226 protein-coding genes, 6 tRNA genes and 2 pseudogenes (2 of these 234 cut by a window edge) are annotated in these 224,245 nt (G+C 66.7%); 124 read left to right on the top strand and 110 right to left on the bottom strand.

Annotated features, from left to right (window positions below):
- The 3 genes from kstR2 to ACZ50Z_RS17840 all read left to right on the top strand — a co-directional run.
- Positions 1–378 carry the 3' portion of a TetR family transcriptional regulator KstR2 gene (gene kstR2, locus ACZ50Z_RS17850; protein ID WP_464484735.1) on the top strand. The gene continues 225 nt to the left of window position 1, outside the view, so the window shows 378 of its 603 coding nt (coding positions 226–603); the start codon falls outside the window, past its left edge; the stop codon is at positions 376–378.
- Positions 379–432: 54 nt separating this feature from the next.
- Positions 433–1,593 carry a steroid 3-ketoacyl-CoA thiolase FadA6 gene (gene fadA6 / locus ACZ50Z_RS17845; protein WP_464484734.1) on the top strand — a complete coding sequence of 387 codons (1,161 nt, stop codon included), beginning with the start codon at positions 433–435 and terminating at the stop codon, positions 1,591–1,593.
- 115 nt (positions 1,594–1,708) lie between these two features.
- On the top strand, positions 1,709–2,578 hold the full coding sequence (locus ACZ50Z_RS17840) for an endonuclease domain-containing protein (protein WP_464484733.1): 870 nt from the start codon (positions 1,709–1,711) through the stop codon (positions 2,576–2,578).
- Positions 2,579–2,650: 72 nt separating this feature from the next.
- Here ACZ50Z_RS17840 and ipdC read toward each other — a convergent pair whose 3' ends face one another.
- From ipdC to echA20, 4 genes are read right to left on the bottom strand one after another with little or no spacing between them, the layout of a single operon-like run.
- On the bottom strand, positions 2,651–3,724 hold the full coding sequence (gene ipdC, locus ACZ50Z_RS17835) for a (3aS,4S,5R,7aS)-5-hydroxy-7a-methyl-1-oxo-octahydro-1H-indene-4-carboxyl-CoA dehydrogenase (RefSeq protein ID WP_464484732.1): 1,074 nt from the start codon (positions 3,722–3,724) through the stop codon (positions 2,651–2,653).
- Positions 3,724–4,476, bottom strand: a complete 753-nt coding sequence (gene ipdB / locus ACZ50Z_RS17830) for a cholesterol ring-cleaving hydrolase subunit IpdB (RefSeq protein ID WP_464484731.1) — start codon at positions 4,474–4,476, stop codon at positions 3,724–3,726. Before ipdB ends, ipdC begins: the two co-directional genes overlap by 1 nt.
- Positions 4,473–5,354 (bottom strand): cholesterol ring-cleaving hydrolase subunit IpdA, encoded by an 882-nt coding sequence (gene ipdA, locus ACZ50Z_RS17825; protein WP_464484730.1) that lies wholly within the window; start codon positions 5,352–5,354, stop codon positions 4,473–4,475. The genes ipdB and ipdA overlap by 4 nt, the downstream gene beginning before the upstream one ends.
- 47 nt (positions 5,355–5,401) lie before the next feature.
- The gene (gene echA20, locus ACZ50Z_RS17820; protein WP_464484729.1) at positions 5,402–6,160 is read right to left on the bottom strand and encodes a (7aS)-7a-methyl-1,5-dioxo-2,3,5,6,7,7a-hexahydro-1H-indene-carboxyl-CoA hydrolase; all 759 of its coding nucleotides are present in this window, start codon (positions 6,158–6,160) and stop codon (positions 5,402–5,404) included.
- A 99-nt stretch (positions 6,161–6,259) separates the two neighbouring features.
- Here echA20 and ACZ50Z_RS17815 point away from each other — a divergent pair, with 99 nt between their 5' ends.
- Both ACZ50Z_RS17815 and ACZ50Z_RS17810 read left to right on the top strand, forming a co-directional pair.
- On the top strand, positions 6,260–7,018 hold the full coding sequence (locus ACZ50Z_RS17815; protein ID WP_464484728.1) for an SDR family oxidoreductase: 759 nt from the start codon (positions 6,260–6,262) through the stop codon (positions 7,016–7,018).
- A 14-nt stretch (positions 7,019–7,032) separates the two neighbouring features.
- Positions 7,033–7,938 carry an SDR family oxidoreductase gene (locus ACZ50Z_RS17810; RefSeq protein ID WP_464484727.1) on the top strand — a complete coding sequence of 302 codons (906 nt, stop codon included), beginning with the start codon at positions 7,033–7,035 and terminating at the stop codon, positions 7,936–7,938.
- Positions 7,939–7,963: 25 nt separating this feature from the next.
- Here the strand turns inward: ACZ50Z_RS17810 and ACZ50Z_RS17805 are convergent, their stop codons facing one another.
- Genes ACZ50Z_RS17805 through ACZ50Z_RS17790 form a run of 4 tightly spaced genes read right to left on the bottom strand, consistent with a single transcriptional unit; the run spans position 7,964 to position 10,520 of the window.
- Positions 7,964–8,461, bottom strand: a complete 498-nt coding sequence (locus ACZ50Z_RS17805; RefSeq protein WP_464484726.1) for a nitroreductase family deazaflavin-dependent oxidoreductase — start codon at positions 8,459–8,461, stop codon at positions 7,964–7,966.
- A 37-nt stretch (positions 8,462–8,498) separates the two neighbouring features.
- Complete coding sequence (locus ACZ50Z_RS17800) at positions 8,499–8,951, bottom strand: nitroreductase family deazaflavin-dependent oxidoreductase (protein WP_464484725.1); 453 nt, start codon at positions 8,949–8,951, stop codon at positions 8,499–8,501.
- Between the two features lie 8 nt (positions 8,952–8,959).
- Positions 8,960–9,349 carry a DUF8021 domain-containing protein gene (locus ACZ50Z_RS17795; protein ID WP_464484724.1) on the bottom strand — a complete coding sequence of 130 codons (390 nt, stop codon included), beginning with the start codon at positions 9,347–9,349 and terminating at the stop codon, positions 8,960–8,962.
- 7 nt (positions 9,350–9,356) lie between these two features.
- Positions 9,357–10,520, bottom strand: a complete 1,164-nt coding sequence (locus ACZ50Z_RS17790; protein ID WP_464484723.1) for a steroid 3-ketoacyl-CoA thiolase — start codon at positions 10,518–10,520, stop codon at positions 9,357–9,359.
- Between the two features lie 121 nt (positions 10,521–10,641).
- Between ACZ50Z_RS17790 and ACZ50Z_RS17785 the strand changes: the two genes are divergently transcribed.
- From ACZ50Z_RS17785 to ACZ50Z_RS17755, 7 genes are all read left to right on the top strand, one after another.
- The gene (locus ACZ50Z_RS17785; protein WP_464484722.1) at positions 10,642–11,892 is read left to right on the top strand and encodes a cytochrome P450; all 1,251 of its coding nucleotides are present in this window, start codon (positions 10,642–10,644) and stop codon (positions 11,890–11,892) included.
- Positions 11,892–12,905 (top strand): acyl-CoA dehydrogenase family protein, encoded by a 1,014-nt coding sequence (locus ACZ50Z_RS17780; protein WP_464484721.1) that lies wholly within the window; start codon positions 11,892–11,894, stop codon positions 12,903–12,905. The genes ACZ50Z_RS17785 and ACZ50Z_RS17780 overlap by 1 nt, the downstream gene beginning before the upstream one ends.
- Positions 12,896–14,059, top strand: coding sequence for an acyl-CoA dehydrogenase FadE29 (gene fadE29, locus ACZ50Z_RS17775; protein WP_464484720.1), 1,164 nt, complete (start codon positions 12,896–12,898; stop codon positions 14,057–14,059). The genes ACZ50Z_RS17780 and fadE29 overlap by 10 nt, the downstream gene beginning before the upstream one ends.
- Positions 14,056–15,009 carry a bifunctional MaoC family dehydratase N-terminal/OB-fold nucleic acid binding domain-containing protein gene (locus ACZ50Z_RS17770; RefSeq protein ID WP_464484719.1) on the top strand — a complete coding sequence of 318 codons (954 nt, stop codon included), beginning with the start codon at positions 14,056–14,058 and terminating at the stop codon, positions 15,007–15,009. The genes fadE29 and ACZ50Z_RS17770 overlap by 4 nt, the downstream gene beginning before the upstream one ends.
- Entirely contained in the window at positions 15,006–15,407 is a 402-nt protein-coding gene (locus ACZ50Z_RS17765; protein ID WP_464484718.1) for a MaoC family dehydratase, read from the top strand. Before ACZ50Z_RS17770 ends, ACZ50Z_RS17765 begins: the two co-directional genes overlap by 4 nt.
- Positions 15,408–16,583, top strand: a complete 1,176-nt coding sequence (locus ACZ50Z_RS17760; RefSeq protein WP_464484717.1) for a lipid-transfer protein — start codon at positions 15,408–15,410, stop codon at positions 16,581–16,583.
- Between the two features lie 138 nt (positions 16,584–16,721).
- Positions 16,722–17,561 carry a hypothetical protein gene (locus ACZ50Z_RS17755; RefSeq protein WP_464484716.1) on the top strand — a complete coding sequence of 280 codons (840 nt, stop codon included), beginning with the start codon at positions 16,722–16,724 and terminating at the stop codon, positions 17,559–17,561.
- Positions 17,562–17,642: 81 nt separating this feature from the next.
- On the opposite strand, the gene ACZ50Z_RS17750 is transcribed toward ACZ50Z_RS17755, so the two are convergent.
- Positions 17,643–18,503 (bottom strand): MaoC family dehydratase, encoded by an 861-nt coding sequence (locus ACZ50Z_RS17750; RefSeq protein WP_464484715.1) that lies wholly within the window; start codon positions 18,501–18,503, stop codon positions 17,643–17,645.
- A gap of 1 nt (position 18,504) precedes the next feature.
- The gene (kstD, locus tag ACZ50Z_RS17745) at positions 18,505–20,187 is read right to left on the bottom strand and encodes a 3-oxosteroid 1-dehydrogenase (protein ID WP_464484714.1); all 1,683 of its coding nucleotides are present in this window, start codon (positions 20,185–20,187) and stop codon (positions 18,505–18,507) included.
- A gap of 73 nt (positions 20,188–20,260) precedes the next feature.
- Between kstD and ACZ50Z_RS17740 the strand changes: the two genes are divergently transcribed.
- From ACZ50Z_RS17740 to ACZ50Z_RS17710, 7 genes are all read left to right on the top strand, one after another.
- Positions 20,261–21,046: a 2-keto-4-pentenoate hydratase gene (locus ACZ50Z_RS17740; RefSeq protein WP_464484713.1), complete on the top strand. Its 786-nt coding sequence runs from the start codon at positions 20,261–20,263 to the stop codon at positions 21,044–21,046.
- A gap of 51 nt (positions 21,047–21,097) precedes the next feature.
- Entirely contained in the window at positions 21,098–22,030 is a 933-nt protein-coding gene (locus ACZ50Z_RS17735; RefSeq protein ID WP_464484712.1) for an acetaldehyde dehydrogenase (acetylating), read from the top strand.
- A complete protein-coding gene (gene dmpG, locus ACZ50Z_RS17730) occupies positions 22,027–23,082 on the top strand; it encodes a 4-hydroxy-2-oxovalerate aldolase (protein ID WP_464484711.1) in 1,056 nt (351 codons plus the stop codon). Before ACZ50Z_RS17735 ends, dmpG begins: the two co-directional genes overlap by 4 nt.
- A gap of 62 nt (positions 23,083–23,144) precedes the next feature.
- Positions 23,145–23,450 (top strand): hypothetical protein, encoded by a 306-nt coding sequence (locus tag ACZ50Z_RS17725; protein WP_464484710.1) that lies wholly within the window; start codon positions 23,145–23,147, stop codon positions 23,448–23,450.
- An 88-nt stretch (positions 23,451–23,538) separates the two neighbouring features.
- Complete coding sequence (locus ACZ50Z_RS17720; protein ID WP_464484709.1) at positions 23,539–24,678, top strand: hypothetical protein; 1,140 nt, start codon at positions 23,539–23,541, stop codon at positions 24,676–24,678.
- Positions 24,675–25,457: an SDR family oxidoreductase gene (locus ACZ50Z_RS17715; RefSeq protein WP_464484708.1), complete on the top strand. Its 783-nt coding sequence runs from the start codon at positions 24,675–24,677 to the stop codon at positions 25,455–25,457. Before ACZ50Z_RS17720 ends, ACZ50Z_RS17715 begins: the two co-directional genes overlap by 4 nt.
- Positions 25,458–25,560: 103 nt before the next feature.
- Entirely contained in the window at positions 25,561–26,706 is a 1,146-nt protein-coding gene (locus tag ACZ50Z_RS17710; RefSeq protein WP_464484707.1) for a sulfotransferase family protein, read from the top strand.
- Positions 26,707–26,775: 69 nt separating this feature from the next.
- Here the strand turns inward: ACZ50Z_RS17710 and ACZ50Z_RS17705 are convergent, their stop codons facing one another.
- Together ACZ50Z_RS17705 and ACZ50Z_RS17700 are read right to left on the bottom strand one after the other, a co-directional pair.
- The gene (locus ACZ50Z_RS17705) at positions 26,776–27,207 is read right to left on the bottom strand and encodes a hypothetical protein (RefSeq protein ID WP_464484706.1); all 432 of its coding nucleotides are present in this window, start codon (positions 27,205–27,207) and stop codon (positions 26,776–26,778) included.
- 5 nt (positions 27,208–27,212) lie between these two features.
- Positions 27,213–28,370, bottom strand: coding sequence for a Rieske 2Fe-2S domain-containing protein (locus ACZ50Z_RS17700; RefSeq protein WP_464484705.1), 1,158 nt, complete (start codon positions 28,368–28,370; stop codon positions 27,213–27,215).
- Between the two features lie 114 nt (positions 28,371–28,484).
- Between ACZ50Z_RS17700 and ACZ50Z_RS17695 the strand changes: the two genes are divergently transcribed.
- The gene (locus ACZ50Z_RS17695) at positions 28,485–29,009 is read left to right on the top strand and encodes a gamma carbonic anhydrase family protein (protein ID WP_464484704.1); all 525 of its coding nucleotides are present in this window, start codon (positions 28,485–28,487) and stop codon (positions 29,007–29,009) included.
- Here ACZ50Z_RS17695 and ACZ50Z_RS17690 read toward each other — a convergent pair.
- Genes ACZ50Z_RS17690 through ACZ50Z_RS17675 form a run of 4 tightly spaced genes read right to left on the bottom strand, consistent with a single transcriptional unit; the run spans position 29,006 to position 32,677 of the window.
- Entirely contained in the window at positions 29,006–29,407 is a 402-nt protein-coding gene (locus tag ACZ50Z_RS17690; RefSeq protein WP_464484703.1) for a nuclear transport factor 2 family protein, read from the bottom strand. The genes ACZ50Z_RS17695 and ACZ50Z_RS17690 overlap by 4 nt on opposite strands.
- Before the next feature lies 1 nt (position 29,408).
- Entirely contained in the window at positions 29,409–30,602 is a 1,194-nt protein-coding gene (locus ACZ50Z_RS17685) for a thiolase domain-containing protein (RefSeq protein WP_464484702.1), read from the bottom strand.
- The gene (locus tag ACZ50Z_RS17680; protein ID WP_464484701.1) at positions 30,602–31,666 is read right to left on the bottom strand and encodes a thiolase domain-containing protein; all 1,065 of its coding nucleotides are present in this window, start codon (positions 31,664–31,666) and stop codon (positions 30,602–30,604) included. The genes ACZ50Z_RS17685 and ACZ50Z_RS17680 overlap by 1 nt, the downstream gene beginning before the upstream one ends.
- Positions 31,667–31,681: 15 nt before the next feature.
- The gene (locus ACZ50Z_RS17675; RefSeq protein WP_464484700.1) at positions 31,682–32,677 is read right to left on the bottom strand and encodes a Zn-ribbon domain-containing OB-fold protein; all 996 of its coding nucleotides are present in this window, start codon (positions 32,675–32,677) and stop codon (positions 31,682–31,684) included.
- Positions 32,678–32,744: 67 nt separating this feature from the next.
- On the opposite strand from ACZ50Z_RS17675, the gene ACZ50Z_RS17670 reads away from it, so the two are divergent.
- Positions 32,745–33,794 carry an LLM class F420-dependent oxidoreductase gene (locus ACZ50Z_RS17670; RefSeq protein ID WP_464484699.1) on the top strand — a complete coding sequence of 350 codons (1,050 nt, stop codon included), beginning with the start codon at positions 32,745–32,747 and terminating at the stop codon, positions 33,792–33,794.
- Between the two features lie 146 nt (positions 33,795–33,940).
- Here ACZ50Z_RS17670 and ACZ50Z_RS17665 read toward each other — a convergent pair whose 3' ends face one another.
- Positions 33,941–34,663 (bottom strand): acetoacetate decarboxylase family protein, encoded by a 723-nt coding sequence (locus tag ACZ50Z_RS17665; RefSeq protein WP_464484698.1) that lies wholly within the window; start codon positions 34,661–34,663, stop codon positions 33,941–33,943.
- Positions 34,664–34,705: 42 nt separating this feature from the next.
- On the opposite strand from ACZ50Z_RS17665, the gene ACZ50Z_RS17660 reads away from it, so the two are divergent.
- On the top strand, positions 34,706–35,929 hold the full coding sequence (locus ACZ50Z_RS17660) for a cytochrome P450 (RefSeq protein ID WP_464484697.1): 1,224 nt from the start codon (positions 34,706–34,708) through the stop codon (positions 35,927–35,929).
- A 151-nt stretch (positions 35,930–36,080) separates the two neighbouring features.
- Positions 36,081–37,271, top strand: coding sequence for an IS30 family transposase (locus tag ACZ50Z_RS17655; RefSeq protein WP_464483774.1), 1,191 nt, complete (start codon positions 36,081–36,083; stop codon positions 37,269–37,271).
- A 95-nt stretch (positions 37,272–37,366) separates the two neighbouring features.
- On the opposite strand, the gene ACZ50Z_RS17650 is transcribed toward ACZ50Z_RS17655, so the two are convergent.
- A complete protein-coding gene (locus ACZ50Z_RS17650) occupies positions 37,367–38,239 on the bottom strand; it encodes a crotonase/enoyl-CoA hydratase family protein (protein ID WP_464484696.1) in 873 nt (290 codons plus the stop codon).
- Positions 38,240–38,273: 34 nt separating this feature from the next.
- Here ACZ50Z_RS17650 and ACZ50Z_RS17645 point away from each other — a divergent pair, with 34 nt between their 5' ends.
- The 4 genes from ACZ50Z_RS17645 to ACZ50Z_RS17630 are packed head-to-tail and all read left to right on the top strand — an operon-like array spanning position 38,274 to position 43,144.
- Positions 38,274–39,935 carry an acyl-CoA synthetase gene (locus ACZ50Z_RS17645; RefSeq protein WP_464484695.1) on the top strand — a complete coding sequence of 554 codons (1,662 nt, stop codon included), beginning with the start codon at positions 38,274–38,276 and terminating at the stop codon, positions 39,933–39,935.
- A 30-nt stretch (positions 39,936–39,965) separates the two neighbouring features.
- Positions 39,966–40,733: a fructosamine kinase family protein gene (locus ACZ50Z_RS17640; protein WP_464484694.1), complete on the top strand. Its 768-nt coding sequence runs from the start codon at positions 39,966–39,968 to the stop codon at positions 40,731–40,733.
- Between the two features lie 39 nt (positions 40,734–40,772).
- Positions 40,773–41,597 carry an amidohydrolase family protein gene (locus ACZ50Z_RS17635; RefSeq protein ID WP_464484693.1) on the top strand — a complete coding sequence of 275 codons (825 nt, stop codon included), beginning with the start codon at positions 40,773–40,775 and terminating at the stop codon, positions 41,595–41,597.
- On the top strand, positions 41,594–43,144 hold the full coding sequence (locus tag ACZ50Z_RS17630; protein WP_464484692.1) for an acetolactate synthase large subunit: 1,551 nt from the start codon (positions 41,594–41,596) through the stop codon (positions 43,142–43,144). The genes ACZ50Z_RS17635 and ACZ50Z_RS17630 overlap by 4 nt, the downstream gene beginning before the upstream one ends.
- Here the strand turns inward: ACZ50Z_RS17630 and ACZ50Z_RS17625 are convergent.
- The 5 genes from ACZ50Z_RS17625 to ACZ50Z_RS17605 all read right to left on the bottom strand — a co-directional run bounded on the left by ACZ50Z_RS17625 (position 43,130) and on the right by ACZ50Z_RS17605 (position 48,092).
- Complete coding sequence (locus tag ACZ50Z_RS17625; protein ID WP_464484691.1) at positions 43,130–43,843, bottom strand: serine hydrolase; 714 nt, start codon at positions 43,841–43,843, stop codon at positions 43,130–43,132. The genes ACZ50Z_RS17630 and ACZ50Z_RS17625 overlap by 15 nt on opposite strands.
- Before the next feature lie 138 nt (positions 43,844–43,981).
- A complete protein-coding gene (locus ACZ50Z_RS17620) occupies positions 43,982–44,200 on the bottom strand; it encodes a hypothetical protein (RefSeq protein ID WP_464484690.1) in 219 nt (72 codons plus the stop codon).
- A gap of 56 nt (positions 44,201–44,256) precedes the next feature.
- Positions 44,257–45,768, bottom strand: coding sequence for a long-chain-fatty-acid--CoA ligase FadD17 (fadD17, locus tag ACZ50Z_RS17615; protein WP_464484689.1), 1,512 nt, complete (start codon positions 45,766–45,768; stop codon positions 44,257–44,259).
- 5 nt (positions 45,769–45,773) lie between these two features.
- On the bottom strand, positions 45,774–46,871 hold the full coding sequence (locus tag ACZ50Z_RS17610; protein WP_464484688.1) for an acyl-CoA dehydrogenase family protein: 1,098 nt from the start codon (positions 46,869–46,871) through the stop codon (positions 45,774–45,776).
- 39 nt (positions 46,872–46,910) lie between these two features.
- Positions 46,911–48,092 carry an acyl-CoA dehydrogenase gene (locus ACZ50Z_RS17605; RefSeq protein WP_464484687.1) on the bottom strand — a complete coding sequence of 394 codons (1,182 nt, stop codon included), beginning with the start codon at positions 48,090–48,092 and terminating at the stop codon, positions 46,911–46,913.
- Positions 48,093–48,304: 212 nt separating this feature from the next.
- Between ACZ50Z_RS17605 and ACZ50Z_RS17600 the strand changes: the two genes are divergently transcribed.
- The 12 genes from ACZ50Z_RS17600 to ACZ50Z_RS17545 all read left to right on the top strand — a co-directional run bounded on the left by ACZ50Z_RS17600 (position 48,305) and on the right by ACZ50Z_RS17545 (position 60,167).
- Positions 48,305–48,496: a ferredoxin gene (locus tag ACZ50Z_RS17600; RefSeq protein ID WP_464484686.1), complete on the top strand. Its 192-nt coding sequence runs from the start codon at positions 48,305–48,307 to the stop codon at positions 48,494–48,496.
- Positions 48,497–48,540: 44 nt separating this feature from the next.
- Positions 48,541–49,455 carry a 3-oxoacyl-ACP reductase gene (locus ACZ50Z_RS17595; protein ID WP_464484685.1) on the top strand — a complete coding sequence of 305 codons (915 nt, stop codon included), beginning with the start codon at positions 48,541–48,543 and terminating at the stop codon, positions 49,453–49,455.
- 235 nt (positions 49,456–49,690) lie between these two features.
- Complete coding sequence (locus ACZ50Z_RS17590; RefSeq protein ID WP_067832884.1) at positions 49,691–50,455, top strand: MlaE family ABC transporter permease; 765 nt, start codon at positions 49,691–49,693, stop codon at positions 50,453–50,455.
- Positions 50,456–50,474: 19 nt separating this feature from the next.
- Positions 50,475–51,317 carry an MlaE family ABC transporter permease gene (locus ACZ50Z_RS17585; protein ID WP_464484684.1) on the top strand — a complete coding sequence of 281 codons (843 nt, stop codon included), beginning with the start codon at positions 50,475–50,477 and terminating at the stop codon, positions 51,315–51,317.
- A 19-nt stretch (positions 51,318–51,336) separates the two neighbouring features.
- Positions 51,337–52,539, top strand: coding sequence for an MCE family protein (locus tag ACZ50Z_RS17580; protein WP_464484683.1), 1,203 nt, complete (start codon positions 51,337–51,339; stop codon positions 52,537–52,539).
- Positions 52,539–53,591 (top strand): MCE family protein, encoded by a 1,053-nt coding sequence (locus ACZ50Z_RS17575; protein WP_464484682.1) that lies wholly within the window; start codon positions 52,539–52,541, stop codon positions 53,589–53,591. Before ACZ50Z_RS17580 ends, ACZ50Z_RS17575 begins: the two co-directional genes overlap by 1 nt.
- Complete coding sequence (locus ACZ50Z_RS17570) at positions 53,581–54,645, top strand: virulence factor Mce family protein (RefSeq protein ID WP_464484681.1); 1,065 nt, start codon at positions 53,581–53,583, stop codon at positions 54,643–54,645. Before ACZ50Z_RS17575 ends, ACZ50Z_RS17570 begins: the two co-directional genes overlap by 11 nt.
- Positions 54,642–56,081 carry a virulence factor Mce family protein gene (locus ACZ50Z_RS17565; RefSeq protein WP_464484680.1) on the top strand — a complete coding sequence of 480 codons (1,440 nt, stop codon included), beginning with the start codon at positions 54,642–54,644 and terminating at the stop codon, positions 56,079–56,081. Before ACZ50Z_RS17570 ends, ACZ50Z_RS17565 begins: the two co-directional genes overlap by 4 nt.
- A complete protein-coding gene (locus ACZ50Z_RS17560; protein WP_464484679.1) occupies positions 56,078–57,232 on the top strand; it encodes a virulence factor Mce family protein in 1,155 nt (384 codons plus the stop codon). Before ACZ50Z_RS17565 ends, ACZ50Z_RS17560 begins: the two co-directional genes overlap by 4 nt.
- A gap of 12 nt (positions 57,233–57,244) precedes the next feature.
- The gene (locus tag ACZ50Z_RS17555) at positions 57,245–58,969 is read left to right on the top strand and encodes a virulence factor Mce family protein (protein ID WP_464484678.1); all 1,725 of its coding nucleotides are present in this window, start codon (positions 57,245–57,247) and stop codon (positions 58,967–58,969) included.
- Positions 58,969–59,676: a mammalian cell entry protein gene (locus ACZ50Z_RS17550; RefSeq protein WP_464484677.1), complete on the top strand. Its 708-nt coding sequence runs from the start codon at positions 58,969–58,971 to the stop codon at positions 59,674–59,676. The genes ACZ50Z_RS17555 and ACZ50Z_RS17550 overlap by 1 nt, the downstream gene beginning before the upstream one ends.
- Entirely contained in the window at positions 59,676–60,167 is a 492-nt protein-coding gene (locus ACZ50Z_RS17545; RefSeq protein WP_464484676.1) for a mammalian cell entry protein, read from the top strand. The genes ACZ50Z_RS17550 and ACZ50Z_RS17545 overlap by 1 nt, the downstream gene beginning before the upstream one ends.
- A 1-nt stretch (position 60,168) precedes the next feature.
- Here the strand turns inward: ACZ50Z_RS17545 and ACZ50Z_RS17540 are convergent, their stop codons facing one another.
- The 3 genes from ACZ50Z_RS17540 to ACZ50Z_RS17530 form a co-directional block, all read right to left on the bottom strand.
- Positions 60,169–60,747: a hypothetical protein gene (locus ACZ50Z_RS17540; protein WP_464484675.1), complete on the bottom strand. Its 579-nt coding sequence runs from the start codon at positions 60,745–60,747 to the stop codon at positions 60,169–60,171.
- Between the two features lie 86 nt (positions 60,748–60,833).
- Complete coding sequence (locus ACZ50Z_RS17535) at positions 60,834–62,315, bottom strand: alpha,alpha-trehalose-phosphate synthase (UDP-forming) (protein ID WP_464484674.1); 1,482 nt, start codon at positions 62,313–62,315, stop codon at positions 60,834–60,836.
- Positions 62,316–62,480 (bottom strand): hypothetical protein, encoded by a 165-nt coding sequence (locus ACZ50Z_RS17530; RefSeq protein WP_008263763.1) that lies wholly within the window; start codon positions 62,478–62,480, stop codon positions 62,316–62,318.
- 244 nt (positions 62,481–62,724) lie between these two features.
- Between ACZ50Z_RS17530 and ACZ50Z_RS17525 the strand changes: the two genes are divergently transcribed.
- The 3 genes from ACZ50Z_RS17525 (at position 62,725) to ACZ50Z_RS17515 (ending at position 65,426) form a co-directional block, all read left to right on the top strand.
- On the top strand, positions 62,725–63,660 hold the full coding sequence (locus tag ACZ50Z_RS17525; RefSeq protein ID WP_464484673.1) for an enoyl-CoA hydratase: 936 nt from the start codon (positions 62,725–62,727) through the stop codon (positions 63,658–63,660).
- A gap of 102 nt (positions 63,661–63,762) precedes the next feature.
- Positions 63,763–64,602, top strand: a complete 840-nt coding sequence (locus ACZ50Z_RS17520; RefSeq protein ID WP_464484672.1) for an SDR family oxidoreductase — start codon at positions 63,763–63,765, stop codon at positions 64,600–64,602.
- A 32-nt stretch (positions 64,603–64,634) separates the two neighbouring features.
- Positions 64,635–65,426 carry an SDR family NAD(P)-dependent oxidoreductase gene (locus ACZ50Z_RS17515; RefSeq protein WP_464484671.1) on the top strand — a complete coding sequence of 264 codons (792 nt, stop codon included), beginning with the start codon at positions 64,635–64,637 and terminating at the stop codon, positions 65,424–65,426.
- Between the two features lie 15 nt (positions 65,427–65,441).
- Here ACZ50Z_RS17515 and ACZ50Z_RS17510 read toward each other — a convergent pair whose 3' ends face one another.
- The 3 genes from ACZ50Z_RS17510 to ACZ50Z_RS17500 all read right to left on the bottom strand — a co-directional run bounded on the left by ACZ50Z_RS17510 (position 65,442) and on the right by ACZ50Z_RS17500 (position 68,010).
- The gene (locus ACZ50Z_RS17510; RefSeq protein WP_464484670.1) at positions 65,442–67,004 is read right to left on the bottom strand and encodes an LCP family protein; all 1,563 of its coding nucleotides are present in this window, start codon (positions 67,002–67,004) and stop codon (positions 65,442–65,444) included.
- A 332-nt stretch (positions 67,005–67,336) separates the two neighbouring features.
- Positions 67,337–67,723 carry an integrase gene (locus ACZ50Z_RS17505; RefSeq protein WP_464484669.1) on the bottom strand — a complete coding sequence of 129 codons (387 nt, stop codon included), beginning with the start codon at positions 67,721–67,723 and terminating at the stop codon, positions 67,337–67,339.
- Positions 67,724–67,740: 17 nt separating this feature from the next.
- On the bottom strand, positions 67,741–68,010 hold the full coding sequence (locus tag ACZ50Z_RS17500) for a hypothetical protein (protein WP_464486292.1): 270 nt from the start codon (positions 68,008–68,010) through the stop codon (positions 67,741–67,743).
- A 347-nt stretch (positions 68,011–68,357) separates the two neighbouring features.
- Between ACZ50Z_RS17500 and ACZ50Z_RS17495 the strand changes: the two genes are divergently transcribed.
- Entirely contained in the window at positions 68,358–68,534 is a 177-nt protein-coding gene (locus tag ACZ50Z_RS17495) for a hypothetical protein (RefSeq protein ID WP_464484668.1), read from the top strand.
- Positions 68,535–68,550: 16 nt separating this feature from the next.
- Here the strand turns inward: ACZ50Z_RS17495 and ACZ50Z_RS17490 are convergent, their stop codons facing one another.
- Positions 68,551–70,041 carry an amidase gene (locus ACZ50Z_RS17490; RefSeq protein WP_464484667.1) on the bottom strand — a complete coding sequence of 497 codons (1,491 nt, stop codon included), beginning with the start codon at positions 70,039–70,041 and terminating at the stop codon, positions 68,551–68,553.
- A gap of 130 nt (positions 70,042–70,171) precedes the next feature.
- Here ACZ50Z_RS17490 and ACZ50Z_RS17485 point away from each other — a divergent pair, with 130 nt between their 5' ends.
- From ACZ50Z_RS17485 to ACZ50Z_RS17470, 4 genes are all read left to right on the top strand, one after another.
- Positions 70,172–71,047, top strand: coding sequence for an alpha/beta fold hydrolase (locus ACZ50Z_RS17485; protein ID WP_464484666.1), 876 nt, complete (start codon positions 70,172–70,174; stop codon positions 71,045–71,047).
- Positions 71,048–71,135: 88 nt separating this feature from the next.
- Positions 71,136–71,804: a S1 family peptidase gene (locus ACZ50Z_RS17480; RefSeq protein ID WP_464484665.1), complete on the top strand. Its 669-nt coding sequence runs from the start codon at positions 71,136–71,138 to the stop codon at positions 71,802–71,804.
- Positions 71,805–71,937: 133 nt separating this feature from the next.
- Entirely contained in the window at positions 71,938–72,408 is a 471-nt protein-coding gene (locus ACZ50Z_RS17475; RefSeq protein WP_464484664.1) for a lipoprotein LpqH, read from the top strand.
- A gap of 39 nt (positions 72,409–72,447) precedes the next feature.
- Positions 72,448–73,467, top strand: coding sequence for an MAP_0585 family protein (locus ACZ50Z_RS17470; protein WP_464486291.1), 1,020 nt, complete (start codon positions 72,448–72,450; stop codon positions 73,465–73,467).
- 7 nt (positions 73,468–73,474) lie between these two features.
- Here ACZ50Z_RS17470 and ACZ50Z_RS17465 read toward each other — a convergent pair whose 3' ends face one another.
- Positions 73,475–74,365, bottom strand: coding sequence for a lytic transglycosylase domain-containing protein (locus ACZ50Z_RS17465; protein WP_464486290.1), 891 nt, complete (start codon positions 74,363–74,365; stop codon positions 73,475–73,477).
- Between the two features lie 163 nt (positions 74,366–74,528).
- Here ACZ50Z_RS17465 and ACZ50Z_RS17460 point away from each other — a divergent pair, with 163 nt between their 5' ends.
- From ACZ50Z_RS17460 to ACZ50Z_RS17450, 3 genes are all read left to right on the top strand, one after another.
- On the top strand, positions 74,529–75,317 hold the full coding sequence (locus tag ACZ50Z_RS17460; RefSeq protein WP_464484663.1) for a DUF732 domain-containing protein: 789 nt from the start codon (positions 74,529–74,531) through the stop codon (positions 75,315–75,317).
- 84 nt (positions 75,318–75,401) lie between these two features.
- Positions 75,402–75,647: a hypothetical protein gene (locus tag ACZ50Z_RS17455; protein ID WP_464484662.1), complete on the top strand. Its 246-nt coding sequence runs from the start codon at positions 75,402–75,404 to the stop codon at positions 75,645–75,647.
- A 180-nt stretch (positions 75,648–75,827) separates the two neighbouring features.
- Positions 75,828–75,903 (top strand) — tRNA-Thr (locus ACZ50Z_RS17450).
- A 178-nt stretch (positions 75,904–76,081) separates the two neighbouring features.
- Here the strand turns inward: ACZ50Z_RS17450 and ACZ50Z_RS17445 are convergent.
- Positions 76,082–76,798, bottom strand: a complete 717-nt coding sequence (locus ACZ50Z_RS17445) for a hypothetical protein (RefSeq protein ID WP_464484661.1) — start codon at positions 76,796–76,798, stop codon at positions 76,082–76,084.
- A 157-nt stretch (positions 76,799–76,955) separates the two neighbouring features.
- Here ACZ50Z_RS17445 and phoP point away from each other — a divergent pair, with 157 nt between their 5' ends.
- Together phoP and ACZ50Z_RS17435 are read left to right on the top strand one after the other, a co-directional pair.
- Positions 76,956–77,675, top strand: a complete 720-nt coding sequence (gene phoP, locus ACZ50Z_RS17440) for a two-component system response regulator PhoP (protein ID WP_464484660.1) — start codon at positions 76,956–76,958, stop codon at positions 77,673–77,675.
- 40 nt (positions 77,676–77,715) lie between these two features.
- A complete protein-coding gene (locus tag ACZ50Z_RS17435; protein WP_464484659.1) occupies positions 77,716–79,158 on the top strand; it encodes a sensor histidine kinase in 1,443 nt (480 codons plus the stop codon).
- On the opposite strand, the gene ACZ50Z_RS17430 is transcribed toward ACZ50Z_RS17435, so the two are convergent.
- From ACZ50Z_RS17430 to ACZ50Z_RS17390, 9 genes are all read right to left on the bottom strand, one after another.
- Positions 79,146–79,655, bottom strand: coding sequence for an HIT family protein (locus tag ACZ50Z_RS17430; RefSeq protein WP_464486289.1), 510 nt, complete (start codon positions 79,653–79,655; stop codon positions 79,146–79,148). The two genes, ACZ50Z_RS17435 and ACZ50Z_RS17430, sit on opposite strands and share 13 nt — an antisense overlap.
- A 6-nt stretch (positions 79,656–79,661) precedes the next feature.
- Positions 79,662–80,099, bottom strand: a complete 438-nt coding sequence (locus ACZ50Z_RS17425) for a ketosteroid isomerase family protein (RefSeq protein WP_464484658.1) — start codon at positions 80,097–80,099, stop codon at positions 79,662–79,664.
- 191 nt (positions 80,100–80,290) lie between these two features.
- The gene (locus tag ACZ50Z_RS17420) at positions 80,291–81,418 is read right to left on the bottom strand and encodes an NDMA-dependent alcohol dehydrogenase (RefSeq protein WP_464484657.1); all 1,128 of its coding nucleotides are present in this window, start codon (positions 81,416–81,418) and stop codon (positions 80,291–80,293) included.
- 164 nt (positions 81,419–81,582) lie between these two features.
- On the bottom strand, positions 81,583–82,128 hold the full coding sequence (locus ACZ50Z_RS17415; RefSeq protein ID WP_464484656.1) for a nuclear transport factor 2-like protein: 546 nt from the start codon (positions 82,126–82,128) through the stop codon (positions 81,583–81,585).
- 4 nt (positions 82,129–82,132) lie between these two features.
- Positions 82,133–82,345, bottom strand: coding sequence for a ferredoxin (locus ACZ50Z_RS17410; protein WP_464484655.1), 213 nt, complete (start codon positions 82,343–82,345; stop codon positions 82,133–82,135).
- A gap of 13 nt (positions 82,346–82,358) precedes the next feature.
- Positions 82,359–83,714, bottom strand: coding sequence for a cytochrome P450 (locus ACZ50Z_RS17405; RefSeq protein ID WP_464484654.1), 1,356 nt, complete (start codon positions 83,712–83,714; stop codon positions 82,359–82,361).
- Positions 83,711–84,538 carry an SDR family oxidoreductase gene (locus ACZ50Z_RS17400; RefSeq protein ID WP_464484653.1) on the bottom strand — a complete coding sequence of 276 codons (828 nt, stop codon included), beginning with the start codon at positions 84,536–84,538 and terminating at the stop codon, positions 83,711–83,713. The genes ACZ50Z_RS17405 and ACZ50Z_RS17400 overlap by 4 nt, the downstream gene beginning before the upstream one ends.
- On the bottom strand, positions 84,539–85,756 hold the full coding sequence (locus ACZ50Z_RS17395; RefSeq protein WP_464484652.1) for a cytochrome P450: 1,218 nt from the start codon (positions 85,754–85,756) through the stop codon (positions 84,539–84,541).
- A 16-nt stretch (positions 85,757–85,772) separates the two neighbouring features.
- Positions 85,773–86,399, bottom strand: a complete 627-nt coding sequence (locus ACZ50Z_RS17390; RefSeq protein WP_464484651.1) for a TetR family transcriptional regulator — start codon at positions 86,397–86,399, stop codon at positions 85,773–85,775.
- Between the two features lie 210 nt (positions 86,400–86,609).
- On the opposite strand from ACZ50Z_RS17390, the gene ACZ50Z_RS17385 reads away from it, so the two are divergent.
- The 5 genes from ACZ50Z_RS17385 (at position 86,610) to purD (ending at position 91,550) form a co-directional block, all read left to right on the top strand.
- Positions 86,610–88,079 (top strand): aldehyde dehydrogenase, encoded by a 1,470-nt coding sequence (locus ACZ50Z_RS17385; protein ID WP_464484650.1) that lies wholly within the window; start codon positions 86,610–86,612, stop codon positions 88,077–88,079.
- A 14-nt stretch (positions 88,080–88,093) separates the two neighbouring features.
- Positions 88,094–88,843 (top strand): SDR family oxidoreductase, encoded by a 750-nt coding sequence (locus ACZ50Z_RS17380; protein ID WP_464484649.1) that lies wholly within the window; start codon positions 88,094–88,096, stop codon positions 88,841–88,843.
- Between the two features lie 44 nt (positions 88,844–88,887).
- Entirely contained in the window at positions 88,888–89,745 is an 858-nt protein-coding gene (locus ACZ50Z_RS17375) for an NAD(P)-dependent oxidoreductase (protein WP_464484648.1), read from the top strand.
- A complete protein-coding gene (locus ACZ50Z_RS17370) occupies positions 89,745–90,182 on the top strand; it encodes a carboxymuconolactone decarboxylase family protein (protein WP_464484647.1) in 438 nt (145 codons plus the stop codon). Before ACZ50Z_RS17375 ends, ACZ50Z_RS17370 begins: the two co-directional genes overlap by 1 nt.
- A 99-nt stretch (positions 90,183–90,281) precedes the next feature.
- Positions 90,282–91,550: a phosphoribosylamine--glycine ligase gene (gene purD, locus ACZ50Z_RS17365; protein WP_464484646.1), complete on the top strand. Its 1,269-nt coding sequence runs from the start codon at positions 90,282–90,284 to the stop codon at positions 91,548–91,550.
- Here purD and ACZ50Z_RS17360 read toward each other — a convergent pair.
- A complete protein-coding gene (locus ACZ50Z_RS17360; protein WP_464484645.1) occupies positions 91,547–93,130 on the bottom strand; it encodes a gamma-glutamyltransferase family protein in 1,584 nt (527 codons plus the stop codon). The genes purD and ACZ50Z_RS17360 overlap by 4 nt on opposite strands.
- 69 nt (positions 93,131–93,199) lie before the next feature.
- On the bottom strand, positions 93,200–94,123 hold the full coding sequence (locus tag ACZ50Z_RS17355; RefSeq protein ID WP_464484644.1) for an alpha/beta hydrolase: 924 nt from the start codon (positions 94,121–94,123) through the stop codon (positions 93,200–93,202).
- 73 nt (positions 94,124–94,196) lie between these two features.
- Here ACZ50Z_RS17355 and ACZ50Z_RS17350 point away from each other — a divergent pair, with 73 nt between their 5' ends.
- Positions 94,197–94,814 (top strand): TetR/AcrR family transcriptional regulator, encoded by a 618-nt coding sequence (locus ACZ50Z_RS17350; protein ID WP_464484643.1) that lies wholly within the window; start codon positions 94,197–94,199, stop codon positions 94,812–94,814.
- A gap of 7 nt (positions 94,815–94,821) precedes the next feature.
- Here ACZ50Z_RS17350 and ACZ50Z_RS17345 read toward each other — a convergent pair whose 3' ends face one another.
- A complete protein-coding gene (locus tag ACZ50Z_RS17345) occupies positions 94,822–95,568 on the bottom strand; it encodes a DUF429 domain-containing protein (RefSeq protein WP_464484642.1) in 747 nt (248 codons plus the stop codon).
- Positions 95,569–95,683: 115 nt separating this feature from the next.
- Between ACZ50Z_RS17345 and purB the strand changes: the two genes are divergently transcribed.
- Genes purB through ACZ50Z_RS17330 form a run of 3 tightly spaced genes read left to right on the top strand, consistent with a single transcriptional unit; the run spans position 95,684 to position 99,374 of the window.
- Entirely contained in the window at positions 95,684–97,102 is a 1,419-nt protein-coding gene (purB, locus tag ACZ50Z_RS17340) for an adenylosuccinate lyase (RefSeq protein ID WP_464484641.1), read from the top strand.
- Positions 97,099–98,355 carry a cytochrome P450 gene (locus ACZ50Z_RS17335; RefSeq protein WP_464484640.1) on the top strand — a complete coding sequence of 419 codons (1,257 nt, stop codon included), beginning with the start codon at positions 97,099–97,101 and terminating at the stop codon, positions 98,353–98,355. Before purB ends, ACZ50Z_RS17335 begins: the two co-directional genes overlap by 4 nt.
- Positions 98,352–99,374: a tellurite resistance/C4-dicarboxylate transporter family protein gene (locus tag ACZ50Z_RS17330; protein ID WP_464484639.1), complete on the top strand. Its 1,023-nt coding sequence runs from the start codon at positions 98,352–98,354 to the stop codon at positions 99,372–99,374. The genes ACZ50Z_RS17335 and ACZ50Z_RS17330 overlap by 4 nt, the downstream gene beginning before the upstream one ends.
- On the opposite strand, the gene ACZ50Z_RS17325 is transcribed toward ACZ50Z_RS17330, so the two are convergent.
- A complete protein-coding gene (locus ACZ50Z_RS17325; RefSeq protein ID WP_464484638.1) occupies positions 99,339–99,959 on the bottom strand; it encodes a hypothetical protein in 621 nt (206 codons plus the stop codon). The genes ACZ50Z_RS17330 and ACZ50Z_RS17325 overlap by 36 nt on opposite strands.
- Before the next feature lie 52 nt (positions 99,960–100,011).
- Here ACZ50Z_RS17325 and ACZ50Z_RS17320 point away from each other — a divergent pair, with 52 nt between their 5' ends.
- A complete protein-coding gene (locus ACZ50Z_RS17320) occupies positions 100,012–100,902 on the top strand; it encodes a phosphoribosylaminoimidazolesuccinocarboxamide synthase (RefSeq protein ID WP_464484637.1) in 891 nt (296 codons plus the stop codon).
- Complete coding sequence (locus tag ACZ50Z_RS17315) at positions 100,899–103,028, top strand: S9 family peptidase (RefSeq protein ID WP_464484636.1); 2,130 nt, start codon at positions 100,899–100,901, stop codon at positions 103,026–103,028. Before ACZ50Z_RS17320 ends, ACZ50Z_RS17315 begins: the two co-directional genes overlap by 4 nt.
- On the opposite strand, the gene ACZ50Z_RS17310 is transcribed toward ACZ50Z_RS17315, so the two are convergent.
- Both ACZ50Z_RS17310 and ACZ50Z_RS17305 read right to left on the bottom strand, forming a co-directional pair.
- On the bottom strand, positions 103,025–104,629 hold the full coding sequence (locus ACZ50Z_RS17310) for a DHA2 family efflux MFS transporter permease subunit (protein ID WP_464484635.1): 1,605 nt from the start codon (positions 104,627–104,629) through the stop codon (positions 103,025–103,027). The two genes, ACZ50Z_RS17315 and ACZ50Z_RS17310, sit on opposite strands and share 4 nt — an antisense overlap.
- Before the next feature lie 142 nt (positions 104,630–104,771).
- Positions 104,772–106,393 (bottom strand): annotated as a pseudogene (locus ACZ50Z_RS17305) (DHA2 family efflux MFS transporter permease subunit).
- Between the two features lie 156 nt (positions 106,394–106,549).
- Between ACZ50Z_RS17305 and ACZ50Z_RS17300 the strand changes: the two are divergent.
- Together ACZ50Z_RS17300 and ACZ50Z_RS17295 are read left to right on the top strand one after the other, a co-directional pair.
- Entirely contained in the window at positions 106,550–107,254 is a 705-nt protein-coding gene (locus ACZ50Z_RS17300) for a DUF2334 domain-containing protein (protein WP_464484634.1), read from the top strand.
- A 46-nt stretch (positions 107,255–107,300) separates the two neighbouring features.
- Positions 107,301–108,968 carry an FAD-binding dehydrogenase gene (locus tag ACZ50Z_RS17295; RefSeq protein WP_464484633.1) on the top strand — a complete coding sequence of 556 codons (1,668 nt, stop codon included), beginning with the start codon at positions 107,301–107,303 and terminating at the stop codon, positions 108,966–108,968.
- Positions 108,969–109,043: 75 nt separating this feature from the next.
- Here ACZ50Z_RS17295 and ACZ50Z_RS17290 read toward each other — a convergent pair whose 3' ends face one another.
- Positions 109,044–109,682 (bottom strand): MBL fold metallo-hydrolase, encoded by a 639-nt coding sequence (locus tag ACZ50Z_RS17290; RefSeq protein ID WP_464484632.1) that lies wholly within the window; start codon positions 109,680–109,682, stop codon positions 109,044–109,046.
- On the opposite strand from ACZ50Z_RS17290, the gene ACZ50Z_RS17285 reads away from it, so the two are divergent.
- The 3 genes from ACZ50Z_RS17285 (at position 109,659) to purQ (ending at position 111,365) form a co-directional block, all read left to right on the top strand.
- Positions 109,659–110,393, top strand: a complete 735-nt coding sequence (locus ACZ50Z_RS17285) for an ATPase (RefSeq protein ID WP_464484631.1) — start codon at positions 109,659–109,661, stop codon at positions 110,391–110,393. The two genes, ACZ50Z_RS17290 and ACZ50Z_RS17285, sit on opposite strands and share 24 nt — an antisense overlap.
- Positions 110,394–110,454: 61 nt before the next feature.
- Complete coding sequence (gene purS, locus ACZ50Z_RS17280; RefSeq protein WP_067174746.1) at positions 110,455–110,694, top strand: phosphoribosylformylglycinamidine synthase subunit PurS; 240 nt, start codon at positions 110,455–110,457, stop codon at positions 110,692–110,694.
- Positions 110,691–111,365, top strand: a complete 675-nt coding sequence (gene purQ, locus ACZ50Z_RS17275) for a phosphoribosylformylglycinamidine synthase subunit PurQ (protein WP_464484630.1) — start codon at positions 110,691–110,693, stop codon at positions 111,363–111,365. Before purS ends, purQ begins: the two co-directional genes overlap by 4 nt.
- On the opposite strand, the gene ACZ50Z_RS17270 is transcribed toward purQ, so the two are convergent.
- Together ACZ50Z_RS17270 and ACZ50Z_RS17265 are read right to left on the bottom strand one after the other, a co-directional pair.
- Positions 111,332–112,747 (bottom strand): WS/DGAT/MGAT family O-acyltransferase, encoded by a 1,416-nt coding sequence (locus ACZ50Z_RS17270; protein WP_464484629.1) that lies wholly within the window; start codon positions 112,745–112,747, stop codon positions 111,332–111,334. The two genes, purQ and ACZ50Z_RS17270, sit on opposite strands and share 34 nt — an antisense overlap.
- 120 nt (positions 112,748–112,867) lie before the next feature.
- The gene (locus tag ACZ50Z_RS17265; protein ID WP_464484628.1) at positions 112,868–113,683 is read right to left on the bottom strand and encodes a lysophospholipid acyltransferase family protein; all 816 of its coding nucleotides are present in this window, start codon (positions 113,681–113,683) and stop codon (positions 112,868–112,870) included.
- A 147-nt stretch (positions 113,684–113,830) separates the two neighbouring features.
- Between ACZ50Z_RS17265 and ACZ50Z_RS17260 the strand changes: the two genes are divergently transcribed.
- The gene (locus tag ACZ50Z_RS17260; protein ID WP_464484627.1) at positions 113,831–114,904 is read left to right on the top strand and encodes an NAD-dependent epimerase/dehydratase family protein; all 1,074 of its coding nucleotides are present in this window, start codon (positions 113,831–113,833) and stop codon (positions 114,902–114,904) included.
- A gap of 19 nt (positions 114,905–114,923) precedes the next feature.
- Here the strand turns inward: ACZ50Z_RS17260 and ACZ50Z_RS17255 are convergent, their stop codons facing one another.
- The 10 genes from ACZ50Z_RS17255 to ACZ50Z_RS17210 all read right to left on the bottom strand — a co-directional run bounded on the left by ACZ50Z_RS17255 (position 114,924) and on the right by ACZ50Z_RS17210 (position 123,218).
- Positions 114,924–115,391: a YbjN domain-containing protein gene (locus tag ACZ50Z_RS17255; RefSeq protein ID WP_464484626.1), complete on the bottom strand. Its 468-nt coding sequence runs from the start codon at positions 115,389–115,391 to the stop codon at positions 114,924–114,926.
- 101 nt (positions 115,392–115,492) lie between these two features.
- Positions 115,493–115,960 (bottom strand): cupin domain-containing protein, encoded by a 468-nt coding sequence (locus ACZ50Z_RS17250; RefSeq protein WP_464484625.1) that lies wholly within the window; start codon positions 115,958–115,960, stop codon positions 115,493–115,495.
- 3 nt (positions 115,961–115,963) lie between these two features.
- Positions 115,964–117,418: a dihydrolipoyl dehydrogenase family protein gene (locus ACZ50Z_RS17245; RefSeq protein WP_464484624.1), complete on the bottom strand. Its 1,455-nt coding sequence runs from the start codon at positions 117,416–117,418 to the stop codon at positions 115,964–115,966.
- Positions 117,405–118,112 (bottom strand): haloacid dehalogenase type II, encoded by a 708-nt coding sequence (locus ACZ50Z_RS17240; protein WP_464484623.1) that lies wholly within the window; start codon positions 118,110–118,112, stop codon positions 117,405–117,407. The genes ACZ50Z_RS17245 and ACZ50Z_RS17240 overlap by 14 nt, the downstream gene beginning before the upstream one ends.
- Position 118,113: 1 nt before the next feature.
- Positions 118,114–118,677 carry a TMEM175 family protein gene (locus tag ACZ50Z_RS17235; RefSeq protein ID WP_464486288.1) on the bottom strand — a complete coding sequence of 188 codons (564 nt, stop codon included), beginning with the start codon at positions 118,675–118,677 and terminating at the stop codon, positions 118,114–118,116.
- A gap of 39 nt (positions 118,678–118,716) precedes the next feature.
- Positions 118,717–119,619 (bottom strand): DUF427 domain-containing protein, encoded by a 903-nt coding sequence (locus tag ACZ50Z_RS17230; RefSeq protein ID WP_464484622.1) that lies wholly within the window; start codon positions 119,617–119,619, stop codon positions 118,717–118,719.
- 53 nt (positions 119,620–119,672) lie between these two features.
- The gene (locus ACZ50Z_RS17225) at positions 119,673–120,719 is read right to left on the bottom strand and encodes a zinc-binding dehydrogenase (RefSeq protein WP_464484621.1); all 1,047 of its coding nucleotides are present in this window, start codon (positions 120,717–120,719) and stop codon (positions 119,673–119,675) included.
- 164 nt (positions 120,720–120,883) lie between these two features.
- Positions 120,884–121,531 (bottom strand): TetR/AcrR family transcriptional regulator, encoded by a 648-nt coding sequence (locus ACZ50Z_RS17220; protein WP_464484620.1) that lies wholly within the window; start codon positions 121,529–121,531, stop codon positions 120,884–120,886.
- 24 nt (positions 121,532–121,555) lie between these two features.
- A complete protein-coding gene (locus ACZ50Z_RS17215; protein WP_464484619.1) occupies positions 121,556–122,251 on the bottom strand; it encodes a TetR/AcrR family transcriptional regulator in 696 nt (231 codons plus the stop codon).
- A gap of 97 nt (positions 122,252–122,348) precedes the next feature.
- A complete protein-coding gene (locus tag ACZ50Z_RS17210; protein ID WP_464484618.1) occupies positions 122,349–123,218 on the bottom strand; it encodes an alpha/beta fold hydrolase in 870 nt (289 codons plus the stop codon).
- Between the two features lie 234 nt (positions 123,219–123,452).
- On the opposite strand from ACZ50Z_RS17210, the gene ACZ50Z_RS17205 reads away from it, so the two are divergent.
- A complete protein-coding gene (locus ACZ50Z_RS17205) occupies positions 123,453–125,159 on the top strand; it encodes an MOSC domain-containing protein (protein ID WP_464484617.1) in 1,707 nt (568 codons plus the stop codon).
- A 23-nt stretch (positions 125,160–125,182) separates the two neighbouring features.
- On the opposite strand, the gene ACZ50Z_RS17200 is transcribed toward ACZ50Z_RS17205, so the two are convergent.
- Together ACZ50Z_RS17200 and ACZ50Z_RS17195 are read right to left on the bottom strand one after the other, a co-directional pair.
- Positions 125,183–125,980: a family 1 encapsulin nanocompartment shell protein gene (locus ACZ50Z_RS17200; protein ID WP_464484616.1), complete on the bottom strand. Its 798-nt coding sequence runs from the start codon at positions 125,978–125,980 to the stop codon at positions 125,183–125,185.
- Positions 125,977–126,987 (bottom strand): Dyp-type peroxidase, encoded by a 1,011-nt coding sequence (locus ACZ50Z_RS17195; RefSeq protein ID WP_464484615.1) that lies wholly within the window; start codon positions 126,985–126,987, stop codon positions 125,977–125,979. Before ACZ50Z_RS17195 ends, ACZ50Z_RS17200 begins: the two co-directional genes overlap by 4 nt.
- Positions 126,988–127,087: 100 nt before the next feature.
- Between ACZ50Z_RS17195 and ACZ50Z_RS17190 the strand changes: the two genes are divergently transcribed.
- The gene (locus tag ACZ50Z_RS17190; protein ID WP_464486287.1) at positions 127,088–128,395 is read left to right on the top strand and encodes a M18 family aminopeptidase; all 1,308 of its coding nucleotides are present in this window, start codon (positions 127,088–127,090) and stop codon (positions 128,393–128,395) included.
- 3 nt (positions 128,396–128,398) lie between these two features.
- On the opposite strand, the gene ACZ50Z_RS17185 is transcribed toward ACZ50Z_RS17190, so the two are convergent.
- Positions 128,399–129,013 (bottom strand): TetR/AcrR family transcriptional regulator, encoded by a 615-nt coding sequence (locus ACZ50Z_RS17185; protein WP_464484614.1) that lies wholly within the window; start codon positions 129,011–129,013, stop codon positions 128,399–128,401.
- A 148-nt stretch (positions 129,014–129,161) separates the two neighbouring features.
- Between ACZ50Z_RS17185 and ACZ50Z_RS17180 the strand changes: the two genes are divergently transcribed.
- Genes ACZ50Z_RS17180 through ACZ50Z_RS17170 form a run of 3 tightly spaced genes read left to right on the top strand, consistent with a single transcriptional unit; the run spans position 129,162 to position 133,287 of the window.
- Positions 129,162–130,235, top strand: a complete 1,074-nt coding sequence (locus tag ACZ50Z_RS17180) for a phosphotransferase (protein WP_464484613.1) — start codon at positions 129,162–129,164, stop codon at positions 130,233–130,235.
- A 57-nt stretch (positions 130,236–130,292) separates the two neighbouring features.
- The gene (gene purL / locus ACZ50Z_RS17175; RefSeq protein ID WP_464484612.1) at positions 130,293–132,590 is read left to right on the top strand and encodes a phosphoribosylformylglycinamidine synthase subunit PurL; all 2,298 of its coding nucleotides are present in this window, start codon (positions 130,293–130,295) and stop codon (positions 132,588–132,590) included.
- Between the two features lie 19 nt (positions 132,591–132,609).
- Entirely contained in the window at positions 132,610–133,287 is a 678-nt protein-coding gene (locus tag ACZ50Z_RS17170; RefSeq protein WP_464484611.1) for an Rv0804 family intramembrane glutamic endopeptidase, read from the top strand.
- Here ACZ50Z_RS17170 and ACZ50Z_RS17165 read toward each other — a convergent pair.
- Complete coding sequence (locus ACZ50Z_RS17165; protein ID WP_464484610.1) at positions 133,225–134,439, bottom strand: MCE family protein; 1,215 nt, start codon at positions 134,437–134,439, stop codon at positions 133,225–133,227. The two genes, ACZ50Z_RS17170 and ACZ50Z_RS17165, sit on opposite strands and share 63 nt — an antisense overlap.
- A gap of 19 nt (positions 134,440–134,458) precedes the next feature.
- Here ACZ50Z_RS17165 and ACZ50Z_RS17160 point away from each other — a divergent pair, with 19 nt between their 5' ends.
- The 3 genes from ACZ50Z_RS17160 to purM all read left to right on the top strand — a co-directional run bounded on the left by ACZ50Z_RS17160 (position 134,459) and on the right by purM (position 137,673).
- Complete coding sequence (locus tag ACZ50Z_RS17160) at positions 134,459–134,848, top strand: sterol carrier family protein (RefSeq protein ID WP_464484609.1); 390 nt, start codon at positions 134,459–134,461, stop codon at positions 134,846–134,848.
- 137 nt (positions 134,849–134,985) lie between these two features.
- Positions 134,986–136,512: an amidophosphoribosyltransferase gene (purF, locus tag ACZ50Z_RS17155; protein ID WP_464484608.1), complete on the top strand. Its 1,527-nt coding sequence runs from the start codon at positions 134,986–134,988 to the stop codon at positions 136,510–136,512.
- 66 nt (positions 136,513–136,578) lie between these two features.
- On the top strand, positions 136,579–137,673 hold the full coding sequence (gene purM / locus ACZ50Z_RS17150; protein ID WP_464484607.1) for a phosphoribosylformylglycinamidine cyclo-ligase: 1,095 nt from the start codon (positions 136,579–136,581) through the stop codon (positions 137,671–137,673).
- A 67-nt stretch (positions 137,674–137,740) separates the two neighbouring features.
- Here the strand turns inward: purM and ACZ50Z_RS17145 are convergent, their stop codons facing one another.
- A complete protein-coding gene (locus ACZ50Z_RS17145; protein WP_464484606.1) occupies positions 137,741–137,926 on the bottom strand; it encodes a DUF3073 domain-containing protein in 186 nt (61 codons plus the stop codon).
- Positions 137,927–138,072: 146 nt separating this feature from the next.
- Entirely contained in the window at positions 138,073–139,167 is a 1,095-nt protein-coding gene (gene ygfZ, locus ACZ50Z_RS17140) for a CAF17-like 4Fe-4S cluster assembly/insertion protein YgfZ (protein ID WP_464484605.1), read from the bottom strand.
- 142 nt (positions 139,168–139,309) lie between these two features.
- Between ygfZ and ACZ50Z_RS17135 the strand changes: the two genes are divergently transcribed.
- Positions 139,310–140,179 carry an aminodeoxychorismate lyase gene (locus ACZ50Z_RS17135; protein ID WP_464486286.1) on the top strand — a complete coding sequence of 290 codons (870 nt, stop codon included), beginning with the start codon at positions 139,310–139,312 and terminating at the stop codon, positions 140,177–140,179.
- Between the two features lie 252 nt (positions 140,180–140,431).
- Here ACZ50Z_RS17135 and ACZ50Z_RS17130 read toward each other — a convergent pair whose 3' ends face one another.
- The 7 genes from ACZ50Z_RS17130 to lmeA all read right to left on the bottom strand — a co-directional run bounded on the left by ACZ50Z_RS17130 (position 140,432) and on the right by lmeA (position 144,443).
- The gene (locus tag ACZ50Z_RS17130; protein ID WP_464484604.1) at positions 140,432–141,088 is read right to left on the bottom strand and encodes a heme-binding beta-barrel domain-containing protein; all 657 of its coding nucleotides are present in this window, start codon (positions 141,086–141,088) and stop codon (positions 140,432–140,434) included.
- A gap of 199 nt (positions 141,089–141,287) precedes the next feature.
- Positions 141,288–141,590 carry a DUF1416 domain-containing protein gene (locus ACZ50Z_RS17125; protein WP_464484603.1) on the bottom strand — a complete coding sequence of 101 codons (303 nt, stop codon included), beginning with the start codon at positions 141,588–141,590 and terminating at the stop codon, positions 141,288–141,290.
- Between the two features lies 1 nt (position 141,591).
- The gene (locus ACZ50Z_RS17120; RefSeq protein WP_464484602.1) at positions 141,592–142,425 is read right to left on the bottom strand and encodes a sulfurtransferase; all 834 of its coding nucleotides are present in this window, start codon (positions 142,423–142,425) and stop codon (positions 141,592–141,594) included.
- 37 nt (positions 142,426–142,462) lie between these two features.
- On the bottom strand, positions 142,463–142,933 hold the full coding sequence (locus ACZ50Z_RS17115; RefSeq protein ID WP_464484601.1) for a DUF4395 domain-containing protein: 471 nt from the start codon (positions 142,931–142,933) through the stop codon (positions 142,463–142,465).
- A gap of 106 nt (positions 142,934–143,039) precedes the next feature.
- Positions 143,040–143,129, bottom strand: coding sequence for an Ms5788A family Cys-rich leader peptide (locus ACZ50Z_RS17110; protein ID WP_464486285.1), 90 nt, complete (start codon positions 143,127–143,129; stop codon positions 143,040–143,042).
- Between the two features lie 29 nt (positions 143,130–143,158).
- Positions 143,159–143,581, bottom strand: a complete 423-nt coding sequence (locus ACZ50Z_RS17105; RefSeq protein WP_464484600.1) for a thioredoxin family protein — start codon at positions 143,579–143,581, stop codon at positions 143,159–143,161.
- 49 nt (positions 143,582–143,630) lie between these two features.
- Complete coding sequence (gene lmeA, locus ACZ50Z_RS17100) at positions 143,631–144,443, bottom strand: mannan chain length control protein LmeA (RefSeq protein WP_464484599.1); 813 nt, start codon at positions 144,441–144,443, stop codon at positions 143,631–143,633.
- Between the two features lie 169 nt (positions 144,444–144,612).
- Between lmeA and ACZ50Z_RS17095 the strand changes: the two genes are divergently transcribed.
- The 6 genes from ACZ50Z_RS17095 (at position 144,613) to pstB (ending at position 150,399) form a co-directional block, all read left to right on the top strand.
- Entirely contained in the window at positions 144,613–145,389 is a 777-nt protein-coding gene (locus ACZ50Z_RS17095; protein WP_464484598.1) for a winged helix-turn-helix transcriptional regulator, read from the top strand.
- Entirely contained in the window at positions 145,386–146,315 is a 930-nt protein-coding gene (mshD, locus tag ACZ50Z_RS17090; RefSeq protein ID WP_464484597.1) for a mycothiol synthase, read from the top strand. The genes ACZ50Z_RS17095 and mshD overlap by 4 nt, the downstream gene beginning before the upstream one ends.
- 164 nt (positions 146,316–146,479) lie before the next feature.
- A complete protein-coding gene (pstS, locus tag ACZ50Z_RS17085; RefSeq protein ID WP_464484596.1) occupies positions 146,480–147,604 on the top strand; it encodes a phosphate ABC transporter substrate-binding protein PstS in 1,125 nt (374 codons plus the stop codon).
- Positions 147,605–147,655: 51 nt separating this feature from the next.
- A complete protein-coding gene (gene pstC, locus ACZ50Z_RS17080) occupies positions 147,656–148,699 on the top strand; it encodes a phosphate ABC transporter permease subunit PstC (protein WP_464484595.1) in 1,044 nt (347 codons plus the stop codon).
- Positions 148,696–149,610: a phosphate ABC transporter permease PstA gene (gene pstA / locus ACZ50Z_RS17075; RefSeq protein ID WP_464484594.1), complete on the top strand. Its 915-nt coding sequence runs from the start codon at positions 148,696–148,698 to the stop codon at positions 149,608–149,610. Before pstC ends, pstA begins: the two co-directional genes overlap by 4 nt.
- Before the next feature lie 12 nt (positions 149,611–149,622).
- Positions 149,623–150,399: a phosphate ABC transporter ATP-binding protein PstB gene (gene pstB, locus ACZ50Z_RS17070; protein ID WP_089151326.1), complete on the top strand. Its 777-nt coding sequence runs from the start codon at positions 149,623–149,625 to the stop codon at positions 150,397–150,399.
- 183 nt (positions 150,400–150,582) lie between these two features.
- Here the strand turns inward: pstB and phoU are convergent, their stop codons facing one another.
- From phoU to ACZ50Z_RS17045, 5 genes are all read right to left on the bottom strand, one after another.
- On the bottom strand, positions 150,583–151,251 hold the full coding sequence (gene phoU, locus ACZ50Z_RS17065; RefSeq protein WP_067174598.1) for a phosphate signaling complex protein PhoU: 669 nt from the start codon (positions 151,249–151,251) through the stop codon (positions 150,583–150,585).
- Positions 151,252–151,309: 58 nt separating this feature from the next.
- Complete coding sequence (locus tag ACZ50Z_RS17060) at positions 151,310–153,415, bottom strand: LCP family protein (protein ID WP_464484593.1); 2,106 nt, start codon at positions 153,413–153,415, stop codon at positions 151,310–151,312.
- A 210-nt stretch (positions 153,416–153,625) separates the two neighbouring features.
- Positions 153,626–154,759, bottom strand: coding sequence for a tRNA dihydrouridine synthase DusB (gene dusB, locus ACZ50Z_RS17055; protein ID WP_464484592.1), 1,134 nt, complete (start codon positions 154,757–154,759; stop codon positions 153,626–153,628).
- A gap of 7 nt (positions 154,760–154,766) precedes the next feature.
- Positions 154,767–155,789 (bottom strand): acyl-ACP desaturase, encoded by a 1,023-nt coding sequence (locus ACZ50Z_RS17050; protein WP_464484591.1) that lies wholly within the window; start codon positions 155,787–155,789, stop codon positions 154,767–154,769.
- A gap of 153 nt (positions 155,790–155,942) precedes the next feature.
- The gene (locus ACZ50Z_RS17045) at positions 155,943–156,557 is read right to left on the bottom strand and encodes a TetR/AcrR family transcriptional regulator (protein ID WP_464484590.1); all 615 of its coding nucleotides are present in this window, start codon (positions 156,555–156,557) and stop codon (positions 155,943–155,945) included.
- Positions 156,558–156,624: 67 nt separating this feature from the next.
- On the opposite strand from ACZ50Z_RS17045, the gene ACZ50Z_RS17040 reads away from it, so the two are divergent.
- Complete coding sequence (locus tag ACZ50Z_RS17040; RefSeq protein WP_464484589.1) at positions 156,625–157,698, top strand: oxygenase MpaB family protein; 1,074 nt, start codon at positions 156,625–156,627, stop codon at positions 157,696–157,698.
- 88 nt (positions 157,699–157,786) lie between these two features.
- Here ACZ50Z_RS17040 and ACZ50Z_RS17035 read toward each other — a convergent pair whose 3' ends face one another.
- From ACZ50Z_RS17035 to ACZ50Z_RS17025, 3 genes are read right to left on the bottom strand one after another with little or no spacing between them, the layout of a single operon-like run.
- Entirely contained in the window at positions 157,787–157,990 is a 204-nt protein-coding gene (locus tag ACZ50Z_RS17035) for a zinc transporter Slc39a7 (protein WP_464484588.1), read from the bottom strand.
- A gap of 44 nt (positions 157,991–158,034) precedes the next feature.
- Positions 158,035–158,439 carry an ArsR/SmtB family transcription factor gene (locus ACZ50Z_RS17030; RefSeq protein ID WP_464484587.1) on the bottom strand — a complete coding sequence of 135 codons (405 nt, stop codon included), beginning with the start codon at positions 158,437–158,439 and terminating at the stop codon, positions 158,035–158,037.
- A 44-nt stretch (positions 158,440–158,483) separates the two neighbouring features.
- Positions 158,484–158,975 carry a nucleoside deaminase gene (locus tag ACZ50Z_RS17025; protein WP_464484586.1) on the bottom strand — a complete coding sequence of 164 codons (492 nt, stop codon included), beginning with the start codon at positions 158,973–158,975 and terminating at the stop codon, positions 158,484–158,486.
- Positions 158,976–159,094: 119 nt separating this feature from the next.
- On the opposite strand from ACZ50Z_RS17025, the gene ACZ50Z_RS17020 reads away from it, so the two are divergent.
- The gene (locus ACZ50Z_RS17020) at positions 159,095–159,991 is read left to right on the top strand and encodes a class I SAM-dependent methyltransferase (protein WP_464484585.1); all 897 of its coding nucleotides are present in this window, start codon (positions 159,095–159,097) and stop codon (positions 159,989–159,991) included.
- Positions 159,992–160,032: 41 nt separating this feature from the next.
- Here the strand turns inward: ACZ50Z_RS17020 and ACZ50Z_RS17015 are convergent.
- A tRNA-Lys gene (locus tag ACZ50Z_RS17015) sits at positions 160,033–160,108 on the bottom strand.
- Between the two features lie 124 nt (positions 160,109–160,232).
- Between ACZ50Z_RS17015 and ACZ50Z_RS17010 the strand changes: the two genes are divergently transcribed.
- From ACZ50Z_RS17010 to ACZ50Z_RS17000, 3 genes are all read left to right on the top strand, one after another.
- A tRNA-Glu gene (locus ACZ50Z_RS17010) sits at positions 160,233–160,305 on the top strand.
- A gap of 29 nt (positions 160,306–160,334) precedes the next feature.
- Positions 160,335–160,411 (top strand) — tRNA-Asp (locus tag ACZ50Z_RS17005).
- A 27-nt stretch (positions 160,412–160,438) separates the two neighbouring features.
- Positions 160,439–160,515: transfer RNA gene (locus ACZ50Z_RS17000), tRNA-Phe, on the top strand.
- Between the two features lie 32 nt (positions 160,516–160,547).
- Here the strand turns inward: ACZ50Z_RS17000 and ACZ50Z_RS16995 are convergent.
- The 5 genes from ACZ50Z_RS16995 to ACZ50Z_RS16975 all read right to left on the bottom strand — a co-directional run bounded on the left by ACZ50Z_RS16995 (position 160,548) and on the right by ACZ50Z_RS16975 (position 164,606).
- Positions 160,548–161,705, bottom strand: coding sequence for a tyrosine-type recombinase/integrase (locus ACZ50Z_RS16995; RefSeq protein ID WP_041787011.1), 1,158 nt, complete (start codon positions 161,703–161,705; stop codon positions 160,548–160,550).
- Positions 161,706–161,936: a helix-turn-helix transcriptional regulator gene (locus tag ACZ50Z_RS16990; RefSeq protein ID WP_041787012.1), complete on the bottom strand. Its 231-nt coding sequence runs from the start codon at positions 161,934–161,936 to the stop codon at positions 161,706–161,708.
- A 10-nt stretch (positions 161,937–161,946) separates the two neighbouring features.
- The gene (locus tag ACZ50Z_RS16985) at positions 161,947–163,293 is read right to left on the bottom strand and encodes a hypothetical protein (RefSeq protein ID WP_014379116.1); all 1,347 of its coding nucleotides are present in this window, start codon (positions 163,291–163,293) and stop codon (positions 161,947–161,949) included.
- Entirely contained in the window at positions 163,290–163,712 is a 423-nt protein-coding gene (locus ACZ50Z_RS16980) for a hypothetical protein (RefSeq protein ID WP_041787013.1), read from the bottom strand. The genes ACZ50Z_RS16985 and ACZ50Z_RS16980 overlap by 4 nt, the downstream gene beginning before the upstream one ends.
- A gap of 99 nt (positions 163,713–163,811) precedes the next feature.
- A complete protein-coding gene (locus ACZ50Z_RS16975) occupies positions 163,812–164,606 on the bottom strand; it encodes a GntR family transcriptional regulator (RefSeq protein WP_014379118.1) in 795 nt (264 codons plus the stop codon).
- Positions 164,607–164,684: 78 nt separating this feature from the next.
- Between ACZ50Z_RS16975 and ACZ50Z_RS16970 the strand changes: the two genes are divergently transcribed.
- Positions 164,685–165,113 (top strand): NUDIX hydrolase, encoded by a 429-nt coding sequence (locus tag ACZ50Z_RS16970; protein WP_041787014.1) that lies wholly within the window; start codon positions 164,685–164,687, stop codon positions 165,111–165,113.
- Between the two features lie 68 nt (positions 165,114–165,181).
- On the opposite strand, the gene ACZ50Z_RS16965 is transcribed toward ACZ50Z_RS16970, so the two are convergent.
- The 3 genes from ACZ50Z_RS16965 to ACZ50Z_RS16955 form a co-directional block, all read right to left on the bottom strand.
- The gene (locus tag ACZ50Z_RS16965) at positions 165,182–165,781 is read right to left on the bottom strand and encodes a TetR family transcriptional regulator (RefSeq protein ID WP_041787015.1); all 600 of its coding nucleotides are present in this window, start codon (positions 165,779–165,781) and stop codon (positions 165,182–165,184) included.
- A 156-nt stretch (positions 165,782–165,937) separates the two neighbouring features.
- Positions 165,938–166,828 carry an alpha/beta fold hydrolase gene (locus ACZ50Z_RS16960; protein ID WP_041787016.1) on the bottom strand — a complete coding sequence of 297 codons (891 nt, stop codon included), beginning with the start codon at positions 166,826–166,828 and terminating at the stop codon, positions 165,938–165,940.
- A gap of 72 nt (positions 166,829–166,900) precedes the next feature.
- Positions 166,901–169,978, bottom strand: a complete 3,078-nt coding sequence (locus ACZ50Z_RS16955) for an MMPL/RND family transporter (RefSeq protein WP_014379122.1) — start codon at positions 169,976–169,978, stop codon at positions 166,901–166,903.
- A 790-nt stretch (positions 169,979–170,768) separates the two neighbouring features.
- Here ACZ50Z_RS16955 and ACZ50Z_RS16950 point away from each other — a divergent pair.
- Positions 170,769–171,464: a TetR/AcrR family transcriptional regulator gene (locus tag ACZ50Z_RS16950; RefSeq protein WP_014379124.1), complete on the top strand. Its 696-nt coding sequence runs from the start codon at positions 170,769–170,771 to the stop codon at positions 171,462–171,464.
- A gap of 433 nt (positions 171,465–171,897) precedes the next feature.
- Here ACZ50Z_RS16950 and ACZ50Z_RS16945 read toward each other — a convergent pair whose 3' ends face one another.
- Positions 171,898–172,269, bottom strand: a complete 372-nt coding sequence (locus ACZ50Z_RS16945; RefSeq protein WP_044059196.1) for a hypothetical protein — start codon at positions 172,267–172,269, stop codon at positions 171,898–171,900.
- Positions 172,270–172,376: 107 nt separating this feature from the next.
- Positions 172,377–173,846: a rolling circle replication-associated protein gene (locus tag ACZ50Z_RS16940; RefSeq protein ID WP_014379125.1), complete on the bottom strand. Its 1,470-nt coding sequence runs from the start codon at positions 173,844–173,846 to the stop codon at positions 172,377–172,379.
- Positions 173,847–174,019: 173 nt separating this feature from the next.
- Here ACZ50Z_RS16940 and ACZ50Z_RS16935 point away from each other — a divergent pair.
- Positions 174,020–174,087, top strand: a tRNA-Phe gene (locus ACZ50Z_RS16935).
- Between the two features lie 168 nt (positions 174,088–174,255).
- Here ACZ50Z_RS16935 and ACZ50Z_RS16930 read toward each other — a convergent pair.
- Together ACZ50Z_RS16930 and ACZ50Z_RS16925 are read right to left on the bottom strand one after the other, a co-directional pair.
- The gene (locus tag ACZ50Z_RS16930) at positions 174,256–175,095 is read right to left on the bottom strand and encodes a mycofactocin-coupled SDR family oxidoreductase (RefSeq protein ID WP_464484584.1); all 840 of its coding nucleotides are present in this window, start codon (positions 175,093–175,095) and stop codon (positions 174,256–174,258) included.
- 153 nt (positions 175,096–175,248) lie between these two features.
- Positions 175,249–175,809 carry a TetR/AcrR family transcriptional regulator gene (locus ACZ50Z_RS16925; RefSeq protein WP_464486284.1) on the bottom strand — a complete coding sequence of 187 codons (561 nt, stop codon included), beginning with the start codon at positions 175,807–175,809 and terminating at the stop codon, positions 175,249–175,251.
- Positions 175,810–175,994: 185 nt separating this feature from the next.
- On the opposite strand from ACZ50Z_RS16925, the gene ACZ50Z_RS16920 reads away from it, so the two are divergent.
- On the top strand, positions 175,995–176,195 hold the full coding sequence (locus ACZ50Z_RS16920) for a ferredoxin (protein ID WP_464486283.1): 201 nt from the start codon (positions 175,995–175,997) through the stop codon (positions 176,193–176,195).
- A 40-nt stretch (positions 176,196–176,235) separates the two neighbouring features.
- A complete protein-coding gene (locus ACZ50Z_RS16915; RefSeq protein ID WP_464484583.1) occupies positions 176,236–177,516 on the top strand; it encodes a cytochrome P450 in 1,281 nt (426 codons plus the stop codon).
- Positions 177,517–177,523: 7 nt separating this feature from the next.
- Here the strand turns inward: ACZ50Z_RS16915 and ACZ50Z_RS16910 are convergent, their stop codons facing one another.
- On the bottom strand, positions 177,524–177,955 hold the full coding sequence (locus tag ACZ50Z_RS16910) for a tautomerase family protein (RefSeq protein WP_464484582.1): 432 nt from the start codon (positions 177,953–177,955) through the stop codon (positions 177,524–177,526).
- A 50-nt stretch (positions 177,956–178,005) separates the two neighbouring features.
- Positions 178,006–179,418 (bottom strand): MocR-like pyridoxine biosynthesis transcription factor PdxR, encoded by a 1,413-nt coding sequence (gene pdxR, locus ACZ50Z_RS16905; RefSeq protein ID WP_464484581.1) that lies wholly within the window; start codon positions 179,416–179,418, stop codon positions 178,006–178,008.
- An 83-nt stretch (positions 179,419–179,501) separates the two neighbouring features.
- On the opposite strand from pdxR, the gene ACZ50Z_RS16900 reads away from it, so the two are divergent.
- Positions 179,502–180,389, top strand: a complete 888-nt coding sequence (locus ACZ50Z_RS16900; protein WP_464486282.1) for a class I SAM-dependent methyltransferase — start codon at positions 179,502–179,504, stop codon at positions 180,387–180,389.
- Between the two features lie 98 nt (positions 180,390–180,487).
- Here ACZ50Z_RS16900 and ACZ50Z_RS16895 read toward each other — a convergent pair whose 3' ends face one another.
- Positions 180,488–182,197 carry a CocE/NonD family hydrolase gene (locus ACZ50Z_RS16895; protein WP_464484580.1) on the bottom strand — a complete coding sequence of 570 codons (1,710 nt, stop codon included), beginning with the start codon at positions 182,195–182,197 and terminating at the stop codon, positions 180,488–180,490.
- Between the two features lie 61 nt (positions 182,198–182,258).
- Between ACZ50Z_RS16895 and ACZ50Z_RS16890 the strand changes: the two genes are divergently transcribed.
- From ACZ50Z_RS16890 to ACZ50Z_RS16880, 3 genes are read left to right on the top strand one after another with little or no spacing between them, the layout of a single operon-like run.
- The gene (locus ACZ50Z_RS16890; protein WP_464484579.1) at positions 182,259–182,858 is read left to right on the top strand and encodes a TetR/AcrR family transcriptional regulator; all 600 of its coding nucleotides are present in this window, start codon (positions 182,259–182,261) and stop codon (positions 182,856–182,858) included.
- 41 nt (positions 182,859–182,899) lie between these two features.
- Positions 182,900–183,601: a M15 family metallopeptidase gene (locus ACZ50Z_RS16885; protein ID WP_464484578.1), complete on the top strand. Its 702-nt coding sequence runs from the start codon at positions 182,900–182,902 to the stop codon at positions 183,599–183,601.
- A 60-nt stretch (positions 183,602–183,661) separates the two neighbouring features.
- Positions 183,662–184,468 carry a class I SAM-dependent methyltransferase gene (locus ACZ50Z_RS16880; protein WP_464484577.1) on the top strand — a complete coding sequence of 269 codons (807 nt, stop codon included), beginning with the start codon at positions 183,662–183,664 and terminating at the stop codon, positions 184,466–184,468.
- A gap of 4 nt (positions 184,469–184,472) precedes the next feature.
- Here the strand turns inward: ACZ50Z_RS16880 and ACZ50Z_RS16875 are convergent, their stop codons facing one another.
- Positions 184,473–185,297, bottom strand: a complete 825-nt coding sequence (locus ACZ50Z_RS16875) for an SDR family oxidoreductase (RefSeq protein WP_464484576.1) — start codon at positions 185,295–185,297, stop codon at positions 184,473–184,475.
- 69 nt (positions 185,298–185,366) lie between these two features.
- Here ACZ50Z_RS16875 and ACZ50Z_RS16870 point away from each other — a divergent pair, with 69 nt between their 5' ends.
- From ACZ50Z_RS16870 to ACZ50Z_RS16845, 6 genes are all read left to right on the top strand, one after another.
- Positions 185,367–186,944, top strand: a complete 1,578-nt coding sequence (locus ACZ50Z_RS16870; RefSeq protein WP_464484575.1) for a methylmalonyl-CoA mutase family protein — start codon at positions 185,367–185,369, stop codon at positions 186,942–186,944.
- On the top strand, positions 186,945–187,379 hold the full coding sequence (locus ACZ50Z_RS16865; protein ID WP_464484574.1) for a cobalamin B12-binding domain-containing protein: 435 nt from the start codon (positions 186,945–186,947) through the stop codon (positions 187,377–187,379). It begins immediately after the preceding gene.
- Positions 187,364–188,320: an LLM class F420-dependent oxidoreductase gene (locus tag ACZ50Z_RS16860; RefSeq protein ID WP_464484573.1), complete on the top strand. Its 957-nt coding sequence runs from the start codon at positions 187,364–187,366 to the stop codon at positions 188,318–188,320. Before ACZ50Z_RS16865 ends, ACZ50Z_RS16860 begins: the two co-directional genes overlap by 16 nt.
- Entirely contained in the window at positions 188,317–189,360 is a 1,044-nt protein-coding gene (locus ACZ50Z_RS16855; RefSeq protein ID WP_464484572.1) for a CaiB/BaiF CoA transferase family protein, read from the top strand. Before ACZ50Z_RS16860 ends, ACZ50Z_RS16855 begins: the two co-directional genes overlap by 4 nt.
- Positions 189,361–189,538: 178 nt before the next feature.
- Positions 189,539–190,015, top strand: coding sequence for a hypothetical protein (locus tag ACZ50Z_RS16850; RefSeq protein WP_464484571.1), 477 nt, complete (start codon positions 189,539–189,541; stop codon positions 190,013–190,015).
- 89 nt (positions 190,016–190,104) lie between these two features.
- The gene (locus ACZ50Z_RS16845) at positions 190,105–190,530 is read left to right on the top strand and encodes a nuclear transport factor 2 family protein (RefSeq protein WP_464484570.1); all 426 of its coding nucleotides are present in this window, start codon (positions 190,105–190,107) and stop codon (positions 190,528–190,530) included.
- Between the two features lie 68 nt (positions 190,531–190,598).
- Here the strand turns inward: ACZ50Z_RS16845 and ACZ50Z_RS16840 are convergent, their stop codons facing one another.
- From ACZ50Z_RS16840 to ACZ50Z_RS16830, 3 genes are read right to left on the bottom strand one after another with little or no spacing between them, the layout of a single operon-like run.
- On the bottom strand, positions 190,599–191,861 hold the full coding sequence (locus tag ACZ50Z_RS16840) for an amidohydrolase family protein (protein ID WP_464484569.1): 1,263 nt from the start codon (positions 191,859–191,861) through the stop codon (positions 190,599–190,601).
- A gap of 35 nt (positions 191,862–191,896) precedes the next feature.
- Complete coding sequence (locus ACZ50Z_RS16835; RefSeq protein WP_464484568.1) at positions 191,897–192,211, bottom strand: hypothetical protein; 315 nt, start codon at positions 192,209–192,211, stop codon at positions 191,897–191,899.
- Between the two features lie 18 nt (positions 192,212–192,229).
- Positions 192,230–192,568, bottom strand: a complete 339-nt coding sequence (locus tag ACZ50Z_RS16830) for a 2Fe-2S iron-sulfur cluster-binding protein (RefSeq protein ID WP_014379137.1) — start codon at positions 192,566–192,568, stop codon at positions 192,230–192,232.
- Positions 192,569–192,693: 125 nt separating this feature from the next.
- Here ACZ50Z_RS16830 and ACZ50Z_RS16825 point away from each other — a divergent pair, with 125 nt between their 5' ends.
- The 4 genes from ACZ50Z_RS16825 to ACZ50Z_RS16810 all read left to right on the top strand — a co-directional run bounded on the left by ACZ50Z_RS16825 (position 192,694) and on the right by ACZ50Z_RS16810 (position 196,937).
- Entirely contained in the window at positions 192,694–194,097 is a 1,404-nt protein-coding gene (locus tag ACZ50Z_RS16825; RefSeq protein WP_464484567.1) for a class I adenylate-forming enzyme family protein, read from the top strand.
- Entirely contained in the window at positions 194,075–194,980 is a 906-nt protein-coding gene (locus ACZ50Z_RS16820) for an acyl-CoA dehydrogenase family protein (RefSeq protein ID WP_464484566.1), read from the top strand. The genes ACZ50Z_RS16825 and ACZ50Z_RS16820 overlap by 23 nt, the downstream gene beginning before the upstream one ends.
- Complete coding sequence (locus tag ACZ50Z_RS16815; RefSeq protein ID WP_464484565.1) at positions 194,967–196,049, top strand: acyl-CoA dehydrogenase family protein; 1,083 nt, start codon at positions 194,967–194,969, stop codon at positions 196,047–196,049. Before ACZ50Z_RS16820 ends, ACZ50Z_RS16815 begins: the two co-directional genes overlap by 14 nt.
- 117 nt (positions 196,050–196,166) lie before the next feature.
- Positions 196,167–196,937, top strand: a complete 771-nt coding sequence (locus ACZ50Z_RS16810) for an enoyl-CoA hydratase/isomerase family protein (protein WP_067165564.1) — start codon at positions 196,167–196,169, stop codon at positions 196,935–196,937.
- A 21-nt stretch (positions 196,938–196,958) separates the two neighbouring features.
- Here ACZ50Z_RS16810 and ACZ50Z_RS16805 read toward each other — a convergent pair whose 3' ends face one another.
- Complete coding sequence (locus ACZ50Z_RS16805) at positions 196,959–197,813, bottom strand: proline iminopeptidase-family hydrolase (RefSeq protein WP_464484564.1); 855 nt, start codon at positions 197,811–197,813, stop codon at positions 196,959–196,961.
- A gap of 165 nt (positions 197,814–197,978) precedes the next feature.
- On the opposite strand from ACZ50Z_RS16805, the gene ACZ50Z_RS16800 reads away from it, so the two are divergent.
- The 4 genes from ACZ50Z_RS16800 to ACZ50Z_RS16785 all read left to right on the top strand — a co-directional run bounded on the left by ACZ50Z_RS16800 (position 197,979) and on the right by ACZ50Z_RS16785 (position 201,680).
- The gene (locus ACZ50Z_RS16800; RefSeq protein ID WP_464484563.1) at positions 197,979–198,497 is read left to right on the top strand and encodes a phenolic acid decarboxylase; all 519 of its coding nucleotides are present in this window, start codon (positions 197,979–197,981) and stop codon (positions 198,495–198,497) included.
- Positions 198,498–198,599: 102 nt separating this feature from the next.
- Positions 198,600–199,739 (top strand): thiolase family protein, encoded by a 1,140-nt coding sequence (locus ACZ50Z_RS16795; protein ID WP_464484562.1) that lies wholly within the window; start codon positions 198,600–198,602, stop codon positions 199,737–199,739.
- A 7-nt stretch (positions 199,740–199,746) separates the two neighbouring features.
- Positions 199,747–200,634 carry a methylmalonyl Co-A mutase-associated GTPase MeaB gene (meaB, locus tag ACZ50Z_RS16790; protein WP_464484561.1) on the top strand — a complete coding sequence of 296 codons (888 nt, stop codon included), beginning with the start codon at positions 199,747–199,749 and terminating at the stop codon, positions 200,632–200,634.
- Between the two features lie 131 nt (positions 200,635–200,765).
- Complete coding sequence (locus ACZ50Z_RS16785) at positions 200,766–201,680, top strand: thiamine pyrophosphate-dependent enzyme (RefSeq protein WP_464484560.1); 915 nt, start codon at positions 200,766–200,768, stop codon at positions 201,678–201,680.
- Here ACZ50Z_RS16785 and ACZ50Z_RS16780 read toward each other — a convergent pair.
- Positions 201,673–202,326: a response regulator gene (locus tag ACZ50Z_RS16780; RefSeq protein ID WP_464484559.1), complete on the bottom strand. Its 654-nt coding sequence runs from the start codon at positions 202,324–202,326 to the stop codon at positions 201,673–201,675. The genes ACZ50Z_RS16785 and ACZ50Z_RS16780 overlap by 8 nt on opposite strands.
- Before the next feature lie 113 nt (positions 202,327–202,439).
- Here ACZ50Z_RS16780 and ACZ50Z_RS16775 point away from each other — a divergent pair, with 113 nt between their 5' ends.
- Positions 202,440–203,726 carry a sensor histidine kinase gene (locus tag ACZ50Z_RS16775; RefSeq protein WP_464484558.1) on the top strand — a complete coding sequence of 429 codons (1,287 nt, stop codon included), beginning with the start codon at positions 202,440–202,442 and terminating at the stop codon, positions 203,724–203,726.
- Positions 203,727–203,824: 98 nt separating this feature from the next.
- Here the strand turns inward: ACZ50Z_RS16775 and ACZ50Z_RS16770 are convergent.
- From ACZ50Z_RS16770 to ACZ50Z_RS16760, 3 genes and pseudogenes are all read right to left on the bottom strand, one after another.
- Positions 203,825–204,568: pseudogene (locus ACZ50Z_RS16770) on the bottom strand (class I SAM-dependent methyltransferase).
- A gap of 135 nt (positions 204,569–204,703) precedes the next feature.
- The gene (locus tag ACZ50Z_RS16765; protein WP_464484557.1) at positions 204,704–206,320 is read right to left on the bottom strand and encodes an FAD-dependent oxidoreductase; all 1,617 of its coding nucleotides are present in this window, start codon (positions 206,318–206,320) and stop codon (positions 204,704–204,706) included.
- 26 nt (positions 206,321–206,346) lie between these two features.
- Positions 206,347–207,024, bottom strand: a complete 678-nt coding sequence (locus tag ACZ50Z_RS16760) for an IclR family transcriptional regulator (RefSeq protein WP_464484556.1) — start codon at positions 207,022–207,024, stop codon at positions 206,347–206,349.
- A 126-nt stretch (positions 207,025–207,150) separates the two neighbouring features.
- On the opposite strand from ACZ50Z_RS16760, the gene ACZ50Z_RS16755 reads away from it, so the two are divergent.
- The 8 genes from ACZ50Z_RS16755 to ACZ50Z_RS16720 are packed head-to-tail and all read left to right on the top strand — an operon-like array spanning position 207,151 to position 216,301.
- Positions 207,151–208,014: an alpha/beta fold hydrolase gene (locus ACZ50Z_RS16755; RefSeq protein WP_464484555.1), complete on the top strand. Its 864-nt coding sequence runs from the start codon at positions 207,151–207,153 to the stop codon at positions 208,012–208,014.
- The gene (locus ACZ50Z_RS16750) at positions 208,014–209,738 is read left to right on the top strand and encodes a bifunctional 3-(3-hydroxy-phenyl)propionate/3-hydroxycinnamic acid hydroxylase (RefSeq protein ID WP_464484554.1); all 1,725 of its coding nucleotides are present in this window, start codon (positions 208,014–208,016) and stop codon (positions 209,736–209,738) included. Before ACZ50Z_RS16755 ends, ACZ50Z_RS16750 begins: the two co-directional genes overlap by 1 nt.
- Positions 209,686–210,603, top strand: a complete 918-nt coding sequence (locus tag ACZ50Z_RS16745) for a 3-carboxyethylcatechol 2,3-dioxygenase (RefSeq protein WP_464484553.1) — start codon at positions 209,686–209,688, stop codon at positions 210,601–210,603. The genes ACZ50Z_RS16750 and ACZ50Z_RS16745 overlap by 53 nt, the downstream gene beginning before the upstream one ends.
- Positions 210,604–210,611: 8 nt before the next feature.
- A complete protein-coding gene (locus tag ACZ50Z_RS16740) occupies positions 210,612–212,339 on the top strand; it encodes an FAD-binding protein (RefSeq protein WP_464486281.1) in 1,728 nt (575 codons plus the stop codon).
- 2 nt (positions 212,340–212,341) lie between these two features.
- Positions 212,342–213,643 carry an LLM class flavin-dependent oxidoreductase gene (locus tag ACZ50Z_RS16735; RefSeq protein ID WP_464484552.1) on the top strand — a complete coding sequence of 434 codons (1,302 nt, stop codon included), beginning with the start codon at positions 212,342–212,344 and terminating at the stop codon, positions 213,641–213,643.
- A 32-nt stretch (positions 213,644–213,675) separates the two neighbouring features.
- Positions 213,676–214,503 (top strand): coniferyl-alcohol dehydrogenase, encoded by an 828-nt coding sequence (locus ACZ50Z_RS16730; RefSeq protein WP_464484551.1) that lies wholly within the window; start codon positions 213,676–213,678, stop codon positions 214,501–214,503.
- Positions 214,491–215,480 carry a cyclase family protein gene (locus ACZ50Z_RS16725; RefSeq protein ID WP_464484550.1) on the top strand — a complete coding sequence of 330 codons (990 nt, stop codon included), beginning with the start codon at positions 214,491–214,493 and terminating at the stop codon, positions 215,478–215,480. The genes ACZ50Z_RS16730 and ACZ50Z_RS16725 overlap by 13 nt, the downstream gene beginning before the upstream one ends.
- Complete coding sequence (locus tag ACZ50Z_RS16720; protein WP_464484549.1) at positions 215,480–216,301, top strand: alpha/beta fold hydrolase; 822 nt, start codon at positions 215,480–215,482, stop codon at positions 216,299–216,301. Before ACZ50Z_RS16725 ends, ACZ50Z_RS16720 begins: the two co-directional genes overlap by 1 nt.
- A gap of 3 nt (positions 216,302–216,304) precedes the next feature.
- Here the strand turns inward: ACZ50Z_RS16720 and ACZ50Z_RS16715 are convergent, their stop codons facing one another.
- From ACZ50Z_RS16715 to ACZ50Z_RS16700, 4 genes are all read right to left on the bottom strand, one after another.
- Positions 216,305–217,900: a multicopper oxidase family protein gene (locus ACZ50Z_RS16715; protein ID WP_464484548.1), complete on the bottom strand. Its 1,596-nt coding sequence runs from the start codon at positions 217,898–217,900 to the stop codon at positions 216,305–216,307.
- An 89-nt stretch (positions 217,901–217,989) separates the two neighbouring features.
- On the bottom strand, positions 217,990–218,712 hold the full coding sequence (locus ACZ50Z_RS16710) for an SDR family NAD(P)-dependent oxidoreductase (protein WP_464484547.1): 723 nt from the start codon (positions 218,710–218,712) through the stop codon (positions 217,990–217,992).
- Positions 218,713–218,732: 20 nt separating this feature from the next.
- Positions 218,733–219,500, bottom strand: a complete 768-nt coding sequence (locus ACZ50Z_RS16705; protein WP_464484546.1) for an SDR family oxidoreductase — start codon at positions 219,498–219,500, stop codon at positions 218,733–218,735.
- Between the two features lie 96 nt (positions 219,501–219,596).
- Complete coding sequence (locus ACZ50Z_RS16700) at positions 219,597–222,344, bottom strand: helix-turn-helix transcriptional regulator (protein WP_464484545.1); 2,748 nt, start codon at positions 222,342–222,344, stop codon at positions 219,597–219,599.
- Positions 222,345–222,544: 200 nt separating this feature from the next.
- On the opposite strand from ACZ50Z_RS16700, the gene ACZ50Z_RS16695 reads away from it, so the two are divergent.
- The 3 genes from ACZ50Z_RS16695 to ACZ50Z_RS16685 form a co-directional block, all read left to right on the top strand.
- Complete coding sequence (locus ACZ50Z_RS16695) at positions 222,545–223,351, top strand: SDR family NAD(P)-dependent oxidoreductase (protein WP_464484544.1); 807 nt, start codon at positions 222,545–222,547, stop codon at positions 223,349–223,351.
- Positions 223,352–223,520: 169 nt separating this feature from the next.
- Entirely contained in the window at positions 223,521–224,198 is a 678-nt protein-coding gene (locus ACZ50Z_RS16690) for a TetR/AcrR family transcriptional regulator (RefSeq protein ID WP_464484543.1), read from the top strand.
- 12 nt (positions 224,199–224,210) lie between these two features.
- Positions 224,211–224,245 carry the start of a ferredoxin gene (locus ACZ50Z_RS16685; RefSeq protein WP_464484542.1) on the top strand. The gene runs 160 nt beyond the window's last position, so only the first 35 of its 195 coding nucleotides appear in the window; its start codon is at positions 224,211–224,213; its stop codon lies beyond the right edge, outside the window.

The following is a 224,245-nucleotide window of genomic DNA, read 5'->3' as shown; positions in this document are numbered from 1 at the left end:
ATCGTCGACAGCGAGGCCAACCCGCTGGAGCGGCTCAAGGGGCTGTTCATGGCGTCGTTCGAGGCGATCGAGCACCGGCATGCGCAGGTCGTCATCTACCAGGACGAAGCCCAACGACTGCTGTCGCAGCCCCGGTTCTCCTACATCGAGGACATGAACCGGCAACAGCGCAAGATGTGGCTCGAGCTGCTCCACCAGGGCGTCGATGAGGGCTATTTCCGGCCCGAGCTCGATGTCGACCTTGTCTACCGTTTCATCCGTGACACCACGTGGGTGTCGGTGCGCTGGTATCAGCCCGGCGGGCCGCTCACCGCGCAGCAAGTGGGTCAGCAATATCTCGCCATCGTGCTTGGCGGAATTACGAAAGAAGGAGTCTGAACATGGCTCGTGTCAGCGACGATGCAGAGCGAAGCGATGAGGAGGAGCGACACAATGGCTGAGGCGTATGTCATCGATGCGGTGCGTACCGCGGTCGGCAAGCGCGGCGGATCGCTCGCCGGGGTGCACCCGGTTGACCTGGGCGCGCTGGGATGGCGTGGACTGCTCGACCGGGTCGACGTCGACCCCGCCGCCGTCGACGACGTGATCGCCGGCTGCGTCGATGCCATCGGCGCGCAGGCCGGCAACATCGCCCGTCTCTCGTGGCTGGCCGCCGGCTATCCCGAAGAGGTGCCCGGTGTCACCGTCGACCGGCAGTGCGGCTCCAGCCAGCAGGCCATTTCGTTTGGCGCACAGGCGATTCTGTCCGGCACCGCCGACCTCATCGTCGCCGGGGGCATGCAGAACATGAGCCAGATCCCGATCTCGTCGGCCATGACCGTCGGCGAGCAGTTCGGCTTCACCTCACCGACCAACGAGTCCAAGCAGTGGCTGCACCGCTACGGCGACCAGGAGATCTCCCAGTTCCGCGGCTCGGAGCTGATCGCCGAAAAGTGGAACCTGTCGCGCGAAGAGATGGAACGCTACGCGCTGACCAGTCACGAGCGCGCCTTCGCGGCGATCCGCAGCGGCCACTTCGACAACGAAATCATCACCGTCGAAACCGAATCCGGACCGTTCCGGGTCGACGAAGGGCCGCGCGAGTCGTCCCTGGAGAAGATGGCCGGGCTCAAAACGCTGGTCGAGGGCGGCCGGCTGACGGCGGCCATGGCCAGCCAGATCTCCGACGGGGCCAGCGCCGTGCTGTTGGCGTCCGAGCAGGCCGTCAAGGAGCATGGGCTCAAGCCCCGCGCCCGCATCCACCACATCAGCGCCCGAGCCGCCGACCCGGTCTTCATGCTGACCGGGCCGATTCCCGCGACCCGCTATGCCCTGGACAAGACCGGGCTGTCGATCGACGACATCGACACCGTCGAGATCAACGAGGCCTTCGCGCCGGTGGTTTTGGCCTGGCTCAAGGAAGTCAAGGCCGACCCCGAGAAGGTCAACCCCAACGGCGGCGCGATCGCGCTCGGGCACCCGCTGGGCGCCACCGGTGCCAAGCTGTTCACGACCATGCTCAACGAGCTGGAGCGCACCGGCGGCCGCTACGGCCTGCAGACGATGTGCGAGGGCGGGGGCACCGCCAACGTCACGATCATCGAGCGCCTGTAGCTCCCGGGGCCCCCTTTCTCGCGCCGAGCGTGAACTATGCGACGCTTGCTCGGCGTGTCGCGCTGCAGGATTCACACTCGGCCGAAGTGTCGGTGGGTAGTGCCAGCATTCGCCCATGGAAGAACACCCGTGGCCCTTCTTGGCCTCGGAGGCGTTGGCAGCGAAGGCCATCCCGGAACGGGCTATGCGGCTCTTGTACCAACCGGTCTACCCGGGTGTCTACGCTCCGGCCGGCGTCGGACTGACCGCAGGCCAGCGCGCGTCCTCGGCGTGGTTATGGTCGCGACGAAGGGCGGTCGTTGCGGGCAATTCGGCCGCTGCGTTGCTCGGCGCGAAATGGGTTAGTCCTGCGCTCGATGTTGAGCTGGTACACGACAACCGGCGGCCACCCAGCGGGATCACGGTGCACACCGATACCTTGGGCCCGCACGAAACATCCGTCGTCGACGGTGTTCTGGTCACCTCACCTGCGCGCACTGCCTTCGATATCGGGCGCCGGACAGTCCCGCGGTTACAGGCTGTGCAACGGCTCGACGCCCTCATGAACGCAACCGACGCGAAGGTAAGCGACGTTCAGGCCGTCATCGCCGAGCACCCCGGGACGCGGGGATTGGTCCGGCTGCGTCGAGTGCTGCCTCTTGTCGATGGTGGCGCGGAGTCCCCACAGGAGACGCGAACTCGCTTGGCGCTACTAGACGCGGGATTTCCTGTTCCTCGTACCCAGATTCCCGTTGTCGTTCCTGGCGGCTATCTCATTGCACGCATCGACATGGGTTGGGAGGAATTCCTTGTCGGAGTGGAATACGACGGGGCGCAGCATTGGACGGACCCGATGCAACGCAACCGCGACATCGATCGTCACGCCGAACTCTTTGAGAATGGCTGGACGATCATCCGGGTGAGCGGCGACATGCTCAGGTACCGCCAGGGCACGCTCGCCCACCGGGTTGGCTCAGCACTGACCGCCGCCGGTTGGCGTCCCTGACCTCGACAGTGAATTCCGCGACACCCCGTCGGCGTGTCCCGTCGCAGAATTCACACTCGGCGCGACAGGCGGTTAGCCCTCGATCAACCCGGCAGCCGACTGCAGGTGCTCGATCGCGTCGCGGACAATCGAATCGATCAGCTCCGCGCACGACGGCAGGTCGTCGAGGATGCCGGCGACCTGCCCGGAGGCCAGCACCCCGGCCTCCGTATTGCCTTCCACCAAGCCGGCTTTCAACAGCATCGGGGTATTGGCCGCCATCACGACCTGCGACCAGGTCAGCTCCTTGCCGTGCCGCATCGCCAGGCCGTCGCTGATCATCGACCGCCACGTCATCCGTGACATGTGCTTGAATTTGGCCGCGTTGCGCACCGCCGCGGTGAGACCCCGCACCGGCGAACCGTTTTCCAGCTTCTCGACCAGGCCGGTACGCAGCACCCGGTGCGGCATGCCGTCGACGCGGGTGGTGACGACGGTGCCGTCCAGCGCCGATTCCAGATAGCGCCGCTTGACTTCGTCGGGCACGGTCGAGTCCGAGGTGAGCAGGAAGCGCGTGCCCATCGCGACGCCGGCGGCGCCGTAGCTCAATGCGGCGGCCAGCCCGCGCCCGTCGAAGAATCCGCCCGCGGCGATGACGGGGATGCCGGTGCCCCGCACGGCGTCCAGCACCGAGGGCAACAGCAGCGTCGTGGCGACCGGCCCCGTGTGCCCGCCACCTTCTCCACCCTGCACGATCATCGCGTCGGCGCCCCAGCCCGCGACCTTGCGGGCGTGCTTGGCCGCGCCGATCGACGGAATCACCACCGCGCCTGCCTCTTTGAGCCGGGCGATGAGCTCCTGCTTGGGGGCCAAGGCAAAGGACGCCACTTTGACGCCTTCGCGGATCATCAGGTCGACCCGGTCGCCGGCGTCGGCCGCGTCGGCGCGGATGTTCACGCCGAACGGCTTGTCCGTCGTCGCCTTGACCTTGGCGATGGCCGTCGCCAATTCGTCCAGCGTCATGGTGGCCGACGCCAAAATGCCCAGCCCGCCCGCGTTCGCGGTGGCCGACACCAGGCGGGCACCTGCCACCCAGCCCATTCCGGTTTGCACGACCGGGTGCTCGACGCCGACCAGCTCGGTCAGCGGCGTGCGCAGCTTGGTCATCAACGGATCTCTCGGTCGCGCAGCGCCTTCGGATCGATGACCTCGCGGATCAGGCGCAGCTCGTCGTCGGTGGGCAGCCGGGTCTCCTCGGCGTCCTCGAGGCCATGGATCTCGAACGAGGTGGCTTCGCGAACCTCGTCCGGCGACACCCCGAGATGCAGGCTCAGTGCCCGCATGGTCCGGTCGGGGCCGCCGAAGTCGAACACACCGAGGTTCGACACCACCCGATACGTGTTGGCGAAGCGGAACGCCGGATTGTCGGGATCCACGTTGTCCCAACCGATCCCGCAGACGATGTCGACCTTCTCGCAGAACACCCGCTTGGAATGGTTGCCCACCCAGTAGCTGGTCGCGTGGTTGATGGCGTTACCCGGTGCGCCGCGGACACCGAACATCTGGCGTTTGGGCTGCTGCAACGGGCCGAACGCCGAGATGTTCTGATTGCCAAAGCGGTCAACCTGATTGGCGCCCATCACCACGTGGCGCCGGCCCCAGGCCAACGTTTCGAACACGCGGCCGAACGGCATCCAACCCTCGATCTTGTTTGGGGCTCCGGCGCCCCCTAGGGCCGGGGTCTCGGCCAGCAGTTGGGCCTCGCCGTCGGTCAGCAGGATGTCCGGCGAAAAGGTCAAGCGGGCCAGCCGCGCCCCGACCGAGGCCATGTTGGTCATCGGGCTGACCATGATCTCGCCCGCATCCCTGAACAATTCGGCGCACGCGACGGCGCACACTTCGGCTCTGGTGCTGCTCACTTTCCGGCCTCCTCGTTGAAAGCGCGCACGGCCGCTTGATAATCCTCTTCGGTGCCCGACAAATAGGTTTGCACGAACTGTTGCCAGCCCTCATCGGTCGAGGCCGCCTCGGCGTAGTGCCGCTGGAACTTCTCGTCGCGCCCGTAATCGGGTGCGGCGGTGGTGAAGTGGGCGCCGTTGGGTGCCTCCACGACGCCATCGACCATCATGCGGTTGACCAGCAGCGCCTGCGGAGGGACCGCCTTGACCAGCTCTTGGGTCGACACGACGCGCTCCACCGACAGAAAGCGCTTCTCGGCGGCCATCAAGAACAGGTCGTCGAAGTAGGGGTCGATTCCGGTGTAGGCCGCATTGCCTTGCGCATCACCGAGATTGAGGTGCACGAAGGCGGCGTCCAGGCGCAGCGCCGGCATCGCGATCAGCGTCTCGTGGCCGCCATCCGTGGGGTACGGCGAAGTGACGGTCTGCAGCTCGCCCTCCCAGAAGTCGGGCACCGAGCTGCCCAGCCCGGCCCGGATCGGCAGGAATGGCAGACGTTGCGCGGCGGCCTGCAATCCGCAGCGCAGCATGCCCTCATCCATCTCCCGGGCCTCGATCGCGCCATTGGCACGGGATTTGGCGAACCACGGGTCGTAGAAGGGCGGGGAGTCCAGCGAGACGAACCCGTAGTAGACGCGCTTGACCTTGCCGGCCGAGCACAGCAGGCCCAGGTCCGGCCCGCCGTAGGCGACCACGGTCAGGTCGGTGACGTCGGTGCGCAGCAGGGCGCGCACGAACGCCATCGGCTTGCGCCGCGATCCCCAGCCGCCGATCCCGATGGTCATGCCGCTGCGCACCTGCGCGACGGCCTCGTCGAGGGTGGTTCTCTTGTCTGACACTATGCGCCGCTCCTCCTCATCGCTTCGTTCTGCATCGTCGCCGGCAGCTAAGACTTCTCACCCTTCGTCGTACCGGCAAACGCGTCGCGGTGCTCATCGGACACCCCGGCGAGGTTGAGTTCGAACGTAAACCCTTGCTCCATGCGGTAACTCGAGTTGACTCGTTGCACGTCGATGAGGTTCAGCGCCTCCTTGGCCGCCCGGATGACCCGGGTGTCCTTGGCGGCGATGTCCCGCGCGACCCGCAACGCGGCCTCGTTCAGCTGGTCGCGCGGCACCACCTCGTGCACCGAACCGAAGTGGTGCAGGGTGGCGGCGTCGACGGTGGCGGCGGTGAAGAACAGCCGTCGCATCAAATGCTGGGGCACCAGCCGGGACAGGTGGGTGGCCGCGCCCAGCGCGCCCCGTTCCACCTCCGGCAGCCCGAAGGTGGCGTCCTCGGAGGCGACGATGACGTCGGAGTTGCCGACCAGGCCGATGCCGCCGCCGACGCAGAATCCGTTCACGGCCGCGACGACGGGCACCGCGCACTCGTAGACCGCGCGGAACGCGGCGAAGCAGCCGCGGTTGGCGTCGATCAGCGCAGTGAATCCCTCGGTGCGCTGCATCTCCTTGATGTCGACCCCGGCGTTGAAGCCGCGGCCCTCGGCCCGGAGGATGACGACGTGGGTTTCGGGGTCCTGGCCTGCCGCGGTGATGGTGTCGGCCAGGTCGAACCAGCCGCGCGACGGGATGGCGTTGACGGGCGGGAAGTCGACGGTAACCGCGACGATGCCCGGTTCGGTGGTGGTGGATGTGATGGTCAAGGTGCCACTTCCTTGTGGGGGTAACTACCTAAGCAAGCACTTGCTTGGTACGCTAGCACAGTGACTCGCGCGCAAGCATGCCCCCCGTTTGAAGAAGTCATGAACTTGGGGCTGGCCGGGCGGGTGGTTCTCGTCACCGGCGGCGTTCGCGGGGTGGGTGCCGGCATCAGCGCGGTTTTCGCCGCTCAGGGCGCCACCGTTATCACCTGCGCGCGCCGGCCCGTCGAGGGATCGCCCTATGAGTTCCACCCCTGCGACGTCCGCGACGACGACGCCGTCAAAGAATTGATCGACACCGTCGCGGACCGGCACGGCAGTCTCGACGTCGTTGTCAACAACGCCGGGGGATCACCGTACGTGCTGACGGCGGAATCCAGCGCGAAGTTCAACCGCAAGATCATCGAGCTCAATTTGATTGGTGCGCTGTCGGTTTCGCAGCACGCCAACGACAAGATGCAGGCCCAGCAGCGCGGCGGGTCGATCATCAACATCTGCAGCCTGTCCGGCCGGCGGCCCTCCCCGGGTACCGGCGCCTACGGGGCGGCCAAGGCGGGCCTGGAAAGCCTCACCCAGACCTTGGCGGTCGAATGGGGACCCAAGGTCCGGGTGAACGCCTGCGTGGTCGGCATGGTGGAGACCGAGCAGTCGGAGCTGTTCTACGGTGACGTGGAATCGATCGCGGCGATCTCGAAGAATGTGCCGTTGGGCCGTCTGGCCAAACCCGAGGACGTCGGTTGGGCCGCAGCGTTTTTGGCCTCGGATGCGGCCTCCTACATCAGCGGGGCCTCGTTAGAGGTGCACGGCGGCGGTGAGCCGCCGCACTATCTGTCCACAACGACCGCCAGCGCGGTCAAGTAGAGGAGACAAGGACTATGGGAGTGGTTGACGGCCGCGTCGTCATCGTCACCGGAGCGGGCGGCGGTATCGGTCGCGCGCATGCGCTGGCCTTCGCCGCCGAAGGCGCGCGCGTGGTGGTGAACGACATCGGGGTGGGCCTGGACGGTTCACCGGCGGGCGGCGGCAGCGCCGCCCAGGGCGTCGTCGACGAGATCACCGCCGCCGGTGGCGAAGCCGTCGCCAACGGTTCCAATGTCGCCGACTGGGACCAGGCGGCCGCCCTGATCCAGACCGCCGTCGAAACCTTCGGCGGCCTGGACGTTTTGGTGAACAACGCCGGCATCGTGCGGGACAGGATGATGGCCAACACGAGCGAGGACGAGTTCGACGCCGTCGTCGCCGTGCACCTCAAGGGTCACTTCGCCACGATGCGGCACGCCGCGTCGTATTGGCGTGGGCTGTCCAAAGAGGGCAAAACCGTTGACGCCCGGATCATCAACACCAGCTCGGGCGCCGGCCTGCAGGGCAGCGTCGGGCAGGGTAACTACAGCGCCGCCAAGGCAGGCATCGCGGCGATGACGCTCGTCGGCGCGGCGGAGATGGGTCGCTACGGCGTCACCGTCAACGCCATCGCGCCCTCGGCGCGTACCCGCATGACCGAGACCGTGTTCGCGGAGATGATGTCCACCCAGGACCAGGATTTCGACGCGATGGCCCCGGAAAACATTTCTCCGCTGGTGGTTTGGCTGGGCAGCGCCGAATCACGCGACGTGACCGGCAAGGTGTTCGAGGTCGAGGGCGGCAAGATCCGGGTCGCCGAGGGGTGGGCGCACGGGCCGGAGATCGACAAGGGGGCGCAGTGGGACCCCGCGGAGCTGGGGCGCGTCGTCGCCGACTTGCTCGCCAAGGCGCGCCCGCCGGTTCCGGTCTACGGCGCCTGACGCGATCCCTGCGCCGAACGTGCACTCACGGCGATGATTTCGCCGATTTCTCGCCGTCAATGCACGTTCGCCGAGGGGGTTCGCACACGACGAGCGGGATGATCCGGTCGGCGGCTTCGCGGTACTTGCGGTATGGCGGGTACATCCGCGTCAGCGGCGGCCAATAGCGTTCGCGCTCAGCGTCGGTCGCGTCGCGCGCGACCAGGTCCAGGCGCTGGGCGCGGATCTGCAACTGCACGTCGGGGTTCTCTTTGAGGTTGAGATACCACAGCGGATCCCGGTCACGCCCGCCGAAGGACGCGGGCAGGATCACCCGCTCGCCGTCGCGCAGGTACAGCGTGGCAGTGGTTCGCGGCTCGTCGGACTTGCGTCCGGTGGTGGTCAACAACGCAGCGGGGAGCCGCAGCAGCTTGGCGCCGATCTTGCCGTTGGTTCGCCGGTACACCCAGATGTGGGCGCGCGCGAAATACTTGAGCAGCAGGGCAATCGGGCGCGAGTTGCGAATCCAGCGGCGGTCGGACATGGTGCCCAGATGATTCCCCGCCCGGGCGAAATGAAACTTAGGGATCGCAGATGACGATCGGGATGACCCGGTCGGTCCAGGCCCGGTAGTCGTCGAACGAGGGATACATGACGTCCAGCTTCGGCCAGTACTCGGCGCGTTCCGCTTCGGTGGCATCGCGCGCCTGCAGCTGCAGCACCTCGTCCTTGATCTGCACGGAGACTCCTGGATCGGCCTTGAGGTTGAGATACCACTGCGGGTGTTTGTCGCTGCCGCCCTTGGAGGCGACCAGGATCACGCGGTTCCCCTCGCGCAGGTAGAGCAGCGGGCTGACCCGCGGTTCGCCGCTCTTGCGGCCCGTGGTGGTGAGCAGTGCGACCGGAGCCTTCTGGAAGGTGTTGCCGAATCTTCCGTTGCTGCGCTGGTAGATCCACGCGTTGCCCTTGGCCATCCATTTAATGATGAAGCTGACCCAGGGCGAGTTCAGTGCGCGTGGCTTCGGTTTCGGCATGGCGGTCCTCAACGGCTTTGAATAAAGGGTTGGAAGCGAACCTTGATGTGGTGGATTTCGGCCTTCCCGCTTGGGCTTTCGGCCGGAATCATGAACGTCTCGTCGACGTGCGCGGCCAGGCGACGGCCGCCGAACGCCGCCTTGGTCAGCACCTGGTATCTCGCGCGCACCCGGTCGCCGTCGATGCGGTAGTCGGGCGGCGTGGTGTCCGCGAGCAACCGGTACTGGGGCCCGCGATTGAGGCTGCGCCGCAAATGATTTCCGGAGAAACCGTTCTTGATGCCCTGCTCGATGCGGGTACAGCCGCGCGCGAACGGAACGGAGTCACCGTCATGGTTGACCAATGCGTCGATGTAGGCCTGCGCCGCGGCGATGCGGTTCTCTTCGGAGACGAGCAACGGGAAACTAGATGCGCTCGATGATGGTGCCGGTCGACAGGGCGCCGCCCGCACACATCGTGATCAGCGCGGTGGTCTGGTCGGTGCGCTCGAGTTCGTGCAGGGCGGTGGTGATCAGCCGGCTGCCGGTCGAGCCCACCGGGTGGCCCAGCGCGATGGCGCCGCCATTGACGTTGACCCTGGCCATGTCCGGCTCATGCACCCGCGCCCACGACAGCACCACCGAGGCGAACGCCTCGTTGATCTCGACGAGGTCGATGTCACCCATCTTCATGCCGGCCTTCTCCAGCACCTTGGCCGTCGACTGCACCGGTCCGTCGAGGTGGTAGTAAGGCTCGGCGCCGACCAACGCCTGGCTGATGATGCGGGCCCGTGGCCGCAGCCCGAGGGCCTTGGCCTTGTCCTCGTCCATCCACAGCACGGCCGCCGCGCCGTCGGAGATCTGCGACGACGTTCCCGCCGTGTGGATTCCGCCTTCGAGGACGGGCTTCAGCGCGCTCAGCCCCGACAGCGTCGTCTCGCGCAGCCCCTGGTCGCGGGAGATGGTGACGCGCTCCGACGTCGGCTGCTTGTTCTCGTCGAGCGCCGGGGCCTCGATCGGGGAGATCTCGCGGTCGAACCGGCCCTCGTCCCAGGCCTGCTTGGCCTTGGCCTGGGAGTTGAAGCCGAACTCGTCGATCTCCTCGCGGGTGATGCCGCGCCGCTTGGCGATCCGCTCCGCGGCGGTGAACTGGTCGGGCAGGTCGATGTCCCACGACGCGGGCCGCAGGATGCTGCGGTCGGGACCGGCGTTGGCGCCGAGTCCGACGCGGCTCATGGCCTCGATTCCGCACGCGATACCGATGTCGATGGCGCCGGCGGCGATCAGACCGGCGACCAGGCCGTTGGCCTGCTGGCCGCTGCCGCACTGGCAGTCCACGGTCATGGCGCCGACGTGGTCCGGTAGCCCGGCGACGAGCCAGCTAACCCGGCTGATGTTGTTGGACTGCTCGCCGAACTGCGTGACGCAGCCGCCGATGACCTGTTCGACGTCGCCCGCGTCGATGCCGGCCTTCTCGACCAGTGCCTTTTGCACCGCACCGAGCAGCTCGGTGGCGTGGAGTCCTGAGAGCCATCCGTTGCGCTTGCCGATCGGGCTGCGGGTGGCTTCGACGATTACCGGGTTACCCATTCCGTCAGGCTAGAACACGTTTCATTAGTCTGACAAGCGAGGATAGTGACCTGCCTTTTATCTGCGCAGGAGCCGTGTTTTACTGGCACTAGAACACGTTGCAATTGAGGAGCGCAGACGCATGGCACCCCCCAACATTCCCGCCGACTTCGACTTTCTTGACCCCGACGTCAACCTCGCAGGCTTGCCCGTCGAGGAACTGGCCTGGCTGCGCAAGGCGGAGCCGATCCACTGGGTCGACATCCCGAACGGTGCGGGCGGGTTCGAGGACCACGGATACTGGCTCGTCACCAAGCACGCAGACGTCAAGGACGTGTCGAAGCGTAGCGAAGTCTTTTCAAGCTGGATGAACGGCGCTATCCCGACGTGGCCGCCGGAGATGAAGCGGGAGCAGGTCGAGCTGCAGCGCAGCGTCATGCTCAACATGGACGCACCTCACCACACCCGGCTGCGCAAGATCATCTCCCGCGGGTTCACGCCACGGGCCATCGGACGGCTGGAAGCCGAACTGGACCAGCGCGCCCAGAACATTGCCAAGACCGCGGCGGCCGAGGGAAGCGGCGACTTCGTCGAGCAGGTGTCGTGCGAGCTGCCGCTGCAGGCCATCGCGGGGCTGCTCGGTGTTCCCCAGGAAGATCGCGACAAGCTTTTCCGGTGGTCTAACGAGATGACCGGGGGCACCGATCCCGAGTACGCCCACGTCGATCCCGCGCAGTCCTCGATGGAGCTGATCACCTACGCGATGGCGATGGCCGAGGAGCGCGGCAAGAATCCCACCGACGACATCGTCACCACGCTCATCGAAGCCGACATCGACGGAGAGAAGCTCTCCGACGACGAATTCGGTTTCTTCGTGGTCATGCTCGCGGTGGCGGGCAACGAGACCACGCGCAACTCCATCACCCACGGCATGATCGCGATGGCGAACAACCCCGAGCAGTGGGAGCTCTTCAAGAAGGAGCGCCCGGTGACCGCCGCGGACGAAATCATCCGTTGGGCCACTCCGGTCTCGGCCTTCCAGCGCACCGCCAACGAGGACACCGAGCTGGCCGGTGTGCAGATCAAGAAGGGCCAGCGGGTCGTCATGTCCTACCGCTCGGCCAATTTCGACGAAGAGGTCTTCGAAGACCCGCACACCTTCAACATCCTGCGCGACCCGAATCCTCATGTCGGTTTCGGCGGCACCGGTGCCCACTACTGCATCGGCGCGAACCTGGCCCGCATGACGATCAACCTGATCTTCAACGCCGTGGCCGATCACATGCCGGACCTGAAGCCGATTTCGGAGCCCGAGCGGCTGCGATCGGGCTGGCTCAACGGGATCAAGCACTGGCAGGTCGACTACACCGGCGAATCCACGGTGACGTCCTGATGGATTTCGACCTCACCGCGACGCAACAGGCGGTCGCCGACGTCGTGACGTCGGTGTTCGAGCGTGAATTGAGTTGGGACGCTTTGGTCAACGGAGGTGTGACGGCCCTCGCGGTGCCCGAGCGCCTCGGCGGCGACGGGGTGGGATTGCCCGAGGTCGCCACCGTGTTGACGGAGATCGGACGCCACGGCGCCATCACCCCTGCCCTGGCCACCCTGGGTTTCGGCGTGGTCCCGCTGCTTGACCTGGCCTCCGAGGAGCAGCAGGACCGGTACCTTTCGGGTGTCGCCAAGGGCGCCGTGCTGACCGCGGCGCTCAACGAGCCGGGCGCCGCGTTGCCGGACCGGCCGTCGACCACGTTCGCCAACGGGCGCCTGTCGGGCACCAAGGTCGGGGTCGGCTATGCGGGACAAGCGGATTGGATGATCGTCACCGCCGACAGTGCGGTGGTCGTGGTGTCGCCGAAGGCCGGTGGTGTCGAGGTGATCAAAACCCCGACCTCGAACGACTCCGACGAGTACACGGTCACATTCGCCGATGTGGCCGTCGACGACTCCGATGTCCTGGCGGGCGCGACGGCTCCCCGGGTCAACCAACTGGTGCTGGCCGCCATCGGCGCCTACGCCGACGGGCTGGTGGCCGGGGCGTTGCGCCTGACCGCCGACTACGTGGCCAACCGCAAGCAGTTCGGCAAGCCGCTGTCGACCTTCCAGACCGTGGCCGCCCAGCTCGCCGAGGTCTACATCGCCTCGCGCACCATCGATTTGGTGGCCAAGTCGGTGGCCTGGCGGCTGTCAGAGGGCCGGGACACCGTCGACGATCTGGATGTCCTCGGCTACTGGGTCACCTCGCAGGCGCCGCCGGTGATGCAGATCTGCCATCACCTGCACGGCGGGATGGGAATGGACATCACCTATCCGATGCACCGGTACTACTCCACGATCAAGGACCTGTCCCGGTTGCTGGGCGGTCCTTCTCATCGTCTCGATCTGGTGGGAGCGCAATGTTCATAGACCTGACCCCGGAACAGCGCCAGCTGCAAGCGGAACTGCGGGAATACTTTTCCAACCTGATCTCGTCCGACGAGATGAAGGCGATGGAGCAGGACCGTCACAACGAGGCCTACCGCGCGGTGATCCGGCGGATGGGCTCCGACGGCAAGCTCGGCGTCGGGTGGCCAAAGGAGTTCGGCGGCTTGGGCTTCGGGCCGATCGAGCAGTCGATCTTCGTCAACGAGGCACACCGGGCCGACGTGCCGCTGCCCGCGGTGACGCTGCAGACCGTCGGCCCGGTTCTGCAGCAGTTCGGCAGCGATGAGCAGAAGAAGAAGTTCCTGCCGGCCATCCTGGCGGGCGAGGTGCACTTCGCGATCGGCTACACCGAGCCCGAGGCGGGCACCGACCTGGCCTCGCTTCGGACCACCGCCGTGCGCCACGGCGACGAGTACATCGTGAACGGGCAGAAGATCTTCACCACCGGGGCCCACGACGCGGACTACATCTGGCTGGCCTGCCGCACCGACCCGGAAGCTGTGAAGCACAAGGGCATTTCGATACTGATCGTCGACACCAAGGATCCCGGCTACTCCTGGACGCCGATCATCCTGTCCGACGGCGCCCACCACACCAACGCCACCTACTACAACGACGTACGGGTGCCCGCCGACATGCTGGTCGGCGAGGAGAACGGCGGCTGGCGGCTGATCACCACCCAGCTCAACAACGAACGGGTCATGCTCGGCCCCGCGGGCCGCACCGCCGGCATCTACGACCGGGTGCACGCCTGGGCGTCCAAGCCGGGCAGCGACGGCGTCACGCCCATCGACCACCAGGACGTCAAGCGGGCGCTCGGTGAGATCCACGCGATGTGGCGGATCAACGAGCTGCTCAACTGGCAGGTCGCCGCAGCGGGCGAGGACATCAACGTGGCCGACGCCGCATCGACGAAAGTCTTTGGTACCGAGCGCATCCAATACATCGGCCGGCTCGCCGAAGAGATCGTCGGCAGGTACGGCAACCCCGCCGACTCGGACACCGCCGACCTGCTCAACTGGCTGGACTCCCAGACCAAGCGCAACCTGGTCATCACCTTCGGCGGGGGCGTGAACGAAGTGATGCGCGAGATGATCGCCGCCGCCGGACTCAAAGTGCCACGGGTGCCTCGATGACCGATATCAAAGAAGCGGTCGCGGAAATCACCGCCACCGTCGTGGCTAAGCCGCGGGTCGCCCGCGATCCGGTGAACCAGCCGACGATCAACAACTGGGTCGAGGCGCTCGGCGATGCCAACCCGATCTACGTCGACGAGGCCGCCGCCAAGGCGGCCGGTCATCCCGGAATCGTCGCGCCGCCGGCCATGATTCAGGTGTGGACCATGTTCGGGCTGGGGGGCGAACGCCCCACCGACGACCCCATGGGTCCGATCATGCAACTGTTCGACGAGGCCGGCTATATCGGTGTGGTCGCGACCAACTGCGAGCAGACCTACCACCGTTATCTACGTCCCGGTGAGCAGGTCACTGTCCACTCCGAGATGCGCGACGTCGTCGGCCCCAAGCAGACCGGGCTCGGCGAGGGCTGGTTCATCAACCAGCACATCACCTGGCGGGTCGGTGACGAGGATGTCGCCGAAATGGCCTGGCGCATCCTGAAGTTCAGGCCCCGCGAGGATGGCGGCGCCACCGGCTCCGTCCCGCAGGACCTGGACGCAGACGCGATGATGCGTCCCGCGGTGTCGCGCGACACCGTGTTCTTCTGGGAGGGCGTCAAAGCGCACGAGCTGCGCATCCAGCGACTCGCCGACGGCTCCCTGCAACACCCGCCGGTGCCCGCGGTGTGGCAGGACAAGGCCGAGCCCATCGACTACGCCGTGGCCAGCGGCCGCGGCAGCGTGTTCAGCTTCGTGGTGCACCACGCGCCGAAGGTGCCCGGTCGCACACTGCCGTTCGTGATCGCGCTGATCGAATTGGAAGAGGGCGTTCGGATGCTCGGCGAGCTTCGCAACGTCGACCATGCCGAGATCAAGATCGGGATGCCGGTTCGCGCAACCTACATCGACTTCCCGGCCGGTGAATCCGGCCCGGAGTGGAGCCTTTACGCCTGGGAGCCTGACGCATGAGCGCACCCGCTGTTGAAGTGGGCACCACCCTGCCCGAACTCAAGCTGCACGGTACGCCGACATTCATCATCTCAACGGCCCTGGCCACCAGGGACTTCCAGGACGTGCACCATGACCGGGACCTGGCGCAGGCCAAAGGTTCCAAGGACATCTTCGTCAACATCCTCACCGACACCGGCCTGGTGCAGCGCTACGTCACCGACTGGGCCGGCCCGACGGCGCTGATCAAATCGATCGGGCTGCGGCTCGGTGTGCCGTGGTACGCCTACGACACCGTCACCTTCTCCGGCGAGGTGACCGCCATCGACGACGGTCTGATCACGCTGAAGGTGTTCGGCCGCAACAGCCTTGGCGATCACGTCATCGCGAACGTGACGCTCACGATCGGGGGTTCGTAGATGTTGTCGGGTAAGGCCGCGATTGTCGGCATCGGCGCCACCGACTTCTCCAAGGACTCCGGTCGCAGCGAGCTGCGCCTGGCGGCCGAGGCGGTTTTGGATGCGCTGGATGACGCGGGGTTGAGCCCGTCGGACGTCGACGGGCTGACCACGTTCACGATGGACACCAATAACGAGACCGCCGTCGCGCGTGCGGCCGGCATCGGTGACCTGAAGTTCTTCTCGCAGATCGGGTACGGCGGCGGCGCCGCATGCGCGACCGTTCAGCAGGCGGCGATCGCCGTGGCCGCCGGGGTGGCCGACGTCGTCGTCGCGTACCGGGCGTTCAACGAGCGCTCGGGCATGCGGTTCGGTCAGGTGCAGACCCGGCTGGTGGGAAACGCCGGCGTGCAGGCTGATTCGACGGCGGCGGACAACTCCTTTTCCTACCCGCACGGGCTTTCCACGCCGGCCGCACAGGTCGCCATGATCGCCCAGCGCTACATGCATCTGTCCGGCGCAACCAGCCGGGACTTCGGTGCGATCTCGGTGGCCGACCGCAAACACGCGGCCAAGAACCCCAAGGCGTACTTCTACGAGAAGCCGATAACCATTGAGGACCACCAGAATTCGCGGTGGATCGCCGAGCCGCTGCGGCTACTGGACTGCTGCCAGGAGACCGACGGCGCGGTCGCGATCGTCGTGACGTCACCGGAGCGCGCGAAGGACCTCAAGCAGCGACCGGCGATCATCGAGGCTGCGGCACAGGGTTCCAGCCCCGACCAATACACGATGGTCAGCTACTACCGGCCCGAGCTCGGCCTGCCCGAGATGGGTGTCGTCGGCCAGCAGTTGTGGGCGCAGGCGGGACTGAAGCCCACCGACATCCAGACCGCGGTGCTGTACGACCACTTCACTCCGTTCACGCTGATTCAGCTGGAGGAGTTGGGATTCTGCGGTCGCGGTGAGGCCAAGGACTTCATCGCCGACGGCGCGATCGAGATCGGCGGCCGACTTCCGATCAATACCCATGGGGGTCAACTCGGTGAGGCCTACATCCACGGCATGAACGGCATCGCCGAGGGTGTACGGCAACTGCGGGGCACCTCGGTGAACCCGGTGCCCGACGTCGAGCACGTACTCGTCACCGCGGGCACGGGCGTGCCCACCTCGGGCCTCATCCTCGGCCAGGGCTAACCGGCGAGGGGTCTCGCCGGCGCCGCGCCCGGCGCTACCGAGTGTGAAGTTAGTTTCACGCTCGGACTCGAGGGTGAAACTAACTTCACACTCGACGGTTGAAGTGACGCTGCGGCTGACTCGTGCAACGCTGCCGTCGTGGGTGAGCCGTTTCTTGGCAGTGAGGCCGTTGCTCGAGGCGCGTTGACCAGAGGCCGGCTGAGCGCGGGCTATACCCGGCTATTCCGAGATGTGTACGTTAGCCGCGATACAGACGTCACCGCAGCGCTACGCGCGAGGGCGGGTTGGCTGTGGACCGGACGTCAAGGCGTGGTCGCCGGGTTCTCCGCTGCGGCGCTGCACGGGAGCAAATGGGTAGACGGCATGACTGTGGTGGACCTCATTCACGACAACCGCCATTACCAGGCCGGGATCAGAGCTCATGGAGACCGGATCGAGGAAGACGAAATCACCGTCATAGGAGGGATCTCGGTGACCTCGGCGGCCAGAACTGCCCTGGACCTCGGCTGTTGGTATTCGATCAGCGCTGCGGTCGCCGGTATCGACGCATTGGCGCGCGCTACGCAAATCAAGGCGGTCGACGTCGAGCCGCTTGCGGATAGGTACCCGGGCCGGCGAGGCATCGTGCGGGCAAGAGAAGCCATAGCGCTCTTCGACAGCGGGGCACAGTCCCCGAAAGAGTCTTGGCTGCGAATTGTGTTGATCCAGGCTGGATTACCGCCACCACAGACGCAGATCCAAATCGCCGACGACTTGGGCGAGGTGGTGGCTTATCTCGATATGGGCTGGGAGGAACTGAAAGTTGCTGTCGAGTACGACGGTGATCATCATCGAACCGATCAGCGTCAGTTTGGGTGGGACATTCGTCGCGCAGAAATGCTGCAGCGACGCGGTTGGATAGTCATAAGAGTGGTCGCCGGCGACCGGCCGGCCGACATCATTCGTCGAGTGCGCGCAGCACGTGCCGGTCGATCGTGAAGTTAGCTTCACACTCGGGACCGAACGTGAACGTAAATTCACGCTCGGGGCGAGAGGGTCACGCGCGGCGACAGAAAGCCCCTAGGCCGGGACCAGCTCGACGCCGGAGAGCACGACGGCGTTGTCGCGCGACGGCGCGACAACGCTGGCCAAGAAGCGGCCGTTGTCTTTCCAGATGCCGACCTTAAGTGTTTCGCCGGGGAATGCCACGCCGGCGAAACGCGCACCGTAGGCGGCCACCGCGGCGGTGTCACCGTCGAGCAGCGAGTCGGTGATCGCCTTGCAGGTCATGCCGTAGGTGCACAGCCCGTGCAGGATGGGCTGTGAAAAGCCTGCGGCCGCCGCGAATTCGGGATCGGAGTGCAGCGGGTTGCGGTCGCCGCACAGCCGGTAGAGCAACGCCTGCTGCGGGAGGATCGGCACGTCGACCTCGAGGTCGGGGGCCCGGTCCGGCGCGGCGTCGCCCCCGGATGGGCCCCGCTCACCACCGAAGCCGCCTTCGCCGCGCGCGAAGATGGACCGTCGCTGCGTCCACAACAGCGTGCCGTCCGGCGCGGTCACCGTCGTCTCGCTCCAGATGACGGCGGCCTTGCCCTTGTCCCAGATGTCCGTGAACCGGGTGACGGCCTTGGCCGAGCCCGACGGCGGCAGCGGCCCGGGCACCTCGACCCGCTCGCTGGCGTGCAGCACCTTGCCTAGCTCGATATCGATACCCGGGAACTGCACGGTCGGCGGCTTCGTGGCGTGGAAGGTGGCGGCCACATTGCCGAACGTCGGCAGCACCTGCGGGGTGTCGTCGACCAGGTAGCGCAGCTCCCGCGGATCCATCGGGTCCGCGCCCGCGCCCAGTCCGAGGTGGTAGAGCTGCACGTCGCTGCTGGCCCAAGAGAATTCGATGGGATCCAGCTCGGCATTCAGCGCGACGTCGACGTCGATGGGCATTTCAGCTCTCCTCCGCAATGTGCAAAGCCGCCAGGTAGCCGAAGGTCATGGCCGGGCCGATGGTGCCACCCGGACCGGGGTACGTGTGGCCCATCACCGGGGCACTGACATTGCCAGCGGCGTAAAGGCCTTCGATGATACTGCCGTCGTCGCGCAGCGCCCGCCCGTGGACGTCGGTGCGGACGCCGCCCTTGGTGCCCAGGTCGCCGGGCACCATCTTGGCGGCGTAGTACGGAGCGTGGCTGATCTCGCCGAGATTCGGGTTCGGCTTGTTGGTCGGGTCGCCGTAGTACTTGTCGTAGGCGCTCTCGCCGCGCTGGTAATCCGCGTCGACGCCGGAGCGCGCGAAACCGTTGAAACGTTCCACGGTCGCCGTGAATTCATCGACCGGCAGGCCGGCCTTCGAAGCCAGCTCCGCCAGCGTGTCGGCCGTGATGATGACGCCCGATTCCAGCCACTTGCGCGGAATGCGTTGCCCGGGTTGCAATCCCGCGAAGATGTAGCGGTCCCGGTACTGCTGGTCGAAGACCAGCCATGCGGGAATGTTCTCGCCCGGCCCGGGCCCCTGCCCGTATTCGCCGCCGTACATGTGATGGCAGGCTTCGACGTAGGGCATCGACTCGTTCATGAACCGCTTGCCGGACATGTTGACGATGATCGATCCCGGCGAGTTGCGCTCCGACAGCGCGAACCACGGCGCACCCACCAGCGGGACGGTCGGGCCCCACCAGGCGTCTTCCATCAATTCCAGTCCGGCGCCCAGCTTTTCGGCGGCCACGATGCCGTCGCCGGTGTTCGCCACCGCGCCCACCGTCCATTCGGTGGTGATGGGCGCGCGCTGGTATTTCACCCGCATCTGTTCGTTGTGCTCGAACCCACCCGACGCCAGGATCACCCCGCGTCGGGCGCGGATCAGCCGGGGCTCACCCGACTCGGCATCACCGGCGCCGCGCACATAGACCCCGCGCACCACACCGTCTTCGACGTACAGGTCGGTGAGAGCAGTGTTGAGCACCACCGGCACACCCGTCCGCTGCAACCCGATACGCAGCGGCCCGATCAGCGCCCGGCCCATGCCGACGAGGTTCTTGCCGGTCGCTTTGGCCCACATCGTGCGGGCGCCGACCTTCAGGCTGCGCAGCACGCCGCGCGGGTGACGCTTCAGCTGGTTCAACCGCACGTAATCCTGTTGCATCACCACGACATTGAGCGGAACTTTGCCGTACGCGGGCTCCAAGCCCGACTCGTCGGCGCCGAGCTTGCGGGCGTTGAACGGCTTCGGCTCGATCGACCGGCCTTCCGCGCGCCCGCCCGGCGACTCGGGATAGTAGTCGGAATACCGCGGCACCCAGCACATCTTCAGCGGGGTGTGCTTGAGCACGAACGACAACATCTCGGGCCCGCGCTCGAGGTAGGTGTCGATGCGTTCCGGCTCGACGACGCTGCCGACGATCCCGTGCAGATAGGTGCGGGCCGCTTCGGTGGTGTCCTTGACCCCGTCACGCTTGAGCACTTCGTTATTTGGGATCCAAACGCCGCCGCCCGACCGTGCGGTCGAGCCGCCGAAGTGCGGGGCCTTTTCGATGACTATGGTGGAAAGACCCCGGTGAGCGGCGGTAAGGGCGGCCACCATGCCGGCCCCGCCGCTCCCGACCACGACGACGTCGTACTCCTGCGCTGACATGTAGAACACGTTATAGAATTGCCCGGGGCGGCCGCTACTGGCCCGGGTCGACCGTACGAGGAGACGTAGAAAAATGCTCAGTGTTGCTACCCGCGACGAGCTGGCTGCCGAGTTGGCGCAGGCGGAGCGGAGCGGTGAGCCGATCGCCCCGTTGACCGCCGCCTATCCGGACATCGACGTGGTCGATGCGTATGAGATTCAGCTGATCAATATCCGGCAGCGGGTTGCCGAGGGGGCCCGGGTGTTGGGTCACAAGGTGGGGCTGTCGTCGTTGGCGATCCAGCAGATGATGGGTGTCGACGAGCCGGACTACGGGCATTTGCTCGATGAGATGCAGTTGTTCGAAGACACCCCGGTCAAGGCGAATCGCTACCTGTATCCGCGGGTGGAGGTCGAGGTCGGTTTCGTGTTGAACGCCGACCTGCCGGGCGCGGGGTGCACCGAGGACGACGTGCTGGCGGCGACCGAGGCGCTGGTGCCGTCCATCGAGTTGATCGACACCCGCATCACCGACTGGAAGATCGAGCTGTGCGACACCATCGCCGACAACGCCTCGTCGGCCGGTTTCGTGCTGGGCGAGGCCCGGGTCTCCCCCCGCGACATCGACGTCAAGGGGATCGACGCGGTGCTGCGCTGCAACGGAGAGGTCGTCGCGCAGGGCCGCACCGACGCGGTTTTGGGCAATCCCGTCACCGCGGTGGCCTGGCTGGCCCGCAAGGTCGACGGCTTCGGTGTGCGATTGCGCAAGGGTGATGTGGTGCTGCCCGGCTCGTGCACGAAAGCCATCGACGCGCACCCCGGCGACGACTTCGTCGCCGACTTCGCGGGCCTCGGTTCGGTGCGTCTATCGTTCGAATAGGCTCGAATTAAATCGACTAACTTAAATCTCAGCAGTTCGAAAAGGGGCATCATGCCGTCGAAGGCGAGTGTGGCCATTGTCGGGTCGGGCAATATCAGCACTGACCTGTTGTATAAGTTGTTGCGGTCGGAGTGGCTGGAGCCGCGCTGGATGGTGGGCATCGACCCCGACAGCGAGGGTTTGGCGCGGGCCCGCAAGTTGGGTTTGGAGACCACCCACGAGGGGGTGGACTGGTTGTTGGCCCAGTCGGACAAGCCCGATCTGGTGTTCGAGGCGACCAGCGCCTACGTGCACCGCGACGCCGCCCCCAAGTACGAGGCCGCCGGCATTCGGGCCATCGATTTGACGCCGGCCGCGGTGGGTCCGGCGGTGATCCCGCCGGCCAACCTGCGCCAGCATCTGGATGCACCCAATGTCAACATGATCACCTGCGGTGGGCAGGCCACCATCCCGATCGTCTACGCGGTCTCGCGCGCGGTGGCCGACCTCGGTGGTGTGCCCTATGCCGAGATCGTGGCCTCGGTGGCCTCGCTGTCGGCGGGCCCGGGCACTCGGGCCAACATCGACGAGTTCACCAAGACCACAAGTAAGGGCGTGGAGACCATCGGTGGGGCCAAACGCGGTAAGGCGATCATCATCTTGAACCCGGCCGACCCGCCGATGATCATGCGCGACACCATCTTTTGCGCGATCCCCGAAGACGCCGACCGCGACGCGATCGCCGCCTCGATCCACGACGTGGTCACCGAGGTGCAAACCTACGTGCCCGGTTACCGGCTGCTCAACGACCCCCAATTCGACGACCCATCGATCAACTCCGGCGGCCAGGCCCTGGTCACCACGTTCGTCGAAGTCGAGGGCGCCGGCGATTACCTGCCCCCCTATGCGGGCAACCTGGACATCATGACCGCCGCGGCGACCAAGGTCGGCGAGGAGATCGCCAAAGAGAGCCTGGCGGCGACGGCCGGAGGAGGCCAATCATGAGTGACATCTTCTTCAACCCGGTCTGGGATGTCCGGATGACCGACACCTCGCTGCGCGACGGCTCACACCACAAGCGTCATCAGTTCACCAAGGACGAAGTCGGCGCGATCGTGGCCGCCCTGGACGCCGCGGGTGTGCCCGTCATCGAGGTCACCCACGGCGACGGACTGGGTGGATCGAGCTTTAACTACGGGTTCTCCAAGACCCCCGAACAAGAGCTGATCAAGCTCGCCGCCCAGACCGCCAAGGAGGCCAAGATCGCCTTTTTGATGCTGCCCGGGGTGGGCACCAAGGAAGACATCAAAGAGGCCCAGAACAACGGCGGGGAGATCTGCCGGATCGCCACGCACTGCACCGAGGCCGACGTCTCGATCCAGCACTTCGGCCTGGCCCGCGAACTCGGCCTAGAAACCGTCGGCTTTTTGATGATGAGCCACACCATCTCCCCGGAAAAGCTAGCCGCCCAGGCCCGCATCATGGCCGACGCGGGCTGCCAATGCGTCTACGTGGTCGACTCCGCGGGCGCCCTGGTGCTCGAAGGCGTGCGCGACCGGGTCGCCGCGTTGGTCGCTGAACTCGGCGACGACGCCCAGGTCGGCTTCCACGGCCACGAAAACCTCGGTCTGGGGGTGGCCAACAGTGTGGAGGCCGTGCGCGCGGGCGCCAAGCAGATCGACGGATCCTGTCGGCGCTTTGGCGCCGGGGCAGGCAACGCCCCCGTCGAGGCCCTGATCGGGGTGTTCGACAAGATCGGCGTCAAAACCGGCATCGACTTCTTCGACATCGCCGACGCCGCCGAAGACGTCGTCGCCCCCGCCATGCCCACCGAATGCCTACTCGACCGCAACGCCCTGATCATGGGCTACTCCGGGGTCTACTCCAGCTTCCTCAAACACGCCATCCGCCAGGGCGAACGCTACGGCGTCCCCCCACACGAACTACTGCACCGCGCCGGCCAACGCAAACTCATCGGCGGCCAAGAAGACCAACTCATCGACATCGCGCTGGAAATCAAGCGTGAGCAAGAAAGCGGCGCCGCCGCCACGCGTTGACCTGCCGCTTTGGCGACGGCGCGCACAGGCTACGCAAAGGTAGCGCGCGTAGCCTGGTGGGCATGAGCACATCCAAGACAGTCGGCACTCGTGGTCGCGGACTCTTCGGCCTGCTCGCCGGGGGGCTCCTGACTGCGACCGCTGCGATGGTGATCGCGGTGCCTTTGGCGGGCACAGCCGCCGCGGAATGCGATCAGGACGTGGGTAGTTCCATCGACGCGTACCTGCAGCGCCATCCCGACCTCCACCAGCAGCTGCAGGACAAGTCACGCGGCGAGGGCGGTAACGGCAGCGTGATCGACTACCTGAACCGGCATCCCGACGTGCGGCAGCACCTGATCGAGCTGTCCCACGCCTGCCCGCCGTAGCGAACCTGCCTCGTCCTTGAACCCCGCGGCCGACACGCGGGAATGTTCGCCATTGACGAAAAAGTAGAACACGTTCTAGCGTCTATGCGTGTCCGCAAATTCCTTTTCCGGCCCGCTCACCCAAGCGATCGCCGAGGCCGAAGAGCTGGTGGCCGCCGCACCGCACATCGAGACCGAGGCCGACCTGCTCGAGGGGCTCCAATACCTGGCGGGCTGCGTCGCGGCCTGCACACATCTGGCCTTCGACTACGACCGTGACCATCCCTTCCTGCAGTCGGGTACCGGGCCGTTCACCAAGATGGGCCTGGACAACCCCGACACGCTTTATTTCGGCACGCGGGTGCACGCCAACCACGACTACGTCGTCACCGGCAGGCGCGGCACCACCACCGACCTGAGTTTCCAGCTGCTCGGCGGCGAGTACACCGACGACAACGTGCCCGTCAGCCAGGCGGCGTTCGACGACCGGGAGCTGGAGATCGCCCCCGACGGCAGCTTCGAATGGCGGGTTCGGCCGACCAACCCCGGACAGCTGGTCATCCGCGAGGTGTACGGCGACTGGGCCGCACAGCGCGGCACGCTGGCCATCTCCCGGCTGGACACCGCGGGCACCGCGCCGCCGCCGCTGAGTCGTGCAACCATCGAAAAGCGTTTCGCCACAGCCGGAAAGCAACTGGTGAACCGGGTGAAGACGTGGCTGCAGTTCCCGCAGTGGTTCTATTTCAACATTCCGGTCAACACGATGGTCGCGCCGCGGTTGACGCCCGGCGGTCTGGCGACGCAGTACTCGTCGGTGGGGCATTACGAGCTGCGCCCCGACCAGGCGCTGGTGATCACCATCCCGGTCACCGACGCCCCCTACCTCGGGTTCCAGCTGGGCAGCCTGTGGTACATCTCGCTGGATTACATCAACCACCAGACATCGCTGAACAACACTCAGGCGCAAGTGGATCCGGATGGCAAGGTGCGTATCGTCGTCGCCGACCAGAACCCCGGCGTGACCAACTGGGTGGAGACCCTGGGGCATCGGAAGGGCATCCTGCAGTTCCGCTGGCAGCGGGTATCGCGGCAGCTCACCGACGCCGACGGTCCCAGCGTCGAGCTGGTCGACATCGACGCCGTGCCGGCGACGCTGCCGTACTTCGAGCACAACAAGATCTCCGATGACGACTGGCGTGAGCGAATCACGCTGCGCCAACAACAAATTCAGGCGAGGATGCTGGGATGACGAAGTTGCTCGATGGCAAGGTAGTGGTGATCAGCGGCGTCGGTCCGGGTCTGGGTACGACACTGGCGCACCGATGCACGCGAGAGGGCGCCGACCTGGTACTGGCCGCCCGCACACCCGAACGGCTGGACGACGTCGCCAAGCAGATTGCCGACATCGGGGGCCGCGCGACGACGGTGCGCACCGATATCACCGATGACGACCAGGTGAACAACCTCGTCGCCGCCACGCTGGACGCCTACGGCAAGGTCGACGTGCTGATCAACAACGCCTTCCGGGTGCCGTCGATGAAGCCGTTGGCCGGCACCACGTTTCAGCACATTCGTGATGCGATCGAACTCAGCGCGCTCGGTGCCCTGCGGCTGATCCAAGGCTTTACCGAGGCGCTGGCGGAATCCAAGGGTTCGGTCGTCAACGTCAACTCCATGGTGATCCGACACTCGCAGGCCAAGTACGGCGCCTACAAGATGGCCAAATCCGCGCTGTTGTCCATGTCGCAGTCGTTGGCCACCGAGCTCGGCGAGCAGGGTATCCGCGTCAATTCCGTTGCACCCGGCTATATTTGGGGTGACACCTTGCAGGCCTACTTCAACCATCAGGCCGGCAAGTACGGCACCACGGCCGAGCAGATCTATGAGGCCACCGCAGCGAACTCTGATCTCAAGCGGCTGCCCACCGAGGACGAGGTCGCCTCGGCAATCTTGTTCATGGCCAGTGACCTGTCCAGCGGCATCACGGGGCAGACCCTGGACGTCAACTGCGGGGAGTACCACACGTAATGCCGTCGCCGACGATGCAGAGCGCAGCGATGAGGAGGAGGCGGCGCAACGATGCCGTCGCCGACGATGCAGAGCGCAGCGATGAGGAGAAGGCGGCGCAACGATGAGTGATCGCACCGATATCGGTACCGTCGACGAACTACACGCATCGGCCACCAAGCTGACCGGGCTCGACGACTTCGGTGTCGACGACGACAACTATCGCGAAGCGCTTTCAGTGCTGCTGGACTCCTACCGGACCGAGGCGGGGCTTACGGTGTTGGGCAGCAAGATGAATCGCTTCTTCCTGCGCGGGGCGCTGGTGGCCCGATTGCTGTCCGAGGCCTCCTGGAAGCAATACCCGCAGTACGCCGGCGTCGCCATCGAACGCCCCATCTTCGTCACCGGGCTGGTGCGCACCGGGACCACGGCGCTGCACCGGCTCCTGGGTGCCGATCCCGCGCATCAGGGCCTGCACATGTGGCTGGCCGAATTCCCGCAACCGCGCCCGCCGCGCGAGACCTGGGAGTCGCATCCGCTGTACCGCCAGCTCGACGCGCAATTCACCCAGCACCACCAGGACAACCCCGGCTACACCGGGCTGCATTTCATGGCGGCCTACGAGCTGGAGGAGTGCTGGCAGCTGCTGCGGCAGTCGCTGCATTCGGTGTCCTACGAAACGCTGGCGCACCTCCCGAGCTACGCGCGGTGGCTCGCCGAGCAGGACTGGACGCCGTCGTATCGGCGGCACCGCAAGAATCTTCAGCTGATCGGGCTCAACGACGCCGACAAGCGGTGGGTGCTGAAGAACCCCAGCCACCTGTTCGCGTTGGACGCGTTGATGGCGACGTATCCCGACGCGCTGGTGATCCAGACGCATCGGCCCGTCGAAACGATCATGGCCTCGATGTGCTCGCTGGCGCAGCACACCGCCGAAGGCTGGTCGACGACGTTCACGGGCGCCCAAATCGGTGCTGACGCAATGGAAACCTGGTCGCGAGGGTTGGAGCGGTTCAACACCGCGCGGGCCAAATACAGCCCGTCGCAGTTCTACGACGTCGACTACAGGCAATTGATCGCGGACCCGATGGGTATCGTCGCCGACATCTACCGGCACTTCGGGCTGACGCTGACCGAAGAGGCCAGGGCCGCCATGGAAAAGACCCACGCCGACAGTCAGTCCGGCGAGCGGGCGCCCAAGCACACCTACTCGCTGGCGGACTACGGCCTGAGCACCGAGACGGTCAAGGAGCGATTCGCGGGCCTGTGATCCGTCGCGAAACTGCAACTGGCGACACACTTCCCGAGTGAGACCGTCGGTAGCTACAGTCTCGCGGAGTCAGTCGAGGTAGCCTTCCGCGACGGCATGCTCGATGCTGTCGCTCAGTTTGGGGCAGGATCGCGTGCGAGCGGTGTCACCGCCGGATTCGCGCACTTCGGTGAAGTACGCGCAGCGCTGCCAGGCCTCGCTGTTCCATTGCACCGCAGTGTGTCCCGGTCCGAGTCTGCGAACGGTGACCCGAACATGGCAGAAACGGCAGTCCACCGGCAGCAGTCCGGAGTTGAGGTAGCGTTCGCGGTCGGCGCGGCTGGCTTCGGCCACGGCGGCCGCGCGTTGCGGGTCGTTGGCGAAATCCCTTGACTTCGACCACGATCGGGACCCGCCGTTGTCGGCGGGCTTCTCGTCGTGGTCGTGATGATCGCCGTGCAGCTGCAACATCGACCGCGCAAGCCGATCGACGTCAGGTACCTCCGGCTGATCGTCGGGCATGATGCCTAGTGCTGCTCCGCCGGAACGTCCTCGGATTCCTTGGCCTTGAGGTTGTCCTCGACCTCGGAATTCCAGTACTCGTTCGCGCGGGTGGTGTCCACCTCGATCTCGAAGCGCTCCACCATTTCCGGCTCGATGTCGGCGACGTCGACATAGAACTGCTGATACCAGCGGCGCAGCTGGTAGACGGCGCCGTCCTCTTCGACCAGCAGCGGATTGTCGATGCGTGTCTTGTGCTTCCAGATCTCGACGTCCTGCAGGAAGCCCTTGCTGACACCCTCGGTGAACACCTTCGCCAACTTGTCGGTCATCTTGTCGTCCATGCCCTTGGGCTTTTCGACGATGACGCCCCACTGCAGCACGAACGAGTTCTGGGTCACCGGGTAGTGGCAGTTGATCAGGATCGACTCGGCCTTGTAACCGCCGTAGCTGTTGTGCAGCCAGTTGATCATGAACGACGGGCCGAAGTAGGAGGCCTCGGAATCCAGGTGCGCCTCACCGTAGGTGGTGCCGAGGTCGCTGACGTCGGGCCGGCCCACGTTGTGCAGGTACTGCGAGGCGACGTGGCCTTCGAAGACGTTCTTGAAGTACGTCGGCAACCCGAAATGGATGTAGAAGAAATGCGCCATGTCGGTGACGTTGTCGATGATGTCGCGGCAGTTGGACCCCTCGATGAGGATGCTGTTCCACCGCCACTCGGTCCACTCGTCGCTGTGGGCTTCCGGGATGTCCGGAATCTGCACGGCGGGGTCCGGCGGATTGTTTTCGTGGTCGTGCCAGACGAACAGCAGGCCGCCCCGCACATCGGTCGACCACGCCCGGGTGCGCGCCGTCTTGGGCGTGCGCTTGGCGTACGGAACCAGCTTGCAGCGGCCGTCGCCACCCCAGCGCCAGTCGTGGAAGGGACAGGCGACCTCGTCGCCCTTGATCGTGCCTTCCGACAGGTCGCCGCCCATGTGGCGGCAGTACCCGTCGAGGACCTTGATGTCCCCGTGGGAGTCGGCGAATACCACCAGCTTGGTGCCGAAAGCCTCGATCGAGTGCGGCTTACCATCCTGGAAGTCCTTCGCGACGCCCAGGCAGTGCCAGCCGCGGGCGTACCTGGTCGGCAAGGCGCCGGGGTCGATCTCCCGGATGCCGACCGCCTTGGTGTCGGTACTCACCAGTCACCTCCAACTCGTAGCCCTCTAACTAGAACACGTTACAGTTTTGCGGCGGGGGCGCGCAACGACGGCGTGCCTGGCTGGGACATATGCGTGCTGGGGTATATGTAAACGATGCCGCTGTTTGCATTCGAGGGCCGCGCGCCACGGGTCGACCCCACCGCTTTTGTGGCACCGACGGCCACCCTGATCGGCGACGTTGTCGTGGAGGCGGGCGCCTCGATCTGGTTCAACGCCGTCCTGCGGGGCGACTACGGCCCCATCGTGGTCCGCGAGGGCGCCAACGTGCAGGACGGGTCGGTGCTGCATGCCCCTCCCGGCATCCCGGTGGACATCGGTCCCGGTGCGACGGTCGCGCACCTGTGTGTCATTCACGGGGCCCACGTCGGGCAGGAGGCGCTGATCGCCAACCACGCCACCGTGCTGGATGGCGCGGTGATCGGCGCGCGCAGCCTGGTCGCCGCGCACTCACTGGTGACGGCCGGCACCCAGATCCCGGCCGGGATGCTGGCCGTCGGCGCGCCGGCTCAAATCAGGGGTCCGGTGGCCGGCACCGGCGCCGAGATGTGGGTCAAGGTGAATCCGCAGGCCTACCGCGACCTCGCCCAGCGGCATCTGGCCGGGCTGGAGCCGATTTAGACCTTTTTGGTGTTGGCCGCCGCGCGGTCCATCTCCCAGTAGGCGCGCAGGGCCACCAGCTTGCCCTCGTCGTTGGCCTTATAAGTGAACACGCCCTCGGCGGTCGTCTGGTAGTCGCCCGTCGTGATGAGGATGTGCCCGACGTTGGCCTCCTCGTTGCCGCACTGATAGGTGTCGCGGAAAACGAACTCGATCTTCGTCGTGGGGGCTATCGCCTTGTCCCAGAACGCCGAAATCGCGTCGCGGCCGCGGTGGCCGAGGCCTTCGGGGTCAAACGCCGAGGGGCCGATCGGGTCCTCGACAATGGCGTCCTCGGCGAACACCGCCAGCCAGGCATCCTTGTCCCGGGCCGCCACCGCGTCGCGCGAGCGGCGGCCGGCCTCGTGCGCGGGATGCATGTCAGGCTCTCTCGGCCGCCGGCTTGTCGGCGCCGACCACCCACATGGAGTAGTACTGCGAGCCGCCGCCGTAGGCGTGTCCCAACGCTTTTCGCGCGTTGGGAACTTGGTGGTCGCCGCCCTTGCCCATGACCTGGATCGCGGCCTCGGCGAAACGAATCAGGCCCGACGCGCCGATCGGGTTCGACGACAGCACACCGCCCGACGCGTTCACCGGCAGCCGGCCGCCGATCTTGGTCTCGCCCGCCTCGGTGAGTTTCCAGCCCTCGCCCTCGGGCGCAAACCCGAGGTTTTCCAACCACATCGGTTCGAACCAGGAGAACGGCACGTAGATTTCCGCGGCGTCGATCTCGTCGATCGGGCTCGTGATGCCGGCGGCCTTCCACAGCGCGGCGGCCGCGTCACGGCCGGCCTGGGGGCTGACCTGGTCGCGCCCGGAGAACTGTAGTGGCTCTGTGCGCAGCGCTGTGGCGTGGATCCAGGCCACCGGATTACCTTGCGCCAGACGGGCTTCGGCGGCCTCCTCGTTGCCGATCACGACTGCCGCCGCGCCGTCGGAGGACGGGCAGGTTTCGTCGTAGCGGATCGGGTCCCACAGCATCGGGGACGCCATCACCTTCTCCACGGTGATGTCGGGCTGGTGCAGGTGCGCCAGCGGGTTGCGGGCACCGTTGAGCCGGTCCTTGACCGCGACTATGGCACCGATGTTCGTCGGCGCCCCGGATCGACGGATGTAGGAGCGCACGTGCGGGGCGAAGTAGCCGCCCGCGCCCGCGCCCACCGGCTTGATGAAGGGGATCGGAATCGACAACGCCCACATCGCGTTTGATTCCGACTGCTTTTCCCAGGCCATCGCCAGCACGCGCCGGTACTTACCGGACTGCACCAGGCTGGCGGCCACGACACCGGTGGAGCCGCCGACGGATCCGGCGGTGTGAACCCGAATCAGCGGCTTGCCGGTGGCGCCCATGGCGTCGGCCATGAACAGTTCGGGCATCATGACGCCCTCGAAGAAGTCCGGGGCCTTACCGACCACGACGGCGTCGATGTCGTCGAAGGTGCAACCCGAGTCGGCCAGCGCCCGATCGATCGCCTCGCGCACCAGGCCGTTCATCGAAACGTCTTGGCGCTTGGCGACGTACTTCGTCTGTCCGGTACCTAGTACCGCAGCAATGTTCGGCCCTGCACCGGCCATCAGTTCTTCCCTTCCATGACCGCGACCAGGTTCTGTTGTAGCGCTGGTCCGCTGGTGGCGTGCGCCAGCACCCGCTCAGCCGAACCATTCCAGATGTGTTGTGCTGCAAAGCCGATCCGCTCGAGCCCGGCGACGAACATGGGATTGGCCGCCAGCGCGCCACCGGACGGATTGACCTTGGTCGGTCCCGGTATCCGGATGGCTTCCTCGATGATCAGGTGCTGGTGGGTGAAGGGCGCGCAGATCTCGGCCACGTCCAGGTTGTCGGTCCTGCCGCCGGTGGCCACGTGGGCCGCGGCTTTGGTCGACGGGGACTCGGTCAGGTCACGCGCCCCCAGCGACGGGGTTTCGATGCGATGCTCGATTCCCGTGATCCAGGCGGGGTTTTCGCGAAGTTCGCGTGCCCGGTCGCCGGCCGCGAGCACGATCGCCGCTGCGCCATCGGTGATGGGCGCGATGTCGTGGCGCCGCAGGGGGTCCGAGTAAAACGGCCGTTCGAGCAGTTCGGCCACGCTGATCGAGCCCTCTACCTTGTCCACCCGGCGCGCGTTCGCGAAGGAGTCGAAGGCCACGCGCGCCATCTGCTCCTCGGTCCACTTGCCGGTGTCGAGGCCGATGCGGGCCTGCAGCCCGGCCATCGAGATCGAATCGGGCCACAGCGGCGCGACGGTGTACGGGTCGGTCTGCCGCGTCAGGATCTGGCGCAGGATCCCGGCCGAGGACTTGCCGAAGCCGTACACGAGTGCGGTGTCGACCTCACCGGTCAACAGCTTGATGTAGGCCTCGTAGAGGGCCCAGGCCGCGTCCATCTCGACGTGCGATTCGTTGATCGGCGGAACGGCACCGATCGAGTCGATCGCCGAGATGAACGAAAAAGCCCGTCCGGCAAGGTAATCGGACGACCCGGAGCACCAGAAGCCGATGTCGGTCCTCTCGATGCCCAGCTCCTCGTACAGCTGGGCGAAGCACGGTATCAACATCTCGACACCGTTGGTGGTGCCGTCGGTGCGGCGGACGTGTGGTGCGTGGGCAAAGCCGACTACCGCGACGTTGCGAGAACTCATGTGTTCCTAAGCCCTTTACAGGTGGTGCTTGTAGGTGTCGTAGTCGGCGTCGGGTTCGCCGGTCGGCCGGAAGTACTCGATGTTGTCGATGCCAAAACCCCACTCCTCGCGGGGTTTCCACACCGCTTCGACGCGCATGCCCATCCGTACCTCGTGCGCGTCGATGTCGGCGACGAGATGCAGGAACGGGATGTCGGCCCCGTCGAGCAGCACATAGGCGGCCACGTAGGGCGGCTTGATGCGCTGGCCCTGGAACGGGATGTTGATGATCGCGAACGTCGTCACGGTGCCCTTGTCCGGCAGCTCGACGAAGTCGGTGGTCGGCTGGCCGGTGGCCGGGTCGGCGCCGTGGGGCGGGAAGTAGACCTTGCCGTGCTCGCCCGTCTTCGCGCCGAGCAGCTTGCCCTGGGCGATGGCCCGCAGGTAGGCGCTCTCCTCGTGCGAGGCGCTGTGCTGAATGGTCAGCGAGACGGGCGTGACGATCATGGTCACCGGATCCTTGTCGCCGTCCGACTGCTCCGCGACGACTTCAGCGTCCTCCCCGAGCGCGAAATACGCGATGTCGGTGATGGCGCCCACCGGCTCGTCGACCCAGTGCACATGCACCCTCGCGCCGGTCTTGATGGCCGTGGGCTCGCCGGCGTCCACAGCATGGATCAACGGGGTGTCGGCGCCGTCGAGCTTGATCAGCGCCCAGGCGAACGGCCGGTCGAGCGGCTGGCCCTCCATCGGTTCGGGCTGCCAGGTCCACGAGACGACGGTGCCGACACTGGATACCGGTACCATCTCGCCCAGCGGCTCGTAGGTGACCGGGTCATATTCCGGCGGCGGCACATGCACCCGGCCATCCGATCCGCGCACCCCCAGGACGTGGCGATCACGCAGTGCGGTGAAGAACTTGCTCAGCGTGGGGCCGACCGAACGGGTGTAGTCGAAGGACAACGTCAGTGGTGCGGCGAGCGGTGGCTCCGGGTTATCCATCAGGGGCGGGCTACTCGAGCTGGCTGTCACGCCATCGAGTAGAACAGGTTCTAAGAACGGATTCAACATCGGGTCTGCAACCGGAAGGGCGAAGACGATGAAGCTGGGACTGCAGCTTGGATATTGGGGCGCTCAGCCGCCCGAGAACCACGGTGAGCTCGTCGCCGCGGCCGAGGACGCCGGTTATGACGCCGTCTTCACCGCCGAAGCGTGGGGATCCGACGCCTACACACCGCTGGCGTGGCTGGGTTCGTCGACGTCGCGGGTGCGGCTGGGCACCTCGGTGGTTCAGCTGTCCGCGCGGACGCCGACGGCCTGCGCGATGGCGGCGCTGACGCTCGATCACCTGTCCGGCGGCCGGCACGTGCTCGGCCTCGGCGTGTCCGGGCCGCAGGTCGTCGAGGGCTGGTACGGCCAGTCGTTCCCCAAGCCGCTGGCCCGTACCCGCGAATACATCGACATCATCCGCCAGGTGTGGGCGCGCGAGGCTCCGGTGACCAGCGACGGGCCGCACTATCCGCTGCCTCTCAAGGACGGGGTCCGGGGGCCGGCAACGGGTTTGGGCAAGCCGCTCAAGCCGATCACCCATCCGCTGCGGGCCGACATCCCGATCATGCTGGGCGCCGAGGGGCCGAAGAACGTCGCGCTGGCCGCCGAGATCTGCGACGGCTGGCTGCCGATCTTCTACACGCCGCGCATGGCCGACACCTACAACGAGTGGCTGGACGAGGGATTCGCCCGCCCGGGCGCGCGCCGCAGCCGCGAGGACTTCGAGATCTGCGCGACGGCCAACATTGTCATCACCGAGGACCGCAGCGCCGCGTTCGCGGCCATGAAGCCCTACATCGCGCTGTACATGGGCGGGATGGGTGCCGAAGACACCAACTTCCACGCCGACGTCTACCGCCGGATGGGCTACTCCGAGGTGGTCGACGACGTGACGAAGCTGTTCCGCAGTGGACGCAAGGACGGCAAAGAACGAGCCGCGGAAATCATCCCCGACGAGGTGATCGATGACGCCGCGATCGTCGGCGACGTCGACTACGTGCGTAAGCAGATCAAGGCCTGGGAGGCCGCCGGCGTCACCATGATGGTGGTGTCCGGCCGCAGTACAGAGCAGGTCCGCGAGCTGGCGAGCTTGATCTGACCCACGCCCGCCGCGGACTAGAACACGTTCTAGTTTTCTTGCCAGCGGTCGAGAACGCGTTCTAGATTGTCCGGATGACACGCCCGACGACGCCGAGCGCGCGGCGCGATGGGGGCGAGCCGGGCAATCGACGCCCGGCCCGCCGCTCAGCCGAGCGGGTGGGCGTCGCCGAACGTCATCTCGACGTGGCCGACAGATCCGGAGATCATCGCCCGCTTGGGCAGGCCCAGCGACGCCAACTCCTTGGCGTAGGCGTGATCGCCCAATCGCAACGTGGCGCCGCCGGGCCGACCGTGCAGTCCGCGCACCCGCATCTCCCACGGCACTTCCCGGGTGGTGCCGTCGGCGTAGGTGTAGGTCTTGAGGACCTGCGGGCGCGAGGTGAACAACGACGGCACCGGCAATCCGCGGGCGAAGTCGATGCCGGCGATGTGTGCGCCGTCGGCGCTGACGTCGAACCCGAACCCGCCCTGCTCGCGAATGGTGAAGTCGGCCATGATCTTCGGGAACCCCCAAATGGAGCGTCCCGCCTCCAGGGTGAAGCTCTGATCGACCGGCAGATGGTGGATGAAGGCGGCCGCGTCGCCCAGCGCCCGCCAGCCCCGCGCCGTCGAACCGGGGGGATTGACCATCACGCAGGTGCCGAATTCGTGGTAGGACCCCAGGTCGCCGTCGATGTAGCGGGCGAGCATCAGGTTGACCACCGCCCGACCCGGGCGGTGCTCGCAGACTCGCAGACCGCTGTAGTCGATAAGTCGTTGCGCCGCTTGCGCATCCACCGAAAACATCGCGGTATGCACGTCCGCTTTCCGTATCCGCACCGGCATGGTGAGGACTGTCCCCGCAACGATGTGTTGTGACTCAGCCATGCCGGTTACTGTAATCCGTTCGTCAACATTTGGAGGCTGTAGATGACTTCGACCATCCCGGAAGCAATCTCGAACATCGACCTGACCGACGGCAATTTCTATGCCGACCGACACACCTCGCGCGAGGCGTATCGGTGGATGCGCGCCAACCAGCCGGTGTTTCGCGATTGCAACGGACTGGCGGGCGCCACCACCTATCAAGCCATCCTGGACGCCGAACGCAATCCAGAACTGTTCTCCAGCACCGGGGGCATCCGTCCTGAACAGCCGGGCATGCCCTACATGATCGACATGGACGATCCCGCACATCTGTTGCGCCGCAAGCTGGTCAACGCCGGCTTCACCCGCAAGCGGGTGAAGGAGAAGGAGCCGTCGATCGCCAGGCTGTGCGACACCCTGATCGATGCGGTGTGCGAGCGCGGCGAGTGCGACTTCGTCCGCGACATCGCCGCCCCGCTGCCGATGGCGGTGATCGGCGACATGCTGGGCGTGCTGCCGCAGGAACGCAGCATGCTGTTGAAGTGGTCCGACGACCTGGTCTGCGGACTGAGCTCGCACATCGACCCCACGTCGGACACGGCCCAGGCGGTGATGGCCGCGTTCGCGGCGTACACCGAATTCACTCTCGCCATCATCACCAAGCGGCGCGCCGAGCCCACCGACGACCTGTTCTCCATCCTGGTGAACGCCGAGGTGGAGGGGCAGCGGATGTCCGACGACGAGATCGTCATGGAGACGCTGCTCATCCTCATCGGCGGTGACGAGACCACGAGGCACACGCTGAGCGGAGGGACCGAACAGCTGGTGCGCCACCGCGACCAGTGGGATGACCTGGTGCGCGACCCGTCGTTGCTTCCGTGTGCCATTGAAGAGATGCTGCGCTGGACGTCGCCGGTGAAGAACATGTGTAGAACCCTGACCGCCGACACCGACTTCCACGGCACCTCGCTGCGCGAGGGCGAGAAGATCATGCTGCTGTTCGAGTCGGGCAACTTCGACGAGTCGGTGTTCGAGGATCCGGACAGCTTCGACATCCGGCGAAACCCGAACAGCCACATGGCTTTCGGCTTCGGTACCCACTTCTGTCTGGGCAACCAGCTGGCCCGCCTCGAGCTGTCGATGATGACCGAGCGGGTGCTCAAGCGGCTGCCGGACATGAGGCTGGCCGACGACGACTCGACGCTGCCGCTGCGGCCGGCGAACTTCGTCAGCGGCCTGGAAGCCATGCCGGTGGTGTTCACCCCGAGCGCGCCGCTGCTGGGCTGACGCGGGCTCGGACGCGAGCGTAACCGCACTGCGGAAAATCAGGCCTTCCCTTCAGGGGGTGAATGCAACAGCTTCTAGATGAGGAGTTGTTGTGCGTCCGTCGTCGTTGTCATGGTTGGGCCGTCGGTTTTGGGATCACATCAAGGAGGGAATGTCGCCCGGTGAGGCCGGGGTGGCTGTCGGCGTGTCGATGTCCAGTGGTCAGCAATGGTTTGCTGATGCTGGCGGGGTGAGACCAAAGTTTCCAGCAGTTGGGCCCCGCTCGCGGCCTCGGCTGAGCTATGAGGAGCGCGAAGAGATCCAGGACGGTGTGGCCCGTGGCGAGTCGATCCGTGACATCGCGAATCGGTTGGGTCGTCACCCAACGACGGTGATGCGTGAGATCAACCGCAATGGGTGGTGCCGCGGGCGCTACCGGGCGCGGTATCGATTCGGCGCCCGATGGCGCGGCGGGTGGGATCCCCGGCCGCGTTATCGCGCGAGTAAGGCCCATGCGCGCGCCCGGGAGCGGGCTCGCCGGCCCAAACCGGGCAAGCTGGCCACCAACCAGCGGCTGCATGATGAGGTGCAGACTCGGTTGCAAGACCAGCACAGTCCCACCCAGATTGCTCAGCGGCTGGTGATGGATTTTCCCGACGAGGCGGAGATGCGGGTGTCCCACGAGACGATCTATCAAGCGATTTACGTTCAGGGCAAAGGGAACTTGCGCCGCGAGTTGCACAGCTGCCTGCGCACCGGGCGTGCACTGCGCAAACCCCAGCGCCGCGCCGATCAGCGCCGCGGCCGCATCCCGAACATGGTCAACATCAGCGAGCGCCCACCCGAGGTCGAAGACCGCGCCGTACCCGGGCATTGGGAGGGCGATCTGATCCTGGGCAGCGCCGCATCGGCCTCGGCGATCGGCACCGTGGTGGAGCGGATGACGCGGTTCGTGATGCTGCTGCACCTGCCTGAGGACCACACAGCGCTGGCGCTGCAGGAGGCCATCGTGGCCAAAATGGCGCAGCTGCCGGCAATCCTGCGCAAAACACTGACCTGGGATCAAGGCAAAGAAATGGCCAACCACATCGCCATCGCCGAGGCCGCCCAACTGGATATCTACTTTTGCGACCCCCACTCACCGTGGCAGCGCGGCACCAACGAAAACACCAACGGACTGCTGCGCCAATACTTTGCTAAAGGCACCGACCTATCCGCGTTTCCCGCCGACTACCTCGACTACGTCGCCGCCAAACTCAACAACCGGCCCCGCCAAACACTGGGCTGGAAAACCCCCGCCGAAGCCCTCGACGAACTACTCTCCAACCCGTCAAAACCACCCGCTGTTGCAAACACCGCGTGAAACCGCCGGCGAAATTTCGCAGTGCGGTTACGCTCGCGAACTGCGGAGCGAAAAGAACGCCCTAGGCGGCCGCAACCCGGAGGGGGCCGACCGCGCTAGCGGCTTTGGAAGTTGGGCTTGCGCTTCTCGGCGAACGCCCGGGGACCTTCCTTGGAGTCCTCGGAGAGGAACACCGGTATCCCGTTGGCGGTATCGGGCTTGAAGGCCTCTTCCTCGTGCATGCCCTCGGTCTCGCGGATCGTCTTGAGGATCGCCTGCACGGCCAACGGCCCGTTGTTCTCGATGACCTCCGCGATTTCGAGGGCCTTGGTCAGCGCCTGCCCGTCGGGCACGACGTGGCCGATCAGGCCCATCTCCTTGGCCTCGGTGGCGGTGATGTGTCGCCCCGTCAGCAGCAGGTCGCACGCCACCGTGTAAGGGATCTGGCGCACCAGTCGCACCGCGGAACCGCCCATCGGATACAGGCTCCACTTGGCCTCGGAGATGCCGAATTTGGCGCTCTCGCCGGCCACCCGGATGTCGGTTCCCTGCAGGATCTCTGTGCCCCCGGCGATGGCCGGGCCCTCGACGGCGGCGATCAGCGGCTTTTTCAGCCTGCGACCTTTGAGTAGGGCATCGATTCGTGACGGGTCGTAGCTGCCGTCCTTGAATGACTCGCCCGGCGGCTTCTGGGTTGCGGCCTTGAGGTCCATGCCCGCGCAGAAGTAGCCACCTGCGCCGGTCAGGATGCAGCAGCGGATGTCGGGATCGTTGTCGACACGGTCCCAGGCCTGGACCATGATTTCCATCATTTCCGTGCTCAAGGCGTTGCGGCGGTGCGGCCGGTTCATGGTCACGATGAGCGTGTGACCACGCTGTTCCACCAGCGCATCGGCTTCAGAGGGCCCGGTTTCCCCGTTTTCTGTGTTTGCTGGGGTTCCGGCATTCTCCACGGACACGGCTACCGCCTCTCCCTCGACAATCGTCACGAGCTTGCCTCGAAATGTAACACGTTCTAATTTGGTGGCCGTGGCCTTGAATATTGCCGATCTTGCAGAGCACGCCATCGATGCTGTGCCCGAGCGTGTCGCCCTGATCTGCGGCGACGAGAAGTTGACGTACGCCCAACTGGAGGAGAAGGCCAACCGCCTTGCTCACTACCTGCTCGAGCAGGGGGTGAAAAAAGACGACAAGGTCGGCCTGTACTGCCGAAACCGCATCGAGATCGTCATCGCGATGCTCGGCATCGTCAAGGCGGGCGCCATCCTGGTGAACGTCAACTACCGCTATGTCGAGGGCGAGCTGCGCTACCTGTTCGACAACTCCGACATGGTCGCGCTGGTCCACGAGCGCCAGTACTCCGACCGGGTGGCCAACGTGCTGCCCGAGACCCCCAACGTCAAGACGATCCTCGTCGTCGAGGACGGCTCGGATCTTCCAGACGACGCTTTCGGCCGCTACGGCGGCGTCGAGTTCTACTCCGCGATCTCCCAGAGCTCGCCCGAGCGCGACTTCGGCCCGCGCAGCGCTGACGACATCTACCTCCTCTACACCGGGGGCACCACCGGCTTCCCGAAGGGCGTGATGTGGCGCCACGAGGACATCTACCGGGTGCTGTTCGGTGGAACCGACTTCGCCACAGGCGAATTCGTCAAGGACGAGTACGACCTGGCCAAGGCCGCCGCGGCCAACCCGCCGATGGTCCGCCACCCGATTCCGCCGATGATCCACGGCGCCACCCAGTCGGCCACCTGGATGTCGATCTTCTCGGGCCAAACCACCGTGCTGGCACCGGAATTCAACGCCGACGAGGTGTGGCGCACGATCCACGACCACAAGGTGAACCTGCTGTTCTTCACCGGCGACGCGATGGCCCGGCCGCTGCTCGACGCGCTGCTGGCCCACCAGGACGAGGGAAACGAGTACGACCTGTCGTCCTTGTTCCTGCTCGCCTCCACCGCGGCGCTCTTCTCGCCGAGCATCAAGGAGAAATTCCTCGAGCTGTTGCCCAACCGGGTCATCACCGACTCCATCGGATCCTCGGAGACCGGATTCGGCGGCACCAGCATCGTCGCGAAGGACGCGCCGCACGCCGGTGGCCCGCGCGTGACGATCGACCACCGCACCGTCGTCCTCGACGAACAGGGCAACGAGGTCAAGCCCGGCTCGGGTGTGCGCGGCTTCATCGCGAAGAAGGGCAACATTCCCGTCGGCTACTACAAGGACGAGAAGAAGACCGCCGAGACGTTCAAGACCTTCAACGGCGTGCGCTACGCCATCCCCGGCGACTTCGCCGAGGTGGAGGCCGACGGCACCGTCACGATGCTGGGCCGCGGCTCGGTGTCGATCAACAGCGGCGGCGAGAAGATCTACCCCGAGGAGGTCGAGGCCGCGCTCAAGGGCCACCCCGACGTCTTCGACGCCCTGGTGGTCGGTGTGCCCGACGCCCGGTACGGCCAGCACGTCGCGGCCGTCGTCCAGCCGCGGCCGGGAACGCGGCCCGCGCTGTCGGAGCTGGATGCCTTCGTGCGTTCCGAGATTGCCGGATACAAAGTGCCGCGCAGCCTGTGGCTGGTCGACGAGGTCAAGCGTTCGCCCGCCGGTAAACCCGACTACCGCTGGGCCAAGGAGCAGACCGAGGCGCGCCCGGCCGACGACGTGCACGCCGCTCACGTCACCGCGTGACGCGCTTGCGGCGCTAGGACCGCGCGCGGCGTGACCGACTTCGTCAAGCACAACCCGGACGCGCCCGCCCGTTTCTTCGCCGCGGAAGCCGCCGGCCTGCAATGGCTTTCCGGCGTCGACGGCGGCGTCCCGTGCGCGCAGGTCGTTTCCGTGTCCCCGACGAGCCTGACGCTGCGGCGCCTCGATTCGGCGAGCCCCACCCCCGAGTCGGCGCGCGTGTTCGGTGGCCGACTGGCCATCACGCACGACGCCGGCGCCCCCGGTTTCGGCGCCGGGCCCGATGGTTGGGACGGGCCCGGCTTCTTCGGACCGCTGTCGCAGCCCCTGCCGATGTCGCTGCGATCGCACCGGCGCTGGGGCGAGTTCTACGCTCGGGAACGCCTGGCGCCGATGGCCGAACTCGCGGCACCGCGGCTCGACACGGCGACTCGCGAGGCCGTCGACGCCGTCGCGGCACGGTGCCGTGCGGGCGATTTCGACGACGACGACCCGCCGGCCCGGCTGCACGGCGACTTATGGAGCGGCAACGCGATGTGGACGCCCGGCGGGGTGGTGCTGATCGACCCCGCCGCGCACGGGGGTCACCGCGAGACCGACCTGGCGATGCTCGCGCTGTTCGGCTGCCCGCACTACGACGCCGTCATCGACGGCTACCAGCGGGTGCGGCCGCTGCGACCCGGCTGGCGCGACCGCGTCGGGCTGCACCAGCTCTTCCCATTGCTGGCCCATGTCGTGCTGTTCGGCGGCGGGTACGCGCGGCAGACCAACGCCGCCGCCCGCGCCGCGCTGGCCGCCTGAGGTCGGAGGTCAGCCGGCCCCGGGCTACTGTCGATCCCGATGACGATCGACGTCTGGATGCAACACCCGACGCAGCGGTTCCTGCGCAGCGACATGCTGGCGTCCCTGCGGCGCTGGACGGGCGGGTCGATCCCCGACACCGAAATCCCCATCGAGGCGACCCTGGAGTCGATGGATGCCGCCGGCGTGCACTTGGGCGTACTCAGCGCTTGGCGTGGCCCGAACGGCCAAGACCTCGTCTCCAACGACGAGGTGGCGCAATGGATTGCCGCACACCCGACCCGGTTCGCCGGCCTCGCCACCGTCGATCTCGACCGCCCGATGGAAGCGGTCCGGGAGTTGAGACGGCGGATCGGCGAAGGATTCGTCGGCCTGCGGGTCGTGCCATGGCTGTGGAACGCCCCGCCCACCGATCGTCGCTATTATCCGCTGTTCGCCCAATGCGTGGAGTCCGGCGTGCCGTTCTGCACGCAGGTCGGCCACACCGGCCCGCTGTGTCCCTCGGAGACCGGCCGGCCGATCCCCTACATCGACCAGGTGGCGCTCGATTTCCCGGAACTGGTGATCATCTGCGGCCACGTCGGCTACCCGTGGACCGAAGAGATGGTCGCGGTGGCCCGCAAGCACGCAAACGTCTACATCGACACGTCCGCGTACACAATCGCGCGACTGCCGGAAGAACTCATCAGATTCATGAAAACTCCTACCGGACAACGGAAAGTGTTGTTCGGCACCAATTACCCGATGATCGGCCACGAGCACGCGTTGGCGGGGCTGGACGACCTCGGGCTGTCCGACGAGGCTCGCCGAGACTTCTTGCGCGGCAATGCCGAACGAGTGTTCCGACTGGAGGCAATCACGTGAATGGCGCCCAGGCCCTGATCAACACCCTGGTCGACGGCGGCGTCGACGTGTGTTTCGCGAACCCGGGCACCTCGGAGATGCACTTCGTCGCGGCCCTGGACAGCGTCCCCCGGATGCGCGGCGTGCTGGCCCTGTTCGAGGGGGTCGCGACCGGCGCGGCAGACGGTTATGCCCGCATCGCCGATCGTCCGGCGGCGGTGCTGCTGCATCTGGGGCCCGGATTGGGCAACGGCCTGGCCAATCTGCACAACGCGCGCCGCGCCCGGGTGCCGATGGTGGTGGTAGTCGGTGATCACGCGACGTATCACAAAAAGTACGACGCCCCACTGGAATCCGACATCGACGCCCTCGCCGGCACCGTTTCGGGATGGGTGCGCCGAACGGGTGACGCCGCCCAGGTCTCGGCCGACGCCGTCGAGGGCATCGCGGCCAGCCGTTGGGGGTCGCAGATCTCGACGCTGATCCTGCCCGCCGATGTGTCCTGGTCCGACGGCGCCCAGGTGTTCTCCAACCTCGATGCGCAGCCGGCCAGCGCTGACCCACTGCTGGCGCCCGAGGTGCTCGAGGTGCTTGGCTCCGGCGAGCCCACGGTGATCATGGTGGGCGGCGACGCCACCCGCCGCGGCGGGCTGGCGGCGGCCACCCGCATTGCCGCGGCGACGGGTGCGCGCGTGTTGTGCGAAACCTTCCCCACGCGGCTGGAGCGCGGCGCCGGCGTCCCCGCGGTCGACCGGCTCGCCTATTTCGCCGAGGCCGCCACGGCCCAGCTGGACGGGGCCAAGCATCTGGTGCTGGCGGGCGCCAAATCGCCGGTCTCGTTCTTCGCCTACCCCGGCATGCCCAGCGACCTGGTACCGGCCGGCTGCGAGGTGCACGTGCTTGCCGAACACAGCGGCGCGGCACAGGCTTTGATCGATTTGGCTGACCAGGTGGCGCCCTCGACCGAGGCGCCGGTGGCGGCCGCGTCGCGTCCCCCGCTGCCGACGGGCGCACTGACCTCCGCCTCGGCGGCGGACGTGATCGGGGCGGTGATGCCGGAACGGACGATCGTGGTCGACGAGTCGAACACCTCCGGAGTGCTGCTCGCCCAGGCGACCGCCGGGGCGCCCGCACATGACTGGCTGACCCTGACCGGCGGGGCGATCGGCTACGGCATTCCCGCGGCGGTCGGTGCGGCGATCGCCGCACCGGATCGCCCGGTGCTGTGCCTGGAATCCGACGGCTCGGCCATGTACACCATTTCCGGGTTGTGGACCCAAGCGCGGGAGAACCTCAACGTCACGACCGTGCTGTACAACAACAGCGCCTACGACATCCTGCGCATAGAGCTGCAACGCGTCGGCGCCGGGTCGGCCCCCGGACCCGAAGCGCTCTCTTTGCTCGATTTGTCAGACCCAACAATGGATTTCGTGAAAATCAGTGAAGGCATGGGGGTCCCGGCCCGTCGCGTCACCACCGCCGAGGAGTTCGCCGATGCGCTGCGCACCGCATTCTCAGAAGCCGGGCCGCATTTGATCGACGCGGTCGTGCCGTCAATAACGGGCTAGGGTCGGCACCCGGCTCAGCAGCCAGTCGGTCAGCGTATTGACCACATCGACACCCGTGTCGAACGCGCCGTCGTGCGCGTCCGCCGCCAGCGCCACGCCCCACGGCCCGGATGGGGTGGAGACAATCCCGAACTGCCGAACCAGGTACTCGCCGTGTACCCCCGGACCCCAACCACCCTTGGCGGCAAGACCTTTGGCGGCCAGGCCCCACCGGTCACCGGTGGTTAGTCGCTGCATCAGGTCGATCACCTCGGCCGCGCCGGGGATGGTCGGCAGCTCCGCGGCGAACCGCGCCTGGCGCTGCAGGCCCCACTGGGTTTGGCCGAAAGCGGTGAAACCACGGCGAAGTCGGCGTGACTCGACCACCGTCGCGGTGTCACCGCCTTCGGCCACCACCGCCTGAACCCGCCGTGCCGCGTCGGCCGGTTCACCCAACTGCGACCACAACTGCTCGGACGCGCGATTGTCGGATTCGGTGATGGCCTGCACGGCAAAATCGCGGGCACCCAGCCAATCGTTGCGCAGCGCCGCTACCGCCAGGGGCACTTTGATCGTCGACCATGCCACGCCAGACCACCAGCTCCCCAGCGAAAACGTTCTGTCCGGCCGGGCGATCGCGACGCCGACGTTCGCCGGCACCGCGGCGGAAAGCTGTTCGAAGCTGGCTTCCAGCGCGAGCTCGAGAGGACGCGCCGTCATGCGCTGGTTCCGATATCGGCGTGCGTGACCGCGAGGCCGAGATGGGGGACCGGCGCATCAACCATCGTGTCTCCTTGTCGTTGCGGCATCTTCAGTGCGGCGCCGGCGCCCAGTGACATCGTGCGTCGGGCGAAACCATCAGCTCGACGGCGGCAGCGGCGCCCCTTCCTCCGGCGGGGGAGGAGCTTCCCAGGGTTCGGAATCCGGCGCCGGCGGTGACCACACCAGCGGCGGCGGTGGAGGCATCGGAGGGGGAGGGGGAGGGTCGGCCGCGGCGAAACCGGTGCTCAGCCCGAGTGCGGCGCTACCCAGCGACCCAACCAGGATCGCGTCGGCAAGCATTTCGCGGATTTTCATCAAGCGCTGAGTTTACTGCGTGGACCGCGCATCCGGCGGCAACGCCGGTCCCGGGGCTAGCGGTGGATCTTCCAGACCGGGTCGCCGCACTCGACGCCCTGAGCGGCCAACTGTCGCTTCAACACTTTGAACGTCACCGTCCGCGGAAGCTCGGTGCTGACCCGCACGTACGACGGCCATTGCTTGGGTCCCAAGTCCGGCTGTTCGGCCAAAAACGCGCGGAACTTCCCGTCGTCGAACTCGGCGCCCGGCGCCAGCACCACCGCGGCCATCACTTGGTCGCCGACTATCGCGTCGGGCACCGGGTACACCGCCACCTCGCTGAGGTCGGGGTGGCGCAGCAACACCCGCTCGATCGGCGCGGCACCGAGGTTTTCGCCGTCGACCCGCATCCAATCACCCAGTCGCCCAGCGAAATACACGTAGCCGGCATCATCACGGTAAGCGAGATCGCCGCTGTGATAGACCCCGCCGGCCATCCGCTCGGCCTCGGCCGCGGCGTCGTTGTAGTAGCCCTCGAAACGGCCAGGCCCCGCGGCGTTCACCAGTTCGCCGACCACATCCGGCGGGCATGACGCGCCGGAGTCGGGATCGACGATGTCGATGCCCTGCGGAAGCGGGCCCAAGGAACCTGGCGGCGTGTCGGGGGTGCGTGCGATGGCCACGCCGCCTTCGGTGGAACCGAACCCGTCCTGCACGACACACCCGAACCGGCGGCCGAAGCGCTCGATGTCATCGGGCACGCCCTCGTTGCCGTACACCGCGCGCAGCGGATTCTCCGCGTCGTCGGGCCGCTCGGGTGTGGCGAGCACATAGGACAACGGCTTGCCGACGTAGTTCGCGTATGTGGCGCCGTAGCGACGGACGTCGACGATGAAGTTCGAGGCGGAGAACTTGCGCCGCAAGGCCATTGAGCCCGTACAGGCCGCCGCGACCGCCCAGCCGACCAGCACCGCATTGGAATGAAACAGCGGCATCGAGACGTAGCAGACGTCGTCGCGGCCGAGGTCGAAGCGCGCTGACATCGTCACGCCCGCGATCGCGACTTTGCCGTGGCTGCACTTGACCGCCTTGGGCTCGCCACTGGTGCCGGACGTGAAAATCAACATGAACAGATCCGCAGGGGAGGCGTCTCGAAAGGAGATCGGCGCGTCGCGATGCGCGGCGATCTCATCGGCCCACTCGGGCGAGTCGGCGTTCAGGTGTTCGATATCGCCCAGCGTCTCAGACGATGTGGCGTCGGCGAGCACCAATTGGCAGTCGGCCCGGGCGATGTCGCGCTGCAGCGCCTCGCCGCGACGCACCGGGTTGAGCCCTACCGGCACGATCCCGGACATTGCGGCCGCCACCAGCATCGCCGAGAAGAAGGGAGTGTTCTCCAGCAGCACGCCGACATGGGGCGGGCGGGTGGGGTCGAGGCGCTCGCGCAGCGCCGCGGCGATCGCGGCACCCTGCTGCAGGTGGTCGCGCCAGCTGGTGAACGAGTCCTCGAAGTAGATACCCCGATCGTCGATCTCGGTCAGCGGCGCCAGCAGCTTGGTGACCGTCAGGTCATCGGTGAGATCCATTTCGCCTAGGCGGGCGTCTCCGCCAGCTCGCGCCCGATGCGGCGCAGCTGCCCGGTGGCGCCGCCCAGGGCGAACTCGATCTCCTTGGCGGCCAGGAAGTAGCGGTGCGCCGGGTGATCGGTGTCGACGCCGACGCCGCCGTGCACGTGCACGATGGTGTGCGCCACTCGGTGACCGGCGTCGGCGGCCCAGAACGCCGCGCTGGCGACGTCGATCTCGGCCGGAATGTCTTCGGAGACTCGCCAGGCCGCCTGGGTGAGCGTGAGCCGCAATCCCTTGACGTCGATGTAGCCGTCGGCCAGCCGCTGCGAGACCGCCTGGAAGCTGCCGATCGGGCGGTCGAACTGCTCACGCTCGCGCGCGTATTCGGCGGTCATCCGCAGGCCGCGCTCGAGCACCCCGAGTTGAAAAGCGCTGCGGCCCAACGTGCCCAGCGTGCCGAGCCACGTCGCCACCTCGGCGCCGCCGACCTTGCGGGCATCGTCCACCTCGGTGCCGTCGAGCGCGAGGTGCCCGATGCTGCCCAGGCCGGTGGTGTCCAGTGCGGTCACCGTGACACCGGGATCGTCGGCGGTAACCAGGAAAACCGCTGTGCCGGAATCCGCTTCGGCGGGGACCAGGAAAGCGTCGGCCACCGGGCCGAAGCCGACCTGGGTGCGGGTGCCGGTCAGGCGGTAGCCGGCGCCGACGCCGACCGCCTGCACCGGGCCCTCGCCCATCTCGCCGTCGAGGGCGATGCTCAGGGTCTTCTCGCCGTTGACCGCCGGCACGCCCCAGCTCTGTTGCAGCTCTTCGGAGCCGAAGCGGGCCAGCGCCCCGGCGCCCAGCACCACTGAGTCCAGGTAGGGCACCGCGGCCAGCTGGTGCCCCAGCGCGACCAGGATCGCGATCTGCTCGAGCGCGCCGAAGCCGTCGCCACCCAGCGATGACGCCGACGCGCTCGACAGGATGCCGGCATCGATCAGCTTCTGCCACAGGTCGCGGTCGAACCTCTGGTCGAGCCCGTCGAGCTCACGTTGGTGTTCGGGGGTGCACACCGAGTCCACGATCGTGTCGACCAGGTTGCCGAGGTCGTTCGCCGCTTCGGTTGTCGTGAAATCCATGAACGTCCGTCCTTTGTTAAGTAAGCGGCTCAGCGGTGCTTAGCGGTTCCGGGGCAGACCGAGGGCGACCATGCCGATGATGTCGCGCTGCACTTCGTTGGTGCCGCCGCCGAAGGTGAGGATCAGGCAGGCCCGGTGCATCCGCTCGACCCGGCCGGACAGCTTCGCGCCCGGCGAATTCTGGCGCACCGTGGCCGCGGTACCCAGGACCTCCATCAGCAGCCGATAGGCCTCGGTGGCCAGTTCGGTGCCGTACACCTTGGCCGCCGACGCGTCGGCCGGCGACAGGTCTTCGCTGGCCGCCGACGCCAATTCCCAGTTGATCAGCTTGAGGACCTCGGCCTTGGCGTGCACCCGGGCCAGGTTGAGCTGCACCCACTCCGAGTCGATGAGCCGGGCGCCCCCGGCGTCCTTGGTGTTCTGCGCCCATTCGCGGACCTCGCGCAGCGCCAGGAAGATCGGTTGGGGCGACACCAGGGCGACGCGCTCGTGGTTGAGCTGGTTCGTCACCAGCTTCCAGCCACCGTTCTCCTCGCCGATCAGGTTGGTCACCGGGACGCGCACATCGGAGTAGTAGGTGGCGCTGGTGTCCACCCCGGCCATGGTGTGCACCGGGGTCCACGAGAAGCCCTCCGCGGTGGTCGGCACGGTCAGCATCGAAATGCCGCGGTGTTTCTTGGCGTCGGGGTTGGTGCGTACCGCCAGCCACACCCAGTCGGCGTACGCGATCAGGCTGGTCCACATCTTCTGGCCGTTGACGACGTAGTCCTCGCCGTCGCGCACCGCGGTGGTGCGCAGGTTGGCCAGGTCGGTTCCCGCGCCGGGCTCGGAGTAGCCGATCGAGAAGTGCAGCTCGCCCGCGGCGATCTTGGGCAGGAAGAACTTCTTCTGTTCCTCGGTGCCGAACGCCATGATCGTCGGCGCCACGCTGTTGATCGTCAGGAACGGCACCGGCACGCCCGCGATGGCGGCCTCGTCGGTGAAGATCAGCGAGTCCATCGGGGAGCGGTCCTGGCCGCCGTACTCCGTCGGCCAGTTCAGGGTGAGCCACCCGTCTTTGCCCATCTGCGCGACGGTGTCGCGATACGCGGTGCCGGTGCCGACCTCGCCGCCCCCTGAGGAGGTCAGCGCCTCGCGACGCTCCGGGGTCATCAGGTCGGTGAAGTACGACCGCAGCTCGCGACGCAGCTCCTCCTGCTCCGGGGTGTAACTGATGCGCATTTCAGCCGTCCTTCAAGTCAACGACGTTCGGAATTGCAAGCCTCGTCACAGGCTGCAGCTCGACCAACGGCTACCCATTCGTCTTCCCGGTTGTAACACGTTCTAGTCTGGGAATCCAGCGACCGTTTCGCCAGCGGTGTCGGGGTCCTATGGTGGACCTACATGCCGATGAGGCGAGTCCTGCGGTGAAGGCCAGGTTCAAGGAGGGTGCTGTGCGGGTGATCGTGGACCGTGACCGATGCGAAGGTAACGCGGTGTGCTTGGGAATTGCGCCGGACATCTTCGACCTGGACGACGAGGACTACGCCGTGGTGAAGCTCGACCCGATTCCCGGCGATCAGGAGCAGCTGGCCGAGCAGGCGATCGCCGAATGCCCGCGCGCCGCGCTGTCACGCGGCGACTAACCCGAGCCTAGAGCGCGCAACCCGAAACTAGAGGTATTCATAAATTGACTAGCAGCACGAACGCGACCGATCTCTCCGGAAAGGTCGCGGTGGTCACCGGTGCGGCCGCGGGCCTGGGCCGCGCTGAGGCGCTCGGCTTGGCCCGCCTCGGGGCGACCGTCGTCGTCAATGACATCGCCGCCGCGTTGGATGCGTCCGACGTCATCGATGAAATCAACTCCTCCGGTTCCAAGGCCGTTGCTGTGGCCGGGGACATCAGCGAACGCTCCACCGCCGACGAACTGGTCGCCCAGGCCGACGGGCTGGGTGGCCTGGACATCGTGGTCAACAACGCCGGCATCACGCGCGACCGGATGCTGTTCAACATGTCCGACGAGGAGTGGGACCTGGTCATCGCCGTGCACCTGCGCGGCCATTTCCTGCTGACCCGCAACGCCGCCACGTACTGGCGCTCGAAGGCCAAGGGCGCGGGCGGCAAGGTCTTCGGCCGGATCGTCAACACCGCGTCGGAGGCCGGCCTGGTCGGTCCGGTCGGGCAGGCAAATTACGGTGCCGCCAAGGCGGGCATCATTTCGCTCACCCTGACCGCCGCGCGGGCGCTGGGCCGCTACGGCGTGTGCGCCAACGCCATCTGCCCCCGCGCGCGCACCGCGATGACGGCCGACGTCTTCGGCGACGCGCCGGCTGTGGAAGCCGGCGGCGTCGACCCGCTGTCGCCAGAGCACGTCGTCAATCTGGTCACGTTCCTGTCGTCGCCGGCGGCGGCGGAAGTCAACGGCCAGGTGTTCATCGTCTACGGTCCACAGGTGACACTGGTCGCTGCCCCGACCGTCGAGCGCAAATTCAGCGCCAACGGCGCCGCTTGGGACCCTGCACAGCTGAGTGCGACGCTGCACGAATACTTTGCTGGACGTGATCCTGAGCACAATTTTTCGGCGAGCGCACTGATGGAGCAATAGCCATTTAAGGCTCGTCGACCGGGGGGAATCGGCAGGTAGAACGTGTGTCAGTTTGACACGTGACAAGTGCTTCTGACCTGGCGAATTAACGGTTGGGATAAGAAACGCTGTTCATTGACATGGTGAACTTGTTCTGAGTTAATATGATCCGGCTCACACCGAGCCCCGTGCGACCGTAGACAACGCAAAGGCCAGCCATAGACTTCGCCGAGACCAGCCGAGGGGGGACACAGAGTTGATTGAGCAACTTGCGGTTCCCGCCCGCGCCGTCGGCGGATTCTTCGAAATGATGATGGACACCGGCCGGGCAGCTTTTCGCCGGCCGTTCCAGTTTGGTGAGTTTCTCGATCAGACGTGGATGATCGCCCGCGTGTCGCTGGTTCCGACGCTGCTGGTGTCGATCCCCTTCACGGTGCTGGTGGCCTTCACGCTCAACATCCTGCTGCGCGAGATCGGCGCCGCCGACCTGTCCGGCGCCGGAACGGCGTTCGGCACCATCACCCAGCTGGGTCCGGTGGTGACCGTGCTCGTCGTGGCCGGGGCCGGCGCCACCGCGATCTGCGCCGACCTCGGCGCCCGCACCATCCGCGAGGAAATCGACGCGATGCGGGTGCTCGGTATCGACCCCATCCAGCGGCTGGTGGTCCCCCGCGTGCTGGCGTCCACGGTGGTGGCGCTGCTGCTCAACGGTTTGGTGTGTGCCATCGGCCTTTCCGGTGGGTATGTGTTCTCCGTTTTCCTGCAGGGGGTCAACCCGGGCGCGTTCATCAACGGCTTGACCGTGCTGACCGGTCTGCGCGAGCTGGTGCTCGCGGAGGTCAAAGCGCTGCTGTTCGGCGTGATGGCCGGGATGGTGGGTTGTTACCGCGGCCTGACCGTCAAAGGCGGCCCCAAGGGCGTCGGCAACGCGGTCAACGAAACCGTCGTCTACGCCTTCATCTGTCTGTTTGTGATCAACGTGGTGATGACCGCCATCGGCGTGCGAATCTCGGCGAAGTGATGAGACGGGTGAGCACGCGATGAGTTACGACGCCACACTGCGGTTTCGTCGCCTCTTCTCGCGGCTGCAAGAGCCGGTCGACGACTTCGGCGAGCAGGCGTTGTTCTACGGGCAGACCGTGCGCTACGTCCCCAACGCGCTCACCCGGTACCGCAAGGAGACGGTCCGGCTGATCGCCGAGATGACGATGGGCGCGGGAGCCCTCGTCATGATCGGCGGCACGGTCGGCGTCGCGGCCTTCCTGACCCTGGCCTCCGGCGGTGTCATTGCGGTGCAGGGGTATTCGTCGCTGGGCAATATCGGCATCGAGGCGCTGACGGGCTTCCTGTCGGCGTTCCTCAACGTCCGGGTGGTTGCCCCGGTCATCGCCGGTATCGCGCTGGCGGCCACCATCGGCGCCGGCGCCACCGCTCAGTTGGGCGCCATGCGGGTGTCGGAGGAGATCGACGCCGTCGAGTGCATGGCCGTGCACTCCGTGTCTTACCTGGTGTCGACTCGCCTGATCGCCGGTCTGATCGCGATCATCCCGCTGTACTCGCTGTCCGTGCTGGCCGCCTTCCTCGCCGCCCGCTTCACCACGGTGTACATCAACGGGCAGTCAAAAGGGCTCTACGACCACTACTTCAATACGTTCCTGATCCCGTCGGATCTGTTGTGGTCGTTCCTGCAGGCGATCGTGATGTCCATCGCGGTCATGCTCGTGCATACCTATTACGGCTACAACGCCAGCGGTGGTCCGGTCGGTGTCGGGATCGCGGTCGGCCAGGCCGTGCGGACCTCGTTGATCGTCGTGGTCGTCATCACTTTGTTCATCTCGCTCGCTGTGTATGGGGCGTCGGGTAACTTCAACCTCTCCGGCTAAGAGGACCGCTTAAAAGGACATGGCAGACACAGGCGCGCGACGAACGACCGTCCGGCTGGCAGCAGCAGTGCTGGCCGGCCTGATGGTGGCTTTCGCTGTGCTGACTTACCTTTCCTACACGGCCGCCTTCGCGTCGATCGACACCGTCACCGTGTCGGCGCCCCGGGCGGGGCTGGTGATGGAGAAGGGCGCCAAGGTCAAATACCGGGGCATCCAGATCGGCAAGGTCGAACGCATCGACTATTCCGGTGACCAGGCGCGGCTGACGCTGGGCATCAACAGCGACGACCTGCATTTCATCCCGTCCAACGCTCCGGTGCACATCGCGGGTAACACCATCTTCGGTGCCAAAGCGGTGGAATTCATTCCGCCTCAGTCGCCTTCGCCGGCATCCCTGCGTCCGGATGCGCACGTCGCGGCCTCGGCGGTGCAGCTGGAAGTCAACACCTTGTTCCAGTCGCTGATGGATCTGCTGCACAAGGTCGACCCCGTCGAGCTCAACGGGACGCTGAGCGCGTTCGCCGAAGGCCTGCGTGGCCACGGCGACGACCTCGGCGGCATCCTGTCGGGACTGAATACGCTGACACGCCAAGCGAATCCGAAGCTGCCCGCTCTGCAGGAAGACCTTCGCAAGACCGCGGTGGTGGCGAACATTTACGCCGACTCCGCCCCGAATCTGAACACCGTGTTCGATAACCTGCCGACGATCAACAAGACCGTCGTGGACCAGCAGAAGAACCTCGACAGCACGCTGTTGGCCACCATCGGCCTGTCGAACAACGCGTATGACACGTTGGCGCCGGCCGAACAGGATTTCATCGACGCCATCAACCGGCTGCGGGCCCCGCTCAAAGTGGCCGCCGACTACTCACCGGAATTCGGCTGTCTGTTCGCCGGAATCGAGCGCGGTATCAAGGAATTCGCCCCGCTGCTCGGCGTTCGCAAGGCGGGCCTGTTCACGTCGTCGAGCTTCGTGCTGGGCGCGCCGTCGTACACGTACCCCGAATCGTTGCCGATCGTGAACGCCTCCGGCGGGCCGAACTGCCGTGGGCTGCCCGACATCCCGACCAAGCAGACCGGCGGGTCGTTCTACCGGGCGCCGTTCCTGGTCACCGACAACGCCAACATCCCGTACGAGCCGTTCACCGAGCTGCAGTTCGACGCGCCCTCGACGCTGCAGTTCTTGTTCCACGGCGCCTTCGCGGAACGGGACGATTTCTGATGCCCAGCACCGCGATGCCCTCGCACCGCTCGATGATGACCAAGGTCAGCATCTTCGCGGTGGCCATGCTGTTGGTGTCGGCAGGGCTGGTGGTCGTCTTCGGTGACTTCCGGTTCGGTCCCGAAAGCACCTACCACGCAACGTTTACCGACGTCTCACGGTTGAAGGCCGGTCAGAAGGTGCGCATCGCCGGGGTGCCGGTTGGTGCGGTGTCGGACATCAAGCTCAATCGGGACAACACCATCGACGTGAAGTTCGGGGTCGACAAGCGCTACACGCTGTATTCGTCGACGCGCGCGGTGATCCGCTACGAAAACCTGGTCGGCGACCGATATTTGGAGATCACATCGGGCCCGGGGGAGCTGCGTAAGCTACCCGCCGGCGCGACGATCAACAGTCAACACACCCAGCCCGCACTGGATCTCGACGCGTTGCTGGGCGGGCTGCGGCCGGTGCTCAAAGGTCTTGACGCCGATAAGGTCAACACCATCAGCGGCGCGGTCATCCAACTGCTGCAGGGCCAGGGCGGGGCGTTGTCGAACGTGCTGGCCGACACGAGCGCGTTCTCCTCGGCGCTGGGCCAGCGCGACCAGCTCATCGGCGACGTGATCAACAACCTCAACACGGTGCTCACGACCGTGGACCAACGCAGCGCGCAATTCTCGACCAGTGTCGACCAGCTGCAACAACTGATCACCGGGCTCGCCGAACACAAGGACGACATCGCCGGTGCCATCCCGCCACTGGCGTCGACGACGACGGATTTGACGCAGCTGCTGAAGACTTCGCGCCGGCCGCTGCAAGGCGTCTTGGAGAACACCCGCCCGCTGGCCACCGAACTGGACAACCGCAAGGCCGAGGTGAACAACGACGTCGAACAGCTGGGCGAGGACTATCTTCGGCTGGCCGCCCTCGGTGCCTACGGGTCGTTCTTCAACATCTACTTCTGCTCCGTGACGATCAAGATCAACGGCCCGGCCGGTGGTGACATCTTGCTGCCCCTGGGTGGCCAGGTGGATCCCAGCAAGGGGAGGTGCGCCTTTGCCAAGTAACGCAGCACGCGATCGCGACCCACTGCGCACCGGCATCTTCGGCGTGGTGCTGGTGGTCTGCGTCGTCCTCATCGCGTTCGGCTACGCCGGATTGCCGTTCTGGCCGCAGGGAAAGATCTACGACGCCTACTTCAGCGACGCCGGCGGCATCAATCCCGGCAATGCCGTTTACGTCTCGGGCTTCAAAGTCGGCAAGGTGACATCGGTGGGTTTGGCCGGCGACAGCGCTAAGATCAGCTTCAGCGTCGACCGCCACGTCGCGGTCGGCGACCAGTCGCTGGCCGCGATCCGCACCGACACCATCCTCGGTGAGCGCTCCATCTCGGTGTCCCCGGCCGGCGGCGGCAAGGCCACCACCATCCCGCTCAGTCGCACCACGACGCCGTACACGCTGGCCGGCGCGCTCGAAGACCTGGGTTCCAATGCCAGCAACCTGAACAAGCCGCAGTTCGAGAAGGCGCTGAACGTCCTGACCGACACGCTGCACGACGCCACCCCCGAGCTGCGCGGCGCGCTGGACGGTGTGACGTCCCTGTCCCGCACCCTCGACCGGCGCGACGAGGCGCTGCAAAGCTTACTGGCGCATGCGAAGTCGGTCACCGGCGTCTTGTCCCAGCGCGCCGCACAGGTCAACAAACTGGTCGACGACGGTAACGAGCTGTTCGCCGCGCTCGACGAACGCCACCGCGCCCTGGGTCAGCTCATCTCGGGCATCCAGGCTCTCTCGGCGCAGATTTCGGGCTTCGTCGCCGACAACCGCAGGGAATTCGGGCCCGCGCTGAACAAGCTCAACGATGTGCTGTCCAACCTCAACGAGCGCCGCGACTACATCACCGAGGCCCTCAAGCGGCTGCCCACCTACGCCACCGAGTTGGGCGAGGTCGTCGGGTCGGGCCCCGGCTTCAACGTGAACGTCTACGGCGTCATCCCGGCGCCGCTGCTCGCGACGATGTTCGACTTCTTCTATCAGCCCGGCAAGATGCCGGCCAGCCTGGCCGACTACCTGCGCGGGTTGATTCAGGAACGCTGGATCATCAGGCCGAAGTCACCATGATGCGGCGGATCACCGGCAGCCGGGGGCTGCGCTACGCCACCATCATCGCGCTGGTCGCGATGTTGGTGGGCGGCGTGTATGTCCTGACGTCGCAAGCCAATAACCGTAAGATCGTCGGCCACTTCGCCTCGGCGGTCGGTTTGTATCCCGGCGACCAGGTGCGGATCCTGGGTGTCCCGGTCGGCACCATCGACACGATCCAGCCGCGGCCGTCCGACGTCAAGATCACCATGTCGGTGTCCAAGGACGTGAAGATCCCCAAGGACGCCAAGGCCATCATCATGTCGCCAAACCTGGTGGCGGCCAGGTTCATCCAGTTGACGCCGGCGTACACCGGGGGCCCGGAGATGGCCGACGGCGCCAACATCGGCCCGGACCGCACGGCGGTCCCGGTGGAATGGGACGAGGTCAAGGAGTCGCTGACCCAGTTGGCCGTCCAGCTCGGCCCGACAGCCGGATCGATGCAGGGTCCGTTGGGCGCGGCGATCAACCAGGCCGCCGACACCTTCGACGGCAAGGGCCAGTCGTTCCACAGCGCCTTGCGCGAGCTCTCGCAAGCCGCTGGGCGGCTTGGGGATTCGCGCGGCGATATCTTCGGCACGGTTAAAAATCTGCAGGTGGTGGTCAACGCGCTGTCGTCCAGCAACGAACAGCTCGTCCAGTTCGCCGGCCACGTCGCCTCGGTGTCGCAGGTGCTCGCCGACAGCTCGCGCCATCTCGACAGCACCCTGGGAACCCTCAACACGGCGCTGTCGGACATCCGTGGGTTCCTCCACGAAAACAACTCGACCATCGTCGACACGGTGACCAACCTCAACGATCTCGCGAAGACGTTGAGCGACGAGAGCGATGACATCGAGCAGGTGCTGCACGTGGCCGGCCCGGGTATCGCCAACTTCTACAACATCTACGACCCCGCGCAGGGCACGCTCAACGGCCTGCTGTCGATACCGGAATTCGCCAACCCCGTGCAGTTCATCTGCGGGGGATCCTTCGAGACCGCGGCCGGGCCGCGGGCGCCGGACTACTTCAAGCGCGCCGAGCTCTGTCGTGAGCGGCTGGGCCCGGTGCTGCGCCGGCTCACCGTGAACTATCCGCCGCTGATGTTCCACCCGCTCAACACGATCACGGCGTACAAGGGCCAGATCATCTACGACACCCCGGAAACCCAAGCCAAGGCGGCGACGCCGGTTCCGGAGCTGACATGGGTGCCCGCCAAGGGCGCCCCGACGCCGGCCACCCAGAACCCGGCGGATCTGCAGGCGCTGCTCGTCCCGCCGGCCCCGCAGGCCGGTCCGGCGCCCGGCCCCGCGCCGTCCGGCGCCGCTCCCGCCCCCGGCCCCGCTCCCGGCAGCGCGTTCGGCCCGCTGCCGGGGCCTGCGCCGGGCCAACCGGCGCCGAACGGGCCGGCGGCCGGGCTGGGTGGTGGCGGATGAACCGAATGTGGTTGCGCGCCAGCGGATTAGCGGCGGGCAGCGTGCTGCTGGCCGGCTGCCAATTCAACGGCCTGAACTCACTGGCGATGCCGGGCACCGCCGGTCACGGCGGCGGCGCCTACTCGGTGACCGTCGAGCTGCCCGATGTGGCGACGCTGCCGCAGAACTCGCCGGTCATGGTGGACGACGTCACTGTCGGCAGTGTTTCCGGTATCGCGGCCGAACAGCGGGCCGACGGATCATTTTATGCGGCAGTGAAATTGGCGCTGAACAAGAACGTCGTGCTGCCCGCCAACTCGACCGCGACGGTGGCCCAGACGTCGCTGCTCGGCTCGATGCACATCGACTTGGCCCGGCCGAAGAACAAGCCGGCCGTCGGCAGGCTGACCGACGGGTCGAAAATCGCCGAGGCCAACACCGGCCGCTATCCGACCACCGAAGAGGTGCTCTCGGCGCTCGGCGTTGTGGTGAACAAGGGCAATGTCGGTGCGCTGGAAGAGATCACCGACGAGACCTACCGCGCCGTCGCGGGCCGGCAGGACCAGTTCGTCGACCTGGTCCCCAGGTTGGCGGAATTGACCTCGGGGCTCAACCGTCAGGTCAACGACATCATCGATGCCGTCGACGGGTTGAACCGGTTCTCGGGCGCACTGGCGCGCGACAAGGACAACCTGGGCCGGGCACTGGACACCTTGCCCGAGGCGATCCGCGTGCTCAACAAGAACCGCGACCACATCGTGGAGGCCTTCGGCGCGCTGCACAAGCTGGCCAATGTCACCTCGCACGTGCTGGCCAAGACCAAAGTGGACTTCGCCGCCGACATGAAGGACCTGTACTCGGTGGTGAAGACCCTCAACGACAACCGAAAGAATTTCGTCACCTCACTCCAGCTGTTGCTGACGTTTCCGTTCCCCAACTTCGGGATCAAGCAGGCGGTGCGGGGCGACTACCTCAACGTGTTCACCACCTTCGACCTCACCCTGCGCCGGCTCGGTGAAACGTTCTTCACCACGGCGTATTTCGACCCGAACATGGCCCACATGGACGAGATCCTCAATCCGCCGGACTTTTTGACCGGCGAATTGGCCAACCTGTCCGGACAGGCCGCGGATCCGTTCAAGATTCCGCCCGGCACGGCTTCGGGACAGTAGGGGCGGCCGCACATGCATGACAGACTGACCAGGATCCAGCTGGCGATCTTCGCCGTGATCACGGCGATCACCCTGACCGTGATGGCGATCTTCTACCTGCGGCTGCCCGCGACGTTCGGCATCGGAACCTACAACGTGAGCGCCGATTTCGTTGCCGGCGGCGGCCTGTACAAGAACGCCAACGTCACCTACCGTGGCGTCGCCGTGGGCCGCGTCGAGTCGGTGGGGCTGAGCCCAAACGGCGTCATCGCCCAGATGCGCCTGAACAGCGAGACCGCCATCCCTTCGAACGTCACCGCCACCGTCAAGAGCGTGTCGGCGGTCGGCGAGCAGTACATCGACCTGGTGCCCCCGGGTTCACCGGCATCGAGCAAGCTGACCGATGGATTTCGCATCGAGCGCCCGAACACACGAATTGGCCAGGACGTCGCCGACCTGTTGAAGCGGGCGGAGACGCTGGTCAACAGCCTGGGCGACACCCGGTTGCGTGAGCTGTTGCACGAGACGTTCATTGCGGCCAACGGCTCGGGCCCTGAACTTGCCCGGCTCTTCGAGTCCGCCCGCCTGCTGGTGGACGAGGCCAACGCCAACTATCCGCAGGTCTCGCAGCTGATCGATCAGGCCGGCCCGTTCCTGCAGGCCCAGATCCGCGCCGGCGGTGACATCAAGTCGCTGTCGGATGGGCTGGCGCGGTTCACCTCCGAGGTCCGTCAGGCCGACCCCCAGCTGCGCGACACCCTGGCGACGGCCCCGGGCGCCACCGACGAGGCCAGCACCGCGTTCTCCGGCATTCGCCCCAGCTTCCCGGCGCTGGCCGCCAGCCTGTCCAACCTCGGCCGGGTCGGCGTGATCTACAACAAGTCGATTGAACAGCTGCTGGTGGTCCTGCCGGCGTTGTTCGCCGCCATCACCACCGCCGCCGGCGGCGGGCCGCAAGACGAGGGCGCCAAGCTGGACTTCAAGCTCGACCTCAACGATCCGCCGCCGTGCGCCGTCGGCTTCCTGCCGCCGCCGCTGATGCGCACCCCGGCCGACGAGACGGTGCGCGAGCTTCCGAGGGACATGTACTGCAAGACCGCGCAAAACGACCCCAGCACCGTGCGCGGCGCCCGCAACTATCCCTGTCAGGAGTTCCCCGGAAAACGCGCCCCCACGATCCAGCTCTGCCGCGACCCGAAGGGCTACGTGCCGATCGGCCGCAACCCGTGGCGCGGCCCGCCGGTGCCCTACGACACCCCGATGACAAACGGGCTGAACGTGTTGCCGCCCAACCACTTCCCGTATATCCCGCCGGACGCGGAGCCGGACCCCGGGACACCGATCGTCGGACCGCCGCCTCCGGGTGTGGTGCCCGGGCCGGGGCCGCTGCCGAACAAGCAGCCAGCGTTCGCCCCGCCGCCGCCCAACGACAACGGCCCGCCGCCGCCGTTCACGTCGTGGCAGCCACCGGGCGTGCCGCCGGTGCCGCCGCAGCTTCCGTATCCGAAGTGGCTGCCCCCGCCGGCGCCGCCGCTGGGGATCAACCCGCCGCCGGCGGGGCCCGGACCGGAGAAGCCGTGGGGTCCGCCGCCCGGAGGGCAACCGCAGGCGAGCGGGCCGGCCTACGCCACCTACGACGAGAAGACCGGCGCATTTGTCGATCCGGCCGGCGGCACTGGTATCTTCGCGGCCGGCGCCACCGGCACCTCCGGCGCCGAGAATTGGGTGGACCTGATGCTTGATCCAAGGCCTATGTGATGGGCTCCGTACCGGCAGACGAACAGACGACCAAGCCGCGCGTTCGTCGTCGAGCCTCGCGCGCGGCGGGTCCCGCCAAGGCTGAGTCGACCCAGGATGTCACGGTCCGGTCCGAGATTCCGGCCGCTCCGAAGCGGCAGCCGCAACCCGTCAAGGCCCTCAAGTCCATCAAGCCGCCACCGCGGCGCCAGCCGCACCGCACCCTGGTGACGTGGATCTCGTTCGCGGCGACGCTGCTGGCGGTGGGGGTTCTGGCCGGATGCGTGGCCCTCTTGGCCGTCCAGCATCGCCACGCCGCCGCGGCGCAGGCGCGCGACCAACGCTTTGTCGACACTGCGACGCAGACCGTGGTCAACATGTTCAGCTACAAGCAGGACAACATCGACGAGAGCGTCAATCGGTTCGTCAACGGCACCAGCGGCCCGCTGCGCGGGATGCTCGGCGCCAACAACAACGTCGAAAACCTCAAAGGCCTGTTTCGCTCCACCAACGCGACCTCTGAAGCCGTCGTCAACGGCGCCGCGCTGGAAGGCATTGACGCCGTTACCGATAACGCGTCGGTCTTGGTGTCGGTGCGCGTCACGGTCGCCGACATCGACGGGGTCAACAAGCCGTCCATGCCCTACCGGTTGCGCGTCATCGTGCACGAGGACGACTCCGGGCGGATGAGCGGCTACGACCTGAAGTATCCCGACGGGGGTAATTGATGCGATGGCGGCGTTGGCTGCTCGTCGTCGCGGGTTACCTTCTGGCCGTGGCGTTCGTCGGGCTGTCCGCGGCGGCCGGTTGGATGTACTGGGATCGAGTCGAGGTTCGCGGCGAGCAGGCGGCGCGCGCGGTGTTGCCGGGCTTGGCGGCCAAGGAAATACCCGAGGTCTTCGCCTACGACTACCAAACCGTCGAACGCAGCCTGTCGGCCGCCTACCCGCTGCTGACCCCCGCCTATCGCGCGGAGTTCCAGAAGAGCGCCAACACGCAGATCATCCCGGAGGCCAAGAAGCGCGAAGTTGTCGTGCAGGCCAACGTCGTGGGCGTGGGAGTCATGTCCGCCAAACGGAATTCGGCGTCGGTGATGGTTTACATGAATCGGACGGTCACCGACAAATCGCGGCAGCCGTTGTATGACGGCAGCCGGTTGCGGGTGGACTTCACCAAGATCGGCAAGCAGTGGCTGATCGCCTACATCACACCGATCTAGTTCAGTAGCACATCGCAATCCCGTTGCAGTACAACGGGTAACGCTCGATCGGGCTGGGCGGCGGCCCGGTCATCGCCAGCGAGAACGGTTGCTTCTTCATCTCCGGCTGCATCCCGCACACGGCGCCGTGCAGTGTGGTGTGGGTGCCGCTCATGGTTTCGTCGCTGAACGCGAAGGTTTCGGTGGACGGCGCGGTGCCGCCGCCCGGGCAGGACACGCCGTTGTCCTTTTGCACCTTGAAAGTCCACAGCATGCTGGACATGCGGGCCCGGCCGCTGAAGTTCTGCAGCTTGTCGGCGGCGTTGATCTGCTCGTCCGTGGAACTCACGATGTTCAGCGCGCAGTTCATCGCGAAGACGATCGGGTCGGAATAGTCATTCATGTTCCGGGTCCCCGATGGCTGGTCACAGAGCGCGGAAATGGTCCAGGTGACTCCGGAGACACCCGCCTCGTTGAAGGAGTAGGTGCCGTCCGCCGGCGGTCCGACCGCCTTGGCCGGTTCGCCGGATTGCAAGGCGATTCCCGTCGCGACGGCGGTAAAGACGGCGGCACCCGCGGCCAGTCCGTGACGGAGCTTCATGTGGCTCTTTCTCCTTCGCGTGCGACGCTGCACCCGAGTATCACAGCGTTGGCGCGCCAACACCATAAGTTCCTGGCGTATCCGAGCTAATCGGCGCCATGGGGCCGCGCCTCGGCGAGAGCATCGAGGAAGGAACGCGCCCAGCGATCGACGTCGTGGGCGAGCACCTGGCGGCGCAGCGACCGCATGCGCCGCCGTCCCTCCTCGGCGGACTGGTTGAGGGCGGCCTCGATGGCGTCTTTGACCCCTTCGAGGTCGTGCGGGTTGACCAGGTACGCCTGCCGCAGTTCGGCGGCGGCGCCGGTGAATTCGGACAGCACGAGCGCGCCGCCGAGATCGCTGCGGCAGGCGACGTATTCCTTGGCCACCAAATTCATCCCGTCGCGCAGCGGGGTGACCAGCATGACGTCGGCGGCGACGAAGAACGCGATGAGTTCGTCGCGGGGGACCGGCCGGTGCAGGTAGTGCACCATCGGATGCCCGACTTCGCCGTATTCGCCGTTGATGTGGCCGACCTGGCGTTCGATGTCGTTGCGCAGCTGCTGGTAGCTGTCCACCCGCTCGCGGCTCGGTGTCGCCAGCTGGATCAGCACCGTGTCGTCGCGCTTGGCGCGGCCCTCGGCGAGCAGCTCCGAGAAGGCTTTCAGCCGAACGTCGATGCCCTTGGTGTAGTCGAGCCGGTCGACGCCGAGCAGCACCTTGCGGGGATTGCCGAGCTCGGCTCGAATCTCCTTGGCGCGCCGCCTGATATCGCGGTGGCGGGCGGTTTGGTCGAGCGCACTGGAGTCGATGGAGATGGGAAACGCGCCTACCCGAACGACGCGGGAGTCCTGCTCCACCTCGCCGTACCGCGACCGCACGCCGACCGCGCCGCGCGAGGTGTTGGCGCCGATCAACCGCCGGGAAAGGAACAGGAAATTCTGCGCGCCGCCGGCCAGGTGGAAGCCGACGAGGTCGGCGCCCAGCAGACCCTCGACGATCTCGGTCCGCCACGGCATCTGCATGAACAGCTCCACCGGCGGGAAGGGGATGTGCAGGAAGAAGCCGATGGTCAAATCGGGCCGCATCTCGCGCAGCATCGCCGGGACCAGCTGCAGCTGATAGTCCTGCACCCACACGGTCGCTCCGCGCGCGGCGGCACGCGACGTGGCTTCGGCGAAGCGGCGGTTGACGACGACGTAGCGCTCCCACCACTCGCGGTGGTAGATCGGTTTGACGATGACGTCGTGATACAGCGGCCACAGCGTGGCGTTCGAGAAACCCTCGTAATACTCGGCGACGTCGTCCGCGCTCAGCTTGACGGGCCGAAGTTCCAGATCGTCCTGGACGATGGGCTCATCCTCGTGGTCGACGTCCTCGTCGACGACGCCCGGCCATCCGACCCACGCTCCGCGCCGGCGGCGCAGCAGCGGCTCCAGGGCGGTGACCAGCCCCCCGGGGCTGCGTTTCCAGGCCGTCGTGCCGTCAGGGAGCACCTCCCGGTCAACCGGCAGCCGGTTGGCGACGACGACGAAGTCGGAATTGCCGAATTCGGCTGCCTTGGAGCCTCGCCCTCCCCCGGGAGCCATTTACGCGTCGAGTTTCGCCGGCCCAATACCCAGCATGGACAGAAAAACGCGGCATTCGTCGGCGTCGTTGGCATACGCCGCGACGACCCGCCTGGCCTGGCTCGCAGTGCTGTCCGCCACCGGCTCGACGTCGCCGATTTCGCCAGGATCAGATTTCGTAGGCATGACTTAACTGTAGGCGACGCGCGTGTTCGACCGCAGCCCGTCTCACCAGCTAACGGGCGTCGGGCGCATTTATGGCTGGTTTGCAGGGACTCGCCGCGCCGCTCGCGAAGACACGATCGGCCCGGGCGGGCCGCCGTTCGGGCCTCGCGGGCCGTCCCCCCAGCGCGGCCCCGGTTACACACTGGCCGTAATCTGTAAACAAGGCCAATTCAATGCCAATCCAATGACGAACGAGGTGGGCGTAATGACAGTCTCCCAGCAAGCCGACGCCGGGGCGGCCGACTCCAGCTCCCCGGAGCTGGTGGCCTACGAAACCCTCGACGAGGGCCGCATCGCCCGGATTTGGCTGAACCGGCCCGACGCCCACAACGCGCAGAGCCGCGGCCTGCTGGTCCAGCTCGACGAGGCCTTCGGCCGCGCCGAGGCCGACGACGCCGTCCGCGTGGTGATCCTGGCGGCGCGCGGCAGGAATTTTTCCGCCGGCCACGACCTGGGTTCCGAGCAGGCGCTGGCCGAGCGCGCACCGGGGCCGGGGCAGCATCCGAGCTTCCGCTCGCGCGGGGCCACGCTCGAGCCGATCATGGAGAAGCTGTACCACCAGGAGTGGCACTATTTCTTCGAAAACACTTGCCGCTGGCGCGATTTGCGCAAGATCACGATCGCCCAGGTGCAGGGTAACGCCATCTCGGCCGGTCTGATGCTGATCTGGGCGTGCGACCTGATCGTCGCGGCGGACAACGCGAAGTTCAGCGACGTTGTCGCAGTCCGCCTGGGGATGCCGGGCGTCGAATACTACGCTCACCCCTGGGAGTTCGGCCCGCGTAAGGCCAAAGAGCTGCTGCTGACCGGTGATTCGATCGACGCGGACGAGGCGCACCGGCTGGGCATGGTGTCCAAGGTTTTCGCTGTCGACGAATTAGAGGAAAAGACACTCGAATTCGCGCGACGCATCGCCGAGCGCCCCACGATGGCGTCACTGCTCATCAAGGATTCGGTGAACGCCGCCTCTGACGCGATGGGTTACACCGAGGCGCTGCGGCATGCGTTCCACGTCCACCTGCTGGGGCACGCCCATTGGGCGGCGTTCAACGAGAATCGGTGGCCGGTCGGCCAGCCTCCGCACGTCGAGGATTGGCGTGACGCCAAGCCGACGAAGGTGGCGCGCCGCGATACGCCGTAGCGCCGCGCACCGCAGGGCCTAACGAGACCGGGGGTAGCGATATTCGTCCCGAGCGGACATGCTTCTATAGCTAGAACTTGTTCCAGTTTGAAAGGGCCTCGCGTGCAGCTTTCGTTCGAAGACCGGACCTATCTGATCACCGGGGGCGGCAGCGGGATCGGCAAGGGCGTGGCAGCCGGGCTGGTCGCGGCCGGCGCCTCGGTCATGATCGTCGGCCGCAACGCCGATCGGCTCGCCGAGGCGGTCAAGGAGATTGAAGCCCTGCCCGGCGACGGCTCGATTCGTTACGAGCCCACCGACGTCACGAACGAGGACGAGGTGGCCCGCGCGGTCGATGCCGCGACGGCCTGGCACGGCCGGCTGCACGGCGCGGTGCACTGCGCGGGTGGCTCGTTGACTGTGGGGCCGATCACCCATACCGACTCCGAAGCGTGGCGAAACACCGTCGACCTCAACGTCAATGGCACCATGTACGTGCTCAAGCATGTGGGGCGCGAGATGGTGCGCGGCGGTGGCGGCTCCTTCATCGGGATCTCATCGATCGCGGCCAGCAACACCCACCGGTGGTTCGGGCCGTACGGGGTCACCAAGTCGGCGATCGACCACATGATGATGCTGGCCGCCGACGAGCTCGGCCCATCCTGGGTGCGGGTCAACAGCATCCGGCCGGGCCTGATTCGCACCGATCTGGTCGACGCGAGCGTGATCCAGTCACCGGAGATCAGCGGCGACTACGCGCTGTGCACCCCGCTGCCGCGGGTCGGCGAGGTCGAAGACGTCGCCAACCTGGCCATGTTCTTGCTCAGCGACGCGGCGGCCTGGATCACCGGCCAGTGCATCAACGTCGACGGCGGCCACATTCTGCGTCGCGGTCCGGATTACTCCTCGATGATGGTGCAGATGTACGGGGAGGACGCGCTGCGCGGGGTGGTAGCACCCTGACCTTTCGCCGCGCCTAGGGAACGGGAGAAGCGATGAGGCGACTCGAGGGCAAGCGGATTCTGGTGACCGGCGCCGCGTCGGGGATCGGTCAGGCGAGCGCGCTGCGCCTGCTCGACGAGGGCGCCGCCGTCGCGGCCTCCGACATCGCGGCCGACGGCCTGGACGCGACGCGGGCGCGGGCACAAGAGGCCGGCACCGCCGACCGTCTCACCCTCGTGCCGATGGATGTCGGCAGCGAGCATTCGGTGACCGACGGAGTGCGCTCGGCAGTCGAGCAACTGGATGGCCTTGACTCGTTGGTCAACGCGGCGGGCATCCTGCGGGCCGCGCACACCCACGAGACGAGCCTCGAACTCTGGAATCAGATCGTCGGCGTGAACCTGACCGGCACCTTCCTGGTGGTGCGCGCGGCGCTGCCGGCGCTGCTGGCGAATTCCCGCAGCGCGATCGTGAACTTCAGCTCCACATCGGCCTCGTTCGCCCATCCCTACATGGCCGCCTACGCCGCGAGCAAGGGCGGCATCCAGGCCTTCACCCATTCCCTGGCGCTGGAATACGCCAAGCAGGGCCTGCGCGCGGCATGCGTTGCCCCGGGCAGCATCAAGTCCGGGATCACCGATGCCACCGGCGGATACATCCCGCAGGACGCCGACTGGTCGCTGTTTTCGCGGCTGATGCCGGTCCTGCCGACCACGACGGAGTCCAGCGGCACCGGAATGGCCGGACCCGAGGCGGTCGCCGGGGTGATCGCGATGCTGGTGTCCGACGATGGAGCCTGGATATCGGGCACTGAGATCCGCATGGACGGCGGCACGCACGCGTGAGCTGGCGGCAAACGGCTAGTTGACGCAGGGCACGCCGCCGCCGTCGATCGGCTTCCCCTGATCGGGCGTCGGGTAGGTCGTGGTGGTGCCGTTGTAGTAGTAGGACTTGGCCTTCGTCGACGTGGTGGTGGTGCTGGTGCTCGTCACGTCGTCCATCTGGGTGTCGTCCGGTGTGGGGACCGAGAAATTGGTGTCCACCGTGACCCGGATGTGGCCGGGCTGGACGCCGGGGCTGGGCTGGCTGGGCGCGTCGAGGCCCAGCAGGTTGGCCACGTTGCGCGCATCGGTCTGCGCGCCGGCGCCGTACTCGATCGAGCTGGTGGTCGGCTCGCCGGACTCGCGGTCGCGGACCTGGCCCGGGGTGTAGCCCTTCTTTTTCAGGGCGCGCGATACCTCGGTGGCGAGCCCGCTCATGCTGCCCGAGTTGACCACGTCGACGACCGTGGACGGATCGGGCTTGACGGCCGTCGTGGTGGTCGCGGCGGTCGGTGCGTCGGTGCCGATCGCCGCCGCCACCTCGGCCTTGATCGCGGCCGGGTCGACGATGTTGACGTCCTGGCCGTCGATGTTGTCGTAGCGCACCACCGGCAGCGTCCGGAATTCCAGGTTGCCGCCGGCGAGCCCGCCCAGCCGCTGGATCATGTCGTCGTTCCAACCGGACGAGAGCACCACGTCCTTGCGCGCCACCGCCATCAGGTTCTTGAGCTTGTCGATGTTGGTGAAGGTGCCCGCGGCCTGCAGCTCCTGCATGACCGACGAGATGAACGCCTGTTGCCGGTGGGTGCGGTCCAGGTCGCCGTTGTCCAGGCCGTGCCGCTGCCGGACGAACGACAGCGCCTCGGAGGCGTCCAGCCGCTGGCGCCCCGCCGGGAAGTCGGCGCCGGAATACGAGTCGTAGACGGCGTGGTTCAGGCACACCTCGACGCCGCCCAGCGTCTGCGCCAGGTCGTAGAAACCGGCGAGGTTGACCTCGGCGAAATAGTCGATCGGGACGCCGGTCAGGCTGCGCACCGCGCGCAGGGTTGCCGCCCGGCCCGCCTCACGGCCCTTCGTCTCGAGCTCTTTTTGACTGCTCGTCCCCTGGTTGGCCAGCTTCTGCGCGACGTACTGCTTGGTCAGCCCGTAGGCCTCTTTGATCTTGATGTGGTTGTATCCGGGGACGCCGGTGAAGGGCACCCAGTCGTCGCGCGGGATCGAGAAGGCGACCACTTTGTTGTCGGCGCTGACGTGCACCAGGATCAGCGTGTTGGTGTTGTAGCCGCCGTCGTCGGAATCGCCCGCGTGCAGATGCTTGAGGATCGAATACGGCAGGTCGTTGCCGTCCTGATCCTTCCGGGAGTCCAGGCCGATCAGCAGGATGTTCATGTTGTCGCCGCTGGACCGCGGATCGTCGGGCTGCAGGGCGTTGGAAACGGTGATGCCGCCCAGCGCACCGTGCGCCACGTAGTACCCGGCGCCGGTCAGCCCGACCGCCGCCACGGAAACCAGCGCGCCCAACGTGCGCGTCAGCCCTTTACGGATTCGAGAGGGTTGACGGACGGCTCGATGGCGGCGATGGGCGCCGCCCGAGCGGGCCATCACAAACCTCTGCCCACACCCAGCGCACCACCGGACCCCGCAACGGCGGTTAGCGGCGATGTCGCTTCGAGCATGGTGACAAGTATGCGTTAGCTTGCTGTGAAGGCCCCAATCGAGAGCGCCCGTCAAGGGCGTGCGCGAGGGGATTCAGCAGGCCCCGCGGGGGCGAGTCGCGACCACGATCGCCGCTCTACCTGCCGGTTTTCGTCGGACGCGGCGGTGATGATCGCCGGCCGGTCTCGGGCGGAGGACGCGTCGCGCCGAACTTGTTACCGCACGGATACCGGGTGCGGGACCGGCATCGCCCCGCACCGGCCAGCAAACCGTTGCCGTCAGCAGTACAGGTACTCGACGCGCCATCGTCCGTCGACGTAGTCGGCGCGGTACTGGCCGCCGAGCGCCGGGTTGGCATCGTGAATGACGCCAGAGCCGCCGATCCCGGGCGTGAAGCCCGGGGGATCCCACGCGATGGACACCGGGTGTGGCGGCATGGTCGGCGTGCAGCCGACTTGTTTCTTGACGTAGCCGTCGATGATCGCGCGCTCGGCGGTGGCCTGGTCCCCGCCATCCGGGGCAGGGGCGTTGGCGCACAGCGCATTTGCGCCGCAAGGGCGCTGGCCCACCGCGGCGAGCGCTACGTGCGCGGGCGCGTTCGTGGTCAGCATTGCCGTCGCGACCCCGACCGCCACCGTGATCCGGGCAGTTCCGCCGATACTCATGTCGTCTCCCAGCAGTGCTATCTGGCTTTGACCAGGTCCTCGCCCGACTTGTAAAAGAGCGTGATGTTGGTGCCGGTGACGATTTCGGCGAGGTAGACACCCGCCGGTTCGACCTCGTAGTAGTAGTGGGCGTTGCCCTCGGTATCCAGCGTCGAGGCGCACGGGTAGCCCGGCGCGCCGCATCGTTGCTTGATCGGAATCGCGAAAACGGCGAGCAACACGACGACGGCGATTCCGATGCCCAGCGGGATCTTGTGCACTGCCGACCTCGTTTGCGCCCGATTCACCACCGTTGGAGTGTAAGCGGCCGGCCGTCCACCGGCACCTGGTGCGCAGCGCGGCGTTCTCCAGGCCGGCGGCGTTTTGAGGGCCGGGTGTGGCGGGTACGCGGACTTGAGCCGATTGAAGGACTGAGCATGAGCGATACGGACCTCAGGCCGCTTTCGGCGGAGCGGCCAGCCGACTCAGAGCCACCGGAGCCGGGGACGCCGGGCGAGACGCCGGAGCGGCTCACCCCGCCGGAGACGCCCGAACGGCTCACGCCGACAGAACCGCCGGAGCGCTTGACGCCATCGGAACCGCCCGAGCGTCACGCTCAGTGACGAACGTGACCGAAAAGGATCGGAGGACAGACATGCGTGCCGAGGAAGGCGACGAATCGGTCAAGGACTACGCGAATGAAGGCCGGGAAACCCTGGGTCGCATCAAGGCGTCCCAGCACGCGGGTGGCCGGCTGGGCGACATCGCCCGACGGTTCGCCGCTTTGTGGCGGGGCCAGCGCGGGCAGCAGGGCACCGAGCCACCAGCCTAAACCCTTGCGACATAACCTATTTCGAGACGGGAGCGGGGTGCCGGTGAATCCATGGGGCCGCCTCTTCGAGCTGGGCGGCCAACTGCAGGAGGCGGCCGTCGGCGCCGAGCTTCCCCACGAATTGCACACCCAGCGGTAGGCCGTCCTGTGTCCAGTGCAGTGGGACGCTGATCGCCGGACGCCCGGTGAGGTTGGCCAGTTGGGTGTAGGGCACCCAGCCCAGGCTCTCTTGGATGAGGTCGTCCAGAATTCCGCTGAGGCCCATGAGTTTTCCGGCGTGCAGCCTGCTGATCACTCGGGCCGCCCGCTGCAACACCGCCGACGTCGCTGTGGCGCCCACCTCCAGGGGCGGGGTGGCCAGGGTCGGGGTCAGGAAGAAGTCATAGGCGCCGTGGAACTCGGCCAGGGACTGGATGTAGTTGTTTCTGTTTTCCAGCGCGGACATGACCGCCAGGACACCGCCGGATCGGCCGAGTTCACCGATGGCCAACGTGTCGGCCTCGAAATCGCTGTCTTTGGCGCCGGTTCGCCGCTTGATATCGGCGACTTGTTGGTGAAGCTGCGCGAACCAGATGGTCAAAAAGTCACGACCCAACGCCGCGTCATCGTAGGGCGGCGCGACCTCGTCGACCTGATGGCCCAATTCGCCCAGTAGGGTCGCCGCCTTCTCGACCGCGGCGACGGCCTCCGGGCTCGGTCGCGGGTTGATCGCCGAGCGCGCCGAATACCCGATTTTCAACCGCTGCGGACGGCGCTGGATCAGTCCGCTGAATGGCTTGTCGGGCAACGCGACTCGGTAGGCGGCGCCCGGATGGTGCCCGACGATCGCGTCGTAGAGCGCGGCGCTGTCGCGCACGGTACGCGACAGCACCCCCTGGGTCGCCATCCCCAACAGCATCTCGCCGGTCTGCGGGCCGTAGGGCGCCAGGCCGCGGCTGGGCTTGAGGCCGACGAGTCCGTTGCAGGCGGCCGGGATTCGGATCGACCCGCCACCGTCGTTGGCCCCGGCGGCCGGAACGACGCCGGCCGCCACCGCCGCCCCGGAGCCCCCCGACGAACCGCCTGGCGTGCGCTTGGTGTCCCACGGGTTGCGGGCCGGGCCCCAGTAGTCGGGCTCCGTGACGCCCTTGGCCCCGAATTCGGGGGTGTTGGTCATCCCGAAGATCACCAGGCCCGCGTCCAGGAACCGCTGCGTGATCAGCGCGTGCCGGTCGGCCACCTCATTGGCCAGCGACCGGGACCCGCACGACGTCGGAAAACCGCGGTACTCCTGGCCGAGATCTTTGAGCAGGAAGGGGACACCGGCGAACGGCCCGCTCAGACGCGGATCGGCGGCCTGGGTGTCGGCGACATCGTCGAGCTGACGGACGATGGCATTCAACCGCGGGTTCACGGCGTCGGCGCGTTGCCGTGCCAACGCGAGGAGTTCGGCAGGGGCGACCTGCTTGCGTTCGACAAGCTCGGCCAGCGCGGTCGCATCCAGCGACATGTACTCGTCGAGATGCATGTCTTCTCCTTCGCTCCGGTCCGTGCGGCGCGGCGCCGACCCCGCCCAGCCTCCTCTAAATTGACGCCGCTGCACGCTGTTGCCGTCAAGCGAATGCGGCCGCTGGTTGCGGGCGCCTTAGTATCACCTGGTGCCCACGGCAGCTGAACCGTTTACGATCCGGGGTCCCGGCGGGGTCCAGATCGTGGCCGACCGTCTCGGGGATCCTCAAGCCCGCGCTGTGGTGTTCTTGCACGGCGGCGGGCAGACGCGTCGTTCGTGGGGCAAGGCCGCTGCCGCGGTAGCCGCGCGGGGGTGGCAGGCTGTCACCGTCGACCTGCGTGGCCACGGCGAATCGGACTGGTCCGGTGACGGCGACTATCGCGTCGTCAGTTTCGCCGCCGACGTCCAGGAGGTGCTGCGCACGCTGCCTGCGCGACCGGTGTTGGTCGGCGCCTCGCTCGGCGGGTTCACGTCGATGCTGCTCGCCGGGGAGCTGTCCCCGGGCATCGCGAGCGCGGTCGTGTTGGTGGACATCGTCCCGAACATGGACCAGTCCGGGGCCGACCGCATACACGCCTTCATGGCGGAGCGAGTGGAGTCGGGGTTCGGCTCACTGGACGAAGTCGCCGATGCGATCGCCGAGTACAACCCGCATCGACCGCGACCCACCGATCTGGATGGGCTGACCACCAATCTGCGTCGCCGCGGCGACCGCTGGTATTGGCACTGGGATCCGCAATTCATCAGCGGCACTGCGGCATTCCCTCCGTTCGAGGTCACCGACCCCGACCGGATGCACGCGGCCGTGGAGGCGATCCTGAGCGGCGGGGTGCCGATGCTACTGGTCCGCGGGCAGATGAGCGACCTCGTCAGTCAGGAGCGCGCCGACGAATTCCTGACGCGTTTCCCCCAAGTCGAATTCACCGATGTCCGAGGTGCCGGGCACATGGTCGCCGGCGACCGCAACGACATCTTCGCCGGCGCCGTGCTGGACTTCCTTGCCCGGCATGTCGACGCCGGATGAACCACCCGCACGGAACCGGCTGGCCGCCAGCCCATCTGAGGCGAGTGACGCTGTTACGATCTGCCGGGGGCAAGCGGAGGGGGACGGCGTGACCATGCCGTGGTTGCGGGGACTGGGACTCGTCGGGGCCGTGCTGGTGGCCGCGACGACGGTGGCGAAAACTGCTGCGGCAGCGCCACCCCCGGCTCTGCCGTCGCCACCCCCAACGCCGGGCATGGGAGTCGATCATGAATCCGGTAGATGCACAGCGGGATTCGCGGCCCAGGGTGCCGACGGCAGTTACTACCTGATGACCAGCGGGCACTGCGACTCGCACGACGGCGCGGAGTGGACGTACGGCAACGATGCTCCGCTCGGCAAGATCTCTGCCAGCGAGCACGAGGGCGCCAAGAGGGACGCCGCGATCATCCGCCTCGAGCCGAGTGTCGGCATGCCGGTGGGCGACGTCGGCGGAAGGTATCAGGTTCGGGATGTGTTGAGCCACGCACAGATTCAGCCCGGAATGCCGTTCTGCAAGATCGGTGCCGTCACCGGTGAGACGTGTGGCGCCGTCAAAGGCATCGACGGTGACGTGGTCGAAGCCAGCGTCTTCAGCCTGGACGGCGACAGCGGGAGCCCCGGCTTCGTGATGAACCCGGACGGCACCGTGAGCGCGGTCGGGCTGTTGATGTCCTCGCCCGACGGCGACGACTACACGACCTACTTCATGCTGATCAATCCGCTGCTGGACAGGTGGGGGCTGCGCGTTCTCCCATGAGAGATTTCATGGGACCCAGCGCATCCGAGGACGCGTGACGCAGCGTTTGCAGTTCTCGGGTATGGGGTATGCGGGCGACCGGCCTCGAACTCGTCCGAGAGCCAGCGGAACCAGCGGCACGAAGGGGAGAGTAGTGAAGCGTGGGATCGTCGTCGGCGTTGCCGGTGTGGGCCTGGTGATCGCGGCCAGCGCCGGTTGTTCGAGCAACAAGTCCGGAACGGGCTCGTCCGGTTCGTCGTCGTCGCCGGCCGCAGCAGGCCCGCTGGTGATCGTCGACGGTCAGAATCAGAACGTCAGCGGGCAGGTCACGTGCACCGCCGCAGGTGACAACACCAACATCGGCATCGGCGACCCGACCGCCGGGCTCGGCGCCGTGGTCAGCAATGGCAATCCGCCGCTGGTCCATTCGGTCGGGTTGGGCACCGTCAACGGTGTTGCGCTCGGCTTCTCCGACGCCGCTCCCAGCCAGGGTGGCAGTGCCGGGGCCGCGGTCAACGGCAAGACGTGGGCGATCAAGGGCACCGCGACGGGTGTCGACATGAGCAACCCGCAGCAACCACAGCAGGTAACCAAGCCATTCGAGTTGGACGTCACCTGCCCGTAGCGCAGGCCATCGACACCCGAGGGGAACGCAGCTATGTCTATGAAACGCGTCGCCAGCGCTGCCGCGGTGGCCGCCGGCCTGAGCATCTCCATGGCCACCCTGAACGCCGGTGCGGCCTACTCCGCTCCACTTGACCCACCGCCACCATGCCCGAACTGCCACGGCGGTGGCGGTGGCGGAGGCGGCGGGGGTGGTAACCCCGGCGGGCCGGGTGGACAGCCGGGCGGCCCCGGTGGCGGTGGTCAGCAGGGCGGGGGAAACACCCCGCCGCAAGGTGGCCAGAACAGTCCGCCGCAAGGTGGCCAGACCAATCCGCCCCCGCAAGGCGGCCAGAACAGTCCGCCGCAAGGCGGCCAGACCAACCCGCCTCAGGGTGGGCAGAACAGTCCGCCGCCGCAGGGCGGGCAGACGAACGCGCCACCTCAGGGCGGTCAGAACACGCCGCAGCCGAATGAGCGCGGCCAAAACCCGGCGCAGACCGGCCAGAACGCGCCGTCCCCCAACCAGGACAACCAATACCCGCCGCAGCCGGGGCAGAACACACCTCCGAATGAGCGCGGTCAGAACCCGCCGCCGCAGGGCGGGCAGACCAATGCCCCGGCGAACACCCAGAACCCGCCGCCGAACGAGAGGCAGCGGTACGCGTCGCTCAACCCGCCGAGCACGCAGCCGCCGCACCCGCCCTACATTCCGCGCCACGACGTGGTCTCGGCCAACGCGCAGATCGGCGGCCCCGGCGGTCCGAATGTCCAATTCAGCATCCCGGGCCGCGGGGCACCCCCGCCGCCGCGCCAGCACGGCTATGGCTGGAACGACGGCCCGGCTCCGGGCCACCCGCCGCCGCACTGGGAGGGCCCGCCGCCCCCGGGCGGCTGGGACGGTCCGCCGCCTCCGGGTGGCTGGAACCGGCCGTGGGCCGGGCCACCGCGCGATGTGGCCTCGGCACGAGGCGATTTCGGGCCCTTCAGCTACAACACCTTTACCGCCATCCCGGTCTTCAACTGGCAGTACGGCGGCTGGGGTTACTGGTTCTTCGGTGTGTGGGTGCCCCTGTACTGATCGTGTACTACTGCGGGTGGGTGGCGACGTAGTCGGCGGCCGGGATCGGTGACGACGCGTCGTAGCCGATGGGCAACAAGACGTCGCCCGCCGTGGTGCGGCAATAAACGTCCCAGCGGTAGTACGCGGCAAACGCGGCGGGATCGGCCGCAATCAGCGCCGCGTATTGGTCGACCGCGTGCACGTATTCGCTGGCGTGGTTGTAGCCATAGATGGCGCGATCCCGGTCGTTGGCAAAGCCGTTGGCGGCCAGGTAACGGCCCGCCGCCAGGATGCTGTCGCGGGGTGAGTGGATATCGCCGCCCTGCCCGTAGCCGGCGAACGTCGACGGCAGGAACTGCATGGGGCCCTGCGCGCCGGCGGTGCTCGCGCCCACGATGCTGCCGAACCGGGTCTCGATGAAGTTGATCGCGGCCAGGTAGTTCCAGCTGACGCCGGACTCGGACTCCGCCTGGTGGTAGTCGTTGAGCAGCTCGTCGGCGGGGGGCGGGGCCTCGATGTGCCACGCCGGCAACGTGGCTCGCACGGGGGTCAGCGCGGTGAGTTGTCGACGAGCGTCGACGTTGCGGTCGTAGACATCGGCCAGCTCCGCCGGGATCCGCGGGCGGGTCGCCGCATCCCATTCGGGATGGCGCCCGATGGCGCGGTAGGCCGCCTGCACGCGGTGCGCGGCCGCCGTCAGCGCCGGCTCCGGAGTCCCTGGCTCGCGCAGCGCACGCTCGTCGGCGACGAGGTCGTCGGCCAGCTGCACGGGATCTGACGCCAGAAGCGGCTGTGCGCCGCCGGGCGTGCCCGCGTCGACGGGCACCATGCGCGACGTCGGCGCGGGCCGCCCGGCCGTGGCTGGGCCGGTCGCGGCCGTCGGGTGCGACGTCGAACAGCCGACGAGCGCGACCATGACCGCGCCGAGAACGAGCGGCGCGGTGTACCGGTCACGGCCCACGGCGATCACGTCCGTCCATTGCCTCGATCCCCCATGGCTCCGGCTGGTTGGCCTGACAGCGAGTCTGTCGCATCCGACTGCGTGACAGCAATGCCGATCAGGGCTCAAACTGGTTGATATGCGCGACCGCGAGACGATCGATTCTGAATTGCGGCGCATCGCTGTTGGGCGCCGGTCAATCCGCGAGCAGGGCGGTCAACCGTCGTCCCAGGAGGTCGACGAACTGCTCGACGAGCTGCTGGCCCACAGCACAGGGGCGCCCGTCGTGCATGCGCCTGGCTTGCCTGAGACCCAGGTGGCCACCGGGCCCCCGCCGCGGCGCGGCGTGGCCACGCTCCTGCGGCGTAGCGGTGTGCTGCGCCGCCTGGGCCTTATGGCGGCGTTGCCGCTGTCGTTGGTGGCCGTCGCCGCCGCGTCGATTGTCATATTCGCCGTCCGTCACCAGGATTCGCCGGCGCAGCCGACGGAACCCCCGCCACCGGCGGCGTCGCCACCCAGTCGACCGGCCACGTCGCTGGCACCCGGCCGGATGGCGCCCCATGCGCCGCCCGCCCCACGGACGGGCGTCGCCGACACGGCGTTCATCGCCGCGTTGAAGCACGAAGGCGTACCGATTCCCAGCCAGGATTACGCGATGGCCCAAGGGCACGCGGTCTGCGATTTTTTGGCGCACCAACACAATTTCTCGGATGCGGTCGGATTCGTGCAGCGATCGTCGATCTGGGACGCGGATCAAAGTACCCATGTCACCGCGGGCGCGATCGTCGCGTACTGCCCTCAGTCCCTACCCTCTGCCTCAAACGAGATGCAGCCGGCCTATCAGGACGCGCTGTCCGATCTGCAGGCCATCGAAGGAAAACTGCGGGACATCCAAGGTGACCTGGACAACCTTCCAGGCCACCCGTGAGCTGATGGGCCGCGGTCTCGCTGCGGCTCGAAAATCGTTGTCCTGCAGTCTGGTATCTCAAGGCGTCGAGGAGCACATGCAGCCGTGACACTGCTCTTGCTGGTTCTCAAAGTCGCGTTGATCGCCTTTGTCGTCGGAGGCACCATCGCTTTGATCACCCGCGGGATCAGGCGTTCACGAGCGAACAGATTGGATCCGCGGTGGAAGGGACCCAGCGGGCAACCCGGGTATGAGGCATCCGCCCTTGGCGCCATGCCCAGCACACCGCTTCCCGAATGGGCGTACTGGGACGAGGACGACGACAATCACGGCGAGGGCGCGGCGCGTTGAGCACGCCAACGCCGGATTGAGCTGGCGACCGCTCGCGTACCAAAACGCACCATTCGCGAGCTCCGCCCTCCACGACGACGCGACCCGAGCGGCCGGCACCTCCGCCGGCCTGAGTCGACGCGTAGCTCGGGCGGCATCACCCCTGCCGTAGAATCGTCGTGGCTTATCGAGCCAGCCCTGGCCGCGTTAGCTCAGTTGGTAGAGCGTCGCTCTTGTAAAGCGGATGTCGAGAGTTCGAGTCTCTCACGCGGCTCCATTCCTGTCGGTACTCAGGGATAGCGTCGTCTTGTGTCAACGACCTGTCTCGGGTGCGGCATCGATTCCGAAGGCCCTCGACGAAAGGTGTTCTGCACCAACGCATGCCAACAGTCACACCTCCGCCGCTTGCTCTTGGAGGCCTGGCTCGACACTGGAGTCTGTGCACGCCTAATCGGTCACTGCTCGCTGTCGATCACGCGTGCTGAGCGCACCGTCCGTGACGAGGGGCGCCGGCGTCCGGGCAGTGGGATCCGGTCGGCGATGTTGCTGAGCGGGTTGACCACCATGGTGAGCGCGATGACGGCGTCTTGCAGGGTGGCGATCGCGGGCTCGAGCGCCTCCATCCCGGGCGTGAGCCGCGCCAGGGTGTCGGCGACGTCGGCGAGCTGGTCGAGCGGTCCGTGCTTCGCCGTCAGCTTGTCGACCAGGCCGCCTTCGCTGAGCAGCCGGTCGGCGAGCCCGTCCTCGGCCAGCAGGCGTTCGATCAGACCCTCCTCGGCGACCAACTGATCGGCCAGCCCGCCGGGCTGCAGCGTGCGTTGCAACGCGCCGCCCTCGGCGGTCAGGCGGTCGAGCAGTCCACCCTCCGAGGTCAGCAGGTCGACCACCCCGCCCGGGCGCAGCAGGCGGTCGAGCGGCCCGTCCGGGGCGACCGCCCGGCCCAGCGGGGCGTCGTCGTCGAGGAGCCTGGCGAGCCGGTTGGCACGCACGAGCGCGTCGTCGATCCCCAGCATCGACGTCATCGCGTTCGTGCCGACGGTTCCGTTCTCACCCAGGGCGCGCTTGGCCACGCCGACGGCCGCGCTTGCCACGCCCAGACCCGCGTCGGCCGCGGCCAGCCCGACCCGCGCGGGAGCGGTCGCCGCCGACACGATGCTTTTGGCGAGGTTCATTCTTCGAGTCTATTCACGACGCGGCCTGCGAAAGGGCGATCCGTCCCAAGGCAATGCGCTGACTCCTGGCAGACTACTAACAGACGGTTGACACTGAGCTTTCAGGAATCACACAATCTTTCCATAGGTAACTTCAAGTAAGGGACAGAAGCGCCTGATGACATCGCCAACTTCCAGCGACACCAAACCGGAGGCTCGTGTCCTCGTGGTGGACGACGAGGCCAACATCGTCGAGTTGCTCTCGGTGAGTTTGAAGTTCCAGGGCTTCGAGGTCTACACGGCGACCAACGGCGCCCAGGCGTTGGATCGGGCGCGCGAAGCCCGTCCCGACGCCGTCATCCTCGACGTGATGATGCCCGGCATGGACGGATTCGGGGTGCTGCGACGGTTGCGTGCCGACGGCATCGAGGCTCCCGCGTTGTTCTTGACGGCGCGGGATTCCTTGCAGGACAAGATCGCCGGGCTGACGTTGGGCGGCGACGACTATGTGACCAAGCCGTTCAGCCTCGAAGAGGTCGTCGCTCGGTTGCGGGTCATCTTGCGGCGTGCCGGCAAGGGCGGCGCCGAACCACGCAGTGCCCGACTGACTTTCGCCGATATCGAGCTCGACGAAGAAACGCACGAGGTGTGGAAGGCCGGTCAGCCGGTGTCGCTTTCGCCGACCGAGTTCACGTTGCTGCGTTACTTTGTCATCAACGCGGGCACGGTGTTGAGTAAACCGAAGATCCTCGATCACGTATGGCGTTACGACTTCGGCGGTGACGTGAACGTCGTCGAGTCCTACGTGTCGTATCTGCGCCGCAAGATCGACACCGGGGAAAAGCGGCTGCTGCACACGCTGCGCGGCGTGGGTTATGTGTTGCGCGAACCGCGCTGAGCGCGTGCGCGGCTGTCAACGGTAGCGAAGAATTGGGGAGATGGTCACTCAGCCTCGACGTGGATTGCCACTCCGAATAGGGCTCGTCGCCGCCACCTTGGTGCTGGTCGCCTGCGGCCTCGCCGTTTCCGGTGTCGCGGTCACCTCGATCCTGCGGCACAGTCAGCTCAGCCGGATCGATCAGACGCTGCTTGACGCATCCCACAGCTGGGCGCAGGCACCGCGTCGTCAGTCACCGCCACCGTACGAAGGCCCCGATCCAGGCCGGCCGCCGTCGAAGTTTTACGTGCGCGGCGTCAGCACCGACGGCACCCCCTTCACCGCCATCAACGACCGCAACGCCGAGCCCGCGCTGCCGGCCAACAACGACGTGGGTCCCAATCCGACGACGCTGCCCTCGGTGAATGGTTCGAACATTCATTGGCGGGCCGTCTCGGTGCACGGGCCACACGGCTTGACCACTGTCGCGATCGACCTGTCCGACCTCCAGCACACCGTCGGGTCGCTGGTCTGGCTGCAGATCGGCATCGGGGTGGCGGTGTTGGTCCTGGTGGGAATCGCCAGCTTCGCGGTGGTACAGCGCAGCCTGCGGCCGCTGGCCGAAGTCGAACGAACGGCCGCGGCCATCGCGTCCGGTCAGCTGGATCGCCGTGTCCCAGAACGTGATCCGCGAACCGAGGTGGGCCGGCTCTCGCTCGCCCTCAACGGGATGCTGGCGCAGATTCAGCAAGCGCTGGCTTCCTCGGAGTCCTCGGCCGAGAAGGCCCGCGGTTCCGAGGACCGGATGCGCCGCTTCATCACCGACGCGAGCCACGAGCTGCGCACCCCGCTGACCACCATCCGCGGTTTCGCCGAACTGTATCGCCAGGGCGCCGCCCGCGACGTCGCCATGTTGTTGTCGCGGATCGAGAGCGAGGCCTCCCGGATGGGCCTGCTGGTGGACGACTTGCTGTTGCTGGCCCGCCTCGACGTGCAACGACCACTCGAGCACAACCGGGTGGACCTGCTGGCGCTGGCCAGCGACGCGGTGCACGACGCGCAGGCGATCGATCCCCGCCGAACCATCACCATGAAGGTCCTCGACGGCCCGGGAACGCCGGAGGTGCACGGTGACGAAGCACGCATCCGGCAGGTGCTGAGCAATTTGATCGCCAACGCTTTGCAGCACACCCCGGAAAGCGCCGATGTGACGGTGCGGGTCGGCACCGACGGCGACGACGCGGTCCTCGAAGTGGCTGACAAGGGTCCCGGCATGAGCGAGCAGGACGCGACGCGGGTGTTCGAGCGGTTCTATCGCACCGACTCGTCGCGGGCGCGGGCCAGCGGCGGTACCGGTCTGGGTCTATCCATCGTCGAGTCGCTGGTGCGGGCGCACGGCGGTGTCGTCAGCGTGACCACCGCGCCCGGCGAGGGCTGCTGCTTCCGGGTGACGCTGCCGCGCATCAGTGACGTCCACGCGCAGAATGCGGTTCACGCCAACTGAGCCAGCGCCGCCTTGATCTTGGCCTGGGCCTCGTCCAGGGATTCCGGTGAGGGGTTGCGGTCGACGTTGGCGAAGCCGAAGTCGCTGAGGCTGCGGGTGGGGAAGACGTGCACATGCAGGTGTGGCACCTCTAATCCGGCGATGATCAGGCCGGACCGTTCGGTTCTGAAGGCCTTACACACCGCCTTGCCGATCAACTGACTCACGGTCCGTCCGAGGCTGCGGGTGGGGAAGACGTGTTCGGCGATGATCAGGCCGGACCGTTCGGTTCTGAAGGCCTTACACACCGCCTTGCCGATCAACTGACTCACGGTCATGACCCGGGCGAAGGCCGCGCCGTCGACGTCCTGCCAATTGTCGATCTCTTCGCGCGGCACGACCAGGGTGTGCCCCTGTGTCAGGGGCTCGATCGTCAGGAACGCGACGACGTCGTCGTCCTCGTAGACAAAGCGGCCGGGCAGTTCACGGTTGATGATCTTGGTGAAGATCGACGCCATGGGCACTCAGTCCTCCTTGCCGAACTGCATCATCTCGAGGTTCCAGTAGCCGCGCATGTTCGTGATCAGCCCGGTGTCGTTGACCTTGTAGGTGAACACCCCACGCACCGAGCTGGTCAGGCCGCCCTCGAACTTGCTGTTGAGCACCAAGATGTGGGCGATCTCGTCGGGCGAACTCGACGGAAAGGTCTCCTCGCAGGTGATGGAGAGCTGATTGGCCGCGATGTTGGTGTCGAAGAACGCGCCGACGGCCTCCTTGCCGCGCACGCCGGTGCCGTCGGGGTTGGTGACGGACTTGCCGATGGGGTCCTCGATGACGACGTCATCGGACATCAGCGCCAGCCAACCGGCCCGGTCGTGCGCCTGCACGCACCGCCACGAGGACTGCGACGCGGCCAGGGCCGGCGATGCCTGGGATTCTTGAGCTGCTGCTGCTTCGGTCATTTCTTCTCCTGTCACTAGATTGCGCACCTGGTGGCTCGGGATGAGTCAACCCGGTGGGCCTACGTGCGCCGATCGCGTTGTGGCGCAAAAAAGGAGCTCGACCGCGCACCGTCATGGCGCCGGTTGTTCCCGGCGCCATGAGGCGGCAGAAAGCCGGTCACTTAAAAGACGCGGCTGATGAGACGGGCGATTTACCGGTCGGCGTCGGTGAACCGGATGACGCCGCGAATGTTCTTGCCGTCCAGCATGTCCTGGTAGCCGTCGTTGATCTGCTCCAGCTTGTACTGGCGGGTGATCATGTCGTCCAGGTTCAGCTTGCCGGCCTTGTACATCGACAGCAGCTGCGGGATGTCGTACTGCGGGTTGCCGCCACCGAAGATGGTGCCCTGCAGGTTCTTCTGCATCAGGGTCAGCATCGCCAGGTTGAGGTTGACGTTGGTGTCCAGCAGGCTGCCGATGGCGGTCAGCACGCAGGTGCCGCCCTTTTGGGTGATGTTGAGGTAGTTGTCGACGTCGGCGCCCTGCAGCTCACCGACGGTGACGACGACCTTGTGGGCCATCAGGCCGTAGGTGACCTCGGCCATGCCCGCCATCGCGGCCATGATGTCGGGGTAGACGTGGGTGGCGCCGAACTTCAGCGCCTGGTCGCGCTTCCATTCCACCGGGTCGATCGCGAAGATGTAGCGGGCGCCGGCGTTGACCGCGCCCTGCAGCGCCGCCATGCCGACCCCGCCGACGCCGACGATGGCGACGTCTTGGCCCGGCCGGATGTCCGCGGTGCGGACCGAGGAACCGTAGCCGGTGGTGACGCCGCAGCCGACCAGCGCGGCGACTTCGAACGGGACCGACTCGTCGATCTTCACCACCGAGCTGCGGTGCACGACCATGTAGGGGGAGAACGTGCCCAGCAGCGTCATGGGGAAGACGTTCTGGCCGCGCGCCTGGATGCGGAAGGTGCCGTCGGAGACCGCGGCACCGCCCAGCAGGCCGGCCCCCAGGTCGCACAGGTTGCGCATGCCCGCCTGGCAGGTCGGACACTGCCCGCACGACGGGATGAACGACAGCACCACGTGGTCACCCGGGGCGATGTCTTCGACGCCGGGGCCGACCTCGGTGACGATGCCCGCGCCCTCGTGGCCGCCCAGCACCGGGAAACCGGCCATCGGGATGCCCCCGGTGACCAGGTGATGGTCGGAGTGGCACATGCCCGCCGCTTCCATCTGGATCTTGACCTCATGCGCTTGCGGGTCGCCGATCTCGATTTCCTCGATGGACCAGGGCTGGTTGAACTCCCAGATCAGTGCGCCTTTTGTCTTCACGATGGTCCTGACCCCATTTCGCCTTTGAATTGATCAGCGCTGACCGGCCCCTTCATGCCGGCCAGCGAGGTGACGGGTACCACAGGCACCCTTGTCGCGTCAGCATAGCGCGTGCAACAAATCAAATGCTTGGTTGGCTCCGCGCTCCGCCATCGGCTCCCCGATCACCAAATCGGTGACGGCGCCTCGCCCAGCGGGTAGTAGCCGGGCAGCTTCTCACCGGCGATGCTGCGTTCGATGCGCCTCTGCATGCCCTCGCTCAAGTCGCCGGATTCGATGAGCTTGCCGAACGTGTAGGCGACGTGGCCGAAGTCGAAGAAGTCCCGCTGCCACTCGATGAGGTTGTCGCCGTTGAGCCGGAACCAGCTGCCGCCGATGCCATAAATCTCGTCCCGGGTGCCGTCGGTCTTGTTGACGATCTGTTTCCAGAAGCCGACGATCTCGCCCTGCTTCTCGTCGATGAGCACTTTCTGGTACTCGTACACCCAGTTCTCCAGGCCCTCCATCTCGAGGCCGAGGGCGATGTCGCGGATCTCGTCGACGCCGACGCACATCACGTCTTCCTTGGGGCCGATGTTCCATCCGTAGGTGGCGTCTTGGGTGTAGAAGTCCGCCAACGGCCGCCAGTCACCGGCCTTTTCGCAGTCCTTGTTGGCCTGCAGCCAGCGGTCGACCCATGCCTCGAGATCCTCGCGGGAGTGTGACGCCATGTCCTCAGTCTTTCTCTTTGATGAATAGTGCTTGCGTTGGGCACATATCGACCGCGCGCTCGACTTCGTCGCGGGCGTCTTCGGGCGGCTCGGGGTCGAGGATCTCGACCTTGCCCCGCTTGGGCACCCGGAAGTAGTCGGGTGCCTCCAGTTCGCACATGGCGTGGCCCTGACACAAATCCAGATCGGCTTCGATCCTGAATCCACCTGAGGCCATGAGAAATTGCTCCTTACGCGTTGCGTTTGCGGTAGCGGACCTTGGCCGGCCGGGCCAGCTGCACGACCATCTTCGAGTGGTCGTTGTGATAGCTGTCCGCCGGTTGCGCCATCTCGAAGTCGTACTCGCGCAACAGGACCGAGAAGATCGCCTTGATCTGCATCTGGGCGAACGCCGCGCCGACGCAGCGGTGCCGGCCCGCGCCGAAGGGGATCCAGGTCCACCGGTTGACGATGTCGGCCTGCTCGGGCTTGTTGTAGCGGTCCGGCTTGAACGCATCCGGGTCGGGAAAGTCCTCGGGAATCCGGTTGGAGATCGCCGGGGACGCCGCGACGTAGTCGCCGTTGTGAATCGGGAAGCCCTCGACCTCGAACTCGCCCTGGGCCACCCGCATCAGGATGATGAGCGGCGGGTGCAGCCGCAGCGTCTCCTTGACCACGTTGTCCAGCTTCGGAATCGACCGCAGCGCATGGAAACTCACCTCCTGGCCGTCGGCGTAGAGCTCCTCGAGCTCGGCCAGCACCTCGGCGTACACCTCGGGATGGCGGATCAACTCGATCAGGGTCCACGCCGAGGTCCCCGAACTGGTGTGGTGCCCGGCGAACATCAGTGAGATGAACATTCCGGTGACCTCGTCGGCGGAGAACCGCGGGTTCCCGTCCTCGTCGTTGATCGACACGAGCACGTCGAGCATGTCGCGGTCGCTCTTGTCCTTCGGCGGGTTGGCCAGCCGCTCGTTCATGATCTCCTGCACCAGCGCAACGAGTTTGACGCGGGCCTCGTCGCGACGCCGGAAACTCTCGATCGGCAGGTAGGGGTCGACGTAGCACAACGGGTCAGTGCCGCGTTCCAGCTCGTGGTAGTACTCGGCGAACCGGTGGTCGAGCTGGTTGCGGAATTTCACGCCGATCAGACACGCCGTCGAGGTGTAGATGGTCAGCTCGGAGAAGAAGTCGAGCAGCTCGATCTCGCCCTCGTCGCCCCAGTCGGCGATCATCCCCTTCACTTGAGCCTCGATGGTCGCGGCGTGGCCCTTCATCTGCTCCCCGCGCAGCGCCGAGTTGTGCAGCATTTCCTTGCGCCGCTCCGGGCTGGCGTCGAACACCACGCCCTTGCCGAAGATCGGCGCCATGAACGGGTACGCCGCGGCCTGGTCGAGGTCCTCGTCGGCGGACCGGAAGAAAAACTCGTTGGCGCCCGCGCCGGAGAGCAGGATGACGTGCTTGCCGGCCAGCTGGAACCACCCGACGTCGCCGCACTCGTCGCGGACCCGCTTCATCAAACCGATTGGGTCGGTGCGGAATTCCTCGAGATGGCCATGCTCTTCTTCACCGCCGGAAACCCGCGGCACGATAGCTGTGCTGGTCATTGTCCTGGCATCCCCTCTTCGCCGAGTGCGAGCTTCTGGCGATCTTTGTTGTTGGCCAGCGGAGCTTCGGGCTGAAGCTCCATGTTGGCAACGAAGCCACCGCGCGGTGTCTCGGCGACGAACGCGATGGCTCGTGCCAAATCCGCTGCGCGCAAGAAGTAGTCGTGACGGGCCTGGCCCCACTTCGCCCAGTCTTCCAGTGCGGGGCCGATCTTTTCGGCGGGCAGGCTCCAGCCCATCGACGTCTTCGTCGGGCCCGGATGCACGATCGAGGCCCGCACGCCGGTGCCCTCGAGCTCCATCTGAAAGTTGGTGACCATCGCGACGAGAGCCGCCTTGGCCGCGCCATAGGCGCCCATGTGCGGCCGCTGGCGCAGCGCGACGTCGGAGCCGACGAAGATCAGGTCACCCCGCTGCCGCTCCAGCATGCCGGGCAGCACCGCGGCGGCCAGCCGGTTGGCGCCGACGAGATGGATCTGCAGCTGGGACTCGAATTCGTCGGTGGTGATCTCGGCGAGCTTGCCAAAGTAGGTGTCGCCCGCCCCGGCGACCAGTACCTCGACGTCGCCTAGCGCATCGACCGACTGTGCCACAAAGGATTTCACCGAATTCGGGTCGGTGACGTCCAGGTGGAACCCGACCGCTTCGCCGCCCTCGGCGTTGATCTTGCCGACGATGTCGTCGAGCTTTTCCACCCGGCGCGCGCCCAGGGCGACCGGGAAGCCGTGCGCCGCGAGTTCGATGGCGGTGGCCTCCCCGATGCCGGAGGAGGCGCCGGCCACGATGGCGGGCCGGCGTTCGGGCAGGGGCTCAAAGCGGGGCATTCAGCGGACCTCCACGCTCATTGGTAGGTGGGCGAATCCGCGGACATTGCTGGAGTGGACGCGGACGGCGTTGGCCTCGTCCACTTCGTAGCCGCGGATTCGCTTGAACAACTCGGTGAGCGCCACCCGGGCCTCCATCCGCGCCAAATGCGCGCCCAGGCAGAAGTGTGCGCCGCTACCGAAACTCAATAGCTTGGGCCCGATTTCGCGCCCGATCACATAATTGTCAGGGTTGTCGAACACCCGCTCGTCACGATGGCCCGAACCGGGCAACAGCAGCAGGACGTCGCCGTCGGGAATGGTGGTGTCATAAAGGGTGAGCTCGCCGGACACGGTGCGGGCCAGGATCTGGCTGGAGGTGTCGTAGCGCAAAGTCTCCTCGACCCACAGCGGCACCCGAGACAGGTCGTCATAGACCGGCGTCAGCTGATCCGGGTTCTTGTGGCCCCAAAAGGCGGCGTTGGCAAGCAGTTTGGTGGTGGTTTCATTTCCCGCGATCACCATGAGGAACATGAAGCCGAGCACCTCGTCATCGGTGAGCCGGTCGCCGTCGATCTCGGCTTCCAGCAGCGCCGACGTCAGATCGTCCGTCAGTTTCTCGCGCCGCTCGGCCACCATCCCCTGGTAGTAGACGATGAGGTTGAGCGAGGCCTCGACGGCCTCCGGGGGCACATCGGTGACGCCCTCCTCGCGGTGCATCACCCCGTCGGCCCACGCGCGGACCTGGTCTCGATCGGGCTCGGGGACACCCATCAGCTCGGAGATGACGTCCATGGGCAGCTTGCCCGCGAACTCGTCGACATAGTCGACGGTGCCGTTTTTCGCCTTGGCCAGCATGGTGTCGAGGTGCTGCGTCGCGATCTCGGTGACGCGGGGTTCGAGTTCCCGAATCCGGCGGGGGGTGAAGCCCTTTGAGACCAGCGTGCGCAGACGCAGGTGGGCGGGATCGTCCATCGCGAGAAAGCTCATCGTCTTGCTGGCGTGCGGGCCGCGCGACGCTGGATCCAGCGACACGCCGTACTTGTTGGACAGCGTGGTGCTGTTGCGGAAGCCCTGCAGCACATCTTGATGCCGCGACAGCGCCCAGAACTTCAGTTCCTCATTGCGATACAGCGGGGCATCGTCGCGCAGCCGCTTGTAGTACGGGTACGGATCCTCGTGAAAGTCGTAATCGTAGGGATCCAGGACCAGCTCGTGGTCGCCAACGTGGACGGTCATCGCTTAGGTTCCTGCCTTACGTCTCGGGGCTTGTGTCTTTGGCGCCGGTCAGGATCAGCCGCACCACGTAGGCCAGCCGGTCGGCGATCTCGCGGTAGCTGAATTCGCCACTGCCGCCCTGGACCAGCGCGCCGAAAAACGACATCTCCAAGGCCGACACGGTAGTGGGATCGGCGTTGGGGCCCATCGCGGAGGTGATCCGCCGGTGGATCTCCACGCCGATGCGGTCGCGGGCGGCACGCACCGCGGGGTCCGCTCCGCCGCTGAGCAAGGCCGTCGTGCAGGCGGCGCTGACTTCGGGTTCATCGGCGACCACCAGGGCCAGGTGGCGCAACACCTGTTCCACCCTGGTGGGCATCGGGTCGTTGACGTCGGTGAAGTAGGGGACCTGCCGCACCAGGTCCAGGTAGACCTCGGCGATCAAGTGATTCTTCGAGGAGAAGTAGGTGTAGGCGGTCGCGGGCGCGACCTTGGCACGGGCCGCCACCGCGCGCACGGTCAGGTCGGCATAGGACTTTTCGCGCAACGTTTCGATGCCGGCGGCCAACACCTTCCGGAAGGTCTCCTCTTGACGGCGATTGCGCGGCGCCTGACCGGTCTGGCGGTCGGCGTCGGATGTGATCGCCAGTGCATCGCTGGACACATGTCCAAGCTAATCGATGGTGTCGGCACGAAGCAAGTCCGTTCCGGCAACGTCATTGCTAATCAGCGATTTTGTGGCGATTTCGCGCGTCTGGCGGGATCGGCTCTTGCACCGCCGCTGACCGGGCGACTATGGTTCGATCGGACGATATCGGACAACTGTCCACTAGATTGGCGCGGCGGGTCGGCCGCGCACAGACAGGAGCGGGACATGGCCTTGCTGGCCGACGGCGTGAGCGAACTCTTCATCGACGGCAAGATGTCGGCCGGCAGCGCCGGCACCTTTCCCACGGTCAATCCGGCGACCGAGGAAGTGCTGGGCGTCGCCGCCAACGCCGACGCCGCCGACATGGACCGCGCGATCGACGCCGCGCGGCGCGCCTTCGATGAGACGGACTGGTCGCGCAACACCGAATTACGGGTGCGGTGCGTGCGCCAACTGCGCGAGGCGATGCAGCAGCACCTCGAAGAGCTGCGCGACCTGACCATCGCCGAAGTCGGCGCGCCGCGAATGCTCACCAGCATCGCTCAGCTCGAAGTACCGGTCAACGACCTGGCGTTCGCGGCAGACACCGCCGAATCCTACGAATACAACCAAGATCTCGGCGAGGCGTCGCCGATGGGCATCCGCACCCGGCGCACCATCGCGCGCGAGGCCGTCGGCGTTGTCGGCGCCATCACCCCGTGGAACTTTCCCCACCAGATCAACCTCGCGAAGATCGGGCCGGCCCTGGCCGCCGGAAACACCGTCGTCCTCAAGCCCGCGCCCGACACCCCCTGGTGCGCCGCCGTGTTGGGGGAGCTCATCACCGCGCACACCGATTTTCCGCCCGGCGTCATCAACATCGTCACCTCCGACGACCACGGGGTGGGGGCGTTGCTATCGAAAGACCCGCGGGTGGACATGGTTTCGTTCACCGGGTCGACGGCGACCGGTCGCGCCGTGATGGCCGACGGCGCGGCGACCATCAAGAAGGTCTTCCTCGAGCTGGGCGGCAAGTCGGCGTTCATCGTCCTCGACGACGCCGACCTCGGCGGTGCGGTCGGCGTGGCCGCGTTCTCGGTGTGCATGCACGCGGGGCAGGGCTGTGCGATCACCACCCGGCTGGTGGTGCCGAGGGCGAAGTATGACGAGGCCGTCTCCATCGCGGCCGCGACGATGGGCGGCATCAGGGCCGGCGACCCCAGGGATCCCGGAACCATCTGCGGCCCAGTCATTTCGGCGCGCCAGCGGGATCGCATACAGGGTTACCTGGACTCGGCGGTCGCCGAGGGCGGGACGTTCGCCTGTGGGGGTGGCCGGCCGGCCGACCGCGAAGTCGGCTTCTTCATCGAGCCCACGGTGATCGCGGGGCTGGGCAACGACGCGCGCTGCGCGCGCGAGGAAATCTTTGGCCCGGTCCTGACGGTGATCCCGCACGACGGCGACGACGACGCCGTCCGCATTGCCAACGACTCGCCATATGGCTTGTCGGGCACCGTGTTTGGTGCTGACCCGGACAGGGCCGCCCGGGCCGCCGCCCGCGTCCGGGCGGGCACGATCAATGTGAACGGTGGCGTGTGGTACTCGGCCGATGCGCCCTTCGGCGGTTACAAGCAGTCCGGAAACGGACGCGAGATGGGCCTGGCCGGTTTCGAGGAGTACCTGGAAACCAAAACTATTGCGACAGCAATTAACTAGAGGAGCTACCGAACATGCGCTTCGAGAACAAAGTCGGCATCGTCACCGGGTCCGGAGGCGGGATCGGTCAGGCCTATGCCGAGGCGCTGGCCCGCGAGGGAGCCGCGGTGGTGGTCGCCGACATCAACGCCGAGGCGGCCGAGGCGGTCGCCAAGCAGATCGTGGCTGACGGCGGAACGGCCATCAGTATTCCGGTCGACGTGTCCGACCCGGCATCGGCCAAGGCGATGGCCGACCGCACGGTGGCCGAATTCGGCGGCATCGACTACCTGGTCAACAACGCCGCGATCTTCGGGGGCATGAAGCTCGACTTTCTGATCACCGTCGACCCCGAGTATTACAAGAAGTTCATGAGCGTGAACCTCGACGGCGCGCTGTGGTGCACGCGCGCGGTCTACAAGAAGATGGCCAAGCGGGGTGGCGGGGCGATCGTCAACCAGTCCTCCACCGCGGCATGGCTTTACTCGAACTTCTACGGGTTGGCCAAGGTCGGGATCAACGGACTCACCCAGCAGCTGGCCACCGAGCTCGGGGGTCAGAACATCCGGATCAACGCCATCGCACCGGGCCCCATCGATACCGAGGCCAACCGGTCGACGACGCCGCAGGAGATGGTTGCCGACATCGTCAAGGGAATCCCATTGTCGCGCATGGGACAGCCCGAAGACCTCGTCGGCATGTGTCTGTTTCTGCTGTCCGACGAGGCGTCCTGGATCACCGGCCAGATCTTCAACGTCGACGGCGGACAGATTTTCCGATCCTAGCCGCCGGCGACGATGCAGAGCGAAGCGATGAAAAGGAGTGGCGCATGACTGAAGCGCTCAAGCTGGGGTACATCGGGCTGGGCAATATGGGCGCTCCCATGGCCACCAAGATGACCGAATGGCCAGGCGGGGTAACGGTTTACGATATTCGGGCCGAAGCGATGACCCCATTGGCCGAAAAGGGCGCCGGCCTGGCCGACAGCATCGCCGACATCGCTGCCGCCGATATCATCCACATCACCGTCCTCAACGACGCCCAGGTGCGTGAGGTCGTCGACGAACTGGCGGCGCACGCCAAGCCGGGGACGGTCATCGCCATCCACTCGACCATCAGCGACACCACCGCCGTCGAACTCGCGGCCGAACTCAAACCGCAAGACATCCACATCGTCGACGCGCCCGTGAGCGGCGGGGCCGCCGCCGCGGCCAAAGGCGAGCTCGCCACCATGGTGGGCGCCGAGCGTGAGGTCTACGAGAAGATCAAGCCGGCATTCAAGCACTGGGCGGCGATGGTCATCCACGCGGGCGAGCCCGGAGCGGGCACCCGAATGAAGCTGGCCCGCAACATGTTGACGTTCACTTCCTATGCCGCGGCGTGCGAAGCCATGAAACTGGCCGAGGCGGCGGGACTGGATCTGCAGGCGTTGGGCCGGGTGGTGCGCCACACCGATGCGCTCACCGGCGGCCCGGGCGCGATCATGGTGCGCGAGGACATGAAAGACCTTGAGCCGGACAACTTCCTGTACGAGCCGTTCTTGCACACCCGCGGTCTGGGGGAGAAGGACCTGAGCCTGGCGCTGGCTCTCGGCGAGTCGGTGTCGGTCGATTTGCCGCTGGCCCAGCTGGCGCACGAGCGGTTGGCCGCAGGACTCGGGGTGCCACACACGGAGAAAGAGGCGTAATGGACGAACTGCGCAGCAAGGGCCTCGCAAAGATGAACGAGGTCTACGGGTGGGAGATGCCCAACATCGAAGGCGACGCGTACTTCGACCTGACCGTCGATCACCTCTTCGGCAGCATCTGGACGCGACCGGGATTGTCGATGCGCGACAAGCGCATCATGACGCTGACGGCCGTGACCGCAATCGGGAATCGCGACCTGGCCGAGATCCAGATCAACGCCGCGCTGCTCAACGGTGAACTCTCCGAGACCGAACTGAAGGAGATGGCCGTCTTCCTCACCCACTACCTGGGCTTCCCGCTGGGTTCGGCGCTCAACGGCGCTGTCGACGCCGTCGTGGCCAAGCGCAAGAAGGCCGCGGCAAAGGGCGCCGGCGAGGACAAGAAGGGCAACGTCGACGCCGCGCTGAAGATGCACTCGGGCGACAAGGGCGACTGATAGGCCGAGCGGACGCAGAATCGCAGATTTCGCCACCGAAACGCGCGATTCTGCGTCTGCTCGGCATCGGGGCCTGACCGGCCGCTAAAGTGACCTGTCGTGCGCGTCCTGGTGATCGGTTCCGGTGCCCGTGAGCATGCGCTGCTCCTGGCGCTCCGCAAAGACCCGCAAGTGACCGGACTGGCCATCGCCCCGGGCAACGCCGGCACGGCCCGGCTGGCCGAGCAGCACGACCTCGATATCACCTCGACGGAAGATGTCGTCGCCCTGGCGCGCGCGGTCCGCGCCGACCTGGTCGTCATCGGTCCCGAAGTGCCCCTTGTCCTCGGAGTGGCCGACGCGTTGCGATCCGCCGGCATCGTCTGCTTCGGCCCCGGCAAGGACGCCGCCCGCATCGAAGGCTCCAAGGCGTTCGCCAAGGAGGTCATGGCCGCGGCCGGCGTGCGCACGGCGACCACTGAAATAGTCGACAGCCCCGCCCTTTTGGACGCCGCCCTGGACCGCTTCGGCCCGCCGGCCGGGGATGCCGCCTGGGTGGTGAAGGACGATCGCCTGGCCGCCGGCAAGGGCGTCGTGGTGACCGCGGACCGCGGTGCGGCGCGAGCGCATGCCGCCGGGCTGCTCGAGGCGGGCCACCCGGTGCTGCTGGAGTCCTATCTGGACGGCCCCGAGGTGTCGCTGTTCTGCGTCGTCGACGGTGAGACCGTGGTGCCGCTGCTGCCGGCGCAGGACTTCAAGCGCGTCGGCGACGGCGACAACGGGCCCAACACCGGCGGCATGGGCGCCTACGCGCCGGTCCCGTGGCTACCCGACGAGGTCTATCGCGACATCGTCAGCAATATCGTCGAACCCGTTGCGGCCGAGATGGTTGCGCGTGACTGCCCGTTCAGCGGATTGCTGTATGCCGGGCTCGCGATCACCGCCAACGGGCCCGCCGTGGTCGAATTCAACTGCCGCTTCGGCGATCCCGAGACGCAGGCGGTGCTGGCCCTTCTGGAATCACCGCTCGGCCAGCTCTTGCACGCGGCGGGCAGCGGCACGTTGGCGGAGTTCGGCGAGCTGCGTTGGCGCGACGGCGCCGCGGTGACGGTGGTGCTGGCCGCGGAAAACTATCCCGGGCGTCCGCGGGTGGGCGACGTCATCGTCGGCTCCGAGGCCGACGGGGTGCTGCACGCCGGAACCTCGCGGCGCGAGGACGGCGAAATCGTCTCCGCGGGTGGTCGCGTGCTGTCGGTGGTGGGAATCGGCGCGGACCTCTCCGCCGCGCGGACCCACGCGTATGACGTTCTTCGTTCGATTCGATTGCCGGGCAGCCACTTCCGCAACGACATCGCTCAGTTGGCGGCCGAAGGCCAGATCCGCGTCTAGAAAGCGACTGCCTGTCCGTCGCGGCGCGGATCGCTGGCCGCGACATAGCCACCCTCGAGACGCCAGATCGCCTGGCAGCTGCCGAATTGGTTGTAGTCGTCGACGGCAACCAGATCGTGTCCGCGCCGGCGCAACTCGTCGAGCGTCGCAGTCGGGAAACCCGGTTCGCAGCTGACCTGCAGCCCCTGGACCCACCGGAACCGCGGGCCGTCGCACGCCGCCTGCGGGTTCTGTCCGTAATCGGCGATGCGCACCATCACCTGCAGGTGTCCCTGCGGCTGCATCGTTCCGCCCATCACCCCGAAACTCATGACCGGGGCCCCGTCCTTGGTCACGAAGGCGGGAATGATGGTGTGGAATGGACGCTTGCTGGGGCCCACGATGTTCGGATGACCTTGGGTCGCAGTAAAATTCGCTCCTCGGTTTTGCAGCGAGATTCCGGTGCCCGGCACCACCACGCCGGAGCCGAATCCCATGTAATTCGACTGGATCATCGAGACCATCATCCCCGCGGCGTCGGCCGCGGTCAGATAGACGGTTCCCCCCGCGGGGGCGCCCGCCGACGCCGGCTGCGCCCGTGCGCGGTCGATCAGTCTGGCGCGCTGGGCCAGGTAGCCCTTGTCCAACAAGTGTTCCGGGCGCAGCGGCATGTGGTCGATGTCGGCGAGGTAGGCCTGGGCGTCGGCGAACGCCAGCTTGACCGCTTCGATCTGCAGGTGCACGCTGTCGGCGGAGTCGGGCGGCAACGACGCCATGTCGAAGTGCTCCAGGATGCCCAGGGCGATCAGGGCGACGATCCCCTGACCGTTGGGCGGAATCTCGTGCACGGTATAGCCCCGGTAGCCGCCGTCGACCGTGCCCACCCAGTCGGCGCGGTGGGCCGCGAGGTCGCTGGCCCGCATGACACCCCTGTTGGCCGCCGCGTGCGCCTCGAGTTTGGCAGCCAGGTCGCCGCGGTAAAACGCCTCGCCGTTGCTGGCGGCGATCACCTCGAGCGTGGCCGCGTGATCGGGCAGGCTGAATCGCTCGCCGGGTTTCGGCGCCCGCCCGCCGGGCAGAAACGCCTCGGCGAAACCCGGCTGCCTCTCAAACAGCGGCACCTGTGCCGCCCACTGTTCTGCCACCGTGAGCGAGACCAGAAAACCGTTGCGGCCGTAGGAGATCGCGGGCTCGAAGAGCCGCTCGAAGGGCAGCTTGCCGAATCTGGCATGCAGCTCGGTCCACGCCGACACCGCGCCCGGAACGGTCACCGAGTTCCATCCGAAGAGGGGAACTGCTTGCCCGCCAAAGTATTCCGGGGTCCACCCCACCGGGGAGCGGCCCGACGCGTTCAGCCCGTGCAACTGCGTGCCATCCCACACGATGGCGAAGGCGTCCGAGCCGATGCCGTTGGAAACCGGCTCCACGATCGTCAGCGTGATGGCGGTGGCGAGGGCCGCGTCGACGGCGCTGCCGCCCTCGGCGAGCATGCGCAGCCCCGCCTGGGCGGCGAGCGGTTGCGATGTGCACACAACGTTTTCCGCGAGCACCGGCTTGCGTGGCCAGGCGTACGGGAGGTCCCAACCGAAATCTGCGGTCACGCCCGCGAGCGTAACGCTGCTGCGAAATTCGGCGCGATCGTTCGCGGTGGCGTTACGCTCGGCCGCAGCTCACGCGGTGAGCAGCGGTGCCATCCAGGTGAGCTCGGCCGGCAACTGGGAGCTCCAGAACTCGGCGTTGTGCCCGCCCGGGGAGAAACCGCCCGCCGGCGGATGAGGCAGCTGCGCGATGAACTGCTTTGTCGCAGCGTAGAACGGATCGCTGTCGCCGCAGTCCACCCGGATGGGGATGGACGCCAGCGCAGGCATCCCGAACACCGAGTTCGCCGCGAAATCGTCCGGACCGTCGAACGCGCCGGGCGCGGCCGCACCGGAGGACAGCCATAGCGCCGGGCTCACCGCGCAGATCGCCGCCGTGCGCCCGGCCCCCAGCCGGCCGCCGAGCAGCAGCGCGCCGTAGCCGCCCATCGACCAGCCCAGGAACGCCACCCGTGAGGTGTCCAAATTCTGGTTGCCCAGCATCGGGATGAGCTCGTCGAGCACCATCGCCCCGCTGTCCTCGCCGGAAGCCCGCTTGTGCCAATAGCTGCCGCCCCCGTCGACGGCGACCACCGCGAACGGCGGCAGGCCCGCGTTGACGGCCTGCGCCAGCCCTTGCTCGACGCCGCCGGCCATCACGGTGGAGGCGTCGCTGCCCTTGCCGTGCAGCGCGATCACCGGCCGCAGTGGTTGGGTCTGGCCGGGCGGTCGTGCGATGGCCCAGTTGGTGTTCGCTCCGCCGCGAGCGGCCGACACGAAGGAACCCGTGACCATGGTGGGCGCGGGCGCCGACGGGGGAGCCGGATCACGCGGGGCGCCCGGCGGCGGTGCCAACGGAATCTGGGTGCCGCCCCGCGGAACGGACACCGGCGCGGCGTGAGATGTCCGAGGCTGTAACAAAATGTCGAGCCCGTAGGCGCCGACGGCGCCGAGTGCCGCGCCGGCGCCGAGGCCGAGCACGGCGCGTCGGCTCAAGTCGGGCATGCGGGCCATCATGCCATGTCGGTTCGGCGGGCCGTTTGGCCGAAATGGCAATGCAGTACCACTTTGACTGGCACGATGGCTACTCGTGACTGCAGCGGTTACTCCGAAAGGAGAACGTCGACGGTACGCGCTCATCAGCGCCGCCGCCGAGCTGCTTGCTGAGGGCGGGTTCGAAGCGGTGCGCCACCGGGCGGTCGCCGGGCGGGCCGGATTGCCGTTGGCGTCCACCACCTATTACTTCTCCTCCCTCGACGATCTGATCGCACGCGCGGTCGAGCACATCGCGATGATCGAGGTGGCGCAGCTGCGGTCGCGGGTCACCGCGTTGTCCCGACGGCGCCGCGGTCCCGAGACCATCGCCGAGGTGCTGGCGGACCTGCTTGTCGGGGACGTGTCCGGGCCCGGGCTGACCGAGCAGCTGATCTCGCGCTATGAGCGGCACATCGCGTGCACCCGCCTGCCGGCGTTGCAGGAAACCATGCGACGCAGCCTGCGTCAGCGCGCCGAGGCCGTCGCGGAGGCCATCGAACGCTCCGGCCGCTCCGTGCACATCGAACTGGTGTGCACGCTGATCTGCGCGGTCGACGGGTCGGTGGTCTCGGCCCTGGTGGAGGGCCGGGATCCGCGCGCGGCGGCGCAGGGCGCGGTGGTCGACCTCATCGAGGTGCTCGCCCCTATCGATCAGCGCCCCGTGCAGATCTGACCGGCCGCTACGGAAAGACCCCGCCGGCCGGCAGCGACGGCGTCACGATGCACCCGCTGTCAACGTCGCCGTAGATCGTCACCTCGGCCGGGCAACGCTGCGCGTACAGCGCCACATAGGCACAGACGACGGCGTCGACCGGATCCTCGGCGCGGCGCAGCTCGCATTTGCGTTGCGCGGCCGCCACGGCCGCCCGCAGTGCGACCCAGCCGTCGTGCGCGCCGACGCGCAGCGGGATCGGGGCCTGCGCGAGCCCTTCGAGCCCGTCCATCAACAGCAGCAGCTCGGATCTGAGCCGGTCGACGCTGCGGCCCGGCTTGGCCTTGTATTTCAAGGTCCGCTCCAGCCGGAACAGCGCGACCGTCGCCGCATGCGGGTAGACCTCGATGGCCCGACGGCCAACCGCTGACCGCGGATCCAGGTCGAGGCCCAGCGCCGCGGCCAGCCGGCCCGCGCGCGGGCCGGCTGCGAATTCGGGCTTCCCGGTGTTGCAGGGGTGGGCGCCCGCCTCGAACCGGCGGAAGTCGCGGTTGAGCGCGGCCTCGGCCGGACGCTGGCCGGTCGGGTTGTTCACCACCAGAGGTGCGTCGAAGGCAACCAGGCAATCGCCGCGCACGTAGGGCCGCAACGCGGCGAGGATGTGGTCGTCGTCGCGGACCGCGCCCACGCTCACCAAATCGCCGCGGGAGTCGACGACGGCGACGCCGGTCGGGTTACGGCCCGCCCAGGCGAGGTCGACACCGAGGAAATGCATCCACGACATTGTGCCGCGAGGCTGTAACCTGCGACGTCCCTACTCGGCGAATGCGTTGCCAGTTGCAGTCTCGCGACGCCGGACGAACCGTAAGCTGTGTGTTCGTGAGGACCAAGTGAGCATTCCGAATGTGTTGGCCGCCCGGTACGCCAGTGCCGAGATGGTCGCGATCTGGTCGCCGGAGGCCAAGATCGTCGCGGAGCGGCGGCTGTGGCTCGCGGTGCTGCGCGCGCAGGCGGAGCTCGGCGTTGCGGTGCCCCCCGAAGCGATCGCCGACTACGAGCGGGTGCTCGAGGACGTCGACCTGGCGTCGATCGCGGACCGCGAACGCGTCCTGCGCCATGACGTCAAGGCCCGCATCGAGGAATTCAATGCGCTGGCCGGTCACGAGCATGTGCACAAAGGCATGACCAGCCGCGACCTGACCGAAAACGTGGAGCAGCTGCAGATCCGGCGTTCGCTGGAGCTGGTCTTCGCGCACGGCGTGGCGGTTGCGGCGCGGCTCACCGAGCGGGCGCTGGCCTATCGCGACCTGGTGATGGCCGGACGCAGCCACAATGTCGCCGCACAGGCCACCACGCTCGGCAAGAGATTCGCCTCGGCGGCCCAGGAGACGATGATCGCGTTGACGAGGCTGCGCGAGCTGATCGACCGCTATCCACTGCGCGGCATCAAGGGGCCGATGGGCACGTCGCAGGACATGCTCGATCTGCTGGACGGCGACACGGGCAAGCTCGCCGAACTCGAGCGGCGCATCGCCCAATTCCTAGGTTTCGCAACGGTTTTGAATAGCGTCGGGCAGGTGTATCCGAGATCGCTGGATCACGACGTGATTTCGGCGCTGGTGCAGTTGGGCGCGGGACCGTCCTCGATGGCGCACACCATCCGTTTGATGGCCGGACACGAGTTGGTCACCGAGGGATTCGCGCCCGGACAGGTCGGTTCCTCGGCGATGCCGCACAAGATGAACACCCGCAGCTGCGAACGGGTCAACGGCCTGCAGGTGGTGTTGCGCGGCTACGCCTCGATGGCCGCCGAACTGGCGGGTGCCCAGTGGAACGAGGGTGACGTCTTCTGCTCGGTGGTGCGCCGGGTCGCGTTGCCGGACAGTTTCTTTGCCATCGATGGCCAGATCGAGACCTTCTTGACGGTGCTCGACGAGTTCGGCGCCTACCCGGCGGTGATCGGTCGCGAGCTGGACCGCTACCTGCCGTTCCTGGCCACCACCAAGGTATTGATCGCCGCGGTGCGCTCCGGCATGGGCCGCGAGGCCGCACATCACGTGATCCGCGAACACGCGGTGGCCACGGCGCTGGCAATGCGGGAACGTGGGGCCGAACCCGATCTGCTGGATCGCCTCGCCGCCGACGAGCGGCTCCCGCTGGACCGGGCGGCGCTGGACGCCGCGCTGGCGGACAAGAAGGCGTTCACGGGCGCCGCCGGTGACCAGGTGGACGAGGTGGCGGCGCTGGTGGATGCGCTGGTGAGCCGCTATCCGGACGCCGCCAAGTACTCCCCGGGTGCGATCCTGTGACTCTGGCCGGCGCGCTGTCGGAGATCGATTTCACCGATCTCGACAACTTCGCCGACGGGTTTCCGCACGACCTGTTCGCCGTCCATCGGCGGGAGGTGCCGGTGTACTGGCACCCGCCGACCGACAACACCCCGGACGGCGAGGGCTTCTGGTCGGTCGCTACCTACGCGGAAACCCTTGAGGTTCTGAAGGATCCGGTGACGTACTCGTCGGTCACCGGCGGCGAACGGCCGTATGGCGGCACCTTGTTACAGGATCTGGCGATCGCCGGGCAGGTGCTCAACATGATGGACGACCCGCGGCATTCCCAGATCCGGCGCCTGGTCAGCTCTGGGCTGACGCCGCGGATGATCCGTCTGGTGGAAGACGATCTGCGCGCCAGGGCGCGCCGGCTGCTGGACGCGGTGGTGCCGGGCGAGCCGTTCGATTTCCTGGTCGACATCGCCGCCGAGCTGCCGATGCAGATGATCTGCATCCTGCTGGGAGTGCCGGAATCCGAACGGCATTGGTTGTTCGAGGCGATCGAGCCGCAGTTCGATTTCGGTGGTTCGCGAAAGGCGTCCCTGTCGCAACTCTCGGTCGAGGAAGCCGGATCGCGCATGTATGACTACGGTCAACAGCTGATCGCGGCCAAGCGTGACGATCCCACCGACGACATGCTGTCGGTCGTCGCGAACGCGATGCTCGACGACGCCGACGGGCACGACGCGTCGGCCCTTTCCGACCTCGAGCTGTACCTGTTTTTCAGCCTGTTGTTCAGCGCCGGCGCGGAGACCACGCGCAACGCGGTCGCGGGCGGACTGCTGGCGCTGGCCGACCATCCGTCGCAACTACATTCCCTGCGTGAGGATCTCGCTGCGCTGCCCACTGCCGTGGAGGAGATGGTGCGGTGGACCTCCCCCTCGCCCTCGAAGCGGCGCACCGCCACCCGCGACGTCACGCTCGGCGGCCAGCAGATCGAGGCCGGACAGAAGATACAGATCTGGGAGGGCTCGGCGAATCGCGACGCCAGCGTGTTCGGCAACGCCGACGAATTCGATATCACCCGGAAGCCCAATCCGCACCTGGGATTCGGTCAGGGTGTGCACTATTGCCTGGGCGCCAACCTGGCTCGGCTGGAACTGCGGGTCCTATTCGAGGAGTTGCTCTCCCGGTTCGGTGCGGTGGCGGTGGTCCGGCCTGTCGAATGGGCCCGCAGCAATCGGCATACCGGCATCCGGCACCTCGTCGTGGAGCTTCGCGAAGACCAGTGACGATCCGATTGGCCGATATCGAGCCCACACCCGATGTGTTCGCTGCGGTGATGGCAACCGGAATCTTGTCGATTGGCGCGAAAAACCATGGCTACCGGTTGATCAGCGACACGATGGGTGTCATCGCCACGCTCGGGCTGCTGGCGCTGGTCGCCCTGGTCGTCGCGAAGGCCTGCGCCACCGAACAGAAGCTGCGCTGGAACCTGACGGATCCCGACGTCACGCTGCGGATGATCACATTCGTCGCCGCCTGCGCTGTGATCGACACGCGCCTGTCGTCCAACGTGTGGGTGGCGCGGGTCCTCGGCGCCGTCGGGCTGCTTTCCTGGCTGGTGCTGATCGTGCTCAGCGCGCGAAACATGTTGGCACAGCGCTGGTCCGTGCTGCGCGACCACGTCCACGGCGCATGGCAGCTGGGCAGCGTGGGAACATCGGGTTTGGCGATCGTGATCGCCCGGGCGGCCCGTCATACCGGCCACCACTGGTGGCTCGCGGTGGCCGTGGTCGCATGGGTGGCGGCGCTGTGCATATACGGCCTGATGACTTGGCTGACTCTCTGGCGCGTGGTCAACGAACGACAGCACCGCGACGGCTTCGAACCCGATACCTGGATCCTGATGGGCGGCATGGCGATTGCGACGCTGGCCGGCGACAACATCCATACCGTGGCGCCCGGCTGGCTGGCCGGTCCGGTGCGTGCGGTCACCGTCGTGACCTGGGTGACGGCCACGCTGTGGATTCCGCCGCTGATCTATTTCGTCCTGCACCGCATCAGGCGGCATCCCAACATGTTGCAATTCGCCGGTGTCTGGTGGGCGTTCGTGTTCCCGCTGGGCATGTATTCGGCGGCGAGTTTCGCCATGGCGATCGAGCTCGGTGAGCGGTGGCTGCTCACCGTCTCCCTGGTGTTCTTCTGGGATGCGTTGGCCGCCTGGCTCATTGTGGTCGTCGCCGGGCTGCTGCTCTTCTCGCGGGCGCTGCTGTCAAGCCCGGCGGATCGCGATACCCGCCGAGCGTAGTTCGAGCGCGACCAGGGCCCCGATGGTGACCGGGTCCTCGCGACGCCATCCACCGACCGGGTCCGCGCTGACGGCGATCAACTTCCGCGGCGGTCGGGTGGTCAGCGCGCGCAGCGCCAGCAACTGCGCACCGGCCGGGGTGGCGGCCAACGCGGTCACCGACAGCTTGCGCCGAAAGAATCGAAGCCGCAGAAACACCCACGGGATCACCGCGACGAGGATCGGGAGCGCCACGACCGCCATCGCCAGCAGCACCGCGAGCCAGCTCGCCGCGGTGTCCAGATCGTGGCCCGCGCCCGCGATGTCCAGCGCGGCCTGGCTGGCGGAGTTGAGCGGTTTGCTGACGGTGTCGCCCACCACCGGGATGTGCTGGGCGCCGTGGCCGGCGGACGCGAGGTTGCCGGCGATGCCGTGCGCGCCGCTCTCGACCTGGCGGCCGGCGTCGGCGATGGTCGCGATGGCGTCGTAAACCGCCAGGCCGACGAGGAGCCAGAGCGCCGTCCACACGACGACAGCGAAATCGCTGAACAGCTGGGCGGCCAGTCGGCCGGGCCTGGTGGAGTAGGGCAGAAACCGCGATGTCATAGCCCCGATCCCAGCACAAGCCGCGTTGTCAGGTGCCCGATAGGCTGACCGGATGCCTGCACTGTCCGACTACCAGCATCTGGCCAGCGGCAAGGTCCGTGAGCTGTATCGCGTCGACGACGAACACCTCCTGCTGGTCGCCACCGACCGCATCTCGGCGTACGACTTCGTCCTGGACAGCACCATCCCGGACAAGGGCCGCATCCTCACCGCGATGAGCGCTTTCTTCTTCGGTCTCGTTGATGCCCCCAACCATCTGGCCGGACCGCCGGACGACCCGCGCATCCCCGACGAGGTGCTGGGGAGGGCGTTGGTGGTGCGGCAGCTGGAGATGCTTCCGGTCGAATGCGTCGCGCGCGGTTACCTGACCGGCTCGGGGCTGCTGGACTACCAGGCCACCGGCAAGGTCTGCGGCATCACTTTGCCCCTGGGACTGGTCGAGGCCAGCCGGTTCACCGAACCGTTGTTCACGCCGGCGACCAAAGCCGCCCTGGGGGACCACGACGAAAACGTCTCGTTTGCCCGGGTGATCGAGATGGTGGGCGCGGTGCGCGCCAACCAGCTGCGCGACCGCACGTTGCAGATTTACGTGCAGGCCGCCGACCATGCGCTGCGGAAAGGAATCATCATCGCGGACACCAAGTTCGAATTCGGCACCGATCGCGACGGCAACCTGCTGCTCGCCGACGAGGTATTCACCCCGGATTCCTCACGGTATTGGCCGGCCGCCGAGTATCAGGTCGGCGTGGTCCAGAACAGCTTCGACAAGCAATTCGTCCGCAACTGGCTCACCAGCCCCGAGTCCGGCTGGGACCGCCACGGCACGCAACCCCCGCCGCCGCTCCCGCACGACATCATCGAGGCGACCCGCGACCGCTATATCGATGCCTACGAACGCATTTCCGGGCTGCGCTTCGATGACTGGATCGGTCCCGCCGCATGACCGCATCGCAGGGCGCCGGGCCCGTGCCGCCGGTCGCCAAGCGGGTGGACAGCCGGCGTGAACATCATGGTGACGTCTTCATCGATCCCTACGAGTGGCTGCGCGAAAAGACCAACCCCGACGTCGTCGCCTACCTCGAGGCCGAGAACGACTACGTCGACCAGATGACCGCCCAGCTCGAACCGTTGCGGCAGCAGATCTTTGACGAAATCAAGGCGCGCACCAAGGAAACCGATCTGTCGGTCCCGACGCGGCAGGGCCGGTGGTGGTACTACGCCCGCACCTTCGAAGGAAAGCAGTACCGCGTCCAGTGCCGTTGTACGGTAAGCGATCCCGATGACTGGGACCCGCCGACGTTGGACGAGAACACCGACATCGCGGGCGAGCAGATCCTACTCGATTCCAATGCCGAAGCCGAGGGCCACGAATTCTTCGCCCTGGGCGCAGCGACCGTCAGCCTCGACGGAAACCTGCTGGCGTATTCGGTCGACACCCTCGGCGACGAACGTTATACATTGCGGTTCAAGGACTTGCGCACCGGCGAACTGTTCCCCGATGAGATCGCCGACATTGGTGCCGGCGCGACGTGGGCCGCCGACAACCGCACCGTGTACTACCTGACGCTGGACGACGCCCACCGCCCCGACAAGGTGTGGCGCTATCGGGTCGGCTCGGGCGAAGAGTCGGAGCTGGTGTATCACGAAGCGGACGAAAAGTATTGGCTTGGTGTGGGGCTCACCCGCAGCGAGGCCTACGTCTTCATCGCCTCGGGGTCCTCGATCACCTCCGAGTATCGCTATGCCGACGCCGCCGATCCGCAGGCGCAGTTCACCGTCGTGCTACCCCGCCGTGACGGCGTGGAGTACGCGGTCGAGCACGCGGTCGTCGGCGGGCAGGACCGGTTCCTGATACTGCACAACGACGGCGCGGTCAACTTCACCCTGACCGAGGCGCCGGTCAGCGATCCCACCCAGCAGCGCACGCTCATCCCGCACCGCGACGACGTCCGCCTCGACGGGGTGGACGCCTTCGCCGGCCACCTCGTGGTCAGCTATCGGCGTGAGGCGCTGCCCCGGTTGCAGCTGTGGGGCATCAACCCGGACGGGACATATGCACGGCCCGAAGAGGTTTCGTTCGACTCCGAGCTGATGTCGGCCGGCCTGGCCGGCAACCCGAATTGGGATGCGCCCAAGCTGCGGATCCGGGCGGGGTCTCTCGTCATCCCGGCGCGGGTCTACGACATCGACCTCGCCACCGGCGAACGCACCCTGCTGCGCGAGCAGCCCGTGCTCGGCGATTACCGGCCGGAAGATTACATCGAACGGCGCGACTGGGCGGTCGCCGACGACGGCGCCCGGATCCCGGTGTCGATCGTGCATCGTGCGGACACCGAATTCCCAGCGCCCGCACTGGTTTACGGCTACGGCGCCTACGAGATCTGCACCGACCCGAGCTTTTCCATCGCCCGGTTGTCGCTCTTGGATCGAGGAATGGTGTTCGCGATCGCCCACGTCCGCGGCGGCGGCGAGATGGGTCGGCTGTGGTACGAGCACGGCAAGCTCTTGGAGAAGAAAAACACCTTCACCGACTTCGTCGCCGTGGCACGGCATTTGGTGGACTCCGGAACTACCCGCCCGGCCAATCTGGTGGCGCTGGGGGGCAGCGCCGGCGGCCTGTTGATGGGCGCGGTGGCCAACCTGGCGCCGGAACTCTTTGCCGGCATCCTCGCGCAGGTGCCGTTCGTCGACCCGCTGACCACCATCTTGGATCCCTCGTTGCCGCTGACCGTGACCGAGTGGGACGAATGGGGAAACCCCTTGGCGGACAAGGATGTTTACGAATACATGAGGTCCTATTCCCCGTATGAGAACGTGGAGGCCAAGCGGTATCCGGCGATCCTGGCGATGACGTCGCTCAACGACACGCGGGTCTACTACGTCGAACCCGCGAAATGGGTTGCCGCGCTGCGGCACGTCAACGCGGACGGCAACCCGGTTTTGTTGAAGACCCAAATGAACGCCGGGCACGGCGGCGTCAGCGGCCGCTACAAAGGGTGGGAGGAAGCCGCCTTCCAGTATGCGTGGCTCTTAGCCACCGCCGGCGGCGACCGTCGGCCCGAGCGCTAATCGTCGACGGGCGGTGCCGCCAGCTTCCTGGGCAGGAAGGAGGCCGGGATGACGGTGAACGCCACCAACACGACCGCCAGCACGAACACCGTCGTGTAGGCGTGCGCCAAGTGGTGCGACACATGGCTGGCCAGATCGGGCGTCGCCTGTCCCGGAAGGGCCGACGGGTCGACGCCCCGCTTGCCGGCGCCCGGGCGCACCCCGGCCATCTCGTTCGCCGCCATCAAAGCTTCGTTGCGATTGAACTGATTGGTCAGGATCACCGCCATGAGCGCGGCCCCGATCGACCCGCCCACCTGTTGGTTCACGCTGATCAACGTCGTCCCGCGGGCCACTTGGCGCGGGGTCAGCGACTGCATGAGTGCCGCGGAAAGCGGCGTGGTGGTCAAGCCGGCACCCAGGCCCATGATCGCGAGCCCGGTCACCAAGACCGGCGAGTACTCGGCCTGAGTGGCCACGCCGTAGGTGAAGACGCCAAGACCGGCGGCCATCAGGGGCAGGCCGATCAGCACGATGTTGCCGGGACCGTGCTTGTCCATGAAGGCCCCGCCGATCGGCATGGTCAATACGGCGCCGATCCCGATCGGCAGCATGTGCAGCCCCGACTGCATCGGCGTCTCGTGGCTGACGATCTGGAAGTAACTCGGGACCAGCAGGCCGACGCCGACCGAGGCGGCCCCGAACACCAGCATCGTCACGTTGACCTGGGTGACCACGGGGTTGCGGAACAGCCGCAGGTCGACCAGCGGGTGATCGGTGCGATGCCACGCGTGCACGACGAACGCGCCGATCAATGCCAGGCCGAGCAGCGCCGGGCCCAGCACGTACGGGTCGGTTACGGTGTGCCGACCCGGGATGGAGCACACCCCGCACAGGAAGATCGCCACGCCGGGGGACAGCAACAGCGCGCCGGTGATGTCGAGGGCCTCCGACGGGGCCGAGCGATCCTTCGCGAACATGATCGCCGCCAGCGCGAACGCGGTCAGTCCGATCGGCAGGTTGATCAGGAAGATCCACTTCCAGCCGTAGGCACCGATCAACCAACCACCCAGGATGGGCCCGCCGATGGGGCCCAGCAGGATCGGAATTCCCCCCACCGCCATGAGGCGGCCGACCCGCTTGGGTCCGGCCTCACGCGTCAAGATTACGAAGCTGAGCGGCAACAGCATGCCGCCGCCTACCCCTTGCGCCACCCGAAACAAAATGAGCAGCAATATGTTTGGTGCCACGGCGCACAGCAACGAACCCAACGTGAAGATCAGGACCGACCCCATGAACAGCCGTTTGGTGCCGAACCGATCCGCGGCCCATCCGGTGATCGGGATCACGGTCGCGAACGCGAGCATATAGCCGGCGATGGTCCACGACACGATGGCCTGGGTGGACCCGAACTGATCGATGAAGGTGCGTTGCGCGACGGCGACGACGGTGCTGTCCAGGACGGCCATGATGCAGGCCAGGCCGCAGACGCCGGCGATCCGGAACAGCGCGGCGTCGAGTTTGTCCGGGTACTCGTCCGGATGCCGCGATGGTCCCGGCGCGACCGGCAACGGGACAGTGGAAGATGCGGAACGGGTGTTCTCCATGGCGCCGCTGAGCATATCTATACGACTAGCCACCCTGAGGGGTTTTTACTCGTATTCGCCGCTGGTCCCACGCGTGTAATTCGTGCTGCGCAGTAGCGGGCGGACGCGCGTTTAAAGCGATAAATCGGCTTGCCAGCGCCGACCAGGTGCGATTGCGTTATTCGCCGGCCGTTTCGCTTGCCGGCATTTTCGGCAGAAAGGACGCCGGAATTGCCGTGCAAACCACCAGTATGACGGCAATCACGAATACCGCGGTATACGCGTGCGAAAGATCGTGCACCACATTTGCCCAAAAGCCCGGCACAAGCGCTTGCCGGGGTATTGCGGATTGGTCGATGGGCACCCCGTCGGCGGCCGCTCTCTGATGCAGGGCAGCAAGCTTGTTTGCCGCGACGATATTTTGGCTCCGGTTGAACTGATTCGTCAGGATCATCGACATCAGCGCGGTTCCCATCGAGCCGCCCACTTGGTGGCTGACGCTCATCAAAGTGGTTCCCCGGGCGATTTGATGCGGGGCCAGCGCCTGCACCGAGGCGACGGACAGGGGCATCATGGTGCAGCCCATGCCCAGGCCCGTGACCGCGAGCGCCACCAGCAGCACAGGTACATAGTGGGCCTGTCTGGCCACCCCGAGCGCGAAAGCTCCCAGGCCGGCCGTGATCAGCGCAATGCCGACCAGCACGATCTTGCCCGGCCCCTGGCGGTCCACCAGCGGTCCGGTCAGCCGCATGGTGAGCATGGCGCCGAGCCCCTGGGGGATCATGTGCACGCCCGCCTGCATGGGCGTCTGGTGCAGCACCTGCTGGAAGTAGCTGGGGAGCAGCAGGCCGGCGCCGAAAAAGGCGGTTGCGAAGACCAGCATCGTCACGTTGGCGTGGGTCAGCACCGGATTGCGGAACAACCGCAGATCTATCAGGGGATGATCGACGCGACGCCAGGCGTGCGCGACGAACCCCGCGATCAATGCCAGTCCGATCGTCGCCGGGATCAGCACATGCCGGTCGGCCACGGTGGCGCGGCCCGGGACGGACGACACCGCGAACAGGAACGTGGCCAGGCCGGGGGAGAGCAGCAGCACGCCGACGGCGTCGAAGGTTTCCGACCGGGCCGGATGATCCCGGGGGAATACGACCGCCGCGAGAAGAATGGTGAGCAGTCCGATCGGCACGTTGATCAGGAAGATCCACCGCCAGCTCGACGTGTCGATCAGCCAACCGCCCAGGATCGGCCCGCCGATCGGGGCGAGCAGCATCGGGATGCTCAGGATCGACATCAGGCGGCCGAGCCTCGCGGGCCCGGCCTCCCGGGTCAAAATCATGAACCCCAACGGCAGCAGCATGCCGCCGCCGATACCCTGGACAACCCGAAAGATGATGAGCTGCAGGATGTTTGCAGCAACCGCGCACAGCAGTGAGCCCAGCATGAAAGCCAGCACCGAGGCCATGAAGAGCCGCTTGGTGCCGAACCGGTCGGCCGCCCACCCGGTTATCGGGATCACGGTCGCCAAGGCGAGCGTGTAGCCCGTCATCGTCCACGCCACGACCGCGCCTGAGAGGACGAGAACAGGTCGATAAAGGTGCGCTGCGCGACGCTGACCACCGTGACATCCAGGATCGCCATGACCGTGGCCAAGATGCACACACCGGAGATCCGCAGCAGCGCGGCGTCCAACTTGTCGGGATATTCCCGTTCGTCGGCACCCGGCTGCCCCGCGGGGGCATGGGGCAGCGGCGCTTTGGCCGCTGCGTAGGAGGCCTCGTCCATGGCGTTGCTTAGCATATCGAAGAGATCGCGTCCGCCGACGCCCGCGGCCGTTTGCTGGACCGACCCGATGGCCCTCGCCGAAAACAGTTATCGCGCTGGTATGAGCGCATATACGCCTGCTGTCTGCGTGTCCTTCACCATTCCGACACTTGCGGTCGGCAAACTGCTGGTGTGTCTGGAAAATTGATCGTCTCGCTCTCGGGGATCGGGGAACGCACCCTGCCCGACGTGGAGGCGTTCTGCGCGCAGATGGACGCCCGCAAGGTGCCGGTGTCGCTGCTCGTGGCTCCGCGTCTGGCCGGGGACTACCGGCTCGATCGCGACCCGAAAACCGTTGACTGGCTGACCGCCCGCCGCGCCGGTGGCGACGCGCTCGTGCTGCACGGCTACGACGATGCCCTCACCAGGAAGCGTCGCGGTGAATTCGCGATCTTGCGGGCGCATGAGGCCAACCTGCGATTGATGGCCGCCGACCGGGTCCTCGAGCACCTCGGGTTGCGTACCCGGTTGTTCGCGGCGCCCGGCTGCGTGGTCTCGCCGGGCGTCGTCAAGGCGTTGCCGGGGAACGGATTTCGCATGCTGGCCGATCTGCATGGGATCACCGATCTGGTGCGGCACACCACCGTGCGCGCGCGGGTTCTCGGCATCGGCGAGGGCGTTCTTGCCGAGCCGTGGTGGTGTCGCACGGTCGTACTGTCCGCCGAGCGGATCGCCCGGCGCAACGGTGTGGTGCGGGTGGCAGTCGCCGCGCGTCACCTCCGCAAACCCGGGCCGCTGCAGGCGATGCTGGACGCCGTCGACCTGGCGTTGATGCACGACTGCACACCGACGGTGTACCGCTGGCGCCACGACAAGGCCGTGCTCGACGCCGCCTGACGAATCGCCTGATTGACCGGCTGTCCGGGCACTACCCTGGACCGACATGAGCGATTCTTCGGTTGCGGGGTTCGGCGCTGATGCCATCGTCGTCGGGGCCGGGCTGTCCGGCCTGGTCGCCGCCTGCGAACTGGTGGATCGCGGCTTGCGGGTGCTGGTCCTCGACCAGGAGAACAGCGCCAACCTGGGCGGGCAGGCGTTCTGGTCCTTCGGCGGCCTGTTCTTCGTCGACAGTCCCGAGCAGCGCCGGTTGGGTATTCGCGACAGCCACGAGCTCGCGCTGCAGGACTGGCTCGGCACTGCGGCGTTTGATCGGGACGAGGACTACTGGCCGCGCCAATGGGCGCATGCCTACGTCGATTTCGCGGCGGGGGAGAAACGCGCCTGGCTGCGGTCCCGGGGGCTCAAGCTTTTCCCGTTGGTGGGCTGGGCCGAGCGCGGTGGGTATGACGCGCAGGGGCACGGCAATTCGGTTCCCCGCTTCCACATCACCTGGGGGACCGGGCCCGCGCTGGTCGAGATCTTCGTCCGTCAATTGCGGGATCGCTCCACGGTGCGCTTCGCGCACCGCCATCAGGTCGACGAGTTGATCGTCGAGGGTGGCGCGGTGAGGGGCGTCCGGGGGACGGTGCTGGAGTCCTCGGCCGCGCCGCGCGGAGTCGCTTCGTCACGTAAAGCGGCCGGGCACTTCGAGTTCCGTGCCGCCGCGGTGATCGTGACAAGCGGCGGCATCGGCGGCAACCATGAGCTGGTGCGCAAAAATTGGCCGAAGCGAATGGGCCGCGTGCCCGAGCAATTGCTCAGCGGCGTGCCGGCCCACGTCGACGGCAGGATGATCGGTATCACGCAAAAGGCCGGCGCACGGGTGATCAATCCGGACCGGATGTGGCACTACACCGAGGGCATAACCAACTACGATCCGATCTGGCCGCTGCACGGGATTCGCATCATCCCGGGCCCGTCGTCGCTGTGGCTGGACGCGAACGGCAAACGGTTGCCGGTTCCCCTTTACCCCGGTTTCGACACCCTGGGCACCTTGGAGTACATCACCAAGTCCGGATTCGATTACACCTGGTTTGTGTTGAACGCCAAGATTATTGAGAAGGAGTTTGCGCTCTCCGGGCAGGAGCAGAATCCCGATCTGACCGGACAGAGCGTGCGCGAGCTGGTGCGGAACCGGGCGCGCTCCGGGCCGCCGGGACCGGTGCAGGCGTTCGTCGATCGGGGCGTGGACTTTGTCAGTGCGGATTCGTTGCGCGAGTTGGTGACCGCGATGAACAAACTGCCCGACGTGCAACCGCTGGACTACGCCACGGTGGAGGCCGAGGTCACCGCGCGGGACCGGGAGGTGGCCAACAGGTTCAGCAAGGACGGCCAGATCACCGCGATCCGCGCTGCCCGCGGCTATTTGGGCGACCGGCTGGGCCGGGTCGTGGCGCCGCACCGGTTGACCGATCCGAAGGCCGGGCCATTGATCGCGGTCAAGTTGCACATCTTGACGCGAAAGACATTGGGCGGCATCGAAACCGATCTTGCCGCACGGGTGTTGACCTCCGACGGCACGCCGCTGACCGGGCTGTATGCTGCCGGCGAGGCGGCCGGGTTCGGTGGGGGCGGCGTGCATGGGTATCGCGCGCTGGAGGGCACGTTCCTGGGCGGCTGCATCTTCTCGGGCCGGGCCGCGGGTCGCGGCGCCGCCGACGACATCACCTGACCCGCCATTTGGCGCGAGCAGACGCAAAATCGCACGGTTCGAGGTGAGATTGTGCGATTTTGTGTCTGCTCGCGGTCAGAAGGTGACGGCGTCCTCTTCGGGCAGCACCTGGAAGTCGGTGCTGGTCATCTCGGTGAGTCGGCCGTAGTAGATGCCGCGCGCATCCGGGGCGATGATGCCCTGGTGAATGGGGACGGCACGCGCCGGCGCCACCGCGCGCAGGTAGTCGACCGCTTCGGATACCTTCATCCACGGGGCCGCCGCCGGGGTGGCCAACACGTCCACCGGCTCGTCGGGCACGAAGAGTGCGTCGCCGGGATGCATCAGCCGGGCACGATGCTCGGCATCGCCGACCAGAAACGAAATGTTCTCGATCACAGGGATTTCCGGATGGATGACGGCGTGCTTTCCGCCCACGGCCCGAACGGTCAGCTCACCGATCTGCAGCTCGTCGCCGACATGTACCTCGCGGCAGGGCGCGCCGAGTTGCGCCGTGGTCTGCGGGTCGGCATACAGCGCGGCGTCCGGGTTACCCTCGAGCAGTGCCGGCAGCCGTTTCCCGTCGATGTGGTCGGGGTGCTGATGAGTGATCAAGATGGCGGTTAAGCCGGTGATTCCCTCGAAACCGTGGGCGAAGGTACCGGGATCAAACAGCACGCGTGTCTGGTCGAACTCGGCGAGTAGGCACGAATGACCGAAATGCGTCAGTTGCATATCTACGATTGTGCCTTGATGGACAAGCTGCCGCTGCGCGTGATCCTGGCCACGATCCTGGCCGCCGGCAGCTTCGCGGTTGCCCTGATCGTCGTCGCCCCTGCGCACGGCGAGCCCGAGACGTGCCCCGGCATCTGCGACCGGATTCCGAACACCGCGTGGATCGATCAGCACGCCGTGCCCCTGGATGCGGTGTATCACTGGCCTGCGCTCGCCGCTCAGGCGGTGCAAACGACCGGCTCGGCGCCGGGCCCCCGCTTCCGGTTCGAGGAGTTGTGCGCCACGCCGGCGACCCCCCGGGACCCGCGCGACTCGGCGGTTTCGGCCCGCTCGACGGTGCAGCATCCGGACGGCCAGTGGCAGCTGCAGGCCCAGATCCTGCATTGGCGCGGGGACACGGCCCGGGGTGGTGCGATCGCGGCCGACGCGTTCCGTAGCGCCGTCGCCGCGCTGCGGAGCTGCCAGCAGCGCGCGCCGCTGCAATCGCCGTCGCTGACCAGCGACGAAACCAACCGCATGGCCGCCGTGATCAGCGGCCCGGTGGTGATGCACACCTACCTTTTCGCGCACCCGGCCAGCAGCACGATCAGCGAGGTCACCCTCTGGTCCTCGGCGCCGCCGCAGGCACCCTGGCCGGCGATGGCCGACGACCCGGTGCTGGGCGCCATGAGCGCGCCGCTGTGCGAGGCCTACATTGCTTCGTGCCCGTGACGGCGAGCTGCGGTTTCGCCGGTACAGTTGGCGGCGAAACGCCAACTGAGGAGGAGCGCCGGTGGCCCGGGTGATCGTGAGCGTGATGCCCAAAGCGGAGATTCTGGACCCGCAGGGTCAGGCGATTGTCGGCGCGCTGGGTCGCCTCGGCCACCCGGGGATATCAGATGTTCGGCAGGGCAAGAGGTTTGAGCTCGAAGTGGACGACAGCGTGGACGACTCGGCGCTGGCCGAGATCGCCGAATCGCTGTTGGCGAACACCGTGATCGAGGACTGGACGATCAGCCGGGAGACGCCGTGACCGCACGCATCGGGATCATCACGTTTCCCGGGACGCTCGACGACGTGGACGCCGCCCGCGCGGCTCGGCGCGTCGGCGCGGAGCCGGTCAGCCTGTGGCACGCCGACGCCGACCTGAAAAGCGTCGACGCCGTGGTGGTGCCGGGCGGTTTCTCCTACGGCGACTACCTGCGGGCCGGCGCGATCGCCCGGTTCGCGCCGGTGATGACCGAAGTGGTGGACGCCGCGCGGCGCGGCATGCCGGTATTGGGAATCTGCAACGGTTTTCAGGTGCTCTGCGAGGCCGGCCTGCTGCCCGGCGCGCTGACCCGCAACGCGGGTTTGCACTTCATCTGCCGCGACGTGTGGCTGCGGGTGGCGTCGACGTCGACGGCGTGGACGTCGCGTTTCGAACCGGACGCCGATCTACTGGTTCCCCTGAAGTCCGGCGAGGGCCGCTATGTGGCGCCCACCGAGGTGCTCGACGAGCTCGAGGGTGAGGGACGGGTGGTGTTCCGCTACCACGAGAACGCCAACGGTTCGCAACACGACATCGCCGGCGTCAGCTCCGCCGACGGTCGTGTGGTGGGCCTGATGCCGCACCCCGAGCATGCGATCGAGGCACTGACCGGGCCCTCCGACGACGGCCTGGGCCTGTTTTATTCGGTGCTCGACGGCGTGCTCGCCGGCTGATCGGAAACGCCTGCGGCGTCGCGTAATTCGTCGAATGCCGCACTGATGGCATCCGTCGCTTCATGCGGGTCGTCGAACGTCTGGTCGTCGGTGAGCACGGCGACGCCGAGGCGGTCGACGTAGCTCCACACGGTGATGTTGACCGGGGCGCCGGGCGAGAGCACGCCCGTGGAATAGATCTCGCTGACGGCCGCGCCGCCGAAATGGCCGCGTTCGCGCGGCCCGACCACGCTCGATACGGCGACGTTCATCAGCTTGTTGGGCATGTCGCGCAGACCCAGCCACCGAAATGCGGCCGGGGCAACGGCCGTCGGCAGGTAGGCCATCATTTTCCCGTACAGCTGCGGACCGAGGATCTCGTGGTCTTCCTTGGCGATTCGGGTAGCCACCGAGATCAGCTGGGCTCGTTCGATGGGGTTGTCGACATGCACCGGCAGCGAAATCATCAGCCCGCTGATCTCGTTGCCGGTGATCCGGTCCGACTTGTCGGTGGCCGTCGGCACCGACGCGATGATCGGGCGGTCGGCCGCACCGTCATAGGCCAACAAGAGCGTCCTCAGCCCGCCCGCCGCCGTCGCCAGCACCAGATCGTTCATGGTGATGCCCAACGCTTTTGCCGTCGCTTTGGCCTGCGGCAACGGTAGCGACGTGCTGGCGAACCACCGCCGGGGCGAGACGACATGGTTGAGGAACGTCGGCGGCGCATCAAACGCCTCGGCCAGGTCGGGGTGATCCCCGCGCTCGCGGGAGCGGCGCCGCACCCGCATCAGCCCGACGGCCGCGTCTTTGAGCAGCCGTGGCAGTTGCGCGATTTGGCGGACGTGGTCGCGCGCGGCCGCGCGCAGCAGATCGGCATCCGAAGCCGTGACGCCGGCTTCGTCGTTGTCGCGCTCGTCGGTGAGCCCGTCCCGCAGATCCATCGCGCGCGCCAGCAGGTTGACCGAGGCGACGCCGTCGGCCAACGCGTGGTGCACCTTGCCGATCAAGGCGAACCGGCCGTCGGAAAGTCCCTCGGCGAAATGAAACTCCCACAGCGGCCGACTGCGGTCCAGGGGTGTGGAGGCCACCTCGCCGATGACTCGATCGAGCTCTCGCCGCCCGCCCGGCGCGGGCACCCGGACGCGACGCAGATGGTAGTCCAGGTCGACCTCGCAGTTTTCCTGCCACATCGGGTGATGCAGATGCCATGGGATGTCAACGAGCTTGTAGCGCAACGGTTCCAGTAGATGAAGCCGTCGGCGCACGTGGTGGCGGAACTCGTCGAACCCGAACTCACCGCCACAGTCGGCCGGGTCGATGACCGCCACCTTCAGCGTATGCGTGTGCAGGTTGGGCGTCTCGCTGTAGAGCAGCATGGCATCCATGCCGTTGAGTCTTTTCACACGTCACCTCGCCCTGCCGACGCGTCCAGGCCAACAACTATGCCGCACGGCGCCGGCGGTCGGCGTCGATTGGCGGTCATCTTCTCGACGCAACCGGGCCCGGCCGCGGTGCGGGCATCGTCAGCCCAGGATCGGAAACCGGCGCTGCCCGGCCAATCGCTTCAGCGCGGCCTCCATGACGGCGCGGACGTGGGCATCGACCTCGTCGATGTCGGGGTCGTCACCGAAACGCGCGACGACGTCGATCGGCTCGAGCACCTCGGTGACGATCTTTGCCGGCAGTGGCAGATTCGGCGGGAAGATCACGCTCAGCCCGAACGGGAACCCGACGCTGATCGGCAGGATGTCCATCCGGGCCTTCGTTAGCCCCAGCTTGCGGGCCAGCCAATTGCCCCGGGTCAAGAACAGCTGGGTCTCCTGGGCGCCGATCGACACGGTCGGCACGATCGGCACCCCAGCCTCGATCGCGGTCCGCACGTAGCCGGTGCGCCCGTTGAAGTCGACGGCGTTGGCGCTGAAAGTCGGCCGGTACGAGTCGTAGTCGCCGCCGGGAAACACCAGCACGACCGCGCCGCAATGCAGGGCGGCCGCGGCGTTTTCGCGGCTGGCTTCGATCACTCCGAGGCGACGCAGCCATCCGTCCAACGGCCCTAGGAACAGCCCGTAATGACCGAGCGTGTAGACCGGGCGGTCGTAGCCGAACTTGTTGTAGAAGGCCGGGGAAAAGATCAACACGTCCGGTGTCAGCATGCCGCCGGAGTGGTTGGAGACCACCAGGGCCCCACCCGACGACGGGACGTTGTCGATGTTTCGCACCTCGGCCCGGTAGTACCGTTTGATCGCCGGCCCGAGCGCATTCGTGACCTGTTCGGTGAAGGCCGGATCCCATTTGGCGGTCTCGTGATCGTCCGCCGTGTCCGCACCGCTACCCGTCATGGCTCCCCGCTGTCGTGATCGTGCCATTTGCTATTGGTTGCCTGTGTGACGCCGGTCTCAAACCTCAGGCCATGGACGACATATGGTACTCTCCGTTTAAGAGAATGCCATATTCGTTTGCTGGGGGCAAACCGGCAGTGGGGGATCATGTCCGAGAAGGTTCTTGTCACCGGGGGTTTCGGGCTCGTCGGCGCACAGACGGTGCGCCGGCTGGTCGGCGACGGCCACCGGGTCGTCGCGACGGATCTGGGCACCCCCGCCCAGCGCAAAGCTGCGCGGAGGCTGCCCGCCGGTGCCGAGGCGCACTGGGCCGATCTGACCGACCCGGGCCACGTTGACCGCCTGCTCGGCGCCACCTCGCCCACGGCCATCGTCCACCTGGCCGCGGTGATCCCGCCGGTGATCTACCGCAACCCCGCCGTCGGGCGCCGCGTCAACGTCGATGCGACCCTGACGCTGCTGCGCGCCGCGCAGGCTCGGCCGCATCCGGTGCGTTTCATCCAGGCGTCGAGCAATGCCGTGTACGGGGCGCGCAACCCGCACCGCAACGCCGAACTGTTGCGCGCCGACTCGCCGATGAACCCGGCTGATCTCTATGGCGCACACAAAGCCGAGGCGGAACAGCACATCCGATCCTCGGAACTCGAATGGGTCATCCTGCGACTCGGCGGGGTGATCAGCGTCGAACCCGACGCCATGCCGTTCAGCGTCGATGCACTGTTTTTCGAAAGTGCCCTGCCGGCCGACGGGCGCATCCACACCGTCGATGTGCGCGATGTCGCCCGCGCGTTCGCCGCGGCGGTCACGGCCGACGTCGCCGGTGAGACCCTGCTGATCGCCGGCGACGAGTCGCACCGGATCAGGCAGGGCGAGGTCGGCAAGGCGCTGGCCGCGGCCCGCGGTCTCGTCGACGTCTTGCCCGGGGGGCGCCCCGGTGATCCCGACAGCGACGAGAACTGGTTCGTCACCGACTGGATGGATACCGCTCGCGCCCAACAAGTTCTGCAATTCCAGCACCACTCGTGGCCGGACATGCTCGACGAGATGCGCACCACCGCGGGCTGGCGGCGCTACCCGATGCGGATGATCTCGCCGCTGGCGCGGCGGTTTCTCAAAACCCGTGCGGCATATCGGGATACGCCCGGACGCTACGCCGATCCCTGGGGCGCCATCCGGGCCAGGCTGGGTGAGCCGCGCCCCGATACCCCAGGCGTCCCGTAGGCGTAGGCCGCGCGGGGCGTCAGCCGGCGTGGCGCAGCAACGGACGCTCCGCGGACGGCGAGTCCACGGCGGGGCTCAGCTCGTCGAAGAGCGCGGTGGCATCCGCGATCGTCAGGTCGACGAAGGACGCGAAATCGGCAAAGGAGACTTCGCCTCGGATCCATTGCGACTTGCGGGCCACCACACCGATGCGTTGCGGATCGGACGAGCCGTGCACGATCGCGGTGACTTGGCGGTCCTGGCGGTTCCACTTGTCGGTGAAGTACGTCAGCCAGGGGCGGTCGGCGGCCGGAAAGTAGCACCCGGGTGTGACCCGAATGATCAGCACGTCGTCGTGCGCGGGCGAGATTTCGAAATGAACGTGCAGCCGTCGCGGAGCGCCGGTGACGAAAAAGTATTCGCCATCGTGGTGCCCGCGAAAATACCGCCGCCCGCGGGTGCGCAAATAGCGTTCGACAAGGTTCGCGCAGATCTGCTCGTTCGTCATAGACATATGGTGTCGCCGATGACTTTGCGGAGGCTTGGAGCAAAGCGATGTGGCACCGAAGAATCTGTTGAGAATTCGCTGAGTGACGGGCACCGGGCCCTCTATAAAGGCCCGTCCAACGGGTATAGCGCGGGCAGATTGATCACGATCGCTTCCTGGGTGCTGCGGGCGATCACGACCTCGGCGGTGGTGGTGGGGTCGGGGTTTTCTTCCCGGTGCGGCAGATACGGCGGAATGAAGACGTAGTCGCCGGGTGCGGTTGCGATGCGGACCTCGCCGACGCCGTCGTGAAAGACGAACTCCGGGTTGCCGCTTCGTACATAGATCGCGGTCTCCGAGTCACCGTGGTGATGGTTGTCCGAAGCGGATCTCGGCGACGCGTGGGTCTCGCCCATCCAAAGCTTTTCCGCGCCCACCGACCCGCCGGATAGCGCGACAAAGCGCCGCAGGCCGTCGGACTGCGCGGTGTCCGAGCTGATCTCCGACGCCTTGATGTGGCGCACCCGGTTGCGGGCGACCGGCGTTGCCGTGTCGTCGAAGTCGGGATGGAATCCGTCGGAGGTGGCCATGGGTCAATTATCGTCCGGGGCATCCCGATACGCTTCGAGCAATCTGAGCCACAGCTCGCTGATCGTCGGGAAGCATGGCACGGCGTGCCACAAGCGGTCGACGGGCACTTGGCCGGCGACGGCGATGGTGGCCGAGTGCAACATCTCGGTCACGCCCGGGCCGACCATGGTGACGCCCAGCAGGTGTCCGCTCTCTTGGTCGACCACCATGCGGGCGCGGCCGGTATAACCGTCGGCGTAGAGCTTTGCCCCCATCACCTCGTCCCCGATTTCGATGTCGACGGCCCGGACTCGGTAGCCGGCGTCCTCGGCTTGTCGAGTTGTCAGTCCGACCGCGGCGGCTTCGGGGTCGGTGAAAAAAGCTTGCGGCACCGCGTGGTGATCGGCCGTTGTCGCGTGCGCGCCCCACGGGGCGGTGTCCAACGCCTTTCCGGTTGCGCGGGCTCCGATCGCCGCACCGGCGATGCGGCCCTGATACTTGCCTTGATGCGTGAGCAGGGCGCGGTGGTTGACGTCGCCGGCGGCGTAGAGCCAGCCGTCCTCGACCGCGCGCACCAGGCAGGTGTCGTCCACCTCGAGCCAGCTGCCGGGCTCCAATCCCACTGTCTCCAACCCGATATCGTCGGTCAGCGGCGCTCGACCGGTGGCGAACAGCACCTCATTCACCGTCAGCTCGCCGCCGTCGTCCAAGTCCAGGACCACGCTGGTGTCGTCCGGACGCCGCAGCGCGCGGACTGATATACCCAGCCGAACATCGACGCCTGCGCCAACGAGCCCACGGCCGATCAGCTCGCCCACGAAGGGCTCCATGCGGGGTAACAGCCCCGATCCCCGCGACAGGAGGGTCACTTGGGATCCCAATCCCCGCCACGCCGTGGCCATTTCGACGCCCACACCGCCGGCACCCACGATGGCCAGCCGCTCCGGGACTTCGCTGCTGTCGGTGGCGCGCCGGTTGGTCCAGGGGTTGGCCTCGGCCATCCCGGGAAGGTCGGGCAGCGCGGGACGGCTTCCCGTGCACACGACCACCGCGTGCCGCGCGGTCAGGGCGACACGCTCGTCGTCGCCGGTGGTGACGACGACTCGGCGGGCGCCATCCAACCGTCCGTGACCGCGTACCAACGTCGCGCCGATTCCGCTTACCCAGTCGGCTTGGCCGCTGTCATCCCAGTCGGTGACATAGCGGTTGCGGCGGCCGAACACAGTCTCGGCGTTGAGGGAACCGGTGACCGCTTCCCTAGCGCCGTCGACGCGGCGGGTATCGGCGAGGGCAAGGACGGGACGCAGCAACGCTTTACTGGGAACGCACGCCCAGTAGGAACATTCGCCCCCGACGAGCTCGCGCTCGACGAGCGCGACGCGCAGGCCCGCGGCGCGCGCGCGTTCGGCGGCGTTTTGTCCGATCGGCCCGGCGCCGAGCACGATGACGTCGAAGTCTCGTTCGCTAGCTATTGCCACCGTCGGCGTTCCTTTCGGCTGGGGATAGGCGCTGGGCCAGCTCGCGCAGATCGGCGGCGATGATGTTGGGCTGTGGCAGGCCGCTGACCGGTAACGGCGCGTTGCCGCGCCGGGTGATCAGAGCCCCACTGAACCCGACGCTCTGCGCGCCGAGGGTGTCCCACACATGCGCGGCCACCATCATGCAATCGCCGGGGATCACTTGGAGCTCCTCGCACGCGTACCGATACACAGCGGGCGACGGCTTGAAGGCGGCGCGTGCCTCGACGCTGAGCTGGCGTTCGAAAAAGCCGGCCAGCCCCGAATTCTGCAGCGCCGTCGGGCCATCCGGATTCGGTGGGGAGTTTGTCAGCGTGGCCAGGCGAAAACCGTTATCGCGCAGGGCGGTAAGGCCCTCGGCGACGTCGGGGTGTGCCGGCATGGTGAGCAGCCCCGTCTTGAGGCGATCTAGGTGGTCATCGGTGACGTCCACTCCGCGGATATTTCCCAACATGCGCAGCACCCCCTGAGCGAGCACGGGGAACGGCACGTACTTGTCGGCCAGCGTGATGGTCATCGAGTACTGAATGAGCTGACCGAACCACTCGCGCAGCACGCCTTCGTCACCGAAGAGTTCACCGAAAAGCGGTGCCAGAGAACCGATATCGAGCAGCGTCTCGTTGACGTCGAAGACGACCACGGTGGGTTTCGTCATGCTAGCCCTCAACCTTCTTGGCGTTGGGGACATCGGGCCGCAAATAGCCCGCCAGGCACAGGCAAATCAGGACCATTCCGACTGCCGGCCACCACAGTGCGACGACGGACGCCGCCGCGAACACACCGATCGTGATGAACGACCTCATATGTAAGAGTCGGCGCATTCGCGCAGTGAGGCCCTCATGGGCGGGCCGATCGACCACTTCCTGACACAACGCCAAGTAGGTGACGTTGACGAGCACGAACACCGAGGCATACAAAGCCACCGGTGCTGAGGCCAGCCTGCTGTCGGCGATCCACTCCGTGGTGATCGGAATCAGCGACACCGAGAACAAGTGCGCGAAGTTCGACCACACCAACCGCGGCGTCGCCACTTCTGCATAGCCGAACAAGTGGTGGTGGTTCACCCAAACGATCGCGATGAACACGTAGCTGACCACATAGCTCAGGCCGGTGGGCCATTCCGGCAATAAAGCGTTGAAGGCGTAGGACTTCGGTGGCTTGAGCTCCAGGACGAGGATCGTGATGAGGACCGCGAACACTCCGTCGGAGAATGCGCCCACTCGTTCTGGACTCGTTTTCTGCGCGGCCACGACGCCTCCTCAACCCGGCTGGCGGTTTCGTTGCTGCGCTGCTTGGGCCGGGTTCTTCCCCAACACCTCGTCGGTGTTCAGCCAGCGGTCGACACCGTGCGGTATGACGGTCTGGCCGGGTTCCAGCCGGAGTTGCTTGCCGTCGAGCTGCACATCGATCTTGTCCGGTTCGAACGACACCAGGTTGCGAACGCGTGACACCTCGGTCCACGCATCGACGTAAGACCACGCCGCATGCTGGTGGCCGCCGATATCGTAGTACGAGCATATGCCTTTGTAGGGGCAAAAGGTCTGAATATCAACGGGTTTGAGGGCGGACTCGTCGATGTCGTCGCGCACCACGTACCATCTGGGCGCGAAGCCGGATTCATACAGTGCCAGGGGCCGATGTGTGTCGGCGACCACGCGGCCACCATCGCGGACGACCAGATGCCGTGTCGTGGAACGGATGTCGATGCGGTGATAGGCGTCGGCCGCGTGCCCGACGATGCGTTCCTCTTCTTCGTAGAAGGCGTCCATGGCGCGCCAGGCAAAGGCCACCCGGCCCCGCAGGGCCGTCGCGTGCGCGGGCAGTGCGGTATGTTCCCAGGCGCTGTGGGCGGCCTCGCGACCCGATGCCCTGACCGTGAACCACTGGGTGGCGCCGAAGTCGCGGTGTTGCGTCACCCGATCCTCGGCGGTCAACGTTCCCGCTTCGATGTCACCGGATGGAAAGTAGGCCACCGGGTAGCGGCCCGGCTCGTGCAACAGCAGCACGTCCTCGCTGTCGGCGATCCACCGGTCGGCGAAGAGGACCCGCATGCGGCGGCGCAATGGTTCGGCGAAGAGCAGCCGTGACGGCATCGGCTGTTCGGTGAGGAAGTGCCCAATGGACCCGGTCGCCAGCGGGCCCTGCTGCCATGCCAGTCCCATGCGAACACCTACCTTTCCCGAACCCCTGCGTACCAACGCGTTTCAGGGGCGCCTCAGTCCATGACGACGACCATCTTGCCGCCGGCTTCTCCGGCCTCCATCACCCGGTGCGCCTCGTGAATCTGGTCGAAGGAGAAGACCCGTGACGGTTTGGCTTCCAACGTGCCGTCGGCGACCTGTCGGGCGATGTCTCCAAGCGGCACGTCGGACAGCGGAAAGCCCGGCGTGCCAAACACGAAGCTGCCAAAGAAGTTCCAGTTCACACCGGATGCCATGCGCAGCAGCGGATTGAAATCCCCGATCGGGTCGAGCCCGCCCAGCCACCCGGCCAGGCAGGCCGTGCCGCCGCGGCGCAGCATGTCCAGGGAGTCGAGGATGGTGCTGTTGCCGACGAGATCGAGGACGGCGTCAACCCGGCCGCTCTCGGGAAGGTGGGCTGCCAGGTCGCGCCGCTCCAGCTCGACACGCGAGGCGCCGAGTTGCTCGAGCATTTCGAAGCGGCCCTTGCTGCGCGTGGTGGCGATGACTCGCGCGCCGGCGGCCACCGCCATCTTGAGTGCGGCCTGGCCGAGGGACGACGTGGCGCCGCGTAGCACCAGCGTCTGCCCGCCCCCGAGGTCCAGGTTGCGGAAGAGGCATGTCCAGGCCACCGCGTAGGTTTCGGGCAACGCCGCCAACGCCGCCCACGGCAAATCGGATTCGATGAGGGCAACGTTTGCCGCGCGCACGCGTGTGTATTGCGCATAGCTGCCATTGATGGTTCGGCCGAGACCACCCATGAGCGCGGCTACCTTGGCGCCAACCGGGAATTCACCGCCCGGGCACGAGTCGACGATGCCGACGCATTCGATGCCGCTCACCTCCGCGGCCTCGGCCCACTCGCCCCGACGCATGTGCAGCTCGGCGTGGTTGATCCCGAACCCTTTGACTTCGATCACCACGTCGCCGTCCTTGGGCAGCGGCTTGGGGATCTCGTCGTAGACCAGGCTGTCGAGCCCGCCGAATCCCGTCAGGATGATCGCCCGCATGGTCTCCCCGCCCGGCTGTTCGCGCACGACCGCCGGTGCGGTGGGCAGCTGAGGCGGGTCGGGGACGGGCATGTCTGCCTCTCTTAAGCTTCGGTAGCGCTTCAGTTATCGCCATACAGAGCCGAACGGCCACAACGATGCCGGGCGGCATCTCGAACATAATGGGCCAGTTGACCCAATATTATGGGCGACCGGGTGCAGTGTGTCCAGACGAGGAATGGGGTAGGGCAAAACGGTCAGGAGGACCGGCGCTTGCGCGACGGCCGCACAACCGCGAACGAACGCACATAGTCGACGGCGGCATTCACGGCGGCCCGCAGCGGCTCCGGATCGCCGGTGGCGTGCGTGACCAGGGCGCCGCCCTGATGCGCGGCGACCAGTGAAGCCGCCAGGTGGCGCGGGTCGGCGTCGGGCCGCAGGTCGCCACGATCGCGCATCGCCGCGAGACCGGTGCGGAACAGTTCGATCCATTGGTCGTATCCCGCGGCCAGGTCGTGGTGGATTTCGTCGTCGGCCTCGATGAGCTCACCGGCCAAGGACCCGTAGACGCAGCCTCCGACCCGGTACACCGCATCGATGTCGGATACGCACTCATCGGCCCACGCCTGCAGCGCGTCAAGGCTGTCGAGCGCGGCGAACTTCGGTTGAGTATGGAAGTCCCGCACATTGTTTCGGCGCACGTCGACGACGTGCCGGGTCAGGTCGCGCTTGTCGTCGAAGTAGTGCGAGATCTGGGATCCGCCCACTTCGGCGGCTCGCCGCACCTGGTCGATGCTGGTGTTGGCGACGCCACGCTCGAACATTAAGCGGGCAGCGGCGTCGATGATGCGCGCGCGCGTCGCCAAACCCTTGCGGGTGTACCGCGACGAGGGATGTTCAGTCACCGTGTTGCCTTCGATGCCGAAGGGTCAGTCGGCGATGCGCGCCGGGCGGCGGCGCCGCGACCGGCGCGGGGGCCGCGGAACCCGTTCGGCGGTGTCGGTGGCGAACACCCGCAGGTAGTTCACCGCGAAACGGATCGCATCGGCGTGCGGCCATTCCTCTTGATAGGTGAAGGTCAAAATTCCACCCCCTTGATGCGCGGTGACGATCACCAGCGCCAGCTGCCGCGGGTCGGCATCGGCAACCAGCAGCCCGCCGTCTTTCATGCGCTGGATTGCCTTCTCTAACAGGTCGATCCACTGGCGGTAGCCGGTCGCCAACGCGTCGCGTGTGGTGCCGTCGGACTTCGCGAGCTGGCCGGCGAGCGCATGATAAGTCGGGGTGCCGACGTATCCGATGCGTCGCAGGTAGCGCAGGTTCATATCGATCCAGCGTTCGAAGTCGTCGAACGTATTCAGGCCTCGAAGCGTAGGTTGCCGGTGAAAGTCCAAGACCACCGCGATTTGGCGTCGGATCACCGCTCGAATGAGCGCGCCCTTGTCGGCGAAATAGTGGGCGAGTTGCGAGCCGCTGACCGACGCGGCGCGCCGCACGTTCTCCATGTTGGACGCGGAGAGGCCTTCGGTGACGATCAACTGCGCCGCCGCATGCACGATTCGGTCGCGGGTGGCACGCCCCTTGGCGGTCAACCGTTGTTCCTCACGAACATCGGGATGGGCCATCGCGTCAGGCTAACCCGTGTATGCCGCCATTTATGGGATCTCCAGCCCAGACGACGGGATCGTCATGCTTGGGTGCCGCGCGGCCCGCGGCCGGTCATCACGCCGTGAGTTGCTTGGCGAGGAAGTTCCGGATCAGGGGAGTGACGTCATCGAGCGCGGACTCCAACAGAAAGTGTCCGCCGTCGAGCAGGTGGATCTCGGCGTCGGGCAGGTCGTCGGTGAACGCTTCGGCTCCGGCTGGTCCGAAAATTTCGTCGCCGCGACCCCAGACCGCCAGCAACGGCACCCGGCTGGCCCGGAAGTATTCGTGTAGGCGCGGATACAGGGGCGCGTTGGTGGCGTAGTCGCGAAACAGCTTGAGCTGCACGAGGTCGTTGCCCGGGCGGGAGAGCAACGCGTAGTCGTGATGCCACGACTCGGGATCGACGAGGGTCTCGTCGGCCACCCCGGTCACGTACTGCCACCGGGTGGCGTCCAGCGTGAGGAACTGGCGCACCGGGGCCTCGGTGTCCGCGGTGGGCTCGCGCTGGTAGGCCTGCACGACCTTCCAGAAGCTCTCGACGAACCCCGCGTCATACCCGTTGCCGTTCTGGGTGATGATCGCGGCGATCGTGGACGGTTCGCGCAGCGCCAGGCGCCAGCCGATCGGCGCGCCGTAATCCTGGACGTACATGGCGTACCGGTCGACGCCAAGGCTTCGCAGCAGGCCCGCCGTGAGGTCGGTCAGCCCGTCGAAGGTGTAGTCGAATTCCTCGACCGGCGGCGCGTCGGACAGTCCGAAGCCGAGATGGTCCGGCGCGACGACGTGATAGCGGTCCGCCAGGGCCGGTATCAGATCGCGAAACATGTACGAGCTGGTCGGAAACCCGTGCAGCAGCAGCACCGCGGGAGCGTCCGGGTCGCCGGCTTCCCGGTAGAAGAGTCGGTGGCCGTCGACCGTGGCGTATCGATGATGAACAGCCGGCATGACATTCCTCCTGAGCCAACGCGTTTCGCAGACGAGCGCCGCGACCGCCTCGGCAGACACTGACGAACCCGCTCGACGATTTTCTGGGTCGTTCGACCCATTATGCACCAGCGGGCCCCCGCGCAACAGCCCCGTGCGGCCGATGTGTTGCCGCGCGGATCGGCCTGCCATATTCTGGGCCAACCATCCCAGTTGGGTGACTGGTGCCATGGCGAGCTGGTTCGAGGTGACACGGTGGGCAGGCTTGTTTCGGTGAATGTGGGCATGTCCAAAAACGTCCGATGGCGAGACAAAACGGTCTACACCGGCATCTGGAAGACCCCGGTGCAGGGAGCAGTCATGGTGCGCCGACTCAACGTCGACGGCGACGGCCAGGGTGATCTCGCCGGCCATGGCGGGGAACAACGGGCAGTGATGGTGTACCAGAGCGAGTCCTATGACTACTGGGAGACGTACCTGGGCCGCACTGACCTGCGGCCCGGACACTTCGGCGAGAACTTCACCGTCACCGGACTTGCCGACAACGAGGTGTGCATCGGTGACCGCTATCGCATCGGCGACGCCGAATTCGAGGTCACGCAGCCGCGAGTCACGTGCTTTCGCGTCGGTCTGCGCCTCAACGAGCCCGACATGCCCAATCTGCTTGTCTCCCAGCGCCGTCCGGGGTTCTATTTCCGCGTTATCACCGAAGGCCGGGTGCGGGCTGGGGACGACATCGTGCGCACGCGCCGCGGTCCTCACCGGCTCAGTGTTGCCGAGGCCGACGCGTTGCTCTACCTGCCGGACCGCAACGTCGAACGGCTGCGCGAAGCCGTCGATGTCACGGCGCTGAGCCCGGGCTGGCGGCAGTCGTTTCGCGACATGCTGGCCGCGCACGATGCCGGAACCGCGCCGTCCCCTATCCCCGTCGAGCCCGGATGGAAGGGATTTCGAAACCTACGGGTCACCGAGATATGCCGGGAGAGCCCGCAAGTGCTCTCAATTCGGCTGCAGGCCGACGACGGCGAATCCCTGCCACCGGCGCTCCCGGGTCAGTACCTCACGGTGAAGGTTCCCGGCGCCGGCGAGCCGGCGCCGTTGCGCAGCTACTCCCTGTCGGGTGATCCGTCGGCCGGGTACTACCGCATCAGCGTCAAGCGGGAAGATCACGGATTGGTGAGCGCCTGGCTGCACGCCCACATCCAGCCGGGGATGGTGCTAGCCGCGGCCGCCCCGCGTGGCGACTTCTGCCTCACCGAGGACCCACGCCCCGTAGTGCTCGTGTCCGCCGGAATCGGGGCGACACCGGTGCTGGCGATGTTGCACGCGCTCGCGGCGGCTGGCAGCGGTCGAGACATCTGGTGGCTGCATACCGCTCGAAATCGCGAAAGTCAGGCCTTTGCCACCGAAGTCGCGACGCTCATCGAGTCGTTGCCCCACGCCCGGCAGCAGGTTTTCTACACCGAAACGCGGGGCCGCCTGAACCGAGATGCCATCGCGGCGCTGGAGATTCCCACCGATGGTGTCGTCTACCTCTGCGGGCCAACACAATTCATGTCCGATATCCGCGAATGTCTGGTCGGCGTCGGGTTCGACCCCGCCGCGATCCACAGCGAACTGTTCGGTGCGCTGCCCGCGATCAACCCCGGCATCGTCGAAACGGGGACGCGCACGCCACCCCATCCGCCCGCCGGGTCGCCGGGCACGGGGCCGTCGATCACGTTCGCGCGCAGCGGGTTAACGGTCAACTGGGCGCCCGGCTACCGCAGCATCCTCGAACTTGCCGAGGCCTGCGATGTGCCGACCCGCTTCTCCTGCCGCAGTGGCGTCTGCCATGTGTGCGTCACCGGAGTCGTCGCCGGGACGACCGCCTACATTCAGCAGCCGCTCGAGCCACCGGCCGGCGAGTCGGTGCTGATCTGCTCGGCGGCCCCCGAAACCGATGTGGTGCTGGATCTTTAGCCGAATCCCGGCGGCCCTTGTTCTTACGGGCTCAGCGGGACGGACGCCTCCGCGGTGTAGCACAGGAACGTCAGCGTCTCCTGGAGATACAGCTGCACGGTGTCCGCGTCATGGCTGGTGTACCCGATCGTCACGTCGGTCCCGAGCTGCAGATCGAAATCGCCGCCGCGGGTGGTCAGCACGAATGCACCGTCGATGGCGGGGGCCCAGATGATGTCTCCGGGAACCAGCCGGTCGATGTGTTCGAGGATCGGATATCCGTGTTGGGTCGTCTCGCTGACCTTCGTATAGACGTCGGCGGACAACAGCACCGAGTAGGGGCCGTCGACACCGGCCAGGCGCAGTTCGGAGATCGCCTGGGTGATGACGTCGGGAATCTCGCTGGGGTCCGCCGGCAACGTCAGCGTTTTGTTGGAGCTGGCGGACCGGATGCCCTCGATCGACGCGGCGGCGTAACCCTCGAAGATGGCGCGGTCTTCGACGAACGCGAGCTTCTTCGCCGCCGCCTTGACCGGATCCCAGTCGGAGTCGTTGGCGCCGCGCTCGACGTTGTCGATCTCGTAGCGCGACAGGGTGAATGGAACACGAAGCCGCACAAGGGGTTTACTTTCCCGCAGATGCGCCTCCACGCCCTCGGTAGGCGAGGACACGTTGGCCAGCCGTCCGGTGCTGACCGCGGCGGCCTCAGCACCCCCGGGCTCGCTGACGTCGACCACCCGACGGCCGGCGATGTGGCGCTTGAAGGTGCGGGTCGCCTCCAATTCGATTTCTTCCCAGGCGGCTTCGGTGACCGGTGCCAGGTCGCGGTAGAGGTTGTTCATGAAGTGGTTCCTTTCAGGCTGCCGATCGAAAGTGAGCCGTCCGGTGCAACAGACGTTTCCGCCGCCGGCGTTGCGGGCAGGGGCGGTGGATCATCGAGAAAGTCGACGGTGGGGGAGAAGAACAATCCACCGGTCGTGGCGGTGGAGAAGTCGAGGATGCGGTCGGTGTTGCCGGGCGGGTCTCCGAGGAACATGTTGCGCAGCATCTGTTCGGTGACTCGGGGTGTGCGCGAATAGCCGATGAAATACGTGCCGTACTCGCCCTTGCCGAGCTCGCCGAACGGCATGTTGTGCCGCACGATTTTCAGTTCGGTGCCGTCGTCGTCGGTGATGACGTTGAGGGCGATGTGGGAGTCATCCGGCTTGACGTCGTCGTCGAGTTCGATGTCCTCGAGCTTGGTCCGGCCGATGACCCGCTCCTGCTCGGTGACGGATATCGAGTTCCACGAGGACATGTCGTGGACGTATTTCTGGACGTGCACGTAGCAGGAGCCGGCGAAGTCGGGATCCTCGTCGCCGATCGCGGTGGCGCTGACGGCAAGTGGGCCGTCCGGGTTCTCGGTGCCGTCGACGAAGCCGAGCAAGTCGCGGTTGTCGAAGTACCGGAACCCGTGCACCTCGTCGACCACGGTGACCGCGCCGGCCATCGATTTCAGGATCCTGTCGGCCAGTTCGAAACAGACGTCCAAACTTTCGGCGCGGACGTGGAACAACAGGTCCCCGGGCGTGGCAGGAGCGTGGTGACGCGGACCGTGCAGCTCGACGAACCGGTGCAGTTCGGCCGGGCGCGGCCCGGAAAACAAGCGGTCCCAGGCGTCCGAGCCGATCGAGGCGATCGCCGACAACCGTTTCTGCGGCTCGCGGAAACCGATCGCGCGCACCAGCCCGGAGACGTCCTGCAGCGCGTCGTGCACGGTCGCCTCTCCACCGTCGTCGATGGTCACCACGAGGAAGATCGCCGCGGGCGTCAGCGGCGCGAGGACGGGTTGCGGCTGGACGGGGGGCACTCTGGTGACCCTAGCGTGGCGACGGTGAGCGCCGGAAGCGGCGCGAGCAAGGAGCTGCGCAATCGACCCAGCGTGAAGGCTGCGGCCGCGGACAGCCATGATGTTCAACATGTCCGGCGGGCCTCGAAACCACGCGAAGACCTCAGCGGTCGCGCAAGGACTCTGCGAGTTCATCGACGCGTCCCCGTCGCCGTTTCACGTCTGCGCCACGGTGGCCGCGCGGCTGCTGGCCGCCGGGTACACCGAACTGAGCGAGGGCGAATCGTGGCCGTCGAAGCGCGGCCGGTACTTCACGGTGCGGGCGGGCTCGCTGGTCGCGTGGAATTCGGCGGGGGCCGACGGGCCGTTCCGGATCGTCGGAGCACACACCGACAGCCCCAACCTCAGGGTCAAGCAGCACCCCGACCGGGTGGCGGCCGGCTGGCGGGTGGTGGCGCTGGAGCCCTATGGGGGCGTGTGGCTCAACTCGTGGCTGGACCGCGATCTGGGGATCAGCGGGCGCCTGTCGTTGCGGGCGAGGGATCACAGCACCGGGATCGCGCAGCGCCTGATCCGGATCGACGAGCCGATCCTTCGGGTGCCGCAGCTGGCCATCCACCTGGCCGAGGACCGCAAGTCGCTGACACTGGACCCGCAGCGACACGTCAACGCGGTGTGGGGTGTCGGCGAGACGGCGCGGTCCTTCGTCGATTACGTCGCCGAGCGCGTCGACGTGGCACCCACCGACGTGCTGGCTGCCGATCTGATGACGCACGACCTGACTCCCTCGACGCTGATCGGCGCTGACGCCGATGTGCTGAGCGCGCCGCGGCTGGACAACCAGGCCAGCTGCTACGCGGGCCTGGAAGCGCTGTTGGCGGTGGACCAAAGCGGGGGCTACCTGCCGGTGTTGGTGCTTTTCGATCACGAAGAGGTCGGCTCCTCCTCGGACCACGGCGCGCAATCGGACTTGCTGGGCACCATCCTGGAGCGAATTGTGCTGGCCGCGGGCGGCACCCGCGAGGACTACCTGCGCCTGTTGCCGGAGTCGTTGCTGGCCTCCGCGGACATGGCGCACGCCACCCACCCCAATTACCCGGAACGCCACGAGCCCGGACATCCGATCGCGGTCAACGCGGGGCCGGTGCTCAAGGTGCATCCGAATCTGCGCTACGCCACGGACGGGCGCACCGCCGCGGCCTTCGTGCTGGCCTGTCAGCAGGCCGGGGTGGCGTTGCAGCGCTACGAGCACAGGGCCGACCTGCCGTGCGGCTCGACGATCGGACCGTTGACCTCCGCGCGCACCGGCATCCCCACCGTCGACGTCGGCGCCGCGCAGCTGGCCATGCACTCCGCACGCGAGCTGATGGGCGCCCACGATGTGGCCGCCTACTCGGCCGCGATGCATGCGTTCTTGTCGCCCGCCTGACGGCTAGTCCGCCTTGGTCTTGGCCACGCCGTGCAGGATCGCGTCAAGCAGGCCGTCAAAATTCCGAGAACCTTCGACGGCGAAATCGCCTGTGCCCCCATGGGTTAGCGCGCGAAACAGCATGGTGCCGATCAGCGCCTGGGCGATCGCGTCGAGGTCGGCGGCGGCACTCAGCTCCTCGTCACTGACGGCCCGGCGAAGTCGGGTCATCAAACCGGCCAGCTGAGGCGCGCTGAGCTGCTGGTAGAGATCGTCGCCGTCGGCCGGGCGGGCGGCCGCCGCAGCGATCAGCGCCCGCACCAACGCGGCGTTCGGCGGCTCCGCCAGAAAATCGGCATGCTCGCGCAGCCACGCCCCTAGGTCGGCGCGCAGATCTCCCGTCTCGGCGACGGGAAACGATCCGGAGCCGCCGTAGGCCTCCAAAACGGCCTCGGCGACCAGCGGCGCCTTCGACGGCCAGCGCCGGTAGAGGGTCTTCTTGCCCACGCCGGCACGCGCCGCGACGCTTTCCATCGACAACTCGGCGTAGCCGCCGGTGGTCAGGAGTTCGCGCGTGGCATCGAGGATCGCGTGATGCAGCCGGGTGTCACGGGGCCGGCCGGCCCGCGCGTCTGACACTCGGCGGGCCTAGGTGCGCCCGGCCGCGCCGGCGGACCGAGGCGGTACTGGCGTGCGGGCGTGCGCTCGGGTTACCTTCACGGGGACAAGTCTAGGAAACGATACGTGTCGTTTCCATGCCTGCGGTCCGTCATGAAGGAGTCCACCCATGAATGCCCCCGCGTTGTCGGTCCCCGCGACCTGGGATGACATCACCCCGCAGTGGATGTCTGCGGCGCTGGCCGCCGATCATCCCGGCGTCGAGGTGGACACCGTCACCGTCGAGGTTCGCGACGACGGCACCAACCGGCGCGCCCGCCTGGGAGTGACCTACCGCAACGGCAGCGGGCCTGCGTCGGTGTTCGTCAAGGCCGCCGACCCCGACCACAAAGAACTGATCCGCATGACCAGCGGCATGTTCCACGAACCGCGGCTGTTCACCTGCGGGGTCGACCTGCCCCTCGAGCACCCGCACGTCTACACCGCGTTGATCGACGAGGCCTCCTACGACTTCGTGATGGTCATGGAAGACCTCACCGCGCGCGGCGCCGATCCGCGCGACGCCACCAGGCCGATGACCGTCGAGCAGGTCGCCACCGGCGTGCGCGGACTGGCCCGGATGCACGGGCGGTACTGGGGTGAACGGGCGCTGACCGAGCCGGCGCTGGATTGGCTCGAGCCGTTTCTGCCCTGGGACGGCATGGAAATGGCGCCGCTGCCGGCCGCGCTGGAGCGCCTCGGCGCGGACGCACCCGAGCAGGTGACCTCGCTGACCGTCGACACGCTGATCGAATCGATCTGGAAGCCCTACATCACAACGCTGACCGCGTCGCCGCAGACCTTGCTGCACGGTGACCCGCACATCGGCAACACCTACCTGCTGCCCAGCGACGAGGTGGGGTTCCTCGACTGGCAGGTGGCCCGCCGCGGCAACTGGTCACTCGACCTGGGCTACTTCCTGCAGGGTGCCTTGACCGTCGAGGACCGCCGTCGCAGCGAGCGCGATCTGCTCGAGGAGTACCGCGGCGCCCTCGGCTTGCCGAAGGCGGAGATGCCGAGCCCCGCCGAGGTCTGGTTGCGGTACCGGGCCTCGGTCGCGCATGGCCTGACCCTGTGGCTGTGCACCGCCAGCGCCGGGGAACTGTGGCAGCGCCCCGACATCGCGCTGGCGCTGGCCCAGCGGTATTCGTTCGCCTATGCCGACCTCGATACCGCCGCCGCGCTGGCCGAGATCGCCGGCTGACGCAGTGCGGCGGTCGGCATCCGACACCCCGGGCGCGGCCACCCTAGACTGTGTCCCGTGACTGTCTCTCCGACGAGTGCGCGCACGCACGCGATCGACACCGTCGAGCACGCCGCCACCACACCCGATGAGCCCCAGCCGTTCGGTGAGCTGGGCCTCAAAGACGACGAATACCAGCGCATCCGCGAGATCCTGGGCCGCCGCCCCACCGACACCGAGCTGGCGATGTACTCGGTGATGTGGAGCGAGCACTGCTCCTACAAGTCGTCCAAGGTGCACCTGCGCTACTTCGGCGAGACCACCACCGACGAGATGCGCGCCGGCATGCTGGCCGGCATCGGGGAGAACGCGGGCGTCGTCGACATCGGCGACGGCTGGGCGGTCACCTTCAAGGTGGAATCGCACAATCACCCGTCCTACGTCGAGCCCTACCAGGGCGCGGCCACCGGAGTCGGCGGCATCGTCCGCGACATCATGGCGATGGGCGCGAGGCCGGTCGCGGTGATGGACCAGCTCCGATTCGGCGCGGCCGACGCGCCGGACACCCGCCGCGTGGTCGACGGCGTGGTCCGCGGCATCGGGGGCTACGGCAACTCCCTTGGCCTGCCCAACATCGGCGGCGAGACCGTCTTCGACGCCTGCTACGCCGGCAACCCGTTGGTGAACGCCATGTGCGTCGGTGTGTTGCGGCAGGAGGACCTGCACCTGGCCTTCGCCTCGGGCGCCGGCAACAAGATCATCCTGTTCGGGGCTCGTACCGGGCTGGACGGCATCGGCGGGGTGTCGGTGCTGGCGTCAGACACCTTTGACGCCGAGAACTCGCGCAAGAAGCTGCCGTCGGTTCAGGTGGGCGACCCGTTCATGGAGAAGGTGCTCATCGAGTGCTGTCTCGAGCTGTACGCCGGACACCTGGTGGTCGGCATACAGGACTTGGGCGGAGCCGGATTATCCTGCGCCACATCGGAATTGGCGTCGGCTGGCGACGGCGGGATGGCGATCCAGCTCGAGACGGTGCCGCTGCGCGCCACCGGAATGACCCCCGCGGAGATCCTCTGCAGCGAATCCCAGGAGCGGATGTGTGCGGTGGTCACCCCGGAAAACGTTGACGCCTTCCTGGCGGTGTGTCGCAAGTGGGACGTGCTGGCCACCGTCATCGGCGAGGTCACTGACGGCGACCGGCTGCGGATCACCTGGAACGGCCAGACCGTCGTCGACGTGCCGCCGCGCACCGTCGCCCACGAGGGCCCGGTCTACCAGCGGCCGGTCGCCCGCCCCGACACGCAGGACGCGCTGAACGCGGACGCCTCTTCTCGGCTGCCGCGTCCCGCCACCGGCGCCGAGCTGCGCGCGACTCTGCTTGCCCTGCTGGGTAGCCCGCATCTGTGCAGTCGCGCGTTCATCACCGAGCAGTACGACCGGTACGTGCGGGGCAACACCGTGCTGGCCGAGCACGCCGATGGTGGCGTGCTGCGCGTCGACGAGGTCACCGGCCGCGGCATCGCGCTGTCGACCGACGCGTCGGGCCGCTACACCAAACTGGATCCCTACGCCGGTGCCCAACTCGCGCTCGCCGAGGCCTACCGCAACGTCGCCGTCACCGGCGCCACCCCGGTCGCGGTGACCAACTGTCTGAACTTCGGCTCCCCCGAAGATCCCGGCGTGATGTGGCAGTTCTCCCAGGCGGTGCGGGGCCTGGCCGAAGGCTGTGCGGCCCTGGGGATTCCGGTGACCGGCGGCAACGTCAGTTTCTACAACCAGACCGGGTCGACGGCGATCCTGCCCACCCCGGTGGTTGGGGTGCTCGGCGTCATCGATGACGTCGGCCGTCGCATCCCCACTGGGCTGGGTACCGAGCCGGGCGAAACCCTGATGCTGCTGGGCGATACGCACGACGAGTTCGACGGATCGGTGTGGGCGCAGGTGACCGCCGATCATCTGGGCGGGCTACCGCCCAAGGTCGACCTGGATCGCGAGAAGTTGCTGGCCGACGTCTTGCGCTCGGCGTCGCGTGACGGCCTGGTATCCGCGGCGCACGACCTGTCCGAAGGCGGCCTGGCCCAAGCCGTCGTCGAGGCCGCCCTGGCCGGTGAAACCGGTTGCCGCATCGTGCTTCCCGAGGGCGCCGATCCGTTCGTGACGTTGTTCTCCGAGTCGGCCGGCCGCGTGCTGGTGGCCGTGCCTCGCACCGAGGAGAGCCGGTTGCGTTCGATGTGCGAGGCGCGGGGACTGCCCGCGGCGCGCATCGGCGTCGTCGACCAGGCCTCCGATGAGGTCGAGGTCCAGGGACTGTTCACGGTTTCCCTGGCCGAACTGCGCGAGACCTCCGAGGCGGTGCTGCCGCGGCTCTTCGGATGAGTGTCCGCAGCGAATCCTGATGCCCGCCAGGCGTTCCCGTCCGGCCAGGGCAGTGACTTTGGCCGCCGCCCTGGTCGGCTGGAGCTTCGTCGGCCCGCGGCTACCCGCCGCGTGGCGGGTGGCGCTGCAGGCCGGCGTGGGCGGCGCGCTGGTCGTGGCGACGCGGGCCCCCCTGGGCCTGGGCCCACCCCGGTTGTGGGCAGGACTGCGGCTGGGGTCGGCGGCTGCGTTCTCGGCGGCGAGCGCAGTGGCCGCGACCACCCTGCTGCCGCCGGTGCGCCAATCGATGGCCGTCCGAGAACCGCCCACGGCCGCGCCCGACTGGCTGCTGGTGCGCATACCCGTGGGCACGGTGTGGTCCGAGGAGTCCGCCTTCCGCGCGGCGCTGGCCACCGTAGGATCCGCCGCGTTCGGCAGGCGCGGCGGAAGGTTGCTGCAAGCCAGCGCCTTTGGCCTCTCCCACGTCCCCGATGCGCGTGCGACCGGGCAACCCGTGGTAGCCACGGTGCTGGTTACCGGACTCGGCGGCTGGCTGTTCGGTTGGCTGGCAGACCGTTCCGGGAGCCTCGCCGCGCCCATGCTGGTGCACCTGGCCATCAACGAGGCCGGGGCCATCGCCGTGTTGGCCGCGAGGTCACGGATTGATCGTGTAGTCGCCCAGTTGGCGGCCCCAGACGAAATCGACGGCCAGGGGTGAGCCGAGTTCGAAGTGGTTGTAGGGGGCCATGCTCGCGCCGTCGTCCATCACCAAAAAGGGGGCGGGCCACAGCTCGCGAGTGATCTTCTGCCAGCAGCCGGGCCGCCCGCCGGGCCCGCCCCTGGCGTTGGTGCGCGGCAGGTTTTCCGGCCAGATGTACGGATTCGGCGCACCGGTGATGGCGCCCGAGGCATGGGCGCCCAGCGAGTACCCGTTATCACCCAGCGCGTTGTGAACCCTGGGCGCGACCTCGTCGAAATTGTGGATGGTGCAATAGATTTCCGGGCTGTACTCGTCGAGCAGTTGGCCGCTGGGAACCAGATCGGCGGCACCGCGCGCGAAATACGGTCCGGCCCGGCCGAGCACGTCCGCGCCGGCGTTGCCCAATCCCGCGGCCGCCAGCAGCGCCGTATCCAGATCGCGTTGCTGGCGGTTGAGGGTGCGCGCGGCGGTCACCGCATGGTCCAGTGCGTCCCACAGCTCGGGGGAGGCGTGCGCGTAGGTATCGCCCAGGGCCGCCAGGCGCTGAATGTCGGTGCGCAGCTCCGGCATCCGGGGGTTCACGTCGTCGAGGACGGCATCGGTATTGATCAGCGAGGTGCCGAACCTTTCGCCCAGTCCGGTCAACGCCTGCGCGGCCGCACTGAGCGTCAGGTTCACTTTCACCGGATCGACCTTCTCGGCGATCGCGGTGACCGCTTCGAACAAGGTGTTGAACTCGGTCGTCACCGACATCGCGTCGATCACGATAGCCGGGGTGATCGATTGCGCTGCAGGGTGATTCGGTGCGCTGAGCGCAACGTACTTGTTACCGAATACCGTGGTCGCCTTGATGTCGGCGGCGACGTTGGCCGGTATCCGCTGGATGTACCTCGGGGTGATATCCAGCACCACTTTCGCGGCCGGCTCGCCGCGATGGGTGATCTCCGAAATGCTCGACACCCGGCCGATCTGGACCCCGTTGTAGGTGACCTTGGAGCCGGGGTCCATCACCAACCCCGCCCGAGGGGCCACCAACGTCAACTGAGTAGTCGATGTGAGGTCGCCTCGGAACTGCCAATAAAGGAGCAACGCGATCAGCCCCGTGACCACAATCGTCACCAGGCCGACGGTCTTATACGGCGGCCGCGCCCGTAAGCGACGGGGCTCCATGGTTTTGAGACCCTAGGGTATGGCGCCGCGCGACAAGGCCGATCCGGGCAAGACTCGGCAGGCCGTGTTGGCCGTCGCGCAATGGCTGGATGACGAATCCACGCCGGCACCCAGCCGCGACGAATTGGCGGCTGCCGTGCGGCTCACCGCCCGCACCCTGGCCGCGGTGGCGCCGGGACGAAGCGTCGAGCTGCGGGTCCCGCCGTTCGTCGCGGTGCAATGCGTCGTCGGACCCACGCACACCCGTGGCACGCCACCCAACGTGGTAGAGACCGATCCGCGGACCTGGCTGTTGCTGGCCACCGGCAAGCTGTCGTTCGCCGAAGCGAAGGGCACCGGTGCGCTGCATCTTTCCGGCTCCCGAGCCGGTGAGATTGACCACTGCCTGCCCCTGTTCGATGTGGGCTGAATGCAACCCTGAACTGCAGGTTTAGGGTGTGACGCGGGCAATTCGTCGCTCAACACGCCTGGCGGATTCGGCGGCGCGGCCCTCGTGCCCGTAGACTCCCTAGCGTCACCAACCGTTCCCCGGGGAGCTGCCGCATCGTGACCGTCCAACAGCCCGAAGAGGACTTCAACGCACCCCGCGAAGAATGTGGCGTATTCGGGGTCTGGGCCCCGGGCGAGGACGTCGCCAAACTCACCTATTACGGCTTGTACGCGCTGCAGCATCGCGGGCAGGAAGCCGCGGGCATCGCCGTCGCCGACGGCTCCCAGGTACTGGTCTTCAAGGACTTGGGTTTGGTCAGCCAGGTGTTCGACGAGCAGACGCTGGGGGCCATGCCGGGCCACGTCGCCATCGGGCACTGCCGGTACTCGACCACGGGCGACACGACGTGGGAGAACGCGCAGCCGGTGTTCCGCAACACCGCGGCCGGCACCGGGGTTGCATTGGGGCACAACGGGAATCTGGTCAACACCGCCGAGCTCGCCGCCCGCGCCCGCGACGAAGGGCTGATCGCCAAGCGCGCTCCGGCGCCGGCGACGACGGACTCGGACATCTTGGGTGCGCTGCTGGCGCACGGCGCCGCGGATTCCACGTTGGAGCAGGCGGCGCTCGATCTGCTGCCGACGGTGCGCGGCGCGTTCTGTTTGACCTTTATGGACGAGAACACGCTGTATGCGTGCCGCGATCCGCATGGCGTGCGGCCGCTTTCGCTCGGGCGGTTGGACCGCGGCTGGGTGGTGGCCTCCGAAACCGCCGCGCTCGACATCGTCGGCGCCTCGTTCGTGCGTGACATCGAGCCGGGAGAATTGCTGGCGATTGACGCCGACGGCGTGCGATCGACGCGTTTCGCCAACCCCACCCCCAAGGGCTGCGTCTTCGAGTACGTGTACCTGGCCCGGCCCGACAGCACGATCGCCGGCCGGTCCGTGCACGCGACGCGGGTGGAAATCGGCCGCCGGTTGGCCCGTGAGCGCCCCGTGGAAGCCGACCTGGTGATCGGCGTGCCCGAGTCGGGCACCCCCGCCGCCGTCGGCTACGCGCAGGAGTCGGGCATCCCCTACGGCCAGGGGCTGATGAAGAACGCCTACGTCGGGCGCACCTTCATCCAGCCGTCCCAGACCATCCGCCAACTCGGTATCCGGCTGAAGCTCAACCCGCTTCGCGAGGTGATCCGCGGCAAGCGCCTCATCGTTGTCGACGACTCGATCGTGCGCGGTAACACCCAGCGCGCGCTGTTGCGGATGCTGCGCGAGGCCGGAGCCGTCGAGGTGCACGTGCGCATCGCGTCGCCCCCGGTCAAGTGGCCCTGCTTCTACGGCATCGACTTTCCGTCGCCGGCCGAATTGATCGCGAACGCGGTCGAAGACAAAAAGGAGATGCTCGAGGCGGTGCGGCACGCGATCGGTGCCGACTCGCTGGGTTACATCTCGTTGCGCGGCCTGGTCGCGGCCTCCGAGCAGCCTGCCTCGCGGCTGTGCACCGCCTGCTTTGACGGCCAGTATCCGATCGAGCTGCCCGGGGAGACCGCGCTGGGCAAGAACGTCATCGAGCACATGCTCGCCAACGCCGCCCGCGGTGCCGGGCTCGACGATCTCGCGGCCGACGAAGTACCGGTTGTGCACTGACTCGGTTGCGCTCCTTCGCCGACGTTTGATACCGGCGGTCAGCGCCGCCCGGTAGCCTTTATCGCGATGACGGATCCCGGAAAGAGCCCCGCGCGCCACTCAGGCAGTCAGGGCATCACCTACGCGTCGGCCGGGGTGGACATTGAAGCCGGCGATCGCGCTGTCGAATTGTTCAAGCCGCTGGCGACAAAAGCCACGCGACCCGAGGTGCGGGGCGGCTTGGGCGGATTCGCCGGCCTGTTCGCGCTACGCGGCGACTACCGCGAGCCGCTGCTCGCGGCCTCCACCGATGGCGTCGGAACCAAGCTGGCGGTCGCCCAGGCGATGGACAAGCACGACACCGTGGGGCTGGACCTGGTGGCCATGGTGGTCGACGACCTCGTGGTGTGCGGCGCCGAGCCGCTGTTCCTGCAGGACTACATCGCCGTCGGCCGCACGGTGCCGGAACGCTTGAGCGCCATCGTCAGTGGCATCGCCGAAGGGTGCGTGCGAGCCGGCTGCGCGCTGCTCGGTGGCGAGACGGCCGAACACCCCGGCTTGATGGAACCGGACCACTACGACATTTCGGCCACCGGTATCGGTGTCGTCGAGGCCGACGACGTGCTGGGGCCCGACCGGGTCAAACCCGGCGACGTCATCATCGCGATGGGCTCGTCGGGCCTGCACTCCAACGGGTATTCGTTGGCCCGCACGGTGCTACTCGAGATCGACCGGATGAACCTGGAGGGCTACGTCGAGGAGTTTGGCCGCACCCTGGGCGAAGAGCTGCTCGAGCCCACGCGCATCTACGCCAAGGACTGCCTCGCGCTGTGCGCCGAAACCCACGTCCGCACCTTCTGCCACGTCACCGGCGGTGGACTCGCCGGAAACCTGGCACGCGTCATCCCGCACGGGCTGGTCGCCGAAATGGACCGCGGTACCTGGACGCCGGCGCCGGTGTTCGCCATGATCGCCCAGCGCGGCCGGGTGACACGGGAAGAGATGGAGAAGACGTTCAACATGGGCGTCGGCATGATCGCCGTCGTGGCTCCGGAAGACACAGATCGCGCTCTGGCCATCCTGACCGCGCGGCACCTGGATTGCTGGGTGCTGGGCACGGTCGGCAAAGGTGGGAAGGCGGGCCCGCGGGCCAAACTCGCCGGGCAGCACCCGCGATTCTGAGGACCCCGGACTTCAGCAAAACTGATGCGGCGCCGGTGCACGAGGCATCGGCGCCGGGGCTGTAGTTCTAGCGCCGCCAGCTGTCCTGGTCGTCCCAGGATTCGTCGGCGCCGTCGGTGTCCAGTTCGGTGGACTCGTCCGAGCCCGTTCCGGACAGCTCTTGCTGAAGCCGCTGAAAGTCGGTCTGCGGAGAACTGTATTTGAGTTCTCGAGCAACCTTGGTCTGCTTTGCCTTAGCCCGGCCGCGGCCCATGGGGGAACCCCCTCGCGCAATAACGGAGCGGCCTAACGAGTAGGCGGCTCCGATCTCCTGGTGTCGTATTGTCCTGTCGACAGTTTACCGTGCCCCGCCAGTGGGCGTCGGTGCCCCCTGCTCGCTGTGGCGGACGTTACCGTTCATTATCCCGCACCGCCCCGCAACCGTTCAACGGCCCGTCGCCCAGCGCCGATTTGTTCGGTGGGAGGCAGGGAATCGGCGTCGATCACGGCGGCCACCGCCGCCTCCGGACCGGTCGCCACTTCCGTCTCGGCGGGCAGGCCGCGCTTGAGCAGCGCCAGCGCTATCGGCCCGAGATCGACGTGGTCGACCACCGTGCCAAGGCGGCCGACGGTACGTCCACCGGCCAGCACCGGGTCGCCCGTCGAGGGCCGCTCCACCGAGCCGTCCAGGTGCAGCAACACCAGCATCCGGGGTGGTCTGCCCAGGTTGTGCACCCGCGCGACGGTCTCTTGGCCGCGATAGCAGCCTTTGTCCAGATGCACCGCGCCTTCGCCGGGCCCGCCGATCCAACCCACCTCGTGGGGAATCGTGCGTTCATCGGTGTCGACGCCCAGCCGCGGCCGCACCGCGGCAACCCGGTGGGCTTCGTAGGCCCACACGCCGCCGGGCCGCACTCCGGCCTGCGACAACCGGTTTCGCCAATCGCCGGCCTCGGCGCGCGGCACCACCAGGTCCAGCTCGACCGGGCCGCCGGCCGTGCCGGGCATCCGCCGCACGAAGCCACTGTCGACGGGGACCGCGGACAGCTCGGCGGGCAGCGCCTCCACGCCGAGTGCGTCGAGGATCGCCGGCTCGGCGAGTCGCGGACCCAGCAGCGAGAGCACGGCCAAATCGGCGTCGCCCGGTGTGACCTCGGACCAGAACACCATCTTGCGCAGGTATTCCAGGAGCGGCTCGGCGCGCCACGGTTCGGTGTCGAGGTAGGTGGTTCCGCCCAGCTCGGTCTGGATCCAGTGGTCCTCGACGCGGCCCTGGCCATCCAGGCTGAGATTCTGCGTGCTGGCACCCTCGGGCAGGTTGCTGACGTGTTGGCTCGAAATGCTGTGCAACCACGTCTGGCGGTCGTTGCCGGTCAAGGTGAGCACGCCGCGGTGCGAGCGGTCGACCACGATCGCGTCGGTTTCGGCCGCGCGCTGCTCGCCCAGTGGGTCGCCGTAGTGCCAGACGGCGCCGGCGTCGGGTCCAGAATCGGGGGCGGGGACGGGGTGGCTCACAGGGTCAACTCTACGGACCGGCACGCGCGTCCAGCGAGTGTGCGACCCGTCGCGCGTTCGTCGACGAATGTGCGGGCGGCTTCACATTCGGCGGGGGACCGGTGAGCCGATAGGCTTCTCGACCATGGCTGGCCAGAAGGGTGTGATCGTCACGCTGGACGGCGAAATCCGTTCGTCCGAAGCGCCGCTGCTGCACGCCGACGACCTGGCGGCGGTCCGCGGCGACGGCGTCTTCGAGACGCTGTTGGTGCGCGACGGCCGGGCCTGTCTGATCGAGTCGCACTTGCAGCGGCTGACCCAGTCGGCCGCGCTGACCGAACTGCCGGCACCGGATCTGTCGCGTTGGCGCAGCGCGATCGAGGAGGCCACCCGGCAGTGGTGCGCTGGCAGCGGGGACGAAGGCGCGATGCGGCTGATCTACAGCCGCGGCCGGGAGGGCGGTTCGACGCCGACGGCCTATGTGATGGTCAACGGCGTTCCCGAACGAGTCACGGCGGTCCGACGCGACGGGCTGGCGGCGGTGACCCTCGATCGCGGGCTGCCCGCCACCGGTGTCGACGCGATGCCGTGGCTGCTGGCCGGGGCCAAGACCCTGTCCTACGCGGTCAACATGGCCGCCCTGCGTGAAGCCGCCCGCCGGGATGCCGGTGACGTCATCTTCGTCAGCACGGACGGCTACATCCTGGAAGGCCCGCGCTCGACCGTGGTGATCGCCACCGCCTCCGATGCACCGGACGGCAACCCGTGCCTGCTGACGCCCCCGCCGTGGTATCCGATTCTGCGCGGCACCACCCAGCAGGCCCTGTTCGAGGTGGCCAGGGCCAAGGGCTACGACTGCGACTATCGGGCGCTGCGTGTCGCGGATCTGATTGCCGCCCAAGGTGTTTGGCTGATATCCAGCATGACATTAGCCGCCCGGGTGCACACCCTCGATGGCAGCCCACTGCCGCGGTCGCCGATGGCGGCGGACTTCGCCGCACTGGTCGACGCCGCCATCGTCAGCGATCGCTGAGCGCTGAATTCTGTTGTCGCCTCTGCGATTCGCGGGTACGGTCGGCCGTACACAAGGAAGGAGGTGGTCCGAGAAATTGATAGCTTCATGGACATGTGAGGTGGCTGCGCGCTAGCTGCATCGGCTCGGAAGAGCCGGCGATACAGATGCGCTGGCGAATTCCCCGCAGTCACCCGGCCCCCGAGCTTCCGGTTTTGTCCGACTGGAGAATGGCTCGGGGGCCGCTCCATGTGAGCGGCCGCTACCGGACTGCTACCCCACGAACCGCGACAGCCGGGCCGAAAGATGCGGCACCAGGCCGCCGTCGGCGTCGACACGCTCCTCGACGTAGGCCAGGTCGCCACCCTCGACGATGCCGTAGAGCCGTTTGGCGCCGCCGACCAGCACGCCGGACCTGCTGCGGGCTAGCGCATCGGTCACCAGCTCCCACGACGATTGGGTGCGCGGACGTCCGTAGAACAATTCGACGTAGCCCGCGGAATGGGCCAACAGCAGCTCGATCGCGTGCGATTCGCTGGGGTCGTCGGGATCGTTGACAAAGCGCCAGAACCCCGTCTCACGCAAGTCGCGCCCCTGGTAATCACCCGTCTCGCTCAGGCGCCAGGAGCGGGATTCCCAGTTCAGATAGTCGCCGCCGTCGTGCGAGACCACGATCTGTTGGCCGAACCGGTAGTCGCCGTCGTGCCCGCGGCCCTCGCCTTCGCCGCGCCAGACGCCGACCAGCGGCAGCAATGCCAGCAACGCGTCGTTGAGATCGGCACCCTCACGCAGGTTGGCGGTGTCGGCGGGCAACGGTAGATCGTCGAAGGACGGAATGTTGCGGCCGGCGGTCACCTTGGCGCGCTCAGCGGCGGCAGCCACCGCCCGGTCACCGGAGCCGGCTGCACTCAGCGGTTCGTCGGGGGTCATGTGCGCCGCTCCTCCGCATCGCCGCGCTCTGCATCGTCGCCGGGGCGGGTCACGACTCGTCAGTGATGAGCCGGTAAAGGGTGTAGAGGGCGAACCATGAAATGACCACGACCGCCACAACCAGCATGATCTCGAAGAACAGCACCACGGGGACAAGTCTATTCGTCCCGGCGCGTCCCGGTCGCGGGCAGCTGGCCGATCAGGCGATCTTGACGTCGACCTCGTGAATGCCCGCGCCCGACGGCGACACCACGGCGTTCCCGTTACCGGCCGCCGACAGCGCGCGCAGCGTCCAGGATCCGGGTGCGGCGAAGAACCGGAAGTCACCGGTGGCCGAGGCCACCACCTCGGCGGTGAACTCGTCCGACGAGTCCAGCAAGCGGACGAACGCGCCACCGACCGCCTGGCCATCGCCGTCCACGACACGGCCGGTGATCACCGTTTCCTTTTCCAGGTCGACGCTGGCGGGCAACGTCAGTCCTTGCTTCGGTGCAGAGCACATATCAGCTTCCCAACTCGATCGGGGCCCCCACCAGGGAGCCGTATTCCGTCCAACTGCCGTCGTAGTTCTTGACATTCCTGTGCCCGAGCAATTCGTAGAGAACGAACCACGTATGCGACGACCGCTCGCCGATGCGGCAGTAGGCGATCGTTTCTTTGTTGCCGTCCAGGCCGGCCGCGGCGTACAGGGCGGCCAGCTCCTCGTCGGACTTGAAGGTGCCGTCCTCGTTGGCGGCCTTGCTCCACGGCACGTTGACGGCGCCGGGGATGTGGCCGGGCCGCTGGCTTTGTTCCTGCGGCAGATGCGCGGGCGCCAGGATCTTGCCGGAGAATTCGTCGGGGGAGCGCACGTCGACCAGGTTCTTGACGTTGATGGCCGCGATGACGTCGTCGCGGAACGCCCGGATGCTGTTGTCCGGTGCGGCCGCCGTGTACGAGGTGGCGGGCCTGCTGACGGTGTCGCCGGACAGCGCGCGGCCGTCGAGCTCCCACTTCTTGCGGCCGCCGTCGAGCAGCTTGACCTTCTCATGGCCATACAGCTTGAAATACCAGTACGCGTAGGCGGCGAACCAGTTGTTGTTGCCGCCGTAGAGGATCACGGTGTCGTCATTGGCGATGCCCCGCTCGCTGAGCAGCTTCGAGAACTGCTGAGCGTCGACGAAGTCGCGCTTGACCGGGTCCTGCAGGTCGGAGCGCCAGTCCAGCTTGATCGCGCCGGGGATGTGACCGGCGTCGTAAGCGCTGGTGTCCTCGTCGACTTCGACGAAGACGACGCCTGAGGCGTCGAGATTGCTCTCAGCCCAGTCGGTCGAGACCAGGACGTCGGAGCGTGCCATGGAGTGGATCCTTTCAATCACTTTTGGTTACAGCAGGTCAGGTGGGTCGCGCGCTGCGTCGCAAGCGGGCCGCCAGCGGGTAGAGCTGGCAGCCCAGGCAGATGCCGAAGGCGGCGTTGAGGAACGCGGCCGCCAGGGCGGCCGCGGTGGCGAGGACGCCGAGCAGGACGGCGCCGGTGACGAAGCCGACGGTTCCCAGCGCGGCGAAGATCAGGCCGACGAGTTGAGCGAATTTCAGCGGCGCGGTGGGTTCGCGATCCTGCACCGGGCCGAGCCGGGGCGCCACGACGGCGGCGAATATCCGGCCGTAGGGATGCTGGCGCGGCCCGCCGGCGGCGCCGATGGCGAAGATGACGGCCTGAACGGCCAAAATAACCGCCGCCGCCGGTGGATTGACCGCCGAGACGATCAGCACCAGCACCAAGGCCCCGGTGGTCAGCCAGGCGGCAAAGCGCGGTCCACGCACGTCGACGAGGTCGGGCTGCGTGGCGGTGTTGCTGCTCGGCAAGGTATTACTCCTCGAAAACCCCTGTTGCTCACTGGAAACGACGATGGGAGAGGCGCCACGGTCGGGATCCGGGGCCGCTCCGAGTGCTACGCGAAGGCGCGGCTACTCAGCAGCAACAGCAACAACAACAGCCCGCGGGGCGGCACAGTTCAACTGCGCGACGCTTGGTGAGCATGGGCTCGAGGCGGGCTAACACGTCGGTCAGCTTACCCAATGACACCGCGGTCAAGCCAACAGCGGTTTCAGGGCGGACCGCAGGTCGGCGGCGCTGGGCACTCCGGAGGTGCGGTACCGCTGCCGGCCGCCGCTATCGAAGATCAACGTGGTGGGCAGGGACAGCACCGAATAACGGCGCGCGGTCTCCGGGCTGGCGTCCAAGTCGATCTCGACATGTGCCACGTCGCCCAGGTCGTCGCAGACCTGGACCACGACCCGGCGAACCCGGTCGCACGGCCCGCACCACGGGGCGCTGAAATGCACGACGGTCGGTCCGCTGCGGGAAAGTCCCAGCGCCGCGATGTCGCCGGCGGTGTCGCGATCCGGCCCGGAATCGACTTCCCGGATGCTGCCCGAACGGCGGGTCAACAGCCACCCGGCGAGGGCCGCGGCGGCGAGCGCGGCGACGGTCACGACGATGACCGTCACCATGGGCGCCACCGGGCGCCTGGGCCGCGTGCGGCGCGGTCGTCAACGTGCGTCATGACTGTTTGAACCCATCGAGGGACACCGTTACTCCATAGGTGATGCCCTCGATGATGACGTCTGAGCCACGCGCGCCCTCGGCGGTGGGCGCGACTCCGAAGGGAAGTCGCTGATCGGGAAGCCTGCCGCTGAAGGCGTGCAGCACCGCGTCCCGCTTGTCGGCCGGGACGGTCTGGTCCGCGGTGTCCGGGCCGGTGAGCACGCCGGTGGGGGTGAAGACCAACGTCGCCGGGTCATCGGGGGCGATGGAAAGGTCGACCGAGACGCTGACCCGGCGATCGAAGCCGGACGATTTGGGCGTGCCGGTGAACACCAGCCCGTGGCTGTCGGAGATGCCCGACGCGGTGACGCCGCCGGTGGCCGTGTTGGTTTCCTTGGGTGGCGCCTCGACCATCAGGTCGCTGATACCCATGTATCGGCCCAGATGCGTCGAGTCGATGATGATGCGGCTTTCCAGTTTGTTCACGACCAGCTTCGCATCGGGGCTGATCAGCCAGGACGCATGCGTGAGATCCACCGAGTACATCGTGGCTTCGAGGGTGGCTTTGCCGGTCATCGCGTGTTCGACGGCGTTGGCCTTGATCTCCAGCTGGTCATAGTTGCCGCGCATGGCCTGTGGAATGAACGGAAACGCCACGAGGGCCACGAAGGGATCGTTGCCCAGGTGGGCTGCCTTGCGCACGCTGGCCGACAGACGGTATTCGGCATAGATGCTGGTGCCGTAGTCGACCCCGATCGCACCGAGGGCGACCACGGCCACCAGGATCGCGGTCGCGGTCACAGCAATGAGCACCTTGCGCACCCGCATATTGTGGCGTAACCGTCCGTGGTGCCGGATCGCCCGTGGCAGGGCTCACAGTGGCTCGTCTGCCACGCGAAAAAACCAGGTAACACGTTATCGTTAGATGACCTGGTAACTAACGCGTGATGGCGTTGTGAAATTGAGAGATGCCGTTCCCCCGAGCTGGAGGGACTAGTTGGAGCTTTTACTGCTGACCTCGGAGCTGCATCCCGATCCGGTCCTGCCCTCGTTGTCGCTGCTTCCGCATCCCGTGCGCACGGCGCCGCCAGAACCAGCTTCGCTGCTCGAGGCCGGGACGGCGGACGCGGTGATCGTGGACGCGCGCACCGATCTGTCGTCCGCGCGCGGCCTGTGCCGCCTGCTGAGCACCGCCGGCCGGTCGGTCCCGGTGTTGGCCGTGGTGAGCGAAGGCGGGCTGGTGGCCATCAGCGCCGACTGGGGTCTGGACGAGATCCTCCTGCCCACCACCGGGCCGGCCGAAATCGACGCGAGGCTGCGGCTGGTGGTCGGTCGTCGCGGCGGGCTCGCGGACCAGGAGAGCGCCGGCAAGGTGAGCCTGGGCGAGCTGGTGATCGACGAAGGCACCTACACCGCGCGGCTGCGTGGCCGCCCGCTCGATCTCACCTACAAAGAATTCGAGTTGCTCAAATACCTGGCTCAGCACGCCGGGCGGGTCTTCACGAGGGCGCAGCTGCTGCATGAGGTGTGGGGATACGACTTCTTCGGCGGCACCCGCACTGTCGATGTGCACGTGCGTCGCCTCCGGGCCAAACTGGGCCCCGAGCACGAGGCGTTGATCGGCACGGTCCGCAATGTGGGGTACAAGGCGGTCCGCCCGGCGCGCGGCCGCACCCCGGCAGCCGACCCCTCCGACTCCGAGGGTGCGGACGGCGCCGAATCCGACACCGAGGACGTCCAAGATCCGCTGGTCGATCCGTTGCACACTCAGTGAGCCCGCCCGAATGGCACCGGACGCTGAGCGACGACGAGCAGCGGGGCGTGCGCGAACTTGTCGGTGCGGCAACGGAATTCGACGGGGTTGCGCCCGTCGGCGAACAGGTACTGCGCGAACTCGGACACGACCGTACCGAGCATCTGCTGATCACCTCGGACGACGCCGACGTAATCGTCGGTTACCTCAATCTCAGCCCGCCCCGCGACGGGGAGACTCAGATGGCGGAACTCGTCGTGCACCCGCGGGCGCGTCGGCGCAGTATCGGCGCGGAGCTGATTCGCGCCGCGTTGGCCAAAACCGGTGCGGGCAACCGATTCTGGGCACACGGCACGCTCGAGCCCGCCCGCGAGACCGCGTCCGCGCTGGGCTTGGCGCCCGTGCGGGAACTGATGCAGATGCGACGCTCGCTGCGCGATCTACCGGGCGCAGTGCCCTCGGTGCCCGGGGTGCGGATCCGCACCTATGCGGGCACGGCCGACGACGCCGAGCTGCTGCGCGTCAACAACGCCGCGTTCGCCTACCACCCCGAACAGGGCGGTTGGAGCGACGTCGAGCTGGCGGAGCGGCGCGGCGAACCGTGGTTCGACCCGGCGGGCTTGTTCCTCGCGTTCGACGACTCCGAGGGCGATCAGGGCGGCACGCTGCTGGGTTTTCACTGGACGAAGGTGCACCTCGATCAACCCGGCTTGGGCGAGGTGTATGTCGTCGGCGTCGATCCATCGGCGCAGGGCCGCGGACTGGGACAGGTGTTGACCGCCGTCGGCATCGAATGGCTGGCCCGCCGCCTGGCCGACGCCAAGGAGCCAATCGTGATGCTTTACGTCGAGTCGGACAACGTCGCCGCGGTGCGCACCTACCAGCGCTTGGGGTTCACCACCTACAGCGTCGACACCGCATACGCGGTCGTACCCGCGGCCAACTGACCGCGGCTACGAGCGGCATTCACCCGCATCGTTAACCTGGTCCTTGCTACCGAGACGTTGCTGTGCGCCGGGCCGGCGCATACTTTCGCCGCGACCGGCAACCTGACAGTTGATGGCCAGCGGCGCCCACATGCGTCTTGAACGTTGTCATGAAAGCGAGATCGGTGAAGCTCGACAGGCAGGGCAAGGCGTTGGCCGCGGTGGTGTTGGCGACGGCACTCGGCGCCACAGCGCTGACCGCCTGCGGTAGCGACGAGAACCGTCCCGGCGCCGCGGCGCCCAGCATCACCGGCGGCGCCGGCACCGCGGGGTGCGGCGGCAAGAACGAGCTGACGGCGGAAGGCTCGACCGCGCAAGCGAACGCGATCACGGTCTTCAACCAGGTGTGGGGCCAGTACTGTCCGGGCAAGGGCCTCGCGTACAACCCGACCGGGTCGGGCGCCGGTCGCGAGCAGTTCATCGCCGGGCACGTGGATTTCGCGGGGGCCGACTCTCCGTTGGTCGCCGAACAGATCGGTCCCGCCGCCAGCCGGTGCGGGGGGAACCCGGCGTGGGACCTGCCGCTGGTGTTCGGTCCGATCGCGCTCGCCTACAACCTGCCGGGGAATCCGGCCCTGGTGGTTAGCAGTGACGCGGTGGCCAAAATTTTCACCGGCAAGATCACCGCGTGGAACGACCCCATCTTGGCCGGCCTCAACCCGGGTGTGGCGCTGCCCGACACCAAGATCACGCCGATCTACCGGTCCGACTCATCGGGAACCACCGACAATGTGCAGAAGTATCTGACCGCCGCCGCACCGCAGAGCTGGGCCAAGGGCGTCGGCACGGAATTTCAGGGCGGCGTCGGCGAGGGCGCCACAAAGTCGTCCGGGGTCATTCAGGCAGTGCAAACCATTCCGGGCGCCATCGGATACGTCGAGAAGGGCTTCGCCGACCAGGCGGGGATGTCCTACGCCAAGATCGCCACCCGCGGCGGGGTTGTCCCGCTCACCAACGACACGGCCGGAAACGCCATCAAGGCGGCCAAATTCCTCGGTGAGGGAAACGACCTGCTGCTCGACCTCAACGCCATGTACGGCTCGCAGGAGCCGGGCGTCTACCCGTTGGTGCTCGTCACCTACGAGATCGTCTGTTCCAAGGGCTATGACGTCGAGACCGCGAGGGCAATCAAATCGTTCCTCTCCATGGCCGCCACCAGCGGGCAGGCCGAACTGGCCTCGGCCGGTTACATTCCGCTGCCCGATAAGGTCAAGGAACGACTGGTCGCCGCGATCGATGCGCTGCAATGACCAGGTGAGCAGGGTTCCAAGGAGCGACAGCAGAACTGTGGCGGGATCGCAGTGACGGGGTTTTCAGGGCCAAACCCGATCGACGCGGGCTCGGGTGCGGTCCTCGCCGCATCGTTTCCCGAGTCGTCGGCGCCACCGACCAGCCCCTGGGGGCAGGGGCGACCGCATGTGGGAGATCGGGTATTCCGTCGGCTCGCGCAGGCCTCGGGTGTGCTGATCATCGTCGTGATCGCCGCGATCGCGGTGTTCCTGCTCGGGCGCGCGGCACCGGCGTTGCAGCGCAATCGCGAGAACTTCTTCAGCTACGGCGGTAACTGGGTCACCAACGACTCGTCGGCCATGCACTTCGGGATCGCCAGCCTGCTGCCGGTCACCGTCTTCGTGTCACTGTTCGCGTTGAGCTTGGCCATGCCGGTCGCGTTGGGCGTCGCCCTGTTCATCACGCAGTACTCGCCTCGGCGGATCGCGACACCGCTGGCCTACGCGGTCGATCTGCTGGCCGCGGTTCCCTCGATCATCTACGGCGCCTGGGGTCTGTATGTGTTGGCGCCGCAACTGCGGCCTGTCGCCACCTGGCTCAACCGCTCCATGGGCTGGTGCTTTTTGTTCGCCGACGGCAACGCGTCGGCCGCCGGTGGCGGCACCATCTTCACCGGCGGCATCGTCTTGGCGGTGATGATTCTGCCGATCATCACCGCGGTCACCCGCGAGGTGTTCGTGCAGACACCACAGGACCAGATCGAGGCCGTGCTGGCCCTCGGCGCCACCAGGTGGGAAGTCGTCAAGACCGTCACGCTGCCGTTCGGGCGGTCGGGCTACATCAGCGGCGGGATGCTGGGCCTGGGCCGCGCGCTGGGCGAGACGGTCGCGCTGCTGATCATCCTGCGCGGCACCCAATCGGCATTCGGTTGGTCGCTGTTCGACGGCGGCTCCACCTTTGCCACGACGATCGCCGGCGCCGCAGCGGAATTCGACGATCGATTCAAGTCGGGCGCCTACATCGCCGCGGGCCTGACGCTCTTCGTGCTCACCTTCGTGGTCGACGCCCTGGCCCGGGGTGCCGTCGCGGGCGCCGGCCGAAAGGCCGGCCGATGACGTCGATGTTGGACCGCCCGCTCAAGTCGCGGACGTTCTCACCGCTTTCCCGGCGCCGTCGCACCGCGAATCGTGTTGCGACCGTGTTGGTTTCGGTGGCGTTGCTAGTGGCCGTGGCGCCGCTGGTGATGGTGCTGTGGTCGGTGGCCGTCAAGGGATTCAAGGCGATTACCTCAACCGTATGGTGGTCGCACTCCCAGGCCGGGATGACGGCCTTCGTGACCGGCGGCGGCGCCTACCATGCGCTGGTCGGCACCGTGCTGCAAGGATTGGTATGCGCCGCGATCTCCATCCCGATCGGTCTCATGGTCGCGATCTACCTGGTCGAATACGGTGGCGGCACCGCGCTGGGCCGGTTGGCCTCGTTCATGGTGGACATCCTGAGCGGGGTGCCCTCGATCGTGGCGGCCCTGTTTATCTACGCGTTGTGTGTGGCCACGCTGGGCCTGCCCCGCTCCGAGTTGGCGGTGTCGCTGGCCCTGGTGTTGCTGATGCTGCCCGTGATCGTGCGCGCGACCGAGGAGATGCTGCGGATCGTCCCGGTGGATCTTCGCGAGGCCAGTTACGCGCTGGGCATCACCAAGTGGAAGACCATCGTCCGAGTGGTCATTCCCACCGGACTGTCCGGCATCGTTACCGGGATCTTGCTGGCGATGGCCCGGGTGATGGGGGAGACAGCGCCGCTGTTGATCCTCGTCGGCTATGCCCAGTCGATGAACTTCAACATCTTCAGCGACTTCATGGGGACCCTGCCAGGCATGATGTACAACCAGGCGTCGGTCGGCGCGGGCCTCAACCCCATCCCCACGGATCGGTTGTGGGGTGCGGCGTTAACCCTCATCCTGGTGATCGCCGCGATCAATATCGTGGCTCGAGTGATAGCGAAATTCCTTGGCGCCAGAAAGTCATAGGCAGGAGCGGTAGTGGCCAAACGGTTGGACCTCAAGGGCGTCAACATCTTCTACGGCGCGTTTCACGCCGTCGCGGAGGTGACGCTGACGGTTTTGCCGCGCAGCGTCACCGCGTTCATCGGCCCGTCGGGTTGCGGCAAGACGACGGTGCTGCGCACCCTCAACCGGATGCATGAGGTGGTGCCCGGCGGGCGCGTCGAGGGCAGCGTGCTCCTCGATGACGAGGACATCTACGGTGCCGGCGTCGATCCGGTCGGCGTGCGCCGGGCCATCGGGATGGTGTTCCAGCGCCCGAACCCGTTCCCCGCCATGTCGATTCGCGACAACGTGGTAGCCGGCCTGAAGCTGCAGGGGGAGCGCAATCGCAAGGTGCTCGATGAGACGGCCGAATACTCGCTGCGCGGGGCAAACCTGTGGGACGAGGTCAAGGATCGATTGGACCGGCCCGGCGGTGGTCTGTCCGGCGGGCAGCAGCAGCGGCTGTGCATCGCCAGGGCCATCGCCGTACAGCCCGACGTGCTCCTCATGGATGAGCCCTGCTCGGCGCTGGACCCGATTTCGACGATGGCCATCGAAGAGCTGATCAGTGAACTGAAGCAGGACTACACCATCGTCATCGTCACCCACAACATGCAGCAGGCGGCCCGGGTCAGCGACTACACCGCGTTCTTCAACCTGGAAGCCGTCGGAAAACCGGGACGGCTGATCGAGGTCGACGACACCGAGAAGATCTTTTCCAACCCGAATCAAAAGGCGACGGAGGACTACATCTCCGGGCGATTCGGCTAGCCCGACGACGAAGCAGCTCGCGCGGCGAGGTGTGAGGAGTCGGGCAATCGGGCTAGCCCGACGACGAAGCAGCTCGCGCGGCGAGGTGTGAGGAGTCGGGCAATCGGGCTAGCCCGACGACGAAGCAGCTCGCGCGGCGAGGTGTGAGGAGTCGGGCAATCGGGCAATCGCGCTAGCCCGCGTTTACTGCGAGGGCGGTTTCGCTTCTTCCTCGGGAAGTCTGCCGGTCGCCTGGAAGATGACGCGCCGGGCGACCTCGACGGCGTGATCGGCGAATCGCTCGTAGAAGCGGCCCAGCAACGTCACGTCGACGGCCGCCGCCACGCCGTGCTTCCATTCGCGGTCCATGAGGACCGAGAACAGGTGCCGGTGCAGGTCGTCCATCGCGTCGTCTTCTTCGCGGATCCTGGCCGCCTTTTCCGGGTCGCGCGACAGCACCACCTCTTGGGCGCTGTTCCCCAATTCGACTGCGATGCTGCCCATTTCGGCAAAGTAGCCGTTGACCTCTTCGGGCAGTGCGTGCTGGGGATGCCGTCGACGGGCGATCTTGGCCACGTGCAACGCCAGCGCACCCATGCGGTCGATGTCCGCCACCATCTGAATGGCGCTCACGATCGACCTCAGGTCGCCGGCCACCGGCGCCTGCAACGCCAGCAGCACAAAGGCGCTTTCCTCGGCGCGCGCACTCATCGCGGCGATCGCTTCGTGGTCGGAGATCACTTGTTCGGCCAGCACCAAGTCGGCTTGCAGCAGGGCTTGGGTGGCCCGCTCCATGGCGATTCCTGCCAAGCCGCACATCTCGCCGAGCCGCTCGGATAACTCCGAGAGTTGCTCGTGGTAGGCGGTTCGCATGTCGTCAAGGATACGTTCCCCGCATCCGAGACAGGCCGCGGAGCGCCGTCAAAACCGCTTATTCGCAGGTGGTGTCGGCCGCGTTGGTGACCGTCAGGTCCTCGGGCAGCTTGGCTGGGGCGTTGCTCGAGCCGCGTTCGATCTGCAAACTCATCGACGAACCGCTCGGTGAGGGAGCGGTGACCGACTTGAAGTCCGGGCCCAGTACCACCTGCACAACCTGCCCGTAGCCCGAAACCCGCTGGACCTTGGCATTGGCGAACGAGGACGCCACGGTGGCCGCGGCCTCTTCGTTGCCGGGCGAGAACAGCACCGTCGTCGCGGTCACCGAACTCGGATAATCGTCGGGTGTCATCACGTTGAAGCCGTCGCGCTTGAGCTCGGTGGTTGCCGTTGCCGCCAGGCCGGTCTGCGTGGTGGCGTTGGAAACCCGCACGGTCACACCGCTCGGCGAGGTCGTCGTGACCTGCTCGTGTTGCGCCTCCGGCGTCGGGGATGGCTTCCTGGTGGTGGGCGCCTTCGACGCGCCCGTCGTCGTGCCCGAGCCAGACGTCGCGCTCAAATTCTTTGCGTTCTGGTCGTTTTCCTCGGGCAGCGGATCGTCGTTGATGATGGCGTCGAACAGCGCGCGCATGTCGGACATCCGCGGCGGCTCGTCGCCGTTCTGGTCGGTGACACCGGTCGGCACGGTCACGAACGTGACGTGGCCGGCCGCCATCCCCTGCAACGACTGACCGAGCTGGACCAGGTCCTTGGACTTGACGTTGTCGACGACGGTGTCGCTGATGAACATGTTGACGACGTTGTTGAGCTTGTTGAGGTCAAGCAACGTGTCCGCCGAGATCAACGACCTCAGCAGCGACGACAAGAACAGCTGCTGTCGTTTGATGCGGCCGTAGTCCCCGTTGATCTCCGTGGTGACCTGGCGGGCCCGCACGTAATTCAAAGCGGTGGAGCCGTCGAGCACCTGGCGCCCGCCGTGTTCTAAGACGGTGCCCAGCTCGTAGTCGTGCAGCGAGCTGCTCGAGCACACCTCGACTCCGCCGAGGGCATCGACCATCTTCGCGAAGCCGGAGAAGTCCACGGCGATGAAGCGGTTGATGCTCAAGCCGGATAGCTTCTGAATTTCCTTCACCAGACATTTCGGCCCGCCGAAGGCGAACGCCGAGTTCAGTTTGGTCTCGGTGTAGACCATCTTCGGTCCCCACGTCTGCGTCTTCGCGTCGTAGAGCGGGCCGTACTTGCCGGTGGTGGGGTTCCAGGCCTCGCATTGCATCGGCGTGATCGCCAGGTCGCGCGGGAACGACACGGCCACCACGCGTTTGCGGTTGGCCGGGATGTTGACCAGCATGACCGTGTCCGAGCGGGCGCCGTCGGCGTCGTCGGTGTCGCCGGCGCCCATGTTGGCGTTGTCGCCCGCGCGTGAGTCGAGGCCGACGATCAAGAAGTCTTCGTCGCCGTACTGCCCGTTCGCGTCGCGGATGTCGTCCGAGTGCGGGTCCAGCGCGTTGATCGTGTTGAGCCGGGCGTTCTTCGACGTGCTCCACTGCCATGCCCCGCCGGTCATCACCAGGGACAGCACGGCGGCCAGGGCCGCTACCGAGCGGCCGGCCAGCAGCATCGGGCGGCGGCGTTTGGGCTCCTCGGCGGCGGTGTCGGCGACGTCGGAAGACCGCTCGTCGGGCTCGTCGTCGTTCGGGTAGTCGGTGGCCATGAGCTCGCGAAGCTCGGAGACCGCGTCGAACGAGTAGGCGAGGTCGTCGATCACCTGTGTCTTCTGCAGCTCGAGCGGCGGCTCCGGCTCCGGCTGGTAGGCCTCGGGGTCGGGCTCGGAGAATTCAGCCTCGGGTGGTTCGACCTCCGGGGCGGCGCGTCGGTGAATGGGCCGGTCGGGCGCACCGATTTTGGCGATCAAATCGGCGACGCTGACCCCGCCGCCGGCGTGGCTTCCGGTGTGTTCGGCGTCGTCTTCCTGCGGCGGGGTGGGTTCGACGGCCATTTCCGGTTGCCAGCGATGAATGTTGTCGTCGGGCGGTGGTTCGGAGAATCGTTCCCACGGAGCGGCGCTCAAGCTGGGCGACGGGCCGACTGGAATCGGTTGGGCGTGGGCCTCGCCCGGTGCGTGCCGACCGTTACGAGTGGCGTCGCGCTCGCCGTCACTCATGTCCTACCGGCCTCCGAAGCTCTGATGCAGACGTCAGCGTGTCCGTGCGTACTGGCAGCGCAGCGCCGCTTTTGTCGCCGCAGCGGGTCGTGCCATCCGTTTTCGTCGCGCTCGTGCGACGGTTCGAAACTCATCCGCCAACCAAGCGCATGCAACAAAGCCCACATCGTACTTAGTTATCGGTCCGGAAGCGATTTCGAGCCGGTGGACTCAGCCGCCGGAGTGCATGACGTCGGCGCCGGCCGGCACCGTGCAGTCGTCGGGGTCGTCCAGCCAACCTTCCGGGAGCACGACCCGGGCGGGTGAACCCTGCCGTCCCCGGGGCCCGCTCGCCTCGTCCGGGAAGGGCACGCCGGCGTCCAGCCGGTCGAGCAGGCGGTCCAGCTCGTCGAGCGTCTTGACCATCGCCAGCGCTCGGCGCAGCTCGGAACCGGCGGGAAAGCCGTGCAGGTACCACGCCACGTGCTTGCGGATGTCGCGCATGCCCTTGTCCTCGCCGAAGTGCGCGGCCAGCAGTTGGCCGTGGCGGCGGACGATGTCGGCGACCTCGCCCAGCGTCGGTGGTGTGGGCGGGGGAGTGCCGGTGAAAGCCGCCGACAGCTCGGCGAACAGCCACGGCCGGCCCAGGCAGCCGCGGCCGATGACTACGCCGTCGCACCCGGTGGCGGCCATCATGGTCAGCGCGTCACTGGCGTCGTAGATGTCGCCGTTGCCGAGCACCGGGATCGTGCGCACGTGTTCCTTGAGGCGGGCGATCTCGTCCCAATCGGCGGTGCCGGAGTAGCGTTGGGCCGCCGTGCGGGCGTGCAGTGCGACCGCTGCGGCGCCCTCGCCTTCGGCGATGTGGCCGGCATCGAGGTGCGTGTGGTGCTCGTCGTCGATGCCGATGCGGAACTTGACGGTCACCGGTATCTGGGTGCCCTCGGTGCCGCGCACGGCCGCGGCGACGATCTGGCCGAACAGCCGCCGCTTGTAGGGCAGCGCCGAGCCGCCGCCGCGCTTGGTGACCTTCGGCACCGGGCAGCCGAAATTCATGTCGATGTGATCGGCCAGCCCTTCGTCGGCGATCATCTTGGCGGCCGCGTAGGTGGTCGCGGGGTCGACGGTGTAGAGCTGCAGCGAGCGTGGCGACTCGTCGGGGGCGAACGTGGTCATGTGCATGGTGGCCGGATGACGCTCGACGAGCGCACGGGCCGTGACCATCTCGCAGACATACAGGCCGCTGACGGTGCCGACCTTGGATTGCTCCAGTTCCCGGCACAGCGTCCGGAACGCGACGTTGGTGACGCCCGCCATCGGTGCCAGAACCACCGGGCTGGCGAGCGCGATGGATCCGATGCGCACCGCTTGGTTACCGCCGGCTCATGGTCAGCGTGCCCGCGGTCTGGTGCAGTTCGGCTGCGGTGGTCCTCTTGCCGGTGCGGGCTTCCCGCTCGAGCTGGCGCCGCTTGGAGACCTCGAACTTGTCGCAGGTCGTCTCGAGTTCTTTTATCAGCACGGCGAGGTCGTCGCGCAATGCGGCGGCTTCGCCGGTGAAGTCCTCACGCTCGAAGATGCGCCATTTCCTCAACACCGGCATGACGACCTCGTCAAGGTGGATGCGCGGGTCGTACACGCCGCCGACGGCGATCATCACGGCCTTGCGTCGGAACTCGGGCACCTGGTAACCGGGCATCTGGAAGTTGCGCAGCACTTTGTGCAGCGACTTCATCGCCTGATTGGGTGCGATCTCGAACCCGGCCTCGGTGACGTCGCGGTAGAAGATCATGTGCAGGTTCTCGTCTGCTGAGATCTTGGCCAACAACTGGTCGGCGATGGTCTCGTTGCAGGCCTTCCCGGTGTTGCGGTGCGAGATCCGGGTGGCCAGCTCCTGGAACGTGACGTAGGTGACGGAATCGAACAGACTCTCGGCGAACAGGTCTTCGCGCACCTGGTGGTTCTGGCCGGGGCTGAAGCCGCGGTTGACCACCTCCATGCGCAACTTCTCCAGCTCGATCGGGTCAACCGCACGGGTCACCACCAGGTAGTCGCGGAGCGCGATCCCGTGCCGGTTTTCCTCGGCGGTCCATCGGTTGACCCACTGGCCCCAAGGGCCGTCCATGCTGAAGTTCATCGCGATCTCGCGGTGATACGACGGCAGGTTGTCCTCGGTCATCAGGTTCTGCACCATCGCCACCTGGGCGACGTCGGTCAGCTGGGACTGCCCCGGCTCCCAGTCCTGCCCACCGAGTGCATAGAAGTTCTTGCCGTCCGACCACGGGATGTAGTCGTGCGGATTCCAGTTCTTGTGCATGCTCTCGTGCCGGTTCAGGTACTTCTCGACGGCCGGCTGGAGTTCGTGCAACAGCTGTAGGTTTGTCAGCTCGGCTGACATAGGGCCTCCAGTTATCTGTGTCGATGGGTAGCAGTCAATATATCTGTGTACTTCAGTAGCAGCAAGTTCCTCGTCGGGCGTGGCTGATAACGGTTTGACATCGCATTCGAGCCCAGTCTTACGGCTTGCCGATGCGGTCAAAATGAAAACCCGCTACTGCGACTTGCCGAGCTCTCCGGCGGGGACATACGGCGCCGCGGTGATGTACAGCATGTTGATGCAGTAGTCGATGAATTGTTTGCGGGTCGCCCCGAGCTGGCCGTGCAGGTAAGCCGTGAACAGGCTCGACAGGCCACCGATCAGGCTGGTGGCGATCATCTTCGCCAGCACGGCATCGCCGATCCGGGAAAGCTTGCGCTGCAGCAGGTCGATGAAATTGGGCATCCACTCCGCGCCCGACCGGACCAGCACCGGCTCCACCGTCGGCGCCAGCAGCAGCACCCGCCCGCGGACGGGGTCGTCCACCATCAGCTCGACGAACCGTTCGACGGCCTCTCGTGGGGTCGTCGCCGATGTCAGGGTGTTCATCGCCCGCGTGCAGACGTCGTCATAGACCGCGCGCACGAATTCGTCGCGGTCGGCGAAGCTTTCGTAGAAGTAGCGTTCGGTCAGCGCGGCCTTGCGGCACGCCGCGCGCACAGTCAGCGCCGGCCCGCCCGAGCTGCCGAGCAACTGCACGCCGGCGCTGATCAGGTTGTCACGGCGAAGCGCGAGCCGACTCTCCAAGGGGACACCGGTCCAGCGCCCCCGTCGTTGACCCGTCTGCACATCGCTCCTAAGCTGAAAAATGACAACGGCTGTAGTCAAAAATTCAGATACCTACAGGAATCCAATAGTGACTCAAGATACGTCCGCATCGCGCCCCCTGACCAGCGACGCTGCGCACAGCGACGGGACCGGCGCCGCTGAGCAGTCGATATCCGGCGGGTCCGGCGGCGGGTCCGACGGCGTCGCGGCCGGCTGTCCGGTATCGCCGGTGGGCTACGACGCGCCGCCCGCGCCGCTGGGGCCCGATTCCCTGACCTGGCGGTATTTCGGGGACTGGCGGGGCATGCTGCAGGGCCCGTGGGCAGGATCGATGCAGAACATGCACCCCCAGCTGGGCGCGGCAGTCCTCGACCACTCCACCTTCTTCCGCGAGCGGTGGCCACGGCTGCTGCGCTCGTTGTATCCCATCGGGGGAGTCGTCTTCGACGGTGAGCGCGCCCCGGTCACCGGCGCCGAGGTGCGCGACTACCACACCGACATCAAGGGCGTCGACGACCAGGGGCGCCGCTACCACGCCCTGAACCCCGACGTCTTCTACTGGGCGCACTCCACCTTCTTTATGGGCACCATTCACGTGGCCGAACGGTTCTGCGGCGGGATCACCGAGGCGCAGAAGCGCCAGTTGTTCGACGAACATGTCGAGTGGTACCGCATGTACGGCATGAGCATGCGGCCCGTGCCGAACTCATGGGAGGAGTTCCAGGCTTACTGGGATCACATGTGTCGCAACGTGCTGGAGACCAACGAGGCGGCCCGGGCCGTGCTCGACTTGAGCGAGTTGCCCAAACCGCCGTTCGCGCAATGGATTCCGGATCCCTTGTGGGCCATGCAGCGCAAACTGATGGCCCCGTTTTTCGTCTGGCTGACCGTCGGCTTGTACGACCCGCCGGTGCGGGAGCTGATGGGCTACAGGTGGTCGCGCCGCGACGAGTGGTTGCACCGCCGCTTCGGTGACCTCGTCCGTGCAGTCTTCGCCGTGGTGCCGAGCAGATTCCGTAAGCACCCGCGGGCGCGTGCCGGCTTGGACCGCGCCAGCGGCCGAATCCCGCTCGACACCCCGCTGGTGCAAACCCCGGCGCGCAACCTTCCGCCCGTCGAGGAGCGCGGGGATCCCAAGCACTACTGCCCAATGGTGTCCTAGCCGTACGACGATGCACCCCGCGAAGCGGGGTGAGGAGGAGTGCGGCCATCCTGACTAGCCGGAACTTGCCGTACGGGCCCCGTCCGCGCTAGGCGTGGGCGTGGCCGTGAACCTCTTCGAGTCCCGCCTGGTGCACGTGCGGGTGGGTGTGTTCGGTCCCGTCGGCATGCGCGTGGGAGTGTTCGTGCTCCACGTGGTCATGCTCATGGGATGTGTGCGCATGAGCGTGCGTCACATCGCCATGCTGATGCTCGTGCGCGTGGGGCGCGTCGTGGGTGTGTTCTTCGCTCATCAGTGATGCCTCCTTGCGTGAAATTCCTTGTGTTTCCGGCCCGCTCAGCGGCTGCTGCGGCGTCGGTTCGGTGTGGGCGGCGATGCGGCTACCGCCTTGAGCCCGCTGTCACCACGGTGGTGACCGGGCACCCCCGGGCCCGCGTGCTCGGCATTGAACACGGCGTCGATGACGAGCTGGCGGACGTGGTCATTCTCCAGGCTGTAGAAGATCGTGGTGCCCTCCCGACGGGTGCGGACCAGACGTGCCATCCGCAACTTCGCGAGGTGCTGGGAAACCGACGGCGCCGGCTTGCCCACGTGCTCGGCGAGTTCGTTGACCGACATCTCGTGGTCGGTCAACGACCAGAGCACCTGCACGCGGGTGGCGTCGGCCAGCATCCGGAACACCTCGACCACCAGGCTTGCCTGATCGTCGGGCAGACGCCCTTTGCTATTACCTGCATGCATACGCAAATACTAGCGAAGGCCGCTGGTTCTGCCAAGGGCGCGGCTTAGGCCCTCGGGATCTGGCGCTGGCCCCCGTTGCGCTCGTTCCAGAGGCGGTAAACCTCTATCGCACCCTCGTGCGGGTCGTAGCGCATCGGCAGGCGCCGCTGAGCCCAGTCCTTCGCGAATTCGTCGTAGAACGTGGACAACTCGAAGTACTTGCGATCGTCGGCGTAGTACTGCTCGTAGCTCTCGCGGGTGGTCAGGAACACGACTTCCTTGGGCGAGCAGTAATACAGCGAGCCCAGGCACATCGGGCACGGATGGGCCAGCACGTAGATCGTGGCGTCGACGAGGTGCTCGGTGCCCAGCTTCATGCAGGCCTCACGGATGGCGAGGATCTCCGCGTGGGCGGTGGGGTCGTTCGTCTGGGCCACCTTGTTGGCGCTCTCGGCGAGCACCTCGCCACCCTGGACGATCACCGTGGCGAACGGCCGGCCGCCGTCGGCCACGTTGCGACGAGCCAGTTCGATCGTTCGTTGCGCGAAGTCGGTCATGGGTCCTCCGGCGTACGAAGGGAGCGGATAAGTCGGAGAGTAGCCCCGCGAGCCGGGATTCCACCCTGTGATATTAACTAGACAATCTATCTTTTTTCGAACCCACTGAAGGGGGCATGATGGCGCGCACCGATCGCGATCGATGGGACCTGGCGACCAGCGTCGGGGCGACCGCGACCATGGTGGCCGCCCAGCGGGCCCTGTCCTCCGACGCGAAGTTGATCGACGACCCCTATGCCGCCCCGCTGGTGCGGGCGGTCGGGATCGATGTCTATGTCCGGCTGGTGAACGGCGAAATCGCGGCCGGACCGAACACGGAGTTCGATCCCCAGCGGATGGCGCAGGGAATGGCCTGCCGGACCCGCTTCTATGACCACTTCTTTCTGGACGCCACCCGCAGCGGCATCGCCCAAGTGGTGATCCTCGCGTCCGGCCTGGATTCCCGCGCCTATCGCCTGCCCTGGCCGGCCGGGACGGTCGTCTACGAGGTCGACATGCCAGAGGTCATCGAATTCAAGACCCTGACCCTGGGCGACTTGGGAGCCGAGCCGACCGCCGAGCGGCGCACCGTCGCCATCGATCTGCGCGACGATTGGGCCTCGGCCTTGCAGGCCGCGGGATTCGATCCGCAGGCCCCCTCCGCGTGGAGCGCCGAAGGCTTGGTGGTCTACCTGCCGGACGAAGCTCAAGATGCGCTGTTCGACAACGTCACCTCACTGAGCGCCCCGGGCAGCCGTCTCGCTTTTGAATTCGTGCCCGACACTGCCGTTTTCGCCGACCCGCGCTGGCGCGCACATCACGACCGGATGAGCGAACTCGGCTTCGAGATCGACTTCAACGACCTCGTCTATCACGGCCAGCGCAGCCACATCGTCGACCATTTGAACCAGCGCGGCTGGCAGACCTCCTCGACAACGGTTGCGGAGCTGCACGCGGCGAACGGATTCGTTTACGCCGACGACGACGTCGCCGCAGCCTTCGCCGATGTCACGTACTGCAGCGCTGTGCTCGGGTGATAAGCCGCCACCCGGCGCGCACAGCCAGGCGGTGCGCGATGTGGTGCCCCCACTAGGACTCGAACCTAGGACCTGCGGATTAAAAGTCCGTAGCTCTACCAACTGAGCTATAGGGGCCGCGGAGATTCAGGATACTTGGACCGAAAAACCGGCTCGTTTGAGGATTGGGCACACCGTGACCTAAGCTGACGTGGCTCCCAACGAAACCACGTTGCGAGTACCCCGGAGTGATTCGGTTCTGGCCCCCATCGTCTAGTGGCCTAGGACGCCGCCCTTTCACGGCGGTAGCACGGGTTCGAATCCCGTTGGGGGTACGCGACGCGGCGACGCGGAGCAGCAGCAAGGCCCTGTGGCGCAGTTGGTTAGCGCGCCGCCCTGTCACGGCGGAGGTCGCGGGTTCGAGTCCCGTCAGGGTCGCCAAGCGCGGCGAGGCACTCGCTGCCTTCCGGCCAGGTAGCTCAGTCGGTACGAGCGTCCGCCTGAAAAGCGGAAGGTCGGCGGTTCGATCCCGCCCCTGGCCACCAGTCTTGAACTGCACGGACGCGGTGACAGCACTCTATGGATATTTCGGTGTGTCCGGTTCCTGTCCGTTCGCCTGGTCTTTGGCGACGTCATTGAGCCGGTCGAGATTCGTAGCGACGTGGTCGAGTTCGTCTGAGTAGAGGTCGCTGTAGATGTTGGCGGTGACAGTCGGCGTCGAGTGCCCCATGGTCTTCTGGACGTAGCGGAGGTCGGCCCCGGATTTGCGGGCGAGGCTCGCGTAGGTGTGGCGCAGGTCGTGGATCGTCAACGGCGCCAAGCCGGTTTGCTTGAGGGCTTTGTTCCAGTGGGTGTGTCTGCGCCAGTTGTTTGATCTGAGAAAGCCGCCGTTTGGTGAAGTGATCGCTTGTTCTTTAGGTGAGCGGTTTTCGATTCGTGGCTCGAGCGCGTCGATGACGATTTGGGGGAGTGGGACGGTTCGGACGGCGGCGCGAGTTTTCGGTGGCCCGACGATAATTCGGCCCTCCACGTCCGGGGCGGCTTGGCGGACGTAGAGGCGGCGTGCTTTGAGGTCGATGTCGCCGACGCGCAGGCCGACGAGTTCGGACCAGCGCAGACCGGTAAAGGCCAGGATTGTGACGATGTCGCCTTGGCCGCCGCAGGCGGTTGCTAGGGCGGCGACTTCCGTAGCGGAGAGGTAGCGGTGACGTTCCCGCGCCGGCATCCGACCGGATGACACACCTTGGGCCGGGTTGATGTGAATTCGGCCGTCCTCGCGAGCCATGTCGAGAATCGAGCGCAGCAGCCGGAGCGTGGCGAGTCTGGCCCACGGGCCCACGGTGAGGCCGCCGATGAACTGCTGCACATCCTTCCGGCTGACCTCGTCGACCGGGACATGGCCGAAGCGCGGGCTGATACGCAGTTCCCAATGCTGCACGTAGCCGCTCCACGTCTTGGGGGAAACGGCCGGCTGCTTCGACGCGCTGTATTGCGTCCAGATAGCGGAGAGGCTGGCGCGGCCAAGTCTGGGGTCGAATCGTCGGGCGCCGATCGCCGACTCGCCGTCGCGATCCGCCTTGAACGCGCGCGCTTCCCGCATGGTGGCAAACGTCGATGATGTCTCGACCCATCCTGACGGGGAGTTTGGATCGCGCACCAGGTAGCGCACTTGGTAGCGCGCCTGGCCGGCTGAATTGGTCCGCTTTCGGATGCCGCGCGGTACTGATCCGGCCACTTAGCGGTGCACCTGCTTGAGCCACGCGCGGACTTCCGCTGCGTCCCAACGTCTTACGCGATCAGATAGCGTGTAGCAGGGCGGCCCCACATCTGCGCCGTGTTCCCGTAGCGCGCCCCATCGGCTCACGGTGGCAGTGGACACGCCAAGCAGCTCCGCCACCTGTTCCGCTGTCAGAAGCTCTGGAAAGGTCGCTATCTTGGTGGTGGCGTTGATGCCAAGAGTTGCCATGCCGCTGTCCTCAGTTCTCTGCGGGACCAGTAGATCTTTGGCTCTTGAACCCGTATTCTTGTGCAACAGAACGGATTAACGAATCTGGCCAGTAGTCGGCACGTACTCGCATCGTTGATCCGTCTTCTGCGATGACGTATCCGGTCCCAGGTTCACTCGGGTTGATGCGGTGCGCGGGTGCGGCATCAGCGAGGCCATCACCCAGAACCATCGCGACTTCGTCGCGTGAACGCAGCCGCAATGCAACGGTCTGGGTGAACAACCCGCGCATGGGCAGAATCTCCTTGCGGGGGTCCTGCATGAAGGCGGTGGCCACGAGGCCTACGGCCCTGCCCTTTGTCAGGATGCGTGAGAGCGAGGCTGCAACTTGCTTCTTGAGGGCGACGTCTGTCATGTAAGCGGTCAAGCCCGCCAATTCATCGATGAGCAGCACCACGAGCGGTTCGGCGGTGCTCGGTGTGTGCGAACGCGCTTGGCCGGCCATCCTGCGGCCACGGCAATCCAGCAGCTCCTCCAACTTGTTGAGCAGGCTCGCGGCCTCGACCTCGGTCGTCGCGATCTTGCTGAATAGGGCGGAGCCGACTGACACTTCGATCCCGTACTTGAGGTCGACGGCGAAAAGCCGCACGGTTCCTGACCTGATGGCCGGGCCTAAGCCGCCTGCAATGCCCCAAAAAATGGAGCCCTTGCCCGCTCCTGAGCACCCGACAGTGAGGGTGTGGAGGCCAGCGACGCGGAGAATCCAAGCCGAGCCGTTCTCCCGTCGGCCAATCTTAACGGCAGTTGCCTCGGTGCAGGCTGGCCGTCTAGCAGTCTTGATGGCCGACAGCTGTTGTCGCATAACAAATTCCATGCGAACCGTCCCGGGTGCTACCACCGTGGAACGGGCGGAATGTGCCCCGACAGCGTCGCGGATCGCGGGGACCGCGTTTTCGAGGTCATCGACTGTCTGGCCCGTTCGTGTGCGGACGGTCATGTGCAGGCAGTGATCGGAGATGCTCACCCCGAGAAGGCGAGGGTGGGTCCAGACTGTCTTCGTCGTGGTCTTGCCCTGCGAGTCCGTACGTGCGACGCGCTCGGAAGTCGACAGCCCGCAGGCCTTGGCAACTCGCGGCCAAGAGGTCAACGCCCATAGCAGCCATCGGATCCGCCGCGCAGGGGTTGCGACATAGCGCCCAAATGTGGCGGGCGAACGCAGTCTCCAAACGACGAGCGAAAGGGTGACCACGCCGGTCACCGCGGTGAGCCATGTGGCGCCGACCGTCAGTAGGTGCGTGAGGTCAAAGAGGTCCGTCCCGGCGTCGGGATCTGGAATCGAATACGGATCGCTAGGTACTACGGGGTCGTACGGACTCATGCTGACGCCCGGTCTGCCGCTGAGGACCCCGCCTTGCCAGTGTCCGCGGTCATGCTCGAGGCCCGAAACGACCACGCAATGCGGCCGGATTCGCTCGAACGGTCCACGTACGGCAACACGCACAACTCTTCGAAAATCACTGGTGTAAAAGGCATTCCGGCAGTGTTCTGTGGGCACACAGGCTGCTTGGGCGTTGCGAACTTGACGGTCAGGGTGCGTGCCCGCTTGCTCGCGGCCGGATCACCGTCGAGGACTTCCACCTGCCACAACGGCAGGCCTGATTCTCGATCAGTCGCCTGAACCTTGTTGTCTTTCGTTGACCGCTCGTAATCGATCACCGGCGTCACATCTGACACCACGAACGCTTTGTGTGGGAAAACCTGCTGGTGGGACAGCTTGAGCCACTTCGGCACAGACACTTTGTCGACCTTTCGTAGAACTGCTCTAGACAAGTTGAGGGTACATAGTCGTCTAGAGGAGTGCAACGGGCGACGCGTGATTCGTGTGAGACTTTGCGCTCAGCGGGCCGGGAACTCGTATTCGAGCAGGTAGGCGGAGGCCACCTTCACGGTGTCGCAGACCTCCACCGCCACGTCATCGGTGTCGTAAGCGGTTCGCAACACCGTAAGCACCGGAACTCCTGAGTCAAGCTCCAGCTGCCGCCGTTCTTCAGGAGTGGGCATCCGAGCGGCGACTTCTTCAGTGAAGCGAGCAAGCACATGACCGTGCTCTTCTAAGCGCGCGTAGATACCACCGGGTCCGGTATCCAGCTGCTCGATCCTCGTGCCTTCGGCAAATGCCGCCGGAATGTACGAGACGGCCGTCTCGACGGGTCGCCCATTCGCCAGGTAACGCCTCGATCTCACGACAATGTCATCGCCGTCTGAAACTCGAAGGCGCTCAGCCACAAACGAATTCGGCCTCTCTCGGCTCACAACGATGTTGTCCACCTGCGGCGCGAAATCGGATTTCTCCGCCTCGACGGTAAATGCAGCCTTGCCCTCGGCGCGGTGCTGTCGTGCGAATCGATCAGACGCTAGTCTGCGGATTCGAGGTTCCGGGCGGACGAACACCCCGCGGCCGTGTTGTGAGATGACCAATCCGTCGGAACGAAGCTCCTGCACCGCTTGTCTTACAGTCATGCGCGCTACACCGAAATGTTCGATCAGTTCCGCCTCGGACGGCAGTCGCTCCCCGGGTGCGAGCCGATTGGAACTGATCGCCTCTCGCAGTATGCCCGCGATTTGCCGATATGGCGGTTTGTCATCGCCTCGATCGATTTGTCCAAGTTGCAGCACCCGCGAGCCTTCCATTACATGTCTAGACGACTAGTCTAGGAAGCCAGTCAACCCGTGTCACCTCCGACGGCATCGAACAATGGAGACCGAACGATGGGAACCACTCCTAAACACTCAGTCAGTGTCGCCGGCATCGTCGTACGTGGCGATGATCGCATTCTCGTGATCCGGCGAGATGACAACGGCCACTGGGAAGCCCCCGGTGGCGTACTCGAACTGGACGAATCCTTCGAGGATGGTGTGCGGCGGGAAGTCCTCGAGGAAACTGGATTGAAGGTCACGGTGCAACGTCTTACCGGCGTCTACAAGAACCTCAAGCAGGGGATTGTCGCGTTGGTCTACCGCTGCAGTCCTGCCGCTGGCGACACGCACCCGACTGCCGAAGCCCGGGAAGTCCGTTGGATGGCGAAAGAAGAAGTTCAGTCTGAGATGAGCCCTGCTTTCGCCGTGCGCGTTCTGGACGCATTCGACGAATATCCGCACTCGCGTGCCCACGATGGAGCCAACGTTCTTTCAGAGTAGAGACTGTGACGGGGCCACATTGCGTTTAGCCGGCCAACCGTATGCCCCGAGTTCAAAGCGGTCTACTTTCAATCGAATCCAGCCAACGTGACTCTCAAAGCTTCTTTCAACTGAACGTGCAGCGGTGGCTTCGTTTCAGTGTCTGAGCTCAGCCAGCGCCGAAGTATGAATTGTGCGGTGGCCAAACCCGTGTGGACCAGCAGCGAGGGACGGATGTCGGATGCCGCATCGACGCCCATCCTTGTGGCGACGAGTTCGACGAGCTTGCGGTCATCGTTGTCGCTGATCAGTACCGATTCGCTCAGTAGGTGGGGGGCGGTCAGTATGGCTCGTTGCCAGTAGTGCGGGTTCGGATTGGTTTTGTCCCAGGCGGTTTCGGCAAACAACGCGATCAGCGCCTCGGCTGCCGATTGGTCCGACGGCTGAGCGCCGTAGGCACCAACGATTTCGGCGACCGCCTGCCGCAACGGCGCGACAAGAAGGTCGTCCTTCGTAGGCGCGTAACGGAAGTAAGTACTGATGGATATCCCGGCACTGGCAGCGATGTCCTCAGTGGTCACAGCAGCAAATCCACGTTCGGCAAAAAGTTGGTGCGCGGTGCCCTGGATCTGCGAGAGCAACTCGGCACGGCGTCGGTCCCTTAACGAGCCAGTATTTGCGGAGGGCATGACATCGCCTTCGTCAATCCGACATTCCCAGATGCTTCCTGAGTTATGGTACGAACAGTAGCGTAGCGAAACCAACAGTACTAGGGGGGTTCACTTGCTGGTCTCGCAGTGTTGGGGGCCCAGCAGGCGACGCGGGTTTCACGGGAAAAGACCGTCTCACAAAAATACGCGGCGGTCGAGGAAGTCGGTGACAGCGCTGGTGAAGGCGTCGTTGTCGTCGCCGGCAACCATATGACCTGTGCCCGTCACGTCAGTTGTTTCGGCGTGCGGGACGAGTTCGAGGAATTCGTTGACCGTTTCCTCGGAGACGACGTCTGAAAGCGCGCCCCGCACTAACAGCGTCGGGGCCGTGATTCGACGTGCTCCTTCGGCGAGAAACCCGCTGATCGCCTCGAACTCCTCGGTGTCGGTCATGAGTTCGCCTTGCAGGACATCGAAGTTGGAGCTGATGAAGGCTGGGTCCCAGCGCCAGACCCATCGACCGTCGCTACGTTGGCGCAGAACTTTGTGCAGACCGTCGAGATTTTCGGGTCGCGGTCGGCGCGGGTTGTATTCGGCGATGATGTCGGCGGCATCGGTGAGTGTGCCGAAGCCGTCGGGGTGGGCGGCCATGAACGACACGATGCGACGGGCCCCGTGGAACTCCATCCTCGGGGTGATGTCGACGAGAATAACGGCTGCCCACAGCCCGGCTGGGGCCAGCAGGTGGGTTGCCAGGATGGTTAGCCCACCCAGCGACGCGCCAACGAGGGCAGGGGGACTCTCGGTGCCGACGTGTTCTCGAACCGAGAGCAGATCGGCGACGAACTTTTCGACGTCGTATTGTCCGCTCGGGTCCCAGTCGCTGTCGCCGTGGCCGCGGGTGTCGTACGCGATGACGGTGTAGCCATGGGCGTGGAGGCGACGAGCTGTGGTGGCCCAGGCGTGGCGGTTTTGGCCGCCGCCATGGAGGAGCAACACCACGGGACCAGTCGTGGGGTGCCGGTAGCAATCCGCCACGAGAGTGATGCCGTCGCGCGTGTGGATGCGCTCCTGAGTAAGTGTCATGTAATCCGCGCCCCTTTGGGCGCAAGGTCCACGCCCGTCACGCTGCGTTGTCCCTCAGGTGACATGTCATCGTCAGCGTGCTCTGGCGCGCGGGGCCAAGGGCTTCCGTTGAGGCCACCAGCTGGCCTCACCGAGCAATGTGGCGATCGCGGGAACCGTGAGGGTGCGGACCACGAAGGTGTCCAGGAGTAGGCCGCAGCCGATGATGAGTCCGGCTTGGAGCATGATCGCGACGGACCCGACCATAAGGCCGAACATGCTGGCCGCGAAGATGAGCCCGGCCGAGGTGATGACTGAGCCGGTGTTCGCGACCGTGCGCAGCACGCCGACGCGAATGTTGTGAGCGGATTCCTCGCGTAGCCGCGAGATCAGCAGCATGTTGTAGTCGGCGCCCACCGCGACCAGGATGATGAACGCCAAAAGCGGAACGGGCCAAGCGATTTGCTTGCCCAGGCCGTATTGGAAGACCAGTGTGCCGATGCCCAGTGCGGCTGCGTAGTTGAGTACGACCGTACCGAGCAGGTAGAGCGGGGCCACCACGGCACGTAGCAGAACGACGAGGGTCAACCCGACGATGACGAGTGTGGCGATGGCCAGTAGGTGAAAGTCGGCCGACAGGAGGCGCTGGATATCGGAATTGACGGCGGGGAAGCCGGCCATCGATATCCGGGCGTGAGCCAGCGAGGTGTTGGGGCGTGCGGCATCGGCAACGTGCGTGATCTTCTGCGCGAGATCCATCGCTTCGCTGCTGTAGGGGTTGTAGCTAGATTCGATGGCGAAGCGCGCGGTCTTGCCGTCAGCGGATAGAAAGTGCTTTGCCACATCGGAGAACTGGCGATTCTCGAAGGCGTTAGCGGGAAGGTAGAAGCCGCTGGAGTTGTCCGAACCGGCGCTGGATCGCGCGGAATTCTGTAGCTGGGTGGCGATCTGACTCATGCCGGACAACATTTCGATGTTGCTGTCGGCGAGGGTGTGCACACCGGTGGCTAGGGCTTGTGCTCCCGACGCGAGCTGGCTGATGCCGTTTTGAAGGCGGCCGATGTTGCCGGCCATGTCGGCGGGATCGCCAAGCGCTCCGAAGGCCTTGTCCAGCGAAGTGACTGTGCGCTGCAGGTCTGCCACGGTGCCGCCTGCATTATTGGCATCGGGCTGGTACAAATCGCCGAGGTCGGCGAGCTGGCTGAAAAAGCCGCCATCGCGCAAAGTCACCAAGATCCGTACCTGGTCGCGGATCTGGGCACACTCGGGGGTGGTGGCACACCAGGGGGAGGTGTTGAGCGCACCGACCAGCGGGTCGATGGTGGCGATCGCTTGTTGGGCTTGTTGAGCTTCTTGGCGTAGCCCGGGCCCGGTTCGAATAGCTTGGTCGACGGTCGGTGTGGTAGCCGAAAGCTGCTGCAGCAGCTGGCGAAAGCGCTGAAATTGTGGCCCGCTGGACTGGGCTTGGGTAAGGATCCCGGTCAGCGGAGTCAGCGCCGTGCGCAGGGTGGTGTCAAGTTGCGCCAGGCCGCCCGCGAGTTGGTCGGCGCCACCGGTGAGTTTGGTGAGATCGGTCTTGTGGGCGTCTCCTTTGGCGACGGCATCGGCCATCTTGGTGCCGATCTGGCCGTTCTGCCAAGAAAGCTGTGCCTGGTCCAGTCGCGCCCCGGTAGGCCGGGTGACGCCGGAAACTTTGGTGACACCTGGCAATTGCGACACGCGAGACGCCATTTCGTCCAGGTCGGCCAGGCTTTTACCGGTGCGCATATCGGTCGGTGATTCGACGACCATGAACTGCGTGATAACGATATCTTTGCGAAAGTGCCTGTCCAGCAGATGATAACCCTCGTTGCTGGCGGTCGTTTCCGGCTGGCCTTGACGGTCGTCATAGCTCATGCGCATGGTCAGCGCCACAGCAGCTAGCCCTAACACGAGAGCCAGGCTGGCGGCCAGCAATGGGCCGGGCCGGCGGACTACGGCCACCGCGATCCAGTTCCAGTAGCGGCGTGTGCGGTCGGCTTTGGGCTCGCCGATGCCGCGTTTAGCGGCCAGCGCCAACACCGGTGGGAACAACGTCACGGTGGCCGCGACTCCGACGAAGACGGCTATCGCACACGCTGGGCCCAGCGCGCCAAAAACGCTCAGCTTTGCAAACACCATGGCCAAAAATGCAAACGCCACAGTCGCCGCGGAGGCCAGGATTACGCGCCCGATGGTGGCGGTCGCATTGATCACCGCGAGGTCGGGCGAGACCCCCTGGCGGCGTTGCTCGTGATACCGGCTGATCAAAAACACCGAATAATCGGTGCCGGCGCCCAACAGAATCGCCGTCATGAACGCGATGGTGAATTGCGACACCGGCATCCCCGCTTCGCCCAGCCCCGAGAGCACTCCGCGCCCTACCCCAAGACTGACGCCGATAACCACCAGTGGCAGCAACGCGGTAAACAATGACCTATAGATGACCAGCAAAATCAGCGCAATCAGCCCCGCGGTCACCACAGAAATGACAATCAAATCCTGCTCAGCCGAATCAATTTGATCGCTGAACGTCGCGGGAGGGCCGGTTACGCGAACCGTCGTGGACGTACCGTTAAACGACTGGGCGGCGATAGCGCGCACCACCTGGACGGATTCTGCCGCCTTCGGATCGCCGAGTGTGCCCGCCACCCCGACCGGCAGATACCATGCCTTGCCGTCCTGGCTCACCGCCTGACCGGCAGTAACCGGGTCGGCCAACAGATCCTGAACCAGTCGCACATGCTTGGAATCGGCACGCAACCGCGAAACCATCGCGTTGTAACGCTGACGCACCGGCGCAGTCAGGCCCGTCGGGTCCTCTACCGCGACGAAGACGGTTGTCTTGGATCCCTGCTCGCCGAATGCGATCCCCATCCGGTCCACGGTTTGCAGCGAGGGCGCATCAGGAGGGATGAGATTCACCGACTGCTGCTTTACGACGATCTCCAATTGCGGGAACAGCACGGCTAAGACGCCGGCAGCCACCACCCACGCGGCGATGACCAGAACCTTGTGCCGGATACTGAACCGCGCTAAGCGGGCAAGCCGGTCGCTGTAAACGCCCTCACCAGCGGTGACCTTGCGGAGTTGTTCCCGGACCGGCCGACTCAAGGTCGCCACGCCCGACGAAACCCACCCGGTATCTACCATCCCCCGTCTCCGCTACGTTGAAAGAAACTAACGGTATCGCAACAGTACTACCGGTACCCTTTCATGGTGTCGGTGAAACTGCTACCGACAGGCGTGCCCATTCCACTGCGGCGGCACCGATCGGCCCTGGCGCTCGACCTCGATGTCCTGTCGCCGGTTCCGTACCTCGGATACGTCAGTACGTAATCCATTGGTATGCAGATCATTTGACGTTGGGCATGGGTCATCGCTGGCTGCTGACAAGCTCACGAACGCCGTAGGCGAAATGCCAGCCGGGAACTCAGCCTGATCGGCTCATCGCGAACATGATCGTGCATTTCCCGACTCATCAGATCGTCGTCCAGGTACGAGCAAGTGCGAGGGGGATAGTGACGTGGACGAACGCGGCCCTGGTCGACCGGGCGTCCTTGGTGTGTGCGCTTGGCAATACCGCGACTGGCCAGCCGGATATCCCGAACCGCACGCCTCCAGAGGTGGGTTTTCGTCAGCGAAATCGGCACATTCATCAGGATTTGACGTCTTTCGTCCGTGAGGTCGCCGCGCCGAGGCAGAAGCTGGATCCTTCGATAGCCACGCGGCCGGCCGACTGGGGGCAGCACCGTCGACTCCCCCGGGTCCCGAACCGCTCGACCGGTTGCCTGATCACCAATCCTCCTTCGGTGCTTGGCCTACACCGCCAAAGTGTACTCATAGTATCGCTACGATACTACTAGTATCGTTCGACGGATTGAATGGCTTCCCCGGTGCAATTCGCTGCGGGCCAGGTTCGTGGGGGGTTTACGGTGACTACGTGGAGCGTGACGCCGAAACCTCGGTAGATGAAGACGACGACGTCGACCCACGCCGCCTTCGGTCACGGACCCGATTGCTGGATGCGGCGACTAAACTCCTCAATGCCGGTGGCATCGAAGCCGTCACCATCGACGCGGTCACCAAAGCCTCCAAGGTCGCACGCACCACGCTGTATCGGCACTTCACCAGCTCCACCCAACTGCTGGCCGCCACATTTGAACGGCTGCTACCGCAGGTCACCCCACCACCTGCTACGGGATCATTACGCGACCAACTGATCGAGCTGTTGAGCCGACAGGCGACCCTCTTTCAAGAAGCGCCGCTGCACGTCACCACGCTGGCCTGGGTCGCGCTCGGGCCAACACCGGACGGCACAGAGGAAACCTACGATCGCAACGCGCTCCGAACACGGATCATCGACCACTACCGCCAACCGTTCAACAGCCTCCTAGAAGGCCCTGAAGCCCGAGCCGGCCTCGACGACTTCGATCTAGAACTGATCCTGTGCCAACTCGTCGGCCCGGTGGCGTTCGCTCGACTCACCGGGCTGCGCGCAGTCGATCGCCGAGATTGTGAACGTATAGTCGACGATTTCCTCACCGCGCACCGCCGCCCGGCAGACACACCCCCTTCGCGGCCCTCGGCCCGGAAATCCTCGTCCGGCATAAGCCATTCCGATCAAGGCGGCAACTAGCTCGGCAGACGGTCGACGATGCATAGCCCGGATCGGGCTCGCGCACACTGCGCAACTAAAAAGTGTCAACGGCAAGCGAAAACTGATCAGCTTGCCGCGCAGTGGTCAGTATTCAGTTGCCGCCGACAAAAAGTCGATTCCCAGTCGGTATGCGGGCCCGCAGGGCACGAAACGCTATCCGCGCCAGCGACGCATCGAGACAGAAGTGAACGACCCGATCGAAGTGCGGCGTGACGGTAGGTGTTCACCCCGATGTCAACCACAGGACCGGGAACACGCGTTCGCCACGATCGGACAAGCCGGAAGGCAGCAGCACCGAATCACCGGGATACATCATGCTGTCATGCACATCGCATCACACCGGCGTTGGGGGACATCCACCCTCAGCGACCCACGTGTCTTTCGTGGCCAGCTTAAGAGCAGACTCATTGCCTCAGTCAGCATCAGTAACACGTTCGGCGCCAGCGGCTTTTAGCAGCTGGTCGCGCGCTTCATGAAGCCTATCGAGGGCGCTCTTCAAGTCGAGAGCGGCGTCGGCCAATTCAGAGCGGGCCGCCGGGTCGCCGTGTGAAGCAAGGCTCGCGGTCGCCGACGTGAGCGCCCTAACGTGGCGCATGACATCAATGGTGTAGCGAGCGGTCCGCATCGCGGTGGCACCCTCGGTTCGCTGGAGATGATCTCTCATGAGACCTAGCCAATCATCGATCGTGTATCGATCGAAGTTGTACATCGCGTTGAGCACCCAGCGTTGCCAGGCCGGTGGGCGTTGTGATGACGTCCGGAGCAGGACCGGAGGAGTAACCATGATCGAAATTTTAGGGCGCGAAACCGGCGTTTTCGACGGTCAGAATAAAGAATGTATGACGTGACGAACCCGAGTGCGCATTGTGGCAATGGATGAGTTCGGCTGCTTTATCTAGGTGACGCCCCCGACACTGCGGCAGCTAGGTTGGACGCAAAAGCCGGACCGTCATTCACTAGTGCGTATCCGCCCGCGAGGCCTCCTTGGCTGCAGAAGGCTCGTCGTCGGCGCACCCTCCGGAAGGTCACGACGCCCGTGTACTGACCAACGCGGGGGACCAGGCGAGTGGCCGTGCGCGGCACGACGGCGGTGGGGAAGCTGCTGCCGGGATTGCCGTATATCGCTTGGCTACGTGACCAGCGTCGCACGATCCGGCGCGCAGCCAGGTATGCGTCCTGAGCTACCTCTACAACCGCAATGGCCTTCTTGAGTCCGCAGACACCCCAGAATCGGCCGGGTCCGCGCCCAGGTTGCTGCCACAAATTGGGCACGATATGCTGATATTCCTTGTCGCCGTTGATGTTTGGCGATGAGTGTTTGGTGAAGTAGATAGCCAGGCGTTTCGGGTCACACGCACGTAATCCGTTGCGAACATCGATGGCCGTGCCAGCGAGCAAATGGCGCTCGCGCTGCTCGGGATCCGGATGGCCGACGATCTCCGCCCATTCGCGCGAGAGCCAGTCGCGGAATTTGACGCCGGATCGGCCTACCGCATGCGGCGGAGCCATCCAGAGGTGAATGTGCGGAGCGCCGCGGCGTTGAAATTCCAGCTTCCAGATGTAGCGGGCCGGTTCACCCCATTCCCGTTGAAAACGTTTGCGCCACAGCATCATATGCCGCTTTACGCTAGCCCCATCAGGTGCTACAGATTCCCAGTCGCCGGGGTAGGTCAAGGTGACCATTGCAGGGACACGGTCGCACTCCACCAGTGGCGTGTAGTCGAGCTCGGCGAAGGTGCGACACATTGCCGCGCGCGACTTGCGAGACCATTCGGTGATCGCACGGGCTGCCGAGTCGGGAATGTTGCGACCGGCCTCAATGCGATCAACCTCTGCCGTCACATCGAGGCGGTGTCGTTTGACTGCACGCTCAGATGCCTTTTCCGGACGCACCGGGTTGGTCCAGCCGAGTCGGACTACACCGGGGCCGATCGTGATCCGAAATCGGCCGGACTCAGGTTCTACGCCCAGCCGGCCCCGCCCTCGCGCCCACGGCCCCGCCGGTTCAAAGAGTGCTGCCGCCGAGGCCACCAGCTCGGGCCTTGGGAACCGCAGTCCGAGGGCATCTGCCGCCGATAACTGCGCATCAACACCGCCCTCGGCGGCATCGCGGACACTTTTGGCACATATAACAAGCCCGTTGGTCCCAGCCGGAACACGGCCTACGCCGCTCCCGCCGTCCGACCGACCGCTACCGCTCTCGCGCCCTGCGGCCCTGGCGGCCTCGGGCACTCGCGGCCTCCCGGCGTCCGCGGCTCCGTCCGTGTTCCGGCTGGCCGTTCGGCTTGTGTCCGGCCGAAGAGTGGGTCGCTCCGCGGTCGTGCTCGTTGGACGGGCGGTCGACCTCGTGATGCTGGGCATCGCGCATCTGCTCCCCGGGAGCCCTCGGCGCGCATCACTGAGTGAAGGGCGATGAAGGGGTCCCTGTCGGGAGTGCTGTCACCGTGTCCGGTTTGTGTCCGATCGTCGGACGGGCAGCCTGCGTCAGACGCGCTCAGCGCGCCGCATTTGACGCATGAACGACGTTAAACCGCAGGCCAGTGGCCATTCCGTCCGCCTGAAAAGCGGAAGGTCGGCGGTTCGATCCCGCCCCTGGCCACCACGATCGCGAGCACGCACGGTTGTCGCGGCGCGAGCGGCCGCCACCGGCGCGGAGCCGCGGTGCGGGCGGCCACATGGGCAGTCGCCAAACGCCAGCACGTTCCCACGGGGTCCGGCTGGCGGGCGGTTAACGACGGCGACCTAAGCCGCCATTGATGGGCAAGAGCCCCTACTTGAGCATGCTCCCGGCGTCAACAGTGACCGGAAGACCTGTGATGTAACGCGATTCGTCGGAAGCCAGAAACAGCACCGCGTTGCTGATGTCTACCGCCTCGACCCAACCGACCGGCAGCACGTGCATGAACTGCGCGGCGACCTTGAGGTCTTCCGGGCCGGGGTTCTTCAGGTCGGGCCGGAACAGCCTCATCGTCCCCTCGTTCATGAACATGGGCGTGTTCACGTTGGTGGGGTGCACCGAATTCACCCGGATGAAGTGCTCGCCGAGCTCGACGGCGAAGGTGCGCATCAAACCGACCACGCCGTGCTTGGCGGCGATGTAGTGACCGGTGTGCGGGTAGGCCTTGAGCCCGCCGACCGAACTGGTCAGGATGATCGAGCCGCCTTGGCCCTGGGAAATGAGATGCGGCACACCGGCTTTGACCGTCTTCCAGACACCGGACAGGTTGACGTCGATCATGTCGCGCCAGTCGTCTTCGCTGGTTTTGTCCAGCGTCTGCCCGCCGTTGCCGATTCCGGCGTTCGCGCAGATGATGTCGAGCCGACCGAGCTGCTCGACGCCACTGTCCACCGCGGCTTTCAGCGCGTCGTAATCGCGGACGTCGACCTCGGCGGTCACGATGCGCCGGTTGAGGCCCTTGATGAGGTCGGCCGTCTCGGCCAGGTCATCGGGCGTCGACGGCGGGATCTCGCTGCTGCTGCTGATCGGCGTGCAGATGTCGACCGCGATGATGTCGGCACCCTCCTGCGCCAGGCGCACCGCGTGGCTGCGGCCCTGGCCGCGAGCCGCCCCGGTGATGAACGCGACCTTGCCCTCAACTCTTCCACCCATGACTGCACCTCACCTAGTCGTGGCCGACATTTATTTGTCGATCGATCAGGAAGGTTGGCACCCTTCGGCGGCAGTGTCAACAGACGGGTGCCGAGGCGTCCGGTCTGAGCCCGGATCGCCGGAGCGATGCTGCTGCCCTCGCGGCAGCGCAGGTCAGTGCCAGCGACCGAGCGTGGACGCGGCCGCGGGCGCCGCCAGCAGGCTCAGCTGGCGTTCGGCGAATGCGCGCAACTCGTCGTGCCCCTGGGTGACACCGACGGCGCTCTCGTTGCACAGGCTGCGCGCCACCTGCGCGATCAGCATCGAGATCGCGACCGGGGGATACTTCTCGAGATCGACGCCGTTGGCCCGCAGCACCATGGTCACGGCCGCCGTCTCGATGTCACGAACCCGTTCGGCATAGGCCTTGAGCTCGGCGCCAATTGCCTTGCGGTGGTTGGCCAATGCCATGAACTCGGCGTTGAGGGCGGTCAGCGCCGTATCGCTGTTCATCACCCACAGCGCGCGCAGGGGGTCGTCCTCGACAAGTAGGGCGCGCATGCGCGTCAGTGCGGTCTCGGCACCGGCGCGCAGCACCTCGACGAACAGGTCGTCCATCGTCGGGAAGTAGTAATAGACCAGCGCCTGCTTGACGCCGGCCTCGGCGGCGACCCGCCGGGAAGTGGCTGCGGCATAGCCTTCCTCGCGCATGAGGCGGGCGGTGGCCTCGATCAGCTTGCCGCGCGCCCCGGCATCGGCGGTGCGCGTGTTTCGCCCAGTCGCCGCGCGGTGGGCCGCGCCGGCTTTGCTTGACCGGTCCGCGCGATCCGTGGTAGGCATACCGCATCCTAGCAATTTGGTCGATCGATCAGTTTGTGGAGTCGCCAATAGGGACGGAGGGGTCGGTGACGACAGCACGCATACGTGTGCGGGTGGAGGCGCACCTGTGTGAGGCGCATGCCCTTTGCGTGGAGATCGCCCCCGAGGTTTTCGACCTGGGGGATGACGTCGCGACCTGCGATGAGGAACCGGCTGAAGCGTTGCGCCACAGCGTGGAAGCCGCCGCGGCCGCGTGCCCGCGCCAGGCCATCAGCGTCGTCGCCGTCGACGCATCAGCGTGATGCACTGCGCTTGTCGGTGCCAGGAAAGGGAATTGGACTCATGACCGATCTCGCCAACGTCGACTACTTCACCGACGCCGACGTCGCGCAAGAACCCTACGACTACTGGGATTACCTGCGCAGCCAGGGACCGGTGTTCCGCGAGCCGCATCACGGGGTGGTGGCCGTCACCGGCTACCAGGAAGTCCAGGCGGCCTTCAAAGACGTCGATTCGTTTTCCGCCGTCAACGCGATCGGCGGCCCGTTCCCGCCGCTGCCGTTCACCCCGGAAGGCGACGACATCAGCGAGCAGATCGAGGCGCATCGCCACGAATTCCCGATCTTCGAGCACATGGTCGTCATGGATCCGCCCGAGCACGAAAAGGCGCGTTCGCTTCTCGGGCGGTTGCTGACCCCGCGCCGGCTGCAGGAAAACAAGGACTACATCTGGCAATTGGCCGACCGCCAGTTCGACGAGTTCATCGCCAACGGGCATTGCGAGTTCCTCAGCGAATATGCGAAGCCGTTCGCGACACTGGCGATCGCCGACCTGCTCGGGGTCCCCGACGAGGACCGCCCGGAGATCCGCCGCAATCTCGGGGCCGGCAACGCGCCGGGCGCCCGGGTGGGAGCGCTGGACCACGAACCGGTGGGCAGCAACCCGTTGCAGTACCTCGACGATCTGTTCAGCGCATACATCGCCGACCGTCGACAGCAACCCCGCGACGACGTGTTGACCGGCCTGGCGACCGCCACGTATCCCGATGGCTCAATCCCACCCTTGTTGGAGGTCGTCCGGCCGGCGACCTTCTTGTTCGCGGCCGGGCAGGAGACCGTGACCAAGCTGCTCAGCTCGGCGGTGCAGATCCTCGGCGATGACCCCGAGCTGCAACAGCGGTTGCGTTCAGATCGAAGCTTGATCGGCACGTTCGTCGAAGAGGCGCTGCGCATCCAGAGCCCGACCAAGGTCGACTTCCGCCTGGCGCGCAAAACCACCACCCTGGGCGGGGTGCACATCCCCGCCGGCACGGTCCTCATGCTGAGCCTGGGGGCCGCCAACCGTGACCCGCGAAAGTTTGAAAATCCCAACGAGTTCCGGGCTGACCGAAAGAACGTTCGCGAGCACATCGCGTTTGGTCGCGGCATTCACACATGCGCGGGCGCGCCGTTGGCGCGTGTGGAAGGTCAGATCACCATCAACCGCCTCCTGGACCGCACGCGCGACATCACGATCAGCGAGGCCAAGCACGGTGCGCCGCGCGGCCGCCAGTACCACTACGAGCCGACGTTCTTACTGCGCGGCCTGACGGAGTTGCACATCGACTTCACTCCGGCGGACTGAACGAGCATCAATCCTCTGCCACAAGGCCTTTCACCTGCTGGTAGTAGATGATATTGCCGCCGCCGGCCCAATTCCCTTCGGGAATCTCGTGGATCAACGTCCAGACATGAAAGGCCATCGGGCCTTGCGGGTCAATCCGCGCCGCGGCGCACACGGCGGCGTGCACGTCGGCGGCCAGCTGTTCCTTGCGGTCCTGCGACAGGGCGCCTTCGAACACCGTGAGATCGACCCTGAACCGGGGCGCTCCCGGTCCTCGTCCGCCCACCGAGAGCGCTTCGGGGTCTAGCGCGTGTAGATACACCCAGGTGTTGTCACGCAAAAACGATGTGTCCGGGGCGCGTTCGGCCCGCAGCAACACCGCGACCAACTCGTCGGCCAGCCGGCTCAGAGCCGCTTCGTCCACCGAGCCGCGCACGAATGTCAGATCAATCATCGGCATGGCGGCACACTCCTCACGGCCTTCTCCAGCCCAGTAGCTCAGCGTCGAGGCTAGCCGCTGCGCGCGGAAAGCGTGGACAGGAACTGCCCGAGATGTCCGAGTGCGGTGGTGTATTCGTGCTCGGGCGGTGTTCCGTACCCGATGATGATTCCGCCGGTGCGGTGGGCCGCGCCGTGCCAAAAGGGAGACAACCCGGTCACAGCGATGCCGCGTTCGCGGGCGGCGGTCAAGACCTCGGCCTCCGAAATACCCTCGGGGAGCGCGATAACGGCGTGAAGGCCGGCTGAGATGCCCAACAGCGGCATTCGCGGGGCGCAGCGGTCGAGGGTGGCGACGAGGGCATCGCGGCGCTTGCGGTAGCGGCGCCGCATCCGCCGGATGTGGCGGTCGAGCGCCCCGGATTCGATCAACTCCGCGAACGTCAGCTGCGCGAGCACGTCTGTTCCCCGGTCCGCGCGGCGCTTGGCTTCGACGACCGCGTCGACCAACACGGTGGGCAACGCGAGCCAGCCAAGGCGCAGGCCGGGCGCCAGGCTTTTGCTGGCGCTGCCCGCGTAGACCACGCGCTCGGGTGCCAGGCCCTGCAGCGCGCCGACGGGGTGACGGTCGTAGCGGAATTCCCCGTCGTAGTCGTCCTCGATCAGATATGCGCCTCGGGCCGCGGCGATATGGGCGAACTCGGTGCGTCGATCGGCGTCGAGTGTCGCCCCGAGCGGAGCCTGGTGTGCCGGGGTGAGCACCGCTGCGGCGACGCGTTTGTTGAATCCGTCGGGCCGCGCGCCCCCGTGGTCGACGTCGAGGGGCTCGACGGTGAGTCCGCTCGCGGCTGCCGTCGCGCGATGGTCGGGCAGGCAGGGATTTTCGAGCGCGATCGATCGGGCTCCCCCGGCGGCCAGCGCCTCGCACACCAGACGCAGCCCCTGCGTGTACCCGCTGCAGACGACGATGTGCTCGCCGATGGTGAGCACCCCGCGTACTCGACCCAGGTAACCGGCCAGCGCCGCGCGCAGGCGCGGTGACCCGCGCGGATCCGCCGGCCCGAGTTCGGCGTGGGGGGTGACCTCGAGGACTCGGCGCAGCGCGCGCAACCATTCGGTGCGAGGGAACATGCTGAGGTCCGGGCGTCCGAGGCGAAAATCGGCGGCGTAGCGCTGGGGAACCGGCGCGGGATTGACGCGTGCGTGAAGGTGTGGCCCGCCCGCCACCCGGGTTGAAGCACCTCGACGGGCGCGGAGGTATCCCTCGGCTGTCAGTTGCGCATAGACCTCGACGACCGTTCCGCGCGCAAGGCCGAGCTGTGTGGCGAGGACACGCGAGGAGGGCAGCACTTCGCCTGGGGCGACGCGTCCGCCCCGGATGGCTTGCCGCAGAGCATCTTCGAGCGCTGCACGCCGCCCCCGCGCCGGGGGAAGGTCAAGGTGCAGGTCGACTCCGGTACCGGAACTGGTCCACGAATTCGGCATTGAATTGGACCTTACCGATGGGCCGGTCTGCTGGATAGCGTCGAACACCGGGTAGTTCGTGCAAAGGGGAGTCAATGGTTGACGTGGGTGCTCGGCGTCTTGATCGCGCGGCGAGTTGGACCGCCGAAGTCAATGCGTTCCAACGCGCAGCGGAAACGCTGCGGCCATCGCGCCGCCGCCTCGTGGAAGACACGTATGCCCGGCACTTCGTCAGGCACACCGCGCTGCGCGCCATGCTGAGCCACCGTAACGCCGCCGACGCGGCGCTTCGGGTCTTCGATCACTTGTGGGGAGGGTTGCACGCTCACATCGTCCTTCGGGTGCGCTACGTCGACGATGCGTGTGAGGTCGCGATCAGCGCGGGAATCCGCCAGCTCGTGCTGCTGGGCGCGGGCTTCGATACCACCAGTCTGCGGCGCGCGGACACCCCGGTGACGATCTTCGAGGTCGACGCGCCGGCCACCCAGGCGGAGAAGCGGCCGGTCGTCGAACGGCTGCTGCGGCCTCAGCACGGCTGCCGGATCCACTGGGTTGCCTGCGATTTGGAACAGAATGCGCTCGGCGAAACGCTGCTCGACGCCGGCTTCGACCCCGCCGCGGCGGCCCTCGTAGTGTGGCTTGGAGTCACCCCCTACCTGACGCGCAACGCCATCGACGCGACGCTCGCCGACCTTGCCGGGCTCTGCGCGCCGGGGAGTCGACTCGTGTTGGACCACATCGCTGCGGGCGTCGTCACCGCCGACACCCCATGGAAGAGCGCGGACCGGATCACCCGGATGGTGGCCGGGCGCGGCGAGCCGTACCGCAGCGACTTCTCCGAGGCCGATTTGACCGCCACATTGGCAGAGCACGGGTTTGAACTGCGCGACCACGCGACTGTGCCAGCGCTCTTGCGGCGCTACGACCCGTCGCGCGCAAGCGGGCTGGCGGCCGACGACTGGCTCGCCGTCGCGACCGCAGAACGCGGATGAGGCGCGACCCGGCCACGCCCTGACGGCCCAGACAACCTGCAAGGGCCTTACCACCTGCTGGCAGCAGATGACGTTTCCGTCGCCGGCACTGCCGGTGGTTACCCGAGCACGGGAAGCAAGAGCCGCGACGACGAGCGCACCGTGTTCAGGCTGGAGGTGCCGACGCCGGCATGCCGGAAGTTCATGATCGCCGGTGTCGACGGGTCCTGGTCGTCGCTGGTGAGCGTCAGGCGAATGCGATGGCCGGCCCGCAACCGGCGGGCGTTGGGAACCAACGGGATTCGGTACTCGACATCCTCGCCCAGCGGCACGGCTTGCGGGTTACGGCAGGGTAGCAGCGGCGCACCGGGCCGACTGGCCGCTTCGTCGACCTCGCGCAAGCTGGCGCGCAACCAGCCCGACGTCACGTCGGTCACTTCCCCGTCAGGCGCCACGTCGTGCAGCGTGGCCATCCACGCGGTATCGATCGCCGTCGCCGAGGCAACCAGCCGCAGCTCGACATCGCCGACCACATCGACATCCTGGCTCAGCGGCGCGCTGGTCCATACCAACATCGACGGCGGATCGATCTCGCTGGCTTTGATGCGGCCCAGGCCTGATCCCAACACCATGAATTCGCGACCACCTGGCTCCCCTTCGTCGGCATCCAAAACGCCATCGGTGCGCAGGGCCAGCTCGCGATGCGGGGCTTGCGAGGGCGGCCAGGAGTCGGCAGTTCGCCACTCGTCGGCGCCCGGCAGGAAGTAGCGGATCGGCGGCCCCTCGGTGATCCCGGTGTCGCGCCCCTTCAGCCAATGGTCGTACCAGGCCAGCGCCTCGGTGTGCATGCTTTCCCATGGCCATGTCAGCCCGAACTCGCCGAGCATGCCCATCCGCACACACCCGTTGCCCGACAGCCCTCTCCAGGTTGCGAACGTCGAAGGCAGGTGTAACGGCACGTTCTGCCAATCACACCCCAGGTAGACCGGGATGTCGATTTCCTTGAGCAGTGGCAGCAGGTTTCGCTCATCCCACCACTCGTCGCGGGTCGGGTGCTTGACCACCGCCTCCTGCCATAGTTCGTCCCACGGACGGGGATTGTGCGGCAGCCTGAGCAGTTGGCGCAGCATGGTGACCGCGGCCTCGCCGTTCATGGTTTCGAATTTCTTGTGCACCCTCGGGCTGTTGAGCACGCGCCGCGCCAATCCGATTGGCTTGCTGCGCCACAGCTTGTCGCTGCGGTCGGCAGTCAAGCCCATCATGGCGAGAAACGGTGTGATGAAAGACGAACTCAACAGCCCGTGGTGGTTGGCGCCCTCGTACAGGTCGCTGGTCACGGCCAGGGGAAAGATCGCTTTGAGGTGAGGCGGCCGCTCGACGGCTGCCTCGAGTTGGGTCATCGCGAAGTAGCTGATGCCGATCATTCCGACGTTCCCGTCGCACCACGGCTGAGCCGCGATCCACTCCACTAAGTCGTGCACATCCCGGCGCTCCTGCGCGTCGAAGAAGTTGAAGGAGCCCCCCGAGCCGGAGGTGCCGCGGAGGTTGGCGATGACATGCACGTAGCCGCGTGGCACCCAGAAGTCGGTCCTGCCGGCCTCGATGAACCCCGCGGGCGCGCCGAGATCCTGCATCTGCCGCGGATATGGCGAGGCCGCCAGCAGCGCCGGGAAGCGGCCGTCGGCATCGGGCCGGTGAATGTCGGCCAAAAGTGTTGTGCCGTCGTGCATTGCGATCGCGGTGTTGATGTCGGTGCGCGACGCGTACTGCGGCTCGCTGAGATTCCGGTATTCGCGGCCCGTGGTCTGCGGACCGTTGAGCGGTGTCATAGTTTCACGCTACGTTGAGATTAGTCTCAACGCAAGATGAAACTTCGGGTATGGTGAGACGGTGCCGACGCGATCGATCGTCCCGGGTCCGCGCGACGCGCGCGGTGTGCTGGCGGCGCGCATCCTGGCCGCCGCTCGCGACGAATTCGCTGAACACGGCTGGGCCGGAACGGCAATTCGGGCCGTCGCCCGGACCGCGGACGTCGACCCGGCGCTCATCTACCACTACTTCGGCTCGAAGGAGGGCCTGCTTGATGCCGCCACCACGCCGCCGCAGAAATGGCTCGACTCGGTGGCCGCGACGTGGGCGACGCCCAAGGCCGACCTCGGCCGGCAATTGATCCGCACCGTGCTGGACACCTGGACCGACGACGAGGTCGGTCCGATCCTGCGCGCGGTGGTGCTGACCGCCGCCCATGAAGACAAGACCCGGGAGAAGCTGCGGCTGATCGTGGAGCGAGGTCTGATCGGCGGGTCCACCCTGGGGGCCGACGAGGACGAACGACTGCGGCGCAGCGGGCTGATCGCCACCCAGTTGATCGGCTTCGCGTTGTTGCGCTACGTCTGGAAGATGGAGCCGATCGCGTCCATGTCCGAGGACCAGGTGGTGGCGGCGATGGCGCCGAACCTGCAGCGCTATGTCGAGGGCGACATCTCGTAGGAGATAACGCAACTCGGGGTGGCCACTGCGACAATGGCCGAATGCGTCTTTTGCGCCCGGTCCGTGCGCTCGCGATCGTCGCGGTTCTGGTCGCGGTCTCCGGCGTTGGGACCGCCTTGGCCGGCCCCGACGTGCCGCCGGTCAGCGACGCCGCGCGATCGGCGGGCTTCGTCGACATCCGCACCGTCGTTCCCGACGCGGTGATCGATCTGCGCTACGCGACGACGAACAACTTCACCCACACGCAGTTGTATCCTTCGGATGCCAGATGCCTTGTGCACCAATCGATGACCTCCGGACTCGCCGCAGCGGCCGGGTCGCTGCGCCCGCAGGGTCACCTCCTGGTCTTCTGGGACTGCTATCGCCCGCACGACGTCCAGGTCAAGATGTTCAGCCTGGTCCCCAACCCCGCCTGGGTGGCGCGCCCGGGCCAGTATGCGCGCAGCCATGAGTCGGGACGCTCGGTCGATGTGACCTTCACAACGACGCAACAGCCGTGCCCATCGGGACAACACGCGGGCGGGCTTTGCCTGGCCGACATGGGCACCGACTTCGACGACTTCACGCCTCGGGCAACGGCTTTCAACACCCAGGGCATCAGCGCCGACGCCCGGGCGAATCGGGCCGCGCTGCGCAACGCGATGAACTACGGCGGGTTGAAGGTCTATTCGGGCGAATGGTGGCATTTCGACGGTCCGGGGGCGGGCGTCGGCCAGCCGATACTCAACGTTCCCGTAGATTAGCTGTCTCAGATAGTGAGCTAGCTATTCCATGATGTGGTCCAGCGCCGGTAGGCTTGCACCATGAATGACGGGGCCAGTTATACGCACGGCCACCACGAGTCGGTGTTGCGCAGTCACCGCCGCCGCACCGCCGAGGACTCGGCGGCCTACCTGCTCCAGTACCTCAAGCCGGGCCTGTCGGTGCTGGATGTCGGCTGCGGGCCCGGCACCATCACCGCCGACCTCGCCGCGCGCGTCGCCCCCGGATCCGTCACCGCCGTCGACCAAGTCGCGGACGTCCTTGGCGTGGCCCGCGCCGAAGCCCAGCAGCGCGGGCTGTCCAACGTCTCGTTCGGCACCGCCGACGTGCACAACCTCGACTTTCCCGACGGCGCATTCGATGTCGTCCACGCCCACCAGGTGCTACAGCACGTCGCCGACCCGGTGCGGGCACTGCGCGAAATGCGGCGACTGTGCGCGCCGGGCGGCATCGTGGCGATCCGCGACGCCGACTACGCGGGGTTCATCTGGTACCCGCAACTGCCGGCCCTCGACCTGTGGCGAGAGCTCTACCAACGGGTCGCCCGCGCCAATCGCGGCGAGCCGGACGCGGGCCGGCGCCTGCTGTCCTGGGCGCAGCAGGCGGGATTCGGCGACATCACGCCCACCGGCAGCCTGTGGTGCTACGCCACACCCGAGGCGCGCGAATGGTGGGGCGGCATGTGGGCCGACCGAATCCTTCATTCGACCGTGGCCCGCGATTTGGTGAGCCTCGACTTGGCCACCCCGGCGCAGCTCGAGGAGATCTCCGCCGCGTGGCGAGAGTGGGCCGCCGCCGAAGACGGCTGGATCGCCATTCCGCACGGCGAAATACTCTGCCGCGCCTAATAATTCAGTCCAGGAAGAGGTCCGGAATCGGCTGCTCGCCGCCCCCGTACCGAGACAGGTCCGCCACCCCGGCCGATTGCAGCACTTCCGCGTCGATGTGGCACTCGCCAGTGGCTTCCCGGGCGGGTCGCGAGACGAGCGCGACGGCGGCGTCGCCCATGATCTCGGGGCTGCGCGACGACGCGGCCAACCGGTCACCATCGGCCATGTTGGTGACTGCCGCGGTGGCGATGTAGGTCTCCGGCCAAAGGCAGTTCACGCCGATCCCGTCGTCCGCGAACTCGGCCGCCCAACCCAGCGACAGCAGCGTCATCCCGTACTTGGACAGCGTGTAGGCCGGGTGGGCCCCCAGCCAGCGGGGGTTCATGTTGATCGGCGGCGAGATCGTCAGCACGTGCGGATTGGCCGATTTCTGCAGATGGGGCACGCACGCCTTGGTCAGCAGGAACGTGCCGCGCAGGTTGATCTCCTGCATCAGGTCGTATTTCTTGGCCGACAGCACGGCGGTCGGATCTACTGCGATGGCGCTGGCGTTGTTGACGCAGACGTCGATGCCGCCGAACCGCTGCACGGCCGCTTCGACCAGGCGCTGCACGTCCTCTTCGCGGCGCACGTCGCCCACGACGGCCAGCGCCTTCCCGCCTGCAGCCTCGACGTCGGCGGCCGCGGTATGCACCGTGCCGGGCAGGCGCGGATGGGGGGTGTCAGTCTTGGCCAGAAGCACCACGTTGGCGCCGTGGCGGGCCGCGGCGATTCCAATCGCGAGGCCGATGCCGCGGCTCCCGCCGGAGATCACCACGGTGCGATCGGCGAGCAGATTGTTAGCCATTCGTCTCCTTTGACCTGGTCAACCACGTGGTATTGGCATTCTCTTTTTTTGCAAGTACGTTATTCACCGATGGATAATACGGCCCACACTCCCTCCGGCATCCCGCTGCAGCCCGTATACGGGCCGGCGGACAGAGGCGCGGAGCCTCCCCAGCCCGGGGAGTTCCCCTTCACTCGGGGCAACTTCGCGTCCGGCTACCGCGGCAAGCTGTGGACCTTCCGCCAATATTCGGGGTTCGGGACCGCCGAGGAATCCAATCGTCGCTACCGCTACCTGCTGGATCAGGGCGGGACCGGGTTATCGGTGGCGCTGGACCTGCCGACGCAGTGCGGATACGACTCCGACGATCCCGAGTTCGGCGAAGAGGTCGGCCGCGTCGGCGTCGCGGTGGACACCCTGGCCGACTTCGAGATCCTGTTCGACGGCATCCCCCTGGACAAGCTCAGCACCAGCATGACCATCAACGGCACGGCGGCGATCCTGCTGGCGTTCTACGTCGCCGCCGCCGAGAAAAAGGGCATCCCGCGCGCCAAGCTCACCGGGACCATCCAAAACGACATCCTCAAGGAGTACGCCTCGCGCGGAACCTGGATCTGGCCGCCGGAGCCGTCGCTGCGACTGATCGCGGACACCATCGAGTTCTGCGCGGCCGAAGTGCCCAGGTTCAACGCCATTTCGGTGGCCGGCGCGCATTTCCGCGACGCCGGGGCCAACGCGGTGCAGGAGATGGCGTTCACCCTCGCCGACGGCGTCACCTACTGCGACACGGTGGTGGAACGCGGCCGCATGACGATCGACCAGTTCGCGCCGCAGATCTCGTTCTTCTTCTATACCCACGGGGACTTCTTCGAAGAGATCGCCAAATACCGTGCGGGACGCCGGCGTTGGGCGACGATCGTGCGGGAGCGCTACGGGGCGACGAAAGACAAGGCGGCAATGTTCCGCTTCGGGTGCGTCTGCGGCGGGGCGTCGCTGTATGCCCCGCAGGCCCACAACAACATCGTCCGGGTGGCGTACGAGGCCATGGCCGCCGTATTGGGCGGTGTCCAGTCGATGTTCACCGCCGCCTGGGACGAGCCGTTCGCCCTGCCCACCGAGGAGACTACGACCCTGGCGCTGCGCACCCAGCAGATCCTCGCGCACGAAACCGGGGTGGCCAGCGTCGCAGACCCGCTGGGCGGCTCGTACTTCGTGGAGGCTCTGACCGACGCGACCGAGGAGCGCATCATCGAGATCATGTCCGACCTCGAGCGCCACGGCGGAATGGTCCATGCCATCGAGGACGGTTACCTGCAGGGCCTGATCGCCGACGAGGCATTCAAGATCCATCAGGACATCGAATCCGGCGATCGCCCGGTTGTCGGGGTCAACCGGTTCGTGACCGAGCAACCCGAACACGACGTCGTCACCTACGAGCTCGACGCCGAAGGGCGTGACCTTCAGCTCAAGCGGCTCTCCAAGGTAAAGTCCGAAAGAGATTCGGCCGCAGTGAAATCCAGCCTGGCCGCACTGTCGCGTGCCGCCGAAGGAGACGACAACCTGATGCACAAGTTGATCGACTGCGCCAACGCCTACTGCACGGTCGGCGAGATGGTCTCCGCGCTCAAAGCGGTGTGGGGCGAGTTCCAGCAACCGGTGGTGTTCTAAGTGGCCGTTCGCGTTCTGGTTGCCAAACCCGGGTTGGACGGGCACGACCGTGGCGCCAAGATCGTCGCCCGCACCCTGCGCGACGCCGGGTTCGAGGTCATCTACACGGGCATCCGCCAGCGCATCGAAGACATCGCTTCGATCGCCGTGCAGGAAGACGTCGCCGTGGTCGGCCTGAGCATCCTCTCCGGCGCCCACCTGGCGCTGACCGCGCGCACCGTCGAGGCGCTGCGCGCGGCCGATGCCGCCGACATCTCCGTCGTCGTCGGGGGAACCATCCCGCACGCCGACGTCCCCAAACTGCTTTCCGCCGGGGCCGCAGCGGTATTCCCCACCGGGACACCGCTGGACAACCTGGTGCGCGAAATCCGCGCGCTGACCGGTACCCCCGAACCCGCTTCAGAAGAAAAAGAGGAACAGTGCGCGTCGGAGTAATGATCGGTGCCGAGCGTGGCGACATGGCCCGCAAGGTGCACAAGCTGGCCTCCGATATCGAATGGGCCGAATCCGCGGGTCTGGACACCGCGTGGATGCCTCAGGTGCCCAACGACTTCGACTGCCTGACCATGGTGTCCCTGATGGCCGCGCACAGCTCGCGCATCGAGCTGGGTACCGCGGTGGTGCCGCTGCAGGCCCAGCACCCGATCGCGCTTGCCCGCCAAGCGCTTTCGACGCACGCTGTGGCCGGGGGTCGGCTCGCCCTGGGTGTCGGGCCGTCGCATCACTGGATCGTCCGGGACATGCTGGGCCTGCCGTATGAGAAGCCGGCCGCCTACACCCGCGACTATCTGCAGGTGCTCAACACCGCCATTGCCGGGCCGGGACCCGTTGACGTCGAGAACGATTCGTTTACCGTGCACAACCCGCTGGCGATCGGCGCCGACACCCCGATGCCGGTGCTGGTCGCCGCGTTGGGGCCGGTGATGCTGCAGATCGCCGGTGAACTCGCCGACGGCACCGTGTTGTGGATGGCCGACGAGCGCGCGATCGGTGATCACATCGCGCCGAAGATCACCAAAGCCGCCGCCGATGCCGGGCGCCCCGCCCCGCGGATCGTCGCGGGCATCCCGGTATGCCTATGTGCGCCTTCGCAAGTTGAGGAGGCCAAGGAGAGGGCCAACCGGATCCTGGGGGAGGCCGAGGTGTCGCCCAACTACCAGCGCCTGCTCGACCGCGGCGACGCCCGCGATGTCGGCGACCTGTGCGCGGCGGGCGACTCGGAACAGATCCTGGCCAGGATGCGCCGCTTCGCCGACGCCGGCGTGACCGATCTGTCGGTGCGGCTGCTGCCTATCGGCGACAACCGCGACGAACTGGTCGCCTCGAAACGTCGCACCCGTGAGATGATCGCCTCGATCGCCGCGGAATTACGTTGACCGGCGGCAACACCGGGCCGCTGGCGGGGATCCGCATCCTCGAGGTCGGCACCATGCTGGCCGGCCCGTACGCCACCATGCTGCTCGCCGACCTCGGCGCCGAGGTCACCAAGATCGAACCCGCCGGCGGCGAGATCTCCCGCGGCGTCGGCGCCACGTACTTCGCCAGCCTCAACCGGAACAAGTCCAGCATCTGCCTGGACCTGAATTCTGATGCGGGGCAAGGGCGCTTGGGCGAGCTTGTCGGCGAATCACACGCGCTGCTGGTGAACCTGAAGCCCTCGGCCATCCGGCGGCTGGGGCTCACCTACGAGCAGCTGCGACGGCACAACGAGCGGATCGTCTGCGTGGCGATCACCGGCTTCGGCCTGTACGGCGGCGACGATCCCGCCTTCGACTACGTGGTGCAGGCCGGTGTCGGCACCGCCGCGCTGACCGGTGACCCGGACGGTCCGCCGACGCTGCCCGGATACTCCTCGGCCGACAACTCCACCGGAATGTCGGCGGCGCTGGGCCTTTTGGCCAAGATCATCTCCGGCACCGGAGGGCAGGTGGATGTGTCGCTGCGCGACGTCATGCTGTCGCAGCTGAACTACCACGCCTCCGCCTACCTCAACAGCGGCGTGGAGCCCCAGCGGCGCCCGCACGGTGCACACTCCTATTACGTTCCGGCTCAGCTGTTTCCAACGGCCGAAGGATATTTGGCGCTGTTCATCACCCACGACGGGTTCTGGAAGTCGTTCGCCGCAGAGGCGGGCATCGGGGGTTTCGAGACGATGGCCGAGCGGGTCGCCCGCCGCGACGAAGTGCTCGCTGTCGTCACGGCGATGCTGGCGACCGATAGTGCGGCCGGGTGGGAACGGCGACTGCGCCCGCTCGGGGTGCCGGCCGCTGCCGTCAGGACCCTGCCCGAGGCCCTCGAGGCCACCCCGGAAGTGGTTGTAACGGCGGGTGATTTCCGTCTGGTGGGCAGTCCCATCCATGTCTCGGGGTATGACCCGCAGTACCGTCCTCCGCCGGAAATGCCGAGCATCGAGTAGTTGCGCCACAATCGCCCATTTTCGCCCGACGAGTCGACGCTCGAAGCCATGGCGCCGGCCACGACGCAACTGCGTGCGGCCGACCATAGACTCGACCACATCTCGCTGGTGAAGGGGGAATTTTCATGGGGCGCATCGGGGTCATGAGACATCGCCTGCGGAAGGCCGGGGTGCCGGCGTGAATGCGGCGCGAACGATCGAGGATGTCATCGACTCGTACGCCGGCCGATCGCGCGCGGTGCTGCAGTACGGCGCCACCACGAAGCGCCTCGTCGACCAAGCGAAGAAACCGGGCTTCTCGGCGGACAGCTGGGGACCGCTGGCCGAGCTGGTCGCCGTCGGCGAATTCGAGCGAGTCGGTGCGTTCAAAGAGGTGATGAAGTGGCCGGACTACGTCGAATTCCTCACCAATTGGGCGACATCGTCGGAGTGGGAGTGTTCCTTTAAGCGCATCACCGAATCCGGCGGCCGCGTGTTCCTCGAACTTGAGGAACGGAGCGAGGTAGGTGAATTCCGTAGCGTGGTCAATTCGCTGACCGTCTATGAGTTCACCGATGATGACCGGATCCGCCACATAGACGTTTACCTCCAGATGACTCCGCCGCCGGCCGAGATGCTTAAAAGCTTTGAGGGAGTGGAGCTGCCGCACGGCTAGCCCGTCCGCCGAACGTCGGGTAGTGGCGCGGATATCGCCGATCTCGCGCAACAAGTCCACGTTCGATGCCAAGGAGATATGGTGCAACGATGGATCTGCAGCGGGTCGCTGACGAACTCGAAATCGCCGCGCTACTCAACAGATACGCTCGAGCGGTCGATGCCAAGGATTGGGACTTGTACCGCTCGGTCTTCACCGACGACGCGCATATCGACTACTCGTCGGCGGGCGCGGCGGCGGGCCCTCGCGACGAGGTGGCCGCGTGGCTGGAGCAGGGCTTCGGGGCGATCCCGATGTCGATGCACTACATCACCAACGTCGAAATCCTCGCGCTCGACGGTGATCTCGCGACGGTGCGCGCCATGTTCTACAACCCCATGCAATTGCCGGGCATGACGGAGATGAGTTACTGCGGCGGCTATTACCACCACGAGCTGACGCGCACGGCCGGCGGTTGGCGCAGCCGCAGCCTGCGCGAGGAGAACGTGTGGTTCGTCAACCCGCCGACGGGCTGACTAAGCCGCCGAACGTCGAATAGTGGCGCGGAAATCGCCGATTTCGCGCATCAAGTCGACGTTCGACGTCACGACGTGGCCAGCTGCTTTTCCTGATACCGCCGCGCCCACTCGGCACGCGACCGGATGGACACGTCCACGTCGGTTGCCTTGGCGCGCAACGCTTTGACGGTCGCCTGCTCACGGGGCGTGCGGGCGAACGGGTCCCAGCCGAAGAACCGGCAGGCGTTGGCCCAGGTGATCTTGTTGATGTCGGAGTCGTCGGCGCCGGCGGCGTTCAGTTCGGCCAGCACCTGCTCGGGCGCGTCGGGCCAGAAGCAGTCCGAGTGCGGGTAGTCGCACTCCCAGGCGATGATGTCGATGCCGATCTCGTGGCGCAGCTTCAGCGATGTCTTGTCGGTGACGTAGCAGGCCAGCGAATGCTCGCGGAAGACGTCGGAGGGAAGTTTGTCGCCGAAGTCGCGGCGCAGCCATTTCTGGTTGGTGTAGTGGCGGTCGCTGCGGTCCAGGTAGAAGGGGATCCAGCCGATACCGCCTTCGGAGAACGCGAATTTCAGGTCGGGGTAGTTGCGCATGCCCGGGCCCCACAGCAGGTCCTGGGCGCACATCGCCGAGACCTGGGTGGCCAGGATGATCATGTTGTCGATCGGTGCGTTGGGGGCCATGCTGATGGCCCCGAACCCGGTGCCGATGTGCAGACACATCACCACGTTCTCCTCGGACAGCGTGCGAAACACCGGTCCCCAGTAGTCCTCGTCGTGGTAGCTCGGAAGTCCTTCCAGGTGCGGCAGTTCCGGCATGGTGACCGCGCGGCAGCCCTTCGCGGCGACCCGGCGGATCTCGGCGCACATGGCCTCGGGGTTCCAGGTCGGCAGGACGGCGATCGGGATGAACCGATCCGGGTAGGAGCCGGCCCACTCGTCGATGTGCCAGTCGTTGTAGGCCGACACCATCACCAGCGTCACGTCTTCGCGGTGCATGTTGAGGTGGCGGGCGGAGAATCCGGTGAAGGTGGGGAAACACATCGACGCAAGGATGCCGTTGCGGTTCATGTCCCGGACGCGTTCGTGGACGTCGTAGACGCCGGGACGCATCTCGGCGAAGCCGGCGGGGTCGCGGCCCCACTCCTCGGCCGGCCACGAGACCACGGCGTTCAGTCCGCTCACGCCCTGCGGCCGGCCCTGGTACATCCACTGGTCGACGCCCTTGTCGTCGGTCATGACGATCGGTGCCTCGTCCTTGTACTTGGCGGGCACGTGGCGCAGGAACATGTCCGGCGGTTCGACCACGTGGTCGTCGATGCTCACCAGGATCAGGTCATCGGCCTTCATCAATGGCTCCTCTTCCGTGCGCGACGCGAACGCGGTCAGCCGCGGCACTCGGTGGTGGTTTCGAGCAGTCGTGGAATCGGTGGCGGGTCGAGTTGCAGGGCGTCGGACATGTGCAGCTGCCCGGCGTTGGCGACCATGCCGTCCAGAATCGCTTGCAGATCGTCGCCTTCGATCTCGTAGATGGCGACATAGGGGCCGTCGCCGTCGACGGGGCGCAGTCGACGTGCCGAGACGAATCCGTCGAGCGCCACCAGCTCGCCCAGGTGCACCTCGTCGTACCACGTGTTGTACTCCTGCTCCCGCTCGGGCGAGCTGGGCCGGCTTTCCACGAGGATGATGCCCTTGGCCATCGCGATCTCTCCTGGCTGCTACTCGTAGCGCACCGTGATCGAGTCTGTATCCGGAACGCCCTGGCACGTCAGAATGTAGCCCTCTTCGACCTCGTCGGGTTCGAGAGCGTCGTTGACCCGCATGGTGGCGTGGCCCTCTTCAAGCTTGGCCATGCACGTCCCGCAGTTGCCGGCCTCGCAACTGAACGGTGGCTCCAGCCCGGCGCGCCGCGCGGTCTCCAAGAGCGTCTCGCCCGGCACCCTGGGCACCGAGACCTTTTTGCGGTCGAGATGAATCGTCACGGTTCCGGCGCCGGAGCCGTTTGTGGCCGGATCTGTCACCCGTGGGGTCTCCTCGATGATCCGGGTGACCGTCACGTGGACCGCCCCCTTCCGTACTTGCATTCTTCAGTATAGAGAATACTATTCTCACGAAGCGATAGCATCTTCTCAAGACTTGTATGGATGTCGGGTCAGCCCGGTCTGTCAGGGAAGGACGGGACGTGACCGAGCCGGCGGCGCTCGCGTTCGAGGAACGACGATTCAGCCTGCCCGAACTCGACGCATTGGCCGACGGATGGGCCGCGACCCTGGCGAAAGACGGCGTCACTGTAGGTCAGCGGGTCGCGGTCATGGCTTCCAACCGGCCCGAGTTCCTCGCCGTCGTGCTCGCGATCTGGCGGCTGGCCGCCACTGCGGTGCTCATCAGCCCCGCGTGGAAACGCGACGAGGTCGACTACGCGCTCGCTTTGACGGGACCCGCGCACGCCGTCGGCGACCACCCCGTGCTGGCCGGCCTGATGCCGATGCTGCAGCTGGACGAGCCGGTCCCGCCCGCCGAGCCGACCGGCGGGACCCCGCCTCCTGAGTCCGACGCGGCGCTGGTGTTCAGCTCCGGCACCACCGGCTTACCCAAGGCGGTCCGCCACACCCACGCCTCGCTGGACGAGGCTGTGCGGCACTGGCGCCGGGCGCTGCAGTTGACGCACCGCGACCGGATCCAAGTTGCCACGCCGCCGTCACACATCCTCGGGCTGCTGAACCTGCTGACCGCGCTGAAGGCCGGTGCCTGCGTGCGGCTACACCCCCGGTTCGACATCGAGCGGGTGCTGCACCACATCGAAAACGACCGCATCACAGTGGAAATGGCGGTCGCGCCGATCGCGCTGGCCATCGCCTCGCACCCGGGCCTGGAATCCTATGACTTGTCGTCGCTGCGCTACATCATGTGGGGGGCTACACCGGTCAACGCCCACGTCGCGGAGACGGTGACCCGACGCACCGGCGTGCGCTGGCTGCCCGCCTACGGGACCACGGAATTGCCTGTCATCGCGTGCAATCCGATCGACGACGCGCGGCTCGACACCGTCGGGCGGGCGGTGCCCGGTGTGGATCTGCGCGTCGTCTCGCTAGAGACCGGCCAGCCTGTCGGCCCCGGCGAGGTCGGTGAGATTCAGGCCCGGTCGGCGTCGCTCATGGCGGGTTACCTGCCGACCGAAGCGACCGGCGAGGCGATTCGGGATGGCTGGTATCGGACCGGAGACGTCGGGTGGCTGGACACCGGCGGTTGGCTGCGGATCACCGACCGTCTCAAGGAGATGATCAAAGTCCGTGGCTTCCAAGTCGCGCCCGCCGAGATCGAGACGGTGTTGCACGGTCATCCCGCGGTCAAAGACTGTGCGGTGTTCGGGATTCCCGACGGAATCAACGGCGAGGCGATCATCGCGGCGGTCGCAATCTCCGCGCCCGTCGAGGCGTCCCAGCTGACCGCCCTGGTGGACGAGAAGCTGGCGTCCTATAAACATCTGAGCCAGGTGGTGTTTGTGCCTGAAATTCCCCGCCTGCCCTCTGGCAAGGTGCTGCGCCGAGTGCTGAAGGAGCGTTATGGATGTACGTCTGACAACTGAACAACAGCAATTACGCGACGCCGCCGCCAAGCTGGCCGACGACCTGGGACCGGCAACGGTGCAGGATCTCGACGACCAGACTCGAATCACGCGCCTGGACAAGCAGATCGGGTCCACCGGCTGGCGATCGCTGCGCTCCGACGGCGCCTCGGGCGTCGAGGTGGCGATCGTGGCCGAGGAATTCGGACGCCGCCTGGTCGACACGCCGTTTCTCGGTCCGGTGCTGGCCGACGATCTGGCCCGCCACATCGGCGAGGACGCGTCGGGGGCGACCGTCGCCGTCGGCGATCGGGTGATCGACGCCCGGGGGGCGCGGCGCGCCCTGTCGCTCTCCGGTGGCGTGGTCCGCGCCGTCGACGTGCAGGCCTTGCCGGATGGTGTCGATCTGACGCGGGCCGACGCCACGATGGTGGGATCGCCGGTGACGGTGGGCGAGGTGTCCTCCGAGGTTGCCGAGCAGTGGCGGGCGCTGGCGCTGGTCGCGACGACGGCGGACCTGGTCGGCGTCGCCCGCGGCGCGCACGCCGTCGCCTGCGACTACGCCAAGATCCGCGAGCAGTATGGCAAGCAGATCGGGTCGTATCAGGCCATCGCGCATCTGCTGGCGGAAAGCCTTGCGCTGATTGAAGGTTCGGTGAGCGTGTTGCGTCACGCCGCGTGGGGGGTCGACGAACTGGCCCCCGCCGAAGCCATTCGGGCCGCTCAAATCGCCAAGGTCTACTGCGCGCGCGCCACCCGGACCGTCTGTGAGACGGCCATTCAGGTGCACGGCGGCATCGGCAACACCTGGGAATGTGTGGCGCACGTCTACCTGCGCCGCGCCCTGACCTCGACCGAGCTGTGGCCGGTCGCGTGGAAGGAGATCGATCTTGGACTTTCGTGACTCACCCGACGAGGCCGCCTTCCGGGAGCGCCTGCGCACCTGGCTTTCGGCGCACGCCAAGGAGTTTTCCGGCACGGGAGACGAGTATTGGGCGCGCATGGCCGACTGGCATCGCGCCCTGTACGACAACGGATTTTTCGGCCTGTCCTGGCCCCGCGACTGGGGCGGGCAGGACTTGGCTCCGGTCTACGACGTCATCGTCGACGAGGAACTGGTGCGCGCCGGCGCGCCGCCGCGCCCGAGCGTCGGTTATCTGGTGTACGGCATCGGCGAGCACGCCAGCGACGAGGTGCGCAAGCGCTTCCTGCCCGGCATCATCAACGGCAGCGAACGCTGGTGCCAGGGCTTCAGCGAGCCCGGTGCCGGCTCGGACCTGGCGTCGCTGACCACCACCGCCCGCCTTGAGGGCGACAAGTATGTGGTCAACGGGCACAAGATCTGGACCAGTTATTCCGACGTAGCCGACTGGTGCCTGCTGCTCGCGCGCACCGACCCCGAGGCCAAGCGTCACCGCGGTCTGTCGGCGTTCGTGCTGGAGATGAAACAGCCTGGGGTGCAACAGCGCCCGCTGCAGATGATCAACGGGGTGACCAACGAATTCGGTCAGGTGTTCTTCGACGATGCCACGGTCCCGGCGGACCGGATGGTCGGCGCTCCCGGCGACGGCTGGGCGGTGGCCATGACGGTCGTCGGGCACGAACGTGAGCCCTCGACGCTCGGATATGCGGCGCGCTACGGCAAGCTGGTTCGAGAGCTGTTGTCGCGCAACGACGGCGAAGTGCCCGAAGAGCTGGCCTGGGCCGCGGTGCAGTCGGACATGCTGACCCATCACGTGCGGCGGCGGTTGTCCGAACAGCTCGACGGGGTGTCGCACGGTTCGGAAGGATCGCTGGACAAGCTGCTGATGACCTGGGTTGAACAATCCGTCGGGCACGCGGCCCTGGCTGTCGCGGGGACGCGCGATCCCGATCTGCTCAGCGCCTACCTGTACAGCCGGGCGCAAAGCGTCATGGGCGGCACATCACAAATACAGAAGAACATCATCGCCTCACGAATCTTGGGATTGTAGGAGTGATCGCGAAGGCGGGCGATGCCCGGGTGAAGCGGGTCACGACCATAGAAGGAGTGATCGCGAAGGCGGGCGATGCCCGGGTGAAGCGGGTCACGACCATAGAAGGAGTCTGACGTGTACGACATGCCTACCGAAATCGACGTCCAGGCCGATGGCGCGCTGCGCATCATCACGCTCAACCGGCCGGATTCGCTCAACTCGGTCAACGACAACCTGCACGTCGGGCTCGCGCGGCTGTGGCAGCGGTTGACCGACGACCCCACCGCCCGCGCCGCGGTGATCACCGGCGCCGGTAGGGCGTTCTCGGCCGGCGGCGATTTCACGTATCTGGAAGAGCTGGCGAATGACGCCGAGCTGCGCGCCAAAACCATCCGGGACGGGCGCGAGATCGTGCTGGGCATGGCGCGGTGCCGAATTCCGGTGGTGGCGGCCGTCAATGGCCCCGCCGTCGGGCTGGGTTGCAGCCTGGTCGCACTCAGCGACATCGTCTACATCGCCGAGGACGCCTATCTGGCCGACCCGCATGTGCAGGTGGGGCTGGTGGCCGCCGACGGCGGCCCCCTGACCTGGCCGCTGCACATCAGTTTGTTGCTCGCCAAGGAGTTCGCGCTGACCGGCACCCGCATCAAGGCGCCGCGCGCGGTCGAGCTCGGACTGGCCAACCATGTGGTGGCCGACCCGTTCTCGGAGGCGATCGCCTGTGCGAAAAAGATTTTGGAACTGCCCCAGCAGGCGGTCGAGAGCACCAAGCGGGTGCTCAACATCCACCTGGAGCGCGCCGTGCTGGCCAGCCTCGACTACGCTCTGTCGGCCGAGAGCCAGTCGTTTGTCACCGAGGACTTCCGGGCCAACGTCGCAAAATTCAACGCGGCCAAGAAGAACTGAGGCTTTGGCCGCGCGGCGGCCTCAGGCGTCGTGGCGGTGCAGGAAGTCACGCATCACCGAGTCGAACTTGTCCGGCTCCTCGATGAACGGCATGTGGGCGCTGGACTCGAACAGCTCGAACCGGGAGCCCGCGATGCGCTGGTGCATGGCCCACATGTGTTCGGGCACGCATTCGTCATAGCGGCCCGCGAGCAGCATTGTCGGGAAGGAGATTTCGGGGAGCCGGCCGAACACGTCCCAGTCCCGGATCGTCCCGACGATGTGAAAGTCGCTGGGGCCGAACATCGTCTCGAAGACTTCGGCGCCCATGTTTGCGAACGCGTCCTCGAGTTCACGCGGCCAGGGCCGAACCCGGCACAGGTAGGTTTCGTTCCAGGTGCGGATCGCGGACTGGTATTCGGGTGCGTAGGTGGTGCCGGCGGCTTCATGCCGGTCGATGGCGGCCTGGGTCGCCGGATCCAGCTCGGACTTCAAGTGCGCCACCATCTTCGCGAACTCCGGGATGGATGCGATGCTGTTCGAGATGGTTAGGCTGGCGGCGCCCGGGGGGGCCGCGTCGAGCATGTACTGCTGGGCCAGCATCCCACCCCAGGAGTTGCCGAAAAGATGGAAACGGTCCAGCCCCAGTGCCCGCACCACGGCGTCGACCTCGGCCACCGAGCGATCCATCGTCCAAAGTTCGTGGTTTGGTGGGCATTTGGATTTTCCGCACCCCAGTTGATCCCAGAAGATGACTTCGCGCTGCGTGGCCAAGCGTCCCAGTGACCGCAGGTAGTTGTGCGGTAACCCCGGTCCGCCGTGAATGACGAGCAGTGGAAGGCCCGCGCCGCCACCGGTCCGCTCGAACCACACGTCGCCGCCTGGGACAGCGACCATTCCCTGAGTCATTCACCCACCATCGCAAATCGGCGGGTTTTCCGCAGTCCCGTTGGGCGCATCAACCGGGAGGCAGTGCCACCTGCCGGAGGCGCGGGGCCGGGCCCCTGGCAGGATCTTTTGCCGTGGCCGCCAGCAGCGGCGACCCACATGGGAGGGACGGCAATGACCAGCGTCGCAAACCCGATTCCGCCGCAAGACTTTTCGGGAATCGTCGGACACCGCTTCATCTACACCTACGCCAACGGATGGCAGTACGAAATGTACGTCAAGAACGCCACCACCATCGACTACCGCATCCACGCCGGACACGTCGGCGGGCGCTGGGTCAAAGGCCAGGAGGTCAATCTCGTCCAACTCGACGACGACAGTTTCAAAGTTTCCTGGTCCGAACCCACCGGCACGTGCGTGGCGGTCAACGTCCTGCCCGCCAAGCGTCGCATCCACGGCGTCATCTTCTTCCCCCAGTGGGTTCGCACCCACGGCGAGCGCACCGTCTGCTTCCAGAACGAACACCTGGATGAGATGCGGGCCTACCGTGACGACGGCCCGACCTACCCCATCTACGAAGTCCCCGAATTCGCCTACATCACCCTGTTCGAATACGTCGGCACCGACGACGAGACCGTCATCGACACCGCACCCGACCGCCTGCCCCCGGGATGGTCCAACCGGTCCAATTAGCGCACTTGTTGCAACCCGTACTCTCGTAATGAGAGAATTCGATTCTCGTTAATGTGTGGGTGCTCTACCGACCCGCGCTCACCGGCGAAGTGGAGAAAAGCCGTGCCTGGAGCCGTCATCGTGTCCGCTCTGCGCACCCCTATCGGCACCGCCCGCAAAGGGACGCTGCGCGACACCAGCGCGTTCGATCTGGCGCACCACGTCGTCTCCGAAGCGGCGACGGATCTCGACCCCGCGCAGGTCGACGACGTCATCCTGGGCGAGGGGCTCTACGGCGGCGGCGTGCTGGCGCGCCACGCGGCCGTCACCGCGGGCCTGACCCAGGTGCCCGGCTTGGCCAACAATCGCCACTGCGCCGCCGGCCAGGCGGCCGTGCAGAGCGCGGCGGCGAGCGTGCGGGCGGGAATGGACCAACTCGTCATCGCCGGCGGCGTGAACTCGGCATCCACGTCGCCGCGGTCGCGGATGCAGGTGGACGGCGATTGGGTCGACTGGTTTCCTCCGACCCACCCGGACCGCCCCGACGCACCCAACATGGACATGTCGATCACCGTCGGCTGGAACGCCGCCGTCAAGGCGGGCGTGAGCCGCGAGGAGATGGACGCCTGGGCGCTGCGCTCGCACCGCAACGCTATCGCCGCCATCGACGAAGGTCGCTTCAAAGAGGAAATCGTCCCCATCGACACCCCACACGGGTTGTTCTCGGTCGACGAACACCCGCGACGCGACACCAGCATGGAGAAGCTGGCCGCGCTCAAGCCGCTGCACCCCGAAATCGAGGGCTTTTCCATCACCGCCGGCAATGCCTGCGGCGCCAACGACGGTGCCGCGGCGTTGACGATCGCCAGCGACCGGCTCGGACTGCCCGCGTTGGCCACCATCCGCTCCTGGGCATCGGTCGGCGTCGACCCGGCGATCACCGGGCTGGCGCCAGTCGAGGCGATACCGAAAGCCCTTGGCCGCGCCGGGCTTTCGATCGCCGACGTGGACCTGTTCGAAATCAACGAAGCCTTCGCGGCAATGTGCGTGGCCACTGTCAAACTCCTCGACCTCGATCCCGACACGGTCAACGTCAGCGGCAGCGGCTGCTCACTGGGGCATCCGGTCGCGGCGACCGGAGCCCGGATGTTGGTCACCCTGGTGCACGAATTGCGCCGGCGCGGCGGCGGGATCGGCGTCGCCGCGATGTGCGCGGGCGGTGGCATGGGCTCGGCGACCGTGATCGAGGTCGCGGCTCCATAATGCGTACATGACCATCGCCGAGCTGATTGACCGCGCGCGCAACGGATCTCCCCGCGCGGCGGGACGGCTGCTCAGCCTCGTCGAGGGTGAGCAGCGCGACGAGGTCCTGGCGACGATCGGACCCGCGCCGGAGCGCATGGGGCCCGTGATCGGCATCACCGGGCCCCCGGGGGCGGGCAAGTCGACGACGGTCGCCGCCCTGGTCGGCGCCTACCGCACACGGGGGTGCCGGGTGGCGGTGCTGGCCGTCGACCCGTCGTCCCCGTTTAGTGGCGGTGCGCTGCTGGGCGATCGGATTCGAATGGCCGCGCATATCAACGACTCCGACGTACTCATCCGCTCGGTGGCAACCCGGGGCCACCTCGGCGGGCTGGCCGCCGCGGTTCCGGCGGCCATCCGCGTGCTGGGGGCGATCGGCTACGACGTCGTCCTGCTCGAGACCGTGGGGGTGGGGCAGTCCGAGATCGAGATCGCCGCCGTCGCCGACCCGACCGTCGTCATTCTCAATCCGGGGGCGGGCGATGCGGTTCAGGCCGCCAAGGCCGGGGTGCTGGAAGTCGCCGACATCGTCGCGGTCAACAAGGCGGATCGGGACGGCGCGAAACAGACCGTCCGCGATCTTCGGGCCGAAACCAGCGCCCCGATCGTGTCGCTGATCGCCGCGAAGGGCGAGGGCATCGAGGACCTGATGGCCGTCATCGAGGACCACCGCCGCACCGACAGCCGCGCCCGACGGCTGGCCCGTGCCCGCGCACAGATCCTGTCGCTGGCCCAAACCCGGCTGCGGACCCTGCCCGACCTCGACCGGCTCGCGGAGGCCGTCGTCGACGGCGACCAGGACCCCTACACGGCGGCCGATCGGCTGCTCTCACCGCGCCCACCTCAGACGGACTAACGGCCCGGTTGTCCCCCAATCGGGGGAACGGGCATTCATCACCTTTGCGGACCGATCGGCGGAGGTGCTCCTCACGCAGCCGCCCTACGTTGTGGGTCAAGCAGATCGTTTGAGACTGAGGAGGTCGGCACATGACCCGCACACCTGCGATGCCGCCGGTATCCGGACACGGCGCCCCGCTGGAGCCGTATCGCCGGATGTGGGTCTTGCGGCTTCTTGACATGGCGCTGGAAGAGGCGCGCACCGGCGGTGTGGTCGGCGAGACCCCGCAGCGAGAATTCGGGCAAGAGGCGGTGGCCGTCGGCGCGACCTCGGCGCTTCGCCCCGGGGACATCGTCAACGCCACCACGCCCCATGTCCGGCACGCCCAGCATGCCGGCCTGGCGCTGCCATTGGGTCCGGTCATCGCCGAAATGATCGGTGCGAGGCGCAAAGCCTGCGGCGCGTCGCGCAAGACCCCGGTCGCCGATTGGAAGCAAGCGCTGGCCAACGAGAGCGTGCTGGGGCAGTCGACCCTGTTCGCCCTCGGTGACGCCAACGCGCAGCGGATGACCGGTGCAGGCAAGGTCACATTATGTGTCATCGGCGGCCGCGACGCGCACTCCGTTGAATTCACCACGGCCGCAAAGATTGCCGTCACGTGGCGGCTACCGGTGGTGTTCGTTGTGGAGAACATCCGCGGCGGGCCCGACGCGCGCCGCCGCGCTTACCAGACCGACGTGATGCCCATGCTGTCGGTCGACGGCAGGGACGTCGCCGCCGTGAGCGCATCGGTCGCCGAAGCCGTGCAACGAGCGAGCACGGGCGGCGGGCCCACCCTCGTCGAGGCGATCACGTACCGGACGAATCACCCCGTCGCGATGGATCCGTTGGTCTTCGCGCGACGGCAGTTGATTGCCAACGGCGTCGACGACGACCGGCTCTACGAGGTGGAACACGGGGCCCGCCTTTTGGTGGCCGAGGCGATGGCGGCTGCAAAGGCACTCGTGCAGGCGCAGGAGGCGGCGGCCATGCCCGACCCGAATCCGTGGTCGGCAGCTAGTTGAGCAGACCTTGCCGCATTGCCTCGGCGACCGCTGCCGCGCGATCGCTGACGCCGAGCTTCTCGTATAGGCGCTGCACATGCGTTTTGACCGTCGACGGGGCCACGTAGAGCTCACCGGCGATCGCCGGGATGCTTTGACCGCGCGCGATCCGGTTGAGCACCTCACGCTCCCGCGCACTCAGCACGGGTGCCGACGGTTCCGCGCGCTGGCGGATTTCTGCGGCAAGGCCGCCGACGAGTGCCGGGGCCACCACGTCGCGACCCTGCGCGCAGTCGAGCACGGCCTTGACGATCTCGCTGCGCGTCGAGTCCTTCAGGACGAACCCGGCGGCACCCTGCTGCAGCGCCTGGTACACGATCGCCGACTCGTCGTGCGCCGAGATCAGCAAAACCCGGGTGGTCAAACCGTGGGTTCGCACTGCCGCCGCCACCTGAGCGCCGTCCATTCCCGGCATCCGGTAGTCGAGCAGCGCGACATCGGGTTGGTGCAACTTGATCAATTCCAATGCCGCACAGCCATCTTCCGCCTCGGCGACGACCTCGACCGAGCCGCTCGACGACAGCGCGCGCACCACGCCTTCGCGGAAGAGCGGGTGATCATCGGCGACGACGACCCGCACCGTCTCGGGGGCCCCCGCGCCAACCATGGCCGACAGTTTAGCGGTTTGCCGGGCAACGGCGTTCACCTTTTCTGGGTCGGCCGATGAGTCATTTTTCAGTTTGCCTCGGGGTGGCGAGTGCCGATGAGTACGGTGATCGGGTGGCAGGAGCCGGCGACACGGAACTGGAACGGGTGCGCACGATCCATCAAATGCGCTCGTATCGAATCGGCTCGGCGCTGCGGATCGGTGTCGTGGGCCTCATGGTCGCAGCCATGATCATCGGCACCGACCGGCACGAGTGGCCGCAGGAGAGCGTGCTGATCGTCCTGTACGCGTGCGTCGCGTTCTGCGCGGCGGCATTGGCTTTTGCTCCGTTTCGGCGCCGGATCAGGATGGGCCGGTTGGTCGTGATCGGGCGGCTGGAGCCATTCGCGTTCACCGTCATCGACATTGTCGCGCTGACGGTCTTTCAGCTGCTGTCCACCAACGGGGTCTACCCGCTGCTGATCATGGCCATGTTGCCGGTCCTGCTGGGACTGGACGTCTCGTCGCGTCGCGCGGCAGTCGTGCTCATCTTCTCCATGCTCGGGTTCGCGATAGCCGTGCTGCAAGACCCGGTGATGACGAGTGCGGTCCGCTTGCCGGAGGCGGGATTTCGGTTCCTGCTCTATGCGTTTTTGTGCTGCGCGGCATTCTTGGTGGTGCGCATCGAGGAGCGGCATACACGCTCGGTGGCCGGGCTGAGCGCTTTGCGGGAGGAACTACTTGCCCAGACGATGACGGCCTCCGACGAGGCGGCACGCCGGATCTCGGAATTCATTCACGACGGTCCCCTGCAAGACATCCTCGCGGTGCGCCAAGAGGTGGTCGAACTGGATACCGCATTCCCCGGCGATGAGCGCATCGGGCGGACGTTGGCCGGCCTGCAGCTCGCCTCGGAACGTCTGCGGCAGGCCACTTTTGAGCTGCATCCGGCGGTTCTCGAGGAGGTCGGGTTGGGCGCCGCCGTCCAGCAGCTGGCGGAGTTCACCGCGCGGCGTTCCGGCATCGAGATCTCCACGGACATCGACTATTCCGCCCGCAGCGCCATCGATCCTGTGGTGTTCGGGATGGTGCGTGAACTTCTGTCCAACATCGTGCAGCATTCAGCGGCCCGCACCGCGTCGGTCAGGCTCGGGATCACCGATGGCACCTGCGTTTTGCATGTGGTCGACGACGGCGCGGGATTCAGCCGCGAGACCGTGTCGCGTCGCCTGAGGGAGGGGCACATCGGACTTGCATCGCACCGCGCCCGGGTGGAGGCCGCCGGGGGAGCAACGGTCTTTCTCGACGTGGCGGTGGGCACCCACGTCTGTGTCGAGGTGCCGCTCTCAAGGACTGACGGCTCCGGGCTGTCGACCTTCGGCGGACACACGAGTGACGCGGACACCAGTTCGGCCGGCTGAAGTGAGTTTGATTTGTGCTATAAGCGGCGCTATCAGGTATGAGACTCACCTTATGACCGGGCACGCAGCTGGCACGATTACCTGCCGAAGGCGCGTTCTCAATCGCAATCGCTGACGAGTAGGCGGTAGCCGGCGTCGAGCTGTTGTCGTTCAAGCAGTTCCGGGTGCCGTTGCTGCCATCGTCCGGAGCGCAGGTCGGCCGCGAGGCGGCCCAGACCGTCGGCCAAGGCGCTTTCATCAGCGTAGGCCAGCATGGAGATGCCGGCGCGGACAGTGGTGTCGAGTTAGGCCTCCGGGCGGCGCCAGAAGGCGGCGCCGAATCCGTCCGTGCAGTCATGCGGTATCGGCACGGTGTGCACGTGTGCGCCACCCAACAGCTCGACCAGTCGTTCAAGCGGTACATACATCGCCGTGTTGATCCGAGCGGCGTCGGGCAGATACTCACGCAGCAACCAGAATTCGTCGAGAACGGCTTGATCCCAGGTGAAAACCACGATTCGGCGGCGGCTGACCCGGCGCAGCTCCCCGATCCCGGCGGGCAGATCCCTCCAGTGGTGCACGGTCAACAAGGCCATTGCGGCGTCAACGCACTTGTCTCGCAGCGGCAATGCCTCCGCCACGGCCTGCACACACGGGGCCGCCCGCGGTGAACGCTGGGCGATCATCACCATGCTGGGTTCGATCGCGGCGACGGTATTGGCCGGCTCATAGGATCCGGTGCCCGCCCCGACGTTGACGACGGTGTCCATCGTGGCGAGTGCGGTATGCACTTGCGAAGCGATCCGCGGGTCCGGTCGGCGGGTGCTGCGATAGGTGGCGCCGATCCGGTCGTAGGCGACCATCGACTCAGAATGACGCAGCGCGTCCCATTCCGCCAGCACGAGCGTGGCAGCACATCGCCGAGCGTGGGGCTTATGAACGAATTCGTGGCGGCGATTTTCGTACGTAGAGCCCACGCTCGGCGCGTATGGCAGCAGCTATTTCAGGTCGACGGACTTCCCGGTAGCCGCCGCGTGGCCCGCGCGATAGCCGAAAACCATTGCCGGGCCCAATGTTCCTCCTGCACCGCCGTAAGCCCGACCCGTCACACCGCCCATCGCGTTGCCGGCGGCGAAGAGCCCTGGTATCGGCGCGCCACCGACATGCAGAACGCGCGCGTCGTGATCGGTGCGCGGCCCGCCCTTGGTGCCCATCGCACCGATGCTCACCGGTACCGCGTAGTAGGGGGCGGTGTCGATGGGGCCGAGCGTCTTACCGGCCTGGGTGGTCGCGCTGTCGTCACCCCAGTAGCCGTCGTAGGCGCTCGAACCCCGCCCGAAGTCGGGGTCTTCGCCGGCCGCCACGTGACGGTTCCAGCTCTCGACGGTGTGGGTCAAACCGTCGGGGTCGATCCCGGTCTTGGCGGCCAACTCGGCGAGGTCCGCCGACTCGCAGAACCAGTCCGGCACGGGCTGTCCGGGTTCGACACCGAGAAATCCGTAGCGCTGCAGGTGAACCGAATCAAACACCATCCATCCGCGGTCGTTGACGTACCCCCCGCGCGGGTCCAGGTAATGGAAGGCGCCGGCCATCGAGTTGTAGTCGCACGCTTCGTTGACGAAGCGCTGTCCCGCGGAGTTGACGATGATGCTGCGCGGTCGCGTTCGTTCCAGGCGAACGCTGCGGCTGCGCGGCTTGCCCTCGATGGTGTCGCCGGGGATTTGGACGATCGGCACCCACCACGCCTCGCCCATGGTGGCCAGGTCGGCTCCCTGGGTCATTGCCATGCGCAGCCCGTCGCCGGTGTTATTCGGCGGAGAGACCGCACCGTGCATCGGCCCGCGCAGAAAGGCTTGTGCCAGAGCGGGATCCCACTCGAAGCCGCCGGTGCCCAGGATGACCCCGCGTCGGGCGCGGACGCTGATCGTGCGTTCCGGTAGCGCGACGCGCACCCCGGTGATCTCCCCGTCCTCGGCAATAAGTTCCTCGGCCCGCGCGTTGGTGTGGGGGGTCACCCCGGCGTCCAGCAGGCCCTTCAGCAGGCCCGCGATCAGGGCGGTGCCGGCCACGCACAGGTGGCCGGTGCGTTCGTCGATCGCCGCGTGCAGGCGCGCCCTGGTCTCGGCGTCGAAGCCGACGTTGGACCAGTCGGCCGGGAAAGACGTGATCTGCGTTGCCCATTCGCCGAGTTGGGCCAGATCGAACGGAGCCGCGCTCAGCGAACGGCCGCCGGTCGGTTGCCCGCCGGGCAGCTCCGGCCGATAGTCGGGGAAGCCGGTCGCGATCTCGAACTGCAGACCGCTGTGCGCCTCGATGAAGTCGAGCATCGCCGGACCCGTGCGCACGAACGTGTCGACCAGCTCGTCGTCCATCGAACCGAGCGACTGGGCGCGCAGGTATTTCAGCGCGTCGGCGGGCGTCAATTCGCCATCGGGAGAACGGTTATGGGCGGGGATCCACACGATGCCGCCCGACACGGCGGTGGTCCCGCCGACCGTCGCGGCCTTTTCGTAAACCTCCACCGACGCGCCCGCCACAACCGCGGTCAGCGCGGCGGTGAGCCCCGCGCCGCCGCTGCCGAGCACGACGACATCGACTTCGTGGTCCCATGACATGGACTGCTATCCCTTCAGCTCAGTGGCTAGCTCAGGAGCTCGGCCAATTGCTTGGCGGCTTTGACGACCGCGTCTTTCCCACGCATCACCACGTCTTCCCGGTGCGAGATGAGGTTGATGCACGTCGGTGGAGATGGCGCCGGGCGGCGCACCCCCACGGCCAGGCCGTAGGTATTCGGTTCGATCTCGCCGTACGTCGTCACCCAGCCGCGCTCGCGTGCGCGCGAGACCAGCTCTCGTTCGCCCGGGCGCGGAGGCATGCACGCCAGCAAGGCGATCCCGGCGGCACCGCGGTCGAGCGGGTATCGACTGCCTTCGTGAAAGGAAAGCTGGTAGGCGACGTGGCTGGGCACGATGACCGCGATCGCCACCTGCTGGTCGCCCTCGGCGATGAGCAACGACACCGTGGTTCCGAGATTGTCGGCCAGCGCGCGCAACGTCGGAAGACTCAGTTGGCGCACGTTGCGATCGAAGGCCGCGCCGAGCACGGCGAGGCCGGCCGCGGGGCGGTAGCGCCCGTCTTCACCCTTGGCCACCAGCCGAAACTCGGTCAGCGTCGTCAGCAGCCGGTACGCGATCGTGCGATGCACCCCGACCTGATCGGCGAGCTGTTGCACCGTGAGCCCAGTGGGGGAGTCGGCCACCATTTGCAACGCGGTAAGACCCCTGGCCAGGGTTTGCGACCCGGTACCGGAACCCGTCACAGCCTTGACAGACCTTCTCGCGAGAGCGAAGCTCTATATATAACGCACATTAGTGTGCGATATTAGCACACGAAATACGTCGAAAACGAGAACGAGATTTCCCCGATCTGGAGGCCGGACAGGACCGTGGCGGAGTTCGAGAGCATCTGGAGCGATCTCCAGGGTGTCGCGTTTGAGCAGGGTTACCTCGACGCCGGAGGAATACGGACGCGCTACCTACGGGCCGGGGACCCCGGCAAGCCGGTGCTGGTTCTGTTGCACGGATCCGGCGGTCACGCCGAGGCCTACGTGCGCAACCTGGCGGCCCATGCCGATCATTTCTGGACCTGGTCAATCGACATGCTGGGCCACGGCTACACCGACAAGCCGGGCCACCCGCTGGAAGTCCACCACTATGTCGAACATTTGATGGCCGTGTTGCGCACCATCGGTGTCGATCGCGCGTGCATCAGCGGCGAATCCCTCGGTGGTTGGGTCGCCGCGCGCGCCGCGGTCGACCACCCCGACGTGGTCGACCGGCTGGTGCTCAACACCGCCGGCGGCTCGCAGGCCGATCCCGCCGTGATGCAACGGATCATCACCCTGTCGATGGCGGCCGCCGAGGATCCCACCTGGGAAACGGTTCAGGCGCGGATCAAATGGCTGATGGCCGACAAGTCCCAGGACTATGACGACCTGGTCGCCAGTCGCCAACGTGTCTACCGCCAACCGGGATTCGTCTCCGCGATGCGCGACATCATGGCGTTGCAAGACCCCGAGATCCGGGCGCGCAACATCCTCGGTCCGGCCGAGTACGGCTCGATCATCGCCCCGACGCTGGTGCTCTGGACCAGTGACGACCCGACCGCCGATGTCACCGAAGGCCGGCGCATCGCGTCGATGATCCCGGGCGCGCGCTTCGAGGTGATGCCCGGCTGCGGACACTGGCCGCAGTACGAGGACGCCAAGACCTTCAATCGCCTGCACCTCGATTTCCTGCTGGGTCGCTGATGGCGGCTCCGGCGCAACAGACACCTGACACCGAGACCGACGTCCTCGTCGTCGGCGCAGGCCCGGTCGGCTTGACTCTGGCCAACATCCTTGGCCTGCAAGGGATCCGCACGGTGGTGGTCGAAGAGCGAGACACCCTCATCGACTATCCACGCGGGGTGGGTCTGGATGACGAGGCGTTGCGCACCTTCCAGTCGATCGGGCTCGCCGACCGGGTGCTGCCGCACACGGTGCCCAATCAGATCCTGCGCTTCATGGACGCCAAGCGCCGAGTGCTCGCCGAAATGGCCCCGCCGGACGCGCGTTTCGGCTGGCCGAAGCGAAACGGATTCGTGCAACCGCTCGTCGATGCCGAGCTGCTGACGGGCCTGGACCGATTCGATCACGTTCAGGTGCGTTGGGGCAGTCCGATGGCGGGCTGCCGCGAAGACGCCGACGGGGTCACCGTCGAGCTCGGCGGCGGCACCGAAAACAACGGTGACACATCGCGACTACGGGCGCGCTACGTCGTCGGCTGCGACGGCGGCCGCAGCATGACCCGGCGCGTGATGGGGGTGTCGTTCGACGGGACGACGTCCTCGACGCGGTGGCTGGTGGTCGACATCGCCAACGACCCGCTCGGGCACCCGAACAGCGAGGTCGGCGCCGACCCCGAACGCCCGTACGCCTCGATCTCGATCGCCCACGGTATTCGCCGCTTCGAGTTCATGATTCACGCCGACGAGACCGACGAACAGGCCGAAGACCCGGCCTTCCTGCACAAGATGCTGGCCCGGATGGTGCCTCATCCCGACCGGGTCGACGTGATCCGGCGCCGGGTCTACACGCACCATTCGCGGATCGCCGGCGCGTTCCGCCAGGGCCGACTGCTGCTGGCCGGCGACGCCGCGCACCTGATGCCGGTGTGGCAGGGACAGGGCTACAACAGCGGGATTCGCGACGCGGCCAATTTGGGCTGGAAGCTCGCCGCGGTGGTGAGCGGGCGCGCTGACGACAAGCTGCTTGATACCTACGACATGGAGCGTCGCAAGCATGCGCGCGCGATGATCGACCTGTCCACCATGGTGGGCCGCGTGATCTCGCCGACCAACCGGCGGGTGGCCGGTGCGCGTGACCTGCTTGTGCGGTCGGCCTCAATTGTGCCGTCGCTCAAGCGATATGTGTTGGAAATGCGGTTCAAGCCGATGCCGCGCTACGAGCACGGCGCCGTCGTGCACGCCGCGCCCGGTCAAGCCGATTCACCGGTCGGCACGCTGTTCATCCAGCCGCGTGTCGACACCCGCGACCAACAGGATGTGCTGCTCGATGACGTGCTCGGCACCTGGTTCGCCGTGCTGTGCTGGAACAACAACCCACGCAAACTGCTCGGAGAAGCCGCATTCGCCAGCTGGAAGGCCTTGGGCGCCCGGTTCTTTGCGCTGCGCCCGGTGACACAGTTGCACTGGACCGGGCATGACGATCTCGACGTCGTGGTCGTCGGCGATCGGCGCGGTGACCTCAAATCGTGGTTCGACACCCACTCCGAATCGGTGTTGTTCCTGCGTCCCGATCGATGCATCGCGGGCGCGTGCATCGCTCAGCGCACACCCGACCTGAGCGCCGCGCTCCTTGACGCGCTGACCCTGACGCCGCAAGGGGGTGATTTGCAAAGTGGCACTGGCTCTGTGCTGTATGTCGCACAGCCCGCTCCTGAGTCTTCCGGGGCCGTCGCGGGACCTGCTTGACGACATCGAGGGCGCGATAGCCCAAGCGCGAGGATTCGTCGAAGATTTCGATCCCGAACTCGTCGTCACCTTTTCCCCGGATCACTACAACGGGTTCTTCTACAAGGTGATGCCGCCGTTCTGTATCGGCATGAGCGCCACGGGTGTCGGTGACTACGGCACCCATGCCGGACCGCTGGACGTGCCGGAGGAGCTGGCCGGCGACTGCGCAAAAGCCATCCTCGACGCGGGCGTCGACGTCGCCGTGTCGGCCAGCATGGACGTGGATCACGGTACGGTCCAGCCGCTCGAAAAGCTCTTCGGTGAAGCCACTTCGCGTCCCGTGATCCCGATCTTCGTCAACGCGATCGGAGTGCCGCTGGGCCCGATGCATCGTTGCCGGGCGCTCGGTGCCGCCGTCGGCGCCTACCTCGCCACCCTGGACAAGCGGGTCCTGGTACTGGGCTCCGGCGGGCTCTCGCACAGTCCGCCCGTGCCGACGCTGGCGAGCGCGGGCCCACCCGTGCTGGAGCGCATCGTGCATGGGCGGCCGATGACCTCCGAGCAGCGCCAGGCCCGGCAAGCGGCGGTCATCGATGCGGCCAAGAGCTTCGCCGCCGGAGACAGTGACCTGCAACCCCTCAACCCGACCTGGGACCACCGATTCCTCGAGATCATCGACGGTGGATGGCTGAGCGAACTGGATCAGTGGTCGAACTCGTTCGTGGCCCACGAGGGCGGCAGCTCCGCGCAAGAGATTCGCACGTGGGTAGCGGCGTTCGCGGCGCTGGAGGCCGCGGGCCCCTACGAAACCACGGGACGCTACTACAAACCCGCCCCCGAGCTGATCGCCGGCTTCGCCATCAGAACGGCGCTCCCGAAATGACGGACACGGTGGACGATTTCGATCACGTCGTCGACGTACTCATCGTCGGATCCGGCGGTGGAGGCATGACGGCCGCCCTGACCGCCCAGGCCGCCGGACTCGACGCGTTGGTGGTCGAAAAGTCCTCCCACTTCGGGGGTTCGACCGCGTTGTCCGGGGGCGGCATCTGGGTTCCCGGGGCGCCCGCGCAGCGCCGCGAGGGCTACCTGCCCGAACCCGAGGGCGTGGTGGGATACCTCAAGCAAATCACCGACGGCCTGGTCAGTGAGGCGCGGATACGGCAATACGTCGAGACGGCACCGCAGATGCTGCAGTTCCTGGAGCAACTGTCCGGCTGGCTCGAATTCGTCTGGAAGCCCGGCTATGCCGACTACTACCCGGAACTGTCCGGCGGCTCCGAGCTCGGCAGCACCATCAACGTTCCGCCCATCGACCTGCGCAAGCTGGGCGACGACGAGCAACAGCTGCTCCAGCCGCTGGCGCTGGCGCCCAAGGGAATCTGGCTGGGCCCCAAGGAATTGCGTACCTTCTACCGGATCCGCCAGTCCTGGGCCGGCAAAGGTGTGTTGCTCAAGCTGATCGCGCGGATGGTCAGGGCCAGGGTGTTCGGCGAGCGGATGGCCGCGATCGGACAGTCACTGGCGGCCCGGCTCCGGCTGGCGCTCAGGGAACGCGGTATCCCGCTGTGGCTGGACTCCCCGATGGTCCAATTGCTCGCCGACCCCGACGGGGCGGTGACCGGCGCGGTGGTGGAAACCGGCGGCACGCCCCAGCGGATCGGTGCCCGGCTGGGCGTGATCCTGGCAACCGGCGGGTTCGACCATGATCTCGCCTGGCGTAAGGAGTTGCTGCCCGAGGTGGACCAGGATTGGAGCTTCGGCAATCCGGCGGCGATGGGGGACGGTATCCGCGCGGCGCAAAAGCTGGACGCCGCCACGGATCTGCTCGACGAAGCGTGGTGGTTCCCGGCGATCCAATGGCCGGACGGCCGCATGCAATTCATGCTCAACGAACGGATGATGCCGGCGCAGTTCATCGTCAACGGTGCCGGCAAGCGCTTCATCAACGAAGCGGCCCCGTACATGGACTTCGGTCACGCCATGATCGAGGGCCAGAGATCCGGGGTCACCCACATCCCGTGCTGGTTGATCACCGACCACCGCTCGTTCAACCGCTACGTCGTCGGCGGGCACTTGCCGATACCGAAGATCCCGTTCGCTCCGGTGCCGACCGGCCGCAGGATTCCTGCGGCCTGGCTGGAGTCGGGTGTGGTGAAGAAGGCCATGACGTGGGAGGAGATGGCGGCCAAGATCGGCGTGCCCGCGGATCAACTCGCCGAAACCGCCGGCCGCTTCAACAAACTCGCGCGCCAAGGCCACGACGACGACTTCAACCGCGGCGACAGCGTGTACGACAACTACTACGGCGATCACACGTTGCCCAACCCGAACCTGTATCCGCTCGGTGATCCGCCGTACTACGCGTTCCGAATCGTTCTCGGGGACCTCGGGACGTCGGGGGGCCTGCGCACCGACGAACACGCCCGCGTCCTGCGCGCCGATGACACCGTGGTGCCGGGCCTCTACGCGGTGGGCAACACTTCGGCGCCGGTGATGGGCCGCAGCTACGCCGGTGCCGGGGCGACCATCGGGCCGGCCATGACATTCGGCTTCGTCGCGGCCAAACACGTTGCGGCACAAGCAGCCAATCGAGCCGTTAATACTCATAGGAGGTAACAATGAAAATCTCGCTGTTCTACGAATTCGCCCTTCCGCGGCCCTGGGCACCCGACGACGAGCACATCATGATGCAGGACTGTCTCGACGAGGTCGAGGCCGCCGACAAGGCGGGCTTCTCCACCGTGTGGCTGACCGAGCATCACTTCCTCGAGGAGTACTGCCACTCCACGGCGCCGGAGATCTTCTTGGCCGCGGCCAGCCAGCGCACCAAGAACATTCGCCTGGGCTTCGGCATCATGCACCTGCCACCCGTGGTCAACCACCCCGCCCGGGTCGCCGAACGCATCGCCACCCTCGACCTGCTTTCCAACGGCCGCGTCGAGTTCGGTACTGGGGAATCGTCGTCGGTCGGCGAACTCGGCGGATTCAACATCGACCCCGCCGACAAGCGGGCCCAGTGGGAGGAGGCCCTCGAGGTCTCGATCCGTTGCATGATCGAGGAGCCGTTCACCGGATTCAACGGCGAGCACGTTCAGATGCCGGCGCGCAACGTCGTTCCCAAGCCGCTGCAAAAGCCGCATCCGCCCGTCTGGGTCGCCTGCACACGACCCGCCAGCGTCCAGATGGCGGCCCAAAAAGCGATCGGCGCCTTGAGTTTCGCCTACACCGGCCCGGGCCCGCTGACCGAGCGGGTGAACGGCTACTACAAGGAATTCGAAGAGAACGGCGTCCCCGTCACCCCGCGCATCAACCCGAACATCCTCGCCATCGGCGGCGACCTGTCGATGATGGTGGCCAAGACCGACGAGCAGGCGCTGCAGCGGCTCGGGCAGGGCGGCGGTTTCTTCTCGTTCGGCATCATGCACTACTACATGACCGGGGTGCACACACCCGGGCGGACCGGAGTGTGGCAGCGGTATCTCGAAGAGGTCGAAAAGGACCCGACGCTCGCGTACGGGCCGGGACGGGGGGCGATCGGGTCGCCCGCCACGGTGCGCGAATTCCTGCGGGGCTACGAAGAAAGCGGCGTCGACGAGATCATCCTGCTGCTCAACCCGCGCAGCCACGAGGGCACCATGGAATCGATCGAGCTGATGGGCTCCGAGGTGCTTCCCGAATTCATCGAGCGCGACGCGAAAGCGGTTGCTGAAAAGGCGAAGCGGTTGGAGCCTGTCATCGAAAAGGTCGAGGCGCGTCGACCGAAATCGACCGCACCGCAGTTCGATGAGGATTACTCGTTTGGTGGACTGCCCACCGGCCGCGGCGGTAAGTTCACCGCCAGCGAGATCCCCGAAGCCATGGCGGAGATCAACGAAGGCCGCGTGCAGGCGGCGCAACGGGCGAAGGACCAGCAGAAGTAGAGCCTGAGTTTCACCGGGATTCGGGGCAAGCCTTGGGAGCAATCGACGAGCTGTGGCGCTACGACGGCCGCCGGGCGGTCGTGACCGGATGCGCCTCGGGCATCGGCGAATACGTGGTGCGGCAGCTCACCGACCTGGGCGCCGACGTCGTTGGGCTGGACAAGCGCCGGCCCGACGTCGGGATCGGCGCGTTCTGTGAGGTCGACCTGGCGGATCCGGCGTCGATCGACCGCGCAGTGGCGTCCATCGACGGGCCGGTGGATGCGCTGTTCAACATCGCCGGGGTCTCGTCCGGAATCGGCAACCCGCCGCTGATCGTCACGATCAACTTCTTGGGGCTACGCCACGTCACCGAGGCGCTCATCCCGAAGATGACCGCGGGGTCGTCGATCGTCAGCGTGTCCTCGCTCGCGGCGGCCGCCTACCGTGAGCACCTGCGCGAGGTGGCGCCGCTGCTCGACACCGCGACGATGGCCGACGGCATCGACTGGTGCGACCAACATCCCGAGGCACTGGGCACCGGCTACCAGCTGTCCAAGGAGGCCATCATTCTGTACACGATGCGCAGCGCCACACCGCTGGGCGGGCGGGGAATCCGGATCAACTGCACCGGACCGGGGGTCACCGAGACGCCGATCCTCGACCAGTTGCGCACGGCCTACGGACAGGGCTTCCTCGACGACATCCCCAAGCCGTTGGGCCGGGTTTCGGACCCGGCGGAGCAGGCGGCGGTCCTGCTCTTCCTGAATAGCCGTGCGGCCAGTTATATTTCGGGTCAAGTTGTGTGGGTCGACGGCGGAAACGTGGGCGCCGCGATAGCTCGTGAACTCGAGGAAGGGCGTGCTTCGTGGCCAGTGTGACCGACTTTCGCCGGGCCGCCCGCGACGTCAGCAACTGGGGCCGCTGGGGCGACGATGACGAGCTCGGCACGCTGAACTTCATCACGGAGGAGAAGGTCGCCCAGGCCGCGGGCCTGGTCCGGCACGGCAGGGTGTTTCCGCTCGGTGTGGACTTCGGCTCGTCGGGACCCCAGGGCGCCTTCGGTTTTCGGCACAACCCCATCCATGTGATGACCGTCGACGGCGGTGACGCGAACACGCTCGCCCAGTACGGCCCCGGCTGGGACCGGAATCCGACGGCTGCGCAGATGGGCCCGTACTTCGTCGACAACCTCTTCCGGTTCAACGACGACATGATCATCATGCCGCTGCAGGCGGCCACCCAATGGGATGCGCTGTCGCACGTCTATTACGACGACCTGCTCTACAACGGGATCCCGGCCGGCTCGGTGACCAGCCTGGGCGCCCGCCGCCTCGGAATCGAGAAGGTGGACCCGAAGGGCATCACCTCCCGCGGCGTGCTGCTGGACCTGGTGCGCCACCGCGGTGCTGAAGTCTTCCTGGAGCACGGAAACCCGATCACACCAGAGGAATTGGACGACGTCGTTCGCGCCCAGGGCATCACGATCGGACGTGGCGACATCGTGTTGATCCGGACCGGTTGGTGGGCGCGGTATCTGGACACCGGCAATAAGACCGAGCCCTATTCGGGGTTGGACTGGCGATGCGCCCAGTGGCTGCACGACCACGAGGTTGCGGCGGTCGCCTCCGACAACCTCCAGGTCGAAGACCCAGTGTCCGGGGTGGACGGCGTGTTTTTGCCCTTCCATCTGCTGACCCTGCGCGACATGGGGCTGATGCTCGGCGAGTATTGGGACCTCACCGCGCTGGCGGCCGATTGCGCCGCGGACGGCGTCTACGAGTTCCAGCTCATCGCGCCGCCATTGAGATTCGTTGGCGCCGTGGGCTCCCCGGTAAACCCGATAGCGATCAAGTGATGCCGACTCGACGCAAGACCATCTTGGTCGACGGCCTGGTGACCAGCTACCTGGAAGCGGGTGACGGCGATCCGGTGGTGTTGCTGCACGGCGGCGAGTTCGGCGCCGGCGCCGAACTGGGCTGGGAACGCAACATCGCCGCACTCGCCGAGCGGCACCGGGTTCTCGCCCCAGACCAGCTGGGCTTCGGCGACTCGGCCAAGGTGATCGACTTCGTCGACGGGCGCGGCATGCGGATCCGGCACGTCGCGCGGTTCTGCGAATTGCTCGGCGTCGACTCGGCACACTTCGTCGGCAATTCGATGGGGGCCATCAACCTGCTCACCGACAGCACGTCGGAGAACCCGCTGCTGCCGATCCGTAGCCTGGCGATCATCTGCGGGGGTGGCGAGATCCAGCAGAACCACCATTTCGAGGCGCTGCAGAACTACGACGCCACGCTGCCGGCCATGCGCCGCATCGTCGAAGCGCTGTTTTGCGACCCCGCCTACCCCGCCGACGAGGACTACGTGCGGCGCCGTTACGAGTCCAGCACCGCGCCGGGGGCGTGGGAGGCCATCGCCGCGGCCAGGTTCCGCCGCCCCGGGGCCACGCCGTCGCCGACACCGTCGATCGCGCGGGCCTACGAACGCATCAGCGTGCCAACGCTTGTCGTCGAGGGTGGCGATGACAAGCTCCTGCCCGGTGGCTGGGCGGCCCAGATCGCCAAGCAGATCGACGGAGCCCGTTCGGTGGTGGTCGACAACGCCGGGCACTGCCCGCAGATCGAACAATCGTCGGCGGTCAACCAACTGCTGACGGACTTTCTGGGCGCCCTCTGACTCTCAGAAGACGTAGTCCAGCCGAGTTTCCATCCCGGCGACCTGATGATAGGTGTTGTGGCAGTGCATCAGCCACGTGCCGGGATTGTCGGTAACGAGAACGGCGACGAGCTTCTGCTTGGGCAGCACGATGACGGTGTCCTTGCGGGCGCCGGGGCTCCCATCGGGCTTGATCACCTGGAACGTGTGCCCGTGCAGGTGAATCGGGTGATACATCGTGGTCGTGTTGTCGAAGGTGATGGTCGGCCGCTGGCCCTGTTGCACCCGTAGGGGGCTCGTCTTGCCGTAGGGCTGCCCGTTGATCGTCCAGTTGTATTGCATCATGTTGCCGCCCAGCACGACCGGGAGGTTGAGGTTCGGGTCGGGGCGGCCCAGGTTGACCGGCGTTGTGGCGGTGAACATTTCAACGGTACCCACGCGCTTGGTCAGCTCGGCCGGCTGAAATTGCGGGTCCGGCGCGCCGCCCGCACCCGTGGACAGCAACGCCCGCGCCAGAGCGTTCTTGCCCTCAGCGACGGCGACCAGCGGGAAGATACCGTCGGCAGCGGTCACCGTGACGTCGTAGCGTTCGGCCATGCCGATGAGCAGGGCGTCGACCGGAGCGGGCACCACGGCGTAGCCGTCGGTGTGTGTCACCGTCATCGTGTGACCGGCCAGCGCGACCCGGAAGGTGGTGTCGGAGGCGGCGTTGATGAAGCGAATCCGTATCCGCTGGCCGGGCTTCGCGTTGAACGCCATGGGGGAAGCGGGAATTCGCCCGTTTATCAGGTAGTAGGGATAGGTGATATCCCCGGCGTTGCCGCCGAGAAGGTCGCTGCTGCCGGCGCTGCCCGGCGACGGTCCTGGTCCGATGGGTGCCGGGCTGGTCGAGGTCGCCTCGGTCGTACTCGTTTCCGTGGTCGTCGTCTCGGTCGTGGTCGTCTCGGACGTGGTGGGCATGGGTGACTTGTTGGGGTTGCTCAGTTCGCTGTAGAGCTGCTGGGGGCTCTTTCCGGCGCCGTCGGTCCAATCATCAAGGACGACAATCCATTCGGCGTCGTAGTTGCCCTCCGTCGGATCATCGACGATGACCGGCAGGTATAGCCCGGTGTCCTCGTCCAGCCCGGTGTGGGGATGTGCCCAGTACGTGCCCGAGTGGGGCACGGAGAACCGGTAGGTGAAGTCATGGCCGGCCGCGACGTTGGGCGTGACGGGCTCGGCGCCGTCCATGTCGTTGCGCAGGCCGATGCCGTGCCAATGCACCGACGTCGGATGATCGAGCTGGTTTTTGACCGTCACCACGACTTCGTCACCGATGCTGGCGCGGATCACCGGACCCGGGATGGAGTTCCCGAAGGCCAGCGTGCGGACGACCGGTCCGCCCAGGTCGATCTGGGCGGACCGGCACGTCAGGTTGGCGGTGACGGTGCGGCCGCTGTGCGGCCGGGCGGCCTCGGCCGCATCGATGGCGGCGGCCATCCGGGCACTGCCCGACGGCTCGGGTCTGGATTGGCTGCACGCCGTCAGCGCCAGTCCGCCGGCGATGCCCGCGGCCATGAAACCGCGTCTGGTGAGCCGAATTCTGTCGAAGGGGATGTCGCTGCTGGGTTGCCCGGGCAATTAACGCTCCTCGTCTTTGCGCAACTACCCACCGTAGAGCGAAGGCCGGCGAAATGTCCGCAACAACTCGACGTCGCTGCCCGCGGCGGTCAAACCGCGGCGCCGCCGCCGTCGACGTGCAGGGTCGAGCCAGTGACGAAGCTGGAGCGAGGAGAACTCAGGAACAGCACCGCTTCGGCGATCTCGGACGGGAAGGCGGTGCGCCCCAGCGGCAGGGCCCGCCCGAGCTCCTCGTTTACGTCACCCCATTCCGCTGCCACCCCGGGCGTGCGGGTGGGCCCCGGGGCGACGCTGTTCACCCGCACCCCGGCCGCTCCGAATTCGGCGGCCCAGGTGCGGGTGAGCGACTCCACCGCGGCCTTGGACGCGCTGTAGCCGGACGCGCCGGGAATTCCCCTGAAGGCGGCCATGGTGGTGATGTTGACGATGCTGCCGCGGCCCCGCTGCAGCATCCCCGGCACCAGGCCGGCAACCAGGAAGTACGCGCCGCGCACGTTGGTGTCGAACATCGACTCGAACGATGACAACTCCTGCTCCACCGTCAACGCCGACGGAAAGCTGGCGGCGTTGTTGACGATGATATCGACCTCACCGCATTGTTGCACAAGCGAATTCACCGAATCGATATCGGCCATGTCGGCCTGGATGAACCGCGCCTTTGGGCCGATGATCTCCATCGCGTGCGCGCCCCTGGCCGGATCGCGGCCCGTGACGATGACGGTGGCGCCTTCGCTTGCGAACAGCCGCGCGGATTCCAGTCCGATTCCCGCCGTGCCGCCGGTGATCACCGCGGTGTGGTCCATCAGCTCCATCGGACCGCCTCCTCCTGCCGTTACTTGGCGTTGCTGGGCGCCTGCGAAGCCAGCCAGTCACCAAACCGGGTGGGGTAGAGGGTGACTTCTTCGCCCTCGACGGGAACGATCATGCGCTCGTCGAGCACCGCGCCGTAATACTGCGCGTGCGGGTCGGTCACCACCCGGCGGGCATCGCCGGTGGCGGCGAACCGGATACGGATGAAGTCGTCCATGCCCTGCTTTTCGGGTCCGGCGATGTTGACCACCCCGTTGACCGGCTCACCGACCGCGGCGCGGGCGACGGCCGTGGCCACGTCGGCCGCCGCGATCGGCTGGAACGCCCCGTGCGGCGCCCGGACCGTGTCGCCGTCGGTCATCGAATCGGCAATGCCCTCAACGAATTCGAAGAACTGGGTCGCCCGCACGATCGTATAGGGAGCACCGGATTCCACAAGCACCTTTTCCTGGGCGATCTTGGCCCGCATGTAACCACTCGCGGCCGCGCGGTCGGCGCCCACGATCGAGAGCGCGACGTGATGCCGCACGCCGGCGTCCCGCTCCGCCTCCAGAAGGTTGCGGGTCGAGGTGGTGAAGAAGTTCAGCACATCGTCGTCGGCCCACGACGGCGAGTTGGAGACGTCCACCACCGCGTGGACACCCGCGACGGCCTCGGCGACGCCCTCACCGGTCACGGTGTTGACGCCCGTGCTTGGTGACGCGGGGACCGCTTCGTGTCCCTGCTCGGTGAGCATGGTGACAACCTGTGATCCGATCAGACCACTGCCACCGATTACCAAAACCTTCATGATCACGCCTTTCAAGCTTCCCGATGAACTGGCCTCTTCAGCATGGCCCGCCCCCCGGTCCGTGGGAACCCTGGAAAGTCCGTAGTCCTGCCTAACTCAGGGGCCGAATTTTTTGGCCAAACCCCGTAGTTGTCGGCGCGAGGTAATGCCGAGCTTGGCGAACACCTTCCGCAAGTGCCATTCGACCGTGTGGCTGCTGATGAACAGCTGGGCGGCGATCTCGGGGTTGGTCAGGCCCTCACCGGCCAGCCGGGCAATCTGGGCCTCCTGCGCCGTCAGCTCGCCGCCCGATGCCTTTCCCGCTTTCGCGGACCGCTTGGTCGTTTTCTCGCCGGTGGCCAGGAGTTCGCGGCGGGCCCGCTCGGCGAACGCGTCGGCCCCCATCCGGCTGAACATCTCGTGTGCAGTACTCAACTGGGCGCGTGCGTCGATCCGGCGATTGCAGCGGCGCAGCCACTCCCCGTAGGACAGGTGCGCGCGGGCGTGCTGGACAACGATGCGCGTGCGCGCAAGCTTGTCGATTGCTTCGAGGTGGCAGGCCTCGGCGTCGCGATCGGAGGCCAGCAATGCCTTGGACCGAAGGAAAACCCCGTTGGCCCAATCTGTTTGGGCGCTGAGCGTTTGGACTTCCAGTTGGCGCAGCGCGTCGTGGGCCGCGTCCTTGCGGCCGCTTCGCGCGGCGGCCTCGACGAGTTCGACCAGGCACCAGCCGAACAGGCCGAGGTCCTCGTATTCGCATGCCCTACGGGCCGCCGCGAAGGCGTCGTCGTAGCGGCACAGGCCGTTGTAGAGGACGGCTTTGCAGTATCCGGTCAATCCGACGACACGCCCTTCGCCCCTTGCCGTTCCGTCCGCGGCGGCTTGCTCGATCAGGGTGGTTGCGACACCTTCGTTGCCGCGCCACGCGGCCAACAGGACCGAGTGGTATTTGACCGGGACATACCCGGTGGCGGCCGAGATCGCTGTGGCCTCCTCGATGAGCTGAGACGCTGTCGCGAATTCGCCCGCCTGCACGTGCACTCCGGCGCGGTAGATCAGCGCGTGCGGTAACACGGCGAGTGCGCCCGCATCACGCGCGAGCCGCACGGCATGGGTGGCCAGTCGGTGCCACACCTCGTCGTCCCACAGTTCGTGGACAGCGGATTCCTGCACGACGGGGAAGGCTTGCCAGAACCAGTGCGAGACGTCGTCGCCCCGCTCTGCTTCGTTGTTGATGCGGGTCAGCGCGTCGCGCAGCGCGGACAGGCTCGAAGCATGCCCGGCCGTGGCCCGTAACGCGATGCCATCCAACAAAAGATCGACCGGACGGGCGGGTTGGGGCCCGGGCGGCGCCGCGCGGGCCGCGTCGGCGGCCAGGTGAATGCCGCCGTGCGGGCACAGCCGGCCGCCGAACATCGCCGCCCCCAAGGCTTCTAGGTACGTTTCCCGCGAATGCGCGTCATCGAGCTTTTCCAGCCGGCGAGCGGCATCGAGCAGGCCGATGGCGGCGTCGGAGACCGTCGGCGCGTCGGCAGCTCCGCTGCGGCTTCGCGCGAAGACGATCTGCGCGCGTAACCGGGCGGCACGGGCCTGCTGCAGCTCGTCCAGTGACGCGGCCCCGGCGATGGCGAGAAGCTCGTCCGCCGCGTCGAAGGCGGCGACGTGGCGTTTGGCCTGAGCGGCCGCCAGCGCCCGTGTTCCCCGGCGGGCCGGGTCGGCGCTCAATTGGGTGGCGCGTTCCAAGAAGGCGGCCGCGGCGGCAACCCCGCCCCGGGCCTGAGCGCGGTCGGCGGAGCGCTCCAGCGCGGCGGCAACGGATTCATCCGGGCCGTGGGCCGCGCTGGCCAGATGCCACGCGTAACGGTCCGGGTCGCTTCGTCGGTCGGTCGCCTCGGCCAACGCCCGATGGATCCGTCGGCGCTCGATCAGGTCCGCGGTGCGGTATGCGGCCGAACGCACCAGGGGGTGGCGGAATCGCACCCGGGTCCCCACCTCGATCAACCCGGCCGCTTCCGCGCCGGCGGCCGCGTCCGGCGGAAGGCCCAAATGCTCGGCGGCGCGCAACAATAACGCCGCGTCGCCCACGGGCTCCGCAGCGGCAGTCGTCAACAACTGCTGGGTGTGGTCGGGAAGCGCACGGATCCGCCGGACAAACGTCTGCTCGATCTGTCCCACCAGTGGCCGCACGTCCGGGCGCTGGAAGCCCCCCGCCAGCTCCGCGCCGGTCAGTCCCCGGGGCAGCTCCAGCAGAGCCAACGGATTGCCGCGTGTTTCCGCCACGATGCGATCGCGCACCTGGTCGTCCAGCCGGCCGAGGACGACCGAATCCAGCAACACGCGGGCGTCACCGAGATCGAGCCCGCCGACGGTCAATTCGGGCAGCCCATTGAGCTCATCGGCATCGACCGTCACGGCACCGTCGCGCACCGCGAACACCATCGCAACCGGCTCGGCAATCAGGCGGCGGGCGACAAACGCCAACGTCTGGGCCGAGATTCGGTCGATCCACTGCGCGTCGTCGACGAGGAAGATGAAGGGTTGCGCTTCGGTCGCCGCGCCGATCAGGCTGAGCATCGCCAACCCGACCAGGAAGCGCTCCGGCGCCGGTCCGGCGCTTCGCCCAAAGGCGATCTCCAGCGCGCCCCGCTGCGGAGCCGGTAAGCGGTCGAGGCAGTCGAGCAGCGGGACGCAGAGTTGCTGCAAGGCGGCGAAAGGGAGCTCCATCTCGGACTCCACTCCCGCCACCCGTGCCACGCAAAATCCCGATGCGCGCTCGGAAACGAAGTCCAGCAACGCCGTCTTGCCGATGCCCGCCTCCCCCCGCAACACCAGGACTTGGCTGTTGCCCGAGCGGGCGTCCGACACCAGACGATCGAGCGCCGCGCATTCCGTGCTCCGGCCGCGCAAAGGTAGCGCCTGCTGAATTTCCACCCACACCGCCGCGTCTGAAGGATTTGCTGTCCGACCTTACCGATGGCGCGCGTTGCCGGAGTAGCGAGCACCGGGCCCCACGGTGTTAAATCAACTGCTTGACTTAACGCGTACGGCCCCGATTAACTCGTCGGGTGGCTAGAGAACTTGATGGCAAGGTCGCCATCGTCACCGGCGGCGCGTCCGGCATAGGCCGGGGCCTGGTGGAGCGGTTTGCGGCGGAGGGCGCGCGGGTCGTCATCGCCGACGTCGAGACCGACCGGGGCGAGGCGCTGGCGACGTCGCTGGGCGCCAGTGCCGTCTTCCAGCGGACGGACGTCTCTGACCCCGAACAGGTGGGGGCGCTGGTTTCCGGCGCCGTCGCGAAGTTCGGCGGCCTGCACGTGATGGTGAACAATGCCGGGATCTCGAGCCCCCTGCGGAAGTTGCTCGACGACGACCTCGCCGATTTTCACCGGGTGATGGGGGTCAACGTGCTCGGCGTGATGGCGGGCACGCGAGATGCCGCCCGGCACATGGCCGAACATGGTGGCGGTTCCATCATCAACATCACCTCGATCGGCGGCATCCAGGCCGGCGGTGGCGTGATGACCTACCGCGCGTCCAAGGCGGCGGTCATTCAATTCACGAAATCCGCGGCAATTGAGTTGGCATACCACGAGATTCGGGTGAACGCCATCGCGCCAGGCAGCATACCCACGCCGATTTTGGGGAAGTCGGCGGCCGGGATGGATCCCGAACAGCTCGAGCAGTTCGAGGCGCGGATTCGCCAGGGGATGCGCGATGACCGCCCGCTGAAGCGCGACGGCACGCCCGATGACGTCGCCGAGGCCGCGCTGTATTTCGCCACGGACCGGTCGCGTTACGTCACCGGGACCGTGCTGCCCGTGGACGGCGGGACGGTGGCGGGCAAGGTTATCCGGCCCAAGCGGCAGGGCTGACATCCTTCATCGACGGAGCCGATCGTGACAGAGGCGTCGCGTTCGGACGCCAGAGCGACGGTGCGGTCACGTTGGCCGCCCTCGTCTATCCGGTCGGTCTCCCGTCTGCAGGAGGCCGGATTAAATCAAGCGCTTGACTTAACGCCATCTGACGGGGTTGACTGGGCTGATGACCACCGTCGGCCGGACCGTGCGCACCGAGCGGGCCAGCTCCACCCAGGAGGCGATCTTGGTGGCCGCCGAGCGGCTCTACGCCGAGCACGGCATGTTCGCGGTGTCCAACCGGCAAGTCAGCGAGGCGGCCGGCCAGGGCAACAATGCCGCGGTCGGTTACCACTTCGGCACCAAGGCCGATCTGGTGCGCGCGATCGAGCACAAGCACCGCGGGCCCGTCGAGCAACTCCGCGAGCAGATGGTCGACGAGCTGTTGGCCTCGGGCACCGCCGATGGCCGGGACGCCGAACTGCGCAACTGGGTCGCCTGTTTGGTGCGGCCGCTCACCGATCACCTCGAGGAGCTGGGAAACCCCACGTGGTACGCGCGGTTCGCTGCGCAGGCGATGACCGACCCCGCCTACTACAACATCATCGTCAAGGGCGCGCTCAGCTCCCCGTCGCTGGTTCAGGTCGTGGAGGGCGTCAACCGTTGCCTGCCCGAGTTGCCCGCCGAGGTGCACTTCGAACGCAACATCATGGCTCGAAACCTGTTGATGCACACTTGCGCCGACCGTGAACGCGCGCTGGTTGCAGGTGCGTTGACGTCCCATCGTTCATGGCGCGCAGCGGCGTCCGGACTCATCGACGCGATCGTGGGCCTGTGGCTGGCGCCCGTGACGGCGTACGAGTGAGGGGTTTGGAAGATGAAAGTCACCGTTGACCAAGATGTTTGCGCCTC

This window comes from Mycobacterium sp. NTMscope_MAC_269 (assembly GCF_976985695.1).
The sequence above is the reverse complement of the archived record's forward strand: the minus strand, read 5'-3'. Positions and strand labels throughout refer to the sequence as shown.

Excerpts from the sequence above, each read along its gene's own strand:
- ACZ50Z_RS17495 (WP_464484668.1), top strand. The coding sequence starts at position 68,358 with ATGCGTGCCGAGGAAGGCGACGAATCGGTCAAGGACTACGCGAATGAA.
- ACZ50Z_RS17170 (WP_464484611.1), top strand. The coding sequence starts at position 132,610 with ATGCCCGCCAGGCGTTCCCGTCCGGCCAGGGCAGTGACTTTGGCCGCC.
- ACZ50Z_RS17515 (WP_464484671.1), top strand. The coding sequence starts at position 64,635 with ATGAGGCGACTCGAGGGCAAGCGGATTCTGGTGACCGGCGCCGCGTCG.
- ACZ50Z_RS16765 (WP_464484557.1), bottom strand. The coding sequence starts at position 206,320 with ATGTCATGGGACCACGAAGTCGATGTCGTCGTGCTCGGCAGCGGCGGC.
- ACZ50Z_RS17435 (WP_464484659.1), top strand. The coding sequence starts at position 77,716 with ATGGTCACTCAGCCTCGACGTGGATTGCCACTCCGAATAGGGCTCGTC.
- ACZ50Z_RS17705 (WP_464484706.1), bottom strand. The coding sequence starts at position 27,207 with ATGCCCGACGATCAGCCGGAGGTACCTGACGTCGATCGGCTTGCGCGG.
- ACZ50Z_RS17260 (WP_464484627.1), top strand. The coding sequence starts at position 113,831 with ATGTCCGAGAAGGTTCTTGTCACCGGGGGTTTCGGGCTCGTCGGCGCA.
- ACZ50Z_RS17530 (WP_008263763.1), bottom strand. The coding sequence starts at position 62,480 with ATGCCTACGAAATCTGATCCTGGCGAAATCGGCGACGTCGAGCCGGTG.
- ACZ50Z_RS16940 (WP_014379125.1), bottom strand. The coding sequence starts at position 173,846 with ATGCCCAGCATCACGAGGTCGACCGCCCGTCCAACGAGCACGACCGCG.
- ACZ50Z_RS17670 (WP_464484699.1), top strand. The coding sequence starts at position 32,745 with ATGAAGCTGGGACTGCAGCTTGGATATTGGGGCGCTCAGCCGCCCGAG.
- ACZ50Z_RS17550 (WP_464484677.1), top strand. The coding sequence starts at position 58,969 with ATGGGCTCCGTACCGGCAGACGAACAGACGACCAAGCCGCGCGTTCGT.
- ACZ50Z_RS17605 (WP_464484687.1), bottom strand. The coding sequence starts at position 48,092 with ATGCGCATCAGTTACACCCCGGAGCAGGAGGAGCTGCGTCGCGAGCTG.
- ACZ50Z_RS16880 (WP_464484577.1), top strand. The coding sequence starts at position 183,662 with ATGAATGACGGGGCCAGTTATACGCACGGCCACCACGAGTCGGTGTTG.
- ACZ50Z_RS17120 (WP_464484602.1), bottom strand. The coding sequence starts at position 142,425 with ATGGCACGCTCCGACGTCCTGGTCTCGACCGACTGGGCTGAGAGCAAT.
- ACZ50Z_RS16975 (WP_014379118.1), bottom strand. The coding sequence starts at position 164,606 with ATGGAAGGCTCGCGGGTGCTGCAACTTGGACAAATCGATCGAGGCGAT.
- ACZ50Z_RS16895 (WP_464484580.1), bottom strand. The coding sequence starts at position 182,197 with ATGACACCGCTCAACGGTCCGCAGACCACGGGCCGCGAATACCGGAAT.
- ACZ50Z_RS17370 (WP_464484647.1), top strand. The coding sequence starts at position 89,745 with ATGGACGAACTGCGCAGCAAGGGCCTCGCAAAGATGAACGAGGTCTAC.
- ACZ50Z_RS17560 (WP_464484679.1), top strand. The coding sequence starts at position 56,078 with ATGAACCGAATGTGGTTGCGCGCCAGCGGATTAGCGGCGGGCAGCGTG.
- ACZ50Z_RS16820 (WP_464484566.1), top strand. The coding sequence starts at position 194,075 with ATGGATGTACGTCTGACAACTGAACAACAGCAATTACGCGACGCCGCC.
- ACZ50Z_RS17230 (WP_464484622.1), bottom strand. The coding sequence starts at position 119,619 with ATGGGACTGGCATGGCAGCAGGGCCCGCTGGCGACCGGGTCCATTGGG.
- ACZ50Z_RS17250 (WP_464484625.1), bottom strand. The coding sequence starts at position 115,960 with ATGGCCACCTCCGACGGATTCCATCCCGACTTCGACGACACGGCAACG.
- ACZ50Z_RS17240 (WP_464484623.1), bottom strand. The coding sequence starts at position 118,112 with ATGACGAAACCCACCGTGGTCGTCTTCGACGTCAACGAGACGCTGCTC.
- ACZ50Z_RS16965 (WP_041787015.1), bottom strand. The coding sequence starts at position 165,781 with ATGCCCTCCGCAAATACTGGCTCGTTAAGGGACCGACGCCGTGCCGAG.
- ACZ50Z_RS16735 (WP_464484552.1), top strand. The coding sequence starts at position 212,342 with ATGAAAATCTCGCTGTTCTACGAATTCGCCCTTCCGCGGCCCTGGGCA.
- ACZ50Z_RS17415 (WP_464484656.1), bottom strand. The coding sequence starts at position 82,128 with ATGGCGTCACACTCCCGCGAGGATCTCGAGGCATGGGTCGACCGCTGG.
- ACZ50Z_RS17460 (WP_464484663.1), top strand. The coding sequence starts at position 74,529 with ATGCGCGACCGCGAGACGATCGATTCTGAATTGCGGCGCATCGCTGTT.
- ACZ50Z_RS17840 (WP_464484733.1), top strand. The coding sequence starts at position 1,709 with ATGGAAGAACACCCGTGGCCCTTCTTGGCCTCGGAGGCGTTGGCAGCG.
- ACZ50Z_RS16805 (WP_464484564.1), bottom strand. The coding sequence starts at position 197,813 with ATGGTCGCTGTCCCAGGCGGCGACGTGTGGTTCGAGCGGACCGGTGGC.
- ACZ50Z_RS16840 (WP_464484569.1), bottom strand. The coding sequence starts at position 191,861 with ATGAAGGCCGATGACCTGATCCTGGTGAGCATCGACGACCACGTGGTC.
- ACZ50Z_RS17050 (WP_464484591.1), bottom strand. The coding sequence starts at position 155,789 with ATGTCAGCCGAGCTGACAAACCTACAGCTGTTGCACGAACTCCAGCCG.
- ACZ50Z_RS17815 (WP_464484728.1), top strand. The coding sequence starts at position 6,260 with ATGAACTTGGGGCTGGCCGGGCGGGTGGTTCTCGTCACCGGCGGCGTT.
- ACZ50Z_RS17575 (WP_464484682.1), top strand. The coding sequence starts at position 52,539 with ATGCCCAGCACCGCGATGCCCTCGCACCGCTCGATGATGACCAAGGTC.
- ACZ50Z_RS17805 (WP_464484726.1), bottom strand. The coding sequence starts at position 8,461 with ATGTCCGACCGCCGCTGGATTCGCAACTCGCGCCCGATTGCCCTGCTG.
- ACZ50Z_RS16955 (WP_014379122.1), bottom strand. The coding sequence starts at position 169,978 with ATGGTAGATACCGGGTGGGTTTCGTCGGGCGTGGCGACCTTGAGTCGG.
- ACZ50Z_RS17430 (WP_464486289.1), bottom strand. The coding sequence starts at position 79,655 with ATGGCGTCGATCTTCACCAAGATCATCAACCGTGAACTGCCCGGCCGC.
- ACZ50Z_RS16710 (WP_464484547.1), bottom strand. The coding sequence starts at position 218,712 with ATGGAGCTGATGGACCACACCGCGGTGATCACCGGCGGCACGGCGGGA.
- ACZ50Z_RS17445 (WP_464484661.1), bottom strand. The coding sequence starts at position 76,798 with ATGAACCTCGCCAAAAGCATCGTGTCGGCGGCGACCGCTCCCGCGCGG.
- ACZ50Z_RS17380 (WP_464484649.1), top strand. The coding sequence starts at position 88,094 with ATGCGCTTCGAGAACAAAGTCGGCATCGTCACCGGGTCCGGAGGCGGG.
- ACZ50Z_RS17715 (WP_464484708.1), top strand. The coding sequence starts at position 24,675 with ATGACGAAGTTGCTCGATGGCAAGGTAGTGGTGATCAGCGGCGTCGGT.
- ACZ50Z_RS17295 (WP_464484633.1), top strand. The coding sequence starts at position 107,301 with ATGAGCGATTCTTCGGTTGCGGGGTTCGGCGCTGATGCCATCGTCGTC.
- lmeA (WP_464484599.1), bottom strand. The coding sequence starts at position 144,443 with ATGCGGGTGCGCAAGGTGCTCATTGCTGTGACCGCGACCGCGATCCTG.
- ACZ50Z_RS17395 (WP_464484652.1), bottom strand. The coding sequence starts at position 85,756 with ATGACCGTCCACGTTGGCGACCACGAGCTGGTCCTGGATCCCTACGAT.
- ACZ50Z_RS17555 (WP_464484678.1), top strand. The coding sequence starts at position 57,245 with ATGCATGACAGACTGACCAGGATCCAGCTGGCGATCTTCGCCGTGATC.
- ACZ50Z_RS16780 (WP_464484559.1), bottom strand. The coding sequence starts at position 202,326 with ATGGTTGGCGCGGGGGCCCCCGAGACGGTGCGGGTCGTCGTCGCCGAT.
- ACZ50Z_RS17510 (WP_464484670.1), bottom strand. The coding sequence starts at position 67,004 with ATGGCCCGCTCGGGCGGCGCCCATCGCCGCCATCGAGCCGTCCGTCAA.
- ACZ50Z_RS17310 (WP_464484635.1), bottom strand. The coding sequence starts at position 104,629 with ATGCTCAGCGGCGCCATGGAGAACACCCGTTCCGCATCTTCCACTGTC.
- ACZ50Z_RS17710 (WP_464484707.1), top strand. The coding sequence starts at position 25,561 with ATGAGTGATCGCACCGATATCGGTACCGTCGACGAACTACACGCATCG.
- ACZ50Z_RS17735 (WP_464484712.1), top strand. The coding sequence starts at position 21,098 with ATGCCGTCGAAGGCGAGTGTGGCCATTGTCGGGTCGGGCAATATCAGC.
- ACZ50Z_RS16930 (WP_464484584.1), bottom strand. The coding sequence starts at position 175,095 with ATGGGTGGAAGAGTTGAGGGCAAGGTCGCGTTCATCACCGGGGCGGCT.
- fadD17 (WP_464484689.1), bottom strand. The coding sequence starts at position 45,768 with ATGGATCTCACCGATGACCTGACGGTCACCAAGCTGCTGGCGCCGCTG.
- ACZ50Z_RS17690 (WP_464484703.1), bottom strand. The coding sequence starts at position 29,407 with ATGCATCCCGCGCACGAGGCCGGCCGCCGCTCGCGCGACGCGGTGGCG.
- ACZ50Z_RS17125 (WP_464484603.1), bottom strand. The coding sequence starts at position 141,590 with ATGTGCTCTGCACCGAAGCAAGGACTGACGTTGCCCGCCAGCGTCGAC.
- ACZ50Z_RS17410 (WP_464484655.1), bottom strand. The coding sequence starts at position 82,345 with ATGGCCTCAGGTGGATTCAGGATCGAAGCCGATCTGGATTTGTGTCAG.
- ACZ50Z_RS17545 (WP_464484676.1), top strand. The coding sequence starts at position 59,676 with ATGCGATGGCGGCGTTGGCTGCTCGTCGTCGCGGGTTACCTTCTGGCC.
- ACZ50Z_RS17740 (WP_464484713.1), top strand. The coding sequence starts at position 20,261 with ATGCTCAGTGTTGCTACCCGCGACGAGCTGGCTGCCGAGTTGGCGCAG.
- ACZ50Z_RS16870 (WP_464484575.1), top strand. The coding sequence starts at position 185,367 with ATGGATAATACGGCCCACACTCCCTCCGGCATCCCGCTGCAGCCCGTA.
- ACZ50Z_RS17255 (WP_464484626.1), bottom strand. The coding sequence starts at position 115,391 with ATGACGAACGAGCAGATCTGCGCGAACCTTGTCGAACGCTATTTGCGC.
- ACZ50Z_RS17790 (WP_464484723.1), bottom strand. The coding sequence starts at position 10,520 with ATGGGTAACCCGGTAATCGTCGAAGCCACCCGCAGCCCGATCGGCAAG.
- ACZ50Z_RS17810 (WP_464484727.1), top strand. The coding sequence starts at position 7,033 with ATGGGAGTGGTTGACGGCCGCGTCGTCATCGTCACCGGAGCGGGCGGC.
- pstA (WP_464484594.1), top strand. The coding sequence starts at position 148,696 with ATGACGTCGATGTTGGACCGCCCGCTCAAGTCGCGGACGTTCTCACCG.
- ACZ50Z_RS17290 (WP_464484632.1), bottom strand. The coding sequence starts at position 109,682 with ATGCAACTGACGCATTTCGGTCATTCGTGCCTACTCGCCGAGTTCGAC.
- ACZ50Z_RS17355 (WP_464484644.1), bottom strand. The coding sequence starts at position 94,123 with ATGATGGCCCGCATGCCCGACTTGAGCCGACGCGCCGTGCTCGGCCTC.
- ACZ50Z_RS17665 (WP_464484698.1), bottom strand. The coding sequence starts at position 34,663 with ATGGCTGAGTCACAACACATCGTTGCGGGGACAGTCCTCACCATGCCG.
- ACZ50Z_RS17660 (WP_464484697.1), top strand. The coding sequence starts at position 34,706 with ATGACTTCGACCATCCCGGAAGCAATCTCGAACATCGACCTGACCGAC.
- ACZ50Z_RS17765 (WP_464484718.1), top strand. The coding sequence starts at position 15,006 with ATGAGCGCACCCGCTGTTGAAGTGGGCACCACCCTGCCCGAACTCAAG.
- ACZ50Z_RS16720 (WP_464484549.1), top strand. The coding sequence starts at position 215,480 with ATGCCGACTCGACGCAAGACCATCTTGGTCGACGGCCTGGTGACCAGC.
- ACZ50Z_RS17565 (WP_464484680.1), top strand. The coding sequence starts at position 54,642 with ATGATGCGGCGGATCACCGGCAGCCGGGGGCTGCGCTACGCCACCATC.
- ACZ50Z_RS17585 (WP_464484684.1), top strand. The coding sequence starts at position 50,475 with ATGAGTTACGACGCCACACTGCGGTTTCGTCGCCTCTTCTCGCGGCTG.
- pdxR (WP_464484581.1), bottom strand. The coding sequence starts at position 179,418 with ATGCCGAATTCGTGGACCAGTTCCGGTACCGGAGTCGACCTGCACCTT.
- ACZ50Z_RS17465 (WP_464486290.1), bottom strand. The coding sequence starts at position 74,365 with ATGGTCGCGCTCGTCGGCTGTTCGACGTCGCACCCGACGGCCGCGACC.
- ACZ50Z_RS17525 (WP_464484673.1), top strand. The coding sequence starts at position 62,725 with ATGACAGTCTCCCAGCAAGCCGACGCCGGGGCGGCCGACTCCAGCTCC.
- ACZ50Z_RS17680 (WP_464484701.1), bottom strand. The coding sequence starts at position 31,666 with ATGAGTTCTCGCAACGTCGCGGTAGTCGGCTTTGCCCACGCACCACAC.
- ACZ50Z_RS16845 (WP_464484570.1), top strand. The coding sequence starts at position 190,105 with ATGGATCTGCAGCGGGTCGCTGACGAACTCGAAATCGCCGCGCTACTC.
- ACZ50Z_RS16985 (WP_014379116.1), bottom strand. The coding sequence starts at position 163,293 with ATGAGTCCGTACGACCCCGTAGTACCTAGCGATCCGTATTCGATTCCA.
- ACZ50Z_RS17145 (WP_464484606.1), bottom strand. The coding sequence starts at position 137,926 with ATGGGCCGCGGCCGGGCTAAGGCAAAGCAGACCAAGGTTGCTCGAGAA.
- ACZ50Z_RS17580 (WP_464484683.1), top strand. The coding sequence starts at position 51,337 with ATGGCAGACACAGGCGCGCGACGAACGACCGTCCGGCTGGCAGCAGCA.
- ACZ50Z_RS16945 (WP_044059196.1), bottom strand. The coding sequence starts at position 172,269 with ATGGTTACTCCTCCGGTCCTGCTCCGGACGTCATCACAACGCCCACCG.
- ACZ50Z_RS17625 (WP_464484691.1), bottom strand. The coding sequence starts at position 43,843 with ATGACGGCGCGTCCTCTCGAGCTCGCGCTGGAAGCCAGCTTCGAACAG.
- ACZ50Z_RS17770 (WP_464484719.1), top strand. The coding sequence starts at position 14,056 with ATGACCGATATCAAAGAAGCGGTCGCGGAAATCACCGCCACCGTCGTG.
- ACZ50Z_RS16960 (WP_041787016.1), bottom strand. The coding sequence starts at position 166,828 with ATGACACTTACTCAGGAGCGCATCCACACGCGCGACGGCATCACTCTC.
- ACZ50Z_RS17315 (WP_464484636.1), top strand. The coding sequence starts at position 100,899 with ATGACCGCATCGCAGGGCGCCGGGCCCGTGCCGCCGGTCGCCAAGCGG.
- ACZ50Z_RS17695 (WP_464484704.1), top strand. The coding sequence starts at position 28,485 with ATGCCGCTGTTTGCATTCGAGGGCCGCGCGCCACGGGTCGACCCCACC.
- ACZ50Z_RS17130 (WP_464484604.1), bottom strand. The coding sequence starts at position 141,088 with ATGACCCCCGACGAACCGCTGAGTGCAGCCGGCTCCGGTGACCGGGCG.
- ACZ50Z_RS17180 (WP_464484613.1), top strand. The coding sequence starts at position 129,162 with ATGAATGCCCCCGCGTTGTCGGTCCCCGCGACCTGGGATGACATCACC.
- ACZ50Z_RS17405 (WP_464484654.1), bottom strand. The coding sequence starts at position 83,714 with ATGACCAGCACAGCTATCGTGCCGCGGGTTTCCGGCGGTGAAGAAGAG.
- dmpG (WP_464484711.1), top strand. The coding sequence starts at position 22,027 with ATGAGTGACATCTTCTTCAACCCGGTCTGGGATGTCCGGATGACCGAC.
- ACZ50Z_RS17685 (WP_464484702.1), bottom strand. The coding sequence starts at position 30,602 with ATGGCCGGTGCAGGGCCGAACATTGCTGCGGTACTAGGTACCGGACAG.
- ACZ50Z_RS17750 (WP_464484715.1), bottom strand. The coding sequence starts at position 18,503 with ATGCCCATCGACGTCGACGTCGCGCTGAATGCCGAGCTGGATCCCATC.
- ACZ50Z_RS17210 (WP_464484618.1), bottom strand. The coding sequence starts at position 123,218 with ATGCCGGCTGTTCATCATCGATACGCCACGGTCGACGGCCACCGACTC.
- ACZ50Z_RS17470 (WP_464486291.1), top strand. The coding sequence starts at position 72,448 with ATGAAACGCGTCGCCAGCGCTGCCGCGGTGGCCGCCGGCCTGAGCATC.
- ACZ50Z_RS17105 (WP_464484600.1), bottom strand. The coding sequence starts at position 143,581 with ATGGTGACGGTCATCGTCGTGACCGTCGCCGCGCTCGCCGCCGCGGCC.
- ACZ50Z_RS17025 (WP_464484586.1), bottom strand. The coding sequence starts at position 158,975 with ATGACCGACTTCGCGCAACGAACGATCGAACTGGCTCGTCGCAACGTG.
- ACZ50Z_RS17225 (WP_464484621.1), bottom strand. The coding sequence starts at position 120,719 with ATGCCCGTCCCCGACCCGCCTCAGCTGCCCACCGCACCGGCGGTCGTG.
- ACZ50Z_RS17620 (WP_464484690.1), bottom strand. The coding sequence starts at position 44,200 with ATGAAAATCCGCGAAATGCTTGCCGACGCGATCCTGGTTGGGTCGCTG.
- ACZ50Z_RS17785 (WP_464484722.1), top strand. The coding sequence starts at position 10,642 with ATGGCACCCCCCAACATTCCCGCCGACTTCGACTTTCTTGACCCCGAC.
- ACZ50Z_RS17425 (WP_464484658.1), bottom strand. The coding sequence starts at position 80,099 with ATGACCGAAGCAGCAGCAGCTCAAGAATCCCAGGCATCGCCGGCCCTG.
- ACZ50Z_RS17020 (WP_464484585.1), top strand. The coding sequence starts at position 159,095 with ATGGCGCGCACCGATCGCGATCGATGGGACCTGGCGACCAGCGTCGGG.
- ACZ50Z_RS17160 (WP_464484609.1), top strand. The coding sequence starts at position 134,459 with ATGGCGCCGCGCGACAAGGCCGATCCGGGCAAGACTCGGCAGGCCGTG.
- ipdC (WP_464484732.1), bottom strand. The coding sequence starts at position 3,724 with ATGACCAAGCTGCGCACGCCGCTGACCGAGCTGGTCGGCGTCGAGCAC.
- ACZ50Z_RS17725 (WP_464484710.1), top strand. The coding sequence starts at position 23,145 with ATGAGCACATCCAAGACAGTCGGCACTCGTGGTCGCGGACTCTTCGGC.
- ACZ50Z_RS16990 (WP_041787012.1), bottom strand. The coding sequence starts at position 161,936 with ATGGCAACTCTTGGCATCAACGCCACCACCAAGATAGCGACCTTTCCA.
- ACZ50Z_RS16745 (WP_464484553.1), top strand. The coding sequence starts at position 209,686 with ATGTCGCACAGCCCGCTCCTGAGTCTTCCGGGGCCGTCGCGGGACCTG.
- ACZ50Z_RS17215 (WP_464484619.1), bottom strand. The coding sequence starts at position 122,251 with ATGGCCCATCCCGATGTTCGTGAGGAACAACGGTTGACCGCCAAGGGG.
- fadA6 (WP_464484734.1), top strand. The coding sequence starts at position 433 with ATGGCTGAGGCGTATGTCATCGATGCGGTGCGTACCGCGGTCGGCAAG.
- ACZ50Z_RS17060 (WP_464484593.1), bottom strand. The coding sequence starts at position 153,415 with ATGAGTGACGGCGAGCGCGACGCCACTCGTAACGGTCGGCACGCACCG.
- ACZ50Z_RS17320 (WP_464484637.1), top strand. The coding sequence starts at position 100,012 with ATGCCTGCACTGTCCGACTACCAGCATCTGGCCAGCGGCAAGGTCCGT.
- ACZ50Z_RS17505 (WP_464484669.1), bottom strand. The coding sequence starts at position 67,723 with ATGAGTATCGGCGGAACTGCCCGGATCACGGTGGCGGTCGGGGTCGCG.
- ACZ50Z_RS16800 (WP_464484563.1), top strand. The coding sequence starts at position 197,979 with ATGACCAGCGTCGCAAACCCGATTCCGCCGCAAGACTTTTCGGGAATC.
- ACZ50Z_RS16915 (WP_464484583.1), top strand. The coding sequence starts at position 176,236 with ATGACCGATCTCGCCAACGTCGACTACTTCACCGACGCCGACGTCGCG.
- ACZ50Z_RS17325 (WP_464484638.1), bottom strand. The coding sequence starts at position 99,959 with ATGACATCGCGGTTTCTGCCCTACTCCACCAGGCCCGGCCGACTGGCC.
- ACZ50Z_RS17635 (WP_464484693.1), top strand. The coding sequence starts at position 40,773 with ATGACGATCGACGTCTGGATGCAACACCCGACGCAGCGGTTCCTGCGC.
- ACZ50Z_RS16690 (WP_464484543.1), top strand. The coding sequence starts at position 223,521 with ATGACCACCGTCGGCCGGACCGTGCGCACCGAGCGGGCCAGCTCCACC.
- ACZ50Z_RS17800 (WP_464484725.1), bottom strand. The coding sequence starts at position 8,951 with ATGCCGAAACCGAAGCCACGCGCACTGAACTCGCCCTGGGTCAGCTTC.
- ACZ50Z_RS16875 (WP_464484576.1), bottom strand. The coding sequence starts at position 185,297 with ATGGCTAACAATCTGCTCGCCGATCGCACCGTGGTGATCTCCGGCGGG.
- ACZ50Z_RS17760 (WP_464484717.1), top strand. The coding sequence starts at position 15,408 with ATGTTGTCGGGTAAGGCCGCGATTGTCGGCATCGGCGCCACCGACTTC.
- ACZ50Z_RS17780 (WP_464484721.1), top strand. The coding sequence starts at position 11,892 with ATGGATTTCGACCTCACCGCGACGCAACAGGCGGTCGCCGACGTCGTG.
- ACZ50Z_RS17490 (WP_464484667.1), bottom strand. The coding sequence starts at position 70,041 with ATGCATCTCGACGAGTACATGTCGCTGGATGCGACCGCGCTGGCCGAG.
- ACZ50Z_RS17190 (WP_464486287.1), top strand. The coding sequence starts at position 127,088 with ATGTTCAACATGTCCGGCGGGCCTCGAAACCACGCGAAGACCTCAGCG.
- ACZ50Z_RS16970 (WP_041787014.1), top strand. The coding sequence starts at position 164,685 with ATGGGAACCACTCCTAAACACTCAGTCAGTGTCGCCGGCATCGTCGTA.
- ACZ50Z_RS17535 (WP_464484674.1), bottom strand. The coding sequence starts at position 62,315 with ATGGCTCCCGGGGGAGGGCGAGGCTCCAAGGCAGCCGAATTCGGCAAT.
- ACZ50Z_RS17375 (WP_464484648.1), top strand. The coding sequence starts at position 88,888 with ATGACTGAAGCGCTCAAGCTGGGGTACATCGGGCTGGGCAATATGGGC.
- ACZ50Z_RS17030 (WP_464484587.1), bottom strand. The coding sequence starts at position 158,439 with ATGCATGCAGGTAATAGCAAAGGGCGTCTGCCCGACGATCAGGCAAGC.
- ACZ50Z_RS16750 (WP_464484554.1), top strand. The coding sequence starts at position 208,014 with ATGGCGGCTCCGGCGCAACAGACACCTGACACCGAGACCGACGTCCTC.
- kstD (WP_464484714.1), bottom strand. The coding sequence starts at position 20,187 with ATGTCAGCGCAGGAGTACGACGTCGTCGTGGTCGGGAGCGGCGGGGCC.
- ACZ50Z_RS17540 (WP_464484675.1), bottom strand. The coding sequence starts at position 60,747 with ATGAAGCTCCGTCACGGACTGGCCGCGGGTGCCGCCGTCTTTACCGCC.
- ACZ50Z_RS17285 (WP_464484631.1), top strand. The coding sequence starts at position 109,659 with ATGACCGAAATGCGTCAGTTGCATATCTACGATTGTGCCTTGATGGAC.
- meaB (WP_464484561.1), top strand. The coding sequence starts at position 199,747 with ATGACCATCGCCGAGCTGATTGACCGCGCGCGCAACGGATCTCCCCGC.
- ACZ50Z_RS17400 (WP_464484653.1), bottom strand. The coding sequence starts at position 84,538 with ATGCCCCGCTTTGAGCCCCTGCCCGAACGCCGGCCCGCCATCGTGGCC.
- ACZ50Z_RS17265 (WP_464484628.1), bottom strand. The coding sequence starts at position 113,683 with ATGACGGGTAGCGGTGCGGACACGGCGGACGATCACGAGACCGCCAAA.
- ACZ50Z_RS17345 (WP_464484642.1), bottom strand. The coding sequence starts at position 95,568 with ATGCATTTCCTCGGTGTCGACCTCGCCTGGGCGGGCCGTAACCCGACC.
- ACZ50Z_RS17165 (WP_464484610.1), bottom strand. The coding sequence starts at position 134,439 with ATGGAGCCCCGTCGCTTACGGGCGCGGCCGCCGTATAAGACCGTCGGC.
- ACZ50Z_RS16885 (WP_464484578.1), top strand. The coding sequence starts at position 182,900 with ATGCGTCTTTTGCGCCCGGTCCGTGCGCTCGCGATCGTCGCGGTTCTG.
- ACZ50Z_RS16910 (WP_464484582.1), bottom strand. The coding sequence starts at position 177,955 with ATGCCGATGATTGATCTGACATTCGTGCGCGGCTCGGTGGACGAAGCG.
- fadE29 (WP_464484720.1), top strand. The coding sequence starts at position 12,896 with ATGTTCATAGACCTGACCCCGGAACAGCGCCAGCTGCAAGCGGAACTG.
- ACZ50Z_RS16835 (WP_464484568.1), bottom strand. The coding sequence starts at position 192,211 with ATGGCCAAGGGCATCATCCTCGTGGAAAGCCGGCCCAGCTCGCCCGAG.
- ACZ50Z_RS17200 (WP_464484616.1), bottom strand. The coding sequence starts at position 125,980 with ATGAACAACCTCTACCGCGACCTGGCACCGGTCACCGAAGCCGCCTGG.
- ACZ50Z_RS17035 (WP_464484588.1), bottom strand. The coding sequence starts at position 157,990 with ATGAGCGAAGAACACACCCACGACGCGCCCCACGCGCACGAGCATCAG.
- phoP (WP_464484660.1), top strand. The coding sequence starts at position 76,956 with ATGACATCGCCAACTTCCAGCGACACCAAACCGGAGGCTCGTGTCCTC.
- ACZ50Z_RS17385 (WP_464484650.1), top strand. The coding sequence starts at position 86,610 with ATGGCCTTGCTGGCCGACGGCGTGAGCGAACTCTTCATCGACGGCAAG.
- phoU (WP_067174598.1), bottom strand. The coding sequence starts at position 151,251 with ATGCGAACCGCCTACCACGAGCAACTCTCGGAGTTATCCGAGCGGCTC.
- ACZ50Z_RS16705 (WP_464484546.1), bottom strand. The coding sequence starts at position 219,500 with ATGAAGGTTTTGGTAATCGGTGGCAGTGGTCTGATCGGATCACAGGTT.
- ACZ50Z_RS17655 (WP_464483774.1), top strand. The coding sequence starts at position 36,081 with ATGTCGCCCGGTGAGGCCGGGGTGGCTGTCGGCGTGTCGATGTCCAGT.
- ACZ50Z_RS16785 (WP_464484560.1), top strand. The coding sequence starts at position 200,766 with ATGACCCGCACACCTGCGATGCCGCCGGTATCCGGACACGGCGCCCCG.
- ACZ50Z_RS17610 (WP_464484688.1), bottom strand. The coding sequence starts at position 46,871 with ATGGATTTCACGACAACCGAAGCGGCGAACGACCTCGGCAACCTGGTC.
- purM (WP_464484607.1), top strand. The coding sequence starts at position 136,579 with ATGACGGATCCCGGAAAGAGCCCCGCGCGCCACTCAGGCAGTCAGGGC.